We start from the raw sequence: 224,274 nt of genomic DNA, 5'->3' as shown, positions 1-224,274 counted from the left end.
GAGCGGATGCGCGCCCTCCACGCCCTCCCGGACGGACGCAGTGCCACGATCGCCCAGGGCACCCGCTTGGAGGAGTTCCCGGCCGGATTGGTCAACACCAAAAAGGCCGTCAGGTTGGTGACGGACCGCGTTGAACGTGCCGTGCGGACCATGCGGGATGTCCACGACGAGGTCGACGAAGAAGACCCCACGACGGCGGACCTGTTGCATGCGTTTATCGCCCGGCTGGAGCAGCTCGTTTGGATGATCAATGCCGAGATCATGAGTGCCGACACCGCGGTCACGGACCCGGACGAGGCCTAGGCATAGCGGAATCCGGCTAACGCGAACGGCTGAGCGGCATGCCCCGGTTACGGCGCAGCGACCTTTCCAAGCCCGGCATAATACGCCGGAAGGCCGGCAAGGGATTCAGCTACAGGCACCCTGACGGATCGCCGGCCAGTAAGGAGGATCGCCAGCGCATTAATGCGCTGGCGATCCCGCCTGCTTGGACCGACGTCTGGATCAGCCCTTTCGAGCACGGCCACATTCTGGCGACGGGGGTGGACGGTGCAGGCCGGAGCCAATACATTTACCACCCGCGCTGGCGCGAACAGAAGGACGCCGAAAAGTTCATCCGCGCCGCACAGTTGGGGTTGGTCCTGCCCTCGGTGAGACGCAACGTAACCGTCCACCTGCAGGACAGCACCTCGCCGCGGCAACAGACCCTCGCCGCCGCTGTCCGCTTGATGGACCTGGGGGCCCTCCGGGTGGGCTCCGAAAGCTACATGAAGCAAAACGGTTCTTACGGGCTGACCACTCTTCGGTGCCGTCACGCACGCGTTGATGGAGCCGACGTCTATCTGAAGTTCCGCGGTAAGAGCGGACACCTTTGGGATACCTCGATCCACGATCCTGCGCTGGCCGCCTTTTTGGAGCCCCTCGCGGAACGTCCCGGCAAGGAACGCTTGCTTGCTTTCCAGGCCAACGGCTCATGGGTATCGGTGGATGCCTCCATGATCAATGAGTACCTGCGGGGCATCGCAGGGGCTGCTTACACTTCCAAGGATTTCCGCACGTGGAAAGGGACTGCCGCAGCTGCGATATGCCTGATCAAGTCCGGCCACAAGGGCACCCCAAGGCAAGCGATAGTGCGGGCCATCAAGGAGGCTTCGGAGCTTTTGGGCAATACGCCGTCAGTAGCGCGGTCGTCCTACGTGGACCCGCGGATCATTGAGGCCTATCTCGACGGCGGACTCCAGGATGTGAAGCCAACGGAAGCTTCCATCGCCGCGTTCCTCAACGGTGTGGATGACTGAGGCCTTGACGGACAGCAAGTGGGCTGACGGACAGCAAGGGGGCTGACGCAAAGCAAGAGCCTGGGCTGACCCATGCGGGGTCTGCCCAGGCTCTTGCCTTACGCCTTGGTTGGCCGAGCGGTCGCGGGACCGAGCGGCCGAATGCCGCCAGCGCCCGGCGAGCTATTCGGCGTCGTGGTCCGTTTCGAGAATCTTCACCAGGCTGTCCAGTGCTTCGTCAGCTCCTTCGCCTTCAGCGCGCAGCACCACGACGTCGCCGTGTGCGGCACCCAAGCTCATCAACGACAAGATGCTTGCGGCATCCATGGCGTCGTCGGCGGGCTCGCCTTGGCGGGCAATGGTGACCTCGACATCCAGGTCGCCTGCTGCTTCTGCGAAGATGGCGGCCGGCCGGGCATGGAGGCCGACGCGGCTTGCGATGGTGGCTGTACGTTCAGGCATTGGTGCTCCTTTGTAAGTGAACGGTCTTTGTTGGGAAGTCTAGACGCTGACGGTAGCTGCCGTCGGCGCTGTTTCCGACTCTACGGGCTTCTTGACGGCCCAGCGCTTGAGGGCGATGACCAAGAGTGCGGTGATGACCACTCCCACAGCAATGGACAGGAAGAACAGCAGGAAGTTGTCGATCGCGAAGAAGACGAACAGGCCACCGTGAGGAGCCTTTGACGTGACTCCGAAGGCCATGGACAGCGCGCCGGTGACTGCGCCTCCCACCATGCTGGCCGGGATGACGCGCAGGGGATCGGCCGCGGCAAACGGAATGGCACCCTCAGAGATGAACGAGGCTCCCAGAAGCCAGGCTGCCTTGCCGTTCTCACGTTCTGCGAGGGAGAAGAGCCTCTTGTCGAGGACGGTTGCGAGGGCCATTGCGAGCGGGGGAACCATGCCTGCCGCCATAACTGCTGCCATGATTTGCCATGGTGCCTGGTTGGTGACGGACGCAGCGCCCAGCCCTGCCACCGCGAAGGAGTACGCGACCTTGTTGACGGGACCGCCGAGGTCGAAGCACATCATGAGGCCCAGGATGATGCCGAGAATGATGGCGCCGGCCCCTGTGAGGCTGGAAAGGCCTGTGTTCAGGGCCTTGGTCAATGCCACGATGGGTGCGCCGAGTATCAAGAACATGAGGCCGGATGCCACGAGGGAGGCGATCAAGGGGATGATCACCACGGGCATCAGACCGCGCAGCCAGCGCGCCACATTCAGCCTGCCCAGTTGGTGTGCGACATAGCCTGCCAGGAGGCCGCCCACGATGCCGCCGAGGAAGCCGGCGCCCATGAATCCGGCCACTGCACCGGCGACGAAGCCCGGGGCAATGCCCGGACGATCAGCGATGGCATAGGCAATATATCCGGCAAGTGCGGGCACCAGGAAGCCGAGGGACAAGGCTCCGATCTTGAACAGGACCGCGCCCAGGTAGGCGCCAAGGGGGCCCCAGGCGTTGTCAGGGAAGGCTGTTGGGAGATTGAAGATGCTGTTCTCCACCACGATCTTGTCCGCGAAGCCCGTGATCAGGTACCCGCCCATGAGGAAGCCCAGTGCGATGAGCAAGCCACCACCGGCAACGAACGGAATCATGTAGCTGACGCCGGTCAACAGGGCACGCTTCAGCTTCTGGCCGATGTGCTCGCTGCCTTCTTCCTGGGCACGCTCGGCCTGCTCCTCGGCGCCAAAGTGCGGCACGCGGCGTGCGCGGGGGTCATCTGCAGCGGCGAGGGCTTCCTGGACCATCTTGGTGGGCTCGTCAATGCCACGCTTTACCGGTGCGTTGATGACCGGTTTGCCGGCGAAACGCTCCTTGCCACGAACGTCGACGTCGACGGCGAAGATCACCGCATCCGCGGCGGCGATGATCGCCGGGTCAAGCGGCTTGGCTCCTGAGGAACCCTGGGTCTCGACCTGAAGATCCACGCCCATCTCCTTGGCTGCGGCCACGAGCGAGTCAGCTGCCATGTAGGTGTGGGCGATGCCGGTGGGGCAGGCCGTAACGGCGACGAGGCGCTTGGGTGCTGAAGCAGCGGCCGCTTCGCGTTGGCCAACCACTCCGGGCCCCCCACTCGCGGCTTCGGTGGTGCGCGGAGCATCGCTGATGGCGCCATCAACCAGTTCCACGATTTCTTCAGGGGTGGAAGCGGAACGCAGCGCCGCCGTGAAGTCCTTCTTGATGAGGGAGCGCGCCAGTTTGGAGAGCAGCTTCAAGTGCTCCTGATCGGCGCCGTCCGGTGCTGCGATGAAGAAAATGATGTCAGCCGGGCCGTCCTTGGCACCGAAATCCACCTTGTGGGACAGGCGTGCCATGGCGAGGGTTGGTTCCGTCACAGCGGCCGAGCGGCAGTGCGGGATGGCGATGCCACCCGGGACGCCGGTGGCGGTCTTCTGCTCCCGGGCGAAGGCGTCTGCGAAGAGTCCTTCGACCTCGGTGGCGCGGCCGGCGGCGGCAACTTTGCCTGCCAAGACACGGATGACGTCCTCTGGCGAGCCGCCCAGGTTTTGGTCGAGGGTGACCAATTGGGGTGTGATCAGCTGGGTCACTGTGAGTCCTTCTGAAGGGCCGTGATGGTTACGGCATGGGGGGTTGTTTGGTGGACTGCCGGGACAGTGGAGCCCGGCAGCGAAGCAGCAGCGGCACCATGTGCCACGGCTTGACGGAGGCAGTCCTCTGCGGAACCGCCCTGGGTTTGGGCCAACAAGTAGCCGGCAAGGGAAGAATCCCCGGCGCCTACTGTGCTGACGGCCTTAATCGGTGGATGAGTGGCAAGCCACGCACCATCTGCGGTCACCAGCACTGCGCCTTTGGATCCGAGCGTCGCCAGGACGGCACCTACACCGCTGGCAACGACGGCGGCAGCGGCTTGGGCAGCTTTGTCAGGGTCTGCCTCCAGCTGCTCAGCTGTGGAGACGTTGGTGAAGCCGGCCGCGGCGGCGAGTTCGGCAAGCTCTTCCGCGTTCGGCTTGAGGAGGTCCGGCTTCCCTGCCGCATCGCCCACCAAGGCCGCCGCAAGCGGGGCTCCGGAGGAATCGATGGCGATGCCGGGGGCTGCCGTTCCGTTTGCGTCCGACCGGAGCCGGCGCGCAATCGTGGCGTAGAAATCCGCAGGGACTCCTGGTGGGAGGGAGCCTGCGAGGACAACCCAGCTGGCACCACGGGAGCTTTCCAGCAACAACCCGATCAGGGCTTCTTGCTGTTCTTCGCTCAATTCCGGGCCGGGTTCATTGATCTTGGTGGTGACCCCATCGGGTTCGGTGAGTGTGACGTTGCTGCGCAGCGCCTGGCCGATGGGCAAGGCAGCAAACGGGACGCCGGCGTCGTGCAGTCCTGAAAGAACCGGATCCGCGGCGGCGCCGGGGAGCACCGCCAAGGTCTTAAGTCCGGAGGCCACGAGCGCCCGGGAGACGTTGACGCCTTTGCCCCCGGACTCCTGGTGAACGGCGACGGCACGCTGCACTTCTCCGCGGACCAGCGCTCCAGGAAGTTCCACGGTGCGGTCCAAGCTGGGGTTGGCGGTCAATGTGACGATCATGCGACCACCACCTCGACGCCGGCCTCTGCCAAGGCTTCTGCCAGGTCCCGGGAAGGTTGCCTGTCTGTAATCAAGGTGTCAACGTCCTTCAAAGTAGCGAACTGGACCAGCGTTTCAGCGTCCAGCTTGGAAGAGTCGGCCAACGCAACCACCCGGCGGCCGGACTTTACGAAAGCGGCTTTTACCGCGGCTTCCTCGGGATCCGGGGTGCTCAATCCGAAGGTCGGGTGGATGCCGTTGGCGCCGATGAAGGCGAGATCAGGCCGAAGCCGGTAGGCCGCATCCACGGTGGATTGTCCGACGGCGGCCTGCGTTAGTCCGCGGACGCGCCCGCCGAGTGTCTGGAGGGCAATCCCTTGGGCTGAGGAGAGCTTGCCGGCGATGGGAATGGCGTGCGTAATCACCACGAGCTCGCCGCCCCCAAGGGAAGAAGGGGCCCGCTGAGCCAAGAGGTCCGCGAGGATTTCCGTGGTGGACCCTGCGTCCAACAGGATGCTGGCGCTGGCGCCGGGGACCATGGCCAAGGCAGCGCTTGCGATACGGAGCTTTTCGGATTGGCGCTGGATGGCGCGTTCGAAGATGCTTTCTTCCCGGGTGGTGAGGCGGTCTGTGGGGACTGCGCCACCATGAACGCGACGTAGGCTCCCGGAGTCCTCCAGGGCAGCGAGGTCGCGGCGGATTGTCTCAGTGGTAATGCTGAAGCGCTCAGCGAGGTCCGTGACACTCACCCGTCCGCGCTCTGTGACGAGCTCGGAGATCAGTTGCTGGCGTTCTTCGGCGAACACTTGCCCTCCATTGCGACGAACCGATGAGTCGAACTTCCAATGTGGTGACCAGGGTCACACGAATGTGGAATTGATTGACTATATCTTTGTTTTGTTGGACAAGTCAAGGCATATCAACAAAAACAAAGATTGATCGGTGCAAGCGAGGAAGCACGAAGGCTGGCGGCAAAAAAGCGAGGGCGTGCTGCACTCCCTGAAGTGCGGCACGCCCTCTTTCTTCAGGCCCCGGCGCGGAGCGCCGAGGCCCGCCTGAAGGGGTGGTGTGTCTATGTGCAGTGATGAGGCCGGCTGCTTACCGGCCGCCGTGGGCTTATGAGTGTGGCTGTGGCCTGAGGCGGCTCTGGCGGTCCCGGGGAAACGGTGATGCCGAAATGCGGGGATCGACGCCGGTTCCCGGGTAGTCGATGGGAAGGTTGTCCGGATCCGGCGGGTCCGGTACTTTGTGCTTGGTCGATCCCGGCGCGGCGGCCGCGATCTTGGATTCCGTCCTTTTCGGTTGTGTGTGCATTTGAACTCTCCCGATAGTCATGGGACCTGCCGGTAGGCGCGCCCCGTTGCCTGTTCCCGACGGTTAGTCGGGGATTTCCATGCGGAACCCGCAGTTGCAGCCGAGGATTCGCGTGTTAATGCAGGTCTCATAAAGCTGTTCGGAGGGCCTTGGCCCCAGTGCAAGGAGGCACTGGATGCGACGCAGCTCGTGGCTCTGGGTTTTCATGGGCTCGCCGCAATGAAGGAATTGGCCTCCAAACTGCAGCACCCCTGGCGTGACTCCAGGGCGATTCAACACCAATGCCACGCGTTGGATGGAGGCAGTGTGCTCATAGGAGTACCGGCAGGCGTTGCACTCGTAAGTCACGTCCACCACGTTGGGCAGGGGCGGGTAGTGCGACTGGATGGAATCCACCGAAAGATGCTGGTCGGTGTCGCAGTGCTTGCACCACAGAGGCTCATCCGGCGGCTGCTGTGCTTCGTCCGGAACGCGTGATGCTGGCTGGGCCGGCATGGGTCACCTCTGCAATGGTGCTGCGGGGCGCCCAGCTGCTTGAGCGGAAGAAGGTCCGGTCAATGTTGCATGACCGTAGCTAGATTCTGCACTGAGGTATCCGCGGAAAGCAAGGATTTGCTATCGGCCGAAAAAGACTCGACACTTAGGTCCCGGCAAAAAGTAGACTAAGGCATGGACGAGATGAGCGTTGATTTTGCGGTGCCTGAAGATGTTTCCGCGTCCGATGACATTTCGGTCCCTGAACAGCTGCAGGACCTGGTCATTGACAGCGATGACGTGGGTGGCTTCCTCCATGAGCTTGCTGCATTCTCAGCGGCGGCCGTGTCCGAGGCCGTGGGCTTGGATGTTCTTTGTGGCATCACCTTGAGTCGCCGTCGGCGCACCGCAACGGTGGCCGGCAGTACCCATGAGGCGCGGCTGATTGACCAAGTTCAGCAAGAGTACGGTGACGGTCCGTGCCTGGAAGCGATGCGCCACCATGCCACCGTCCACGTTCCGGATACGTCCAAGGAGGAGAGGTGGCCGGAGTACTGTGGCGTCATCGCAGAGCGGGGCCACATGGCTGCCCTCTGTGTTCCGTTGGAACTTGATGAAGGTGCCACAGCGGCGCTGAACTTCTTTGCGCCGCAAGCCAATGTGTACGACGAGCAAACCATCCGAAACTGCGAAGCTTATGCCTCCCAGGCGGAGCGTTCCCTGAGGTTGGCCGTCCGGATCGGCGTGAAGCAGCAGCACGCGGAAGACCTCAAGGAGGCCATGCAGTCCCGGACCGCCATCGACCTCGCGAGCGGCATCATCATGGGCCAGAACCGGTGTACCCAGGAGGAGGCGTTCCAGATCCTCAAGAAAGCATCGAGCACCCGCAACCTGAAGCTCCGCGATGTCGCCGAGTCTTTGATCAAGTCCGTTTCCAACCGCGCTCCAGTGGCGCACTTTGAGCCGTAACGGAGCCATGCAAGGCCCCTCACTTGTGACGGCCGCCACTCTTGCACTACATTTTAGGTGGGTTAAGCAGATAGCCCTTGGAGTCTCATGACGTGGTGCCATCCTCAGATGGTCCAAGAACTGCACCCTAAGCGCCGTGGTCACTATCGGCCGGCCCCAAGCGTGCATCCTTGTAGGACTCCAGCAGGAGCAAAGGAGAATGGCAATGACGCTTGGATCCGCACTTCCCGCCCCAAAGCCTGAGAGCCGCTTGAAAACCGCACGCCGCACGGCCCCCGCAACGGCTGAGGCTGCTGCGCCGCCATGGTGCACGGTCTGCGACACTGACTCATACATATTCGTGGAAACGGTGGTCGAAGCCGAACCGAACCGGTCCCATGTGGTTGAAGTGAGTTATACCTGCAGCGAATGTGACACCTTTTATGCCCACGCAGTCCGTTTGGAGCAGCTAGTCCCTGAGATTCAGCGGGAATTTCTCTCCACCTCCGCCGCCGGACTGTGGTTCAGCTGCACTCATTGCGGTGAGCCCATGACCTTGGGCCGCCCGGCGGAACAGATCATCGCGGCGCCCCGCAACACTGATGATCCGGAGAATCCGAGCCTTCTGGAGGTGTATCTGCAGACCCAGGTACTGCACTGCCGTTGCGGATTCCAGATGGAGGTTCCCCGTTCCGTCGGTTGACCACCGTCTCAATTTGATCATCGTCGGGAGGGGCGGCTATGCGGACGTTCGGGGTGGAAGAGGAACTGCTGATTGCAGATCCCCTCGCGGGTACGCCGCTGGCCTTGGCCGGCAGCATACTGGACATCGCGGCCCTGGCTGAGGCGGATCCAGACGCCGGACCTTCGCTGAAGTCAGAGTTCAAGCAGGAACAAATCGAGGTCAACTCCCGCCCGTGCAGCACGGCGGCGCAGTTGTGGACGGAAATCTGCGCCGGCCGTGCCTTGGCGGATGAGGCCGCTAGCGAGCTGGGTGCCCGGGTAGCTGCGCTGGCCACTCCTCCTGTTTTCCATGCGACGCCCACGGCGGGGAATGAACGGTATGCCACCATGGGTACCGCCTTCGGTCTGATCGCCCGGGAGCAGTTGACGTGCGGTTTCCACATTCACGTGTCCGTGGAATCATCCGAGGAAGCCGTGGGGGTGCTGGATCGCATGCGCCACTGGCTCCCGGTACTTCTGGCATTGAGTGACAATTCCCCCTTTTGGATGGGCGTTGACACTGGCTTTGACAGCTACCGAACCCAGATCTGGAACCGGTGGCCCACTGCTGGACCCATGGATGTGTTCGGATCAGCCGCGGCATACCGGGCCGTGTTGACCGAACTCCTGGGCACGGGTGTCCCCATGGACGAGGGAATGATTTATTTCGACGCCCGGCTCTCCAGGGGCCAGCCCACTGTTGAGCTGCGGATCGCCGACGTCTGCCTGGTTCCGGAGGATGCCCTGACCCTGGCAGTCATGGCACGCGCCTTGGTGGAAACCTCGGCGGCCGCATGGCGTCGGGGGGAGCCGCCGTCGAGCACTAAGACGGCGGTGCTTCGCATGGCCAACTGGAAATCCAGCCGCTTTGGCATCAACCAGCAGCTATGGCACCCCGCGGAGGAGAAACCGTTCCCGGCAGCGGATGTGGCCGGAGCGTTACTCCGGCACATCCGCCACGCCCTTGCGGAGGCCGGCGACTTGGCGCTCGCGCGCCGCGGCGTTGCCAGCATCCTCCGCCGCGGTACGGGGGAGAGGCTCCAGCGGCAGGCATACAGGCGGCGCCTGCGGCTGCCGGATGTCGTCTCTGCTGCCATTGCGTCCACCCACCACTACGGTGATCGGACCGACGCCGGCTTGCTGAGCCGCTAAGCCAACGGCACCGTACGACGGCGGCGACTAGCCTTGGTTGATGCGGATCATGTTGCCGGAGGGGTCGCGGAAAGCACAGTCGCGAGGACCCCACGGCTGGTCGATCGGTTCCTGGAGGACCTCTGCGCCGGAAGCACGCAGGGACTCGAACGTGGCGTCCAGATCATCGGAGTTGAAGACAAGCATGGGCATGACGCCCTTGGTCACCAATTCCTGGATGACGTCGCCATCGGCCTGCGAGCGGCCAGCGTGCGGCGGGGAGAGGACAATTTCCAGTTCGGGTTGGGCGGAACTGCCGAGCGTGACCCAACGCTGCCCGTCAGAGCCGACGTCGTTACGGACCTCAAGGCCCAGGGCGTCCCGATAGAAGGGAAGTGCCTGGTCGACGTCGTTGACTGTTACGTGTGTGTACTTCAATGAAATGTTCATGTTTCACACGCTATTGCAGCTTTGACGTGGGCGCTTCTTCAATCCTGCTCAGGTTTTCCGGCTCTTGCGCTGCTGCCCGACGACGGCCGTGCCTGTCCGGCCTGGTGTGCTGCTTCGCGATGCAACTGGGCATGGCCTTGGCCGCATGGTGCTCGCGGGCCCGGTAGTCGCTGGGAGTCATGCCAACGATTTCCGTGAAACGGGTGCTGAACGAGCCAAGGGAAGTACAGCCGACCTCCATGCATGCGTCGGTGACGCTCACTCCTGCGCGCAGGAGCGCCATGGCCCGCTCGATCCGGCGCGTCATCAGGTAGTTGTAGGGCGATTCCCCGTAGGCGGCCTTGAACTGGCGCGAGAAATGCGCGGGGGACATCAGCGCGCCGGCGGCCATGGTGGGCACGTCCAGCGGCCGGGCGTATTCGCGATCAATGAAATCGCGTGCGCGACGCAGATGGGCCAGATTGGCCAGTTCCTGCGGTGTCATGGCGTCAGTCTACTAGTCTCTTTCCATGGATTCAGTGGTGTGGTCGAAGCCCGAAAAAGAACGTCCCGGCACGCCCTTGCTGGTGATGTTGCACGGTTACGGCACCAGCGAGCAGCGGATGGCGAACCTTTTCCCGCACCTACCGGGTGAGTTCACCTGCGCGGCGTTACGGGGCCCGAAAATGATCGGGGACGGCCACGGTTGGTTTCTGCTGGATTACTTCCTGACCAACGATTTCGCGGACGTCATCACGTCCACCAACAGGGTTTTCGACTGGATCAACTCCGTCAAAGGGGAGCACAGCAGCGTGTGCCTGTTGGGCTACTCCCAAGGAATGGCCATGGCCAGCACACTGCTGCGACTGCGACCCAAGGAGTTCGCGGCCACGGTAGGATTGTCAGGGTTCGTCATGGACAATGATCTCTTGGGCCTCAGTGAATCCTTCGATACGCCGCCCCCGTTTTTCTGGGGGAGGGACAAGGCGGATCCAGTGATTAACCAAGACGCCATCGCCCACACCAAGGAGTGGCTGAACGCGAACACGGCGCTCACGGCCCGCACGTATCCCGGAATGGGACATCGCATTGGGCAAGCCGAGTTGGTGGATGTCAGCGCGTTCCTGAAGTATTACGCCCTCAACCAGCGAATCTGAACCCGCGAAGAGCCGTCTCACCAGCGCATTCTTCAGCGCCCTTGTGGAACGAAATTGTAAGCGCTTACACTTTGGGCTGTTGCCTGAAACCATCACACGCGCCTTAGGCGCGGAACGGAACCACACATGACCGATCACCGTAACGCCTGGACGGGCGCCAAGGCGTTGTTGTTCGACCTCGACGGCGTGCTCACACCCACCGCGGTTGTTCATGAGCAGGCATGGAAAGAGCTTTTCGACGGGTATCTGACTGACGCAGGACATCCGCAGGGATACCGCGAAAATGACTACTTCGACCACATCGATGGCAAGCCGCGTTTCGACGGCGTGCGGGACTTCCTCGCATCCCGGGCAATCACCTTGCCCGAAGGTCCGGTCAATGACCATCCGGACCACGAGACCGTGCAGGGTTTGGGCAATCGAAAGAATGCCATTTTCAGCGGGATTGTGGACTCCCGAGGCGTGGAACCGTACCCCGGATCCGTCAAGTTCATCAACGCCGCCGTCGAACTGGGGTTGAAAGTGGCCGTTGTTTCCTCATCCCGGAACGCGCCAGCGGTCCTGAGGGCCGCAGGACTGGACCACCACTTCGAGGTGGTGGTGGACGGACAGGTGGCTGCCGCCGTCGGGCTTCCCGGCAAACCGGACCCGGCCACGTATGTCTACGGCGCGCGTCTTTTGGGCGTGCCGGTGGAGGAATGCGTAGTGGTCGAAGACGCGGTTTCCGGCGTTCAGGCCGGTGCGGCGGCTGACTTTTTCGCAGTGATCGGCGTCGACCGGGGGGCGGGCCGCCAGACACTGCTTGAGGCTGGTGCCACTTTGGTGGTCGACGACCTCAGCGATCTTCTCTAAACCTACTTTTTCGAAGGATCCACCCGCCCATGGCACTCATTACCTCTGATCGCATGCGTTTTCCGTGCGAGCCCTGGAAGCTCGTTGAGAGCGTCCACGTCCCCGGTGACGAAGGAACGCTTGAGACCCTGTTCGCCCTTGGCAACGGACACCTTGGCATTCGCGGCGCCCATGCCGCGGCGGGCGACGGGGAGCTCCTGGGTACTTTCATCAACGGATTCCATGAGATTTGGGATATCAAGCACGCCGAGAACGCCTATGGGTTCGCCCGTACCGGACAGCGGATCGTGTATGTGCCGGACGCAAACAACTTCACCGTTTCCATCGACGGCGAGGTTCTCAGCCTCGCGGAATCCACAGTGGTGGACTACCGCCGGAGCGTGGACTTTTCCACAGGCGTGTACGAGGTAAGCACCACGTGGGCGTGCCGCTCGGGCGCTACCGTCACCACGGTGGAGCGACGCGCGGTAGGGTTCGATTCCCGCGGGTGCCTCGGCTTGGAACTGTCCATCAGTGCTGACCGGGACGTGTCCGCGGACATCACCTCCGGCGTCGTGAACCGGCAGGACCAGCCGGTGGAGGACCACTCGGTCCACGATCCCCGCCGCTCCGGCCGGCACGCGGGCCGTGTGTTGCTTCCCTTGTACCTGAACGGCGTCGATGGTTCCCTGCGTTTGGCATGGGAGACGGCGGAGTCACGCCAACGAGTGGCAGTAGCCGTGGATCACTGGATCTCGGCAGAAGTGCAACCGTTTGAGACGGCGGTAGGGGAGGACGACTCATCCGTCCGCTACGTTCTGGCTATCCATGGCGGCCAACAGTTCCGCATGGAAAAGACTGTCAGCTACGTAGTGGCGGGGTCGGCGAGCGACGCGGAGGATGTTGGCGAGGCACTTGCCGCGGAGGCGGAAGCCAACCTCGTACCGTTTTCTGCGATCCTCGCCCAGAGCACGGCACACTACGACGAATACTGGACGACGGCGGACGTTTCCATCGGCGGTCAGCCGGAGCTTCAGCAGGCTGTCCGCTGGGCGTTGTTCCAGCTCGCCCAAGCCACGGCCCGTGCCGGCGTAGCTGGCATTCCGGCCAAGGGAGTCAGTGGATCGGGGTACGAGGGTCATTATTTCTGGGACCAAGAGGTCTACCTCCTGCCCTACCTGACCTATACCAACCCCTTGGGTGCACGGAAGGTCCTCGAATCGAGGCACGCGATGCTGCCCGATGCCAGGATTCGTGCCAAAGAACTCAGCGTGGACGGGGCGCTCTTCCCGTGGCGGACCATCAACGGGCTTGAGGCCAGCGCCTATTACGCTGCAGGAACCGCCCAGTTCCACATTGCCGCTGCTATTGCCTTCGCGGCAAACCGGTACCAATGGGCCAGCGGCGATGACACGTTCGGCCCTGACCTGGGCGCCGAGCTGTTGATTGAAACGGCCCGGATGTGGGCTTCGCTGGGCTTCTTCGGCAAGGACGGGATGTTCCACATCCACGGCGTCACGGGCCCCGATGAATACACCGCTGTTGTCAACGACAACCTCTACACCAACGTCATGGCGCGCTTTAATTTGCGGACCGCTGCGGCCCTGGAGAACGAGGGCATCGCCGAGACAGAGCGGATGGTGTGGCGGCAGGCCGCCGAGCGGATGACCTTGCCGTACGATCCCCATGTTGAGGTCTTCAGCCAGGACAACGATTTCATGACCTTGGAACCGTGGGACTGGAACACCCCGAAGTCCAAGTACCCCTTGCTGCTGAACTTCCACCCGCTGGTGATCTACCGGCACCAAGTGCTCAAGCAGGCCGACACGGTGCTCGCCATGTTCCTTCAATGGCAGGACTTCACCGCGGAGGAAAAGCAGCGCGCCTTCGACTTCTACGATCCCATCACCACCGGCGACTCCACGTTGTCCGCTTGCGTGCAGGGGATCATGGCGGCAGAAGTGGGCTACAACGATGTGGCGTTGCAGCACTTCACGGACGCGCTGTTCATCGACCTCGACAACTCCCACGGCAACACCATCGACGGCGTCCACATCGCCTCCACAGGTGGTATCTGGAGCTCCTTGGTCTGCGGATTCGCAGGCATGCGGGACCAGGGTGACGTCCTGCGTTTTGACCCCCGGCTGCCCGCGGAGTGGGAGGGGCTGTCCTTTAGCCTCAAAGTCCAAGGCCGCCTGCTGTCCGTGGAGCTGGTCCCCGGCTCCATGGTGCTCAAGCTCGTGTCCGGCCCGGACTACAGCGCCGAACCACTCCCGGTGAATGTGCGCGACCAGCACATCACTGTTGGCATGGACGCCGTCACCGTGCCGGTCGACGACGTACCGGTGCCGCCGCCGTCGATCTTTCCCAGCGTTTTCCCGACGGCGGGACTGCCCATAGTGCGTTAGTCGGCCCCGTGCGTTAGTCGGCCCCGTGCGTTAGCCGGTAGCAGTGCGTCCGGGTAGCAGTCTCATTGCGCGGCGAGGTCCGTGGTGGTGAGGCGCAGCCACAGCCACAGCCGTTTTTGCGGATCGGCGAGGTCGATGTTGAAGTCCTCAGCCAAGCGACCCACGCGGTAGCGGACCGTGTTGTTGTGGACATGGAGTTGCGCGGCCATGGCCGAGATGTTGCCGTTGGTGGCCAGGTACGCCCTTAAGGTGTCCAGGTAATCAGTCTGCTGCTCTGCATCCCGGGCTTGGATCCGAGCGATTTCGTCCGCGCCGGCAAGCCCGTTGTCTTCGATGAACTTCCCGATTTTCAGGAGGTTCAAGGGAATTTGGAAGTCCTCGAACAAGGCAACCCTCGGGCTGGCAATGCCCCGGGACCGCTGGCTGAGCAGGTGGTTCATGGTGTGCACCGCCTCTGACCTGGAACGGGGGAGGTCTTCTACCCTCGCGGCGATCCCGCCTACGGATGCGATCAGCGGAAATGAGCTGATGGTGTGCGAATACGCTTCGATTTCCTGGATGATCCTGGCGTGGACAGCCCTGGGGGAGCTGCCCTGGCTTGGCAAGAGCGCGTAAACCACCGAGCCGAGGAGTGCGCTGTGGCTGGTGCTGAATTGCACGTTGCACACCGTGGTGACCAGGTGCAGCAGGCGGTGCAGGTCCCGCACGGACTCCAGGCTCCCGGTTTCCGGGCGGGCGATGGAGAAGGCAGCAACCGCCAGCCCGTTGGCCGCATCCAAACCCAGCTGCGCCGCTGCAAAGGAAGCGTGGGGTGCATCATCCATGAGCGTTCGGATGAGGTCGGCGTTGCGCCTTTCCCCGAAGTCGGACGCAGAACGGGCGTGGAGCATGTGCAGCCCGGCCAAGGGTGCCATCCTGTCCAGCGCTACCAGTGAAGCCTCGCGCCGCTCTTCTCCCGGGTCGATGATCCAAATCGAGCCCAACAACTCACCTCCGGCCCGGACAGCCAGCGCGAGCCGCGCCATTCCGTCGTCGGGCGCTGGCACCACCACCGCCCCGGGCGCGGCGTAAACGGCCTTGAAGTCGTTGTCGAAAGCAGGCTGGGTGGTTTCCTGCAACGTGAGGGTGGTGATTCTGCGAAGTTCGTCAATCGGCTGCCCGGGCAGCGTTGAGTAGCCAAGAATGCGGCCGAGCGGGTCCACGATGCTCGCGGCGCCGTTGGTGATGGAGGCCGCGGCGTTGGCGAAGGCGTAGAGGTCCCCAAGCCGGACTCCAGAGACGGAATCAGCAGCAGCACCCATCACCGAGGCCCGTGCGAGGGCCACCAATCGCGTCCAGTCGGCGGCATCGGGTGCCACCAGGACCGCCAGGCTGTGACGGACGGCGGCAGCGCGCAGTTGCTCCATCAGTGCGCCGTGGGCTTTGACCACCACGGCAGCGGCGTTGCTGTTTGCGGCCCTGTGGAGGAGTTGATCGAAATCCGGGGATCCGTAACTGCATCCGACGGCGAGGATGATCCGGTCATCGACGCTGGACCAGGTGTCCAGGGGGTCGTACATCAGGACATCGGAGACCGGGTGTCCGAGGTTCTCCGGCGTCGGATTGGCGTGCACGAGGTCTGCCTGCATGAGTTGGATGCAATCGGAGAGCCTCACCACGGATTGCTGCATCCCGGGTTCGGCGGGCCGCGGCATGGCCTCTGACGGTGATTCTGGCTCCATCTATGGAAGTTATCACAAGCCACTGGCGGATGTTGTAGAGCTATTCACATATAGACGTGGAGAGATCTGGGTCACCATTGGGAAAGGCGCTGGATGACGTACCTCCAGCCGAAACAAACCGGAACACACCGGAACCCAAAGGACTCACTATGAAACTCAAAGACATCAAGGCGCTTGCCTCGGTGCAGGGCCCAGCCCGCTCGGTCGAGGAGCGCTTGTCCAGGAGCTGCTACAGCGTGGAAGACGTGCGAAAGCTCGCCGTCAAGCGGCTGCCTAAGAGCATCTTCGAATACATCGAAGGCGGCGGCGAGGACGAGGTTTCACTCCGCCGCAACCGCTCCTCCTACAACGACTGGTCCTTCCTGCCCAAGTGGGGCTCCGTGGACAACCTCGACCTCAGCACCACCATCCTCGGCGGCCCCTCGGCCATGCCGGTGACTCTCTCGCCCACAGGCGGCACCCGGCTGTTCCACCCCGATGGCGAGTCCGCCGTCGCCCGGGCTTCGCTCGCCGCGGGGGTTCCGTATGGCTTGGCCCACCTGAGCACCACCACCATGGAGGACGTCAGCGCAGCGGCTCCGGGGCTTCGCAGGTGGTTCAACCTGGAACCCACCTCGGACAAGGGGCTGCTGCAGGCCGTACTGGACCGAGTGTCCAAAGCCGGCTACGAGGCACTGATGGTGAACGTGGATTGCCGGGCAATCGGGCACCGTGAGCGCGATTACCGCAATGGATTCACCGCGCCGCCGTCCATCAAGCCCAAGACTGTTGTTGAAGGAATCCTGCACCCCTCTTGGGCCCTCGGGTTCATCGCAAACGATGCCATCGCCTTCCCGAACCTGGACGCAGAGGTGCCGGTAGGTCCGCTCGCCAGCTCGCCGGATATGTGGCGGACGCTGCTTGCCGGCTCGTATGAACCCACTGACTGGGATGACATCCGGGACCTGCGTGAGCGCTGGAACGGTCCGATCGTCCTCAAGGGCGTGGTTAACCCGAACGACGCCGCGCTGGCTGCCTCCTTGGGGATCGACGCCATCCAGGTCAGCAACCACGGCGGACGCCAGCTGGACCACATGGCAGCACCGCTGGATGTCCTCCAGGACATTGCCCACCGGACCGCGGGGCAGCTCGAGATCATTGTCGACGGCGGCATCCGCCGGGGCTCCGACGTGGTGAAGGCGTTGGCTTTGGGCGCGGATGCGTGCTCCATTGGCCGGCCATATCTCTATGGCCTTGCCGCGGCCGGGCAGGCCGGTGTTGCGCACGTCCTGAAAATGTTCCATGCCGAAATCACACGCACCATGATGCTCCTCGGAGTGACCACCATCGAGGAACTTCGCTCTGAAGGCCGGGATTTGATCCGGCACCGCAATGACGCCTTCAACCGAACTGAAACCCACGTAATCCCTGAGGCCCACTTGGGCCTTGCAGAAATGAGGACCCCCTGATGAACATTCCCCCAGTAGCCCGGCGGGCGCGGTTCGCGTTGCCGGCAGTCGTTGCCTCCGCGGCCCTGCTTTTGTCCGCGACGGCGTGCAGCCCGGCCGGCAGCGCATCGGCGTCGAACCCCTCCGCAGGCTCCGCCTCGGACACCAGCGTGCCAACGTTGGCCGTGAACCAGGCCGCCGCCGATCTTCTCCCGGCGTCGATCAAGTCTTCCAAGGTGCTGCGGGTAGCAATCCCCACCAATGAGCCGCCCACGCAGTTCTACCGCGAAGGCACGCAAGAAATGACAGGAACCAACCCGGACGTGGCACGCCTCATCGGTGAGGCCTTGGGTGTCAAAGTGGACATCCAGGTGACCAACTTCGACTCCATCATTCCCGGTCTGGCAGCAAACCGTTATGACATGACTGTGTCCTCTATGACCCCCACCACCAAGCGCATGGAGGTCCTGGACTTTGTTGATTACATGCAGATCGGCAATGCGATTGCCGTTCCCAAGGGCAACCCGGCCGGCATCAAGGACGAGCACGCGCTGTGCGGCAAGAAAGTTGGCCTCCTGACCGGCTCCTACCAGCTGACCGTGAACGTGCCCGATTACGACAAGGAATGCACCGCGGCCGGCAAGGAAACCATCCAGCGCAACGAATTCCAGGACACACGCCAAGCCATCTCCGCCCTGACCAGTGGCCGACTGGACACCGTGCTGGCCGATTCACCCATCCTCAACTTCGCGGCTACCCAGAACCAGCAGATCGAGGTTGCCGCAACGTACGAGTTCGCACCGGTGAGCGTTGGTGTGCCCAAGGAGTCCGGCTTGCTGAAATCCGTCTCCGCTGCATTGTCCGCGGTGATCAAGAGCGACGCTTACACCAAGGTTCTTACAAAATACGGCCTTGAGAAGAGCGCCATCACCGATGCCCGCGTCAACTTCGCCCAGTAATGCACGCGACCACTAAAAGGGGGACGACCATGCAAAACCAAACTCCTGTCCCTGATGCCAAAGCATTTGAGACCCAGACTCTTACCGGCCGCGCCTCGGCCGACGCGGTCGCCGAGGATTCCATCCCCGTGGTGCCCCTGAAGCACCCGGTCCGCCTGGTTCTTGCGGTAGTGCTCATTATGGTGGCTCTCAGCGCAGCCTGGGATGTAGCCGTCAACCAGCGCTATCACTGGGACGTTGTCCTGTCCTATCTGTTCGCGCCACAAATCCTTGCCGGCGCCGGACTGACAATCGTGCTGACGGTGGTGTCCATGAGCGTGGGCATTGCCCTCGGTACGGTGCTGGCCATCATGAGGCTCTCAGCCAACCCGATCCTGAGCACCATCAGCCGCGGCTACATCTGGTTCTTCCGCGGCACACCGCTGCTGGTCCAGCTGATTTTTTGGTACAACATCGCCGCGCTCTACCCCGTGATCGCCTTCGGTCTCCCCTTCGGCGGCCCGTCCATGATCCTGGGATCCGCGAACGTCTTGATCACTCCCTTGGGGGCCGCCCTCCTGGGGCTGAGCCTGAACGAAGCTGCCTACATGGCTGAAATCATCCGTGGTGGCATCGGTTCCGTGGACAAGGGACAGTACGACGCCGCCCGCGCCCTCGGAATGAGCGGAGGCAAGCTCATGAACCGGGTGATCCTGCCCCAAGCCATGCGGGTTGTCTTGCCGCCCACCGGGAACCAAGTCATCTCGATGTTGAAGGGAACCTCACTGGTGAGTGTCCTGGCGATCTCGGACTTGCTGTACTCGGCGCAGATCATCTACGCAAACAACTACCAAACCATTCCGCTGCTCATCGTTGCCAGCCTCTGGTACCTGCTCATGACAACCGTCCTGAGCTTCTTCCAAAACAAACTTGAACGTCGGTACGGCCGTGGCTTCGACTCGGCGCCGCGACGCAGCCGCAAGTCAAAGACAAGGACAGCATAATGACTACCGCCATGGTGGAAGCCCGGGGAGTCCGGAAGAACTTCGGCGTTATCGAAATCCTGAAAGGCATCGACCTGAGGGTGGAAAAGGGTTCGGTGACGTGCCTGATTGGCCCGTCCGGCTCAGGCAAAACCACCTTCCTCCGCTGCATCAACCACCTTGAAAAAGTCGCCGCCGGACGCCTGTACGTCAATGAACACCTGGTCGGCTACGCCGAACGCAACGGCAAGCTGTACGAGATGAAGGAACGCCAGACGGCGCGCTCGCGGCTGAACGCGGGCATGGTATTCCAACGCTTCAACCTCTTCCCGCATATGACGGTCCTGGAGAACATCATTGAGGCTCCGGTCCATGTGCTGGGCCGCCCGCGCAAAGAGGTGGTAGTGGAGGCGCAGGCCTTGCTGGACCGTGTTGGGCTGGGCGACCGCGGGAGCTCCTACCCGCAGGAGCTCTCCGGCGGGCAGCAGCAGCGCATCGCTATTGCCCGGGCACTGGCCATGAAACCCCAGCTGATGCTCTTTGATGAGCCCACTTCTGCCTTGGACCCGGAATTGGTGGGGGAAGTGCTTGACGTCATGAAGGCGCTGGCCGAGGCCGGAATGACCATGGTGGTGGTCACGCACGAACTTGGATTCGCCCGGCAAGTGGCTGATCAGGTGATTTTCATGGATGGCGGAGTGGTGGTGGAAAGCGGTCCGCCGGAGGAAGTCCTGGACAACCCGCAGCAGGAACGCACCAAGGCTTTCCTCTCCAAAGTCCTCTGAAAACTACCCGTAGAACTACTAGAACCCAGTACTAAAACCCGAAAGGCACCGAATGTCCCGTCAGCAAGTCATCACCGACCTCGCGCCCGGCCCCGCAGGCCCCTATTCACAAGCCATCGTGGCCAATGGTTTCCTTTACACCGCCGGGCAGACTCCGCACGATCCCATCACGGACGAGCGCGTGGGCATCACCATCGAAGAGCAAACCATCCAAGCCATGAAGAACCTCGGGGAGGTTCTCCGGGCCCATGGTCTCGACTTTTCCCACGTAGTGAAAGCAACAGTGCATTTGCACCATCCGGGGCGCGACTTCGACGGCTTCAACGCCATCTATGAAAAGTACGTCGTCGCTCCCTATCCGGCGCGCACCACCGTTGGTTCTTTCCTTGGCGACTTCCTGGTGGAGATCGACGTCGTGGCGGCCATCCCGTAGGCCCACGCGGGAAAGTTCCGGCCCCGCCTGATGCGAACAACGCATCGGGCGGGGCTTTTTCATGCGCTGCCTACCGCGTTCAGGCTGCCGGCTGCGCTGAATCGGCCCGCTGCGCTGAATCGGCCGGCTCCGCTTGGTCAGGCGGGCAGCTTACGTCCGGCTGACGACGGCGGTCCAGTTCGTCGTTGATAAGTTGCAGGAGCGCTTGGGCCGGCTCGGACAAGTGATGGGTGTCCGGCGAGCCCAGCTGGTCGCAATGAATCAGGACGTGGCGTATACGTTCAAGTTCGCGCGACGGAACCAGGGGCCAGCGATGAAATAGCTCCCGGACGGCAATGGCGCCCAGTAAAGCATCCGGTTTGTGGGCCGGTTTTTGGTGGCCTGCTGCTCTGCGTCGAGCAACAGTGGCTGCGGACGGAGTGACTCCATGGGCCAGGAGGATGTCCGCTTTAGGGATGCTGGGGGTCATCTGGACCTCCCGAAATAGTGCGAAGAAAGCCGACTGCGTGACTTGAAACCAGCATACAGAATGTGACTTACGTCATGTCAATGATGACGCCGGGGTTACAACTCGGAATCAGGCCTATCAATCATAAGTATCCTTATGATATTTTCTGAGGAGTCGAGACTATTATTCCGGTCCCGGCCTTTCAGGATTTCGAGCCGTTGCCCACTGAGGAGAACCATGACATCCACTAATAGCCCCGTTCGAAGCCGCACCACCATCCAACGTGCAGCCCAAATCGTGGGTGCCGTATTCCTGCTCGTCGGTGTCTTGGGCTTCATTCCCGGCATCACCGCCGATTTCGGATCCATGTCCTTTGCCGGACATGATTCGGGGGCGATGCTTCTGGGAATCTTCCAAGTGTCCATTCTGCACAACATCGTGCACCTCCTCTTCGGCATTGCTGGACTGATGATGGCAGGTACACCCGGACAGTCCCGGAACTTCCTTGTGGGAGGCGGGGTCATCTACTTGGTTCTGTGGATCTACGGCCTGTTGATCAATCATGATTCCGCCGCCAACTTTGTTCCCGTGAACTCTGCGGACAATTGGTTGCACTTCCTGCTGGGTGTGGGAATGCTGGCCCTCGGGCTCATCCTTAGCCGCCGCACTACCGCTGACCGGACGGGGACCACTACCGCCCGTTGAGCCGCAGGCACGCGCCCGGTAACCCCGGGCGCGTGCCTAGCGCCTGCCACTTCACTTTCCTTTACCCGCGTTCGAGCCCTGCATTCACAGCGGCGTGACTTAGTATCGTTTTGCTAGTGAAACAAGCTTTACGCTTATCGAAGGAACCACGGATGGACTCGGACGGTCACGCTAAGGGCTATTGGTACGGTAAGGATCCAGGGCAAAGAGCCATTGCCGTTGACGTCCTCAATGCCCTCAGGGATTACCGCGTCTCCGAGCAAGCAATGCGCCGAAGGACCCGATCGTCCATGGGAATGGGCGAGAAGGACCTCTTGGCCCTGCGGTACCTCTTCGAAGCCGAAGCCGCCGGCAAAGTCATGAAGCCGAAGGATCTGGGCGACCGGCTTGGCATAACGTCCGCCTCCATGACCACTTTGATAGACCGTTTGGTGGAATCCGGCCATGTTCGGCGCGAACCCCACCCCACTGACCGCCGTGCGCTGATCCTGCGGGCCACGCCGGACTCGGACCAGGAAGTGCGGCACACCCTTGGGGGGATGCACCGGCGCATGTTGGACGCCGCCTGTGCGTTGAGCCCGGATGAGTCCCGTGTGGTGGTGGATTTCCTGCAGCACATGCGCGAGGCATTGGACACCATCGATGAGGAACCTACCCCGTCATGAGGCTTGGCTCCACTGCAGGATGAAAATCAGCGTCACCAGGAATCCTGAACCGTAGTTGAGCCAGATGAACCGGCGCCACGCCGCATTGGTTCCTCCCGCCGTCGTATCCGTGACGTTCCACCAAGGCGCGCAATTGACGATGTAGGGGACGGCGATGATCGCCCCGAGGGGTCCAGGCCATGGTGTCGCCAGCATGGCGAGTCCGGCGATAAGCCAAAGCACGACGGCGAGCCTCACTGTCCGGCGGGCGCCGATCACGGTTGCGATGGAACCTATCCCGGCCTGCCGGTCGGGTTCGATGTCTTGAACCGCGCCGAAAGCGTGCGCAGCCATGCCCCACAGGAAGAACCCAACCAGCAGGGCGAGGAGCCCGGGAGTGACCACCGCGCCGGCCAACGCCAGGCCGACGACGGCGGGACTGACAAAGTGCGTACTGGACGTCAGCGAGTCCAAGACCGGGCGTTCCTTGAAGCGGAGTCCGGCCACCGAGTACGCCACAACGGCGAACGCACTGACGGCCAGGCTCATCCAGGCGGCGGGACCTCCCGCAAGGGCCAGCACCACGAGGAACGGAACATTGGTGGCGGCGGCGAGCCAGAGCATGGGTCGGTGCAACCGCGGTGGCAGAAGAGCCCCCTCAATGCCGCCCTTGCGCGGATTCTTGAGGTCCGATTCATAGTCAAAGACGTCATTGATCCCGTACATCGCCAGGTTGTACGGGATGAGGAAGTAGAAAGTGCCCAGGACCAGCACCCAGGTGACCTCGCGAGTGGTCAGTAGCATCGCAGCGGCGAAGGGATAGGCGGTGTTGATCCAGCTGACCGGCCGGGACGCCAGCAGTGCTTGGGAGAGGAGATATTTGCGGCTTTGCCGGTGTTCCCTGTCCCGTTCGCGCGTCAGCCACATCCACAGCCCGGGGAGCGCCACGACGCCCGCCAACGGGTACGAGAAGTCCTCGATCGGCGCGAGGCCCACCTTGACGCCGAGAATGTGCGAGGCGTCGTAGTGGAACAATCCCATCGCGATCATGGCCGAATCGAACACGGCCGTCAGCACCGCCAAGGCCGCGAACGCGAGGCCAACAGCTCGCCAGTGCTGCCGCCCTTCGCCCTTGGCTCTGCCCAGGCGGGCAAAGATCACGCCGGCAATGATGGCCGCCGAGATGAAGGCCAGTGCGAGCCGGAGGTACGTCATGCGTTCTCCCTGGCTTCGGCATTGTCCTTGACCCGTGATCGGGATCCGGAACTGTCAGCACTGCGGGTGGGCGCCCGGTCCAGCAGCTTCCGGGTGCCGGTGTAAATAACCATGCTGCACAGCACCAGGAAGAGCAGGAACACCGGTTCTTCGATGGGCAGCTCCGGTGCGAGCAGAAGACCCGTGGCCACGGTGCCTTCCCCACGCAGGAAGATGCCCAACCCGATTCCGGAAGCGTCCCAAGCGAGCAGGAACAGGACCCCGGCGGTGGTCACCACCGCCGCTGCTTTCGGACTGTGCCAGAAAAACAGGCGGAAGCGATGATCCAGCAGCAGCATGCACATGATGCCCAGTAGTAAAGAGACGAGGTAGAGGGATCCCATCAACTGATCCTGCTAGCTATGCGCCGTGCAGTGGTAGGGCCTGCGCTGTGATCCCCGCGTATGCGTTTCAGGACCAGTTCCGCGCTGATGAGGCACATCGGCACCCCTACGCCGGGCGCCGTTGTGGCGCCCGCGTAGTAAAGGCCGCGCACCCGTCTGGAGGCATTCTGCGCCCTGAACATGGCGCTTTGCCGCAACGTATGGGCAGGGCCCAGCATGCCGCCGTGCCAGGAATTGAAGTCCCGGGCGAAGTCTGCGGGGCCCACGGTGTGCCGGGTTACGATGCGCTCGCGGAGGTCCGGGATGCTGGCCCAAGCGGCAATCTGGTCGATGGCGGCGTCGGCGGTCTGCTCTATCAATGCATCACCCGTTCCATCGGGACCACCGGAACCGAGGGCAGGGTCCGCTGGTATGGGGACCAGGACGAAGAGGTTCTCGTGGCCTGCCGGGGCAACTCCGGGGTCCGTCGCGCTCGGTTTGCAGACATAGATGGACGCGGGATCGGGAATGCGGGTGTGCGCGCCGAAGATCGAGGCAAAGTTGGCTTCCCAATCGCGGGTGAAAAACAAGGAGTGATGCGGCAGTTCAGGAAGGTTCCCCTTGACGCCCAACATGACCAAGACGGCGCCGGGGCCGCTGGTGCGCCGTTCCCACCATGAACTGTTGTAGCTCCGATCCTGCACCCCCAGCAATTGGGTTTCGGTGTGGTGCAGGTCCGCTCCGGAGACCACGAGGTCGGCAACGCTGTAATGCTCGGCTCCGTTGTGGTCGCGCCAATTCACCCCGGTAACTTCCCGGCTGTCCCTAGCAGGAAGGCCGGCCGGTAGCTTCAGGCCATCAAGCCGGCCAAGCTTCTTGGTCCTGGTTGCCTCGCGGGTGGTGATCTTGAGTGCTTCCGCGCCTGTATGGATCCTGACGCCCGCCTCTACTGCCAGCGCTTCGAGTCGTCCCACGAGCGCCCAGAATCCACCCATTGGATACTGGACACCATCACCCAAGTCCAGCGCACTCATCAGGTGGTACATCGCGGGCGCGGCCGACGGGCTGGTGCCCAGGAACACCGCGGGGTACCCGAGGACCTGCCGCAGGACGGGATGCCGGAAACGCTCCGCGACAAATCTGTCCAAGGGTGTGGCGAGAAGCTGTGCGAGCTTGGGCAGGTTGCGTACCACCTCAGGATGCAGCAGTTCCCGAAGCTTGGTGAACGGGTTGTAGAGGAAGAAGCGCTCAGCCATGTCGGTCGTGTGCCGCGCGGACGCAAGATACCGGCCCAGCACCTTGGCGCTGCCGGGCTCAACCCTTTCAAACGTCTCCAAAACCCGTGCGCTCCCCAAGGGAACGGTCAACGGGTCCGGCCTGGCGCCGTCGTCGAGCGGCTCGCTGAAGACCCGATAAGCGGGATCGAGCGTGCGCAGATCCAACTGCTCAGCGGTGCTGGTGCCGAGGAGCTCGAAAAAATGGTCGAACACTCCGGGCATCAGGTACCAGGACGGGCCGGTGTCCCAGCGAAAACCATCCCGCTCCAAGCTGCCGGCACGGCCACCAACGTGATCGCGCTGCTCAAGGAGCTGTACCTCGTGTCCTTCGTGGGCGAGGAGGGCGGCGGTGGCAAGCCCAGCGATGCCACCACCGATCACTACGGTCCGGGTCATCGGTGCAGCTCCATCCACGTCGAGGCAATTGCGCGTGCGGTGAGCCCTGCTTTGACGGCATCCGGAACCCGGACCCGCGAGCGGTACAGCTCGTCAACGCTGGTCTGCTCAATCCTGTCTGTCAGCGCCGAGAACAGGGCAAGCGCGCTCCGAACGGCGGCCCGGGCATCATGGGGCAAGAGCGGAATAACGACGGCGGCATCGGCGAGTTGCGCACGAATGGTACCCACCCACTTCACGCGGTCCTTGTCCTCAAGGTGGTCAGCGGTGCCAAGGTAGCTCCGTCCCAGCCGGGCGGTGTCGTCCGCCAAATCGCGGAGGAAATTGATGTTTTGGAAGGCTGCGCCCAGCTGGCTCGCACCGTGCCGCAGCGCGGCCGACACGTCGTCGTCGATGTCCTGGCCCCGCATGAAGACCCGGAGGCACATCAACCCCACCACCTCGGCGGAACCGTGCACGTAGCCGCGGTGCGCATCGGCATCGAAACGCAGGGAGGTAGCCGGGACGGGGTCGCGCTCGCCGAGGTCGGTGCGCATGGAGTCGAAGAAGGGGTCGATGAGGGAACGGTCGATGCCGGCTGCGCGCGCAGTCTGGGCGAACGCGTGGATGATGAGGTCACTGCTGTAGCCGATCTTCACTGCGCGGTGGGTCTCATCGATAAAATGGGCCAGGGCGTCGCATTGCTCTTGGTAGTCCAGGCCGGCTTCAGCGGTGACGCCGTCCACCAATTCATCCGCGACCCGCACCAAGGCGTAGATGTTGCGGACGTGCTGGCGGTGGCGTGGCCCCAGCAACTTGCAGGCCAAACCAAACGAGGTGGAATACTCCGAGATCACCTGGTTCGCGGCGCGTTCAGCGGTGCGGGTGAACTGCGTGAACGAACTGTTGGTGGCCACGCTCATGACTGCCGTCCTTCCAACTGTGCGGCGAGCTCCAGGAGGACATTGCGCGCAGCAGGGGGGATGGGCGAGGCAAAGCTGGTGAGCAGGTGCGTGAAGGCCATCATCTGTTCATCGATGAGCGCCTGGACGAACTGTTGCGCTCCGCAATCCGCCAGCTTCCTCCGTACGTGCTCCGCCTCCGTGGCGTGCAGCTCGGGGCGGCCAAAGAAGGGTTCGATGTCCTGCCAGGCGTTGGTCATCCGGGCGTGCGCGATGATGGCTGTCTGCTTTCCTTCCCGAAGGTCCGAGAAAGGATCCTTCCCGTGCTGCCCCGGGTCCCCGAAAGTGGACAGAAGGTCGTCCTGGAGTTGGAAGGCGAGGCCCAAGTGCCTCCCGGCACGTGCCAGCGAATTCTCGACGGCGGCGCTGGCGCCTGCCAGGGCGGCGGCGGCACGTAACGGCAATTCGAACGTGTAGGTGGCGGTTTTGTAGCCGCACATCATCAGGATGGTCCCAAGCTCAGGTGCCACTATGCCATCGCCCAGTCCCACGTCCAGTTGTTCACCGGCCACCGTCTCGTCGATGGTGTGCTCCAAGAGGTCAAGGAGCCGCAACCGGAGCTCATGCGGGAGTTCTGCCCGCGCGAAGGTTTGGTGCGTTCCGGAGAGCAGCAGGTCGCCCATCAGGATTCCGCCGGTTTGAGCCCAATGCAGCGCGCCGTCGGGACGTGGCAGTTCACCGGCTTCCTCCAGGAGGGAACCGATCAAGTTCGGGTGACCGCGGCGGACCAAATCGCCGTCGATCACGTCATCATGCAGCAAGAACGCATAGTGAAGGAGTTCAATCGCCCCCGCAATGGTGATGGCGGTTTCGCGTCGGGCCACGAACCCGGGCTGCGCGGCTCCCTGTTGGAGTGCGTCGTAAGTTTCCATCAACAGCAGGGGCCGGACGAACTTACCCCCAAGGACATTCTTGCCGGCGAGGGTCCACAGCCGGGCAAAGTCCGGGCCATAGGCCGCGGCGGCGCCTGCTTTCCTGTCGATTTGCGTGGTGAGTTCACTTTCGACGGCGGTGCAGAGCTCCGTGCGGGTGCGGAGCGCGCCGGAGGTGATGGTCATGCCGGGGGCCCGGGTTGGAAGGCCCCGGCTTCGAGCAGCAGGGGGAACTGCATGCTCAGCCATGGACTGAAAGCGCGGGAGGTGTGCTCGAGAGCGTCCTCTAGCAGGGCCGGAGTCACCCACGCCCAGTCGGCGACCTCAGCGGGGTTCGGTGCGATGCTTCCTGCCACGTGCGCCACGTAGACAGGGCAGATTTCGTTCTCGACGATTCCTGTGGGGTCAACCGCTCGGTATCGGAAGTGCGGCAGGACGAGCTGGATCCTCGTGGCGTCCACCCCGAGTTCGAACTGTGCCCGGCGCATCAGGGCCTCCTCCGACTCCTCGCCGGGCGCGGGGTGGCCGCAGAAACTGTTGGTCCACACGCCCGGCCATGTCCTTTTCTCCGGAGAGCGGCGGGTCAGCAGGATTTCCCCCGACTCGTTCAGCAAATAGCAGGAGAAGGCGAGGTGAAGCGGGGTTTGCCGTGTGTGGACTGAGGCTTTAGGGCTTTCTCCGATCGGCGCTCCTTGATCATCAAGGAGGACAACCATCTCTGTCGCGTTCACTCTGAGCCTTCCTCGGTTCTGCCGAACGGGCGCCCGCTCATGGATATAGCTAGACAGGCTAGAAGAAAGATTACCATGTAAGCAGCTAGGTGTAACATGCTTTTTATGCCTACACCTGAGGAGATCGCCCTGCCGGTGTCCTCAGGTGACCTCATCTCCGCGCTCGGTCGACTCCAGGCAGCCGAACAGCGGCTGGCGGACGCTTTGCTGCGGTACATGAGGCTTAACAAATCCGACATGCGGGCCCTGAATTACTTGATTGAATGTGGCAACCAGGGGCTCGTGGCCACCCCCGGGGCGATCGCTGCGCACCTGCATATCTCCACCGCGTCAACCACCAAGCTGCTGGACAGGCTCCAGCGTGCTGGCCACATCACGCGGCAAGCCCACCCCTCGGACCGCCGGGCCCTGGCCATCGCCATCACACCTGAGACCCACCAAGCGGCGCTACGGACAGTCAGTTCGCAACAGGCCCGGCGGTGCAGGGTGGCAGCCCGGCTCACTCCTGCCGAGAGGCAGACGGTGATGCGCTTCCTTGACGACATGGCGAGCGAGGTTGAAGCCAGCGAATCAGAACCGGGTGGGGGTGAAACGTGAGCGATTTGGGAGTACACATGATGGAGGGGACCGGAAAGGCAAAACATCATGCGGTTGATCCAGGTATCCCAGCACGCCGAGGACCTCGGGCGGGCTGCAGCGTTCTATTCGGAGTTGCTGGGAGTCCGGCCTGCGGCGGTCTTCGACCCGCCCGGCCTGCTGTTTTTTGACCTGGAGGGCGTGCGGCTCCTCTTGGAGAGGGGTGCAACGCGGTCACTCCTCTACCTCGAAGTTCCGGACGTAAGGCAGTTGGTGGAGCAGCTCAGGTCCAGGGGAGTGGACGTAGTGGACCCTCCGCGCTTGATCTTCAGCCACGTGGACGGGGTGCTGGGGCGTGCCGGAACTGATGAATGGATGGCCTTTATCCGGGATAGCGAGGGCAACACCGTTGGCCTGGTGAGTCAACTGGCTGCGGAGCCGGACGCAGGTAACGCCTAGGGCGCTAGCGCCTCAGATGCACGAGTAGTCATAGTCGAGGCCGCTGGAGACGTACTGGGTGAGGGTGACTTTGCCCCCTCCCGTGAGCGGCGCGGCTGAACACATACGCTTCGCCGATGTCAGTGAACTTGCTCCGGCGAGCCAGCTCCTGGCTGTGTACAGGGGGCTCGAGGTCGGCGTAGAGCCCGCTATCTGGGACCACTGGCTGCTCGTGGAGTAGATTCCGGTCGTTGCGCCGATGCTCGAGAAATAGGCCGCCATCCCTTCAAGGTCCGCGCGGTTGGCAGCCTTGTCGGCGGACCAGCTATTTCCGGTTTCGACGTCGAGCCACCAGATGAAGGAGGCGGGACTGCTCACCCCTCGGATGTTTGCATCATCGTAGGCCTTGGCATACCCGTACATGTAGGAACAGGCCGCTCCAAAGGACCCGCTCGTGCATTGCCCATAGGGGTTGGCCACAGTCGTTCCGCCGTAAGTATTGCTTGTGGGCCACCAGGAGCCTGCCGACCCCGGGTTGGCAGTGTTCACGTAAAGCGCGACCTTGGGCTGCCCGGTAGCGCCTGTGGAGGAACCGGCCCAGGACAGCTCGGTTGCGAGGCAGGGATTGGTCGTATTGGCGGTGCCGTTGTTGACGCCAACAATTCCAAAGCTCTGACCCTTGGGCAGGGCTTTGCCACACTGCGGCCACGAGACGTCATTTCCAGGGGCAGGTGCTGTTGCGGCTTCCGCAGGAAGGCCGACGACCATCAACAGCAATGCCGCAAAGGCGGCCAATGGATAGCGATGTCGGATCAGAATTGACGTCGCGCGGGTGATGTTCATGGTCGACCCCATTTCAGCGCAAAGCAATCAGGAACCCAGCATGAGCGCCGCCTGGTGTAGAGGTCAAGGTATCTTGCTGATCCAAAACGGGCGGGCGCCCTCCCAGAGAAGGGCTGGGAGGGCACCCGCATTCTGTGGTGGCGGTCAGCCGCCGTAGTTCGCGACCGTTTCCGGCCCCTGGTGCGTGGGCGTGACAGCGCCACCGGTGTCGTTGACGACGTGATCGATCGTGCCGGCGCCGTTGAGGGACACCGTGCTCAGATCGTGCAGTTTCACGCCCGCGGTCAGCGGCACTTCGAACGAGTGGCTTGCATGCAGGCTCGGATCGACGTTCGTGAAAATGTAGCTGCCGCCGCCCCACAGTTCGTGCGTTGTGACGGTGTCCGCCACCTTGTACGCGGCGTATCCGAGCGTGCCATCGTGCTGCCACGCGGCCTGGTTGGGAGCGTCATACGGCAGCTCGTTTTGGAAGAAAACCGTCTTGCCCCGCTCTCCGTTCCAGATCACGTTGTCCTTTTGGAAGTGTTCCACGAAGAGGCCGGTGGCAGTGACATCGTCACCGTTCACAACGAGGCCGGTGTCGGAAGTGTTTTCGGTCCAACCAACACCGCCGACACCGTGGTCGGCACGCCAGAGCCACAGGTCATCCAACAGCACGTGATCGCTATCGACCTGCACCCCTACCGTCGCCTTCCCAGCGTGCGGACCGCCGACGCGGAGGAACACGTCCTGCAAGGAGATGGGATCCTCGGCGCTCGAACCGCCCGCCCCGCGCTGATGCTTGGTACCCACCTGGACCAGTACCGGCGAGTTAACCGGACCGGCGTCGACCGTGACACCGGCCACATCCACTCCGGGGACGTCGTCGATGACGAGGGGCGTGGAACCGTTCTCCGCCGTCAGGGTCGCAAGGCCGAGGCCGAGGACCACCGTGCCTGCCCGCTTGATGCGGATCGACGTGTCGATGGAGTAGACGCCCGGCGTCAGGAGCAGGTTCTTGCCGCCGGCGAGAGCGGCGTTGATCCGGCTGATGGAGTCACCGGGCTTGGCGACGAAGAAGTCCGAAAGGGTGATGCTGCGGCCGGAGGAGCCGCCCGCCGTCCAGTCGGCACCGGAAGAGTCGGTCTTGACGGAAGGTTCGACCACCGAGAGGCCGTTGTCTCCCTGCACCAGGTACGGCTTCTCGCGCGCCGCAGGAGTTGTGGCGAGCGTGGTGTACGGAAGCTTCGGGAAGGATTGGGCCGGGGCGCCCTGGACTCCGGAGAAGACTTGGTTCCATACGCCGTTTGACCAACTCTTGATGCTGCTGTCGCGAGTGTAGAACTGCTGCTGACTGCCGTTCACAATCGCCGAGTCCGTCTTGGAATCTGCGAGGAATCCTCCGCTTGCGTAGGACGGGCCGCTGCAATAGTCCATGAAGGACAACTGCTGGCCCGTCACGTGCACCCGGCGCATCGGTGCAGCCTGGGAAACTGCCCAGAACTCAGCCGAACTGTGGCAACCGCTGCCTCCGACGGCGTTGATGTGCAGGTTCGAGACTGAGCGCCAGAAGTTGTCCAAGGCGATGCAGTTGCTCGTACCGTTGGTGCACCTGTTGTAGACGTCAACATGACCATTGATGGTGACGTCGTCCGGGGATGCGCCGAGGCCCGCGACCTCGGTGTAGTAGCCCACCTGGAACACCAGCGGGTGGGCGACTGAACCGTAGGTTCCCGGTGCGAAGAGCAGCGCATAGCGGCCTGTGCCCATTTCGCTATCGACCTGCTGCTTGGCGATCTCGTCCACCTTGGCCTGGATCGTGGCTTGGGGCATGTCTGGCGTGAAGACAATGACGTTTGGGCCGAGCTCTGGGGGCTGGGGCGTCGGCCCGGCAACAGCACCAGGTGCTGAAGCGAAGACTCCGAGTGCAGCCACCAACACTGTGGCGGCTAATGACGTACGACGCCGCCGTAACTTGGTGGGAACGGACCGTGTTAATGATGACAAGGACAACAGTGACCTGCTTCCGTGGAGACCGGCAGGGTGTGAGTGCAGGGGAGCCGTTCTGGCTCACGGGACAGCACCTCTGACCTTCGGGGGTTGAACGTGATTAACGTAACAGTCCGGTTACGAAACGGGCTCGAACTGGAGAGGTGTTTTTCCATACGCTTTAGTATCGGCATCCCTGCAATGGACTTTTCGGTATGCCTAACTCCCAGTTACTCTTTAATGAGGATTCCCCGACGATGAGGACCCCCGACGATGAGGACAAGGAATGGCTGCCCCAACGCTCCGCCTCGGCACCAAGCCCGGCAAAGCCTGGTCCAAGCTCTACATGCTTGGCCCGGCCTTCGTGGCTGCGATTGCGTACGTGGATCCGGGCAATGTGGCGGCGAACCTGACGGCAGGGGCCAAGTATGGCTACCTGTTGATGTGGGTTCTGGTTGTTGCCAACGCCATGGCCGTCCTGGTGCAGTACCAATCGGCAAAGCTGGGGCTGGCTACCGGGATGAGCCTGCCGGAGATTCTTGGTCAACGGCTCGGCACCAAGATGCGGCGACTGTACTGGGCGCAGGCTGAGATCGTCGCCGGGGCGACGGACGTCGCGGAAGTAATTGGCGGCGCAGTGGCACTGAACCTGCTGTTCGGGCTTCCCCTCCTTGGGGGCGGCGTGATCATCGGTGTGGCGTCCATGCTGTTGCTCGCCCTCCAATCCCGCCGGGGCCAGCGCTCCTTTGAGTACGCCATCCTGGTTCTCCTGGGCATCATCGCCGTCGGATTCATCTCCGGGTTGTTCGTTAACCCGCCCGATGCCGGCAGCGCCCTCAGCGGCCTGCTGCCCCGTTTTGAGGGCGCGGACACCGTCCTGATCGCCGCGAGCATGCTCGGCGCCACTGTCATGCCGCACGCAATCTACCTGCATTCGGCATTGGTCCGGGACCGCCACGGCTTTTCTGAGGACCCGATGGTGAGGACCCAGTTGATTCGGACCACACGGGTGGACGTGGTCAGCGCTTTGCTCCTGGCAGGGATCGTCAACATTTCGATGCTCCTGCTGGCGGCGTCCAGCCTTCGCGGCGTCGAAGGAACCGACACGATCGCCGGCGCCCATGCCGCGGTAACCGCGGCCTTGGGACCCGCCGTCGGCGTCATCTTTGCGGTAGGACTGCTGGCATCGGGCCTGGCCTCGACGTCGGTAGGTTGCTACGCGGGTTCAACCATCATGGGCGGCCTGCTGCGGGTGCGCGTACCGCTCATGGTGCGCCGGACGGTGACGTTGGTTCCAGCCCTGATCATCCTTGGCGCGGGGATAGAACCGACCCTGGCCCTGATACTTAGCCAAGTGCTGCTCAGTTTCGGCATTCCCTTCGCCCTGATTCCGCTGATCCGGCTCACGGGCAGTCGCGATGTCATGGGAATCCACGCCGACTCGATGCCGGTCAAATTCGCCGCGTGGACCAGCGCGGTCCTGATCGTGGGCCTCAACGTCGTGCTCATCGCCCTGACATTCGGTGCCCTGGCCTAGGGGTAGGGTGCACCTCGGCGCCCGTCATGTGGGCACCTTGGACACCAAAGGGACTCTTTCTCGGTAGGATTTGTGACAGGGCCCACGCTTGAGGGCCGCTTATAGCTTGGCACCCCCAGTTGGGGATACTTAGAAGGAAACTATCGATGGCTCAAGAAGCGGGCTCTCACTCTCAGGCCGGGGGGCCGGAACACCCGCCCAAACACGTCCCTGACGCGCCGTCTTCGGAGGAAACACCTTCGCCGGACGAGATCGTAATCCGGGGACAGGTGATGGACATTATCGAATCCATCCTCGACGATACCGAGCCTAAGTCTGAAGGAGCCAGGGCCAGGCTGCGCCGCTTGGTTGAAGCGCGCCCGGACAATCCCGAGCGCGCGCTCCTGGAGCACCTGCTGGCAACCCGCAACCTGCCGTCGGCCTCCCGAGAGCCGTCGGCAAAGGTTCCGGTACAGGTGGAGCCGGCAAGCCTGCACCTTGAATCCCACGATGCCAAGCGGTCGGTCAGCGTACCCATCAGCCACGAAATGCGGGAATCCATCCAGTCGGTCCTCACGGACAAGCTGCTGCTGACAGCCTTCCAGCCTGTTCATGCCCTTCCCGGTGGGGAAGTTGTAGGAGTTGAGGCACTGACCCGCTTCGTGGGCGAGGACGGAGCCGGGGCGGACGTCTGGTTCAATGAGGCTGCTGCCGCGGGCCTCGGAACCGAGTTGGAGATAGCGGCCCTGCACTGCGCACTGACTGCCGCGCACGATGTGCCTGAAGATTTGTCCGTTGCCCTAAACCTCACCCCGGCAACAGCCCAAGATCCTCGCGTTCGGGACCTTTTGGCAGCGGCCACCCTTGCCGCGGACAGGATCATCATTGAGCTCACCGGCAGCCTCGCGTCCATGGAGAGCCCATCCGCTGACGAGATTCTGCGGCCGCTACGTAAACTCGGCCTTCGCGTCGCGATCAGTGCCTCGGGCGCCGGTTTCGCCCCCGCGGACCTGATCGACCAATTGCACCCGGACATCATCAAACTGGATCGTCATCTGATTGAAGGCATCGCAAGTAGCGAAGGTCAAAAGATCCGTGCCAAGGCCATCGTTGAGCAGGCCCGCGCGGCTGGCGCGGACATCATCGCCGAGGGCATCGAAACAGCGGAGGAACTCGAGGAAGTCACGGCCCTCAAGGTCACCGCGGCGCAGGGCTACCTTTTGGGACGCCCGTCGGTTCACCCCCTGGACTGGTCCGCCTGGAGCATCCGTGCACAGACGGAGACGTTGCCCACAAGCTAGGTAACCGCGCTGAAACCAGCCACCCTGGGCACCACGATTCGGCGCGCCTCGCGTTAGAGTGTCAGGCGGGACCGGTGCTGTACGTCGGCTCCATGATCAGGGATCTGCACTGGCAGTGGCCCGCTTAGCAAGGAAGCCTTACGTGATGGACCGGTTAACTAATACTCCCGCGGAACCTCGCACCACAACGTTCCCAAGGAGCCTGCGCGAACACCTGAACACGCCAAAGGGCCTGTTATGGGGGTTCCTGCTGGTTCACGTGGGCTTTTTGGTCTTCGCTGCCGTGCTCTCTTTCCGGGGCGAAGCTTTCAGTGACACGTTCATCTACCGTGACTGGGCGATGGCCGGTTTCAATGAGGCCAACCTGTCGGGCGGCCCGAGTCCATGGGTCTACCCGATCCTGGCACTCATCCCCATGGCAGTGGCCGCCGTCGCCGGACCCGGCCCGTTCTTCTTTCTTTGGGTCCTGCTGACCACGCTCCTCAACGGTTGGGCGCTGCTGGCCCTCACCGATCGCGGTCGCAGGCAACAAGCCATTCCCGCCGGTTGGTGGTGGCTGCTGTTCCTGACCCTGATGGGCTGGCTGGGTTTTGCCCGCGTCGACGGCCTCACGGCGCCAGTGGTCCTTGTGGCCCTGGTCTTCGGCGTTGCTAGGCCCTTTCTTGCCGCCGTGGTGTTGAGCATCGCCACGTGGGTTAAGGTTTGGCCGGCCGCAGTCCTGCTGGCCTTATTCGCCGTCGTCAAGGACCGCCTTCGCGTCGTAGCAGCAGGAATTGTGACGACGGCGGTGGTAGTGGCGCTTGCCGCCTCCATCGGCTCCGTCCCCAAGCTGCTCAACTTCCTCACCCAGCAGGGTGACCGCGGCATGCAGTTGGAAGCTACGTTCACCACGCCCTGGCTGTGGCTGTCGGTCCTGAGGATCGGCGATTCCCACATGTACATGAACACGGACATCAACTCCATGCAGGTTGACGGTCCCGGAACTGCCTTCATGTCCGTGCTGATGCAGCCCCTGCTGCTGCTCGCTGCGGCCGCAGTAGCCGGCCTGACGTTCTGGGCGCTGCACCAAGGAAAGCTCACTGGCGGCGTGGACCGCACGGAGCTCCTTCTCTCCGGTGCCCTGACGTTGGTAACGGCTTTCATCGTGTTCAACAAAGTGGGCTCCCCACAGTTCATGGTGTGGTTGGGCCCGGCCGTGGCCGTTGGGCTTGCCCATGACTGGAAGCGGTGGCGCGTCCCCGCCGCGATGCTCATCGCTATCGCCGTCGCCACGTACTTTATTTATCCGTTGTTCTACGACGCACTGAGCCACAACAACCCGTGGATGGCCTTGGTGCTGAGCATCCGCAACGTCCTGCTGGTGGTTCTTTTTTTCTGGTCCGCGCACCGCCTGTACGCGTTGGGCAGGAAGCCATCCGTCGCCACCGAACCAGCGGCCAAGGAGCTTTAAGATTTCGTCCACGTTTTTTGACCGACTGGTCCGTATCCGTAGCAGTATCCTGTCGCCGCGGGTCGTGGCCTGGTTCGCCCGGCCCGGCAGCATCTGGTGGGGTTTCGCTGTAGTCCATCTTTACTTCCTCGCTTGGATGGCGTCGTTCTTCCTTCACGGGGACACGTTCAGCGACACCGAGCAGTACCGGCAGTGGGCCTTCGGCGGGTACAACCCGGCCAACCTCGATGGCAAGATCAGCCCTTGGGTTTATCCGGTGTTGGCCCAGATACCGATCTTCCTTGCCGGCGTGGCAGGTCCGGCGCTGTACCTGCTGGTGTGGACCCTCCTGATCACCGCACTCAATGCGGTGGGCCTCTGGTATCTCACCCGCGGACCTCGACGCCGGAGCGGAATCGCGCCAGCGTGGTGGTGGCTCTTCTTCACCGTGTTCATGGGATACCTCAGCTTTGCGAGGGTGGAGGGAATCACCGCCCCGATTGTGATGATTGCCCTCCTGTGCGCCGCGCAGCGGCCGGTGGTGGCGTCAGTCCTGCTGAGCGTCGCAACGTGGATCAAGGTGTGGCCGGCGGCCGTGCTCGTGCCCGTTGTGATCGCCAGCCGCCGTCGGCTCCCGATGATCGCAGCGGGAGCCGGGGTCACCGCCGTCGTCGCCGTCGGAACCTACCTCAGCGGCGGTTTCAGCCACATCATGGACTTCCTGATCAACCAGGGTGAGCGTGGCATGCAGCTCGAGGCAACGTTCTCCACCCCATGGGTGTGGCTGAGCGTCTTCCACATCGATGGTTCGACCATTGCTGACAACGTCGCCATCAATTCCACGGAGGTCTACGGCCCGGGCGCCGATGCCGCCGCCTTCCTGATGCAGCCCTTGCTCATAGTGGCCGCCCTGGCTGGGGCGGTGTTGTTGCTGCGTGCCCTTAAGCGTGGGGCGGAGCGGGAGGAACTGTTCCTTGAGGGGGCGTTGCTGATGGTTACGGCGTTCATCGTGTTCAACAAAGTAGGGTCGCCACAGTTCATCATTTGGCTCGCGCCGGTGATCGTTGCAGGCCTGACGCACAATTTCGACCGGTGGAAAGTCCCCGCAACGCTTCTGATGGCGATCGCCGTCACCACGTTTGTGATCTACCCGCTGTTCTACACTCCCCTCATCCACGCGCACCCCGTGATGGCCGCGGTACTCACGGCCCGCAACGTGTTGCTGGTGGTATTGCTGTGGTGGTCCGTGCAGCGGACGGTGGAGCTGGGGCGCAAGCCCAGCAAGGTCCTGGTTTCCTAGCGGATGGCCGGTGGCCGTCGGAAAAGGCGGCGGTCACCGCGCCGGACCCAGCCCGACAACTTGCCTTGGACCAGTAACCGTCGCGTATGGATGTCCAAGAACACCAGGTAAAAAGAGAACAGCAGGGTGACGGCGAAAGCCAGCGATTGCAGGTCCACCGAGACCGGCACGAACGACCAAACCGACAGTTGATCCTGGGCTCCGAAGACGATGAAGAACGTCACTCCCACGTAGAGGCAACGGATCTGCCAGTCATCCCTGATGCCCGTGACGGCGAGGAACGGAACAAACCAGAGGATGTACCACGGCTGAATGATGGGGGAGAGCAGCACCAAGGCGGCAAAGGCAAGCGCCATGCGCCGTACCACCCTGGAATGGTCTCCGCGGAACATCAGTACCACCACCAGCACCATTGCCCCCCACTTCATGGCGGTCCTCAGGAAGCTCGCCATGGTGCCCCCGGGAAGTCCAAGCGCGTTGGCAAAAAACTCGAGTTGCTGGCCGAGGAACCCGGAGGGGGAGTAACCCGTGAAACCGGGAGTCGGGTCGATGATGGCCCATACCCAGCCCAGGCCCAGTCCGTGTGGGATCCCGCTGATGGCCAACACCCCGAAGCTCAGCGCGGCCGTGGCAGCCCACATGCCGAACTTCCGCGGCCACGAGGCGCCGGCCCCGGCCCACATCAGCCCGATGAAGGGGAGCAGCAGCACGGTTGCTGGCTTGATACCGATGGATGCCGTAACGAGCAGCACTCCAATGATCGGCCGGCGGGTGGCGGCGAAGTAGGTACCGGCGACGGCCAGGCCCACCATCAGGGCATCGTTGTGGGCGCTCGCGATAAAGCTGATGAGGAAAAGCGGATTGGCTACCGTGACCCAGAGGGCCCGTGCTCCGTTGACGCCGTGCAATTCGGCGAGCTTGGGAACGTAGAGGACACACAGGAGGACCCCGGCTGCGGCCAGTAACCGGAACAGCAGCACGGAGACGTCCGGTTGAGCCCCCGTGATGGCCACTACGCCGTTGGCCATCCAAAGGAAAAACGGGCCGTAGGGTGTTCGGGCCTCGGCCCATGCCGGGTCCGCACCCAGGGAAAACCAGTTGCTCAGTGTGGAGATGCCTACCTCGTAAGGATTTTGGCCTTCCATCATCAGCCGGCCCTGGCCTATGTAGGCGTAGACGTCACGCGAGTAGACGGGTACGGCAAAGAGCAACGGAAAGGACCACGCGGCAATTGCCGTCACAATGGGGCCCAGGGCATTGCCCTGCCACGTGTCCATCCTCTGGCCCAGTCTTAGCCAGGAGCGCACCAGCAGCATGGCGCCGACGGCCAAGCTGATGGCAGAGACCGTCACCCCCCAGTCTTCGGTACGCAAGGCGATGACGATTGGGTGGCGGATCATCGGGGAACCGTTGGCAATCCAGCCGATCCCAATGGAGCCCGCGAACATCATGAGCGAGCCGAGGAAGCCCTGCAGGATGGCGGGGTAGACCACGGGTTTACCCTCTGAGCGGGTTGTTGCCGCACTGGAACCCGGTTCGGCGTCGCGGAGTGCCTCCGGCGTCGTCGTCGAAGATCCTGTGCCTTTGCTCGGGGTGCTACCTGTCGTCATGACCAGTTAGGTCCCCCACTCGTGGTTGGGCACTCCGGAAAACGGAACGCAGCTGATGCCGAAACAAATATGCTTTGGGCATGTGAAATTTTAGCGCCGATCCGGCCGGGAGCAGCACCGGCAGCAAAATGGCGGTTGGCTACCGGGAACAGAACCAGGATCGCTAGTCCAGTTTACGGAACGTCACGGTGCAACGGGGGAGGTCCCGGCACACGGCGGAACCGGACGTGAAGCGTCCGCCCTACTGCCGTAAGTGGTCCCGTAGCCCGGGCACGGCGAAATCGACTTTGCCGTAGCCTGCCGGTTCGATCAGCCCGGCCGCTATCAGGCGGTTGCGGTACTTTGACACAAGGCTTGGTTTGGACTTGATGATGCTGCCGATCTGCGCGGCCGTTGACGGGCCTTCCTGTTCGGCCATGGCGTGGAGGAAATCCCGGTCTTTATCCGAAATGTCTGAGAGGGCGGATCCAACGACGACCAAGGCGTTACGACGGCGGGCGGCTGCAATGGCCTGAGACACGGCGGCTTGGTCAAGTTTGGAACCGGCACGCTCAGCCGCCATCCAGAGGTAATATCCGACGAGCTGGATGAGGAAGGGGTAACCCTCAGTGGCTTCCGCCGCCTCAGCCGTCAACTCGTCCGGGATGTCAATGCCGCCTTCCCGAAAAAGCTCTTGGTATGACGTGGTCACCTCGCCGATCGCTGCCTCATGGAGGTTGATCCTGTCAGCACGACGAAGAAACGTTGCCACACCTTCGTTGAGCAGGTCTGAAACAGCTGATGGTAGGCCTGCGAACACCAGGCCGATCGGCAACCCATCGCGAATGAAGTGCTGCACATCTGCCGCGAGCTGCGAGATTTCGGTTCGGTCCACTGCATGGATTTCATCAATGGTGATGACCAGGCCGGTACCTTTGCTTGCCAATACGCGCAGCAACTCCTCCCCGGTGCGCCGCCAATCCGGAATTTGCTCCGGTGGGAGCTGGGTTGTCAGGCCGAATCCGGCGGCAGAGAATGCCGTGATTTTTCGCGTCGGCCCACCGTCGCCCAGTTCGTGGAGTATCTGCAGCATGTCCTCGCCCACCTTGGCCAGGAATCCTGGGACGGCCGTCCGGGAGATCACCGCCCAGCCCTGTTCCCGAGCGAGTGATTCCGCGGAGCTGAGCATCACGGTCTTGCCGATGCCCCTGGAGCCCGTGATGATCGTGAGTAGCCCGGGCGCCCCTGATCCCTGCCGGAGACCGTACTCGAATTCATCAAGGAGCCCGGCCCTCCCCACCAGATCGGGCGGAGTTGCACCTGCGGTGGGCTTGAAGGGATTTTGCACGACGCCTCGCTTGTAAAAGTAGGTGAAACTGGTGAAAGTGGTTAAACTCGTCTCAGCCTATCAGCCTGCCCTATTTTTAGCTCCTGATTGCTGCTTAGTAGCCGCTGCATCTGCTCGCCCGCGTCGCTGCCCGGCGCAGGTGTATAGACAACGATGTGCAGATCCGGCCGGTCCGACGGCGAGACCTGGTGATGCTCCAGTTGCAATACGCCAACGGCCGGGTGGTGGAAAAGCCGCTCGCGGGACTCGAAGCCCAGGATGTCGTATCGGTCCCAGCTCTCTTGGAACTCGGGGCTTGCCTCCTTGAGCCGCTCCACTTGGTAGGCCACATCCGGATCGCCCAGCCGTTGGCCGGTTTCGGCGCGGAACTCCGCCAGGAAACGCTTGCTGGTGACGTCCCAGTCAGGCAGGAGATCACGGACATAGGGATCAGTGAAGACCAGCCACAGAAGGTTCCTGTCACCGGCGTCGAACGTTCCTATCTTCGGATAGAGCGCCTCATAGGCGCGGTTCCAGCCAGCGACACCCCAGTCCGGCGAAAGGGCATAGGAGGGATTGGGGTCCAAGGCGTCCAGCAACCGTTGGACGTGAGCCGGAACGTTGGCCGCAACCGGACCTTGGGAACGCGCTGACGAATAGCCGCCCAGGGAGAGCACGTAGCTCAGCCCCGTATCCGAGAGGTGCAGGGCACGCGCTATGGACTCGAGGACTTGACGCGAAGGGCTGATGTCCCGGCCTTGCTCCAACCACGTGTACCAGGTGACGCTCACGCCGGAGAGGAAAGCCACCTCTTCCCGGCGGAGGCCGCGCTCGCGGGAACGGCCCACTGGCGGCAAGCCGTAATCGGAACGGAGTGCCTGGCTTCGGCGGGCCCTCAGGTATAGCCCGAGCTCTTTGCGTCTCTCATCTTTCACGGACTCAACACTATTACTTTGTTACTTTCACTACTAGTAGTAAGGCCGTCTTCCGCCATTCGTAGAAGAACAGCAGGATGATACTTATGCCTGCACTTCGCTCCAGAACAGTTACCCATGGCCGCAACATGGCCGGCGCCCGCGCACTGCTGCGCGCTTCCGGCGTCGCCAACACGGACATCGGCAAGCCGATCATCGCCGTCGCCAACTCCTTCACTGAGTTCGTCCCCGGCCACACTCACTTGGCCCCGGTGGGCCGGATCGTCTCCGACGCAATCCTCGCCGCCGGTGCTGTGCCGCGCGAATTCAACACCATCGCCGTGGACGACGGCATCGCCATGGGCCACTCCGGCATGCTGTACTCCCTGCCGTCCCGCGACCTGATCGCCGATTCCGTTGAGTACATGGTGAACGCACACTGCGCCGACGCCCTGGTCTGCATCTCCAACTGCGACAAGATCACTCCGGGCATGCTGATGGCCGCATTGCGCCTGAACATCCCGGTGGTATTCGTCTCAGGCGGACCCATGGAGGCCGGCCGCGTCACCCTGACGGACGGCTCCGTGCGCTCACTGGATCTGGTGAACGCGATTTCCGATGCAGTGGACGAATCCATCTCCGATGCCGACATCAACCTCATCGAAGAGAACGCCTGCCCCACGTGCGGATCCTGCTCCGGCATGTTCACCGCCAACTCCATGAACTGCCTGGCCGAGGCCATCGGCCTGGCGCTGCCCGGCAATGGCTCCGTGCTCGCGACCCACACTGCCCGCAAGGCGCTGTACGAGAAGGCCGGCAGCACCGTCGTCGAGCTCGTCAAGCGCTATTACGACGGCGACGACGACTCCGTGTTGCCGCGCTCCATCGCCACGGCCGAGGCCTTCGACAACGCCATGGCACTGGACATTTCCATGGGCGGCTCCACCAACACGATCCTGCATCTGCTGGCCGCGGCCCAGGAGGCGGGCGTGGAGTACGGTCTGGCAGAGATGGACGCCAAGTCCCGTCAGGTGCCGTGCCTGGCCAAGGTGGCCCCGAACGTCGCCGGGGACAAGACCTACTACATGGAGGATGTGCACCGCGCCGGCGGTATCCCCGCGCTGCTGGGTGAGCTGAACCGCGGCGGGCTCCTCCACAAGAACGTCCACTCCGTTCACTCCAACGACCTGGACAGCTGGCTGGACGACTGGGACATCCGCGGCGGCAAGGCCACCGAGGAAGCACAGGCGCTGTGGCACGCCGCTCCCGGTGGCGTACGCTCCTCCACCGCGTTCTCGCAGTCGAACCAGTGGACCACCCTGGATACCGACGCGGAGGGCGGTTGCATCCGTTCCGTGGAGCACGCCTATTCCAAGGACGGCGGCCTGGCCGTGCTGCGCGGCAATGTCGCCGTCGACGGCGCCGTGGTGAAGACCGCAGGGGTGGACGAGTCCATCTGGACCTTCGAAGGTCCGGCAGTTGTCTGCGAGTCACAGGACGAGGCCGTGGAAATGATACTGAACAAGACCATCAAGGAAGGCGACGTGGTGGTCATCCGCTACGAAGGCCCCCGCGGTGGCCCTGGCATGCAGGAAATGCTCTACCCGACGTCGTTCCTCAAGGGCCGCGGCCTGGGCAAGAAGTGCGCCCTCATCACGGACGGCCGCTTCTCCGGCGGCACCTCCGGCCTGTCGATCGGGCACATCTCCCCGGAAGCGGCCTCCGGCGGAGCCATCGCCTTGGTTGAAAACGGCGACATCATCAGCATCGACATCAGTCAGCGCTCCCTCCAGTTGCAGGTTTCCGACGAGATCCTCGCCGAACGCCGCGAAAAGCTTGAAGTCAATGGCGGCTACAAGCCGAAGAACCGCGAACGCCACGTCTCCCCGGCGTTGCGGGCCTATGCGGCCATGGCACTGTCAGCAGACAAGGGCGCCGTCCGCGATGTCTCATTGGTGGAGAACCTCTAGGGGCCAAGTCTGCTCGGAGGGCCGGGCTTCGGCGATCTCACGGCACAAACCTGTACCCCATGCCGGGTTCGGTGATGAAGTGCTGCGGATTGCCGGGCTCGGCCTCCAGCTTGCGGCGGAGCTGTGCCATGTAGACCCGCAAATAGTTGGCTTCCTTGGCGTACGCAGGTCCCCATACCTCCGAGAGCAGTTGGTGCTGCGTGATGAGTTTGTCAGGATTTCTCACCATGATGTCCAGGATGTTCCATTCGGTGGGAGTCATCCGCACATCACTTCCGGCCCGGGTGATCCGTCTCTTGGCGAGGTCCACGGTGAAGGAACTCGTCTCTACCGTTGCAAGCTCCGGGCCGGGCTCCGTGCGGCGGCGGAGGATTGCGCGCAGCCGGGCCAGAAGCTCGTCCAACCCGAACGGTTTCGTGATGTAGTCGTCCGCCCCGGCATCAAGCGCCAGCACTTTGTCGTTGGAACCGTGGCGCGCTGAAAGGACCAAGATCGGTACGGTACTCCATTCCCGGAGCTTGGTGATCACGGTAGTTCCGTCCATGTCCGGCAAGCCCAGATCGAGAATCACGACGGCGACCGGTCGCTGCGCCGCAGCGTGCAGCCCCGATTCGCCGTCGGCAGCTGTCACCACCGTATAACCCTGACCGCGGAGGGTGATGGCGAGTGCCCGGACAATATGGGGATCGTCGTCCACAACCAGGACGTTGTTCACGGGTTGGCTCCTCGTGTGGGCAGTGGATGGTGATCGCGTTGGAGCAGCAAGGACTGCGCTTCCATGGGCGCCTCACCGGTAGGGTGGTCAAACACCGGACCGGCAGAGAGGGGCAACCTGATCAGCATTGTCAACCCGCCTCCGGGCGTCTCTTCCGCTGTCAACGTGCCACCCATCGCTTCGGTGAAGCCCTGCGCGACCGCGAGCCCCAAACCCACACCTGCTGCGGCGGGCACATCGTGGAGCCGCTGGAACGGTTGGAACATTTGGACCACGCTGGCGGCAGGAACGCCTTGGCCGTGGTCGATAATTCGCAATTCGCCCGCTGGTCGTCCGGCCAACGGCGTCATGCTGAGTCCACCGGCTGCGCCAACAATGACAATGTCGGAATCCGGGGCGTATTTCACCGCATTTTCAACGATGTTGGCGATGACCCGCTCCAGCATGCCGGCGTCGGCGTCCACTTCTGGCATGTTCGCCGGCAGGTCCACCCGGACCCGCCCCGCCGCGATACCGTGCAGGGCCGGGGGAATTACCTCGAACCAGCGGGTGGGCTTGATCAGGGCGTTCACGGAGTCCGAGGTGATGCGGGACATGTCCAAGAGGTTGCCCACCAGTACGTCAAGACGGTCCGAACACTCATCGATAGTGGCCAGAAGATCTTGTTCTTCTTCTTCGGTGTACTTGACACCCGGTTGCCGGAGGCCGCCGACGGCGAGCTTGATACCCGCTAGCGGTGTGCGCAGATCGTGGGAGACTGCACGCAGGATGGACGTGCGCATCGTGTTGCTTTCTGCCAGGCGCATCACCTCGCGCCGGCTGGCTGCCAATTGCTTGCGTTCCATCATGGCGGACAGGTGGGATCCGAAAGCCCCAAGGAGCCTGCGATCGCTGGCTGGAAGGACCCGGCCAGAGAGAACCAAGCGGGTGTTGGCGTCGATCTGCTCGGTGTTTTCGTTCTCGTCAGGGGCTTCCTCGCCCGCCGCGGCCACTAACTGCCAACCGTCGTCGCCGGAGGCTGATTCATAGAGGGCCGCGCGTCGTACCTGGAAAACGTCCAGGGCCTGTTCCAGCAGTCCCTTGATGGGGTCCTCAGCTGAGGAAGCGCCGCGTGTCAAGTCGCCCAGGGTCGTCGCTTCGGCGCGCGCGCGGGCTGCCTCCTTGGATCGCCGGGCTGAAAGGTCCACTACCAGGGCAACGGCTGAGGAAACGCCCACGAAGACCAGCAACGCCAACAGGTTCTGGGGGTCGCTGATGGTGAGTGTCCCGAGAGGAGGGACGGAGAAATAGTTCACCAAGAGGCTGCTCCAAAGTGCACCCAACAGTGCAGGCCATAGCCCGCCCACCAAGGCCACGGCAACGGATCCGGTGAGCTGGATCAGCACTGCGGTGGCAATATCGTGCGACGGGCTCACGGCCAGCAGGAATTGCAGCACCACCGGCACCACCACTGCCATCGCAAAGCCAACCATCACCCGGATGCGACCGAGGTCCCGTTGGCGCGAACGCTCAACCCCGCGGCCCCCCAAGGGGTGGGAGACCATGTGGACGTCGATGTCTCCGGAGTCCCGGACCACTTTGCTTCCGACGCCTCCGGTGAGACGGCCTGCCGGGAGTTTCCGCCGAGAGACGCCCACCACGATCTGCGTAGCGTTGACGCTCCGAGCAAAATCGAGCAGCGCCTTGGCCGGGTCCTCGCCGGCAACGGTGTGGTAGCTGCCGCCGAGATCGCGAACCAGCGTCCTCTGCGCTTCCAGTGCCTGCGGTGATTCCGCGGAGACGCCGTCGGCCGCCCTAACGTGGACGGCCAACAGGTCGCCGCCGTTGACCCGTTTGAGGATCCTCGCGGCACGCCGGATGAGCACTTCGCCTTCCGGGCCGCCGGTCAGCCCTACGACAATCCGTTCCCTTGCCGGCCAACTTTGCTCGATTTGGTTCTCGGCCCGGTACCGCGCCAAGCCCTCGTCAACCCGGTCAGCAAGCCACAGCAACGCCAGTTCGCGCAACGCCGTCAGGTTGCCCATGCGGAAATAGTTGGATAGGGCCGCATCGACCTTGTCCGCTGCGTAGATCTTGCCGTCGCCAAGCCTTTGCCGCAGCAGCTCCGGTGAGATGTCCACCAAATGGATTTGATCAGCTCGTCTCACCACATCATCGGGAACTGTCTCTGCCTGCTTGACGTCCGTGATGGCAGAGACGACGTCCCCTAGGGAAGCAAGATGCTGCACGTTCACGGTGGACAGGACGTTGATGCCAGCGTCCAGCAGTTCCTCAATGTCTTGCCAGCGCTTTCCATGACGACTACCAGGAATGTTGGTATGCGCGTATTCGTCCACGATCACGGTGTGTGGACGCCGTGCCAGCACGGCGTCCACGTCCATTTCCTCGAAGATGCTTCCCCGGTACTCGATCTCTCGCGGCGGTATGATGTCCAGCCCCTGGAGCAGCGATTGGGTATCGACCCTGCCGTGATGCATGGCGAATGCCACCACCACGTCCTCGCCACGGCCCAGCAGCCTGTGGGCTTCTTCGAGCATGGCATAGGTTTTGCCCACTCCCGGAGCTGCCCCCAGGAAGATTCTCAGTGCCGCGCGTGCCATATCCTCATTCTTCCACCGGGAGTGGGCCCCTATTTGGTCTTCGCTGCAGAAGCGACATCCAGATTCAGCGACGTCACGTTGACCGAAGGCTGACCCCAGAATGCTTCCAGTCCGCTGGTGGTGTTCCTTTCCACCAGGCCTTGGACAGCCACGGGGCTGAGCCCCTGAGCCCTGGCAACCCGCGTAACCTGAAGCTTTGCGTAAGCCAGCGAAATATCCGGATCCAGTCCGGACCCGCTGCCGGTCACCGCGTCGGCGGGCACCTCAGACTCGCTGACGCCCTCCGCGCGGGCGACCGTTGAGCGGCTGGTGGTGACGGCGTCGAGCAGCTTCGGATCGTTGGGTCCCAGGTTGCTTGCGGAGGACGACGCCGGGTCCCACCCCACAGCCGACGGCCGTGCATGGAACCACCGGGCATCCTGAACGCCGTCCTTGCCGCCCGCGGCCTGCACTATGAGCGCGGATGCCGCGGGGCGGCCGGTGGGATCCTTAACGATGGAGCCGTTCGCTTGGAAGGGCGCAATTCCCTGGCCGGCCGCAAAGACCGCCAGCGGGTAGAGCACTCCTAAAACGATTGTTGCCAGGAGCAGGAATCGCACAGCGGTGCCGGCTTGGCGGAGATATCCGAGCAGCAAGTTCATGATGGCCTCCTAGCCAATGCCGGGGATGAGGGAAATGATCAGGTCAATGAGCTTGATGCCGAGGAAAGGTGCCACCAAACCGCCAAGCCCGTAGACCAGCAGGTTCCGGCCCAGTGCTTGGTTGGCACTGACTGCCCGGTATTTCACGCCGTGCAGCGCCAGTGGCACCAGCACGATGATGATGAGCGCATTGAAGATCACCGCCGCGAGAATGGCCGACGACGGACTGGACAGGCCCATGATGTTCAACAGACCAAGGCCCGGAAACGCTGCAGTGAAGAGGGCCGGGACGATTGCGAAGTACTTCGCAACATCGTTTGCCACGGAGAATGTGGTAAGTGCGCCGCGGGTGATGAGCAGCTGCTTACCGATCCCCACAACATTGATGAGTTTGGTGGGATCGGAGTCAAGGTCCACCATGTTGGCCGCTTCCTTGGCCGCGGGGGTCCCGGAGTTCATGGCCACACCAACGTCGGCAGCAGCCAAGGCAGGGGCATCGTTTGTGCCGTCCCCGGTCATCGCCACCAGCCGGCCCTCGCCCTGTTCGCGCCGAATAACCTGCAGTTTGTCTTCGGGAGTGGCTTCGGCCACGAAATCATCAACGCCGGCTTCGGCCGCGATCGCTTTGGCGGTGACAGGATTGTCGCCGGTGATCATCACGGTGCGGATACCCATTTTCCGTAGCTCCGCGAACCGGGCGTGCATGCCAGGCTTGACCACATCGGCCAGGTGGACGGTTCCCAGGACTTGGGCGCCGCCGTCGGGCGTCTTCTCCGCGACGAGCAGTGGCGTGCCGCCATCCGCGGATATCTCCTGCACCTTCCGCCGGACTTCGTCGGGTAGCTGTCCGCCTGCCTCGGTGACGAAACCCTCGACGGCGGACGCCGCACCCTTGCGGATCAGGCGTCCATCCAGGTCCACGCCGCTCATCCGTGTGCTCGCGGTGAACTCCACGATGGTGATCTCCTCCGCAGTGTTCCGGAGATCGACCAACTCGGGGCCATTGACGCCGGCGTCGTTGGCGAGGTCCACAATGGACCGGCCCTCCGGCGTTTCGTCAGCCAGGCTGGAGAGCCGGGCAGCGATGATGAGTTTGCCGGGCTCCACGTCCTTGGCTGGGAAGAAGTTGACGGCCCGGCGGTTGCCGTAGGTAATGGTGCCCGTCTTATCCAGCAGCAATGTGGTGATATCTCCGGCTGTTTCCACTGCGCGGCCGGATGTCGCCAGGACGTTGTGCTGGACCAACCGGTCCATGCCGGCGATGCCGATGGCAGGCACCAAGGCACCGATGGTGGTGGGGATCAGGCAGACCAGAAGGGCTACCAGCACAATGGGCGACGGCGTTGCTCCCGCCAGCGAAGCGAAAGGAGCCAAGGCCATGGTGACCACCAGGAAAACGATGGTCAGCGAGACGAGGAGCACGTGCAGGGCGATCTCATTCGGAGTCTTTTGCCGGACGGCGCCTTCCACCAACTTGATCATCCTGTCGATGAAAGTTGCCCCGGGCTCGGCGGTAATGCGGACCAGGATGCGATCCGACAGGACTTTGGTCCCACCGGTAACGGAAGACCGATCGCCACCGGACTCCCTGATCACGGGGGCTGATTCACCCGTGATGGTGGATTCGTCCACGCTCGCGAGGCCTTCGACGATCTCGCCGTCTGAAGGGATCACGTCACCGGCCTCGCAGATCACCACGTCATTGAGCCGCAACTCGGTGCCGGGTAGTTCCTTGGTGGTTCCGTCGTCCAGGCGAAGCCTGGCCGTGACACCTTTGCGGCTGGCCCGGAGACTGTCCGCCTGCGCCTTGCCACGCCCTTCCGCGATGGCCTCGGACAGCGTGCCGAACAATACGGTCAGCCACAGCCAGGCGGTCACAGCGATGCTGAAGACGTCGGGCTTGAGCACGCAGATTACCGTGCAGATGGCTGCACCGACGAGTACTACGAACATGACAGGGGAATGGACCATCTGCCGGGGAGCCAGCTTCTTGAAAGCTACCGGGAGGGCCGCCCGGACGGTGGCGGCATTGAGTTTCGCCGGTGTTTTGGTGTGGTGCTTGTGTTCACCCGGAGTGCCCAGTGGGTTGCCGTCGGCGTAGGTGAGGGTGGGGGAGTCCGCGGCGGATGCGGTGCTGGACCGGGTCATTTGATAAGTCCTTCTGCGAGTGGGCCCAAAGCAAGGGCCGGGAAGTAGCTCAGAGCCGTCATGATCACGGTGACGCTGAGGAGCAGTGATCCGAACAGCCACCCGTGGGTGGGTACCGTTCCCGAGGACGCCGGAATCTTGCGTTGCGTGGCCAGGGAACCGGCCAACGCAAGTACCAAGGCGATCGGCAGGAACCGGCCCAGCAGCATGGCGATGCCCAGCATGGTGGACAGGTATGGTCCGGAGCTGGTGATGCCGCCGAATGCCGAGCCGTTGTTATTCGCCCCCGAGGTGAACGCGTACAGCAGTTCACTGAATTGGTGGGGTCCGGAGGCCGGTGCGTTGGCCATCACCTCCGGCAACAACGCCGTGATCGCTGCAAGCGTCAGCACCAGCGTGGGTGTCACCAGGATGTAGAGCGCCGCAAGTTTCATTTCGCGCGGACCGATTTTCTTGCCCAGGAATTCCGGGGTACGCCCCACCATCAATCCGGCGATGAAGACGGCAATGATGGCCAAGAGCAGCATGCCGTACAACCCTGAACCCGTGCCCCCGGGCGCTACTTCGCCAAGCATCATGTTCAGCATTCCAATTCCCCCGGCGAGCGGTGGCAGGGAGTCGTGTGCCACGTTAACGGCGCCGGTGGAGGTAAGGGTGGTGGAGGCGGCGAAGATCGAGCTCGCGGCGGGACCGAGGCGTTGCTCGAACCCCTCGCCCAACCCGCCCGCGGCCGCCGTCGCAGTTCCTTGGGCTGACGCTACAGCCCACCCCATCAATGCCGTGGACGTCAACCAGAGCGTTCCCATGACAGCGGCGATCGTGTAGCCCTGCCGCTGGTCCCCGACCATTCGCCCATAGGTATAGGGAAGGGCCGAGGGGATGAGCAGGATCAGGAAGACCTGGAACAGGCTGGTGAACACGTTGGGGTTTTCCAAAGGATGGGCCGAGTTGGCGTTGAAGTATCCACCGCCGTTGGTACCCAGTACCTTGATGGCCTCCTGGGAGGCAACCGGGCCGCCCGGAATCGCTTGGGAGGCCCCGCTCGCCTGGTTCGCCACGTCCGTTGGCCAGAAATTCTGGACGACGCCGCCGATTACCAAGGCGATTGCCGCCACGAACGCCACTGGCAGCAGAACCCTGAAGGATGTGCGGGCAAGATCGACCCAGAAATTGCCCAGCCGGTCCGTCTTGGTACGGACAATACCGCGGATCAGCGCCACCACCACCACGATTCCCACGGCGGCGGAAAGGAAGTTCTGCACCGCGAGCAGGCACATCTGGACGAAAATGCCTACCGTCGCCTCCGGCGCATACGTTTGCCAGTTGGTATTGCTGACAAAGGAGATCGCCGTGTTCATGGCGATCCACGGATCAACTCCCGGCAGCGCGTTATTCCCGGGAAGCACCCCTTGCAGACGTTGCAGGGCGAAGACCACCAGGATGGATACGGCTGAGAAGACCAGGATGCTCCGCAGATACACGGACCAGCTTTGTTCGGTGTCCGGGTCCACCCCGGCCAGGCGGTAGAACAACCGTTCAGGCCCCCGGGACTTGTTGCCGGAGAAAACACGGTCCAAGTACAAGCCCAGCGGTTTGTGCAGGAGGATCAGGGCCACCAACAGGACCCCGATCTGGGTGATGAATGACGCGATACTAAAAACCACGTGCTGTCACCACTTTTCCGGGTTAAGCAGCACGGCCAGAAGGTATACGGCCATGGCCAATCCGGCAATGAACAAGCACACCCACATGATGGCGTCCACGTTCATTGACCACTCACCGGGCCATCGCTGTCGACCATTTTGCCCAAGAGGTGGGCAACCCACATCACGATTCCCATGGTCACCACGAGAATCACCACAACAGCCATGTCGGCCACTGGAACGTCCTTTCATCCACGCCCCGTTTACGGGGGTTGATGCCAGTCAACTCCTGTGAAACAGGCGAAAAGGCGTTCCTAACGGTTCCTTAATGGCTGCGGAGGGAATCTTGATGCGCTCTTAACGTAGGTTGCGCAATTGCGCCTCTCCTTGGGCGTACATGTCCAGCAATTCGCGGGCGTGCTCTCCGGCGTTGCCTTCTTGGGCAAGGGCGGAGCGCATCCCCTCGAGCTTCTGTTCCCCAGCGGGGAACGGCGGGAGCAACGGGATGTTCGGGTCCGTGAGCACTTCCAGGACCGCAGGACGGTCCGCGTTCAACACCTCATCCCATGCGGCTCCCAGCATGGCCGGGTCGTCCACGCGGACGCCCTTGAGGCCCAGCAGCTCCGCGTAACCTGCATAGGGGAAGTCAGGAATCTCTTGGCTGGCATTGAACCGCGGCTCGGCCTCCGTTTCACGCTGTTCCCATGAGACCTCGGCCAAATCGCGGTTGTTGAACACGCACACCACAAACCTCGGGTCGGCCCATTCACGCCAGCGATGCGCCACCGTGATCAGCTCCGCCACCCCCAGCATCTGCATGCCGCCATCGCCCGCCAACGCCACCAGCGGCCGGTCCGGATGCGCGAGCTTGGCTGCCAGTCCGTAGGGGATGGCACAGCCCATGCTTGCCAGGGTGGCCGAGAGATGCGCAGGAACTCCCGGTGGAAGCGTCAGCTGGCGTGCGTACCAATAAACGCAACTTCCGACGTCGATGCTCACCTGGGCGTTGCCCGGGAGCCTGCCGCTGAGCTCGCGCGCCACCAGTTCGGGGTTGACGGGTTTGGCGGGAATGGCGGCGCGTTCCCCCGCGAGGCGCCGCCATGCGCTGACCTGATGTTCGACGTCGGCCCGCCACTGGGCGCGGGACGGTTGGTCCCGCGCGTCGATAAGGTCCGACAGCTCCTGGACGGTGGCTGCCGCGTCACCTACAAGGCCCACTTCCACGGGGTAGCGGTTGGCGATCTTCCTGCCGTCGATGTCGATCTGGACTGCCCGTGCAGTCCCAGGCTTCGGGTAGAACTCAGTCCAGGGGTCGTTGGAGCCGATGATCAGGAGCGTGTCGCAGTTTTCCAGCAGGTAGGCGCTGGCGGTGGTGCCCAGGTGTCCCATGGTGCCGGTGGCCAGCGGGAGAGTCTCGTCGACGTAAGGCTTGCCGAGCAGGCTCGTGGTGATTCCGGCGTCGAGTTTCTCCGCTAATGCGATGACTTCCGCTTGCGCGTTGCGGGCGCCTTGTCCCACGAAGAGGGCGATCCGTTCGCCTGCGGACAGGACATCCGCCGCCCTGTTCAGGTCCTGTTGCCGGGGCATGATGTTTGCCCGGTGCCACACAGGAGCCGTGACCACGATTCCGTGCTCTTGTTCGAGCTCCGGAGCTTCCGCCGTCTGGATGTCGTGGGGGACGATCACCACGCAGGGGGACTTTGTTTCCAGTGCTGTCCGGAAAGCACGGTCAATCAGCATGGGAACCTGCTCTGGGGAGCTGGCCAGCTGGGCGAATTGCGCAGCGACGTCCTTGAAGAGGGTTAGGAGTTCTATCTCCTGCATGTATGCCGAACCCAGCACCGTGGTGCTTTGCTGACCGATAATGGCCACCACGGGGACGCTGTCCAGCTTGGCATCGTAGAGGCCGTTGAGCAGGTGGACTGCTCCGGGTCCTTGCGTGGAGGTTACGACCCCCACGCCGCCTGTGTACTTTGCGTGCCCTACGGCCATGAATGCGGCGGCTTCTTCATGCCTGGCTTGAATAAATTCGAGGTCGCTTTCGGAGCGGCGGAGCGCACCCATGAAACCGTTGATGCCGTCCCCGCTGTATCCGAACACCCTCTCCACGCCCCATGCTTTGAGGCGCGCCGCCATGAGATCCGAGACCGTTCGTTGGGACATGACGCGCTCCTGTTGTCAGATGACGGTTGCTGCCGGGGTAACTATAGTAAGCATGCTGATGGATATGGCGCTCTTTTTGGCCGCCAGACTCGGGCGGTAGAGGCCTATTCAAACGTGCAGCAAGGGCGATACCTTGATCGCTAGGGAGCCGACTTGGGGGATTCCGGTAGGGCCCCCAACTGTCAGTGTGCCTACTGGAAGCGCTCCTTGGCTGCTGCACATCGCGGCAGTCCCGTGTCGATGAAAGGAAATGCCGTGGCTGTTTCTATCGAATTGGGTAAGGCCCTTGATAAGGCTTACGAAAACGCAAGCCTCGAGGAAGTCCTCAATGCGCCGCCTTCTGCATTGGCCGGATTGACCGAAAAGCACGATGAGCTGTTCAAGGAACTCGGCATCAAGACGATCAGGGACCTGGGCAGCAACAAGTACTTTGCCACGGCAGGCGTTCTCGTAGCCGTGTCCGGGAAAGCAGGATAGCTCCGCCCGTTGGGTAGGCCTGCTCCGCCGTCACCGCGGGCGTGAGCAGGTATTCCAAACTTTTTTTAATTGGCGGCGTCACGTTTCCGCAGGTCAACGTACATAACCAGTGCCCACGTCTTTGTGCCGCGCTTTTGCCGTTGCCCTTTTCGGCCCTGCCGCCGTACATCGACTGAGTTGGCAGCGATGGGTGTGGCGGGTTCTGGGGCCCGCCCGGGGCGCCGTCGCTGCGTGAAACCGGGCTAGTGCGGTCGGTCGTCTGAGTCGCGACCGACCGCACGATCGGTCAAACCGCGCGCGATCGGTTTATCTGGGGAACCGCGAACCTAAGTCCCCGGAACCTCAAGAGGGTGCGTGACTTTAGATAGCCCGCATCGCGTTGTTCCGCTTTTCGTGGGTAAGCTCAGCCAAGCCCAGCGCCTCCAAGAGAGGCGGCATGTACATCCCGAAGCGGCCGCGGTAACCCTTTCGGAGCCCGTACCAGCCACCCACGGGGTTACCCTCGCTGCGACCCCACGCTTCTACGGTCCCTTCGGCAGCCTCTTTGCCTTCGTCGGCAGCGCCGAGGGGGACCCAGTCGCCCTGTTCCACGAGCCAGGCGTGCAGGTCCTCGATGGCGCGGAGTTGGTACGTCAGTTTTGTGGCGCCCACCTGGCAGATGATCGCAGGGGGATCCAAGGCCTCGTCTTTATACATGGTGTAGTCCGAAGAACCCGGTGGCGTCGTGAGCCGCCAAGGGTCATCTTTGGTTCCAGCTCCCGGGGCTGCCTGCCCCGGGGTATCCGGCCCGCCGTCGTCGGGCCCATCGGTATCGGGCCCCTCTGCGGGGTCCTGGGAATGTGCGCCGATCTGGTGGGCTTCCCACCCCTCGGGCTCACCCTCGGCGGGGGCGTCGGTGTGCTGGCGCGGCTCTTCTGCGGACGTTCCAGATGGCTTCACTAAGGATACTTCCTATCCTTGAGGGATTGCTTCGGTGAACAAGTCCGAGTCTACGCCGCGGATGCCGTCTTGCGGGGTCCGCTCTGCGCGGAATTACGGGCTCTAAGCGTGCAGAGCGGGCCCCGCAGCGGAGGGTGTGGCATAGGCTGAAGCCAAGCAGTTCCCCGTTTTGACGACCCAACTGCCAAGGAGAAGTGAAGATGCCCAAGCGCCACAACCCGGCGGTGAAGATCGCCCAGGAAACAGCCCACAACGCAGTGTTTGACGCTCAAGGCAACACCAAGCCCGGCGTCCATAACGTGCTGTTGAAGGCAGTTGACGTCCAGCGCCCGATGGTCCTCGCGAACCTTCGGAGGCTCCAACGCCGCTACCCGAAAGACTCACCGGCGCAGCTTGCCGCCAAACTAGAGCGCCACTACTTGCTCGCCGTCTCAGGCGGGGGTGCGGCGGTAGGTGCCACCGCCGTCGTGCCTGGTATCGGAACAGCGGCCTCGCTGGGACTCTCCGCGCTGGCCACGGTCGGATTCCTGGAGACTACGGCGCTGTATGCCTCGTCCCTGGCAGAGCTCCACGGTATCCGCCTCACCGACCCCGAACGGGCGCGGACCATGGTCATGGCCATCATGCTGGGAGAAGAAGGGACCGCGATGCTCGGTGCCCTCAGCGGTCAGTCGCTGGGCCACAGCAAGGGAGTGACCAACGCGTGGGGTAGGACCCTGACCAAGAAGATTCCCGGAAGCGGATTCGGTGTGGTCCGCGATACCATTCAGCGCGCGTTCTTGAAGAGCTTCATGAAACGGCAAGGTTCAGCGTTCCTCGGCCGGGCACTGCCCTTCGGCGTCGGGGCCGTGGTTGGTGGCGCCGGAAACATGATGATGGGCAGGGCTGTGGTGGCAACCGCCAGGGAAGCGTTTGGCCAGTTGCCCGATACGATCCCTGGTGAATTGCAGCCGGACACAATGGATGCGCTCACGGACTTGGACAAGAAGGGCGACAAATAGTGGATCTCAACGCTGACTTGGGGGAGTCGTTCGGCTCTTGGAGTATGGGCGACGACGCTTCGATGTTCCGCATTGTCAGCAGCGCCAACGTTGCCTGCGGCTTCCACGCCGGTGATCCACTGACAATGCTGGACAGCTGCCGGGCCGCCTTCGAGCTGGACGTCCGGGTGGGCGCGCATGTGGGGTATCGCGATCTGGCAGGCTTCGGCCGGCGCTCCCTGGACATGACGTTCGACGAGCTGTTCGGGGACGTGCTCTACCAACTTGGCGCCTTGGACGGTATGGCCCATGCGGTGGGTGCGTCGGTGGATTACGTGAAACCCCACGGCGCGCTCTACAACAGGATTGTCCACGACGCCGAGCAGGCAGAAGCTGTGGTGGCGGCCGTCCATGCCTACGATCCGGGGCTTCCCGTACTTGGTTTACCGGGTTCCGATTGGTTGCGGTTGGCCGAGGAGTCGGGTCACCCGGTGTTCCGTGAGGCGTTCGTGGACAGGGCGTACCAACCCGATGGCACTCTTGTCCCGCGGACTCACGAAGGGGCAGTGCTGCACGACCCCGACGCCGTGGTAGCGCAGGCGGTACGGTTAGCGACGCGCGGCGAGGTGCTCGCCGTCGACGGTTCCGTGGTTCGTGTCCAACCTGACTCCTTGTGCATCCACGGGGATACGCCCGGCGCGGTGTCCATGGCAGCCGCCGTTCAGCAAGGCCTGCAGCAGGCCGGGGTGCAGATCGAGGCGTTCGCCTAGGACGTCTTCGCCTAGGCCCTATTTGGCCCGGGACCTATCCAAACAGCAGGTTCGCAAGCGTGAAGATCGCCAAACCGGCCAACGCGCCCACAACTGTTCCGTTGATCCGGATGTACTGGAGGTCCTTGCCCACCTGCAGTTCGATCTTTTGCGACGTTTCATCCGCATCCCACCGGGCCACGGTGTCTGAGATGACGCCGGCGATGTCCGAGCGGTAGTTGTTGACCACATAGCCGGCAGCATCGCCTATCCATGCGTTGACCTTGCCGGCCAACTCGTCATCGTTGACCAATCGGCTCCCGAAATCCCGGACGGCGCTCTTGAAACGCTGGCTCAGTTCGCTATCCGGGTCCTCGACGGCGCTGAGCAGTGCAGCCTTGACCGTGCCCCACGTGCGGGACGCTAGTTCGCGGACTTCCGGATCACCGAGGATCTGCGACTTGATGGACTCGGCGCGCTCGATCATCGCTGGATCATGCTGCAGGTCTTGGGCGAGGTCGGCGAGGTAGGCGTCGATCGACTGGCGGACTTGGTGGTCCTGGTCGTTCTGCACTGCACGGACGAACTTGGACAGCTCGACGTGGACCCGGTCACCTACCAGGCCATCCACAAATGTCGGCACCCACAGCGGGGATCGATCGGAGACGAGGCGGTTCACGGTGGAATGATTGGCGTCTACCCAGTCGGCGGCACGGTCCACCAGGAGGTCCACGAGCTTGTGGTGGTGGCCGTCAGCGAAGATGCGCTCGGCCATTCGACCAACCGGAGGCCCCCATGGCGGCGTGAGCAGGTGCTTGCGGACCATACCTTCGATAACTGCCTGCACGTCGTCGTCGTTCAGGACGGTGAACGCCCCGCGAATCACGGCACCGCCTTCCTTGGCTACGCGCTCGGAGCCGCCGGGGCTGGACAGCCAAGTACCGGCTTTGCGGGCGACGTCGATACTCGCCAACTTCTCCTGCACAACCTCTTGGGACAGGAAGTTGCTCTCCACGAAGTCGCTGAGCGATTCTCCGATCTGGTCCTTGCGCCGCGGAATGATGGCGGTGTGGGGGATCTTCAAACCCATGGGGTACTTGAACAAGGCGGTCACGGCGAACCAGTCCGCCAGCGCACCCACCATTCCGCCCTCGGCGGCGGCACGGACATACTCGAGCCATGAATACTGCTTCTGCAGAGCGAACGCGACCGTAAAAATGACTGCCATGCCGATCAACATGGCCAGTGCCAAGCGTTTCATCCGCTTCAAGGCGGCAGCTTTTTCGTCATCGCCGATGGACGGGCTCACGACGGCGGATCCGCCTTGGGCAGGCGCAGGGACCGCCGTCGGGCGTGAGCTGGAAGGGTCCGTGATGTCGTCGGCCGGTATTTGTTCAGAATTCACCTGCATTAGCCCAGCGTAGCCCCGTAGATGCAGCACCGTGGGCTACGGTGTCTGCATGACTAGCGACGACTTCACCACTCGCCGGCCCATGGTCTACGCGCACCGTGGTTCCAGTGCCATGTTCGCCGAGCACACGCGGGCCGCATACCTGCAGGCCATCCAGGACGGGGCTGACGGGGTGGAATGCGATGTGCATCTGACGCGGGACCAGCACCTCGTCCTGCTGCACGACGCTGACCTTGACCGGACATCCAGTGGAACAGGGCCGGTTGCCGAACATACGTTGGACGAACTCCGTCAGCTGGATTTTTCCTCCTGGAAAGGTGCACGGATCCCGGACGCATTCGGAGGAGTTGCGGACCAGCTACTCACCTTGCCTGAGCTGCTGGACATCATGCGGGAGGCGGGAAGGGAGATCGGCCTTGCCATCGAGCTGAAGCAGCCCAGCCCGTACGGCCTGAAGTTGGAGGACCGGTTGCTGGAATTGCTCACGGAGGAAGGATGGACGCCGGAGCAGTCCCGACTGGACAACATCACTGTCTCGTTCATGAGTTTCGATTCCGACTCCATTCAGCGGCTCTTGGAGACAGTTCCCCCGGAACACATCTGCCAACTCGTGGATGACTTCACAGTGGAGGAGGTCCGGGAGGAAATGGGGCTCGGTTTCATCACGGGAGGCGCCGTGGCGAATGTCCTGAAAGCTATGCAGGAGGACGCCGAAGAGGTCCTCGACAACGGTCGGGTAGGGATCGCTGGTCCCGGCATCGAGTATGTCAGGGAACATGCCCGCACCGTCCAACGGTGGTTGGAGGCAGGCTTGGTGTTCAGGGTGTGGACCGTGGACTCAGAGCGGGACGTGGCCCTGTGCCAAGGACTTGGAATCCAAGAAATCACCACAAACAAACCCGCGCAGGTCCTGTCGCAGTTGATGGTCTCCAACTAGGGCGTAGCTGGGCCTGGGTTGGGGCGGGCTTTGGGGGCTCGGCGCGCTTGTGATTGAGTGAAGCCATGTCATTTCGCTGGTCACCCCGAACATCAAAGAACGCCTCGGCAGTGGGCCTGAGCGCGCTTCTTCTTGCCAGCGCCATGAAGCACTTCCGCACTCCAGGCTTCTATCGCGCGGTGGTCCCTGACTACCTCTGCCGGATCGATGCACCCGAAAACCCAGGGACGGTGGGCCACTCCGGTCGCGCCGTGAACGGCCCACTGGCGATCATGTCCAGGGAGGAATGGATTGCGGTTTCGGGCCTGCTCGAAGCAGGTCTCGGAGCCGGATTACTGATTCCTGCCACACGGAAAATGGCCGCAAACGCATCAACGGCGATGTTTGTTGCATTCCTTGCAGGGCATATTGACGCGCTTCGACGCGCCTACGGACCCGATGGAACGCATTCGGATCGGCGAATCCACACGATTCGGCTACCCCTCCAGATACCGCTAATCCTGTGGGCGTGGAGCCTTAGAAAATGAGCGGGGCTTCACGGGGCCAGGAACCCGCCCGGGTGAGGCTCGGGGCGTCACCTGCGTTCAAGATCGCGGTGTCCCTGAGCATCGCTACGGGTCTATATGGTGTTTCGTTCGGTGCGCTGTCTGTCGCGTCGGGCTTCGACTTTTGGCAGACCATGGCGCTGAGCCTCTTGCTGTTTAGCGGCGGCTCGCAGTTTGCGTTCATCGGCGTGGTGGCTGGCGGCGGATCCGGGCTTGCGGCGATGATGGCCAGTGCATTGCTGGGGCTGCGAAATGGCATTTATGGCATGCAGATCAATGCCTTGCTGCGGCCTGGCGGACTGAAGCGATACGCCGCCGCGCATGTGACGATTGATGAGTCGACAGCGACGGCGTCCGGCCAGACCGATCCCGATGAGCAACGGCGCGGGTTTTGGACGGCGGGCATCGGAATATTCATCCTGTGGAATATCTTCACTGCGGTTGGGGCGTTGGCCGGCGACGCCATGGGTGACCCTAAGAGGTGGGGTCTCGACGGCGCCGCTGTGGCGGCATTCCTTGGCTTGTTGTGGCCGAGGCTGCGAGGCAGGGAACCTTGGGCAATCGCCGCGGCGTGTGCACTCGCAACCGTCCTGGCGGTCCCGTTCGTACCCTCCGGCGTTCCCATCCTGGTGGCGGCGGTAGTTGCTGCAGTGATCGGCTGGTACAGCCATGCCCGCTTGAATGAAGGCCTGGAACCTGACGTGGATCCCTACGCAGGCGTGGACAGGGACCGCAAGATCGGGGGAACGGAATGAACCTGTGGACGTGGATCCTGATCGCTTGCGTTCTTGCCTACGCGACCAAACTCATAGGCTACTTTGTGCCGGCGAAGCTGCTGCAGAACCCGCGGATCATGCACGTGGCCGGGACTATGACCATCGGGTTGCTTGCATCCCTGACTCTGGTCAATGCCGTGGCATCCGGCCAGGGCTTGGTGCTCGATGCCCGGATCGGCGCACTGCTGGCCGCCGCCGTCGCGCTTTTGTTCAGGGCGCCGTTCTTGGTGGTGGTCATTGCCGGCGCAGCAGCAGCGGCCTTGCTGCGACTGCTTGGCTGGGGTTAGCAAGTACGTTCAGGCCTGGCTGTTAAACACGATTCCGGGAATGGGGGTCTGCTCCGGAAGGGGGCGGGCCGGGCGTTCAGTCCGGATCGCGTCCTCAACCAAGGCAACCGGCCGCTTCCATGCAGCTGAACCGGGCTCCATGGTGTCCACGGCACCGATGAGCATTGCCACGAGCCGCACCATGTCCTCAATGGTGATGTCCCGCCGCAACGTGCCCTGGCTTTGGCCGCGTTTGAGGAGTAACTCCATGGAACCGATTATCCCGCCGGTGATGCCGATGAGGAGTCCGCGGCGGCCGGCGACGGCGCCAAGGAGGTTCGCGTCATCGCTCGCAACCCCAACGACGGCGTCGATTACGTTGATGAGCCCTTCGGCGGCGTCCATGCCCTGCGCTGCTGCCTCGGCAACCGGATCTACATGCAGCCTGAGCTGACGCGATAGCGCCGCGAGAACCAGTTGCTCTTTGTCAGCGAAGTTGCGGAAGAGGGTGGCGGGGCCGACGCCGGCGGTGACCGCGATGGTCTGCAGCGGAACCTCCGGACCGTGCTCCCGGAAACACTCCCGCGCCGCGGTAATGATTTTGTCGACGTTGCGTGCGGCGTCAGCCCTCAGGGGCTTGCGTTCAGCGGGCTGTTCCATGCTGCCAGATTAGCAATGCAGGCGTCCCGGCCCGTTGTTACGCGGGAGTAAACCCGTATGTGACAAACCAGCACGTGAAACACTGGATTCATGTTGCTTGCATTTTCAGTTGCCCCTTCAGGCCAGCCCGCTACCCCGGTCAACGGTGGTTCCAACCCCGACGCTTCCGTGCACGACGCCGTCGCTGCCGCGGTCAAGGTTGTCCGTGAGTCCGGGCTGCCGAACCAGACCGACTCAATGTTCACCACGATCGAGGGCGAGTGGGACGAGGTTTTCGATGTCGTCAAGCGTGCCACCGAGGCCGTGGGACGCTACGGCAGCCGGGTCTCGCTGGTGATCAAGGCCGACATCCGGCCCGGTTATACCGGAGAAATGACGGGCAAAGTTGAGCGCCTGGAAGGCGCCCTGTCCGCCGCGGAATAGGTCTTCCTCTGGGGTCCCCCGGATGCCAAACTGGGGCCATGGTTGAACATGTGACCGAGCCCGGCTGGGCTGAGGTTGAACGGTACCTGACAGACGTCGTCGTGCGTCCCGACGCTGCACACCAGCGCGCCCTGGCCTCGGCTGTCGAGGCAGGTATGCCGCCCATCGAGGTAGCGCCGAACGCCGGGAAGCTCTTAAGGATGCTCGTACAGCTTTCCGGTGCCAAACGTGTTTTGGAGATCGGCACTTTAGCCGGGTTCAGCAGCATCTGGATGGCCCAAGGACTGCCCGACGACGGCACCTTGGTCACGTGCGAATTCCTCCAACAGCACGCGGACGTAGCTCGAGCCAATGTGGACGCCGCCGGAGTGGGGCACAAGGTGGAGATCCGCATCGGGGCTGCCCTGGATACGCTTCCGATGCTGGCCGGGCATGAGCCGTTCGACTTCGTTTTCATCGATGCCGACAAGCAGAACGATGCCAATTATCTGGAGTGGGCTATCCGGCTTGGGCGCGCAGGCACCGTGATCGTGATGGACAACGTGATCTGGGACGGGGCCATCCTTGAGCCGGAACGGGACCAACTTAATGCCCCGGGCATAGTGCAGGCGCTTGAAATGCTGGGGAACGACCCCCGCCTGGATGCCACTGCTATCCAGACCGTGGGGAGCAAAGGTTGGGACGGGTTCGCGGTGGCACGGGTACGCTGACGGGATGGATTTCACCCTGCGGGCAGCGCTGGTGGACGATGCCGAGGCCATGGCCGTCATGCACATCCAATCGTGGCGGGAAAGCTATGCGAGCATGCTGCCGCCGGAGTTCTTCATCAGCCAGGAAAAGGCCCTCGAAGACCGCATCGAGCGCTACCGTGCCTCCATCGCGGCGGGCCGCGTGCGGATGCTGGCCCACGACTCCGACGGCGGACTTGTAGGTCTCGCCGCGGCCGGGCCGGGGCGGGATGAGGACAGCCCGTGTGGGGTGGAACTGTTCATGCTCTACACCTTGGCGCGGGTGCACGGCCGGGGAGTAGGGCAGGCATTAGTCAACACGCTGCTTGGGGACGGCCCGGCGTATCTGTGGGTCTTGGACAACAACCCCAGGTCGGAGGCGTTTTACCGGCGCAACGGGTTCGTCCCCGATGGGAAACGCAAACTGTGCGACCCGTCCTGGTATTCACTGCCGGAACACCGGATGGTTCGTCCCGCCGCCGGGCCCTGAGGCCCCGCTGCGGCGGTGACGCTTCATTTCTTTGGCTCAGACCTTTGGCGCCGCTTGGCTCTGGGGTGCCCTACGGCACGCGGCTTGGGGAGGAAACGGCGCAGGCGGTCGTGCGGCGTTTTCGGTGCCGTGGGGGTGAGTTGGACTGGCTGCCCCGGGTGGTCCAGATGCTCAGGGTGGTCCAGCGGTCCGGGTTGGTCCAGGTCATCGGGCGTGTCCAAGAGGCTCGGAGGCTTGGGTACGCGCGCAATGAGCAGGCTCACCACGGTCAACCATGCCACCGCGGCAATCAATACCTGCATCCACACTGTTTCACCGAACTCCATGAAGAGATTTTAGGTCTGAATGGAGCACTTGGTAAGCATCCTTAGTACTTATTATGGCCGTGGAAGGTCATATTTCGCTCCACTAGGCTGGATGCATGACCCAAGTGAGGCAAAGCTAGTGGCGAAACCCGGCAAACCCGGCAGGTCCAGTAGATCCAGCAAGCCCAGTAAACCCGGTAAACCCGCGACGACGGCGGGCGTCATCGAACTGGCTGCCGGCGCGCGCCCCAAAGGCCCCGTGGCAGGGGTTTACTACATCGACACGGGCGACTGCGAGTTGGTCCCCGACCAGGACAATTCCACCGGCTGGCTGCTGAAAATCAATGGCGTGATGAGTTCGCACATCGATCTCGCAGACCCGCTGTTCCTCGATTTTGAGTACATGCGCTGGATCGCGGCACTGGTTGAGTCGCGTTGGTCCCGGGACGCCAAACCCAAGTTGCGCACATTGCATTTGGGCGGGGGAGCGTGCACCATGGCGCGGTACTTTCATGCCGCCTATCCTGAGGCACGGCAGGTTGTGGTTGAACTCGACGGCAAGCTCGCAGAGTACGTGCGCGGCTGGTTCGACTTGCCCAAGGCTCCGCTGCTGCGCATCCGTGTGGGTGAGGCGCGTGAGGTCACAGAATCCCTGACTCCGAACACACGGGACTTGATTATCCGCGACGTTTTCGCTGGGGCTTTCACGCCCACGCCATTGACTACCCGCGAATTCACGGCACACGCCGATGCTGTCCTGGCCCCGGACGGCCTCTACGTGGTCAACTCCGGCGATGCCCCGGACCTCAAGAACGCCCGGTCTGACGCTGCCACCATCGCGGACACGTTCGAGCACACCATGATCATCGCCGATCCCGCCATGCTCAAAGGCCGGCGCTACGGCAACATGATTATGGCGGGAAGCCATGCCCCATTCGGCGATGATCCTGTACTTGCCCGCAGGCTCCTGGGCGGTGGCGTTCCGGCGCACATTTGGGACGACGCCCAGGTGCGGGCATTCGCCGCAGGGACTCCCGTCCGGCACGACCCCGCAGGCTAGGCACGGCCCTGCAGGCTAGGCACGACCCAGAAGCTCCTGCCGGCGTTCCACGACTTCCTCGCGCAGCGCGTGGACGACGGCGGCTACGGCCGGCCTGCGCATGGAGTCGGGCCGGAGGACCATCCAGTAAGGCAGCAGTTCGGCGAAGTCCGAGGGCAGCAAGCGCACCAGGTCCGGATGCCTGTCCGCCATGAAGCACGGGAGGAAACCCACGCCCGCGCCGGCCCGCGTAGCTTCGACATGGACGAACACGTTGGTCGAACTCAGGCCATCGCGCATGGAGGGAACCAGGCGCCTGGGGGCGTCGAGATCGTCCACTTGAAGCATGGAATCCACGAAGTAGACCAGCTGGTGCTGTGTGAGTTCCTCGATGGTGGCGGGCGTCCCATGGTCCGCCAGGTAGTTCCGCGAGGCATACATTCCGAGCCGGTACTCGCCCAGTTGGACCGCTTCTGCCCGGTGCACCTGGGGCGCCCCGACCACCACTTCGATGTCCAGCCCGGAGCGCTGCTGCAGGGCGCGTCGCGTTACCGTCACGATCTCCACGCTCAGCCCCGGGTGCTTGCGGCGAAGCCGGGCCACCGCCGGCGCGGCGACGTACGCGCTGAACCCATCGGTCGCCGTCATCCGCACGACGCCGGTAATAGGGTCAGGTGCGTGCCCGCTCGGACTCAGCGCGTTTACGGCCGCTTCTATCCTTTCGGCAACCAGCACAGCTTCGGCGCCCAGTTCGGTAACCTCCCACCCGCCCGCGGCCCGTGCGAGGACTCGTCCGCCCAATGCCTTTTCCAGGGCCGCTATCCGGCGCGAGACCGTGGTGTGGTTCAGTCCCAGCGCCTGTGCCGCCGTCGTGAATTTCCCGGAACGTGACACGGCCAAGAGGATGAGGAGGTCATCCGGGTTTGGATTCATGTCTGCATTTTTGCACATGGTGGGTGCCCTATTGGTTATTGAGGCGGGGCGGATCTGCAGCAATACTCAGTGGAGCATTTCGTGTTGTGGATCACAGCGCGCTCAAAAAGGGCATTGTCGAAGAGGACACTGAGGAGATGGACATGGGCGTAGAACAGCGCTCCGCATCAAGCGCAGGCAAGGGGACCGGCAAAGGTTCCGGACTTAAGAAAATCGTTGCCGCCTCCATGGTGGGCACCGTAGTGGAATGGTACGAGTTCTTCCTGTACGCAACAGCAGCAACCCTGGTGTTCGGCAAGTACTTCTTTCCCAGCACCGGCAATGAGCTGGACGGCATCATCCAGGCCTTCCTGACCTACGCGGTGGGCTTCGTGGCCCGACCCCTGGGAGGAATCGTCTTCGGCCAGATCGGCGATAGGCTCGGCCGCAAACCAACCCTTCAGCTCACCATCGTGATCGTCGGAGCCTCCACCTTCCTGATGGGCTGCCTCCCGGGCTTCCGCGACGTCGGCTTCTGGGCGCCGGTCATGCTGGTGGCGCTCCGATTCATCCAGGGCTTCGCGCTCGGCGGGGAATGGGGCGGCGCGGTGTTGCTGGTTGCTGAGCACAGCCCCAACAAGACACGGGCCTTCTGGTCCTCCTGGCCGCAGGCAGCCGTTCCGGTGGGCAACCTCCTTGCCACCTTGGTCCTCTTCGTCATGTCCACCACCCTCAGCGCTGACGCCTTCCTCGGCTGGGGCTGGCGCGTAGCGTTCTGGTTGTCGGCAGTGATCGTGTTTGTTGGCTACTACATCCGCACCCACGTCACTGAAGCCCCAATCTTCCTCGAGGCCAAGGCGCAGGTGGAAGAATCCAAAGCCATCAGCTACGGCGTGGGCGAAGTCATCCGCAAGTACCCCAAGGGCATCCTCCAAGCCATGGGCCTGCGCTTCGCGGAGAACATCATGTACTACCTCGTGGTCAGCTTTGTCATTGTCTATCTCAAGACCGTCCACAAGTACGACACCTCCTCCCTGCTGCTGGCACTTCTCATTGCCCACCTCATCCACTTCCTGGTGATCCCCCAGGTGGGACGGCTTGCAGACTCTTGGGGACGCAAGCCCGTGTACCTGATTGGTGCGATCACCGGGGCGGCCTGGCCTTTCTTCGCCTTCCCCATGTTCGACACCCGCAACCCGGTGATCATCGTTCTCGCAACCACCATCGGCTTGTGCCTGCATGCGTTCATGTACGCCGGGCAGCCGGCCATCATGGCTGAGCTCTTCCCCACCAGGATGCGCTACTCCGGGGTCTCGCTGGGATCGCAGGTCACCTCGATCTTCGCGGGCTCACTCGCCCCGTTGCTGGCAACGCAATGGCTCAAAGACACCGGTTCCTGGCTGCCCACCGCCATCTACCTCCTGGCCGCATGCGTCATCACCGCCGTCGCCGTCGTTTCATTGAAGGAAACCAAGGGCATCGCGCTCCAAGAGGTAGACCAGGCCGACGCTGTGCGCCACGGACTTACCCCGGCCGGTGCTGCCATAACGAAAGGCTGATCAAATGGACAACTCGTTGAATGGGCGCAAGGCGCTGGTCACGGGCGGCGCGAGCGGTATCGGCGCAGCTTGTGCCCGTGCGCTCGCCGCCCGCGGGGCCAAAGTGGTTGTGGCCGACGTCGATGCCTCCGGAGCTGCCGGGCTCGCCGACGAACTGGGCGGCACCGCATGGACCGTGGACCTGCTGGATACCGACGCTCTTGGAACATTGCGCCTTGATTGCGACATCCTGGTCAACAACGCCGGCATCCAGAAGGTTGCGCCTATCGAGGAGTTCAACCCCGCGGATTTCCGGCGCATTATGACCCTGATGGTGGAGGCCCCGTTCCTCCTCATCCGGGCCGCGTTGCCCCACATGTATGCCAACGGATTCGGCCGGATCATCAACATTTCGTCCGTTCACGGACTCCGCGCGTCGGCGTACAAGAGCGCCTACGTTTCCGCCAAGCACGGCCTCGAAGGGCTGAGTAAAGTGACGGCGTTGGAAGGTGGCGAGCATGGAGTCACTTCCAATTGCATCAACCCGGGCTACGTCCGGACCCCGTTGGTGGAGCGCCAGATCGCCGATCAAGCCAGGGTCCATGGCATACCCGAAGCCGAAGTTCTGGCCAAAGTAATGCTGACCGAGGCTGCGATCAAACGGCTTGTGGAGCCCGCGGAAGTCGGCTCCCTGGCGGCGTGGATGGCCTCCGACGACGCCGGTATGGTCACCGGAGCCAGCTACACCATGGATGGCGGATGGTCGGCTAAGTAAAGCCCCACCTCCCCGGGGTCAAGGCGGGCGCGTCCGGGTTCTAGGCTGTTTCGTCTACCAGCTCTGCCCGGCGCAGCCCGCCCCCACGGACCCACAATTTATAGGCCACAAGCAACAGCACCAGCCAGGTTCCGCCGACGTAAAGCGCCACCCGCGTGTCCTCGAAAGCGCCCAGGATCACGATGACAACTGCCATGAACGCCATGGTCAGGATTGAGGCGAGCGGCCACAAAGGCGAACCAAACTCCGACGCCGGCAGCCCCTGGAGCTTGATCTCGCGTTTCATGGCCACGTGCGATGCCAGGATCATGACCCACACCCACACGGTGGCGAAGGTAGCGATCGATGCGATAAGCACGAACACGTCCTCGGGGATCACGGCGTTTAGGACCACGCCCACCAACAGGATGCCGCCCATCATCACCACGGTCATCCAAGGAACACCATGGCGGGAGACCTTGCCGAAGCTCTTGGGGGCATGTCCCTGCTGGGCCAGGCCGAACAGAATGCGCCCGGCACCGAAGATATCGCTGTTGATCGCCGAAAGCGCCGCCGTAATCACAACACCATTGAGGATGTGGGGTGCCGCGGGGATGCCCAAACCGTCAAAGATCTGCACGAACGGGCTGCCGGTGGTACCGATCTGGTCCCACGGGAAGATGCTCATCAGGACGCCCAACGTCAAAACGTAGAAGAGCAGCACGCGCACCGGGACCGTGTTTACCGCTTGCGGTATGACCTTCTTGGGATCGGCGGCTTCCCCGGCCGTGATGCCGATCGTTTCGATGCCACCGAAGGCAAACATGACGACGGCGAACGCGGCCAAGAGCCCCTCGAAACCATTCGGGAAGAGGCCGCCGTGGTTGACGAGGTTCCCCAACCCCGGCGCCACGGCACCGCCGTCGCCCGTTTGGAAGCCAAACACGACGATCGCTGCACCGCCGACGATCATGGCAATAATCGCAACCACTTTGATCAGCGAGAACCAAAATTCAAGCTCGCCGAAGACCTTGACGCTGAGCAGGTTCATGGCTCCGAGGAAGAGGATGATGGCGAGCACCCAGATCCATCTGTCCACCTGCGGGAACCAGAAGCCCATATAGATGCTGAAAGCCGTGACATCGGCGATCGCAACGATCGCCATCTCGAAGACGTAGGTCCAGCCGGTCACAAATCCGGCGAACGGTCCGAGGTAGCGGCTCGCATACTGGCCGAAGGAGCCCGATACGGGGTGTCGAACAGCCATCTCGCCGAGGGCCCGCATCACCATAAACACGGCTGCGCCACCGATGATGTAGGCCAGCAGCACCGACGGGCCGGCTTTTTGGATGGCGGACGCTGAACCGTAAAAGAGGCCGGTCCCAATCGCGGAGCCAAGGGCCATAAAACGGATGTGGCGGACGTTGAGGCCTCGGCTGAGCGCCGTACCCGCGGCTTGGAGGACAGAGCTCTCCTCAGCCAGCTTGGTTTGTTGCATAGTAAAACCTTCTCGTCTTTGGGAGGGGATCGCTATCCAGCAGACCACTTTCGGGAGGCTTGTGATCGGACTCACGGACCTTTGGTGTCTTTGATCGCAGACAACTCGAGTCTGGCATTCCAGACTCGAATGGCTCGTAATGGTCTGGCGCCTGCCCACTTCTGCATGCAATCTTGAGTACGGGATACCGGACAGCTAGTCCGACAACCCATGCACGCGAGCAGTGAGGAACCATGACAACGACGCCAGTGGCACCGGGCAAGGCAACATCGAAAGTCCCGGCTGCCGAAAACACCCTGCGCATCCTGAAGCTGTTGGCCTCGCGCCGTGGCCCGATGGCGGCGTCGAACATTGCAACGGCCCTTGGCTTGCCGCGGTCCAGCGTCTATCACCTCCTGGGAGTCATGGAGACCAACGGTTTCGTGCTCCACTTGCACGAGGAACAGCGCTACGGGCTGGGCATCAGCGCGTTCGAGCTCAGCTCGGCGTATTCGCGGCAGGAACCCTTATCCAGGCTGGGCCGCCCGATGCTCGCCTCGCTCGTGGATGCCATCGGCGAGAGTGCGCACCTCGCTGTGCTTCACGGCCGCGACGTGCTGTACATCGTTGAGGAGCGCGCGAAAAACCGCCCCAGCCTCGTAACCGACGTCGGCGTCCGCCTGCCCAGCCACCTCACCGCGACTGGACGGGCGATTCTCGCGGCCCTCCCAAAGTCCCAAGTGCGCGCCCTGTACCCGAATGCTGCCGCATTCACGTCGCGCCATGAGGTGGAATTTCCCATCATGAAGTACTCGGCCCTGTCCTCCCATCTGGATCAGGTGCGGCAGCGTGGCTACGCCACGGAAAACGGCGAAATCACGCCGGGATTTGGCTCCATTGCCGCCGCAGTGACGGACCATGTTGGATGGCCGACGGCGGCAGTCGCCGTCACGTTCTTGGAGGACAAAGTGCCGGCCGAGCAATGGCCGGTCCTCGCGGCGAGAATCCGGAAGGCGGCGGACGAGCTGTCAATCCGGATCCACGGCCGCCCCGCAGGCTAAACCCTGCCGACCGGGATCGAACGCGCGCAGCTCGTCGCTGGTCGCGTCTGTAATACCGGACAGCACCCTGCTAAAAGCCATTCCTGCCGCTTGGTAAAGGGGCTTTAGTAGAAGCAGGAGATCTTTCCACCGCATACTTTCCAAAGACGAAGGAGTCACCATGGCACCCGCCGATTTCACTACTGGTGCTCGACCGGTTAAGGCCGCCCGGGGTACTGAACTTACCGCCAAGTCGTGGCAGACCGAGGCGCCGTTGCGCATGCTGATGAACAACCTGGATCCGGAGGTCGCTGAGCGTCCGGACGACTTGGTGGTTTATGGCGGCACGGGCCGCGCGGTCCGTTCCTGGGCCGCCTTTGATGCGATTACCAGGACGTTGGAGTCGATGGAGAAGGATGAGACCCTGCTGGTGCAGTCGGGTAAGCCGGTGGGTGTTTTCCGTACTCATGAGTGGGCTCCGCGGGTGTTGTTGGCGAACTCGAACCTGGTGGGGGATTGGGCGACGTGGCCTGAGTTCCGCCGGCTCGAGGCTGAGGGTTTGATGATGTACGGGCAGATGACGGCCGGGTCGTGGATTTACATCGGCACGCAGGGCATCCTGCAGGGCACGTACGAAACGTTCGCCGCGGTCGGGAACAAGCTGGCTGCTGACGGTCGCCACCCGGCCCCCGCTCTCGAGGGTTCCTCTGCTGCTGGTTCGTCGGAGGGGCCGTTGGCGGGGACGCTGACGTTGACCGGTGGTTGTGGTGGGATGGGCGGCGCCCAGCCGTTGGCTGTCACCCTGAACGACGGCGCGTGCCTGATTGTCGACGTCGACGAAACCCGCCTGCGCCGCCGCGTCGGCAAGCGCTACCTGGACGAGGTCGAAACGGACCTGGACACCGCGATCGCGAAGGTCAATAAGGCCAAGGAAGAGCGCCGTGGCTGGTCCGTTGGCTACGTGGGCAACGCCGCTGAGGTGTTCCCGGAGCTGCTGCGCCGTCACAAGGCCGGAGAACTGACCATTGATGTGGTCACGGACCAGACGTCCGCGCATGATCCGCTGTCCTACCTGCCGGTGGGCATCAGCGTGGAGGAGTGGCACACCGAGGCCGCGGCGGATCCGGAGGGGTTCACGAAGAAGGCGCAGGCGTCGATGGCGGCTCAGGTCCAGGCGATGGTGGAGTTCCAGGATGCCGGGGCTGAGGTGTTTGATTACGGGAACTCGATCCGTGATGAGGCCCGTAAGGGCGGGTATGACCGGGCGTTTGAGTTCCCCGGCTTCGTCCCGGCGTACATCCGCCCGTTGTTCTGCGAGGGCCTGGGTCCGTTCCGCTGGGTTGCCCTGTCCGGGGACCCGGAGGACATCGCGGTGACGGACAAGGCCATCAAGGAACTCTTCCCGGAGAACACCCACTTGCATAAGTGGTTGGATGCTGCGGCGGACCGGGTGGAGTTCGAGGGGTTGCCGGCGCGTATTTGCTGGCTCGGGTACGGTGAGCGGGCCAAGGCCGGGTTGTTGTTCAACCAGTTGGTGAAGGAGGGCAAGGTCAAGGCCCCGATCGTGATCGGCCGTGACCACCTGGATTCGGGGTCGGTGGCGTCCCCGTACCGGGAGACCGAGTCCATGGCTGATGGTTCGGACGCGATTGCTGACTGGCCGTTGTTGAACGCGATGCTGAACACGTCCTCGGGTGCTACCTGGGTGTCGATCCATCACGGCGGCGGGGTCGGTATTGGCCGGTCCCTGCACGCGGGGCAGGTTTCCGTCGCGGACGGCACGGACCTGGCCGCGGAGAAACTCGAACGGCTCCTGACCAACGACCCCGGTATGGGCGTCATCCGCCACGTCGACGCCGGCTACGACCGAGCCCTCGAGGTCGCCAACGAACGCGGCGTCCGCATCCCCATGAACGAAGCCCCGGAAAGCAAGTAAGAACATGACCATTACCTCGAACGAACAACTTACCGTCACCCTCGGATCTTCCGGCGTGACCCCGGAAGACGTCGTCGCCGTCGCCCGCCATGACGCTAAGGTGACCATTTCCCAGGATGCCCTGGACACGGTTGCGAAGGTCCGTGCCCACATCGACAGCCTCGCCACCAGCGACGTTCCCGCGTACGGCATCTCCACGGGCTTCGGCGCGTTGGCCAACCGACACATCCCCAATGACCTCCGCACGCAGCTGCAGAAGTCGCTGATCCGCAGCCACGCTGCGGGCATGGGGCCGGCCGTGGAACGGGAAGTGGTGCGCGGCATCATGTTCCTCCGTGCCAAGACCCTGGCATCGGGCCGCACAGGAGTCCGTCCTGTGGTCTTGCAGACCATGGTGGACGTCCTCAACGCCGGCATCACGCCGCTGGTCCGCGAGTTCGGTTCGCTGGGCTGCTCCGGCGACCTCGCTCCGCTCTCGCACTGTGCTTTGGTGCTCATGGGCGAAGGCGAGGCAATGGGTCCCGACGGCGAAGTGTACGGAACGCCCGGAAACAAGAGCGTCGCTGAGCTGCTCGCGCAGCACGGCATCGAGCCGGTAACCCTGGCCGAAAAGGAGGGCCTGGCACTAGTCAACGGCACCGAGGGCATGCTTGGCATGTTGCTGATGGCCATCGCCGACATCCGCATGTTGCTCGCGACGGCGGACGTCACCGCGGCGCTCAGCGTCGAGGCCCTGCTGGGCACGGACCAGGTGTTCCTCCCTGAGCTGCACGCAGCCCTGCGTCCCCACCCGGGCCAGGCTGCCAGCGCGGACAACATGCTCCGTGTCCTGTCCAACTCTGCGATCGTTGCATCCCACCGAATCAACGACACCAAAGTCCAGGATGCCTACTCGCTGCGTTGCGCGCCGCAGGTTGCCGGTGCTGTCCGTGACACCGTGGACCACGCCGCGCTGGTCGCATCCCGCGAACTGGCCGCAGCCATCGACAACCCGGTGGTCCTTCCCGACGGCCGCGTTTCGTCTAACGGCAACTTCCACGGCGCACCTGTGGCGTACGTCCTGGACTTCCTGGCCATCGCCGTCGCTGACCTCAGCTCCATCGCTGAACGACGCACTGACCGCATGCTGGATCCGGCTCGCTCCCATGGCCTTCCGGCATTCCTGGCTGCCGATCCCGGCGTCGACTCCGGCCTGATGATCGCCCAGTACACCCAGGCCGGCCTCGTCTCGGACAACAAGCGATTGGCCGTTCCGGCCTCGGTGGACTCCATTCCGAGCTCCGCGATGCAGGAAGACCATGTGTCCATGGGCTGGCACGCCGCCCGGAAGCTGCGCAAGGCTGTGGAAAACCTCCGCCGAGTGCTCGCCGTCGAGCTCGTCACCAGCGCCCGCGCCATCGACATGCGCACGCAAATGTCCGACGGCGAACTCACCCCGGGACCTGCCGGCGCGGCGGTGCTTGAGGTGCTTCGTGAAGTGGTCCAGGGACCGGGAACCGATCGGTTCCTGTCGCCCGAACTCGAAGCGGCTGACCGCTTGGTAGGCTCCGGCGCGGTCCGCGCGGCCGCCGAATCCGCCGTCGGGATTCTGGCCTAGCGCCGAATAAAGCGCTCATTCGATGGGCAAAACCGCCACGCCCCGGAAATTGTTCGCAACGCAATCTCCGGGGCGCGGTGCGTGTAGTAAAACTAGTGTCATAACTCACATTCAAGCGAACATCCACAAAGGGGTAGAAGTTCAATGAAGGCACGCGGAGCAGTCCTGTCCAAGCGAAGCGCTCACTCAGCCATGGTTTCCGATTGGAAGACGCTGAAAGTGGGCGAACGCGTGGAAGTGCTCAAGCACGCCCACGTCATCGCCACCGGGCAGGTCGAGGAGATCTCCACTAGTGGAAACGTGGTGTGGCTGGAGCGCCTCGGGCAGGGCGTTACCGAAGAGGGCAAGGAACTGTTCATGAAGTCCGACGGCGTTTCGCTTCGCCGGGCATAAATACAGTACGTGGAGGTGCCTGTTTAACAGCAGGTGTCTGCTTAAAAAAGAAGCCGGGGCTCATGTGAGCCCCGGCTTCTTTTTTGCTGCTAGGCAGCGAGTGCTTCGTGGATCTGGCCGAAGGGAACGGATTCGTCCAGGGCCACGGTGTAGGTGCCGGGCTCGTGCCGGGTCACCATGATTCCGCAGTCGGCGTCAACCGCTGCGTTGTTGATCAAAGCTTCCACGGCGCGTTCTAGTCCGTCGTGGATTTCATCTGCCTTGGAAAAGGACAGTCGTATTTCGCGTTCTGCAATGATTGCAGGGGTCATTGGGGGGGCCTCCTCTTGGATGTCGCATGCGAGGGCGACCCATCAATTATAGGGGGCGGAGCTGGTATTACCGTCCAGGAATGGTAACCGCGCCGGAGTGTGACCGCGATTTTGACCGCACCAGCTTGGCCACTCCCGCGCCGATCAGGAGCGTGAGGATGGCGGCCGCGGCGTGCGTATACAGCATCAAGTCACCAGCGTGGGCCGCCGGATGTGAATTCGCGCCAGAGGTCACGTCCGTGGGGATCTGCTGTGGGCCGTGTGAGTGAGTGAGGAGTCCACCGCCTGGAAAGGATCCCCCCAAGGTGTCGAAGCCAAAGAACAGCAGCTGCTGTGCAAGGCCGGAGATCAGTAGCAGCAGTATGGGTCCGTGAATCCACCGACCAACAAGTTCTGCTGCCAACGCGCACAGTGCCGTCAATGCAAGCAGCACGGGCACGGACGGGGCGCTTCCACCTGAGAGGAGGTGGGCTACCAAGCCCAAAGCGACCGCTACCGGTCCCGCTACCCAGCTCCACTTCTCCTGCACAGCACTCGGACCCATCGCCATCCTCTCCTCCACACAGGCTATGCGGAAGAGGGAGGGGATGAACAGGGTCGTGCGCCGCCGCTAGGCGAGGAGGCTGTTTACCAGCCGCGCGGCGACCTTCGCGGTCCGGGAGTCAATGTCAAACTCCGGGTTCAACTCGGCAACGTCCACATGGAGCAGCTTCCCGCTCGCGGCAACTTGGCGGCAGACGGAACTGATCACCGGCAGGGGCACTCCGTACGCAGCCGGCGCGCTGACGCCGGGCGCCACCGAGGCAGGCAAGACGTCGAGGTCGATCGTCAAGTAAAGCACGTCGATGCCGGCCAAAAAGTCCGCGACGAATACTTCCACCGCTTCGCGTGAGCACTGTTCGTCGAGGATGTATTTCACGTCCAACCGGTCTGCGGTGTCGAAAAGCGTCCGGGTGTTGTTGGGTTCGGAAATTCCGACGACGGCGTAGTTCAGTTTTCGTCCGGCCTCGGCCTCCGCCGTGGCCATCTGCAGGAACGGCGTACCCGAGCTTGGAGTTGCCTCATCCCGCAGGTCAAAGTGGGCATCCAGGTTCAGCACACCTAGCCGCTTCCCCTGAACGGATTCGGATCCGGCCACACCAAGGTAGCTGGCGAACGCTGTTTCATGCCCGCCGCCCAAAACCACGGTGAGGTTTCCGGCGTCGAGCAGCTTCGAAATGGCCTGCCCGGCACGTTCCTGGCCCGCTTCGAGCGCATCGCCCTCAACCACCACATCGCCGGCGTCGAACACGTCACGGTCCAGGTGATAGGCCAACGGGCCCAGCGCCGAGCGGATAGCTGCAGGCGCCGCAGCGGCGCCCACGCGGCCCTTGTTCCGAAGGACCCCGGCATCACTGCAAAAACCCAGCACGACGGCGGGCCGGGCAGCTGCCTCGGCCGCTGCCTGGGTGTGGGGCGCCATGGCCTGCCACCAGCGGCGGTGCTCGGCGCCGTCGCCGTCGAAACGGCCGGTCCAAGGGTTGGGGCTGATGTCTACAGTGAGGCTCTGGCTGCTTGTTGGTCCCATGCTTCAAGCACACCCGAAGGAGTGGATGAAAACCAGCACTTCGGCGTCGGGAGTGTCTGGGTCTCCGGACTCGGGCCTTGCCCTTACTTGACCCCGAACATCTCCTCGATGGTGCCGATGCCAAAGAACAACACGAACGCCGCTGCCACAACCCACATGAGCGGGTGCACCTCACGAGCGCGGCCCTGGAATGCGCGGATCAGCACGTAGGAGATAAAGCCTGCACCCAAGCCGTTCGCGATCGAGTACGTGAACGGCATAAGGGCGATGGTCAGGAAGGCGGGGATGCCGAGGCCCCAGTCCTGCCAGTCGATCTTGCCCACTTGCGAAACCATCATGAAACCCACCACTACCAGTGCCGGCGCTACGGCTTCGAATGGAACCAGGTTGATCAGTGGCGTGAAGAACATGGCCACCAGGAACAGGAGACCTGTGACGATCGAGGCGAGGCCGGTTCGGGCGCCTTCCCCGATGCCGGCGCCGGATTCAACGAAGATCTGGTTCGAGGACACGGAGGAGCCACCACCGATGATGGCGCCGAGGGCGTCCACCTGAAGGACACGGTCAACGTTGGGGATGTTGCCGTGTTCATCCACGGTGCCTGCCTCGTTGGCCAAGCCCACCATGGTGCCCATGGCGTCGAAGAAGATGCTGAGCAGGATCACGAAAGCCAGCAGGGCAGCGGCGATGAAGCCGAGGTGTTGGAAGGCGCCTACAGGGTTGGCTTTGCCGATCAGGGACAGATCGGGGGCGCCCCATTGCGAGATGGTGGGGGCTACCAGCGACCAGCCGCGGGGGTTGACGTTTTTCCCATCAAAGCTGGGGCCGATGTGAAGCGTGAATTCGAGGATGGCCGCAAGCACGGTGGACACCACGATGCCGATCAGGATCGCACCGCGGACCTTGCGGACAACCAGGGCGATGGTCAGGATCAGCCCGACGACGAACACCAGTGTGGGCCAGCCGAGCAACTTGTCATCAACGCCCAGCCCCAGGGGAACCGTGGTGTGGGCGGCGTCGGGGATCCGGCGGACAAAGCCAGCATTCACGAGCCCGATCAAGGCAATGAAGAAGCCGATGCCCACCACGATCGCGGTCTTTAGGGCATCGGGAACTGCCTTGAACACAGCCGTCCGGAAACCGGTCAGGACCAGGATCAGCATGGTCAGGCCGGAGAGGAGCACCAAACCCATCATGTCCGGCCAGGTAAGGCCCGGGTGCGTGGCAACCGTGACCGCTACAAAGGCGTTAACGCCCAAGCCGGTGGCCAAGGCAAATGGGTGTTTGGCCCAGGCGCCCATGAGGATTGTCAGGATGCCTGCAACGAAGGCAGTGGTCGCCGCAACAGCAGCCGACCCCAAGGTACCCCCGCCGGAATCGGCGCCCGAAAGGATGAGAGGGTTCAAAACCACGATGTAGCTCATGGCGAAGAACGTCGCGAACCCGCCCCGGATTTCCCGCGAGTACGTGGATCCGCGTTCGGTGATCTTGAAGTAGCGGTCAAGGGCAGAACCTTGTTTCAGCATGAAGGTCTCCGGGGTTCGGGGGGAGTGTGCTATCAAATCCTATGCCCCGCGGAGCGGGTGCCTGTGACCATTCGCCTACTCTGTAAGGAAGCCAACACTAGGAGAAACCGCCCCAAATGCGCACAACCCGCACGCTTCTGGCCGCCGTCGTCGCAGCTCTTGCCTTCGCGGGCGCTTTGCTGTTTTCAGCAGCGCCTGCCTCCGCGCATGATGTCGCTGAGTCAACGGCACCCGCGAACGGTGCCACCGTGGCAGAGGTTCCGGCGTCGGTTTCGATCACGTTCAACAACCCGCCGCTGGCCATCGGATCCGGCGTCACGGTTAGCGAGGGCGGGCAGAACTGGGCGGACGGCGCCGTCGAAATAATCGACAACCAAGCCGTGCAAAAGTTGCGTTCCGGTGCCCCGGCGGGCAAATACACGGTTGTATGGCGCGTGGTCAGCTCCGACTCGCATCCCATTGAAGGCACCTTCAGCTTCACGGCAACCGCTGGAAGTACGACGTCGGCAAGCGGCGCTGCGGTGCCGTCCGCCTTGGCGGCGGTCCCGACTGCGGGCGAAGCGGCTCCCGGCAGCAGCAGTGCGCCTCGGGCGGGCGAGGGCGTGGGTGCCCAGGACTCGTCCGAGCCGTTTCCTTGGAGCATAGTGGGCCTGGCTGTGGTCGCAGTTGGCATAGTGGCGTACCTGGCAGTGACTGCGCGCCGCAAACTGGCAGTCCCGGACGAGGCAGACGGCGACGACAAGCCTGAGTAGGGAAGCCTGAGCAGGAAGCCTGTCCGTTACAGAAATGTGACTTTGCCGGAAGGATCCCGTACGGTTGTAACTGTGCCTGTTCCACGTAGCGGGCACTTCCGGACTGATTGCCTAGCTCTGCCGCAGTCCCGGAATCCGTTCGCAGACAAACCACGGCAGAGACGGGGAACCCAATTTAGGTCGCTTTCGAGCGTGCCTTGGGGTGAAGCCACGAGGCTTCCGCTGCACAGCGGGGGATCGTGGCCGGGTGACTCCCATCCGAATCCGACAGCTAACCTCGCAGGCATCGGGAGAGGCTCTTTCATGTCTTCACGCATTCTTCGCGGCCGTCGTAAGGCGGACACCGTACGTCCTAATCCTTTTATTTCCATCTCCAAGGCCGTTGCCAGCAACGCGTCCGGCGCTGGTCGCCAGGCCGCCGTGATCGCCGCGGCGTCGGGCTTGGTCTTGACCGGCACCGTAGCGGCACACGCTGCCGAGCCGCCCGTTCAGCGGGATTCCAGCCCCGCCACCGTAGCGGAACACGTCACCGGGGCGCCTAACCAGGTCGTCACCGCTGCAGCTACGGCAACCGTCAACTTCGAGCGTCCCACTGTTGCCTCCGAGGCAGCCCCGGTCGTCGAAAAGCCGGCCCCCGTCGTCGAAGCTCCCGCCGCTCAGGCCCCGGTCGCCAAGAAGGCAGCCGCCGCAGCTATTGCTCCAGCACCCGTTGCCGTCAAGGCCACTGCAGCCGCACCGGCTGCAGCGCCTGTAGCTCCTGCGGCCGCCGCGCCAGCCAGCGGTGTAAACGCCGCCATGGTCGCCTCGGCATACGCGCAGATCGGCATCATGCAGGATTGCACTGCCATGGTGGAAAGGGCCCTTGGCTCGGCTGGCATCCCTGTTGGGGACCTCGCGCCCCTGCAGTTCCTGAACTACGGCAAGGTAGTCAGCTCACCGTTGCCGGGCGACATGATCGTCCAGTCCGGTCACGTTGCCATTTACATCGGCAACGGTCAGGCCATCAGCGGTGGCATCAACGGCAACCAGACCGGCATCCACCCTGTTAGCTGGATGACCGCCGTCGGGCCTGTCACGTACGTGCGCGCGGGCGCATAAGCTTCAGGCTGCAGCTTTAGGCAGCAAACCAAAGGCCGGCATGGTCGAGGACTAGCGTCTTTCGACCGTGCCGGCCTTTGGTGTTCGCAGTTGTGCGATTAAGTGTCAGGCGATGGCCATACGGGAGCCAGTGGAAACGGATCCGCCAGGCAAAGCGACCTTTGACGAAATCGCCTGCCCCACGGCCTTGGCTTGCCGGAGCACCTCCTTGGGGCTCGGTGCGATGAGTTCACCGACGCCCACGAGGTGCATTCCCAGGGCACGCATGGCCGTGGCAAAGTTCTGGCCCAGGGCGATCCCCAGTTCGGACAGCATGCGACGCAGTTGGCTTTGTGCGCAGCGCGTCACCACTATGTGATCCGCCAACAGAATGCCGTCCGCTGTATGGACAGCCCATTGGCGCGGGGCGGCTTCCATGGGGCCTGAGAGCTCCAACGCCCCGTTGGCAGCAGCCCCCGTGAAGCTTTTGGACAGCCCGTAACCGAGTTGCGCGGATGGTTCACGCCCAAGGAAATCAAGGCGGAGTGCACGCGTGGCATTGCGCACATCTATGTGGTGGTTGGCGGCGTAGTTGCGCAAGTGCCGGAGGATCTCGTGGCGTTCTTGGATGGTTCCAGGGTCACCCGCGTCGCATCGCTGAAGCATTCCCGTGTTGACGTTCTGTCCGGAAGCGGACAAGGCGCCGAAGCCGTCTAGAACAATGGAACCGACTCCGTGGCGGCTAAGCTCACTGGCCACTGCCAAGCCGGAGAGGCCGGCTCCAATGACCACGGTGGTGGTACGTTCCATGCCGGAATCAGGCGTCAGTGACACTGCGTGGTTCCTCCTTGACATCGGTGCTGTTCGGGCTGCGCGTGGGCCCAGCCGGAAATCCCAAGCGGCCGCAGCTAATGGCCGAGGTGTGTGGTGAAACACATTGCCCGTCCATTCAGTGACTCGAACACTACCGAACTTTTTCGGCCAAGGATAGCTTTCAAGCACGCGTTTTTCGGCGTCCTGGCGGACCGCAATAACGGGGTCCAAGAACTGAGCCCGGACCGTTACCCACATAGCCCAAAGTCGCCTTGATTAGGCCCTGTGGACCGAGAATAGTGGGCATTGGCGGAAGAGATTCCTTGAGATCTTTCGCCCCGGTTGTTGACACCAGTGCCTGCGGGAAGCCGTAGGAAGAAACCTCTGGCAGAATAGCCGGAACATCAAGCAGTAGGTGGAGAGGCGGGCCCCCATGGACCAGCACGGCAGGCACATCAATGAGCCGAATGACCGCGAGGACCAGGCAGTGGCGCCTGGTGGCATCGTGGTCGGAGTTGACGGATCCGAGCATGGAAAGTGCGCCTTGGTTTGGGCAGCGAGGGACGCCGAACGCCGCCAGCTGCCCCTGCACATCGTCACGGCATATTCGGTACCTATTTTTGCTGCGTCAGGGCTCGACGGCGGTTATGCGACCGTAGACGATTCGGTGATCCGCGAGGGCGCGGAGGCCATCATTGCCCAAGCCATGGACAAAGTCTCCAGTTATGCCATCGACGTTGACGCCTCTGTGGAAAACGGCGACGCCGCGGGCGTGCTGCTGGATCTTTCGGCGGACGCCGCACTTCTTGTTTTTGGAAGCAGGGGGCGGGGCGGTTTTGTGGGTCGGCTGCTGGGATCGGTAAGCAGCGCGCTGCCGGCCCACGCCAAGTGCCCCACCGTAACAGTTCCGCTGTACTGCGCGGACCGCCTAGGTGAAAACACCGAGGATAAACACATCAAAGCCCAGCACGCAAAGTCCGGTCCGCGGACCGTGGAGAACGTGGTGGTGGTAGGTGTTGACGGCTCGGAGCAAGCCCGGGTGGCAGTACTTGATGCGGCGGAACAAGCCATGCGGATAGGCGCCAAGCTCCGGGTTATCTGCGCTGTGCCGCAGTACAGCGGCTCACTTGCTTGGGTGCCTGCACCCATGGACAGGGACGCTTTGTTCGCGGACATCAAGGTCCAGCTTGAGGCGGGCGTGGCCTGGCTCAAGAGCCACTTCCCTGCATTGACTGTAGAAGCGGAACTCAGGGACGGTTCACCGGTGGAGGTCCTTGTTGAGGCCAGCAGCGGGGTGGAGCTTGTTGTCCTGGGTACTCGCGGACGGGGTGGGTTCGCCGGAATGCTGTTGGGCTCCACCTCGGATGGCGTCCTTCACCATGCCAAGGGGCCCGTGTTGGTTGTCCCGGACAGGGAAGACCCTCGGCTGGCTGACCGGCCCCAGTTCGGGCCGATGCTCGGGGCAGCCTAGGTAGGTCCAGGCCGGGAGTGCCAGGTCCAGACCGGGAGTGCTAGGTCCCGGCTAAGCGTGCTGGTGTGACTCGTGCTCGGAGTGGCTGACGGGCTCCAACTGGAACGTGCAGTGCTCTGTGTCGAAATGCCGGCCCAGGCAGGTCCCCAGCTGATCGAGGATGCTGTCGGCCCCGCTGGCGTTAAGCACTTGGTCCTCCACCACCACGTGGGCCGAGAAGACCGGAACCCCTGAGGTGATGGTCCAAATGTGGATGTCGTGGGCCTCCACTACTCCGTCGACGGCGATGATGTGTTCCCTGATCATGTTCACATCAACTCCCTTGGGCGTTGCCTCAAGGAGTACGTCAACCACGTCTCGTAGCAGGTGCCAGGCCCGGGGGATGATCATGAGGGAAATGAGGACCGACGCAATCGGGTCTGCTGCCGTAAAGCCGGTGGTCATGATCACAACGGCAGCCACAATCACGGCAATTGAACCAAGGAGGTCGCCAACGACCTCCAGGTAGGCACCGCGGACGTTCAGGCTTTCTTTCTGCGCGCCTTGCAAAATCAGGAGTGAGCAGAGATTGGCGACGGCGCCCAGGACTGCTGCCCACAACATGACGTCGGTACGGATGTCCGGCGTCTCACCAAAACGACGCAGGGCTTCAATCATGATCACTACAGCGATGACAATGAGGATCAGTGCGTTGGCCAAGGCCGCCAGGACCTCTGCCCGTTGGTAGCCATAGGTCCGTTGATCGCTCGCTGGCCGGGTGGCAATCCACGCTGCCATCAGCGCGATGAAAACCCCTGCCGCGTCTGAGAGCATGTGGCCGGCGTCAGCGAGCAAGGCCAGTGACCCTGACACCACGGCGCCGAGCACCTGGATTCCCACCACCGCTAAGGTGATGGCCAGTACTGCGATCAGCCGTTTCCGGTGCCTACCGGTTGCTGTGAGTCCGTGGGAATGATTGTGGTCGTGCGCCATGCTTATAAGGCTAGCCCCAGCCGAGGTCATGGAGCCTGTGGTCATCAATTCCGAAGTGATGCGCAATCTCGTGCATAACGGTGACGACCACCTCGTGGATGACTTGCTCACGGCTGGTACACATGTCCAGGATGGGTTGCCGGAAAATGGTAATCCGGTCCGGCAACGAACCTGTCTCCCACCACGAATCGCGCTCGGTCAGCGGGACGCCCTCATAAAGCCCAAGCAATACGGTGTCCGGATCCTCGCCTGGCTGGGGTGTGTAGACGTCCTCGATGAAAATGGCCACGTTGTCCATCGCGTTGGCGGCCTTGGGCGGAATCCGGTGCAAGGCATCAGTAACGGCCGCCTCAAAATCTTCGGCCGACATCCCGAAGGGAGCCTTCCGCAGCGGCGAGGAGGGAAAACCGCCGTCGGGAATGTTTGGAAGGCCGGGCGGGAGGTTCGCGGGCATATTACGACTGTAGCCCGTGGGCAGGGCCCTGGGCTGTGGCGTCATGGGCGATACTAAATCTAAGCCCTCGCCAACGAACAGGATCTGCATGTCTGCCTCGCCCCATCTAACGCCCGAGCCACTCGCCGTCGTCGTGGTGGGGGAGGCGCTGATCGATATCGTGAAGTCCCCTGAAGGTGACATCGAGTACCCCGGCGGTTCTCCGGCCAACGTCGCTTACGGACTGGGCCGACTGGATGTCAAAGCAGGGCTGCTGACGGCGATTGGCCGTGACGAACGGGGCGCCGCGATCGCCTCACACCTGGAGGGCGCCGGCGTTGTGCTGTTGCCCGGGTCCAAGTCTCTGGAGAAAACGGCGACGGCGACGGCCCGGATTGCTGCCGACGGTTCGGCCACATACACGTTCGAGATCGATTGGGCCTTGCCGCCCGTTGCCCTGCCCTACGCTCCGCGGATCCTCCACACCGGCTCCATTGCAACGTTCCTGGAGCCCGGGGCCGGGGTTGTGCGGGGTTTGCTGGAGCAGGCGCAGGGCGCGTCGATGGTGACCTACGATCCAAACATCCGTCCCGATCTTCTGGGGAGCCATCAGGAGGCGTTGTCCCTTTTCGAGGAGATGGTGCCACTGACCGACGTCGTCAGGATGAGCGGTTCGGATGCCCGGTGGCTTTACCCGGGCAAGGATCTGGAGGATACTGCGAGGCATCTCCTGGCCCTTGGCACCGGGCTGGCTGTCATCACGCAAGGCGCCAAGGGTTCGCTCATGGCGACCAAGCACATACAGCTCACTGTTCCGGCTGTGCCCTCCGCCGTGGCAGACACCATCGGCGCCGGTGATTCGTACACCTCCGCGCTGATCATGGGCCTCTTGTTGCGGGGCAGCGACGGGATGGCACCCACGGTCCTGGAGCGGATCGGGACCATCGCATCGATGGCATCGTCCATCACCGTGGGCAGGCCCGGCGCCAACCCGCCGACGCACCGGGAGCTTCTGGCAGGAATGGCCCGCTAGGACCTTCGGCGCGTCAATCCGACGCCGATCAAACACACTGCGCCGCCAACCCAACCCCAGATGGTCGGCACCTCTTGAAGCACCGCCCACGAGATCAAAATGGTGGTGCCCGGAACCAGGTACGTTGTTGCCGCGAGCCGCCCGGCGGAGATCAAGGAAAGTGCGTACGCCCACGTGGTGAAGGCAATGGCTGTAGGGAAGATGCCGAGGTACACGAGGCCAAGTGTGGCCGGGAGTGGGGCCGCTTGCACTTCGGTAATGAGCTGACCGGCCCACGGCAGGCAGCAAACGGCTCCCACCAGGATGCCGAACCAGGTCGCCTGGCCGGCGGTGAATTTCCGGAGTACAGGCTTTTGCAGGATCGCGCTCACTGAGGCGAGGACAGCGGCAAGCAAGCACAAGAGCACACCGGCGACATCCGCCGTCGAGCGTTGTCCCGAACCCAAAGCGATCATCGCGACGCCGCAGAACGCAACCCCGCTGCCGATCAGCAGCCACCGCGGAAAGCCCTCCTTGAGGAAGATGCCCGCAAGGATTGCGATGAGGATGGGTGAAACGTTGATCAGCATGGCGCTGGTGCCGGCGTCGAGCATGTGCTCGGCGGCGTTGAGGGCCACGTTGTAGCCCCCGAACCACATCACGCCGTAGGCAATGATCGGGAGCCACTCCCGGCCGCGCGGCCACACTTTGAGGGTCGGCAGCACAACAATTCCAAGTGCGACGGCGGCAACTGCCAGACGTCCCAGCGACAAGGAACCGGGGGAGAAGCTCGGGCCCACGGCCCGGATTCCGACGAAAGCCGAGGCCCAGAGGAGCACGGTGATGACGACGGCGGCGATGCCACGCCTGCTGATGCCCGCTGTCAGCGCTGGGGTGGTGCGCGGCGGCAGGCCGGGATTGGGTTGGCCGGATCCGGCCGGGGTGGTGGTTGTCATAGGGATAATCTAATCGCGGTTCGGGAGAGTCGCTGGCGGGTTTCGACCCGTCACGAAGTCCCGCTGAGGCGGTCGCTTCACGGCACAGAGTCTCGATTTGGGAATATCGCTCTTCATGCTCTAAAGTTTTAGAGTCCAGTTCGGACGAGCAAGAACCGGGAAAGACCGCGGAAGCGGGCTTTTTCTTTGCTCATTTACGAATTGAGTTCAGGCCCCCATCGTCTAGCGGCCTAGGACACCGCCCTTTCACGGCGGCGGCACGGGTTCGAATCCCGTTGGGGGTACGCAAGGCAAGTGGTAAACCGGGTCATGAAAGTCTGGTAAGCTAGAAGCCTTGAAAAAAACGCGGTAGCGATATCGCACAGCAAGGCCCTGTAGCGCAGTTGGTTAGCGCGCCGCCCTGTCACGGCGGAGGTCGCGGGTTCAAGTCCCGTCAGGGTCGCTCTGGGATACGGAAGAAATTCCGGGTCTCAAGGTGACATGTCACCTAGGCTCTGTAGCTCAGTTGGTAGAGCGTTCGACTGAAAATCGAAAGGTCACCGGATCGACGCCGGTCGGAGCCACCACTGGGAAGCATCAGTTCATTCGAACTGGTGCTTTTCTTCTTTAACACTTCATGCTGGTCCGGGACCCCGCGGCCGGAACACCCTGACGTCAAACCGGCACGGCATATTCGAAGCGTTGCAGGGTTTGCATAAAGCTGCGCGCCACAGCACCGCGGCCGTGCGCGCCCGCGGTGAAAAACTCTTCTGCGACTGAACGAGCCCCGTCCTGCCCATCGGCATGCCCGCACCGTTGGCTGTCACTGTTTGTTCTCACCGGGTTGCTCCGGGGCAGCCCCAGGAGTTGGGGTTTTGTTGGCAGGTGTCGGCGACGAGTGTTTTTTGGGTTTTCCAGACGTGGATGGTGGTGGGTGGTGTGGTGATGTCGAGGGTTCCGTTGATGGGTAGTGGGGGTCCGTTGTTGACGGTGTAGGTTCCGGTGAAGGTGGTGGTGAGAGTGGTTTGGTAGTTGCCGGTTTGGGTGTAGGTGTGGCTGGTGCGCGTGTTGGTGGTAAGCCATTGGGTTTGGGGGAGGGGCTGGCCGGGAGTGGGTGTTGGTCCGAGGGTGGTCCCGTCGCCGTAGGTGTAGGTGTAGCTGGTGGGGGTGGCGGTGAGGTGGACGTTCTGGCCGAGGATGGTGAGGTTGAAGGTCTGTTCGCCGGTGGTGGTGGTGTAGAAGTTGGTGGGTCCGCCTTTGAGGGTGTTGGGGGCGGGCTGGGTTTGGAGTGTTCCGGGGTTGACGGGTAGTTGCCGGAAGTCGGTGAGGATGCGGGCTGCGATGTTGGCCAGGACGTTTTCCGGTTGGGGGTCGTAGAGGCACGTGGGTCCACTGACCGCCGGGAAGTCGGTCCATACGGGGTTGGTGATCGACTTCGGAGCTTGCCGCCAGATGACGGGGGTGCCTTCTTGGCCGCCGCGTGTTTTTGGCGGGCAGTCCAGGGTGAGGCAGCCTTTGTCCGGAGTGTCCGACCCGCCTGAGCGACAGTGGACATCGGCCATGTACTGATTCGGATCCTCGGTGGTGGAGTCAGGGCCCGCCTCGAGTTTTGGAATGATGTTGCCCGTAGCGGGATCCCTCGTCCACTGTGTTCCGGTGAGATGTAAGCCATTATCGACGTAGCCGACGTCTATGTTTCGATCATCAGCATTAGCGCTCCCACCCTGGAGGGCCAACAATAGGCAAGCTGCCGCTGCCAGGGATATCGCGGATCTCATGAGTTGGCGCATGTCAGCGGATCAAGCCCAGGTCGGCAAGGACCCATCGTTGACCGTTGTACTTCAATTCAGCTCGACTCGCGGAGTTCGTTGCTGCCGTTGGTTTCTGGTAGACGGACCCGTTAGGCACCCGGATCTCGATAGGTTCCTGAATAACCTGAACCACAGCGATTTGCGTGGATGCCGTCGGGACGAAGTTGGCCTCAATCGTAGCTGCGCTAATGGCGGCGCCGGCGATCCATCGCCCGTCCTGCCAACTGGCTTCAATCCCCTTTCGAAGAGACGCGCATAACGCGCATGTCGGTTCACTAAGAGAAGCAAGTTGTTCGGTCGAACCCGTCTCATAGCTATAACCCAGTTGCGAATACCAGTACCGTATGAACGCCTCCAGCCCGGCCTTCGAGTTCTCCTTCGCCAGCTCCGGCATCACTGGGACGGGAACGTTCTGGGCCTTCCCCTTCGCATCTGCAGGCTTGTACTCCGCAGCCGTCGAGGGTCCCGCAGGTGCCGGGGAAGCCGATCCAGACACGGTGGTCGCCGTCGTCGTCGAGGGTGTTGTCAGTGGGGTGCTGGGTGTCGACGGACCCTCGCAGCCTGACAGGAACAAAACCAGAAGCAGGCCCAGCGTCACCTGCCCGCGAAACGTCCTAGAGAAAGCGAATGAACGTAGTGGCATGACAGGCTCCCCAGCGGCTGTTTGATTGCGTGCTGCGAGTCTAGGCTGGCCCCGCAAGCACGTCCCAACTACTCAGTGGGGGATGTGGATAACTTTCGGCCACACAGTGTCGGACCTAGACGCTAGGGTGGTACTGACGAGAAGGGGAGTGCTCCATGGAAGACCAGAATGTGCAGCTCGAGCCCGTACCCGGCGGCGAGACCACCGGAACCGGACGCACCATCATCTCCGAGGCGGCCGTGGCCAAAGTCGCGGGTATTGCCGCCCGCGCAATTCCCGGCGTGTACTCCTTGGGCTCCGGTCCGTCCCGGGCACTCGGTGCCATCCGCGATGCCGTGGGTAGTTCGGACCACTCCGCAGGCGTCCGTGCGGAGGTCGGCGAGACGCAGGTGGCAGTGGACATCACGTTGGTCGCCACGTACGGCCATCCCCTCCACGGTGTAGCAAACCAAGTCCGAGCCGCCGTATACAGGGCCGTCGAGGAACTCGTGGGTCTCCAGGTGATCGAGGTCAACATCGAGATCACCGATGTTTTCGTGGCCCCGCCGCCCAAGCCCGTGGGCGCCAAGACAGTGGTAGTTGAAAGGGAGGTCCTGCAATGAGCATGACGGTAGTCGGCATAGGCATCGGTGCTTTCGTGGCGTTCATGTCCCTCTCTTTTGGGCTCTGGGGTTTCCTCGTTTCGCTCCTTTTCATGGCAATTGGTGCGCTGTTTGGCCGTGCGGCAGATGGAAAGCTCGATCTCCGAAGCGTCCTTGACGCCATTACGGGCCGGCGCTCTTCGTCATGAAGGTGGCTGAGGCTGTGGACTCCACCACCAGCCTGGCCGGCCATAACCGGATCAGTACCCAGGCTTTGACATCGTTGGCCAAGGCCGCTGCCGCCGAGGCCTTAGGCGTAACTGCCAGCGCCATCCGCGCCGATTGGGCGGACGACGGCGGCTTGCTGGCTTTGTCCATCGTGGCACCCATCAGTATTCCGGCCCTGATCGACGTCCAACGACATCCACACGCCGTGGACAGCTTAGGCGGCTCCATCTGGGACCGCGCCGTGGCAGCGAAGGCGGTGATCTTGAACCGTGTATCCCTCCTAAGTGGCTCGCAGCTTAGCCGCGTGGATATCAGGATCAGCGGTGCAGAGGTCAGGGAAGGAGGTCGCGTTCAATGACACAGGATCAGGCAACAGAGCCTTTGAAGGTGGTGCAGGAGTCCGGTGCCAGCCCAGTGGCCGATGAAGACCCCGCGATGAGGCATATCCTGCGCCGCGAGATGCATTCTTCCAGGGCTGCCGCGGCAGGAATAGCAGCCGCGTTGGTCATGATTGTTTGCGCGTATGTACTGCTTGAGGCAGGCGTCCGGGCGATTGGCCAGCCACCCTGGCTGATCGACTTCGGCACCGCCGCGGAGCGGATTATCGCCCTTCCAGACGGGATCTCGCCGTTGCTGCTGGGGGCCGGCGGAGCGGTTGTTGCCATGGTGGGGGTTTTCTTCCTGCTTCAAGCCCTCTTGCCTGGCCGGCGGGCGCGGCACCTGCTCCGGGACCGGCGTGCCGCCGTCGTAGTTGACGACGAGGTCTTGGCTTCGGCGCTCGCCCGTCGTGCCCGGACCGCAGCAAACGTTACCCGCGAACAAGTGATGGTAGTGGTCTCGCGGCAGCTCGTCGTCGTTAATGTGCGGCCCACCTCCGGTAGCGCGGTGAGCGAGGAAACGGTGCTGGCGGCCGTCCGTGCCGAACTTGAAGAGATGTCTCCGGTGCCCATGCCGGATGTCCGGGTCAATTTGGCCACGTCGGGGGTAATTGGCGCATGAACGGTACACCGCGTGCACTGAATCGGGTTCTTCTCTTTATTATTGGCGCCGTATTCCTGGCTATCGGGGTGCTGCTGGTTTTGCTGGCTTCCGTCCCTTCCGTCGCGTCCTGGTGGCACGGTTGGTCGGCCGGTGTATGGGGATCGGCGGAGGGTGCCTTCGAGCAGACACGCCTGCCCGGCCGTCAGGAGAGCTGGCTGTGGATAGTCGCTGCCCTGGTGGTAATCGCGATCATCGTTGCCATGATTGCCTGGCTCTCGCAGCAAGGTAAAGGCAAGGCAAACTTCCTCGTGTCGGGGGAGGACGACGGCGACGTCGAAGGCTTAGTCACCATCGGTGGGGGCGTCGCTGAGCAGGCGCTAAGGGCTGCCCTCGCTGACCGACCGGATCTGGCGGGGGCATCGGTAGCCACGTACGAGTTCAAGGGCCAGCCGGGGCTACGGGTCCGCATCCAGCCGAGGCAGGGGGTGGCGCCCCACCTCTTGGCCACCGAAGTTTCGCAACTTCTGGAAGCGTTGGATCTTGTGATCGGAAAGAAAACCCCGGTGCTGCTACACATAGTCTCGGGTGCACGTGCCAAGTTCACGCGAGCCGAGCGGGTTCGCTGACCGTTCTCAGGACACCAAGGTAGTGGCGGCAGCGTCCATATGTTCGTGGATGGTCTTCCGGGCCAGTGATGCGTCGCCGGTTTCGATCGCAGCGACGATTTCTCGGTGCCGGTTCACGCTCATGTTTTTGACGCCCTTTTCCAGGCCACCGAACATGATGGACATGCGGATCGACCCTTCCAAGGACTCCCACGAGTGCAGGAGCGTCTCGTTTCCAGTGAGACGGCAAAGAGTGCGGTGGAATTCCATGTCGGACTCCACTCGCTCCTCCAAGGACGCGTCCTGAGCCGCCTTCATCACGTCGATCGTCTGATGCAGGGATTGAATCAGCTGCGCACGGTCCGGGATTTCGCACAGGGTTCTGGCAGCCAGTGATTCCAAGGCGGCCCTCACCGCGAAAATGTCCCGGATCTCCTTTTCGTCCAGATGCCGGACGGAAAGCCGTCCACGCGGCCCTGCCGAAAGCAGTCCCTCCTGCTCAAGCTGGCGCAGGGCTTCCCGCAGGGTTCCCCGGCTGATTTGAAGCATCTCTGACAGTTCGGTTTCCACGAGATGGCGCCCCGGCTCAAGTTCACCGCTGGTGATCGCGGTTCGTAGAGCTGACAGTGCTTGTTCACGCAGGCTCTTCTTTTCCAGTCCGAGTAGCGGCGCGGTCAGTCCAGCCATGGCTTCTGTCCTCACTGTCATAAGTCAACTGTTTACAGTCGGTAGTGGTTCCGATCCTACGGCAAAAAGCACGGCAGTGGCCTTGGGCCAATGCCGTGCTTCCTGAGTCGAGTGCCTAGTTCGAATCGAGGGCCTAGCCCAGTTCGGCGAGAACCTTAGCCACGATACGGTCGACGGCCAAGCCGTAGCGGTCATGCAAAGTGGGCAGGGCCCCGGCGTCGAGGAATTGATCCGGCAGTGCAATAGGCACCACGCGCTTGCCCACACCTGCGGTGACGACGGCGGACGCCACGGTTTCGAACAGGCCGCCGACCACGGAGTGGTTTTCGAGGGTCACGCTCAGTCGATCCGTATTAATCTCCTTGAGGACGGTTTCGGCGTCGAACGGCTTGATCGTGGGAGTGTGCACAACGGCAACGTCCACGTTGTGCGCTGCCAGAGCCTTCGCCGCTTGCAGCGCCCGCATGGTCATGAGCCCCGAGGAAATGAACACGACGTCGTTACCGCCGCGCAAAACCTTGGCCTTGCCGAGCTCGAAGGTGTAGTCGTATTCATCCAAGACGGTGGGTACGTTGCCGCGCAGCAGGCGCAGGTAGGTGGGCCCGTCTGAGGCGGCGAGCTGCGGCACGGCCTGCTCGATGTCCACAGAGTCGCAAGGGTCAACGATGGTCAGGTTGGGCATGCCGCGGAAGATCGCCATGTCCTCGGTGGCCTGGTGGCTGGGGCCGTAGCCGGTGGTCAGTCCGGGCAGACCGCCAACGATGTTCACGTTGAGATTCGGCTCTGCCGCATCCAGGCAGAGAAAATCGTAGGCGCGACGGGCAGCGAACACTGAGTAAGTGGACGCGAAGGGGATTAGGCCGCTCTCGGCCAAACCGGCGGCTGCGCCGAAGAGCAACTGCTCGGCCATGCCCATCTGGAAGAACCGTTCCGGGAAGGCTTTGGCGAAGATGTCCATGTCCGTGTACTTGCCAAGGTCCGCGGTCAGGCCAACGATCTTGTCGTTCTCCTGTGCGGCCTTGACCAGGGCGTGCCCGAACGGTGCATTTGACGTTTTCTGGCCCGGGTCGGCGAACGATGCAATCATGGCCGATGTCTTCAGTTTCGGCTTGGCGGCTGTCGCTGCGGCCGCCGTCGTGTCCGGGGCCTCGGTGGTGGAGCTCATGCTGACGCCTTTCCTTGGTAGCCGGCAGTGAGCTGTTCACGGCAGATCTGCCATTCGTTTTCTTCGATGCGCATAAAGTGCGCCTTTTCCCGGTTTTCCAGCAGCGGTACGCCGCGGCCCACCTTGGTATCGCACAGGATCACGGACGGGCGTCCGACGGCGGCAGCCTGGGAAGTTGCTTTGCCGAAGGCAGCCAGCAGCGCGCCGACGTCGTTACCATCCACTCGCTGGGTGTACCAGCCGAACGACTCCCACTTCTCCGTGACGGGCTCTGTGCGCAATACGGTGTCCGTCTTGCCGTCGGCCTGCAATGCGTTGATGTCCACCATGGCGGTGAGATTGCCCAGCTGATGATGGTGCGCACCCATGGCGGCCTCCCATGTGGAGCCCTCGTCGAGCTCGCCGTCGGAGAGGAAGTTGAACACCCGGGCCTTGGAGCCTTGGTAACGCAGTCCCAGAGCCATGCCGACGGCGATGGTCAAGCCATGGCCCAGGGAGCCGCCGGAGATTTCCATGCCCGGGGTGTACGTGGACATGCCCGACATCGGGAGCCGGGAATCGTCCGACCCGTACGTTTCCAGTTCCTGGACGGGGATGATGCCGGCCTCGGCCAGTGCCGCATAGTGGCCGATAGCGTAGTGGCCGGTGGAGAGCAGGAACCGGTCGCGTGATTCCCAGTGCGGATCCTCCGCGCGGAACCGGAGCTGGTCTCCATATACGGTGGCGAGCATGTCGGCTGCGCCCAACGCCTGTCCAACATAGCCCTGCCCTTGGACCTCGCCCATGTTCAGGGCATGGTGCCGGATCCGGTAGGCCGCTGCCGATACTCGCTCAACACGTTGTGCCGAGGTTTCACCGGCGTCGGGGTTGGTTTCTTGCGTTTGTGCTTCCTTGGTGAGAACCACGAGTCTCCCTTTCAAAGGTGGCGGCCTTGCCGCGCAACTGGCGGCGAGTCCGGGGGTGGTGCGTAGCGGCGTTGTTAAGCGTCGACGCGGGTCGGGGTGGTCTTGGTGATCTCGTCAGCCAGTTCGCGTTCCCGCTTGCCCCAAGTTTCTCGGGTAGCGACGGCGGCCCAGAGGCCGATGGCTGCAAACAAGCCGAAGAGCAGGGCCGGACCCATCCAACCGAAGCTGACAAAAAGCAATGTGGTGATGAAGGGGGTGAAGCCGGACACCATCGCTGAAATCTGGTACGCCAGGCTGGCGCCCGACGAACGGGTTTTAGCTTGGAAGAGCTCCGGGAACCAGGCACCTTGGGCCCCGGCGAGGGAGTTCTGGCACACGGCGTAGGAGATCACGACGGTGGCGATGACGAAGAAGAACAGTCCGGTGTTCACCAGCAGGAACATGGGAACGGCGAACAGGACGGCAAAAGCGCATGACCAGACGTAGACGGGGCGGCGGCCGATGTGGTCCGTTAGCCTGGCCCACGCTTGGGTAGCAAAGATTCCGATGGCCGAGGCGATGCAGAGGGCAACCAAAGTCTGGGTCTTATCCGCCAGATGTTGGCTGTTGAGGTAGGAGATCATGTAGGTGATGGACACGGCGTAGCCGGCGGTCTCCGCGATGCGGAGGCCAATGCCTTTCACGATGTTGCGCCAGTCGGTCTTGATCACTTCGATGACCGGGGACTTCACGATGGCCCCGCTGTCCTTGACCTCATCGAAAACAGGGGACTCGGGGACCTTGGACCGGATGATGAGGCCAACGGCCACCAGCACGATGCTTGCCAGGAAGGGAATCCGCCAAGCGAGTTGGCCGCCAAGGTTGCTGCTTGCCAAAAAGGTGAGGTTGGCCAGCAACAGGCCCACGGGGAAGCCGGCCTGGACGATTCCCGTGTATTTTCCCTTGTTCTTCCACGGAGCGTGCTCGTAGCTCATCAGGATGGCGCCGCCCCATTCCGCGCCGAAGGCCAGGCCCTGCACGATGCGCACGAAGACGAGCAGTGCCGGCGCCAGCAGTCCAACCATGGCATAGGTGGGGAGCAGGCCAATGGCGAAGGTTGCCAACCCCATCAGGATCAGTGAAGTAACCAACACCGGCTTCCGGCCTACTTTGTCGCCGAGGTGGCCACCAATAATTCCGCCCAGTGGCCGGGCAGCGAAGCCAACACCCAAGGTGGCAAAGGACGCGAGGGTCCCTGTGACCGGATCGCTTCCGGGGAAGAACGCGGTTCCGAAGTACAGCGCGGCAGCGGTGCCGAAACCGATGAAGTCATACGTCTCAATGACTGCGCCCACGCCGGAGCCGATTGCGACGCGGGTAGCGTCCCTGGTTCCGTGGACGTGGCCGCGCATTTTCAGAGCTTCATTGCTCATGGAGTTTTGTCCCTTTCGGTGAGCGATGAAGCACAAGCTCCCGCGCTGTCGACCGTTAACACTCTGACACGACAATAGTGACCTGCGTCATGCTTCATTGTCAACAGTCAACCTAAAGTGTTGACTGTTGACAGCTAGCCCATCTACAGTGATCCCCATCACCTCTTCTCAAGGAGCATCATGAGCCACACCATCCAGCGCACCGCCGTCCTGACCGGAGCAACCTCGGACCGCGGTATCGGCATGACAACCGCCCGCCGCTACGCCAGCGAAGGTTGGGGCGTCGTCATATTGGACCTCGACGGCGAGAAGTCCGCGAAGATCGCCGCCGAGATCGGCAACGAGTTCAATGTTCCCGCGTTCGGCCATGAGGTTGACGTTGCCAATGAGGCCTCGGTCATTGCCGCACAGGCGGCCGTAGCCGCGGAGGTGGCGGCAGGCAACCTCCCTCCGGTGGGCGCCCTGGCCAACATCGCCGGGATCACCTCTCCGCTCCCATTCCTGGAGACCACCTTGGAGCTCTGGCACAAGGTCATGAACGTCAATGCCACCGGCACCTACTTGGTAACCAAGGCGTTCCTGCCGGGCATGATCGAGAACGGGTGGGGCCGGATCGTCAACATGTCCTCGGTGTCCGCCCAACGTGGTGGCGGCATCTTCGGCAAGGTCCCCTACTCGGCGGCGAAAGCAGCGATCCTGGGCTTCACCAAAGCCCTGGCCCGGGAACTGGGCGCCACTGGAGTGACGGTTAATGCCATCACCCCTGGCGCGGTGGATACGAACATCCGCGTGGGCAGCACTGACGAGCAAGAAGCCGCCATTAACGCCGGCATCCCGCTGGGCCGAAACGCCACCACGGAGGAAGTTGCATCGGTGATCACTTTCCTCTCCTCCGAGGCCTCGGCCTACTTGACCGGCACCACCATCGACATCAACGGCGGCAGCCACCTGCACTAACGCCCTCGGCCTGGCGACTACACCCGGCAACTCAGCCTGACAACTTGGCGGGTCCTTGGCTAGCCCCTGTTGCGGTGCATCATCCTGTAGGTAAGTTCAGCCACGAGCTCCTCGTCTGAAAGGTGCGATGCCCTGGCGACCGGCCCCGAAGGAACTGCCGACCGGGCAGGTCCAGGACGCGCTTCATCGCCTGAACGCATGTCATCGGGGGTGATCATGTCGGGGGCAAAGGAAGATTTACCCCGCAGCACATCAGCCACGGAGCCGGGACGCCAACCTAGGGCATGTTCAACCTTGCGCTGGTTGATCTCCTGCGTTCGGCGTGTTCCCGATTCCAGCGTTCGGACGGTCTTGATAGCAGTACCTGCCTGCTTTGCAAGCTGCACTTGGCTCAGCCCTTGCGCAAGGCGTTCTTCTTTGATCAGGCGGCCTATGGTCTGCAGTGCTTCAAGTTCGTCCACAGTGCCCACTTTTCCATAGGCAATACACGGTAACCAAATCTAAGCTGGGGTCGCCGTTCAAGGCTGCCCCGCACCAGCGTCCAGATGGACCGCGTGTTCACTCAGGCCTAACGGGCAGGTTACTTGGTATCAATGTGGTTAAGTTGCGTGTAAGCGCTTGCATTTTCGGGAGATCCGTAGCTAATGTGAGGCTCACCACATCAACCGCACTGCGGAAAACTACTGGTTCACTCACTGAGGAGTTCCCAGCATGAAATCCAAGAAGTTACTGCTCCCGGCTGCGATCGCCGGAGTCCTCGCCATGTCCCTGACCGCCTGCGGCGGTGGAGGCGGGGGCGGCGGCAGCGCCAGTTCGGGGGGCGGCCTTTCCGGTGATGCGGCCAACAACCTCGATGGCCGCGGTCCGATTACTTATGTTCAAGGCAAGGACAACAGCAACGTGGTCCGCCCGCTCATCGACAAGTGGAACGCGGCGCACCCGAATGAGAAGGTGACGTTCAAGGAGCAGTCGGACCAGGCCGACCAACAGCACGACGACCTGGTGCAGAACTTCCAGGCCAAGAACCCGAACTACGACGTCATGAGCGTCGACGTCGTCTGGACGGCGGAATTCGCTGCCAAGGGGTGGCTGCAGCCGCTCAAGGACAAGACGTCCATTCCCACGGATGGCATGCTTGATGCAACGATCAAGAGCGCCACGTACAACGGCACTCTTTACGCAGCACCGCAGAGCTCCGACGGCGGTATCCTCTACTACCGCAGTGACCTCGTTCCCACTCCACCGAAGACGTGGGACGAGATGATGAGCATGTGCTCCATCGCGAAGGCCCACAACATCGGTTGCTACGCCGGTCAGTTCCAGAAATACGAAGGCCTGACCGTCAACGCTGCTGAAGCCATCAACTCGGCCGGCGGCAAGATCGTAGACGATTCGGGTAAGGCAGCCGTGAACACGGATCAGGCCAAGGCCGGACTCAACAACCTGGTCCAGGCTTACAAGGATGGCAACATCCCCACCGAAGCCATCACGTACCAGGAAGAGCAGGGTCGCCAGGCATTCGAAGACGGAAAGCTCCTCTTCCTCCGCAACTGGCCCTACGTTTACAACCTCGCGAAGACTGACGGTTCGTCCACTGTGAAAGACACGTTCAAGATGGCACCGCTTCCGGGTAAGAGCGGACCGGGCGCCTCATCACTGGGCGGCCACAACGTCGCCATGAGTGTCTACTCCAAGAACAAGGCCACCGTCTCGGACTTCCTCAAGTTCATCACCAGTGAAGAGACCCAGCGCTTCTACGCAACGCAGGGTTCGCTCGCCCCGGTTCTGACTAAGCTGTACGACGACCAGGCCCTCGTGGCCAAGTTGCCATACCTGCCGGTTCTGAAGACGTCTATCCAGAACGCGGTTCCGCGTCCTGTGACGCCGTTCTACCCCGCAGTGACCAAGGCTGTCCAGGACAACGCTTACGCAGCCCTCAAGGGAGAGAAGTCCGTGGATACGGCTATCTCCGACATGCAGAAGGCAATTGAGTCGGCCGGAGCAAAGTAACCATCCGGGCCACGGTCCGGCGGCCTTTCCTCACGGACGGGCGGCCGGACCGGCGGCAACGGCCTTCTCCCTGACAGGAGTCTTGACATGTCAACAGAACTTCAAAAGCCGAAGACGACGGCGGGTGGCGGGCAAAAACTGCCGGGCCGCGAAAGCGCGGACCGGAAGGAAGCCACGCAAGGCCGTTGGGCTTACACCCTGCTGGCCCCCTCCTTGGTCCTACTGGCGATCGTGATCATTTATCCAGTGATCAACGCAATCGTCATGTCCTTCCAGAAGGACTCTGGCCTGGACGCCACCACGGGGTTCTTCTCCGAAGGCGGCCCTGCTGGTTTCGACAACTACATTCACTGGCTGGTGCAGCAATGCACGGCCCCCGGCGGAGGCAGTGTTGCTTGTCCTCCGGGAACCTTGGGCGCCCAATTCTGGGACTCCATGGGCACAACGTTCTTCTTCACGCTGGTCACGGTTGCTTTTGAAACCGTCCTCGGCTTTTGGATGGCAATCATCATGGCGCGTGCATTCCGTGGACGCAGCCTGATCCGCGCAGCTGTCCTGGTACCGTGGGCCATCCCGACGGCCGTCACTGCAAAGCTGTGGTTCTTCATCTTCGCTTTCGAAGGCATCGCCAACAAGCTCTTCGGAACACAGATCTTGTGGACGGGTTCTGAGTGGCCTGCCAAGTGGGCCATTATCATCGCGGACGTCTGGAAAACCACGCCATTCATGGCATTGTTGATCCTTGCCGGCCTGCAGTTGATCCCGGACGAAGTCTATGAAGCTGCAAGGGTGGACGGTGCTTCCACGTGGCAGCGCTTCCGCCTGATCACGTTGCCGCTGGTCCGGCCCGCACTCATGGTTGCGATCCTGTTCCGTGTGCTTGACGCGCTGCGCATGTACGACCTTCCAGCCATCATGACCCAGGGCGCTAACGGAACAACCACCCTCTCGATTCTGGTGGTGCAACAGATCCGGCAAGGATTCAACACAGCTGCGGCCCTATCCACCATTACTTTCCTCGTGATCTTCCTCGTCGCCTTCATCTTCGTCCGCTTCCTTGGGGCCAACGCCGTCGATGCCGCAACCTCGTCCGGAAAGGCCAAGTGAGATGACCACAGCTACAGTTTCGAGGACGTCAGCAACCTCAACAGACCGGCCCAAGCGGCCGTTCAACTGGGGCTCCTTCCGCACGTACATCAGTGCGGCCATCATCCTGATTTGGTGCTTGGCACCGTTCTACTGGATGGTTGTCACGGCTTTCCGGGACGTCGGTTTTACGTTCGATACCACGCCTTTCTTCACGCACGTCACGTGGGACAACTTCGCCACTGTCTTCGACGAAAGCCTCGGCAACCACTTCGGCAAGAACCTCCTCAACAGCTTGATCGTTGGGGTGGTGACCACCGTCGTCGCACTTGTCGTTGGCGTGTTCGCAGCCTATGCCCTGGCGAGGTTGAACTTCCGATTCAAGTTCGTGGTGCTTGGCTTCATCCTGGGGGCTTCCATGTTCCCCGGTGTCGCCTTGGTTACGCCGCTCTTCCAGCTGTTCACCAACATCGGCTGGTTCGGTACCTACCAGGCCCTGATCATTCCCAATATTTCGTTCGTGCTTCCGTTGACCGTGTATACCCTCACCTCGTTCTTCCGTGAGATGCCATGGGAGCTTGAGGAAGCCGCTCGAATCGACGGATGTACGCAGGGCCAGGCATTCCGGAAGGTGATCCTGCCACTGGCTGCTCCAGCCACGTTCACCACGGCCATCCTTGCTTTCATCGCATCGTGGAACGAGTTCCTGATTGCCAGCCAGCTCTCGAATGACTCCACAAAGACCGTAACGGTGGCCATTGCCTACTTCGCCGGTTCCCAGCCTCATCAGGAACCGTATACGGCGGTCATGGCTGCCGGCACCGTGGTCACTATCCCGTTGGTCATTCTGGTGCTCATATTCCAGCGGAAGATTGTTGCCGGGCTGACGGCGGGTGCTGTCAAGTGACCAGTTCCGCCGATGCTGCTCCATCCGCTTCCTCCCGGCAAAATCCGGACCGGAAGAATCCGGACAGCAAGCATGTCCGGTCCGCTGAGGACTTTGACATCATCATTGGCCTGTTGGGTTTCTGGGGGCTTGTGCTTCTGGTGGTAACGGTTGCCATGGAACTCACCGGCCAGCCTGCTTTGGGTTGGGCGCTGGGACTGCTGGCGATTGTCTTGGCCTTATGGGGGATGTTTCGGCTCCGGAAGAAGCTGCCCCCGAGGACCACCAAGCGTCTGAAGTGAGTGGATTCGCAATATATGGCGTGAAATCGGCGGAGGGCATGGGGGCGGAATAGGCTGGGTGTGCCGTCTGGGAACGCCCCTCGGCTTTCGGCGTGCACCAATGAGGGGGCATCAGTGGCAAAGGCGAACGAACGGTCCCAACGTGGTGGCCATGCGGGAGTCAGCATCGAGGACGTCGCCGCAGCTGCTGGAGTCTCCACCGCAACAGTCTCCCGGGCGGTCAGGGGCCTGCCCCGCGTTTCCCCCGCCACCAGGGAAAAAATCCTTGAAGTAGCCGGTTCTCTTGGGTACGTGGCCTCGTCGTCGGCTTCCGGGCTGGCGACGGGCCGCACCCGGACCATCGGGGTCCTGGCCCCGTTCGTCAGCCGATGGTTTTTCTCCAAAGCCATCGAGGGCGCCGATCGGGAGCTGCACTCGCGCAAGTACAACCTGTCGCTCTTCAATCTCGGCGGCCATGGAAGCAACCGGGAACGCCTCTTCAGTTCCACCATGGTCTACAAACAAATCGATGCCTTACTGGTTCTCTGCATGTCCCTGAGCGCCGACGAACTCGAACACCTCCACAAGCTCGATATCCCCTTGGTTGTAGTGGGTGGGCACGTTGAAGATTGTGCCTACATCGGCATCAACGATTACGACGCCGCGTCCACTGCTGTCCGGCATCTGCTGGAACTGGGCCACACAGATATAGCACTGCTCCATGGAGACGACGAGACGGACCTCAACTTCGATGTTCCCCGCGTGCGTATCCGCGCCTTCCAAGAAGTCATGGCCGACGCCGGACTGGAAGTCCGTCCCGAATGGGATGAATGGGGAGACTTCACAGTGGCCAGCGGCCAACACGCATTCAAGCGTCTTTGGAAGCAACCCGGGCGCAAACCCACTGCAATCTTCTGTTCGTCGGACGAGATGGCCATGGGAGTCATCTTTGAGGCCGCCCGCCATGGTGTCCGCGTTCCCCAGGACCTTTCAGTCATCGGCATCGATGACCACGATTTCTCGTCCTCGCTCGGCCTGACCACCGTGGGCCAACGTCCTGACAACCAGGCTGAGCTCGCCACCAAGATGCTGCTCGATGAACTTGACGGTGTTACCGGGGCTGTCAGGTCGCAGGTAGCGCCGTTCGAGCTGATCATCCGCGAGACAACTGCCCCGCCACAGCACCTTGCTCAGGACGCCCGCGCCAACTGACGGATTGGTATCCAACGGGAAGCAAGACGGCGGTACGCGGCTGCGGCGCCTGTCATGTCGCCTTCCGCCAGGCATTCGATGCCCAGCCGCACGTCCATCGGTGATTCGTCTGGGTAGACCTTGTCCGCCACCGCACCGTAATCCAGTTCCACAAGGGACCGCGTGTGGAACAATTCCAGCCATTCGGTCAGCTGCGTCAAGTCATCGAGCATGTCCAGGTCCGGCGCGGCCAAAGCAAGATGGGCCACCGCGAACCGCGCCCGGTCCAGCGCTTCGGTCAGGGGCGTCCATACCCTCACGGTGAGGATGCGTCCGCCGGCTTCGACGACGTCCTTGCGGTCCCCTTCGGAGAATAAGGAGAACCAGCTGAACGGGATGCCCCAGGTGGACGCCCGGGTATGGACCCGTTTGGCATCCTCGCCCGCGTTGATCCGGTCTATCCGGAGCTGGTGCTTGTCCCGCTGCGATACGGGGATGAGCAAGTCCGCCAAGGGACTATGGATGCCGTCCATGAGCGCGTTGGCTGCCAAACCTGCCCGAATCACCAGCTGGCTGGGGCAGTAAAGGATCCGTCCGGCGTCGTCCTCATCTTTGCCGCCGTTCCCCGGAGCCAGGTGCCGGGCGGCAGGTACGCGGGTCATTCTCACCAGATCCGTGCGCCCGGTGGGAAAAGGATCGCCTCCCTCGCGGGTGATGCGGCCCAGCGATGCTTGCAGTTCCGCGTTTTCGACGGCGGCCCGGGAGCCGATCTTCCTGCCCTCTGCCACCAGTTGGCGTTGCTGGTCCGGCGGAAAGGCGGCGAGCGGTTCGTAAACCCGCAGTGAGGAAGAGAAGGGCAGGCCTGCTTGGCCCCCGTACAGGTTTCCAGCCATGATCGGCCTGCCCCTTCCCTTATCTCGCGTGTTTGCGTAGCTGGTTAATAAGGTTAATCGGCGAGTTCCACAATGACGGGCGCATGGTCCGAGGCGCCCTTGCCCTTGCGCTCCTCCCGGTCAATGGAAGCACCAGTGACCCGCGAAGCCAACGCGGGGGATGCCAAGCAGAAGTCGATGCGCATGCCTTCCTTCTTGGGGAAGCGCAGTTGCGTGTAGTCCCAGTAGGTGTAGACGCCCGGACCGGGCGTAAAGGGGCGGGCGACGTCGGTAAAACCGGCTGCTTCGAACGCGTGGAACGCGGCCCGCTCAGGTTCGCTGACGTGCGTGAAGTTGTTGTTCCGGAACAGCTCGATGTCCCAAACATCCTCATCGAAGGGGGCGATGTTCCAGTCGCCCATCAGCGCGATCTTGGCGGTCGGATCGGACTTTACCCACTCGGCCGCGTGGCCCTGCAGGACGTCCAGCCACTTGATCTTGTACGGCATGTGTTCGTCGTCCAACGAGCGGCCGTTGGGAACGTACAGGCTCCAGATGCGCATGCCGCCACAGGTCGCGGCGATGGCGCGGGCCTCCTGTGCGGGGTCCTTGCCTGCCTTGCCGAACATTGGCTGGTCCGGAAACGTCCGCTCGACGTCATCCAAACCCACCCGGGAAGCGATGGCGACGCCGTTCCACTGGTTCACGCCAAAGTGCGCGACCTCGTAGCCCATGCGCTCAAAAAGCTCCCACGGAAAGTTCTCGTCCTTGCACTTGGTCTCCTGGATGGCCAGGACGTCACAGTCGCTGCGGTCAAGCCAGGCTTCAACTCGGTCAGCGCGGGCACGGAGGGAGTTCACATTCCAGGTAGCTATCTTCACAGCCACTAACTTACCGAACTTGGCGCTCGGTGCACCCCCCAACCGGCTAGTGGGCGTACAACGACCGGGACGCGAGCCTGCGGAGGGTGATGCCCGAAACGATCAACAGCAGACCCGTGACGATGGCAAACGCAGCGAGCATTCCCATGAGCCCCAGAATCCCGATGCCTGGATTGGTGAGGACCACTATCCCGAACACAGTGGTGATGAATCCTGTGAGGAACCAGATGCCCCACCGAGCGATGAAGTTCCTCGCGGCAAACGCCAGCACCATCTGCGAAATCCCCAGGATCAGGGCCCACAGCCCGATCAAGACGGCGACGGCGGTGGCAGTGATCCCCGGCCAGGCAACGGCCACGATGCCAGCTGCAATGGAGATAAAGCCGCCCACCATCGTCCAACTGGAACGGCCCGCGGGATCGTAGAAGTAATGGGCAACACTGGTGATGCCGTCAACTATCGCGAAGATCCCAAAAAGGACCACGATTCCGAATGCCGTGGCCCCCGGCAAAACGGTGATGAGGAGCCCAAAAACGACGGCGAGGGCTCCCCGGACCAGCAGCGCCGTTCCTGGGTGTTTGTACATTCTGCGACCCGATACGTCAGACATACCGTCAGCGTAGCCAACCGTCCGCCTATTCGAAACAGTTGGGTACTAGAGGGCCTCAAGGACGCTGACGTAGTTGGCGATACCCACTCCGCCCATGTTTTGCACGGCTCCGCGCCGGGCGTTGGGCAGTTGCATATCGCCGGCGGTACCGGACAGTTGCATGGCGGCGATGACGTGCTGCGATACGCCGGTGGCGCCCACAGGGTGGCCCTTTGCCTTCAGCCCGCCTGAGATGTTGACGGGCAGTTTTCCATCCTTGTACACCCAGCCCTCCTGGATAGCCCGTGCACCTTCACCCCGCGGCGTCAGGCCCATGGCTTCGTACATAACCAACTCGGCGATGGTGAAACAGTCGTGGACCTCCGCGAAGTCGAGGTCCCCGACGCCGACGCCAGCCATGCGGAATGCCCGCTCCCAGGAGGCCCGGGTGGCAGCGAATTCCGTGGGATCCCGTTTCTCCGCGGGGAAAAAGTCGTTCGCATGTCCGAATCCAGCAAGGCGCACCGGCGCGGTGGTGCCTCCGGTTGCCGTCGTTGAAATCACGACGGCGGCAGCCCCGTCCGAGACTGGCGAGCAGTCCGTGCGGCGCAACGGTTCGGCCACCATGGGGTTCTTCTCGGAAATGGTGCGGCAGAACTCTTCACCGAAGTCCCGATGCATCTGGGCGTACGGGTTGGCCATGCCGTTGTGGTGGTTCTTGGCGGCAATGGAACCGAGGACATCACCGAGGCCGGCTTCAAATCCAGGGGCCGCGATCTTGGAGCCATACCGCTTGTCGTAGTGCTTGGCCACCTCAGCGAAGAGGCCGGTGAAGCCGGTGGTGGAGGCCTTGCCCGCCATTTCGTAGGAAGCACCCAGTAGTGCCGCCCCCACGACGTCCGCACCGGCGTCGGTCATTTTCTCGGCACCGATCACCAGGACGTTCCGTGCGGTCCCGGCGAGGAGGGCCTTGACGCCTTGCTGGAAAGCGGCCGACCCGGAGGCGCAGGCATTCTCCGTGCGTGTTGCCGGGACGTTGGCGAGGTCTTCGGACAGCTGAAGTGCCAGGGAGGAGGTGAAGCCCAGTGGCTGCATCCCTGAGTTGAACTGGCCGAGGTAGATCTCGTCGATGTCCTTCGGGTCCAGGCCCGAGTTGCGTATCGCTTCCCCGGCTACCTGCACGATCAACGATTCCAGGGTGTCATCGGTCAGTTTGCCGAATTTGCTGTGGCCCCATCCCGTGAGAAGGACATCTTTGCCGAACTGGTCATGGAGGCTCATGCGCGTACTCCTTCGAGGGTGCTTTCTTCCGTGCCGACTTCCAGCGCGACGGTGAATTCAGCCTCCGTCTTGCTGCGGATCTCTTCAACAGTGACGCCGGGGGCGAGCCGGGTCAGCACGAGGGCGGTGCCGCCGTCGTGCGGTTCTGCGCCAGGGGCAGCCTGTTCCGGAACGATGTCGAAAACGGCGAGGTCGGTGATGATCCGATCAACGCACTTGAGTCCGGTGAGCGGCAGGGTGCATTCCGTGACGATCTTCGCCGTTCCGTCTTTGGCGTTGTGTTCGGTGAGGACCACCACGCGCGGAGTGCCAGCCACCAGGTCCATGGCCCCGCCCATGCCCTTGACCATCTTCCCCGGGATGGTCCAGTTGGCGAGGTCGCCGCTGCCGGAGACCTGCATTGCGCCGAGGATGGCAACTTTTACATGTCCGCCCCGGATCATTCCAAAAGACGTGGCGGAGTCGAAGATGCTGCCGCCGGGGGTGATGGTGACGGTTTGCTTGCCCGCGTTGATAAGGTCGGCGTCTTCCTCGCCGTCGTAGGGGAAAGGGCCCATGCCGAGCAAGCCGTTCTCGCTCTGCAGGACCACCCGCACGTCGTCGGGCAGGTTGTTGGCCACCAACGTGGGGATGCCGATGCCGAGGTTGACGTAGTCGCCGTCGGTCAGCTCTTCAGCTGCGATCGCGGCCATCTGGTCTCGCGTCCATGCCATGGTGTGTGCTCCTTGCTTAGACCGTGAAGTGCTTAGACCGTTGCGTGCACCGGCCGCGGCCGGACGGTCCGTTGTTCGATGTCCTTCACCCGGTCTGTGGCCTGGACCAGACGCTGGACATAGACGCCGGGGGTGACGATGTGGTTTGGATCCAACTCGCCCGGCGCCACGATGACCTCAGCCTCGGCGATGGTCACGGCACCGGCCGTGGCCACTACCGGGTTGAAGTTCCGGGCCGTGTAGCGGTAGATCAGGTTGCCGTCGGTATCGGCAGTATGCGCGTGGACGAGTGCGACGTCGGCGGTGATGGCGCGCTCGCGGACGTACGTCACGCCGTCGAACTCTTCCAAGGGCTTGCCTTCGGCCACTAAGGTGCCCACACCCGTGCGCGTGTAGAAGGCCGGGATACCTGCGCCCCCAGCGCGGAGGCGCTCGGCGAGGGTGCCTTGGGGCGTGAACTCGACCTCAAGTTTCCCGGCCAGGTACTGCTCGGCGAACAGCTTGTTTTCGCCCACGTAGGACGCAATGACCTTCCGCACTTGACCGGCCTCGATCAGCACGCCGAGGCCCTTACCATCCACGCCCATGTTGTTGGAGACGATGGTGAGGTCCTTGGCGCCTGAATCACGCACGGCGTCAATCAGGTCCGCCGGGATGCCACTTAAACCAAAACCTCCGACGGCGATGGTCAAGCCGTCTGCCATCACGTCCTGCAGCGCGAGGGCGGCGCTCGTGTGGATCTTTGTCATTCTGAGCTCCCCTTTGAGTGTTGGCATATCCACTTTGTGGACCTGGCCCGTCTGTATGTGAGCCTAGGTTTTGGCTGATGATGGGTCAACGGTTCGCATGCTGATCCACCCACTCTGTGGACGCTACACTGAAGAGTGTCCATAATGTGGATGAAATTTAGGAAAGGGTGCCATGGCAGTGCAGGGAGCGCAGGTGGTAGGCAGGGTGGCCCTGCTGCTGAGGTTGGTGGGCCGCAAGCCTGAGGGGACGTCCCTGGCCGGCCTGGTCCGCGAGTCCGGGTTAACCCGCCCCACCGTGCACCGGCTGCTGTCATCACTGGCAGCCGAGGGCCTGCTTGAACACAATTCCGCCACCGGCAAGTGGGCCTTGGGCTCGGAAATCTTCTTGCTCGGATCTGTGGCGGCGGCCCGATTCCCGATGGAGGAGATCGCCCGTCCATCGCTCCGCCGGTTGGCCGCTGAAACAGGGGAGAGCGCGTTCTTTTCCATCCGTCGAGGCAACGAGACCGTGTGCGTTCTGCGGGAAGAAGGTTCATTCCCGGTGCGGTCTTTCGTGCTCCACGAGGGAGTGCGATTCCCGTTGGGAGTAGCGTCCGCGGGAACGGCGATCCTTGCCTTCATGCCTCTCGAAGAGCAGGAAGCTTTGCTCACTCAATGGCCTGCCCATGCCGGTGACTTCGCCGCTGGGCACCCCGCTGACATTGTGCGTGAAAACCTTGAAAGAACCCGGTTGACAGGCTATTCCGTCAACCCGGGCCTGGTTTTGGAAGGCAGCTGGGGCATGGGGGCGGCGGTGTTCGACCAGCACGGAGAACCCGCGTGGGCCCTTTCCTTGACGGGCATCGAACCGCGCTTCCGGCCCGACCGGCAGGAGTTCCTTGGCAAACTCCTGCTGGCCGAAGCGCACCGGATGACGGCGAGGCTGCAGGGCAGCTGAGAGGTTATCCGAACGTGAATGAGTACGCCTGGATACCCTTTGGCACCTGCACTTGAAGACTGCCAGCGCTGCTCGAGGAATCGTCCACGATCTTGTACAGCGTGGGCGTTCCGGAGACTGCCACCGGAGTGCTCTTACCATTCCGGATCACGTTCAAGGTGCCCTGGCCGCTAACCACGATGTACACCTGCTTGGCGTGGTACTTCAACGCTATGGATGAGCCATCGCCAGTGGGCGTAATGGACTGCGTGCCCAGATCCCAACCCCCGGCGAGCGCGTAGCTATCGGCCGCTTGGGCTGCCGGTGCTGTGTAGACGCCCGGGCCCGCCTTGTACGGTTCGGTGCCCCCGTAATTGACCTTCTTGGTGGTCCCAAAATAAGTCTCGGGAGTCGTGGCTCCCGCGACGGGGCCGGCGTCGGACTTCTCCGTCGGGGCCGGAAGCGTTGCCGACGGGTTGGCCTGCTGCAGCAATTCGCGGATGAGCTTCTCCGTGGTCTGGTAGCCGCCCTCGCCGAATTGGATTTGCCGGACGGTACCCGAGGAATCGATCAAGTAGTGTGCGGGCCAGTAGCGGTTACGGTAGTTGGTCCAGGTGGAGAGGTTGTTATCAATCCCCACCGGATAGGTGATCCCGAGGTTCTGTGCCCCGGCCATCACGTTGTGGGGTTCCTTCTCGAAGGCATACTCGGGGGAGTGCACGCCGACGATTTCCAGTCCGGCGGCCTTGTAGGCGCTGTACCAATCGGTCAGGTGCGGAACCGAACGCTGGCAGTTGATGCAGGAGTAGGCCCAGAAGTCCACCAGGACTACCTTGCCCTTCAGGTCTTTCAAGTTCACCGGTTGGTTACCGGGCGTGTTGAACCACTGCTGGATGCCCTTCAGATCCGGTGCGGTGCCGCAGGATTCCAGTTCGGTGCCGCCGTTGCTGCATTTGTCGAGGTCCTTGTTCTGGTCATTGACCAGTCCGCCGAGATCCAAGGCTTTCTTGACGCTTTCATTGTCCTGGACTTGTGCCTGCAGCGTGGAGGTGTAGTCCGGGACAAGCCTCTGGAGTAGTTGGGGCAGGTTGAAGACAAGCCCGATGGCCAGGGCGATCATCATGATGCCGCCTGCAACGCGGATCTTGCGCTGGTTCTTGCGGAACGTCTTGACCCTTTCGGCTACGCGGCGGCCGGCAAGGGCGAACACCAGCAGAGGCAAGGCGGCGCCCAAGGCGAACGTCAACGTGAGGACGATGGTTTCCGTGCCGATCCGGCCGGTTGCGCCAGCCACCGCGATGGCGGCGAGCACTGGTCCTGCACAGGGAACATAGACGACGCCGAGGGCCAGCCCCAACACCAGCCCACCATTTTCCGTGCCTACCCTGCGCTGCGGTACCCATGAGAACGGCTTCTCCAGGAGGTGCTGGAAGCGCTCAAAGATCAGCCCGAGGCCGATCAGCACCAGCACCACTAGCCCAATCCAGCGCACCAGGTCCTGTGGCAGGTTCACCAGCGTCAGAAGGAACGAGCCCACCAACGTGAAAACACTGAAGCTGATCACCAGCCCCAGGATGACAAGGTAGGGCCGCAAGCCCGCCTTGCGCCGGCGCTTGGCTTCAGCCTTAAGATCGACGGGCCCTTGGCGCGCTCCCTGCACGCCACCGGATAAGAAGATGACCGGAAGGACAGGAAGGATGCAGGGGGAGATCCCCGTGATCAATCCGCCCAGCAGGCCGATAAGTGCTAGTTGCAACATTGCGTCTCCCAACGTTTGCCGGGCGGCTGCAACGTAAGCCGGCTCCGGATATCTGCAAGCAGTTCGGAGCCGAGGCCCGTGTGGCTTGGTCGAAAAACTTTTTCGATCAGTACCCATCCAGCTGGTGCCGACCTCCGAATAGCTGGTGAGACACAAACTGCCGGGCAAACAAACCGCCGGCGGCCCGGGTCCCACCAACCAACGGAACCAACGCCCTGGTTCCACAAAAAAGGAGAATGACATGTTGTCCACAAAGCGCCCCGCTCTCGCCTTCGTCGGCCTCACCGCAGCTGCCCTTCTCGGCCTTACTGCGTGTGGTGGTTCGAGCACCTCCAGCACCGCCTCCACTCCGGCCGCAGCGCCCTCATCTGCGGCATCATCGTCCATGGCAGCGTCGCCGTCGATGTCCGCTACTGCCAGCGCGGCCATGGATCCTACACGTGACCTTGTTGGGCCGGGCTGCGCAGGCTACGCGGCGCAAGTTCCCAGTGGTGCGGGCTCGGTCCTGGGCATGTCACAGGACCCGGTAGCTGTCGCCGCCTCCAACAACCCTCTCTTGAGGACCCTGACGTCCGCAGTCTCGGGGAAGCTGAACCCGAAGGTGGATCTGGTATCCACCTTGGACGGCAGCGAGTTCACGGTGATCGCGCCTGTTGACTCCGCGTTCGCCAAGATCGACCCCGCCACCATCGCAACGCTCAAGACTGATGACGCCTTGCTGAGCAAGATCCTCACCTACCACGTGATCCCCGGCCAGCTGACGCCTGATCAGATGGTGGGCACACACAAGACCGTGCAAGGCGGGGACGTGACGGTGGCCGGCACCAAAGATGCGTTGACTGTAAATGGCGCCAATGTTATTTGCGGTGGCGTCCACACGGCTAATGCAACGGTTTACCTCGTGGACTCCGTATTGATGCCCAAGTAAAAAACTCAATTGCTGAAAGTGACGCCCTTTACCCTAGATGTAGAGGGCATTACTTTCGGCCACCGAGAGTTAATCTGGTTTCCCGGTCAGGACTGGGATATCATGAAAAAACAGGACATTCGCTGATGCAGACCGGCGGCCCGTACTTCTCTCTTAGAAGAGGCCACCGCAATGACCGACACCCAAATCGCCCGTTTTCTCCGTGACAGCGTGGTGTTCGAGGACGACACCGAAAAAGGCCTGGACTTCGACACCCTCTACGGCTTGTATATCAGCTGGTGCGTACTGGAACGCAAGGTTCCGATTCCCGATTCAGCTTTCAAGACCGCGCTTCAACTCGAGGGCATCAAGTCCGCCAAGGAAATCGGCCACAGGATCTATCCCGGCATGAGCATGGTGGGGCCTGCCGCAAGGGACTACGTGGTGAACAACGTGCCCATGTGGACTGAAACGGCCTCGGCTCCGGCTCCCGTACTGATGGAAATCGGCGAGGAAGCCATCGCTTTCAGCGCCTGACCTCCACCGGCTTCGCCCAACATCTCACCAACAGCCCATGCCCCTAGTATTCGTTAGGGACATGGGCTGTTCCCATGCCTGCGCTGAAAGGAAAAATGAAGCCGTCCATCGTTTGGTTCCGCGACGACCTCAGGGTCGCTGACAACCCCGCGCTCCGTGCCGCAGTGGACGACGGCGCCGCCGTCGCGCTTTACGTCCTTGACGAGGAATCAGCGGGCCTTCGCCCCCATGGTGGTGCGTCGCGCTGGTGGCTGCACCATTCCTTGTTGGCGCTCCGCGCCGAGTTGGACAAACTGGGCATCCCGCTGGTGTTGCGTCGCGGCCGGGCGTTTGAGGTTGTCCAAGAATTGACGACGACGCCCGGCGCCGGCGCACTCTACTGGAACCGGCGGTACGGCGCGGCGGAGCGAACGGTCGACGCCGGCATCAAGGCTTGGGCGCGCGAGGCCGGACTTCACGTCTCGAGTTTCCAGGCCTCACTGCTTCACGAGCCGTGGAACGTGACCACCAAAACGGGGGGTCAGTACAAGGTCTTCACGCCTTTCTGGCGTACCGTTTCGGCGCAGGATTTTCGGGAGCCGCTGCCCGTGCCTGAAGCCGGCCACGGCTACGCAGGTGCCATGGCTGAAAGTGATGACTTGGAGTCCTGGTCACTGCTGCCCACAAAGCCGGACTGGGCAGGAGAGTTGGCGCAAGCGTGGACGCCTGGGGCTGCCGCGGGCCACAAACGCCTTGCCCGCTTCGTGTCGGAGGGTCTTTCCAATTACAGCGAGGGCCGTAACCGTCCGGACACTGACGGCAGCAGCGGCCTTTCCCCGTACCTGAGATGGGGTGAGCTCAGCCCTTACGAAGTGTGGCACGCGCTTGGGGAAAAGCGGTCCGAGAGCAGCAGCATCTTCGCTTCGGAGCTGGGGTGGCGCGAGTTCTGCTGGCACCAGTACTTCCACAACCCGCAGCTTGCCACGGCGAACCTCCGCCCGGAGTTTGACCGTTTCCCGTGGGCGTGGCCGGGCAGTGACGGCAGTAACGGGCGCGAACCCGGCCACGATGGCGCCCCCCGGGAGTTCCGCGCCTGGAAAAAAGGAATCACTGGATTCCCTTTGGTTGACGCAGGCCAGCGGCAACTCTGGGCCACAGGCTGGATGCACAACCGTGTACGCATGGTCGCGGCCAGCTTCCTGGTGAAAAACCTCGGCATCCACTGGCAACTCGGCGAGCAATGGTTCTGGGACACCCTTGTTGACGCGGACCCGGCGTCCAACCCGGCCAACTGGCAGTGGGTGGCCGGCTCCGGGGCGGACGCCTCCCCGTTCTTCCGGATCTTCAACCCGGAGGGGCAGCGGACCAAGTTCGACCCCCAAGGCAAGTACATCGCCCACTGGATCCCCGAGTTCGGCACTCCGGACTACCCGGAAGGAATCGTGGACCTCAAGACCACCCGGGCCGAGGCCTTGGAGGCATACAAGGGCATGAGGGAAGTCCACTAGCGAACTCTTCGCCTGGGTGGGGCGCCGGGGCAGCCAGCCGCGAACGCTCCTTGGACCCCCTCTGGAAATTAGTAGGAAGTCCGAGTATATTCGGTTTCAGAGATGACCTGGATCACAGTTGGTCACGTGTTCCTCGCCGGCCCCAGCAGCCGGCGGAACGGTAGTCATTCACGATGCAAAGGAGCATTTCCACCATGGTGCGCGAACTTTCCCACTACATAGATGGCCAGAGGATCGACGGCACGTCCGGTCGCTTCAGTGACGTTTACGATCCCTGCACGGGCGAAGTCCAGGCGCGGGTTCCGTTGGCCAGCGCCGATGAGGTGCGCAACGCCGTCGCCAATGCCGAGAAAGGCCAGCTCGAATGGGCGGCCATGAACCCGCAGCGCCGGGGACGGATCCTGCTCAAGTTCGTGGACCTGGTCAACGAGAACATGGACGAACTTGCCACACTCCTGTCCTCCGAACATGGCAAGACGTTCGCGGACGCCAAGGGCGATATCCAGCGCGGCGTCGAGGTGGTGGAGTTCTCCGCCGGCGCCCCGCACCTGCTCAAAGGTGAGTTCTCGGACAACGCCGGCACGGGGATCGACGTGCATTCCCTCCGCCAGCCACTGGGCGTCGTTGCAGGCATTACGCCCTTCAATTTCCCGGCCATGATCCCGCTCTGGAAGTCTGGCCCCGCGCTTGCCGCAGGCAACTCCTTCATCCTCAAGCCCTCCGAACGGGACCCCTCGGTTCCGCTCCGCCTGGCCGAACTCTACAGCGAAGCCGGTGTGCCGAACGGTGTCTTCAACGTGGTCAACGGCGATAAGGAAGCCGTGGATGCGCTGCTTGAAGACCCACGCGTGCAGGCCGTTGGCTTCGTGGGCTCCACGCCGATCGCCCAGTACATCTACGCCACCGCCGCCGCTCACGGCAAGCGCGCGCAATGCTTCGGCGGGGCGAAGAACCACATGGTGATCATGCCCGACGCCGATCTCGACATGGCCGCCGACGCCCTGATCGGTGCCGGATACGGATCCGCAGGGGAGCGCTGCATGGCCATCTCCGTGGCCGTGCCGGTGGGGCAGGAAACGGCAGATGCCCTGGTGGCTAAGCTGAGCGAGCGCGTGAAGGACCTGAAAGTGGGCCACAGCCTGGCCAAGGATTCGGACTTCGGGCCAGTCGTGGCGGCCTCCGCGAAGGAAAGGATCGAGGGCTACATCCAGTCCGGCGTGGACGAAGGGGCAACGCTGGTGACCGACGGGCGCGGCCTCACCGTGGACGGCTATGAGGGCGGATTCTGGGTTGGTCCCACGCTGTTCGACAACGTCACCAGCGACATGAAGATCTACAAAGAAGAAATCTTCGGACCCGTCCTCAGCGTGTTGCGCGCGGCCGATTACGACGAGGCACTCAGGCTCTGCAACGAGCACGAGTTTGGCAACGGCGTCGCCATTTTCACGCGCGACGGCGACTCGGCCCGCGACTTCGCGAGCCGCGTCCAAGTAGGCATGGTGGGTATCAACGTCCCAATCCCCGTACCTATCGCGTACTACACGTTCGGCGGCTGGAAGGCCTCCGGTTTCGGCGATCTCAACCAGCACGGGGCCGACGCTTTCCGCTTCTACACCAAGACCAAGACCGTGACGTCGCGGTGGCCTTCCGGCATCCGCCAAGGGGCCAGCTTCGTGATGCCGGCAGGCAGCTGATGGAGGCACTGGACACCGGGATCGTGCAAACCGCGGACGTTCAGTTTGAGCGGCGCGGACACCTGGGCGTGGTGACGCTCAACCGCCCCAAGGCCGTCAATGCGCTCAACTTAGGCATGGTCAAAGCCATGTTCCAGCAGCTCAGCGCCTGGGCCGACGACGACGACGTCGCCACGGTTTTGGTCCGCGGCGCCGGAGACCGGGGGCTGTGCGCAGGTGGGGACATCGTCGCTATCTACAAAGACATGCTGCACGGCGGGGCCGAGACTGCCGGGTTCTGGGCAGAGGAGTATCGCTTGAACTCCCTCATATCGCGGTTCCCCAAGCCTTACGTCGCCTTCATGGACGGGCTGGTCCTTGGTGGGGGCGTCGGCATTTCAGCCCACGGCTCAGTTCGCATCGTCACCGAGCGGACGCGAACGGGCATGCCGGAAACCACTATCGGCTTTGTCCCGGACGTAGGCGGCACGCTGTTACTGTCCCGTGCGCCGGGCGAAACAGGAACGCACGCTGCGTTGACCGGCGCCCACCTGACCGGGGCGGATGCCCTGTTCCTCGGGCTCGCGGACCACTTCGTGCCGTCCGAAAGCCTGCCCGCACTGGCAGAAGCGCTGGAAAGCTCGAAGGCGGAGGCCGCCGTCGAGCGCTATGCCCAAGCGGCGCCGGACTCGGCACTGGCAGTGCAGCAAGAGTGGATCGACCCTGCCTACGCGCACGACGCCGCAGAGGACGTTGTGCGAAGCCTGCGCTCGCTGGGCGGTGAGGCTGCTGCTGCCGCAGACACTATCGAAGCGAAGTCGCCGACGTCGGTGAAGGTCACCTTGGAGTCGTTGCGACGCGTTCGGGGGCTCTCGCTCGAGGAGGCGCTTGACCAGGAATACCGCGTGGGCCTGCGGTGCTTGGCAGGGCCGGACTTCCGCGAGGGTATCCGCGCCCAAGTGGTGGACAAGGACCGCAATCCACGCTGGAAACCAGCCACGCTCGCCGAGGTGCAGGCGTCCGACGTCGAGGGCTACTTCGCGCCGCTCGGCGAACGGGAACTTGGGCTTCACGAGTCCGCCATCAGCAGCAAGTCAAAGGAGACGACATGACAGAGAACGCATCCTCAACGGGACTCATCGCTTTCCTGGGGCTCGGCCACATGGGTGGGCCCATGGCTGCCAACCTCATCAAGGCCGGTCACGACGTCGTTGGCTATGATCCGGTCCCGGCGGCAGTTGAAGCAGCGACTGCACACGGCATCCCCATGGTTTCTTCCCCCGCTGAAGCTGTTGCCGGCGCAGCCATCGTCCTGACCATGTTGCCCAGCGGCAAGCATGTGTTGGATGCCTACCGCGGCGTGGACGGCCCCGGGCTGTTGAGCGTTGCCGCAGCAAACACGCTGTTCCTGGACTGTTCCACCATCAACGTGGACGAGGCCCGGGAAGCGGCGGCCATTGCGCTGGACGCCGGACACCGCTCGGTGGATGCACCCGTTTCCGGGGGTGTGGTGGGGGCTGAGGCGGGCACTCTGACCTTCATGGTGGGTGCGCTGCCTGAAGACTTTGAGACCGTGCGGCCCATCCTTGAGCTCATGGGCAAGAGGATCGTCCACTGCGGTGACCACGGCGCCGGGCAGGCCGCGAAGGTCTGTAACAACATGATTTTGGGCGTATCCATGATCGCCGTTGCCGAGGCTTTCGTCCTCGGCGAGAAACTCGGGCTCACCCATCAGGCATTGTTCGACGTCGCATCCAACGCGTCCGGTCAATGCTGGGCGCTCACCACCAACTGTCCGGTTCCCGGCCCTGTTCCCACGAGCCCGGCAAACCGTGACTACCAGCCCGGCTTTGCGGGGGCATTGATGGCCAAGGACCTGCGCCTCGCGTTGAATGCGCTGGAAAGCACGGGTGTTGCCGCGCAGATGGGGCCGCTCGCCTCGCGTATATATGACGACTTCGCGTCGGGCGACGGCGCCGGCAGGGACTTTTCCGGCATCATCACCGAGATCCGCGATAAGTCTGTGTGAGAGCTTGTACTTAGCATTTCGTGTAGTGGGCAGTTCGTGTACGTGAGAAATGGTCGAGAGGGAGAGCATGGCTGAGCAGTACCGGAACATAATGGTCGAACGCAGGGATCGCGTGGGCTTGGTGACCTTGAACCGGCCGTCAGCCTTGAATGCGCTGAACACGGAACTGATGAATGAGCTGGTCTCCGCAGTGAAAGAGATGGACACCGATCCGGACGTGGGCGCCGTGGTGATCACGGGCTCTGCCAAGGCGTTCGCGGCCGGTGCGGACATCAAAGAGATGTCCTCCAAGACCTACATGGAGATGTATGCCGCGGACTGGTTCCGGCACTGGGAAGACCTCACCAGGCTCCGCATCCCCGTGATCGCAGCGGTGTCCGGGTTTGCCCTGGGTGGCGGATGCGAGCTCGCCATGATGGCCGATTTCATCATTGCCGGGGACAACGCCAAGTTCGGCCAGCCGGAAATCAATCTTGGCGTGATTCCCGGTATGGGAGGCTCGCAGCGGCTTACCCGTGCCGTGGGCAAGGCCAAGGCGATGGACATGGTGCTGACCGGGCGTTTCATGGATGCCGAGGAAGCCGAGCGTTCCGGCCTTGTGTCCAGGGTTGTTCCCGCCGAGGACGTGGTGGAGGAGGCACTCAAAGCCGCCGAGGTTATCGCCTCCAAGTCCAAGCCGGTTGCGATGGTGGCCAAGGAAGCGGTCAACGCTGCTTTCGAGTTGTCGCTGAGCCAGGGCGTCGTGTTCGAACGCAGGGTATTCCACTCATTGTTCGCCACAGAGGACCAGAAGGAAGGCATGGCCGCGTTCACCGAGAAACGCCAGCCCGAGTTCAAACACCGCTGACGCGCGGGTTGACGTGTATTGCCCGTGCCTCGGGCTAGACTCGGGGCACTGACGAATGGGGAGAGACATGTCAACGGAGATCGTTCAAACCGGGCAATCCAACATCGTGGCCCAGCCGGTGAACCGCCAAGCAATGGTCGCTGCTGCCATCGCGGTGCTGGCCTTGGCCGGGCTGTTCTTCGCGGGCATGGCGATCATCGCTGTCTTCGCCGTGGGTGCGGGCCACGTTGCGCTGAACCAGATCCAGCAGCGCCAGGAACGCGGCCGCGGCTTTGCCATCGGCGCCCTGGTGGTTGGCTATGGGATCGGGCTTGCCTCGTTGGTCTCAGCGTTGATCTTCGCGATGACCTCCTAACCCCTCACCGCGCGTCGAGGGGTTAGCTCTCGGCATTTACGAGCTCGCTTTGTGCCGAGAGCTAACCCCTCGCGGTAAGGAGTCCTGCTACTCTTCCGCGAAGTCTCCGGCGTCCCTGCGGAAGGTGCCGAGGACGCGGATGAGGTGATCGACGTCGTCGGGCCCGAATCCGGACTGCCCGAAAACTTCCGCGTTCAACGCCGCCGTCGCCTTCTTGGCCAGGCTGCGGCCCTCGGGGGTGAGTTCGATCAGCGTGGTCCGCCCGTCCGTCGGGTGCGGCGAACGGCTCACCAAGGCAGCCCGTTCCAAGCGGTCGACGGCGTTGGTCACCGAGGTGGGATGGACCTGCAGGAGCGCGCTGGCCTTATTCATGGGCAGCGCACCACTGCGTGCGAAGCTCAGCAACGCCAGGAGTTCGTACCTCGCGAAGGTCAGCCCGAACGGCTTGAGGACAGTTTCGATCCGCGCGAGCAGGATCTGTTGCGTACGCATGATCGCGGTGATGGCCGCCATGGGCGCGGCAACATCGCCCCATCCATGCCGTTCCCAGTTGCGCTGGGCGTCGGCGATCGGGTCGCGGGGAAGCGGGGTGCCCATGGGCCTCCTTGGTTGTTGGATGCCTAGTCTCTCAGATTCGGGAACTCTTCCTCTGTATATTCCACTCCCAAGCCCGCGGGAAGAGGTCCGTTGCCGTGCCGGGCAACCTCTGTTCCGCGCAGTTCAACCCGCCTGATCTTGCCTGAAATGGTCTTGGGTAGTTCGCCGAATTCGAGCCGACGTATCCGCTTGAATGGTGCCAGGTGGGTGCGGCAATACCTCAGGATGTCTTCGGCTACCGCCGGGCCTGGCTCGTACCCGGCAGCCAGGACCACGAACGCCTTGGGCACTGACAACTTCACGGCATCCGGCGATGGGACCACCGCCGCTTCTGCCACGGCGGGGTGCTCGATCAGGACGCTTTCGAGTTCGAACGGGGACAGGCGGTAATCGGAAGATTTGAAGACGTCGTCATCCCGGCCCACATAGGTGATCACGCCGTCGGCATCGCGGCTGGCCATGTCTCCGGTGTGGTAGTAGCCGTTGCGGAAGGCGTCGGCCGTTTTCGCTTCGTCGCCGAAGTATCCTTTCATGAGCCCCACGGGCCGGGGATCCAAGCGCAAGCAGAGTTCGCCGTCGTCGGCTTCTTGCCCGGTGGCCGGGTCTACCAGGACGACGTCGTAACCGGGCAGTGGGCGCCCCATGGAACCGATCTTCACGGTTTGGGCAGGAGTGTTGGCGATCTGGACCGTGGATTCGGTCTGTCCGAAACCATCGCGGATGGTGACCCCCCAAGCGTCCTCGACTTGCCCGATGACCTCGGCGTTCAGTGGCTCACCGGCGGAAACGACCTTGCGCGGCGGGGTGGCGAGCTGCTTGAGGTCGGCTTGGATCAGCATGCGCCACACGGTGGGGGGAGCGCAGAAGCTCGTGACTCCTTCGCGGCCCATCTGGTCCATCAGGGCAGCTGCGTCAAAGCGTTCATAGTTGTAGATGAAGACGCACGCCTCTGCGATCCACGGCGTGAACACATTGGACCAGGCATGCTTGGCCCAGCCAGGTGATGCGACGTTGAGATGCACGTCGCCGGGCTCCAGGCCAATCCAGTACATGGTGGACAAATGGCCCACCGGGTACGAGGTGTGGGTGTGCTCCACGAGCTTGGCCCGCGAGGTTGTGCCCGAGGTGAAGTAGAGCAGCAGGGTCTCATCCCCTCGGGTGGGGCCGTCGGGGGTGAAGTCCGTCCCGGCGTCGTACGAATCTGCGTACTGCAACGCCTCGGTGTTGGCGGGCTCGGAACCCACCTCGATCAGCGTGTAGGACCCCTCGACGGCGGCGAACTTGCCGATGTTGGCGCTGCCGACCGCTACCCAGTGGGCCCCGCCCCGTTCCACCCGGTCCTGCAGGTCGCGGGCGCCCATGAGCGTGGTGGTGGGGATCATTACGATTCCCAATTTGATCCCGGCGAGCATGAGTTCCCAGAGTTCCACTTGGTTGCCGAGCATGATGATCATGTGGTCGCCGCGCTTCACGCCTTGGTTCCTCAGCCAGTTGGCCAGCTGCGATGACCTTTCGGAGAGTTCCTTGTACGAGCGGCGCGTGGAGCTGCCGTCCTGTTCCACGATGACCAGCGCGGGTTTGTCCGCCTTCTGCGGCTCCGCGGCGATCTGGTCGAACCAGTCGAGGGCGAAATTGAACTCCTGGAAACGTGGCCATTCGAATTCGGCGTGCGCCTGCTTGTAGTCTTCGCGCAGCTCGAGCAGGCGATCTCGGGCCGTACGGAAGTCATCTGTGACTGTCATAGTCTGCCTTTCGCTGGGGCTTCGGCACCATTGCCGGCCAATCCCGTCTAGTGATCCATATCACCTTGCAATATACTAGGACATCCAAGGGTTTGGAAGAGCCTCCGTGGACATGACGAAGGGGAGTAATGCTCCAAGAACAAGCGGCCGGCCCGGTTACCGACGGCGCCGCCCAAGAACGCGCCCAGCCTCCTTATCCGGAGGCGGACCTCATGCACGTAGTGGATCTGCTCCCCACCGAGGAGCGGGCCAGGTACTTCGAGATCAGGGAGTTCCTGCAAACAAGGATCCGCGCGGCCAGTATCGACTACTGGAACCGGGAAGAGTTTCCCACGGGTCTGTTGGCGGACATGGCCAAGTATGGCCTCGGCAGGCTCCAGACCGACGGCTCCTCAAAGCTGTTCAAGGGCCTCATGTACACCGAAATCGCGCGCGCCGACGTCTCTCTGTCAGCCTTGGTGGGCATCCACAACGAGCTCATCGTTGGCATGATTCATGAGCTCGGCTCCGACGAACAGAAACGCCGCTGGCTGCCAGGACTTGAAGCGTTCACCCAGTTGGGTGCCTTTGCGTTGACGGAACCGGACCACGGCTCGGACATCGCCGGAGGACTCTCGACGACGGCACGGCGCGACGGCGATGAATGGGTCATCAACGGCGCCAAGCGATGGATCGGGGCCGGCACCATCGCCGACTTGGCTCTGGTTTGGGCGCGTGATGAAGCCGACGGCGGCATCAAAGGCTTCATCGTGGAGACCGAACGCGCCGGGTATAAGGCCACGAAGATCTCCAACAAGATCGGCCTGCGCATCATGCAGAATGCGGACATCACCTTGGATGAGGTGCGCATTCCTCTGTCGAACCTCCTGCCGGGAGCCACCGCATTTTCACGTGCCAACGATCTGCTGCGGGATTCCCGTGCCTGGGTGGGGTGGCAAGCTGCCGGTATCCAGTTGGCTGCCTTTGACATCGCACGCTCGTACGCCCTGGACCGCAAGCAGTTCGGGAAGGAGCTTGCCCGCTTCCAGCTTGTCCAACAGCAGCTGGCGGACATCTTGGGCAACGCGAACGCTTCCCTGTCCATGATGGTGGAGCTCGCGCGGATCCAACAGGCGGGAAAGCTCGAGATGGTACAGGCCGCCATGTGCAAGGCCACCACCACCAGGCTGGCCCGCTCTTCGGTGGCGATGGGCCGGTCTTTGCTGGGGGGCAATGGGATCACCACCGACTATGAGATGGGCAAGCTTTTCGGTGACGCGGAGATCCTGTACACGTACGAGGGCAGCTATGAGATCAACTCGATGATCGTGGCGCGAGCGGTAACGGGGAAGTCAGCGTTCGTTTAGGCCACCCCTGCTGGCGGGGCGTTGTGCCGCTTCGCTGATAATGGCCCGGAGCTCATCCCGGAACGCGTCAACGTCCTGGGTCACACCTTCCAAGATTCCCCGTTCCAAGGCGTGGGCTTGTTGGAGCAGGGCCGTGCCCGTTGCGGTGATGGACACTGTTTGGTTGTGCCGGCTGGTCCGCCTGCGCCGGCGGTTGATGCAACCCCTGAGCTCGAGCCGTAGCAGCAGCGGGCCCAGGGTTTGCGGCTGGGCCCGCATGATCGTGGCCAGTTCGTCCTGGGTGACGGGCCCCGCGGCTACCAGTGCGTCCAGGGCGACCACTGCCGGAAATGTCAGGCCAAGGGCTCGTAACTCTTCTTCCCACCGCTGCTCGACCAACCGGGCCGCCGCGGAGAGCAAGCGGGCTGTACCCCACTGTTGCGCATCAGGCATATGCAACCGTCCCGTCGTCGGCAGCGAGTACGGGCCGGTGGACCAAGGGGCAAAAGCTAAGTAACCTGATGATCTACAGCGTAGGCATGTTGGTGCGGATTCGCCAACAGTAAGTCGCAGTGGAAATTCTAGTATTCGAGATATGAAATTATCTTGATCGCCTTTATTGCTCCGAAATACAAGAAACAGTCCAAAGCACTTTGGACTGTTTCTTGAAGGTTCCCGCAGGTGGAGGCGTTAGAGGTTCTTATCGGCATAAACGCGCAAGGCATCCCTGACAAATGCGGCCCCGACCTCTCCGCCGTAATTCGCGGCGAACCGCGGATCGGCGACGTACATTTCACCGAGTCCGGTGAGGTACCCCTTTACATCACCGCCGGGAGCCGCCGTCGGCGTGCCTGGAATCCCCGTAAGCCACTCGACATGCCTGCGCGCAAGGTCCTGGGCCTCTTGGCTGTCAGGAGCAGTGCCGGACTTCGATGCGGAGATCCAATCCGCACCCAGTGCACGGACGCGCTCCTGCCACTGCTGCTTGTCCTCGGGACTCATGCTCCGCCACCAGGTGTCGCTGGCGGCATAAGCGTCCTTGCCCCAGCGCTGCTCCACCTCGTCCTTGTATTGCGTGTGGTCAAAGCCGTCAAACATGTCCTTTGCCATGTACTTTCCATCCCCTTTCAACGATTCGATGGTCTGCTGGACGGAGGCGATCTGCCGCGTCAGCCGCTCTTGCTCCTGGCGTAGCCAGACAAGGTGGCCCGTGAGGGCCTTCGCGGTGTCTGTCTCGCGGCGAAGGACCTCGGCGATGGCCGTCAGCCCAAGCCCCAGTTCCCGGAGCAGCAAAATACGCTGAAGCTGCACCAACGCCGGACCGTCGTAGTAGCGGTAGCCGTTGTGTCCGATCCGGCTTGGCTTCAGTAGCCCGACGTCGTCGTAGTGGCGCAACGTCCGGCTGGTGGTACCCGCCATCTTGGCGATTTCCTGAATGGACCAGTCCATCCATGCCTCCGTCCTGCCTGTACCTTCGACTCTAGGGGTTGACGCAACGTCAAGGTCAAGGTGTTTTTGGCAGGGTTCGCAAACCGTCAGTCAGCGAGGATCAGGTACAGCGCGCGACGGGTCTCGTCGAGCTTCGCTATGGCAGCCTGACGCTGTTCCTCGGTGGCAGAGCCGCGGAATTGGTGGATGACTCCCATGAGCTTGCCAACGCTCTGGTGGAAGGCCTGACCGGTGGAGTCCGCTTCCGTGTTCCAGGCGTTGGCCAGCTCTTCCTCATGCTCGGCAACATAAGCGCGGCCGTCGTCCGTGAGGGTGAATTCCGTGCGGCGCCCTTCTCCGACGGCCACAATGAGCTCTTCATCCACCAGTTGCTGGAGCGTCGGATAGACGGAGCCCGGGCTGGGCCGCCATGCGCCGGAGGTCTTCTCGGCGATGGTTTTGATCAGGCCGTAACCGTTCGACGGCGACTCGGCAAGCAGTGAAAGAATCGCCGCGCGCACGTCCCCTCGATTGGCGCGACGTGGGCCGCCGGGTCCAAAGCCGCGCGGTCCGAATCCGCCAAATCCGCCGGGTCCGGGTCCAAATCCGGGTCCAAATCCGGGCCCGAAGCCTCCGCCGCCGTGCCCGCCGGGTCCGCGGCGGCCCCTGCCTTGGTTGAAGCGACCGCGTCCGTGTCCGTGGTGGTCGCCGTGTTCATGGTTCCCGGGGCCGTACCCGGGGAGGTTGTTTTCGTTGTCATTGATGCCTTTCATAGCAGCATCGTCCTTTCGGTTGTTGTGCCGCCGAAGGAGTATCGGCGATAGTTAACGATATATCGGTGACTATCGAACCGTCAAGAGGTGCAGGAGCGTTTAAACGACGACGGCGGGTGCCGGCTTCCTGAGGAGCCGGCACCCGCCGTCGGGGGTTGCTGTTGGACGTAAAGGCTATTGCCACCACGTATCAAAGATCGTGACCGGAACAGTCCGCTTGTGGCGCGTCCGGAGGTACTTCTGCTCCAGGCCCTCGGCAACCTCCTCCGGGACCTCGCGGCCCTCCAGGTAGTCATCAATCTGGTCGTAGCTGATGCCGAGTTCGTCCTCGTCGGTCCGGCCCGGCCTGTCGTCGAGGAGGTCGGCGGTGGGGACCTTTTGCCAAACCCGCGCGGGAGCGCCCAGCTCGGCAAGAACTATGCGGTTCTGGCGCTTGTTCAAACCGAACAGCGGCAGGATGTCCGCACCGCCGTCGCCGTATTTGGTGAAGAAACCGGTCACCGATTCCGCGCCGTGGTCGGTGCCGACCACCAAGTAGTTGTGCTCGCCGGCAAGGGCATACTGGGCAGTCATGCGCGCCCGTGCCTTGGTGTTGCCCTTGTGGAAATCGGAGATGGCGGCGCCGGTGGTCTTCTGGAACTCATCCTCAAAGCCGTCCACCGCCGGGGCGATGTTGAAGGTCCATTCGGTCTTGGCGTTGATGAAGTCAAGCGCGGCCTGGGCGTCGTCTTCATCATGCTGGACGCCGTAGGGGAGGCGGACGGCGACAAAGTTGGCCTCGACGCCGTCGGCCTCGAGCTCTTCGACCGCAAGTTGGCACAAGCGCCCTGCCAGTGTCGAGTCGATCCCGCCCGAGATGCCCAAGACGAAACCCTTGGTTCCCGTTGCTTTCAGATAGTCCTTCAAGAAGGCGACCCGCTTGCGGACCTCCTCCGCAGGATCGATCCGGGGCTGGACGCCCATTTCCTCAATGATCTTTGCCTGGAGTTCGCGCATGTGTTCCACACTAGCCAGCGCGGTCCATGCCGCTCAACCATATTGCGTGAAGTCTCGTGGACGTCAGCCCTGCTGGGGAGCCGAACCTGTCGATCCGCGCACGGTCAGGTGGGTGGGCATGACCGCCAAGCGCCGACTCGAGGCCGAACGCAGGGGACCCAACTGTGCCAGCAGCATGGACACCGCAACGCGTCCGGCCTGTTCGATGGGCGAGGCCATGGTGGTCAAGGGCGGGTTGCAAAAGTCTGCCCCGAAAATGTCGTCACAGCCAACGATGCTCATGTCTTCGGGAACGCGGATGCCGCGCTCGCGGAGCCGCTGCAGCATCCCGATGGCCAGCAGGTCGTTGAAGACGATGCATGCGGTGGCCCCAGTACGGACAGCAGCGTCAGCCGCGGCGGCACCGGACGTCATCTTGGGGGCGAACGGGCCCACGCGGGACGTGGTGAGCCCGCGGTCCCGGGTCTCGTCGTCGAACGTTTTCCACCGTTTGGCATTGGACCATGACGACGACGGTCCGCCCACGTAGCAAATCCTGGAATGGCCCAACGAGGTGAGGTGTTCGAGCGCCTGGATCACGGCTCCTGGCGTGTCGATCATGACCGTCGGGGCGTAGGAAGAGGAGCGGTTGATGGTCACGATTGCCTGGTTGGCTGCAGCCTCGGCCAACGTGGCGTCCGAAAGGCGGGACGCGGCGAGAATGAACCCGTCAGCTGTTCGCTGCATCTTGCGCAGGGTGTCGGCTTCCATCTCCGCGGATTCTTCAGTGTCCACCAACAACTGGGTATAGCCGGCGGCCTTGAGTTGGTTCTGCGTGCCTCGGATGATGTCGAAATAGAACGGATTCGTGACGTCGGGGACCAGCAGGGCGATGGCATTGGTACGCCCCGAACTCAGCCCCCGGGCCTGCGAGCTCGGAACGTAATTCAGCTCCGCAGCGATCTTCTCGATCCGTTCGCGCGTCACGCGATTGACGCGGTCCGGGTTGGACAGTGCCCGGGACACGGTGGAGGTGGCCACGCCGGCGAGCGCAGCGACGTCGCGAATGGTTGGTGCTGTTCCGGTGTGCCGCGTTGGTGCATCTGCCATGGTGAGCCTTTCGAAGGTGAGCCCATTGCACCATCCTTGGCAACTTTTGGCAAACGATTGCCGCACGGTTTGCCTACTCCTAGACTCAAGGCCAAGCCCTGTGACGTACGCAGTGGGCGGCTTGACCGCCGGAGGAGTCAAATAACCATGACAGATCCAGCAAAAGTTGAGTGGACGTTGTCGGGCTTTGGAGACGAAATCAATGACGACCCCGCCCAGCAGATCGCGGTGCTGCAGGCTTTGGGGGCCAACCACATCGAAGTACGCAGCGCCTGGGGAACCAACATCGTGGACCTCGACGCACAGCAGCTCAGGGCGTTGAAGGAACTCCTTGACGCCGCAGGCATGGGAGTCTCTGCCATTGCCTCGCCCATCGGCAAGGTGGACGTGACCCTGCCCGTTGAGCACGAAGTGGAACGGCTGCGGCGCGCGGCCAACGCTGCCCACGTCCTGGGCGCGCGCTACATCCGGATCTTCTCGTTCTACTACGGAGAGAACGTGGCGGTGGAAAGCATCCGGGATGACGTCCTCGAGCGGATGCGTGCGCTGGCTGCGGTAGCCGAAGAAGAGAACGTGGTGCTGCTGCACGAGAACGAGAAAGACATTTTTGGCGATACCCCGGATCGCGTCCTGGACATCATCGAGTCCGTGGCATCCCCGGCGTTGAAGGTGGCGTGGGATCCGGCGAATTTCGTCCAGGTGGGCGTCAAACCGTTCGAGGAAGCCTATGCGAAACTGCGTCCGCACCTGGAGTACCTGCAGGTCAAGGACGCACGGTTCGCCGACGGCGTCGTGGTTCCGGCAGGTGAGGGCGACGGCGACCTGCTGCGCACGGTGGAGGCGCTGAAAGCAGACGGATTCGTGGGTTTCGCCAGCCTTGAGCCGCATCTGGCCGGGGCGCACGGGCTGGGGGGCTTTTCCGGACCTACTGCGTTCGGCATTGCAGCAAGGGCGTTTGCCAAAGTTTTGAACGAAGCCGGAGTGGAGACCAAGTGAGCACCAACACACCAGACACAACAATCAACGTTGCCATCGCAGGTTGCGGGAACATCGGCCGGACGCACGCCGCAGCCGTCGGTGAACTTCCCGGTCTCCGCATCACAGCCCTCGTGGACGAGATCCCCGAGGCAGCGGAAGCCCTTGCGCAGTACCTGGACGACGGCGGCTCATCACGCCCCGCCACTTTCGGCACCCTGCAGGAAGCGTTGGCGGGCGCCGACGTCGACCTCGTGGTCATAGCTACCCCCAGCGGACTGCACATCCAGCAGGCCCTGGAAGTACTCGAGGCGGGCAAACACGTCGTCATCGAAAAGCCCCTTGATGTGAACCTTGACCGTGCGGACGAGATCCTTGCAGCGGCCAAAGCTGCTGGGGAGAAGGGACTCGTTGCCAGCGTCATCAGCCAGCATCGCTTCGACCCAGCGAGCGTTGTGGTGGACCAGGCACGCCGCGACGGCCGTTTTGGCCGGCTAACCTCGGCCATCGCCTCGGTCAGCTGGTATCGAAGCCAGGGCTATTACGACTCGGGCGCGTGGCGCGGGACCTGGGCAATGGACGGCGGTGGCGCCGTGATGAACCAAGGCGTCCACACCGTTGACCTGTTGCTGTGGTTCCTTGGACGCCCCATCGAAATCAACGCCAAGACCGCGCTCCTTGCTCACACAGACGTGGAAGTTGAAGACACCGCTGTTGCCACTGTGGCGTTCGAATCTGGCGCTCTGGCCGTTCTGCACGCCACCACGGCGGCCTACCCTGGACTGACCGTCCGGTTGCAGATCATGGGCAGCAAGGGCTCGGCTGTGATCGACAACGACAACCTGGAGTACTTCCATGCTGCCGATCCCGAGGGCGATGCCGACAGCGGGCCCATGGGAATCCGAGGTGGCGGCAACCAGGCCGAGGCCGAGCTGGCAAAATTCCCTGAGCCGCCAACGGATCCCAACTTGGACCCCACCGTGTATCCCGCCGGCCACATCCGCCAGTACCGGGATGTGGTGGATGCCATCCTCAACGGCCGTCCCCCGGGAGTCACCGTCCAGGACGCCGTCATGGCCCTCGCCACTGTTCGGGCGCTCTACGTTTCGGCAACGCTCGGCCGTTCGGTCCTGATCGCGGACGTGCTGGAAGGAAAATACAACGACGTTGAAGTAAGCACCGGCAACTTTGAAGGGGTCACAGCATGAAGTTCTCAGTCTTTACAGCCTCGACGCCGGAATGGACTCCCCAGGAGGCCGCCACGGAACTCGCAGCCCAAGGCTGGGACGGAATCGAATGGCGCGTCATTGACCAGAACGACGCTCCAACGCCGGGATTCTGGGCCGGGAACAAGGCCACCTGGCCCATGACGGGCCTTCTCGATTCAGTTCCCGAGATCGCAAGGATCACCTCCGGCGCGGGTCTGGAGTACTCGGGCCTGGGCGGGTACGCCCGCTGTGACAACCACGACGACGTCGAGAGCGTTCTTGCCGCAACCGCAGCCTTGGGTGCCCGCCAAGTCAGGGTGAACGTCCTTCCCCTGGGCAACTCGACCATGGGCGGTCAGGAACCCACTGGCTTGTCCTACCCGGAACTCTTCGATTCCACCAGGGAACACTACAAATGGGTGGCCGAACGGGCCGCCCACCACGGAGTGAAGGCCCTCGTTGAACTGCACCATGGGAGCGTGACAGCCTCGGCGTCCTCTGCCCGCCGGCTCCTTGAAGGCCTGGACCCTCGCCATGTCGGGGTCATCCACGACCTCGGGAACCTGCTGATCGAAGGTTGGGAGTCCCCATTGCCTGCCCTGGAGCTGCTGGGGCCGTACCTGGCCCACATCCACGTGAAGAACGCGCGCTGGATCCGCACCGGGGACCTCGACGAGGCTGGTGCCGCTGTTTGGGTGAACGAGTGGGCGCCGCTGGCCGAAGGTCAGGGGAGCGTCCTGGACTATTTCAGGGCCCTTGCCGCGGTGGGTTACGACGATTGGGTGACTGTGGAGGATTTCTCCACTGATGTTCCCCTCGCAGAGCGCACGGCCGGAAACCTCACCTTCTTGCGGCGCGCAGCTGAACTCGCGGGGTTGAACGTCAACCGAAGCGAACACGTTTCCGCCGGTTCCACCCCGAAAGGCTGATCCATGCCAGAGTCCCTAGCCACCCACCCCGACCGTCTCCTTCCTGCAGACCCGGGAACGCGGCGGATCGCGCACTCCTTGCTTGAGCGCGTCCAGGACCTCCCGATCATTTCGCCTCATGGCCATGTGGACGCGTCAGTGCTCCAAAAGGACACTCCGTTCCCGGACCCTGCCGCCCTCCTGGTCACTCCGGACCACTACGTCACACGTCTGATCCATGCGTCCGGAATCGGGATGGACCGGCTTCAACCCGACGCCGGTGCGCGGGAGATCTGGCGGCAGTTCTGCCGGGCGTGGCCGCTTTTTGATGGGACCGCCTCCGGGTACTGGCTGAGGACGCAGTTCCAGACGGTCTTCGGGCTGCCAGGGGAGCTGAGCGCGGAAACGGCAGATGCCAGCTTCGACGCGATCTCGGCAAAACTCGCCGAGCCCGGGTTCCGGCCGCGGGAACTGTTCAAGGACTTCAATATTGAAGTCCTTGCCACCACCGATGATCCCTTGGATGACTTGGCCAGCCATCGGGCGCTTGCAACCGATCCCTCTTTTCACGGCCGCGTCCTTCCCACGTTCCGTCCGGACGCGTACGTGAACATCGCGCACCCGTCATGGGCGGCCAACGTGGAGCGGCTTATCAGCGAAGCGTCCGACGGCGGCAAGGGCTACCGCGGCTACATCACCGCACTGGAAAACCGGCGCCGGTATTTCGTGGAGCACGGGGCAGTGTCCGCTGATCACGGCGTCCGTACGCCCGCCACCCTGAAACTCGACGCCGCCGACGCCGAGGGACTCTTTGAACGGGCCCTGGCCGGCACGGCAAATGCCCAAGACCGTGACGCCTTCGAGGCGCACATGATGTATCAAATGGCCCGGATGTCGGTGGAGGACGGCCTGGTCATGACCCTCCATCCGGGCTCCTTCCGGAACCACCACGGTCCCACCTTCGAGGCCTTCGGCGGCGATACCGGCAACGACATACCGTTCGCGGTCAATTACACCGAAGCGGTCCGCCCCTTGCTCCAGGACTTTGGGACCGCGAAGGACTTCCACCTGGTGTTGTTCACCTTGGATGAGACGGTCTTCTCGCGCGAGCTCGCGCCGCTGGCGGGCTTTTACCCGTCTGTCTACGTGGGTGCTCCGTGGTGGTTCCTTGACGCCCCCGATGCCATGCTGCGCTTCCGGTCCGCTGTCACCGAGACCGCCGGCTTCTCCCGGACTTCGGGCTTTATCGATGACACCCGGGCTTTCTGTTCCATCCCGGCTCGGCACAATGCGTCCCGCAGGATCGAGGCCTCGTTCCTGGCACGCCTGGTTGCCGAGCACCGGATCAGCGAGGACCGCGCGCACGAGCTGATCGTCGACGTCGTCGACACTGCACCGAGGCGGGTCTTCAAACTATGAGTGCCGAGCCAAGATCAGAACTCCCACGGCTGGACCGGTCCCTCCAATCGGCCCCCAAGGCTCCGGTGCGGATCGTGCACCTTGGGTTGGGCGCATTCCACCGCTCACACCAGGCCTGGTACACCCAGCATGCCGGGGATGCCGCGGACTGGGGGATCGCAGCATTCACGGGACGAAGCCCCAAGGCCGCGGACACCCTGGCCGAACAGGACGGACTGTTCACGCTGGTGGAGCGTTCCGCGACCGGGGACTCCTACGAGGTTATCGGGAGCATCGTCGAAGCGGTGGACGCGGCCGACGTCGGACGCTTGGCGGAGCTGGTCGCGGCACCTGGCACGGCAATCGTCACCCTGACCATCACGGAGGCGGCATACGCGGTGGACGGTTCTGCCGGTTCTGTCGGTTCTGTCGGTTCGTCGTCGACGCCGATCGCCCGCTTGGTGGCTGCGCTCGCCGCCCGCAGGGACGCAGGCAGCGGACCGATCGCCGTCGTCAGTTGCGACAACCTGGCCGACAACGGAAGCGTGGCCCGTCACGCCGTTCGCGCGCTCGCCGAAGCACGTGACCCTGCCTTGGCCGTTTGGATTGACGGGAACGTCAGTTTCGTCAGCACGTCCGTTGACCGCATCACTCCGCGGACCACGGCGGCGGACCTGGCCTCGGTTGCCGACAATTGTGGGTACCGGGACGAGGCAGCAGTGGTGGCTGAACCGTTCCACAACTGGATCCTCAGTGGTGACTTTCCGGCGGGTCGGCCACAGTGGGAGGACGCCGGGGCCGTCTTCGTGGACAACCTCGAACCGTACGAGAACCGCAAGCTGTGGCTGCTCAACGGGGCGCATTCGATCCTCGCCTACGCCGGGCAAGTGCGAGGTCACGCGACCGTCGCCGAGGCTCTGTCCGACGCCGTATGCCGCGACGCAGTTGAGTCGTTCTGGGACGAGGCTGCGCGGCACCTTACCGATGACGCCTTGGCCATCCCCGAGTATCGGCAGGCCCTGCTGGAGCGCTTTGGAAACGCCAGGATCGCCCACATGCTGTCCCAGATCGCGGCGGACGGAACGGCGAAACTCCGCATGCGAGCACTGCCGGTTCTGGCCGCCGAACGCGCCGCGGGCCGCTCCGGCGACGCCGCGGCCCGCATGATCTCCGCCTGGATGACGTACGTAGCCACAACGGCTGAGTTCCAGGACCCACTCGCCGGAGACATCAGGCACGCCCTAACGCTCGACGGCGAAGCCCGATGCACTGCGCTGCTGGCGCTGCTCAGCCCTGAGCTTGCCCAGGACCGTGACTTGGTGGGGCAGCTACGTGGGCTGCAGGACGCTATGACCGCCACGATTGCCCGCTCTTAGAACCCCCGGAAGGACCCTCAACCATGAAAATCGTCGCCGCTGAAGTCTTCGTGACCAGCCCCTCCCGCAACTTTGTAACGCTCCGCATCACCACGGAGGACGGCGTCACAGGCATTGGCGACGCCACACTCAACGGCCGTGAGCTCGCCGTTGCCGCGTACCTCAAAGAACACGTTGCACAGTTGTTGATCGGCAAGGACCCGCACCGGATCGAGGACACCTGGCAGTTCCTCTACCGCAGTTCGTATTGGCGCCGCGGCCCGGTGACCATGGCGGCCATCGCCGCCGTCGACATGGCCTTGTGGGACATCAAGGGCAAGGTTGCCGGTATGCCGGTGTACCAACTTTTAGGCGGTGCTTCCCGGAACGGACTGCGTGCTTACGGGCATGCCTCCGGATCCGACATCCCGTCCTTGTTCGACTCCGTCCGCGAACATCTTGAGCTGGGCTATAAGTCCATCCGCATCCAGACCGCCGTCCCGGGCATCAAGGCCGTCTATGGGGTGGCCGCGCAGGCACAGGCCTCCGGTGAACGCTACGACTACGAGCCTGCCGGACGTGGCAACTTCCCCTTGGAAGAGGATTGGGACACCCGCGCCTACCTCCGCCACCTGCCCACCGTGTTCGAGGCTGTCCGCAATGAGTTCGGCCCCGAAATCCCGCTGCTCCACGACGGACATCACCGCATGACGCCCATCCAGGCAGCCAAACTCGGCAAAGCTCTGGAGCCCTATGACCTCTTTTGGCTGGAAGACTGCACACCGGCCGAGAACCAGGAAGGCCTGCGCCTGGTCCGCCAACACACCACAACTCCTCTGGCCATCGGCGAAATATTCAACACCGTGTGGGACTACCAGACGCTCATCAAGGAACAGTTGATCGACTACGTGCGGGCAGCCTCAACGCACTTCGGTGGCATCTCGCCCTTGAAGAAAGTCATGGACTTCGCCGCCCAGTACCAGATCAAATCGGGCTTCCACGGGCCCACCGACATCTCCCCGGTGGGCTTCGCCGCCCAACTGCACGTGGGCCTGGCCATCCACAACTATGGCATCCAGGAATATATGCAGCACTCAGACAAGACCAACGAGGTGTTCCAGCAGTCCATGACCTTCAAGGACGGCTATCTGCACCCCGGCGACCAGCCCGGCATCGGCGTCGAGTTCAACGAGGAAGCAGCCGCAGCGTTCCCGTACCAGCAGGCCTACCTGCCCTACAACCGCCTCGTGGACGGCACTGTTCACGACTGGTGAGAAGGTGTGCCGAACCATCAAATTGTGAACGCTAACAACCCTTCGCGTCAAGACCTGCAGTTGCGGTGACGGTCCGCAACCATTTTGTGATGTGCAGCACTTGACCCGCGGTATTGTTAGCGTTCACAATGGCATTCGCACTACCTTGATGTGGCACGTGGCACCCCTGGGCCACGGAACACAAAGCTTCACCTTTGCCGGACGCGCAGATGCTCCGGCTGCATCAGAGTTCGCGGCGATGCTGCCGCGGAAGGAGAGCAACGTGAGATTGAAGAAACTCCTGGGCACCGTAGCGGTTGTCCTGACCCTGGCTGTTGGAGTCACGGGCTGTGGCGGAAGCCGCGGAGGGGCTGCTGCAGACTCAAGCAGCACCGCCAAGCCCAGCGATTCCTTGGTCGGCATTTCGATGCCCACCCAGACGTCCGAGCGTTGGATCGCCGATGGCGCCAACGTTGAGAAATCCCTGAAGGACCTCGGTTACAAGACTGACCTGCAGTTCGCCAATGACGACATCCCCACCCAGGTGTCCCAGATCGAAAACATGCTGACGAAGGGCGCCAAAGCGCTCATCATCGCAGCGATTGACGGCACTACGCTGACCGATGTCCTGGCCAAGGCCAAGGAACAAAACGTCAAGGTCATTGCCTATGACCGCCTCATCAACGGAACGCCGAACGTTGACTACTACACCACGTTCGATAACTACACCGTTGGTGTCCAGCAGGCCACCTCCTTGCTGACCGGGCTTGGTCTGCTGGACAAGAGCGGCAACAAGGTAGCGGGTAAAGGCCCGTTCAACGTTGAACTGTTCGCGGGAAGCCCGGACGACAACAACGCCAACTTCTTCTGGACCGGCGCCATGGACACCCTGAAGCCATACCTGGATGCAGGCACGTTGAAGGTCCCCAGCGGCCAGGTGAAGTTTGAGCAGGCAGCGATCCTACGTTGGCAGGCCCCTGTTGCACAGAAGCGCATGGAAGACATCCTCACCTCCGCTTACAGCTCCGGAACCAAGTTGAACGGCGTCCTGTCTCCGTATGACGGCTTGTCCATCGGCATCATTTCGGCGCTGACCAGCACGGGTGGCTACTCCACCGGAAGCCTGCCGGTTGTCACCGGACAGGATGCCGAAAAGGGCTCGGTGAAGTCCATCATCGCCGGCGAGCAGTACTCCACGATCTTCAAGGACACCCGCCAGCTTGGCGCGCAGGCCGTGAAGATGGTCGACGCGGTGCTCAAGGGGGGCCAACCGGAAACCAACGACACCAAGACCTACAACAACAAGGTCAAGGTTGTCCCGGCTTTCCTTCTGAAGTCCGTCATCATCACCAAGGACAACTACCAGAAGGAACTCATTGACTCGGGCTACTACAAGGCATCCGACGTCAAGTAAGTAAGCACGTCCACGGTTGTGGTCCCGTCGTCCTGTTCGTTATCGTCCAGCACGGCGGGGCCACAACCTTCCCAAGAGCCTCCGAATCCTCGGATCGGCCAAGCTTTCAAACAGTCAGTGGGAATTGACGATGAACGTACCCATTCTTCAAATGCGAGGAATCACCAAGACCTTTCCAGGGGTGAAGGCCCTTCAGGACGTCACCCTGGACGTCAACCGGGGTGAAGTCCACGCCATCTGTGGCGAAAACGGAGCCGGGAAGTCCACCCTGATGAAAGTGTTGTCCGGCGTCTATGCGCACAACACTTTCGACGGCGACATCCTGTTCGAAAACGAACCCTGCGAGTTCTCCAGCATCTCGGACAGCGAGAAGCGCGGAATCGTGATCATCCACCAGGAACTGGCGCTGAGCCCGTACTTGTCAATCGCCGAGAACATCTACCTTGGCAACGAACTGGCCAGTAACGGCTGGGTGGACTGGCGGAAGACCAACCTGGAAGCGGCCAAGCTGCTGGCACGGGTGGGACTGAGTGAAAACCCGGTCACACCCATCCAGCAAATCAGCGTCGGCAAGCAGCAATTGGTGGAGATCGCCAAGGCGCTCTCCAAAGAGGTGAAGCTCCTGATCCTGGACGAGCCCACCGCAGCACTCAACGATGAGGATTCGGACCACTTGCTGGACCTCATCCTGCACCTCAAGGGCCAAGGCGTCACGTGCATCATCATCAGCCACAAGCTCAACGAGATTCGTAAAGTGGCCGACGCCGTCACCATCATCCGGGACGGAAAGTCCATTGAAACGCTTCGGCTCGATCAGGGCCAGATCACTCAGGAGCGCATCATCCGCGGCATGGTGGGCCGCGACCTCGAGAGCTTGTATCCCGAGCGGAGCCCCGTTATTGGCGAGGAGGTGCTGCGCATCGAGGACTGGACCGTTCAGCACCCCCAAGATCACGCCCGGATGGTAGTCAACGGCGCCAGTTTGAATGTCCGCAAGGGCGAAGTAGTGGGCCTTGCGGGCCTCATGGGCGCGGGCAGAACAGAGCTGGCCATGAGCGTCTTCGGCCGGACATACGGCCGTGCGGTCTCGGGCAAAGTCTACAAATACGGCAAAGAGATCGACACCAGCACTGTTTCCGGCGCCATCGGCCACGGCATCGCCTACGCTACCGAGGACCGGAAGCACTACGGGCTCAACCTGATCGAAGACATCAAGCGGAATATTTCCATGGCCGCCCTGCGAAAGCTGGCCAAGGGCGGTTGGGTGGACAAGAACGAGGAAACCACGGTCGCCAACCGTTACCGGAAGAGCATGAACATCAAGGCACCTTCGGTGGCTGCGATTACAGGCAAGCTCTCCGGCGGCAACCAGCAAAAAGTGGTGCTGAGCAAGTGGATGTTCTCCGATCCGGACGTCCTGATCCTGGATGAACCGACGCGGGGGATCGACGTCGGCGCCAAGTTCGAGATCTACACGATCATCGGCCAACTCGCAGCCGAAGGTAAGGCCGTCATTGTGATTTCCTCGGAACTTCCGGAGCTCCTGGGTATTTGCGACAGAATCTACACCCTGTCAGCAGGGCACATCACGGGCGAGGTTCCCATCGCCGAGGCCACCCAGGAAACCCTCATGCACTTCATGACCAAAGAGAAGGAATAGCGAACATGTCCGCCCTACGAGAATCCCTTGGCTTCCTCACAAGCCGCCTCCGCCAGGTTGGCATCTTCGTCGCCCTGATCCTGATCGTCCTGCTCTTCCAGGTCCTCACCAACGGCATCCTGCTGGAACCGCAAAACGTTTCCAACCTGGTGGTCCAGAACAGCTACATCCTGATCCTTGCCATCGGCATGGTGATGGTCATCATTGCCGGGCACATCGACCTCTCGGTGGGTTCTGTGGCCGGTTTCATTGGCGCCGTAGCCGGCGTCATGATCGTGCAGTGGGGCTGGCCGTGGTGGGCAGCCATCCCTGCGTGCTTGCTGGTGGGCGCACTCGTGGGAGCCTGGCAGGGCTACTGGATCGCCTACGTGGGAATTCCAGCGTTCATCGTCACCCTCGCCGGCATGCTGATCTTCCGCGGCCTGACCCTCATCACGCTGAAGAACCAGCAGATCACCCCCTTCCCCAACGAACTGCGTGCACTCGGTGGCGGCTTCCTGCCCGACATCTCCGGGGGCACCTCCGTGCTCGAATGGCTCACGGTGATCCTCGGTGTGGGCGGTACGGCGGCCATCCTGTTCCAGGCAATCAAGGAACGCCGAGTCCGCACAAAGTTCGCGTTGGAGAATGAACCGATGGCCTGGTTCGCCGTCAAGAACGGTTTCATCGCGGTACTGATGCTTATCATCACCTTCCTGCTTGCCAGCTACCGCGGCACGCCGATTGTGCTCGTGGTCCTGGCTGTGCTGGTCATCCTCTACTCGGCATTGATGAACAACAGCATCTTCGGCCGTCACACCTACGCAATCGGTGGCAACCTCCACGCAGCCGAACTCTCCGGCATCAAGACCAAAAGGGTGACGTTCCGCCTGTTTGTGAACATGGGTGTCCTGGCCGCCTTGGCCGGCCTCGTGTTCACCGCCCGCCTCAACTCGGCACAGCCGGCCGGCGGAACAGGCTTTGAACTGGACTCCATCGCCGCCGCCTTCATCGGTGGTGCAGCCGTCCAAGGCGGCATCGGCACGGTCGCCGGAGCCATGATCGGCGGCCTGATCATGGGCGTGCTCAACAACGGCATGTCCATCCTCGGCCTTGGAACGGACTACCAGCAGCTCATCAAGGGCCTGGTGCTCCTCCTCGCCGTCGGCTTCGACATCTTCAACAAGAACCGCTCGGGATCCGGTGGCGGCTCGTCGCTGACCAGGCGGTTCAAGTGGAAGACGACGCCCCCGGCCACCGAAACGGTGCCGAAGACCACAGCAGAGCCCGTGGGTGCCGACGCGAAGTAGCGCCTGGCAGCTCCAAACGGCCCGCATCCCGCCCTGTTTTGCACGGCGGGGTGCGGGCCGCATTGCCACCACCCGTGGCGACAACAGACAGCGACAACAGACAGCGACAACAGACAGTGAGGTTCGGATGTCTCCCGGTGTACCCCCTGCCAGGCCTCCTGTCATGGGTGATGTCGCCAAGCTGGCCGGTGTCTCCCATCAGACCGTTTCGCGGGTCTTGAACAACCACCCCAATGTCAGTGGCAAAACCAAAGAACGGGTGGAATCGGCGATTACGAGCTTGGGTTACCGGCGCAATACCGCTGCCCGGAGCTTGGTGACCCGGCGCTCCCGGACCATCGGCGTGCTGGCCTGTGAAACCAGCCAGTACGGGCCCGCCAACACGCTCTTGGGCGTGGAACAGGCTGGCCGGGAAGCCGGCTACTTCGTCAGTATCGCCAATCTGCGGGAAGTCACCGGCGAGAGCGTCAACAGCGCCATGGCCCATTTCCGGAACCAGTCCGTGGACGGGATAGTCATCCTTGTGCCACATCCGGACGTCCTTGCTGCCCTACGCGAAGTGTCCGTGCCGGTGCCGATGGTCGCCGTGGGCGCCGGCACCGGGAACGAGTTGACCGGAGCATCCCTGAATCAAAGGCTGGGAGCCCGCCTCGCGGTCGAACATCTGATTGGCCTGGGCCATGAGCGCATAGGGCACATTTCCGGACCACCCCACTGGATCGACGCCGCGGAGCGTGTCAAAGGTTGGCAAGAGGCACTCATCAACGCGGGGCTGGCGCCAGAGGTGTTACTTCAAGGTGACTGGGATGCCGCATCAGGGTATCGGGCCGGGCAGGAACTGGTCCGGCAGCAGCGGGTCACGGCAGTGTTCGTCGCTAACGACCAGATGGCTCTGGGCGTGCTCCGGGCCGTCCACGAATCGGGACTGCGGGTGCCGGAGAACATGAGTGTTGTGGGCTACGACGACCAGCCTGAGGCTGCCTTCTTCCTGCCTCCCTTGACCACCATCAGGCAGGATTTCGAACAGCTCGGCCGCCGGTGCATGGAAGCGTTGCTCCAACAGTTGGGCGGCGGAGGGGACTATCGGCAGCACATCGTGAGTCCCGGCCTGGTGATCCGTGCAACGGCCGCGGCCCCAGGTTCCAACCGCCTGGCCGGGCGCCCGGCCATCCCTGCTTCCGGTGCCCTCTAAACTAGGAACCATGACTTCCACCAGTTCCCCTGCACTTGACACTGCTGCCGCCCGTGCCCGCCTGCTAGAACTCATCAAAGAGCTCGCCGTGGTGCACGGAAAGGTCATCCTCTCCAGCGGCAAGGAAGCCGACTATTACATTGACCTCCGCCGGATCACCCTGCACCATGAGGCCTCCCGTTTGGTAGGGCAGGTCATGCTGGCAATGATCGACGACGCCGGCGTCCCCCTTGAGTGCGCGGGGGGATTGACCATGGGTGCTGACCCGGTGGGTACCGCTGTGATGCACGCTGCTGCCGACGCCGGCCGCGCCGTTGACGCATTCGTTGTCCGCAAGGCACAGAAGTCCTACGGGATGGGCCGGCAGGTTGAAGGTCCCTCGGTGGAAGGACGCAACGTGGTGGTCCTTGAAGACACCTCCACCACCGGGGGTTCCGCCCTGACCGCCGTCGAAGGCGTCCGTAAGGCCGGTGGCAACGTGGTGGCTGTCGCCGTCATTGTGGACCGCGATACCGGTGCAAAAGAGAAGATCGAGGCTGAGACCGGGGTGCCGTACTTGTTCGCTTTCGGCAAGGACGAGCTGGGACTCGACTGAGGCCGGATCGGGACTCCCAACGGGCTGGTCGCGGGACTGTAAGGCGGCCGCGCTGAAGCCTATGCTTGCTCCGTGGACCTTCAAGTAGGCAAACAGCCTGCAGAGCCGGAGGTGGAAAAGGGCCTCCCGCCACAGCGACCGGATACGCGTCCGGCCGTTGCTCCTTCGACGCCTCCGGGCGCACCTCCGGTCCCGCCGGTTGTGCCTGCGGGGGGCCGCCCTGACACCTCTGCTGACACCTCTGATGGACGGGACGACTGGGCGCGGATCCTGCCGTATGCCGCCCGCCTCAAGACGCTGTCCCGCCGCAGGTTCCTCGTTTCCGCAGGGGCTTCGGTAGCGCTCGCAGCGGACATGCTCTTCACCCGGCACGTCCAAGCCGAGCGCCGGACCACTAAAATCCTTCCGGTCCCGGACCCCTTCTCGGACCTGTACTTTCCGAACGCCAGCTGGTTCCTCTTTCCCGGTTTCAAAACCAGCTGGGAGGAGGCCCAGTGGATATTGAACTCACTGCGTCCCGCGCTGCACCAGCGGGGCCGGATGGCCGCCGTCGGATATTCCAACCTGGGTTTGGACGTCGGCGAGATCGTCCGCGAACTCATCCTGCATGTGCGCGCCCTCAAGCTCCAGAAGCTGTATTTCTACGGCCACAGCTTCGGCGGGATGGTGGCCACACAGGTTGCAGCCAAGCTGCTGGAACTGTACGGCGTCCAGGTGCAGCTGATTGTCCTGGACTCCAGCCCCTTCAACCGGACCGATGTTCTGGACGAAAGCTGGTTCGACGGCGTGGTGTTCCTCTACGAGAACGGGGTTCGGATTCCCTCCGTGGTACGCGGCGGATACGAGCTGGGGGAGCGGGTGGCCCACAAGGACGAGCGAACGTGGCGGCAGATCCTGGACCAGACATTGGAGCAGCTCTCGCCGATCGCGCCGTCCAGTGTGCTGATCCAAACGGAGTCGGCATACATCTACCATTTCGACGGCGTGCAATACGCCGGCAAGCTCGGCGGGGCCAAAATGGCGTTCCTCGGCAACCCCGCTGATGACACCGTGAACTACGAGTCTGCCCGTGCTGGCTGGAGCAAGGCGTTCGGTGCCAACATGGCCCTCCCTGTGCTCAGTACCCAAGGCGCCCGGCCCACCCATGCGAGCCCGCAGTGGAGCTCGGACATCTACCTTCCGTTGCTCGAACGCATCCAGAACGAACTTGAACCCTTGCCGCCCACCCCTGAGGAGCCGTCGTACAAGGAACCATCCGGAAAGGTGATCCGGCCGGCTTAGCCTTCCATGCAAAAAGTCACCCTCCCAAGGATTCCTGGGAGGGTGACTTTCTGATGTACCTGAAACAAGTAGCAATCGGTGCTCCGAGAACTGCCTGTCAGACCATATGAACGGTCTTGCCTAACTGAGCCAGGTCTTCACGGCGTCTTGGTGGGCGTCCACCCATTTCTTGGCAGCGGCCTCGGGCGTCATGCCGCCCTGGATGTCCGTGGCCACGGAGTTCTGGTCCGCGTTAGTCCACTGGAAGTTCTTGGCCAGCTTGGCCGCGGGCGATCCGCTGTCCTGGAACTTTTTGGAAACCACTTTGTTGAGCTTGTAGGTGGGGTAATCACAGGCCACCTTTTCGGCGTCCGTGTCACAGCCCGGGGTCCACGCCGGCAGATTGACCTTCTTGAGCGGTACCTCGGAGAGGAACCACTGTGGCTCATAGAAGTAGCCGAGCAGCGGCGTCTTATTCTGCTGTGCTGTCCGGAAGGACTGGATCAGGGCCGCCTCCGAACCGGAGAACACCACCTTGTAGTCAAGGTTCAGGTTCTTCACGAGGGCCTCGTCATTGGTGACGAAAGCGGGGTCACCGTCCAGGACCTGCCCCTTGCCGCCGGACTCGGAGGTTGCGAACAAGGAGGCGTACTTGTTCAGGTTCTTGCCGTCCAGGATGTCGGGGTACTTCTCCGCCATCCATGGTGGTACGTACCAGCCAATGTGGCCTTCGTTGCCGGTGGGGCCGTCGTCGACAGCCACTTTTTGATCAGTGATGTACTGCTTCACCAAGTCAGCGTGGCCCCAGTTTTCCATGACCACGTCCACCTCACCGGAGGCGAATCCCTGCCAGGAGATCTGCTCATTCAGGTCCTTCTGGACCACGGTGCAGCCAAGTTTGTTCTTTGCCACGTAGCTGTACACAGCGGCATTGGCCGTGTACCCCACCCAGGCGTTCATGGCGACATTGACAGTTCCGCAGGGCGTCTCGGAGGTCCCCCCGGCAGCATTCACCTGGTTCACCGAGGCGCTCCCGCAGCCTGCCAGGAGCAGGGCGGCAGCCGCGGCTCCGGCCATCGCCGGAAGGGTTCGTTTCAACAACAGTCCAGCTTTTTTCATTTGTTAGGTCTCCTTGTTGGGGGGAATTCCTAGATGTCCTCCGTGCCCTGGCGGGCGCAGGGCGGGTCATACGGTTAGGTTGTTCGGGTTCTGGTTGTGGGGATCTTCCGCACAGGAGTTGCTGCGGCGGCCTGGGTCATCCGGTCGAGCAGGATGCCGAGGAAGACGATGGCAACGCCTGCGGCGAGGCCCTTGCCGAAGAGCGCGCTTTGGACGAAGCCGGCGACGACGTCGTATCCGAGGCCACCTGCCCCGACGAGCGCACCGACCACCACCATGGCCAGGACGTAGATCAAGCCTTGGTTGGCGGCGAGGGCCAGAGTCTGCCTGGCCATCGGAAGTTGGACCTTGGTGATGACCTGCCACGGGGTGGAACCACTGGCGACGGCGGCTTCGACAACCGTGGGAGAGATTGCGGCGATGCCGTCAGCGGTGATCTTGATGGCGACAGGGGCGGCGTAGATGATGCCGGCGATGATCGCCGTGAAGCGGGTGGCGCCGAAGAGGCCCAGGAAGGGCACAAGATAGACAAAGGCCGGCATGGTCTGGCCAGCATCCAGCAGTGGCCGCATGATCTGGTCCACCCGCTCGGACCGGCCCATGGCGACACCGAAGATGATGCCCAGGACCATGACCACAGCGGTGGCCACCAAGGTGCCCGCCAGGGTGACCATGGAGTCGCTCCAGAGGCCGAGGTAGATGATCACGCCCAGGCATGCCGTGGTCAGGGCAGCGAGCTTCCAGCCGCCGAGTGCGTAGGCTGCCACGGCGATGACGGCCACGAGGATGTAAAAGGGAGTGTCCGTGAGCAGGGATTGGAACGGGTTGAGGATTCCGGTGGTGACGGTTTCCCGGAAGGACACAGTGAACAGGGAGAGGTTGGTCTGCATCCACTGGCTGGCTGCCGCTACGGTCTGAACGATCGCGGGGCCGATGTTCAGATCCTTGGGGAACGCGGCTGCCCACAGCATGGTCCGGGAAAGCTGCACCATGGCCAATGCCAGTACCAGGGTGATGCCAAGAAGGATGTATCTGGTCCTGCGGGAAACCCTGCGGTTCCGGGCCGCTGCCGGGTCTGCTCGGCGGCTGGCGGCGGTGGTGACCCGGTCCAGCACGATTGCGAGCAGGACGATTGAGAGCCCGGCGTTAACCGCGGTGCCGACGTCGAGCGACTGCAGGGCCCGTACCACCACTTGGCCAAGCCCGGGCGCTGCGATCAGCGCCGCGATGGTGACCATGGACAGGGCCGCCATGGTGCTCTGGTTTATTCCCATGACGATTGTCCTCCGGGCCATGGGAAGCTGCAGGGTAACCAGCCGCTGCAGGCCCGTGGTGCCCAGGGAGTCGGAAGCTTCGCGGGTGTTTTCCGGGATGGCGCGGATGCCGTGCGCTGTCAGGCGGATTACAGGTGGCGCAGCGTAGATCACGGTGGCGATGACGGCCGAGGCCGGTCCGATGAGGAAGACCAGTGCCAGCGGTGCCAGGTACACGAATGTCGGCAGGGTCTGCATGAAGTCCAACACCGGCGTGATCACCTTGGCCACCCGGCCGTAGACGCCGGCCAGGATGCCGAGTGGGATCCCGACCAGGAGGGTCAGCAAAACGGCCGTGAGGACCAGTGCGAACGTGTAGGTGGCTTCGAGGAAAAGGCCCTGGAGGCCGAAGAAAGTGAAGACCGCGACAGTAAGCAACGCGACGCGGGCGTTACCTGCTGCGAAGGCAGTCCAGCCCAGCAGGCCCACGGTTCCGAGCCAGCCGATTTCCGGCAGGCGCAGGCCTGTGGGACTCGCGGCAAAGGTGGTGATGAACACGTTGGCGACGGCGTCGACGGCGGCACGCAGGGGCGTGAAGACGTACAGGAAGACGGGGTTGTCCGCGCGGTTCGCCGCCACCCAGGCGTTGAACTGGTTCAGGGACCGGTGCAGGTCCGTCAGTTCGGAGGCGGGCAAGGTCAGGGTGGAGGTGCCATGCAGGACAAGGAATCCCACGAGCCAGGCGACGGCCGCACCTGCCAGCAGGATGGTGCGCTTGCCGGGCCGGCGACGCGGGGCGCGCGCCGGGGCGGGTTGGACGGTGGTGCGTTCTTGGACGAGCGTGGACATTAGGCCGCTGCTTCCACGGGCTGCAGCACCGACAGGATGCTGTCGCGGTCGATTTGGCCGGTGATCTTGCCGGCATCCTCCACGAGGACGGGGCAGGAGGAGCGCATCACGGCGGATATGGCATCCCGGATGACCGTCCTGGAACTAAGGACCGGCGCGTCTCCTGGCGTTCCGGGTGCGACGGGCCGGGTGATCCATTTCAGGGTCAGCACGTCCGCGCGCGGGACTTCGGAGACGAAGTCCTCGATGTACTTGTCCACCGGGGACCCCACGAGCTCATCTCCCGTGCCGCACTGGACCGTCTCACCGTTGCGCATGATGAGAATGCGGTCTCCGAGCTTGAGTGCCTCGGAGAGGTCGTGGGTCACGAAGACCATGGTCTTGCCCATCTCCTTGTGGAGCCGGATGACTTCCGCCTGCATGTCCCGGCGAATGAGCGGATCCAGGGCGGAGAAGGGTTCGTCGAAGAGGATGGTGTCCGGGTCACCGGCCAAGGCCCTACCTAGGCCGACGCGTTGCTGCATTCCACCGGACAACTGGTCCGGATAGTGCCGTTCGTAGCCTTTCAGGCCAACCAACTCGATGATTTCCCGCGCCCTGGCGTAACGTTCGTTCTTGGCTGCGCCCCGGATCTGCAGCCCGTAGGAGACGTTATCCAGCACGGTGCGGTGCGGGAGGAGACCGAAGTGCTGGAACACCATCGACATCTTCCTCCGGCGAAGTTCGCGCAGTTCGGCGATGCCTGCCTGCAGGACGTCCTTTCCGTCCACCAAGACCTCCCCCGAGGTGGGTTCAATCAGCCGCGTCAGGCAGCGGATCAGGGTGGATTTACCGGATCCTGAAAGCCCCATGACCACAAAGACTTCGCCCTTGGCGACGTCGAAGCTCAGGTTGCGGACTGCTGCCACGCATCCCGTGCGCGCCAGTAACTCCGCTGAGTTGAGGGCCGAGAGCTCTGGATTATTGGGGATCTTCTCGCCCCCGGGTCCGAAGACCTTCCAGAGGTTGCGCACTGAGATGTCGGGGCTGTTCATTGCTGTACTCCTGTGGAGGCTCGAACTGATGGCGGGGCGGGAACGGTGTATTGCCAGCTCGCCATCCTCTGTGTGGAAGACGGGGATCGGTGTGACGTGTCGGGACGGACGGCATCTCGGGAATAAATACCTTCAGCGGGCAGGCGATATGGAAGAGGTGAACCTCCTCCAACTAACGAGCTCAACCGGTCCTGCTGGTTGTGTCATCATCAACGCGGATCACCATACGGAACAGAGTGATCTATGCCACTCCCTTTGTCAAGGATTAAAACTGTACTAAGGAGCCCTTTGGCACCCCTTCCGCGCCCCATCTGGGGAAGCCCCTGCCGCCGCGTCGAAGTGAGGCCGGTGGAGCGCTTTTGTGACGTCATATAGGGGCGCTGAGCAGGCACCCCTTGCCCCGCCCCGGGGTCATCGTGATGCACAGGGGTGACTTTGGCCATATTCTGGCCGAGTGATTACACGCACTTTGAAGTCGGACCAACAGGGCAAACGGATCGACAGGCAGGCGCGCATTCTCCAAGCGGCATTGGATTTGCTGTCGCTTCACGGCATCTCAGGTGTCAATATGCGCGCGGTGGCCCGGGAAGCCGGCGTCGCCCTCGGCCTCGTGAATTATTACTTCGAGGACAAGATGAGCCTGATCCGTGCGGCCTTGCACCAGATTGACGAGCGCGATGCCAAGCTGGTCGCAACCGATCCGGCGTCGCCACCCGACGGGCAGCTCCAGAAGGCTCTTCGCCGCGTTGCGGACCCGGAATTCCTCACCACCGAGCACCTGTCTCTGCGTCTCCACCTCTGGGCACTCGCGCAGGCCCATGAAGAGTTTGCGCTGATTAATGCGGCGGCCTTCGAGAGGTACCTCGAAGGGCTCGCGACGCTGATTGGTAATGCCAAACCTGAACTTTCCAGTGATGAATGCAAGGTGCGGGCGAATGACATTGTTGTGGTGCAAAACGGGATGTGGCTGACTGCGCTCCTGGGCGTGGACCAGGCCTCCATCCAAAGAAGCATCGCCCGCACCGAGGAGATCGCCTTTGCTGCCTAGCGGCACACACGCGTAACGAACAAACTTTTCTGAACAGTTGTCCAGCAACACTATTGAACACTTGTCCAAATTGCTTTAGTGTTCATCGGTATGACCTGGACCACACCAGGGACGCCTTGCGGGTTCTCCGTCGCGTCACGGTGTACCGCCAGTTTCCGGAAGCAGGATCACCGCCCTTGGGGCGGAAGATCTGCGCCAGGCAGAAGGAGAGTTTGCAGCATGACAAAAAACAATTACGACTACGTCATCGTCGGTGGTGGAAGCGCGGGGTCGGTTCTCGCCAGCCGCCTGAGCGAGGGAGGCCACAGCAGCGTCCTTGTCCTGGAAGCCGGGCGGAGTGACTACCCCTGGGACCTGTTCATCCAGATGCCCGCCGCGCTCACCTTTCCCAGCGGGAATCCCTTGTACGACTGGCGCTACCAGTCGGACCCCGAGCCTCACATGGGCGGCCGGCGTGTGGCACACGCACGCGGCAAGGTACTGGGCGGCTCCAGCTCCATCAACGGCATGATTTTCCAGCGCGGTAACCCCCTGGACTACGAACGCTGGGGAGCAGACGCCGGGATGGAAACCTGGGACTTCGCGCATTGCTTGCCGTACTTCAACAGGATGGAAAACGCCACCGCCGCGGACCCGGACGATGAACTGCGCGGGCACTCCGGGCCCCTCGTGCTTGAACGCGGTCCGGCCACGAACCCCCTGTTCCAGGCCTTCTTTGGCGCCGCTCAGGAAGCCGGGTACCCGCTGACCGATGACGTCAACGGTTACCGCCAGGAAGGCTTCGCGGCATTTGACCGCAATGTCCATAAGGGTCAGCGGCTCTCAGCGTCCCGCGCGTACCTCCGGCCTAACTTCGGCCGGGACAACTTGACCGTCCTGACCCGGGCTCTGGTCACCAAGGTCAACTTCTCGGGCAACGTGGCAACCGGCGTCACGTACCGCCGTAACGGCAAGACCCATCACGTGAACGCAGGCGAAGTGATCCTCGCAGGCGGCGCCATCAACACACCACAGCTCCTCCAGCTCTCCGGCGTTGGAGACGCTACCCACCTGAACTCCTTGGGCATCAACTCCGTGGTCAACCTGCCCGGCGTCGGCGAGAACCTCCAAGACCACCTTGAGGTCTACATCCAGCACGCCTGCACCCAGCCGGTCTCCATGCAGCCCAACCTTGACCTGTGGCGCTACCCGCTGATCGGGCTCCAGTGGCTGCTGGGCCGGAAGGGACCAGCAGCTACCAACCACTTCGAGGGCGGCGGCTTCGTCCGCTCCAACGAGGATGTTGCGTACCCGAACCTGATGTTCCATTTCCTCCCGGTCGCAGTGCGCTACGACGGCCAGAAGGCCGACGCCAAACACGGCTACCAGGTGCACATCGGCCCCATGTACTCCGACGCCCGCGGCAGCCTCAAGATCAAGTCCACCGATCCCACAGTGCACCCATCCATGGTGTTCAACTATCTCTCAACGGACCAGGACCGCCGCGAATGGGTTGAGGCCGTTCGCGTGGCCCGTGACATCCTGGGCCAGTCCGCCATGGCCCCCTACAACGGCGGTGAGCTGTCTCCGGGCCGGGCGGTGCAGACGGACGCAGAGATCCTCGACTGGGTTGCCCGCGACGCTGAAACAGCACTCCACCCGTCCTGCACAGCCAAGATGGGCCCCGATTCGGATCCGATGGCGGTAGTGAACCCGCTTGACATGACCGTGCACGGCACCACGGGCCTCCGCGTGGTGGACGCCTCCGCCATGCCGTACGTTACGAACGGCAACATCTACGCGCCCGTCATGATGCTCGCGGAAAAGGCTGCCGACCTGATCGCCGGCAAGGCACCTTTGGCGCCGCAGCACGCGGAGTTCTACCGGCACGGCGTCAGCCCGCTTGAGCGGAACGGCGATCCCGCCGCTGCGGCCAGGGGCAAGGAATGATGCATGGAAACACAACAAGGAGAGACAATGACTGCCACGGCTGAGCAAGTCCATCGTGCCGGGAAATCGGCAGATCCCGTCAAGGGCCTCTACATCGACGGAGCCTGGCAGCAGGCATCCGACGGCGGCACCACTTCCGTTCGGTGCCCGGCAGACGGCCAGGAAGTGGCGGTTGTCGCATCGTCCACGGCCGAGGATGCCAAGCGGGCAATCGCCAGTGCACGGGCAACGTTCGATAGTGGTCCGTGGCGCAGGCTCACAGATATCGAGCGCGGTATGGTGCTGCTTCGCGTGGCGGACCTGCTTGAGCGGGACAAGGCGGCCTACGCCCGGGCCGAGGCGCTCGACACCGGCAAACGCCTCGTCGAGGCCGAGTACGACATGGACGACATTGCTGCGTGTTTCCGCTACTACGGCAAAATCGCAGGCCTCGACGCCGGCCGGGTGATCGACACGGGCCGGCCCAACGCCATCAGCCGCGTGGTCTACGAGCCGCTCGGCGTCTGTGCCCTCATCGCACCTTGGAACTACCCGCTCCTGCAGGCTGCATGGAAGGTGGCGCCAGCACTCGTTGCCGGAAACTCGTTCGTTCTCAAGCCCAGCGAGCTCACGCCCTCGACTTCGATCCTGCTCATGGAAACCCTCGAAGAGGCAGGCGTCCCTGCCGGCGTCGCTAATCTGGTCACGGGACCAGGCTCGAGGGTGGGCGGCCCACTCAGCTCCGATCCGCGCGTCGACCTCGTCTCACTGACCGGAAGCCTGGCCACAGGCCAGACCATCATGGCCGCGGCCGCGGAGACAGTGAAGAGCGTCGCTTTCGAACTCGGCGGGAAGAACCCGAACGTCGTCTTCGCGGACGCGGACTGGGACGCCGCCGTCGACAACGCCCTGACTGCCGTTTTCCTGCACTCCGGGCAGGTCTGCTCGGCAGGGGCGCGGCTGGTCGTCGAGGAGTCGATTGCAGATCGCTTTGTGGCCGAGATCGTGGAACGGGCCAAAAAGATCCGGATGGGCGGGCCGTTCGATCCCGACGCCGAGACCGGGCCCCTCATATCGGCCAAGCACCGGGACCAGGTCCACGCCTACGTGCAGGCCGGGATCGCGGAAGGCGCCGAGCTCCTCTGTGGCGGCTACATCCCTGACGAGGGCCCGCTGGCGGACGGTTACTTCTACCCGCCCACCGTGCTCGGCAACTGCCGCTCCGGCATGAGCGTATTGCGCGAGGAGTCGTTCGGCCCGGTGCTGACCATCGAGACGTTCCGGACCGAGGATCAGGCCATCGAAATCGCCAACGATACGGAGTACGGCTTGGCCGGCGCCGTCTGGACATCGGACGCCTCGAAAGCGCAACGCGTGGCTGGCGCCCTCCGGCACGGGACCGTGTGGATCAACGACTACCACCCATACGTACCCCAGGCTGAGTGGGGCGGCTTCGGGAAGTCCGGGATCGGCCGTGAACTCGGCCGGGCGGGCCTCAACGAGTACCGCGAGGCAAAGCACATCTGGCAGAACATCCAGCCGGCGCCCAGCGGCTGGTTCGGCGCAGCTCCGGTTGTGAACGAAACAGGGCAGGGCACAACCAACTAAGCACCAGCAATGGCAAAGCGACCGGGCGGCCGCAAAGGTGCGGCGCCCGGTCGCTTGGTTCATCTGCGTCCAAAGCGGCCGCAAACCACCGCCATCGTGCTTTTCTGACTTAGGAGTTCCATTGACAGAACCCAGCAAGAGTGCCGATTCAAGCGGCATGGACCAGTTCGGTTATGCCCAGACCCTGGACCGAAGCATCGGCAAGTTCGCCAGCTTCGCCGCCGGAGTCAGCTACATCTCCATCCTTACGGGCGTTTTTCAACTGTTCTATTTCGGTTTCGCCATGGCTGGCCCGGCGTACGCCTGGTCATGGCCCATTGTCTTCGTCGGGCAGCTGATGGTGGCCTTGTGCTTCGCTGAACTGGCAGGGCGTTACCCCGTGGCAGGCTCGGTGTACAACTGGGCCAAAAGGCTATCGTCGGGCACTTTCGCCTGGCTTGCCGGGTGGCTGTTGTTGATTTCCTCAATTGTGGCCCTGGGCTCCGTGGCATTGGCCCTCCAGCTCACCCTGCCCCAGATCTGGTCTGGGTTCCAGATCATCGGCGACGGCACGGGTCCCGAGGACTTTGCCCTCAACGGGGTGTTGCTGGCGAGCATCATGATCGGCATCTCCACCCTCATCAACGCTTTCGGCGTGAAGCTCATGACCAAGATCAACAGCGTAGGCGTCTTCGTTGAACTTGTCGCCGCTGTGCTGCTTACCCTCGCACTCGCATGGCATATCGTCCGCGGACCCGGCGTTCTCTTCGAGACCAAGGGTTTTGGGGCGGGCCACCCCTTGGGCTTCTTCGGGGTGTTCATCATCGGTGCCATGGCATCGGGCTACGTGATGTACGGCTTTGACACCGCCAGCTCCCTCGGGGAAGAGACAAAGGACCCGAAGCGCACGGCACCCAAGGCCATCCTGCGGGCAGTCACAGCATCCTTTGTGCTGGGCGGACTGATCCTGCTCACGGGACTCCTCTCGGCCCCGAACCTGAACGATCCCAAGATAGCCTCTGCCGACGGCGGCCTGCAGTACCTGGTGCTCTCCGTGCTGGGCGGCCCCTTCGGCAAAGCGTTCCTGCTGTGCATCGTGGTGGCCGTCGTGGTTTGTACGCTGGCAGTCCACGCCGCCGCCATCCGCATGATGTTTGCGATGGCCCGGGACAACAACCTTCCGTTCAGCCGTCACTTGGGCAAGGTGCACCCCGTCCGGAAGACCCCAACGGTCGCCGCCGTCGTGATCGGAATCATCGCCGTCGTCCCGCTGATCGTGAACGTCTCCCAGCCCGCCATTTTCACCATCCTCTCCAGCATCAGCATTGTCCTGATTTACCTCTCCTACCTGCTGGTAACCGTCCCTATGCTTCGCAGGCGCCTGGCCAAAAAGTGGCCGCTGCCCAATGACGGCACCGAAGCGGGCTTCAGTTTGGGCAAGTGGGGACTGCCGGTGAACATCCTCGCGGTCCTGTGGGGCGCCGCCATGACACTGAACCTCATCTGGCCACGCCCGGAAATCTACAATTCCGTTCCGCCGTTCGAGTGGTACCTGCAGTGGGGCGGGGTTCTCTTTGTCGCTGCCGTCGCCCTCACCGGCGTCCTGATGTACCGGCTGAAGCTCCGGCACCAGACGGGTGTGCTCGCCGGGCATGCAGCCACATCCACGGCACCTCCGCAGCGGGCTTCCCTCGAGAGGGAACCGGTAACGCCCAGTAGCGTGAGGTAGGGGCCCGGTTCTAGCCGGTTCTAGCCGGTTCTAGGACCGGCCCGCGGTGTACGTGGACAGGAACTCGAACGTCTTGTCCCGCGCCTCGCGTGCCTCACTGAAATTGAGGTGGAACTGGTACTCATGCGGCAGTTCCGGCTGGTACGTTGCGGGCCAAAAAAGTTCCGTCACCGGAACACCAACATCCTTTAGCCGGTTGCTGTACGGCACAGACTGCAGCCGGGTGAGTCCGTCGCCGTTCCCGCCGCTGATGAACGTGGGCGGGAAATCGGGGGTCACAAAGTCAATGGTGGACATTGTGACCCCTGCATGGGCGGCGGACCAGTGCTTGGTTCCGGTGTAGGCCCACAGGGAAGTCTTGAAACCCCAGGCCACGATGCCCCTGAGGCGGGCCATGGCCCGCAGATCGTACACACCGCAATGCAGGATGGTGGCAGCAAGCTCCGACTTTTGAAGGGCAGGGTTGATCCCCATGAGGTCGGCGTACTCCGGGTTCACCGTGAGCGTGGTCATCTGGCTGGCCAGTTGCGCTCCGGCGGAATCCCCGGCGAGCACGATGCGGCTGGTGTCCACGTTCAGCTCCGCAGCGTGCGCCTTGATGTACGCCAACGCTTCGTTGATGTTCCGCACAGCGGCCGGATACGTGGACTCAGGCGCGATCGGGTAGCTCAGGCCAATGGTGGTGTATCCCTCGGCGGCCAGTATCCGGAGATAAGGATTGACGTCGCGCTGCGCCCCGGAGATCCACGCGCCTCCATGAATCCACACAACCGTGGGAAGCGGCGAGGACGTACCTTGTGGGCTGAAGACATCGAATGTGGACCCCGGCCGATACACCACCCCCGGTTGGGTTTGCACGGGAGTGTTGGGAACGTAGGGCGTCATTTCATCGATGGTGGCTTGGGCTCCCCGTTCAAAAACCCTGCGGATCAGCAAGGCCGACGGCCAAGGAGTGGCAGCCAGGGCCAAGGCCAGGACCAACACCGCCAGAATGGTTAGTTCAAGCTTCCGCAACGGTGCGAACCGTGCTGCCAGACGATTCTCGGCTCGTTGCTCCACACGCTTGTCGACCGATTGCAGCGGCCCCATGACACACTCCCCCCAATAGGCGTACCCCTGGACCTATGGTAGACGCCGGGCGCAGGCGCGCGGTCACATTTTCGCGTCAGCCGCAGGCCCACCGGCTCCAGACGCCAAGGCCTGAATTTCGACGGCGGTGAGGCCAGCCTTGCGCAGGAAGGCCCGGGCATCACCGAACTCCTGCGCGAACCCGGTGAGGAAATGCCGCATGGCGGCCTCGGGACTTTGCAGGATCATGAGGTCGGGGCTGAAATACTCCGGTCTGGAGTTCGGGACGTGGAGGTGCCACGTCTCGGCCATGTCGTGAAGCAGGCCCGGCAGGTTGGCAGTTGTGGCTGAGTAGTCGGCCACGATGCTGTCCGGACTCGCACCACCTGCGAGCAGCGCCACGGCCGACACAACCCCGGTCCGGTCCTTGCCCAAAGAACAATGAACCAGTGTCCGCATACCGTTGGCGGCAGGACGGAGGGCATCGGCTACCCACTCCGGACGCAACCGGATCCAACCCAGGTACAGCTCGCCCAGGTCCTCGGCAGTTTCCACCGCTTGCAGCGAACCGGCTATCGCGTTCGGGTCCAACGGGTTATGGAAAAGCTCGACGGCGGCCGGCCCCTCAGGAAGCAGCCACGGGACCAAGCCAGCTTCAAGGTCGCTTCGCAGGTCCACGATGGTTTGGATGCCATGCTGGGCAAGAAATTCCGCCGTAGCCGTGGCATCCAAATTGAAGGGCTGGCTGCCCCTGAGGATCCGGCCACCAGGGAGGGGCCGCAGGTTCAGCACAGCCATGGTTGTTGTCCTCTTAGATCTGGCTCTTGAGGTCCGCCACGGAGTTCAGGATCTGGTTGGGCCTGAACGGGAAGGACACTATTTCTTCGCGCTGGGTGATGCCGCTGAGCACCAGGACCGTGTGGAGCCCGGCTTCCATTCCGGCCACGATGTCCGTGTCCATGCGGTCCCCGATCATGGCCGTGGTCTCGGAGTGCGCATCGATCTGGTTCATGGCGGAACGGAACATCATGGGATTCGGCTTGCCCACGATGTACGGTTCGCGGCCGGTGGCCTTGGTGATCATGGCGGCAATGGCGCCCGTTGCGGGCATGGGACCGTCTTTGGAAGGGCCGGTGGCGTCCGGATTGGTGGCAATGAAGCGGGCACCGGCCAGGATGTGACGGACGGCCATGGTGATCGCTTCGAAAGAGTAGGTCCGGGTTTCGCCCAGCACCACAAAATCGGGGTCGGTGTCCGTCAGGATGAACCCCGCCTCGTGCAGGGCCGTGGTGAGGCCGGCTTCACCAATCGTGTACGCGCGGTTCCCGGAGTCCGAGGACTGAACCTGGTCCTTCAGGAACTGGGCAGTGGCCAGCGCGGATGTCCAGATGTTCTCTTCGGGAACTTCCAAGCCAGAGGCACGAAGCCTGGCGGCGAGGTCGCGCGGGGTGAAGATCGAGTTGTTGGTCAGCACAAGGAAGCGCTTGGAAGTGTCCACCCAGCGCTGGATAAGCTCGGACGCGCCGGGAATGGCTTGGTTCTCGTGGACAAGGACGCCGTCCATATCCGTGAGCCAGCATTCGATGTCATGGCCGTTCCGGTAGATCGATGTGGACGGGTGGGGCCTGGTTTCTTCTGCCATGTTTGCCTCCGGGTGGGGTTGGTCATGCACTGCGTCCCAGTCTTTCATTATTCGGTCGGCGCCACATCCCGGGCCTGCATGGGATTCCAAGGGTGCGGGCACCGGCCGGCCCGCTTGGCGCGGCTAAAGTTGAGGGGTGACTGACCTTCCCCCCACCAAAGACCTGCCAATTCCTGCCGGCTCACCGGAAGTACCCCCGGCGGAAGGCGAGGCAGAGGCCAAGGCGGAGGTCGGCGTCGGGCCTTGGGAAGGTGAGTGGCCTGTCGGTGAGCATTGGGACCCTGACCTCCTTCGCGACGGCGATCGACGGAACGTGGTGGATCAATACCGCTACTGGAAGCACGATGCGATTGTTGCCGATCTTGATTCCAAGCGCCACGAATTCCACATCGCCATCGAAAACTGGCAACACGACCTCAACATCGGCACCGTGGTCCGGACCGCCAACGCCTTTCTTGCCAAGGAAGTACACATCATCGGTCGACGGCGGTGGAACCGTCGCGGCGCCATGGTCACCGATCGTTATCAGCACGTTCGGCACCACCCCACGGTGGAGGATTTTGTCCAGTGGGCGCAGGGTGAGGGGCTCGCGGTGATCGGCATCGACATCTTCCCCGACTCTGTGCCCTTGGAGACCTACGACCTTCCCAAGAAGTGCGTTCTGGTGTTCGGCCAGGAAGGACCGGGCCTTACCCCGGAGGTGCACGAGGCCGCCGTCGCGACCCTGTCGATTGAGCAGTTCGGTTCCACGCGCTCCATGAATGCGGCCTCGGCCGCTGCGATCGCGATGCATGCGTGGGTGCGGCGGCACGTCTTCGAACAACACGTCTAGCCTCCCTGCGAGGTGGCAACCCGGCGGAAGTGTTAAGAGCCCACGTGACCGGAAACACGGCGTCCTGACGGATATCGCTAGGATGGTGCTAGCCGTAAGCGGTCTACTCCAGGGTTACCAACCCACAGACGAATTCAGCATAGGAGTCACCATGCCCATTGCAACCCCTGAGATTTACTCCGAGATGATTGACCGTGCGAAGGCTGGCGGATTCGCTTTCCCCGCGGTCAACGTGACGTCGTCGCAGACTCTGAATGCTGCGATCCGCGGTTTCGCTGAGGCCGAGTCCGATGGCATTATCCAGGTTTCCACTGGTGGTGCCGCGTATTGGTCCGGGGCTTCGGTCAAGGACATGGTGGTCGGTTCGCTGGGTTTCGCTGCGTTTGCCCGTGAGGTGGCGAAGAGTTACAACGTGAACATTGCCCTGCACACGGACCACTGCCCGCAGGACAAGTTGGCGGATTTCGTTCTTCCCCTGCTCGCTGCCTCCGAGGAAGCGGTGAAGGCCGGTAAGGACCCGATTTTCAACTCGCACATGTGGGACGGTTCGCACGAGACCCTTTCGGAGAACCTGCGGATCGGCCGCGAACTGCTGGAGCGCGCGGCTGCCGCGAAGATCATCCTCGAGGTCGAAATCGGCACCGTCGGTGGCGAGGAAGACGGTGTTGAGAACGAAATCAACGAGAAGCTCTACACCACCACCGAAGACGCCCTCGCCACGATCGAGGCCCTGGGTGCGGGCGAGAACGGCCGCTACCTCACCGCCCTGACGTTCGGTAATGTGCACGGTGTGTACAAGCCGGGCGGCGTGAAGCTCCGCCCGGAGCTGCTTAAGCAGATCCAGTCCGAGGTTGGTGCGAAGATCGGTAAGGAAAACCCGTTCGACCTCGTGTTCCACGGCGGTTCGGGCTCCTCGGAACAGGAAATCGCTGACGCTGTTTCCTATGGTGTGATCAAGATGAACATCGACACTGACACCCAGTACGCGTTCACCCGCCCGGTGGCGGGCCACATGTTCTCCAATTACGACGGCGTCCTGAAGATCGACGGGGAAATGGGTAACAAGAAGACTTACGATCCCCGCGTTTGGGGCGCTTCCGCTGAAGCCGGCATGGCCGCGCGCATCGTCGAAGCCGCACAGCAGCTCGGCTCAGTAGGCAAGACCTTCTAATGTCCGACGAATTCCGCAAGAACCTCATGGGGCCAGAGCCCACACTCCTGCCCGCCGAAACCGAGATCTACCAGCACCTGGCCCTCGGCAAGGAAGCACTGGAACTCGTGGCGCAGAACCCCACGTCGTCACTTTTGTGGGCCATCCTCGCTGAGGAAGCCTGGGCCGAGGGCAGGACCATCGAGTCCTACGCTTTTGCCCGGGTTGGCTACCACCGCGGCCTGGATTCTCTTCGCCGCAACGGTTGGCGCGGCGTCGGACCCATCCCGTGGGAGCACGAGCCCAACCAGGGTTTCCTGCGGTCGCTCTACGCGCTGGGTCGTGCGGCGTCTGCCATTGGCGAGGCTGAGGAGCCGGAGCGGATCGAGAAGTTCCTGAACGACTCCGACCCCAAGGCCAAGGCAGCGATCGAAGCCAGCTAAAGCCTCAACAAACAACGACGGCGGCCCCCACCGAAAGGTGAGGGCCGCCGTCGTCGTTTGCGTTGCGGGGCCCGATCTGCAGGCAACCTAGCGGGTTGAGCGTGCAGAGCAGGCCCCACAACGGGAGGGAGCTAGGCTGCCTTGCGGGGAATTCCCGTACGGGCCATGGCTTCGGCGTAGGCGCCGTGGATGGCGTCGAGGTATTCCTGCTGGCGGGCCGGGGTGCCTGCGAAGGAGCGGCCACCGAGCGAACGGACCTTGAAGGTCTTGAAGCCGCGGCGGGCAATGCTGGCCGGGGCAGCCTTCATGAGCTGATCGGCAAGGCGGTGTGCCTCATTGCCGTGTGCCACCAGGGCAGAGGTACGCGGGAGGAGCTGGAGCAGGCGAAGCAAAGGCTTGAGGCCTTCGGTGATGTTGGCAGGGGTGAGCTTGCCGGGTTCCTCGTTGGGTTCGATCCACGGGTAAGCGTTCCACGGCATCATCAGCTTGGGACGGAGCCCCAGCTGCCACTGCATGCCGAGCATGCGGGTGTTTGCTTCCTCGTCACCGGGGGTGATGAAGCCCTCGCCGGTGTTGGTGCGCTGGTTGGAGAAAAGGCTCACGATGCGGCAGTCATCAATGCTGTGGGCGGGGTCGATGTAAAGGACCTCGCTGCCTGGCTTCTGTTCCTTGATGGAATCGCACAGCGCGTTGACCTCGGCGATGTGGGGTTCGTAACGGCGGTTCCAGAGGAGTTCTTCGGGTGATTCAGTCGCCAGATCTTGCATCAGTGGTTTGGTCTCCTAGGTGTTACAGCGCACCGTTCCAAGGTGCCACGGGCATGCCGCGGCCGAACCTCAAAGGATGCTGTGGGGGGCTAACTAACCTTACCGGACTATGGGCGTCAATGGGTCCTAGTCCGGCGCGCCCCCAAATGCGACGCGGCGTGTTGCGATCAAAAAGTGCCGCAGATCTCGACGGCGGTCCTCGGCTTCCGGCAATGTGCTGGTAGCGAGAGAGAAGAGTCACCTGCTGCCGCAATCGCCGCGCTGTGGACCTCGGTTCGGATTTAGCCGACGCCGGCGTCGCCATGGGCAAAATGTTCGGCGCCAATTCCCTGGTGTTAAGAAAGAAAGCGGTGGCTCCTGTACCAACATTCCGTAACAAACTTCGCCCAACGGTCCAGAAATTGACCTTGACGCGGCGCTTGACGAAAGGTATTCGGGGCCCATCGGCTAAACTTGGGTGGTAAGAGCCCCGAAACTCTTGCGTATGCCGCGCCTTGCGGCAGGCAGCCCAGGTAAGTGTCGGGGCATTCTCATGTACGGCGTCGAGTCCTGGCCATCCGGCTGGGTCTCGCCCGAAAGAATGGGGGAGGATCCCATGCCCGCTATCGTGATCGTCGGAGCCCAATGGGGCGACGAAGGCAAAGGCAAAGCAACTGATTTGCTCGGTGGCCGCGTTGACTACGTGGTCAAGCCCAACGGCGGTAACAACGCCGGGCACACCGTGGTTGTTGGCGGTGAGAAGTATGAGCTGAAGCTCCTTCCCGCGGGCATCCTGAGCCCGAACGCAATTCCCATTATTGGCAACGGCTGCGTGGTCAACCTCGAGGCACTCTTCCAGGAGATTGACGGCTTGATTGCCCGTGGCGCGGACACTTCCCGGCTGCGCGTCTCGGCCAACGCCCACTTGGTGGCGCCGTACCACCAAGTCCTGGACAAAGTTACTGAACGCTTCCTCGGCAGCCGTGCCATTGGAACCACTGGCCGCGGAATCGGCCCGGCGTACATGGACAAGGTGGCCCGCTTGGGCGTCCGGGTGCAGGACGTTTTCGACGAGTCGATCCTCCGCCAGAAAGTGGAAGGTTCGCTGCGCCAGAAGAACGAGCTCCTGGTCAAGGTTTATAACCGGCGCAGCGTTGTGGTGGACGAGATTGTGGAATACTTCCTGTCCTTCGCCGAGCGCCTGCGCCCGCTGGTTATCGACAGCACGCTCGTCCTCAACAACGCCCTGGATGAGGGCAAGGTTGTGCTCATGGAAGGCGGCCAGGCCACGTTCCTTGACGTTGACCACGGCACCTACCCGTTTGTCACGTCCTCCAACCCCACCGCCGGCGGCGCGTCCGTTGGCTCGGGCATTGGGCCCACCCGCATTTCCCGGTCAATCGGCATCATCAAGGCGTACACAACGCGCGTCGGCGCCGGTCCGTTCCCCACCGAGTTGTTCGACGAGATGGGCGTGTACCTGCAGAAAACCGGTGGTGAGTTCGGCGTCAACACCGGCCGTCCTCGCCGCTGCGGTTGGTACGACGCCGTCCTGGCCCGCCATGCTTCCCGCGTCAACGGTTTCACGGACTACTTCGTCACCAAGCTCGATGTCCTGACCGGCATCGAACAGATCCCGGTCTGCGTTGCGTACGACGTCGACGGCGTCCGCCACGACGAAATGCCCATGACACAGACCGAGTTCCACCACGCGGTGCCCATCTACGAGTACTTCGACGGCTGGACCGAGGACATCACCGGCGCACGAACCCTCGATGACCTCCCGGAAAATGCCCGCAACTACGTGCTGGCGCTCGAAAAGCTCTCCGGCACGCGCTTCTCGGCCATCGGAGTCGGCCCTGACCGCGACCAGACGATCGTTGTCCACGACCTGATCAACGACTAGGTTCCACCGAACTGCGCTTCAAATAGACGGTCAACGAATAGACACTGTCGACGACGGCGGGTCACTTGGGTTCCTTACGGAACCGCAAGTGACCCGCCGTCGTCGTTAAAGCATTGCCCCTGCAGGCTGGGACTAAATTCGCGGTGGGCGCGGTTACGCCATGTGGAGCCGGGGCGGAAGTGCGCCCGCTAGCTGTGATGACGACCGAAACGAGACAGATGATGACAGAGACTACTGAGGGCGTCGGGTTCCGCTCCCGTCGCGGACCCATACTTATAGCTTTGATGCTTTCCACAGGCCTGGTGGCGATCGATTCCACCATTGTTGCCACCGCGGTGCCGTCGATTGTGACGGACATTGGCGGCTTCACCTCTTTCCCCTGGCTTTTCTCCGCGTATCTCTTGGCCCAGGCAGTCTCGGTGCCCGTGTATGCCAAGCTTTCCGACGTCGTGGGCCGCAAGCCGATCATCCTCAGCGGAATCGGCCTTTTCCTGCTCGGTTCCATTCTTTGTGGAATGGCCTGGAGCATGCCGGCGCTGATCGCTTTCCGGGTTTTGCAGGGCCTGGGTGCGGGTGCTGTGCAGCCTGTTGCGATCACTATCGCGGGCGATATCTACACCCTTGCCGAGCGAGCCAAGGTGCAAGGCTACCTTGCCAGTGTGTGGGCGGTTTCTTCCGTTGTGGGGCCCACGCTTGGTGGCGTCTTCTCATCGCTGGGGATATGGCGCTGGATTTTCTTCATCAATATTCCACTGTGCCTGCTAGCGGGTTGGATGCTTCTGCGGACCTTCCACGAGAGCATCGAGCGCACCAAGCACCGCGTTGATTACCTCGGAGCCGCGCTACTCACGGTTTCGCTGAGCCTTCTCATCCTTGGAGCGCTTGAGGGCGGCCAGGCGTGGGCGTGGAATTCCTCCATCAGCATCGCTGTCTTTGCCGTTGGAGCGTTGTTGTTCGCAGCATTCGTCCTCGTGGAGAGGAAGGCCGCGGAGCCGGTCCTCCCGCCATGGGTCCTCTCCCGCAGGTTGCTGGCGACGACGGCGATGATCTCGTTCGGTGTAGGTGCCGTCATGCTCGGCCTCACCTCGTATGTTCCCACCTTCCTTGAAGGGGCGCTGTCCACCTCGCCGATCCTCGCCGGGCTGGCACTGGCGGCTTTGACGCTCGGCTGGCCTATCAGCGCTTCCCAGGCCGGCAGGTTCTATCTCCGGATCGGATTCCGCAAAACCGCACTGATTGGAGTTTCCATTACGGTCATTGGTGCGGCCATCCTTGCGCTGACCGCTCCAACGCCCAACGTGCTCCTGGTGGCGGCCGCATGCTTCGTCGTCGGACTTGGACTTGGGCTGGTGGCCACGCCGAGCCTCATCGCGGCCCAATCAAGCGTCGAGTGGAACGAACGCGGGGTGGTGACCGGTACTAACCTGTTCGCGCGATCCATCGGCAGTTCCATTGGCGTGGCCGTTTTCGGCGCCGTGGCCAACGCCATCTATGCAGGACATCCCGGTGCTTCGGACGCGCACACAACCGTATCGGCGTCGTCGGCCGTGTTCCTGGCTGTGCTCGTGTGCGCCGTGCTGACCGTTATCGCGGTCATCGCCATGCCGGGCGCCCAGGGCGAGTCGGTGGCGACCAAGACACCGGCGCAGGCTGGCGCCGGCTCGGCGGAAGGCTAGTCGGCACCGCTGGCGCCCACTGGGCACCGGACACTGGGCACTGGCAAGGAACAGGAGTAGGATAGTTAGCGGAGCTAATTAGCAGTGCTAACTATTATGCAAAGCCCGGGAGGCGCCTTCCAGTGACTGCACCCAGTCAAGCGAGCGAAACGACAGACCAAAAGCCAGACGCGATTCCGGCCGACGCCCTTGCCATTGAGCTTCGAACTGCCGTGATGCGGACATCGCGGCGACTTCGCATCGAAGCAACCGGGGACGTCATTACTCCGGGGCAGTACACCGTTCTGGCCCATCTCAGTTCAGGCCCGCAGACCTTGCGGGAGCTGGCCGAGCGCGAGCATGTACAGGCACCCTCGATGACCAGGATCGTCAATGCCCTCGGTGATCAAGGGTTCATTGAACGGCAAGCCCATCCCGGGGATGGCCGGCAGGTGTGGATCAGTATCACGCCCGCAGGGGAGGAAGTCCTCGTCGAAGCCCGCAGCCAGCGGACCGCGTGGTTGGCCCGGCGCGTCGCAGGACTGAGTGAAGAGGACCGTGCAACGCTGAGCCGCGCCGCGCGCATCATGCAGGAAATGAGCGCCCAATGAGCGCCATGTTCCGCGCGCTTGAGAATCCCAACTACCGGGTGTGGGCTGGTGGTGCCTTGGTCTCGAATGTCGGTACCTGGATGCAGCGCGTCGCCCAGGACTGGTTGGTCCTGACGGTCCTCACCAACCACTCCGGAACCGCCGTTGGCGTCACCACGTCCCTGCAGTTCCTTCCCATGCTGCTTTTAGGCCCGTATGCCGGTGTCCTCGCCGACCGTTACCGCAAGCGCAGGATTTTGTTCTGGACGCAGACCGCCATGGGCGTCTGTGGGCTGATCGTAGGACTGCTGGTGGTCACTGGCGCCGCCCAGTTGTGGCAGGTCTATGCCGCGGCGCTGGCGCTGGGAATTGCGGCGGCGGTGGATGGCCCGGCCCGGCAGGCATTCGTCTCTGAACTGGTTGGACCAGACAATATCTCCAACGCCGTGGCCCTGAACTCAGCCTCCTTCAACAGCGCCCGGCTTACGGGCCCGGCCATCGCCGGTGTGCTCATCGCGTGGATCGGTACGGGCCCGGTGTTCTTGCTCAACGCTGCCAGCTTCGTCGCCGTCATTATTTCCCTCGCACGGGTCAAGACTGCCCAGCTTCAGCCGACGGCTCCGGTGGTTCGTGGCAAGCATCAGGTGGTGGAGGGCCTGCAGTACGTCCGGCAACGCCCGGACTTGGTGCTCATCCTGTTCATGGTGGGGATTCTTGGCGCCTTTGGCATGAACTTCACGGTCACGAACTCGCTGATGTCCACCGCCGTCTTCGGTGTGGGACCTGAACAGTTTGGCCTTCTCGGCTCCATTATGGCTGTGGGGACGCTGGCAGGTGCCCTGCTTGCTGCCCGACGCTCCGGTCCCCGCCTGCGGTTCATGCTCGGTGGCGCTTTGACTCTGGGCATCTTTACCCTGTTCTCCAGCATCTCGCCGGTATTCTGGGTCTACGCCGTTGTGCTGATCCCTGTTGGGCTCGCTTCCATCACTTTCCTGAACAGTTGCAACACCACCATCCAATTGTCCGTCGAGCCACAATTCCGTGGACGTGTCCTGGCCCTCTATCTCGCTATCCTGCAAGGAGGGACGGCCATTGGTGCTCCACTGATGGGCTGGATCGGCACCGAGTTTGGAGCTCGCTGGGCTGTGGCCGCCGGGGGTGCTGTGGTACTGATGACCGGCGTCGCCGCAGTCGTCATGGTGGGGCGGCGTAGCCAAGCGACAATCCGTGAGCAGGTTCGAACGTCTTGGCGCCGGGCGCGCGCAACGTAACTGGCCCAGGAGGGAAGCATCGACGGCGGCAGGCCGGCTTGGGTTTTGAGTTACCCGGGCGACCTGCCGCCGTCGTTATTGCCCGGTCGGGCGACCGGCAAGCGTTAGTTGGCCAGGAACTTCAACAGGATCTCGTTGATTTCTGCCCCGTGCGTCCACAGCATTCCGTGCGGTGCGTCGTCGATCTCGACGTACTCGGCGGAGGGAAGGCGCTTGGTGAACTCGCGGCCGGTGGAGTCGATGGGCAGGATTCGGTCGCCCGTTCCGTGGACGATCAATGCCGGGACGGTGACCTCCTCGATGTCTGCACGGAAATCGGTCAACCAGGTGTCAACCACTGCGAACGATGCGTACCAGGACGAGCCGGCAGCGACGTTCCAGGAGTTGCGGAGGGCTTCCTCGCTGAGGCGGTTTCCGAGGAAGTTGTCGGTGTTGTAGAAGTCTTTGTAGAAGTTGGTGAACCAGGCGTACCGGTCCTCGATGGCGGCGTTACGGATGCCATCAAACACTGAGGATGGGACGCCCGCGGGGTTGTCCTCGGTCTGCAAAAGGAACGGCTCCAAAGATGCCAGGAACACTGCCTTGGCAACGCGGGCCTCGCCGTACGTACCGATGTAGCGTCCAACCTCGCCAGTGCCCATGGAGAAGCCAACCAATACCGCGTTCTGCAGGTCCAGTGTTTCCATCACGGTGTTGAGGTCCGCTGCGAATGTGTCGTACTCGTAGCCGGTGGTGGGCTTACTGGATTTCCCGAAGCCGCGGCGATCGTAGGTGATGACGCGGTAGCCCGCGTTCAAGAGGGCTGCGGTTTGCTTCTCCCACGAAGCGCCGTCCAGGGGATAGCCATGGATCAGCACTACTGGCTGGCCTGTGCCGTGGTCCTCGTAGTAGAGCTCGATGTCCGTGGTGTTTTCAGTTCCGACTTTGATGAAGCCCATGATTCTGTTCCCTTTTCTCGAGATGGAGAACGATCGTTCTCACTCTGATCCATATCCTATAGAACGAGCGTTCTCAGTTCAAGTAGTATGGGTGCATGGATATTTCCGAGGTCCGCGCGCGCATTGTCGCGACGGCGGACGAGCTCTACAACGCCAAGGGCATCCAGTCCGTGGGGATGGACGAGTTGCGCACGGCGGCGGGGGTTTCGCTCAAGAAGCTGTACCAGGAATTTCCATCGAAAAGCAGTATCGTCATGGCCGTCCTTGAGCGGCGACATCAGTCCTGGACAGAGGGACTGGACGCCCGGGTGCGGTTGGCAGCGGATCCGCGCGCCAGGTTACTGGCCATCTTCGATTACCTCGCGGGATGGTTCTGCGACGATTCATTCCGTGGCTGCGGGTTCATCAATAGTTTCGCCGAACTCGGTGCCATCAGCCCGGAAGTGGCCGAATATGCCCGCGAGCACAAGGAATCGTTTCAGCATTACGTGGCGCATTTAGTGGGGGATGCAGGCGGCCCGGCGTACTTGGCCCCACAGCTTTCCATCCTCGCTGAAGGAGCGCAAACCACGGCGGCCATCGCAGGAACCGCGGATGCCGCCGGACAGGCCAGGGAGGCAGCCGTGGTTCTCATCGACGCGGCTTTGGGCAAGGAAGCTGCGGCTGCCCCTTGAGCCCCAGCCGTGCCAGACTGGACGCATGCCTCCCCGTTCCGTGAGCCCGCGTCCAGAGTCCGCCGCCGTCGATAGCAGCTGCGCGGTCCCTCCCCGCGCGCAGGCCCGCCATATCGCGATGCGGCTCGACGACGCGTGGCTGGGTCTGCAGACGCGCTTGGCCATCCGTCGGGGCCGGGTGGAGACCGTCATCCCTTATACCGGTTATGGCAGCACCACCTGGGTGCGGGTGTTGGCACGCGTCGTCCGCAGCGACCCAAGGGACGCCGCCGGACACGCCAAACCGCTCCAAGAGAGCATGCGGGGTTGGCGCAACTTCACCAGTGCCCCGGTGGCACATGCGGCTGTGCAGGTAGGCATCGCAGGCGCGGTCCATGAGGTCGTAGCGGATCGCGGTGGCGTCGTTGATGCAATTATTCCGGTAATCCTCGACGCCGGTTGGCACACCATCAGCCTTCAATCCGGCGCCTCCACCATGGTGGAGGCGCCCGTGGAGATTGTGGCCGACGACGCCGACTTCGGCGTGGTTTCCGACATTGACGACACCGTCATGGTGACCGCGTTGCCCCGCCCGTTCCTGGCGGCGTGGAACACGTTTGTCCTCAACGAACATGCCAGGACCGCAACCCCTGGCATGGCCGTCCTCTACGAACGGATCGCCCGCACGGCTCCTTCGGCTCCGGTGCTCTACCTGTCCACCGGAGCTTGGAACGTGGCCCCCACGCTCTCCCGGTTCCTGTCCCGCAACCTCTACCCTGCGGGACCCAAGCTCCTCACCGATTGGGGTCCCACGCCCGATCGCTGGTTCCGCAGCGGACAGGAGCATAAAAGGTCTTCCTTGGAGCGCCTTGCCACGGAGTTTCCCAACATCAAGTGGCTGCTGGTGGGTGACGATGGCCAACATGATGAGGCCATCTATTCCGAGTTCGCGCAGCGCCATCCGGACAATGTGCGGGCAATCGCCATCCGCCAGCTCTCCGCCAGCGAAGCAGTGCTCGCCGGCGGGCGGTCAAAATCGGGGGGACAGCCCACCCCGGGAGTTCCCTGGATCTATGCTCCCGACGGCGCCGGCATGTCCGCCCAGCTCGAGCAGCTGGGGATCATTAAGAGCGAGGTTCGCTCTGCGGATGAACCGGAAGCGGGCGATGTGGAGGTGTGATTCCTCCGTTGCCCTCGCGTTTAGGACTGACTCATTACGTCCACGGATCTCGCGACTCCCACCGAACCCCTCTTGACCAAGTGCGCCACCAGCTCCGGCCTGGGGGCGCTGGCCTTCCGGCCCTCGATGTGTCGGATCAATGCCGCGGCCGCCGCGGCTCCCATGTCGTAGGCAGGCTGGGAAATAACGGTCAGTGGTGGAGTGGTGAGCCGGGTCCAGGCGAAATCGTCATACATGAGGAATGACACGTCCTTGGGGATGGAAAGGCCGGCCTCCTGGATGGCTTCCACCACACCAAGGGCAATCAAGCCGTCAGAGGCGATGATGGCGGTAGCTGCCTCCGGGCCCCGCAGGAGTTCTGAGGTGATCTCCTTGACTGACGCCGAACCGCCGGCATTGAGCCGCACCAGGTCCGCAGGGTGAGTAAGCCCCGCTTCCTCGAAGGCCCGGCGGATCCCGTCCAGGCGGTCCGAGATCTGGGAGGAGTCGAGCGTCATTCCGGCCTCGTATGGACCTTCTGCGCGGATCGTTGAGACAAAGGCGATCCGCCGATGCCCTTCCTCGATCAGGTATTTGGCCGACTCGTAAGAGATGGTGGACATGTCCACGGCAAATGTCTCAACATCGAGGCCTTCGGCGGCGCGGTCCAGCAATACGAGCGGACGGCCGGAATCGCTCACCTGTTTCAGGTGGGCCGTTTCTACCGAGGACGCCGGTGCGACAATGAGTCCGTCCACGCGCTTATCCAGGAGTACCCGTACCGCGTCTACCTCCGCAGACTGTTCTTCGTCAGTGTTAATAAGAATGACGTTGTAGCCACTCGCCTTTGCGGTATCCGTTATTCCCCTGGTGGCGAGGCCAAAGTGCGGGTTTTCGATATCGCCCACCACCACGCCGATGGTGTTCGATCTTCCCGTGTTCATGCTGCGAGCGAGCTCATTGGGCCGGTAGTCGAGTTCTTCGGCAGCGGCGATGACCCGTTCGCGGACATCATCGCTGACGGCCCCGTAATTGCCGAGCGCCCGAGCCGCCTGCGCCTTTGAGACTTTTGCGGCCTTGGCGACGTCGGCCACCGTTACGTCCCGCCGTCGGGATCCGTCAGTGTTCATGTTCACCTTTCGGGTGGGGTGTTGACGCGGGTTTGTGATGTCCGCTACATTTCAATCAATCGATGTGAGTCCGGTCTCAATCCTAGGGACTGAGACCGGACTCAGCAAGACTCCACATCGAGCAATATATTTCAGCGGCTCCTGACAGCACCGCGCTCCCTCCCACGATTGGACAACGCTGTGATCACATTGAACTTCCGCCCGGCAGCCCTTGTTGCTGCCGCAGTGGCAGCCCTCCTCGCGCTCTCAGGGTGTGCAGGATCCTCAACGGCCAGCTCCACCTCGGCCAATAACCCCTACGGGCTGATCGAGCCCGGCACCATCCGCGTTGCCAGCTTGGGCGACTCCAAGCCCTACACCTTCACCGACAGTTCGGGTAACTTCACCGGCTTCGACGTCGAACTGTTCAAAGACGTGGCCCACCGCGCCGGCGTGGACAAGGTCGTCTTTACCGGACAGGACTTCTCCGGCCTGCTTGCTGCCGTGTCCAACGGACAGTTCGACGTCGGAGTGGCAGCCATCGGCATCACGGACAAGCGCAAGCAGACCGTGGACTTCTCCAATGGCTACCTGGCCGGGTACCTGACCGTGATCACCACCAAAACATCGGGCATCAAGGATGTCGGCGGACTCAACGGAAAGCGCTTGGGAGTGGTGCAAGGAACCCTCCAAGAGGCCTACGCGGTAAAGAACTTCCCCTCCGCCCAGTTGGTCAGGTTCCCCGATAACAACACGGCAATATCGGCCGTCAACAGCGGTGCCGTGGATGCACACTTCCTGGACTACGAGGCAGCCAAGGCCTACAAGGACCAGTTTGGGCTCGTCAGCGCTGCGGACATTCCTTCCTTTGATGCCCCGGCCGGATTTGCGATCGCAAAGAACAAGCCAGCGTTCAAGGACGCCTTGAACAAGGGCCTCGCTGCGGCCATGGAAGACGGCACCTGGAAGAAGCTTTACCAGAAGTGGTTCCCGGGTTCGCCCATGCCCGAGCAGTACCTGCCCAAGGCAGAGCAAACCTCCAGCCCCTCACCGACCGCCAGCAAGTAACCGCTGGGCCCGACAACCAACGTCTGAGAGCACTCAATGGATTGGCTCGATACCATCAGCCGCACATTCTTCGACTTCAACGCAATGGTCGAAGTTCTGCCCCAACTCCTCGGAGTTGGCCTGCTCAACACCCTGATCATCTCCCTTTCGGCAACCATCATCGGTGTGGTGATGGGCATGATTGTGGCCGTTATGGGAATCTCGCGGTCCGCCTGGCTCCGGCTGCCTGCGCGAATCTACACGGACCTGTTCCGGGGGCTCCCGGCCATCCTCACCATCCTGCTGATCGGCCAGGGGTTTGCCCGGTTGAGCCAGTCGGTCTTCGGGCCCTCTCCGTACCCGCTCGGAATCATCGCGCTGAGTTTGATCGCCAGTGCGTACATCGGCGAGATTTTTCGGGCCGGCATCCTCAGCGTGGACAAGGGCCAAGGTGAAGCATGCCGTGCCTTGGGCATGAGCTACTCCAAGTCCATGGCCCTCGTGGTGGTCCCGCAAGGAGTGCGGCGCGTGCTCCCGGCGTTGGTGAACCAATTCATCGCGATCGTGAAGGACTCCTCGTTGGTCTACTTCCTTGGCCTCCTGGTCAGTGAACGTGAGCTGTTCCGGGTAGGCCAGGATGCCGCCGTGCTTTCAGGCAACCTGTCCCCGCTGGTCATGGCCGGCATCTTCTACTTGGTCATCACCGTGCCACTGACCCACTTGGTCAACTACTTCGACAACAAGTTCCGCACCGGCCGCCGTCGCCCTTCCGCACCTACGAGCGGACTGAACGAAGTCAAGGAACTCGATGCGGCCTCGCCGCTCATCACCGGGAGCAACACGTGAACCTCACCAGCAGCACCAACGCCAACCCAAGCCAATCCGCTCCGGACATCGAAAAGTTCCATGGCTCCAGCTTGGAGTTGCAGAACCTGACCATGGCCTACGGGGATGTGGAAGTACTCCGGAACGTCAGCCTGAACGTAGCGCCAGGCACTACCACCTGCATCATCGGGCCCTCCGGTTCCGGCAAGTCCACGCTGCTGCGCGGAGTGAACCGATTGCACGAGCCAAAGAGCGGAGACGTTCTCCTCGCCGGTGAGAGCGCACTCAAGGTCAAGCCGGATATCCTGCGGGCCCGCATTGGCATGGTCTTCCAGCACTTCAACCTCTTCCCGGACCACACGGCACTGGATAACGTGGCGCTCGCCCTGTGGAGCGTCAAGGGAATGTCCAAGGCAGAAGCCAGGCAGCGCGCGCAGCGACGGCTGACCGAAGTCGGCCTCGCCGAACGAGCCGACCACCGTCCGCGCGACCTCTCAGGCGGCCAGCAACAACGCGTCGCGATCGCCCGGGCGCTGGCCATGGAACCCGAGGTCATGCTCTTCGACGAAGCCACCAGCGCCCTGGACCCCGAACTCGTTAAAGGCGTCCTTAACCTCATGGCTGGCCTTGGCCGCCGGGGGATGACGATGCTGGTGGTAACCCACGAGATGGGGTTCGCCCGCAAAGTTGCCGACCAAGTGGTGTTCATGGACGAAGGCGAAGTGGTGGAGATCGGCACGCCGACCCAGCTCTTCGACAACCCCCGCAGTGAACGCCTCCAACGCTTCCTTTCGGAAGTCCTCTGATGGGCGCGGTAGCGGCGGCGCCCATCCGGACCGCCGTCGTCGGGTTTGGGGTGGCCGGCAGGGTCTTCCACACGCCGCTTATCCAAGCGGATGCGGAATACTCTCTGGACGTCATTGTGACGGCGGACCCCGAACGCGCCGCGGCTGTGGGTCGGCTGTACCCTCACGCGAGGATCGTTCCTACCCCCGAGGACATGTTTGCACTGGCAGGTGAGCTCGATCTCGTGGTACTCGCCACGCCGCCTGTGACGCATCTGGAGCTCGGCGCCACGGCCATTGCCCACGGGCTCAACGTAGTGGTGGACAAACCTTTCGTCACTACGGTCACCCACGGTGAAGAGCTGGTATCCCAAGCGTCCGACGCCGGAGTGCAGCTGACGGTCTTCCAGAACCGTCGGTGGGACGCTGACTTCCTGACGCTTCGAAAGCTGCTGCGTGAAGAAGCACTCGGCGAGGTCCGGACCTTCGAATCCCGCCTTGAATGGTGGCGGCCGGAAGGCTTCGGCAATTGGCGCGATTCGTCCACCCTGGCCGAAGGGGGCGGAATACTTCACGACCTGGGCGCCCATCTGATCGACCAAGCGATCCAGCTCTTCGGACCCGTAGCGGAAAGTTACGGCGAAACGGCCAACCACGGGCCGTACCCGGACGCCGCCGACACTGAAGCATTCGTATCGCTCCGCCATGAGTCCGGGGTGCGCTCCCGGCTGTGGATGAACGGCATGGCCGCACAGGTAGGCCCGCGTTTCCACGTACTCGGCGCCAAGGCCGGATACACCAAGTGGGGACTCGACAGCCAGGAACCCGATCTGGCTGCGGGCGCTTCGCCGACGGACCCCTCCTACGGTGTGGAGGGCCCGGAGTCATGGGGGCTGCTGGGCGTGGACGGCTCCAGCACAGCCGTTCCAGCAGAGAAGGGCGACTACCCCAGGTTCTACACGGAGCTCGCGGCTTCCCTCAGGGGAAACGGGCCGCTTCCCGTGCAGCCGGCCGAAGCGCTCGAAGCCCTCAAGATCATCGAAAACATCCACGCTTTCGCGTAAGCAGCATCAGAACCTGAAAGAGAGAACACCCATGTCCTCCACAGTTACCAAGAACGTCGCCGTCATCGGAGGCGGCATCCTGGGCGTATCCACCGCTGTCCACCTGCTCCGCGAAGGCGCCTCCGTCACACTGCTGACAGAGCAAGGGCTGGCCAGCGAAGCAACCGGCCGGTCGCTGTCCTGGCTCAACTCCGCGGGAGAACGGTCCACCCCGTACCACCAGCTGCGCGTGGCCGGCGTCGACCGGTACCGTACGCTGTTCGCCGCCGACCCAAGCCGTGAGTGGCTCCAATTCGGGGGAGGCTTGATGTGGAATGCAGAAGGGCACGGCGAGGTCACACAAGCCCGCCACGCCTATGAGCAATCCATTGGATACGATTCGAAGCTCCTGGCACCCGAAGACATTGCCGCGGTTACTCCGGGAATCGACGCCAGTGCCGTGCCGGAAATCGCCATTTTCAATCCCGGTGAGGGCTGGGTCAGCCTGCCGGACTTGGTCAACTTCCTCATGGATGAATTCCACGCCTTGGGTGGCCGCCTCATCCTCAATGCGGGCAAGGTTTCGGTAACGGTCGACGGCGGCCGGGCCACCGGCGTCGAAACATCCGCCGGCGAGACCTACCCGGCAGACGCCGTGCTCGTAGCCTGCGGCGCAGCGACGCCCGCCGTCGTGAAGCCGCTCGGAGTGGACATCCCGAACGGTTCCCCGGTGTCAATGCTGGTGGTCACCAAGCCAGTGGAGCACCAGGTCACCGCAGTCATGAACACTCCGCGTGCCGCAGTCCGGCCCAACCCTGGAAACACGTTCGCGCTGGATCACGACTGGTATGAAGACAGCATCACCGAGCACCCGGATGGCTCGTTCAGTATCCCCGATGATGTTGTGCAGGAACTCGCTGATGAGTCGTCCAAGCTGATCGCGGGAAACCCCGAACTCAAACCGGCGTCCTGGAAGATCGGCTACAAGCCGATCCCCGGGGACGGCGAGCCTGTCTTCGGTGAACTCGGCCAGGTGCCGGGCTGCTTCGTCGCTTTCACGCACTCGGGGGCGACGTTGGGCCTCATTGCCGGAGAGTTGCTGTCCGGCGAGATCCTCACCGGAACCAAGCACCCGATGCTGTCTACTTTCCGGCCGGGGCGTTTTTCCTAGCCAGCCCGTAACGCTGTTAAAGGCCAACGGCCCCGATACGCCATCTGCTTAGGCATGTCGGGGCCGTTGGAGTATGCGGCTGGGTGTTATTTGGTGGTGGCGGTGCGTTGGGTGGCGTTGAAGGCGAAGGAGATGGTGCTGGTGGCGCCTTGGAAGGTGTCGTTCGCGGTGGTGGGGAATGCGGTGGTGACTTTGAGGTTGTCGGTTTTGGTCGCTGAGACGGAGGTGAGGTTGGTCAAGGCCTGGTTGGCGGTGATGACCGGTGCGGAGGCCAGGACGGTGGTTTTGGTGCCGGTGCAGGTGTAGGGGGCTGCGGCGCCGGTCCAGGCGGTGGAGCAGTTTTCGATGGTCAGTTGCAGGCCGTTGACGGTGTCGGTGGTCAGCAGGGACGCGGTGGCTCCGGCGGTGGTGGTCAGGGACACGGTGTTCAGGTCTGAGTTGCCGGTGTTGGAGAGGGTGACGAGTTTTTCGACTTTGTCTCCGGGGAGCAGTCCTGCGACGGGGACGTTCAGGGTGTTATTCACTCCGGGGGCGCCCAGGGCGATGGTGATTGTTCCGGCGGTGACGGCTTGGCTTGCCGAGGTCGAGGAGGTGAACGCGCCGTAGGTTCCCATGCCGGCGACGGCGGCTGCGGTGCCGACCAGTGCGACGGAGGCGAGGATTTTCCCGGAGGTGGTTTTGAGGCTGATGGCCATGGGAATCAGTGTCCTTTCGGGAGGCCACCGCTTTCGGGCCGGCCAGTTGATCTTTTCCAGCCTCTCTGGCTGACAAGAACTACTGTGCCGGGCCACCATCAAGAACCACTCAGGTGTTCGATCAGGACATGATCAGGAAAAGCTCAAAAAACCCACTACCCAGGCAAACCACCCGGCTGATCCGGGTTGTGCGTCGGGTCCGGGTGCGGGGGAATGACCCCCGGATCGGGCACGGGCGACGGGCCCGGGGTGGGGTTGGGGCTTGGCGGGAACGGTGTTGTGGGGTCCGGCGGCGGTGTCACCGGCCCGGGATCCGGGGGGAATGGGTCAGGCTCGTGCTGCGGAGGAAGCGTCATCATCTCTCCTTGATAGGCCTTGGAGTTGGTATGAGCAGCCTACTCCTGTTGGGTTTTCCACATAGGAGAAATCGGCGCTGATTTTGACTACTGCGCTCTGGAAGAGTGGGGTCATGGAGGAGATGAGCAGCGGTCAGGGGGCGCCAGCCGGGTCGCCGTTGGGGCTGGGTTGTTCTATCGGGGATCTCATCAGTGCTCTTGGTGCGTTGACGCTGGCATCTGAAACTCCCGCGCTCATTGATGAGCTGGCTTGCCTTGAAGACCTGAAGTCGGCCATCGCCGCACGTCAAGCGCGGGTCGCTGTGGCGTTTGATCTTGCCCATCGGCGCGAACAGGCCCTGGCAGGTGTCCCGGCATCGGAGCAAGGCCAAGATGTTGGCGCGCAGCTTGCTTTGGCCAGGCGGGAGTCCCCGAACCGGGGTTCCCGGCTCCTCGGTCTGGCGAAAGCCTTGGTGTCGGAGATGCCGCGGACCATGGCCGCGCTGGAAAAGGGTTTGTTGAGTGAGTGGCGGGCAACCCTTCTGGTCAAGGAAACTGCATGTTTGAGCGTGGCAGACCGTTGTGCCGTGGACGAGGAGCTCGCGCCGGATACCGGGACGTTCGACGGCGCCGGGGACAGGGCGATCGCCTCGGCGGTGAAAGCCGCAGCGTACCGGCGGGATCCGCGCTCGGTCACGCAACGTGCCAGTCGCGCCGCCGCCGAGCGAAGGGTGACCTTGCGCCCAGCACCGGACACGATGACCTACCTGACCGCCTTGCTCCCAGCCGCACAAGGCGTCGCAGCCTACGCCGCCCTAACCCGGCACGCCAACTCAGTCCGTGCCAGTGGTCCCCGCTCCGAGGGTGATGCCCTGTCCCAAGGACAGCTCATGGCCGACACCTTTGTGGAACGCCTCACCGGGACCCCGGGCGGGATCAGCAGTGTCGAAGTCCAGCTGGTCATGACGGACCGAACCTTGCTTCGTGGGGACAGCGAACCGGCAAGGCTCGCCGGCTACGGAACTGTCCCCGCGAAATGGGCCAGGGTTCTGGTTGGGGCTGAAGGTGCTGCCTGTGCCGCGCCGGATCCCGAGCGAGCGATTGCTGGGTCGGAACCGGAGGGCGACGATCCGGGCTTCGCCTTGTATCTCCGTCGGCTGTACACAGCACCGAGCACCGGTGAACTCGTCGCCATGGACAGCAAGGCAAGGTTCTTCCCGGCTATGTTGCGTCGTTTCATCGAGGCCCGGGACAACACCTGCCGCACGCCGTACTGCGACGCACCGATCAGACATATCGATCACATCTTCCCGTGGCACGCAGGCGGCAAAACCACGCTTGCCAACGGCGCCGGGCTCTGCGAAGCGTGCAACCACAGCAAGGAAGGGACCGGTTGGACCGCCCGGCCCGTCATTCCGACGTCGTCCGGAAGCATCCATACTTTCTACGTGACTACACCCACCGGCCATCACTACCGGTCCAAGGCCCCGCCTCTGCCGGGTCACTATTTTCAGAAAGTACCTAGCTTTTCAGAAAGTACCTAGCTCCGAGTAACCCTTTGGCGCGCGCCGGCGATTACGTGATTGAACGGGCCAAGCTGGAATTTGTCCCCCATCATGTTCCAGCTTGGCCCTTCTTGTCTCCGGGAACTACCCTAGGTGGGAGTCTCCGCCCGTCAAACGGCGGTTGGCCTGGCCTCCCCAGCCATGGAACTGCCGCCGATCGAAAGTCCCTTCCGTGACCGACGCATTGACCGACGAAGCGCTGGAAGCGCTCAAGGGCGATCAAGCGGAACTGTTCAGCGCGGTGTACAGGACTTTCGCAGGTCCGGTCCTCGGTTACCTGACAGCCAAGGGTGTGGCGGATCCTGAAGCGGGCATGCAGGAGGTCTTCTTAGCTGTTCTACCCCGGCTCGCGGACATCAGTGGTGGCATGGGCGGTCTCCGCACGTTCATTTTCTCCGTAGCCCACGCACGGATGGTGGACGAGCACCGGAAACAGAGCAGGACACCGGAACACCACGAATTTGAACCTGAACGAGATCCGCGGGAGTCCAGGTCGGCTGAGTCGGAAGCGATGCACCTTATGGCGCCCGGCGAGGTGATGGAGCTCCTGGCTTACCTCAATGATGACCAGCGGGAGGTCTTGATCCTCCGTATCATCGCCGGTCTTACTGTGGAGCAGGTGGCGGGAATTTTGGGCAAGTCCGCAGGAGCAGTGAAGCAACTGCAGCGACGGGCACTCATTGTGCTCCGTGAGAATTCAGCAGTAAAGGAATACGTTTCGCTATGACAAACACGGAAGGCGAACGTTCGGAGATCATTGACGAGCTCCTGGTCGACGCCGGTTTCCCGGATGATGGTCACGATATGAGGCAGACGCTGCTTTCGCTCGGATCCCTCGCGTCGCTTCCGACGCCCACTCCAGGGCCAGAGCTTGCTTCGCTTCTGGCAGGCACCACGGACGAACTTGCCAAGCGCCGCTGGCGTCCGAAGCACCGGACCGCCGTCGTGGGTGTTGCCGTGATCGCCGCCATGGGCCTTGGTGCCGGTGGCGTCGCTGCCGCCAGTTCCGCCTTTCCCCGTGACCCGTCTTTTGTGGAGAAGCTCCTAGGCCGTCTGGTGCCGCATTCCACGTCGGAAATGCCTGCACTGCCCTTGAACGACGAGCCTAAGGTCAGCACTGAGCCAGCGCCTACGGTGCACCCTGCGACGGTTCCGGCCATGCCTACCCTTCCGGTAAACCCCAGCACGCAGAGGCGCCCGGCAGCGGTTGGCGGCACTACGCCTCCAGCGGCACAGCCCCGCATGGCCAGCAAACCCGGAGCCATCGCGGAGCCGTCAAAGCCTCAAGCGCCGCTGGCGCCTGTGGGCAGGGCCGCGCAATCGGCGTTGCAGCCACCCGCTCAAGAGCTGAAGGCTATGCTCGTTCCCAAACCGCTGCCGATTTCCAAGCCGGACCTGCTCAAAACGGCGCTGACCCCCGTACCGTCGGACGCGAAGGACTCCAAGCCCCGCGGACGACCATAGCGGCCCCGCAAGGTGCTCCGCGAGCAAGGAGCTACCCGAGGACCTGACGCTTGGAGGATATGACCCCCGTGTCGAAACCGGCTAGGTGAAGTCCGCCATGGAAGCGGGCATGTTCGATCTTCACGCATCGATCCATGACGACATTGAGCCCAGCGGACTCGGCATCCCGGGCAACGTCCTCATGCCATGAGCCCAACTGCAGCCACAATGTCTTGGTGCCTGCCGCGATGGCCTCGTCCAGGACGCCGGGGAGGTCCTCATGCTTGCGGAAGACGTCAACAATATCCGGGGCTTCGGGAAGGTCCGCCAGTGAAGCATAGGTTGGTTGGCCGAGAATTTCGTTCACCACGGGGTTCACGAAGTACACCTTGTACCGCGTGGACGACTGCAAGTAGGTAGCCACGAAGTAGCTGGCCCGGGATGGCTTGTCCGAGGCGCCGACTATCGCAATTGACTTCGCCTGCCTCAGGAGCGAGAGGCGTTCCGGAGCAGAGGGTCCCTGCCAGGTACGTTCAGTGGTACTCATGCTTTTAACTCCAATGCTGCAGGCGACTGCGCCTCGGTTAGTGCCTGGTCGAGGTCCCAAAGAATGTCCTCCAGGTCTTCAAGTCCAACGGAGATACGGACCAGGTCCTCCGGAACACCCGCCGACTCAAGTTGCTCCGCGTTGAGTTGTTGGTGGGTAGTTGAACCGGGGTGGATGACCAGCGTGCGGGAATCACCCACGTTGGCCAGATGGGAAGCAAGTTGCAACGACTCGATGAACCTTTGCCCAGCGGACCGTCCGCCAACAACGCCAAAGGAGAACACGGAACCCGGTCCCTTCGGCAGGTACTTTTGTGCCCGTTCGAAATGCGGGTGGGACGGCAGGCCGGAGTAGTTCACGTAAGCTACCCGAGGATCGGCGTCGAGCCATTCCGCAACCGCTTGGGCGTTCTTCAGGTGTTCGTCCAGGCGCTGGGGGAGGGTCTCAACGCCTTGCAGTAGTTGGAAAGCCGACAAGGGCGAAAGGGCCGGGCCGATGTCGCGCAAGTGTTCGCAGCGCAGTTTGGTGAGGAATCCGTACTCGCCGAAGTTGCCCCACCAGGAAACGTTTCCGTAGGACGGCACGGGTTCGGTCATCATGGGGAACTTGCCGTTGCCCCAGTTGAACCGGCCGCTCTCCACGATCACGCCGCCCAACGTTGTGCCGTGTCCACCGAGGAACTTGGTTGCCGAGTGGATCACGATATCCGCCCCGTGCTCAAAAGGGCGCACCAGATATGGCGTGCTCAAGGTGGCGTCGACTACCAACGGGATGCCGGCGTCGTGAGCTACCTTGGCCAGCCCCGCGAGGTCTTGGACTTCCGACGACGGGTTGGCCACCACCTCCACGAACAAGGCCTTCGTGTTCTCTCGGATGGCCGCGGCGTAGTCCGCAGGGTCGGTTCCGGGGACGAACGTGGTGTCCACGCCGAAGCGGCGTAGGGAAACGTCCAACTGCGTCACTGTCCCGCCGTACAGCTGGGAGGCGGCCACAATGTGGTCGCCGGACTGGGTCAGTGCGGCGAAAGTGATGAACTCAGCGGCCATGCCCGACGACGTTGCTACCGCCCCGATCCCGCCCTCAAGGGACGCGATGCGTTCCTCGAAAGCTGCGACGGTGGGGTTGCCGATGCGCGAGTAAATGTTGCCATACTTCTGCAAGGCGAAAAGGCTGGCGGCGTCGTTGGTGTCCTTGAAGACGAACGACGTCGACTGGTAGATCGGCACGGCCCGGGCTCCGTGTTCGGCGTCGGGGGTACCGCCGGCATGCAGGGCCCGGGTGCGGAAGCCGAAAGTGCGGTCGGCCATCAGACGGCCACCGTCTCGGGGACGGGCGAGCTGGACGCAACCGGTGTGGAGAAAAGGTCCAGTTCGGTGCCGTTCTTGCGAGCGAGGTCCGCCTCGAGTTCACGGACGATCGGCAGGACGTCCTGGCCGAATGCAGCGATTTCTTCCTGGAAATGCAGGTAGCCGGTGAGGAACAGGTTCACCCCGATCTTCTTGTATTCGACGATCCTCTCGGCAATCTGTTCCGGGGTTCCGATGAGTTGGGTTTTGAAGCCGTCGTTGTACTGGACCAGGTCTTCAAAGGTGGAGTCGGCCCACATGCCCTTGCCGTCCTTAGTGGAAGCACCGGCTTCCTGGACGGCATCCCGGAAACCCTGAACTGCCGGCTTGTGTGCTTTCTCCACGATTTCGCGGAGGGTATCGCGGGCTTCCTTCTCTGAATCCCGGGCAATCACGAAGCCGTTGAGGCCAAACTTCGGAGCAGCAAGCGCTCCTTCCGTCCCACGCTTCGTCTCGCCGGATGCCGCTACGACGCCGGCGATGTTTTCCTTGAAACCCTCAAGGTCCTTGCCGTTGGAGAAGTACCAGTCGGCCACGCGGCCGGCGGTTGCCTGTGCCGCCGTCGAGTTTCCACCGAAGAAGATCTCCGGGTGGGGACGGCCAGGAACATCCACCGGCGCGGGGTTCAGGGTGAAGTCGGTGATGTTGTAGTACTTGCCGCCCTGGCTGTAGCCCTGTTCGGTCCAGAGCCCACGCAGCACGTTGATGAATTCTTCGGTGCGGACGTAGCGTTCGTCGTGCTCGAGCCACTCGAGTCCGAAATTGGTGAACTCGCTTTTGAGCCAGCCGGAAACGATGTTGACGGCGGCCCGGCCGTTGGAGATATGGTCGGCGGTGATGATGTACTTCGCCAGGACCCCGGGATGCCACATGCCCGGGTGGACGGCGGCGATGACTTTGAGGCGCTCGGTCGCGGCCAGGAGCGCGAGGCTGAAGGAAGTGGCTTCGTGTTGCTTGTCCGCGCCATACGACGCCGCGTAGCGGGTCTGCGTCAGGGCGTATTCAAACCCGGAGTTCTCCGCAATACGGGCCAGCTTCTTGTTGTAGTCGAAGTCCCAACCAGTGCGTTGTTCGATAGTGGACACCACCAGGCCGCCGGAGACGTTGGGGACCCAATAGGCAAACTTGAGCGGTTCGGACAGCCGGGCAACGTTGCTGATCTCGGTCATGAATTTTCCTTTTCTAGGGCCCGCTTGAGCAGGACGTCCTGGATGCCGGCGATTGCCGGTTCGTTCTGTAGCGAGGTGGTGTCGCCCAGGGCGGTCCCCTCGAAGAGTTGGGTCAGAAGGCGGCGCATGATCTTGCCGCTGCGGGTCTTGGGCACGTCGGGAACCACGACGACGTCGCGTGGCTTGGCGATGGGGCCGATCGCCTTGGCAACGTGGTTGCGCAGGCCCGCGGCGACCTCCGCATCAGGCAAGCCTGGCGCGCCACCGTCGGCGTCAGTCCGGAGCACCACGAAGGCGACCACCGCATGCCCCGTGGTGGGGTCGGCCACCGGACACACCCCGGCTTCCACCACGTCCGGATGGGACACGAGTGCCGACTCAATCTCGATGGTGGAGAGCAAATGTCCTGAGACGTTGAGGGTGTCGTCCACGCGCCCGAGAATCCAGATATCGCCGTCGGAATCGTATTTGGCCCCATCGCCGGCAAGGAACCAGCGCTGGTTCGCGTACTGGCTCCAGTAAGAATCGAAGTAGCGGCGCGGGTTGCCCCACACAGTCCGCGCGATGGCGGGACCGGGACGGTCCACCACGATGAACCCTTGGACGCCGGGCTTGGTGGTCTCACCGTGGGAGTCCACTACCCGAACGCTTACCCCGGGGAGGGCTCGGGCGGCGCAACCGGGTTTGAACGACGTGTCAGTTGGAGAGGGCGACATAATGGTCGCGCCCGTCTCGGATTGCCACCATGTATCCACCATGGGCGCCGTACCCCCACCGAGGTTGTCCCGCAGCCAGCGCCAGGCCTCCGGATTCACGGCCTCTCCCACGGTTCCCAGAAGTCGGATGGACGAGAGATCGTAACTATCCGGCACTCCATCGGGGAACCAACCCATGAGGGACCGAACCAGTGTGGGCGCGGTGTAATACTGCGTGACTTTGTAGCGTTCGATGATCTCGAGGTGCCTGCCCGGGTGCGGGGTGTTGGGCGTGCCTTCGAAGATGACCTGGGTGGCGCCGTTGGAGAGCGGCCCGTAGATCTCGTACGTGTGGGCGGTGACCCACGCGAGGTCCGCGGTGCACCAATGGACGTCCCGATTACGGAACTCGGGATCCGGGTTGCTGAAAAGGTGCTCGAAACTCCACGAGGCCTGAGTGAGGTAGCCACCGCAAGTGTGGACCAAGCCCTTCGGTTTCCCCGTGGTTCCGGAGGTGTACATGATGAACAGGGGAGTCTCGGCGTCGAACGCAATCGGTTCGTGAACGTCGGAGGCGGTATCGACGACGTCGTGCCACCAGACGTCGCGGCCTTCAACCATGGTGACGCTGGCCAGTTCGGCGCGGGGTGTGGTCCTGTTGATGACCAGCACCCGTTCGATGGCATTGTCACCCTCGACGGCGGCGTCGGCGTTTGCTTTGACCGGAACCGCGGTGCCACGGCGGTACTGTCCGTCCGTGGTGACGAGTAGTTTCGCCTGGGTGTCCTCCACCCGGAAGCGCAGCGCTTCAGCCGAGAATCCCCCGAAAACCAGCGAATGGATGGCGCCGATCCGGGCCACGGCCAGGGTGATGATCACGGTCTCGGGAATCACCGGAAGATAGATGACGACGCGATCACCTTTGGTGATTCCCAGCTCAAGCAGCGCGTTGGCAGCCTTGGAAACTTCCCGCTGGAGCTCCGCGTAGGTGATGGCGCGGCGGTCACCGGGTTCGCCTTCGAAGTAGAGGGCAACCTTGTCACCCTTTCCGGCGAGCACGTGCCGGTCCACGCAGTTATACGCAACGTTCAGTTTGCCGCCGTCGAACCACTTGATCTCCGGACCCTGACCGGCCTGAACATCAGCGGGTTTCCAACTGTGTGCCGTATGCCAAGGCGCTGCCCAGTGCAGGCGACGTGCTTGTGCTTCCCAGAAAGCTACATTGGAGCCGTTTGAATCGAAACCGCCGTGACGCGCCCGCTCGCCGAAGCCAGCGCCGTGCACTGCGCCGTCCGCGTGCTCAATCGAGGACCATCCCGAAGAGCCGTGAAATGAGCCGGGCGCGTCAAGCAGCCCTGCTTCAGAGGCCGTCGCGTCCGAAGTGGTTTGTGAAAATTGTGATGCGGTTGTAGCAGAAGGCATGCCAAAAACACTCCATGTCCTGGGGTTGGCAAGCACCACTCCGAGACAGCTGACGCCAGGGGTGGTCGCCCTCGTTTCAAGCTGTTGTTCGCTTGTGTTGCATGCTGCGGCGTCACTGATCCAGGAATCTCGGCCGCTGGGATGGTCGCTCCCCACTAAAGCTGATCGGTCAGTTGGCGCAAAATTGATCGGTAGCGGTGCGTAATATTCGCCGTACACCGCTTTTGCGCACCCGTAGCCGCAGAATATTCGGCTGATCGGTCCCGTGTCGTCAGGAGTAGGCTTGAGTCATGGTGCACGTCAACGATCCGGCCGTCGTGGAGCGGCTGATGCGAACAAAGGGCACATGGGCAATCGTCGGGCTAAGCACCAACGAATGGCGCTCTGCCTACGATGTATCGCTCTATGTCAGGGACAGGATGGGCATGCACATCATCCCCGTCAATCTCAAAGGTGAAGACGTGCACGGCGAAAAGGGCTACAAAACCCTGGCCGAGATTCCCGCCACGAAGCATCCAATCGACGTCGTTGACTGCTTCGTCAACTCCCAGCGTGTCGGCGCCGTCGTGGACCAAGCCATCGCGATCGGAGCCAAGGCTGTGTGGCTGCAACTCGGCGTTGTTGACGAGGCGGCCACCCTGCGCGCCAAAAAAGCAGGGCTCGACGTCGTGGTCAACTCCTGCCCCGCGAGGGAAGGGTGGCATTACGGCTTGTAGTTCTTCCGACTTTTTCGTCTGCTAAGGTGCAGCTGATTCATTCCTCCAGCCCCCGGGGACAACCATGTGCGACGACCAGTCTGTGGTGCCATTTTCCACGCCCACCAGACGCGCGATTCTGGGTGCCTTCAGCACCTCGGTTGTTGCCGGCTTGACGGCCTGCACGTCACCGTCGCAGCCGCCTCAGCGCCCGACGTCGGCAGTCTCGCCGGTTGCCGTGCAAAGTTCAGCCCCCACCCCAAGCCCCACCGGCACTGGCCCTACGGCCGCCACTACCACTGGCACGAAGCGGATCCGCCGGACCTTCATCCCGGACTACCAACTCCCGCCAGTGGTCGGGGGCCTGGCTCCGGTCATCACCAAAATCCCGACCAAGAATCCGGTAGTGTTCCTGACCATCGACGACGGCGCAGTCAAGTCGCCGGAGTCGGTGCAGCTCTTGGCCGAGTACGACTACCCGGCAACCCTGTTCTTGACCAAGAACACCATCGCGGACAACCCCGGCTTCTTCAAAGCCTTCCATGCACAGGGAAGCCTGGTGGAAAACCACACGGTCACGCACAACGTGAATATGGTGCGGCAGTGGGGTTACCAGCAACAGTTAAACGACATCGTGGGGATGCAGGACTATGCCACGCAGCAGTTCGGGCGGCGCCCAACCCTGTTCCGGCCGCCAGGTGGGGACTACTCCACTGTGATGCGCCGAGCCGTGGCCTCTGCCGGGTTGAAAGCGGTCATCACGTGGGAAGCGAAAGCCAACGCTGGAAAGATGGACTACCAGGTGGGGAACTCCCTGCGTCCGGGCGACATTGTCCTGATGCACTTCCGCCCGGAGTTCGCCGCAGATTTTGCGGCTTTCCGAGCGGCCCAGTTGGCGGCCGGGCTCGAAGTGGTGCTGCTCGAGGATTTCCTCGGCGTTGACCAGTAGCGTTGCCCAGTAGCGACTGAAGCCCGCTGTAGGCTCTCCCCATGGACGTTTCCCGGCTCCGCGAAATCTGTTTGGCCTTTCCGGGAGCCTTTGAGGATTTCCCCTTTGGGCCCGAGACGTCAGTGTTCAAGGTGCGGGCCGCCGTCGCTGGTGGCGCCCGGCACCAGGCCAAGATGTTCGCCCTCTCCGCGATGAACGCGGAGAATTGGTCGGTGAGCCTGAAGTGCGAGCCGGCGTTGGCTGAGCAGCTCCGAGCCGCCCACCCCGAAATCACCGGTGCTTGGCACATGAACAAAACCCACTGGAACGGTGTGCGGTTGGACGGCGCCCTGCCCGATGACATGGTCCGCGACATGGTGGAGGATTCCTACGATCTCGTGGTTGCCACGCTAAGCCGCAAGCAGCAGGAACAACTGGGATGGGCAAGGCTCTCGCGGACCCCCGAAAGGCTCTGACGGACTATTTCAACCCCCCGCCGAAAGATCACACTTTGACAAATGTTGATCGAAACTGGCCCGAAATATTGATTTTCAATCACCCGTGGTGAAGTATGTCACACGAAGGTTGGTGCTGCCGGAGCGCCAGCCCAGACTGTCTGACTGAACGGCCGCTGCCGCGCCAGTCGACATCAACGAGTCACTGGAGGGTTTGGAAATGAACGTTCAGCATCAGTCTGTTGGTCGCCGCGGATTCCTGCGCGGGGCACTCGCTGCAGCAGTCCTCGTTCCGTTGGGAGGCTCCCTTGCCTCCTGCGCGGGGAGCGGCAGCAGCAGCAACGCCGGCCCCACGGGAGCTGTCTCTGACACCAACCCGTTCGGCATGGCCGACAAGGCCACTGTCGACGCCGTGATCTTCAAGGGCGGGTATGGCATCGATTACGTCGATTTCGCCGGCAAGGTCCTGGAAAAGAACCACTCGGGCTCCACCGCCAAAATATCCCCCTCCACGGACATCGCCCAGGAACTCCAGCCGCGCTTCGTTGGCGGCAACCCGCCGGACTTGATTGACAACTCCGGCGCCAAGGCCATCGGTTTCAGCACCATCTTGGCCCAACTGGAGGACCTTACCAGCGTGGTCGAGGCCAAGAACCTCGAAGGCAAGGTCATCAAGGACACGTTGTACACCGGTGTTTTGGCGCCAGGTACCTTCGACGGCAAATTGGCTGCGCTCAACTACGTGCTGACCGTCTATGCCATGTGGTACTCGGATTCACTACTGAAGGCCAATGGTTGGTCCGTCCCCAAAACGTGGGATGAAATGTATGCCCTCGGTGAGCAAGCCAAAGCAAAGGGAAAGTACTTGTTCGTGTGGGGCAAGGAAGCGGCGACGTATTATCAGGAGATGGCGATCGCCTCAGCTATCAAGGAAGGCGGCGACGACGTCCGCCTCGGGTTGGAAAACCTGAAGGCCGACTGCTGGTCCCACCCCGCGATCCAGTCCGTTTTCACGGCTCTGGAGAAGATCGTGAAAGCTGGCTACTTCAAGCCCGGTGGCTCCGGTACCCAGTTCACCGCGGCGCAGGCACAGTGGACCAACACCCAGGAAGCAGTGTTCTACCCGTCGGGTTCTTGGATCGAAAACGAAATGAAAGACCAGACCAAGGCCGGGTTCAACATGACCGGCGCGCCGGTTCCCTCGGTGACTGCCAGCCCCAAAAAGCCATACACTTCCCTCCACAGCGCGGCCGGTGAGCCCTACGTTGTTCCGTCCCAGGGCAAGAACGTCGCAGGCGGCAAGGAGTTGCTCCGAGTGATGTTGTCCAAGGATGCCGCAACCAACTTCGCCAAGACCAAGCTCGCCCCCACCATCGTCAAGGACACGGTTCCCGCAGACGGTTTCGGATCCACCGCCTTGGTCTCGCAGACCAAGTTGCTGAGCGACGCCGGGGAAAACATCTACACCTGGAACTTCATCGACCTTTACGGCACCAACAAGGACCAGCTGGTGGTGTGGAACACCTTCCTCGACGGGAAGTCGGACGTGGCTACCCTGACATCGGACCTCCAGAAGATCAGCGACAAGGTCCGTAACGACAGCTCAGTCAAGAAGATCGAAGTGAAGTGACTGCAATGAAACGCCGGCGCAAGCCGTTGACGTGGGACAAGATCAGCTTCTTTGCGGTGTTCCTTGGACTTCCGCTGGCGATCTATCTCCTTTTCGTGATCTGGCCTTTCGTCCAGGCCTTTGGGTACTCCCTGACTGACTGGTCAGGGTTCTCGCCCACGCAGAATTTCATTGGGCTGCAGAATTACACCAAGATCTTCACAGATGACATCTTCATGAAGGCCATGGGGAACAACGTCCTCCTGGTGATCTGCCTGCCGATCATCACCATTATCCTCAGCCTGATACTCGCATCCTTGGTAACTGTGGGTGGAAGCAGCAAAGGGCAGATCAAAGGTCTCAGGAACTCCAGCTTCTACAGGGTGGTCTCCTTCTTCCCCTACACGATTCCAGCGATCGCCATTGGCATCATGTGGGGCCAGATCTATGACCCTTCCGGAGGATTGTTGAACGGGTTGCTCAGGGGCGCTGGCCTGAATCAGTTCAAGGACTTCGCTTGGCTGGGTGACAAAAACACCGCCATGGTGGCCACGATGTTCGTGATCGTCTGGGGTTTTGTGGGCTTCTACATGGTGCTGTTCGTCGCTGGCATCAAGGGTATTCCGGCTGAGCTTTTCGAGGCGGCAAGGATCGACGGCGCCGGCCGTTTCCGCACCGCTGTTTCCATCACCATTCCCCTGATCCGTGACAACATCCAGACGGCGTACATCTACATGGGAATCCTGGCGCTGGACGCGTTTGTCTACATGGCTGCGCTCAACTCCGGTGGCGGCCCGGACAACTCCACCCTGGTCATGTCGCAGCAACTGTTCTTCACAGCGTTCAGCAAGGGCCAGTTTGGCTTGGCCAGCGCCATGGGCGTGGTACTGGCCTTGGCGACCCTGATCTTCTCCGGCCTGGTGTTCGTTGTTAATCGGCTCACTGGCGGAGACAAGGATGTGAGCCTGTAATGTCAACCAAAGTCTCAGCTCCGCAAATGAAGTCGCTGCACTTCCAGCCGCGGACCCCGGCTGCCACCACAAGCGACAGGTTAGTCGGCGCGGTCTCGCACACCGCGTTGACGATTTGGACAGTCATCGTCATCCTTCCGTTGCTGTGGACGTTCATGTCCTCCTTCAAGACCTCGAACGAGATCTTCGCATCGCCGTTCTCCCTCCCGGGTGAATGGAGGTTCGATAACTACACCAGGGCTTGGAGCGAGGCGGGCATTGGAAGTGCCTTCCTCAACTCCATCGTGGTTGTCGCTGCGGCATTGGTGATCGTGATGGTGCTGGGGGCCATGTGCGCCTACGTGCTGGCCCGGTACACCTTTCCCGGCAGCAGGGCCATTTACTACCTGATGCTGGCCGGCCTGACGTTTCCGATCTTCCTGGCCATGGTGCCGTTGTTCTTCGTCCTGAAGAACATGGGCTTGCTGAACACCCTGCCCGGACTGATCCTGGTTTACGTGGGCTTCGCGCTTCCGTTCACGGTGTTCTTCCTGTTCTCCTTCTTCAAGTCGCTGCCCCACGAAATTACCGAGGCGGCGGCCTTGGACGGAGCGGGGGAGTGGCGGACGTTCTTCCAGGTCATGCTGCCGATGGCCAAGCCCGGACTCGCGTCGGTTGCCATCTTTAACTTCTTGGGTCTGTGGAACCAGTTCCTCATTCCGGTGTCCATCAATGCCGCGGGCCCGCGCGTCCTTTCCCAAGAACTCGCAGCCTTCGCCGGCCAGATGGGCTACGCCGTGGACTATGGCGCGCTGTTCGCAGCCGTCAGCGTCACCGTCATTCCGGTGCTCATTGTCTACGTGATCTTCCAGCGCCAATTGCAGGGTTCGGTGTCGCAGGGAACCTCCAAATAGGCAGAATCCGGAAGTAGCACAACAAAGCCAAAACAGCGTTCGACGGCGGTCCTCACCTCACGTTGCGGGGCCGCCGTCGGGTTTTCAGTTTTGAGATGACAGGATGGAACGGTTCTGTAGTGCAACGAAAGGCAGCAGCCCGTGATCTTCATTGTGGTCAAGTTCAAGGTCAAGCCCGACTGGTCCGAACGTTGGCTGGACTTGGTGGCCGACTTCACCGAAGCGACCCGCGCCGAGCCCGGCAACCTGTGGTTCGACTGGTCGCGCAGCGTGGACAACCCCAACGAGTTCGTCCTCGTGGAAGCATTCCAGGACGACGCCGCTGAGGCTCACGTCAGCAGCGAACACTTCAAAAAAGCCATGGCGGACATGCCCCAGGCATTGGTGGAGACTCCCCGGATCATCAGCCGGCAGATCGACGCCAGCGGATGGGACCGCATGGGTGAGTTGACCATCGCGTACTAATCCTCACTGTGTAGTTCCCGCTGCCGCGCGCTGAGCAGCTCAAACTCAGGGCGGGCTGCCACGAACCGTTCAACGGCGTCGAGCACCTGCTGGAGATGGGCGTGGTCCGGGGCCACCAGCGCCGCGCCGATCAAGGCGCGGCGGTGTTGGTCCTGGAGCCCCGTCTCTGCGGCCGAAACCTCGAAGCGGCGCTTGAGTTCAGCCACGAGGGGCCGCACCAACGAGCGCTTCTCTTTGAGGCTATGGACGTCCCCCATGAGGACATCGAATTCAATCCAACCGATCCACATAGTTCATTATTGTCATACGGACTTGATCGAATCTTGACAGAACTCAACAACACGTCTTGAGTTCTGCCCGGCAGTGTATGGAAAGGCGGCCGCATCCGGCCGTCCATACTCTTTCGCTGCCTAGTTACTCAGGACTGACAACGTGCCCCGAACCCCCGTCACGACCACCTTGAAACGCCCCGTTCTCCTGGCCTGCGCCGCCACGCTCCTTTTCTCGGGAGTGGCAGCACCGTCAGCATTGGCGGCTGGCCCTGCCCAGGGAGCAGGCTACCAAACGAGCTCCAGCGTGTCGGCGCTCGCAGGCCAAGCTGAGCAAACATTGGTTGTCCCAGTGACAGCGGGTTTGGCGCCCACACGGGTCAGGGGCACGGTAGCTGTATCGGGCAAACCCGAAGGGACTGTCCGGGCAACGGTCAACGGCCGCGTGGTGTTGGAGGCCAACGCTGCCGCTAACCTCCCGCTTGATGCCGCGGTGTCCGCCGTCGATGTCACGGACCAGCAACTGATCGTGGGGCTGCAGTTCGAACCCCTCAATCAAGCCAAATGCATCGTGTCCAGCTCCACAGCGACGCTCAAAGGGTTCACTGTTGATTTCTCGGGGACTGCGCAGGCGCCCACCACCGTAGCCGAGTTTTTCCCGGCGTCGGTCCCCGCCGTCGTGGTTTCCGTCCCCGCGGATCCTCGCGCTGACGTGTCCGCCGCAGTCATGGCGGTTTCTGCCGCGATCTCGTACCGCTACCCGAATGCATCAGTAAGCGTGGTTCCGGAGGCGGAGGTCGCTGGGCGTGTGGCGACCCTTCCGCCGGGCAGCCGCCTGGTCACTGTCCTGGCGGACCAGGGTGAAACCAGCACTAAGCTCGGCACGGCTGCCGGCCTGCCCCAGCTGATCCTCAGCGGCCATGACGAACAACTCCGCACCGCTGCGCGCGCCTTGGCCAGCGATAAGACGGCACTGGCAGCGGCGGCCGCGGTCACCGGGCTCACCTCCGCACTGCCGGCGTCGCCTGGCCTGACGCAAAGCCTCAAGGACCTCGGCAGCGCGACGCTCAAGCTCTCTGGCTACGGGACGCCGGAATCCTACGTTGGCATCAGCCAATCGCAATTCGGTGGCCCGGTTTCAGCCATGAAGATCCAGCTCAAGGGAACCCACACGGCCGTCCCCACCAACGCGCAGGCGCAACTCACGGTGTACTGGAACGATTACCTGCTCAGCTCGCAAAACCTCGACGGCGGAGACCGCTTCTCGGTCGACGCCGACGTCCCTGCCGGGCAACTTCAGGCAAAAAACGGCCTGCGCATCCGGCTGGCTGCATTGCCGGCCGGCGGTGACTGCAACGGTCCGGCCGGCGCGATGCCCATGGAAGTAACCCTGGACACCGCCGGAAGCACCGTAACTGCCGTTCGTGGTGCCTCGTCGAAGCCAGGCTTCCAGAGCTTCCCGCAGGCATTGGGGCAGAGCCTCCCCGTGGCCTTCGGTGGGGGCGGCGCGCAGGCGAACACCATCAACGCAGCCACATTGGTGGCGGCCCTTCAGCGTGAGAGCGCAAAGCTCCTGGACACCCGCCTGGTGGGGATGGACGCATTCGCTGACTCCGCCGAGTCCGGCTTGGTTGTGGGTGCCACCACCGAGATTGCCAACAAGCTCTCGGCGCCGTTGCGCTTGGCGGAGTTCCGTACCATTTCGCCTGGGGACATCCAGTACGGCGTGGGTACCAACGCGCCGTATGGCGTGCTCGAAGCTTTCGAGCAGGGCGGCCGGGACGTGTTGATGTTGGGAGCCTGGACGCCAGGGTCCGACGCCGCGGGGTCGGCAACGCTCCAAGGTTCCCTTGCGTCCCATGTGGCCACCCTTGAGGGAGGGTGGGCTTCACTTTCCAGGAACCTGTTGGTGACGCAGCCGGCCGGGACGCCGGTGTTGTTGGACAGCAACGCCGTGGTTCCACAGAAAGCCGTGACGGACGACTACCGCCCCTACGTGTGGTGGATCGGCGCGGCTGTGCTGCTCCTCGTGCTCGCTTTGGCGCTACGGACGTGGCTGTCGCGACGACGCGCCGCGGCAGCGCGCGCCTACGTGGATGCCGAACTGCACGCGACTGAACCCAACCAGCCCCCGCATGGCGACTAGCGTCTCCATCAGTCCGAGGACCGCATGGGAACGGCTGGGCGCCCCGGTCCGAGGCCGTAAGGTTCCGGGTACCCGGATCATCGCAGTAGCGGCTGCAGTGGTGGGGTATGCGGCCTGCCTTTACTCGATGGGGCATGGCATCAACTTGGAGTACTCCGATGCCCAAAGCCACCTGACCATCGCTCGACGCATCTTCGACAGCAAGGCCCCGGGGTTTGAGCAGCTCGGTACCGTCTGGCTGCCCATGCCCCATCTCCTGCTGGCCCCGTTCGTGCTGAACATGTGGCTCTTCAGCACGGGTTGGGCCGCGGGGCTGCTGGGCATCCTCGCCTTGTCAGGTACCGCGACGGGCCTGTACCTGATCGCGGCCCGGCTTGGCCTGGGGCGTTCCGGACGGCTGGCCACCACGTTGGTGGTCCTGGCAAACCCTGCGGTCTTGTACGTCTACACCACGGCGTTGACCGAGCCGGTGCTGATCATGTGCATCGTGGGCGGGATGGCAGGTTTGGCGCATTGGTCCACCAGCCGCCGTCGAATGAGTGCAGGCGAGTTGGCAGTCTTCGCCGGGATTCCCTCCGCTGCTGCGGTCCTCTCGCGGTACGAGGGCTGGGCGCTGGTGATGACGGGAACATTGTTTGTCTTCATCGTGGCCAAACGCCGGACAGGCCGCTGGCGGGAAGCGTTCGTTATGGCTGGCGGCTATGTCATGGTGCCTGCCGCTGCTGTGGCGTGGTGGATCTCTTACAACTGGGCCGTGTACGGCAACCCGCTGGAGTTCATGTTCGGGCAGTACTCTGCGTACGCGCAGCAGAAAAGCATTACCGACGGCGGCCTGTTGCCCACCAAGGGCAACCCCGGCCTCACACTGGCTACTTTCCACTGGTCGCTGCTGGAGACGGTGGGCGTCGTCGTCCTCGTTTTGGCCGCGTGCGGCGGCGTGGTCCTCGTCTTTCGGCGCGGCCTGGCTAACAGCACCCTGTTGGTGGCCGTGAGCGGCAGCGCGTACGCGTTTGCGTTAGTGAGCCTGTTTCTGGGGCAAACGGCCATCAATAACGATCATTCTCTGCCTACCTCGTGGTGGAACAACCGCTTTGCCCTCACGGCGCTTCCTCTGCTGGCCATCCTCGTTGCCGTAGTGGTTGAGGAAATGGCTCGTCCCAAAAAAGTCCGCCCGTGGTTGATCGGAGCACTGCTGGCGGCTCTTGTGGTCCAAAACGTCTGGTGGAGCGCGGATCCCGCGGCCCGGCTTGCTGTGCTGGCCGAGGGAAAGATGTCAGCGGATTCCACCACGAATTCCACCGCTGCCGCCCGCTGGCTCCACGAGCACTACCAATCCGGTGGCATCCTCATGGACGAGAGCGCGCGCGGGAACGCGGTGCTCCCCGTGCTGGGCATCCCGCTCAAGGAGATTTTCAACAGGGCTTCGGGTGACTACTTTGCTCCCGCGCTGAGGGCCCCGTCCAAGTACGCCAAGTGGGTCTTTGTCAACGTCGAAGGCGGCACAGGGGCAAAGGACTCTGGTCCCACGGATCTCGTCTACCAGGCGATCCTCACGGATCCGTCTTTCCCGGTCCAGTACTCCTTAGCCTTCTCCACACCGACCCACCGGATCTATGAAAGGGCCTCAGACTCATGACGCCGCCTCTCCATCGAGGTACCCCCGGCTTGGACAGGCAGCCGATCGGACAAGCTTTGATCGCGGCAGGCCTCATCAGTCCAGAGCAGCTTGGGCGTGCCCTTCGCCGCGCCGCCAGCGAAGGGGGGCTCCTGGGCAGGCACCTTATTCTCGAAACCGGACTGGACCGCCGTCGTGTCTATGAGGTGTTGGCCCGGCAGTGGGACGCACCCCTGGTGGACCTGGTGGCTGAGCCCACTGATGACGAGCTCATGGAGCAGCTCAATTTCAGCTCGTTGGGTGAGCCGCAGTGGCTGCCCTGGCGGTTGGATGACGGTGTCCTCACGCTCGCTACGGCGGTGGCGCCGTCGGAGGATATCGCCGCGGACGCCCGCGAGATCTTCGGGGTGGACGACGTCGAATTCCGCACCACTACGGACTGGGACATCAACCAGTCCATCCAGCGTTCCTTCCGCCGCCACCTCCTCTACGAGTCCGCTGAGCGGCTGGCAGAAGAACGGCCGGGGGAGTCGGCGCGCATAGCCTTGACGCCATGGCAGTGGTACCTTCCCTTGTTCCTCCTGACAACCACCATGGTGGCGTTCCTGCTTGCCCCGTTGACCGCGGTTACCGTGTTGCTGGCAACGGCAAACGTCGTTTTCCTGGTGAGCATCGGCTTCAAATCCTTGGCCAGCCTCCGCCGCCCGTTCGACCTGATCCGGGACGCGGGCACCGCCAAAGCAAGGGACCGGGAAAGGGCGCGGCGAGGACTCCCACCCATGACCGGAGAGCGAATCCCCGACGGTGATGTGCCGGTCTACACCATCCTGGTTCCGGTCTTCCGGGAAGCCAACATCATCGACAAACTGCTCACCAACCTCGGCCGGCTGGACTACCCACGGTCCAAGCTGGACGTCTTGGTCCTTCTCGAAGAAGACGACGCCGAAACCATCGCCGCAGCCAAGGCGTCCAGGCCTCCGGAATACGTGCGCATCCTGATCGTGCCAAGGGGTGAGCCACAAACCAAGCCACGCGCGTGCAACTACGGGCTCACCTTTGCCAGGGGTGAGTACGTGGTTATTTACGACGCCGAAGACCGGCCCGAGCCAGGTCAGCTCCGGGCATCCATCGCGGCATTCCAGCAGGACGAGTTCGAACGCGGGCACCTCAACCCACACCGCAAGCCCCTCATCTGCGTGCAAGCGGCCTTGAACTACTTCAACGCCGACCAGAACGTCCTCACACGCATGTTCACCATCGAATACACGCACTGGTTCGATTCCATGCTCCCGGGACTGGACAACTCAGGTATCCCGCTGCCCTTGGGCGGGACCTCCAACCATTTCGTGACGTCCATGCTCAAAGAGGTGGGAGCGTGGGACCCGTGGAACGTCACAGAGGACGCGGATTTGGGACTCAGGGCCGCCGTGGAGGGTTACCGGGTGGGAGTCATCAACTCCACCACCTGGGAGGAAGCGTGTTCGCAGGTTCCGGCCTGGATCAAGCAGCGCACGCGGTGGATCAAGGGCTACATGGTGACCTCCGCTGTGAACACCAGGAACTCCCTGCGCTACATCCACAGCACGGGCGTGGCCGGCGCCGTCGGGTTTCTGGGATTGATCCTTGGGACGCCGCTGGCTTTCCTGGCGTACCCGCTGGTTGTCGGCTTCACCATCGTGACGTACGTGGGCTACGACGTCGTCGGGCTGGTGTTGCCCTCGTGGTTGCTGGTAGGCGGAGTGGCTTCCATGCTGTTCGGCAACGCCATGATGATTGTGGTATCCGGTGTGGCCACCCTCCGGCGCCATGGCTGGCGGATCGCGATCTTCGCCTTACTCAACCCGTTCTACTGGGTGCTGCATTCCGTGGCTGCCTGGCGTGCCGCCTGGCAAATGCTGACCAGCCCGCACAAATGGGAGAAAACCCCGCACGGCTTGGAGGAAGAATTCCACGACGACGGCCACTGGACTGGATGACTCAAAAGACTGCGTGACTCAAAAGACTGCGTGATGCTCCGGCTCGCTGGTTGAGCCAATCTTGAGCCAATCTTGAGGCAACGCCGCAGGGAGGTTGAGCCGGCTGCGCAACACTTGCTCCAAAGGCTCGTGCAGGACCAGCTGAGGGGGTTGGACCGTGGTGCTGGATTCGTTTTCAGTGAGGGTTGCTTTGGGGGTGGTCACGGTCACCCTCCTGGTGCTTTTCTGCGCATCGTACCGCCGCACACGCTCCCCTTACGCCGGCTGGTGGAGCGTAGCCCTCCTCGAGTTCATGCTGGGCAACACGGCATTCCTGCTCAACGGCACCGTGCACCAGCAATGGGCAAATCCAGCGGGCAATGTGTTGGTGGTAGCCGGAGCCTTCAGCGTCTGGGCCGGTGCCCGTACCCTGCGGGACCTGAGAGCCGCTCCGTGGCAGCTCGCCGTGGGTCCTGGGATCACAGCCATCGCTTCCTTTCTGGAAAATCCCGCCTTCAATGTTTGGTCCGGCGGCTTCGTGTACCTGGCGATGATGACGGCCGGTATCAGTCTCGCCGCCCGAGACCTTTGGTTTATTAAGGCCAACCACTCCCAGGTCCACAAGGCACTGTCCTTGGCCGCTTGGCTCTTGGCCGTCTACTACTTGGGACGCTGGGTGGTCTACGCAACGCAAGGTCCCACCAGCGCAACCTTCAAGACCTTCTTTGGCCCCGCTCCCTCGGGGCTGGTCTCCATGGTGCTGTTAGTGACGGTGTCGTTCAGCATGACGGCCCTCAGCAGCGATCAACTCATCAAGGGGCTTCGGGAGCGCGCCACGCGGGACCACCTGACGGGGTTGTTGAACCGCGGAGCGTTCCTTGAACTGGCCAACTCGGAATTGAAGCGATTGCGCTCCAACGAGTCCGGTGCGGCGGTGGTCCTCGCGGACTTGGACAACTTCAAGGCCGTTAACGACGAATACGGCCATGGGGCGGGCGATGCGGCGTTGAAGGCTTTCGCGGATGCCTGCAGTGCCTCGGTGCGGTCCACGGACTTGATCGGGCGCTACGGGGGCGAAGAGTTCATCCTCTTCCTTCCGGGCGCCACCCAAGAGCGAGCCCAAAGCATTGCGGCGGAAATCAGCCGGCACATGGCAGCAACCAAGGTTCCCGAAGGTCTCACTTTCCCCACCATCAGTTACGGTGTGACCGCCAGCAGCCCCGCCCTCGCCAGCCTCAATTTCATGATCGAGGTAGCGGACGCGGCCCTTTACAGCGCCAAGGCACTAGGAAGAAACCGGATTGTAGGAGCGGATCGCCCTGGGGCGGCCACCATTGCGGATGAGGCAAGATCATGAATGAATTGACCACCAGGATCCAGATCCAGCACAACCAGGAGCTCTCGGCGTTCCGCCAGGACATCACCAGCCCCTCCTATCGGAGCAGCACGTCGGCTTCATTGAACGCGGACCGCCGCTCGGTCCGGATGGCGCCAGTGCAGTCGGTGGGGGACGGCAACGCGAACCTGACCATAGTGGCCGACGTCGAAGGCCTCGCCTGGTTCACGGCCGACAAGGGCCTCCTGGGCAGTTGCATCACCGTATCCATAGCGGGGCACCGTCGAAACACCGGCACCCGTGTTCACCTGCCCCTCGCCGAATGCGATGCGTGGATCGAAGCCATACTTGGCGGTTCCTGGATCACGCACGTGTACCGGGCCGGGAAGAAAGTGGAGTCCGACGGGAAGCTGGACATCGCGTCTTATCGGGTCTTCCTGGACGAGCGGCGCCACCCGGTGTCCAAGCCGTCGGCCGTGGCCGATTCCAGCCTCCGGCGCTTGGAAGAATCGTGAGGTCCAAACACCCGCCTCCCGCGGAGTTGGACCCCAGAATCGGGAAATTGGAGCGCCACGTCCAGGCGCTGATGCAGGAACTCCACCAAGCGCGCTATGAGCAGCGGCGCGAATCCCTCCGAGACCCACTCACCGGGTTGGCTAACCGCTTGGCCTTGGTGAGTGCTTTCATCCAGGCCCAGGATGCCATGAAGTATGGGGCCTCGCCCCCTGCCCTCCTCCTGCTGAATTTGGACGGGTTCAAGGCGCTGAAGAATTCCGCCGGATACGCTGCCGCGGACCAGACCCTGGTCACGGTGGCCATGCGCATCCGCTCCGCCGTGCGGGAGAACGACGTCGTCGCTCGCCTTGGCGGCGACGAGTTCGCGATACTCCTCCCCGCCACCGCCCAAGGCAAGGCAACCGCCGTCGGGAATCGCATTCTTGCCGCGCTGGAACAGAGTATCGACCTCGGCAACAACAGCATCAGGTGCCGGGCCAGTTTGGGGCTGCGGATCGCCGAGCCGCACCACAGCGCCGAAGACTTGCTTCAGGAAGCCGACATGGCCATGGAGGAGTCCAAGAGCGAGGGCCGGAACAAGCTCAAGGTGTTTGATCCCGACATGTTGCACGCACGGCAGCTCCAGCGGCAGATCGTCGGGGAACTGCGGGAGGCCATCCGCTCGGACCAGCTGGTCCTCTACTATCAGCCGATCGTTGAGCTGGCCACAGGCAGGATCGAAGGCAGCGAGGCTTTGGTCCGCTGGAACCATCCGGTGCACGGCATCATCATGCCGGATCAGTTCGTTCCCGTGGCGGAGGCAACCGGATTGATCGCCGAGTTGGGCAGGTGGGTGCTGCGCGCCGCCGTTGGTCAACTGCGGCGGTGGCGACTCAATGAGAGCACCGCGCGGCACAAATTTTCCATGCAAATCAATGTCTCTGCCGCGGATCTTCAGAGCCTGGAGTTCGTGGACGACGTCCGTGAGGTCCTCGCAGGAGCAGGGCTGCCGCCGGAATCCTTGGTTCTGGAGCTTACCGAGAGTGCCATCATCCACAACAACGAGCTGGACCGGTACACGCTGGCGAGCCTGCAACGGCTGGGCGTGGGCTTGGACATCGACGATTTCGGCGCAGGCTACTCGTCCATGGGCTACCTGAGGAAGCTACCGGTAGGCCGGGTCAAGGTGGATAAGCAGTTCGTGCAGGAGCTTGGACGGGACCCGGAGCAGTTGGGATTCATCGCGGCTATCCAGCGGGTCATTCGTTCATGCGGGCTGGAAGGGGTCTGGGAAGGAATCGAGACCGCCGAGCAGGCCGAAGCCCTGCGGAGTATTGGGTGCACGAGCGGGCAAGGCTACTACTTTGGCAGGCCCCTGCCGGAACCGGAGTTCACGGCCCAGCTGGCCCGGCAATCCGTGTGGCCAGCCAGCTAATGCGGCCAGAGTAGCTAATGCGCATGCAGAAACAGGAAACGCGGGGCCACATGTGTGGTCCCGCGTTTCCTGTTGCTCGTCCTAGCCGAAGTACTTCGGCAGGGTAGCTTCGTGGGCTTCTTTGAGAGCCTCCAAGGAGAGCTCGTCCACGCCGTTGATCTCCAGCTTTTCACCGGCGGCGTCCACAACGCCGATCCGGAGGTGAGCGAAGCCGCGTGCGGTGCACATGTCCTTGAAGCGGACTTCCTCCGAGCGGGGCACGGACACGATGGCCCGGGCCTGGGACTCGGAGAACAGTGCGGTGAACAGGTCCACGCCGTCGCGCTCCATGAGCTCTTCAAGCGCGATGCGCGCACCCACGCCGTAGCGCAGCGAGGACTCAACCAGGGCAGCTGCGAGGCCACCTTCGGAGAGGTCGTGAGCGGCGTCAACCATGCCGTCGCGTGAAGCGTTAATGAGGATTTCTCCCAGTTCACGTTCCGCGGCGAGGTTTACCTTCGGCGGCAGGCCACCGAGGTGTCCACGGAGGTTGGACCATTCCGAACCATCAAGTTCCGCCGCGGTGGTACCCAACAGGTAGATGGCCTGGCCGTCCTCGCGCCAGCCCGACGGCGTGCGGCGGGCGACGTCGTCGAGCTTGCCCAGGACTGCCACCACAGGCGAGGGGTGGATCGGCGTGGTGCCGGTTTGGTTGTAGAGCGAGACGTTGCCGCCGGTCACCGGGATGCCGAGCTCCATGCAGGCGTCCGAGAGGCCACGGATGGCTTCGGCAAGCTGCCACATGACGTCCGGATCCTCGGGCGAACCAAAGTTCAGGCAGTCACTGACGGCCATGGGAACAGCGCCTGAAGTGGCAACGTTACGGTAGGCCTCGGCCAACGCGAGCTGTGCACCTTGGTACGGCTCAAGGTAGGTGTAGCGGCCGTTGGCATCGGTGGCCAAGGCAACACCCAGGCCGGTTTCCTCGTCAACGCGGACCACGCCGGCGTCGTCCGGGAACGCCATGGCAGTGTTGCCGCCAACGTAGCGGTCGTACTGGTTGGTGATCCAGGACTTGCTGCACATGTTCGGCGATGCCACGAGCTCAGTGACGGCTGCGGCCAGCTCGGAAGGAGCCGACGGACGGCCGGCATCCTCGACGGAACCGGTGAAGGAGTTTGCCTGGACCGAGTCCTGCCACTCCGGGCGGGCAAACGGGCGGTCGTAGACCGGGCCGTCGTGCGCAACGGTGCGGGGATCGACGTCGACGATCACTTCGCCTTCCCAGGTGATGATGAGCCGGCCTGTGTCGGTCACTTCACCCAACCAGGAGTACTCCACGGCCCACTTGTCCATCACAGCTTCGAACGCTTCGATGTTTTCCGGGGTGACCACGGCCATCATGCGTTCCTGCGACTCGGACATGAGGATCTCGCCCGGGGTCAGCGTGGGATCGCGCAGCAGGACGGAGGTCAGTTCAACTTCCATGCCGCCGTCGCCGTTGGACGCGAGCTCGGACGTGGCGCAGGAAATACCAGCGGCACCGAGGTCCTGGATTCCCTCAACCAGGGAGCCCTTGAAGAGCTCCAAGCAGCACTCGATGAGCACCTTCTCGGCGAAGGGGTCGCCCACCTGGACAGCCGGACGCTTGGAAGGCTTGGTGTCGTCGAAGGACTCCGAAGCGAGCACCGACGCGCCACCAATGCCGTCGCCACCGGTGCGTGCACCGAACAGGACAACCTTGTTGCCCTTGCCCGATGCGTTGGCCAGGCGGATGTCCTCGTGGCGCATGACGCCCACGGCCAGAGCGTTCACCAGCGGGTTGCCCTGGTAAACGGAATCGAAGACCATTTCGCCGCCGATGTTCGGCAGGCCCAGGCAGTTGCCGTAGCCACCAATTCCGGCAACGGCACCGTGCATGACGCGGGCGGTGTCCGGGTGGTCAATCGCCCCGAACCGCAGCGGATCCATGACGGCAACCGGACGGGCGCCCATGGAGATGATGTCGCGGACGATGCCGCCGATGCCGGTAGCGGCGCCCTGGTAAGGCTCAACGAACGACGGCGAGTTGTGGGACTCGATCTTGAACGTCACGGCCCAGCCGTCGCCCAGGTTGGTGACGCCGGCGTTCTCGCCGATGCCAACCAGCATGTCCTTCTTCATTTCCTCGGTGACCTTCTCGCCGAACTGGCGGAGGTGGTTCTTGGAGGACTTGTAGGAGCAGTGCTCGCTCCACATGACGGAGTACATGGCCAGCTCGGCGCCCGTGGGACGGCGGCCGAGGACCTTGACGATCTCGTCGAACTCGTTCTGCTTCAGGCCAAGCTCAGCCCAGGGGAGTTCGGTGTCAGGGGTCTTCGCAGCGTGCTCAACGGTGTCGATGTTGAACTTCTTGGTGGTTTCCGTGGTCACTTGCTGCCTCCCACAATTTTGGTCAAAACGGAGGTGAAGAACCCCAGTCCGTCGGTGTCCAGGCCACCTGTTCCATCCAGTGATTCCGGACCGAATCCGGCCTCCACTGCGTGCTCGGGGTGCGGCATGAGGCCCACCACGTTGCCGGCAGCGTTGGAGATGCCGGCGATGTCGCGGCGGGAACCGTTCGGGTTGAAGCCCACGTAACGGAACACCACCCGGCCTTCGGCTTCAAGGGCATCCAGGGTCTTCTCGTCCGCGATGTACTGGCCGTCCTGGTTCTTCAGCGGCACAGTGATTTCCTGGCCCTCCTGGTAGTCCAGCGTCCACGCGGTGTTGGCGTTTTCCACGCGAAGGACCTGGTCCCGGCAGATGAACTTCAGGTGGTCGTTCTTGATCATGGAACCGGGCAGCAGGTGCGACTCGGTCAGGATCTGGAATCCGTTGCAAATACCCAGGACAGGGAGTTTTGCCTCGGAGTTTGCAGCCTTGACGATCTCGGCCATCAGCGGCGCAAACCGCGAGATGGCGCCCGCACGGAGGTAGTCGCCATAGGAGAAGCCGCCGGGGATGATCACGGCGTCAACGTCGCCGAGTTCGGAATCGGCGTGCCACAGCGGCACCGGCGTGCCACCTGCAAGCCGCACTGCGCGGGCGGCGTCGCGGTCGTCAAGGGTACCGGGGAAAGTGACGACGCCGATTTTGGCGCCGGCGAGTTTGCGGGCACCAGAGGCGTCGGCGGCGACGGCCACGGCCTCGCCAATCAAAGGGATGGACGTCATATCAGGCCTCGACAACCTCGACGTTGACGACGTCTTCGATGACCGGGTTGGACAGGAGGGTCTCGGCAGCTTCGCGGGCCTGGGCCAGGATAGCGTCGGTCACCTCGCCGTCGACAGTCAGTTCAAATCGCTTGCCCTGGCGGACTGCGCTGAAGCTGTTGAAGCCGAGGCGGGGCAACGCGCCCACGATAGCTTTCCCCTGGGGGTCCAGAATCTCGGGCTTGGGCATGACGTCAACGACGATCCGGGGCATCCGGTAACTCCTGTGCGTGAGTTGGGTGAACCTTAGATAAGGCTGCCGCGGAGGTGCCGTCTCACGCCGTTCTGTCATGAGGGCGCTCCGCGAGCTTGCACGACTATTCTACCGGGAGCGGCGCACTTACCCTATTCAGCCCGCTTCCGCGAGGACCACCCGCCGGGACGGTGGAAATCGCGACCTGAGGGCCCGACGTCGGCACTGGCAGCAAGTAACCGGCGTCGTTAGGATGGCGCCATGGCCGAGAAACCGAGATCGATGGTGTTGGGCGTGATGGCTGCAGCCGTTGTTGCGGGTTTGGGCCGGATGGTGATCCAAAAAATCAAGGCGGACCGGGCTGCCCGGGAAAGGACGTTGACCACGGTTCCCTTGGATGCTCAGACCCGTGCCCGGATCAGTGACGCGCTCCGCAATCCCCGCAGCTAGGCAACCTGCACAGCTAGGCAACCCGCACAGCTAGGCAACCCTGTTTGTCAGGGCGACGCCGTTCTTGAGGGCTGAGATGTTGGTGAGAACCAACCCTGAGGCGCCTTTGGGCCTGTTGCCTGCCACATGGGGCGTAAGGATCAGGTTGGGCGCGGCCCACAGCGGGGAGTTTTCGGGGAGCGGTTCCACCTTGGTGACATCCAGTGCCGCGGCCCGCAGCCGGCCCTCCCGAAGCGAGCTGATGAGCGCGTCTTCGTCCACGGTGGCGCCGCGGCCGACGTTCACGAAAATAGCGGAGTCCGGGAGGGCTCGGAGGACGTCCGCGTTGAGGGCGTCGGCGGTTTCGGCAGTTGCCGGCAGGATCGACACCAAAACGTCGGTGGTGCGCAGGATGCCGTCCAATTGATCCGCGGCAACTACGGGGAAGCCGTACCGTTCGCCTTGTGAACCCGCAACGCCTGTGACCTTGGCACCCAAAGCTGCCAGCAGCGGAGCGAGCCTGCCTGCGATCGAGCCGAAGCCCCAGATGGTGACGTTGGCGCCGTCGAGCGTATAGAGCCGTTCGGTGTCAGGCGCGGATTGGGCAATGTTGTATGGCTCGTTCCACTGTGACGCCTTTTGCGATTCCATCAATTGGTCCATCCGTCGCACGGCGGCCAGAATCAAAGCCAGTGCGTGTTCGGCCACGGGGCCATCGTGAAGTGATCGTCCCGACGTGATGGCTACGTTCCCGCCGAACCCGGCAGCCAGCACACTATCGGGACCGGCCGCGAGGGTCTGGACGAGCTGGAGACGGGACATTCCGCGGGCGGCACTTGCCAGGTTCTCCGCCGTATTACGCCACACCACCAAGACTTCTGCGTCCAAGTGCTCGGCGGGGACCGGCTTGTCCACTTGGTACACAACCACGTCGTCCCCTGCGGGGGAGAGGTCCAACTCGATGGTGTCCGGAACGAGGATTTTCACTGCAGCTCCAAAGGTTAAGGCGAATACCGGTATGCCTCGACGCTACCGCTTTGCTTTCTGTTGCAGGATAAATTGCGTGCGCTTGATGTCATATTCGGCTCTCACTCGATACGCTGTGACTGCGCTGGTTGTATTTCTTTGACAAGAGTTGTCACGAATGCAGTCAGCTCGCTTGGGCCTTGGCGACGGAGCCGGGCCTTCCCAGTGAAAGGTGCAACCACTCGTGAAATCAGCAGGAAAGAGCTTCGCCAGAAGCGGGAGGCTTGGTAAGGGCGCGGCTCTGGCCGTGGGCTTGCCGTTGCTTCTCACTTCGCTTGCGATGCCAGCCCAAGCTGCTCCCGCCCCGGGGACAGCGACAGGAAACGTCGCAAGCGTGGCAATGAAGAACCTTGACCCCGGCGCCTACAAGGATGGACGCTACATGGTGGTCCTGGCCGAAAAGCCTGCGGCAACATACGACGGCGGCACGGCCGGCCTTGCGCCCACGAAGGCGGAAAAGGGCAAAAAGCTCGACGCCAACAGTGCACCTGTGAAGCAGTACCAGGAACACCTCCAGCAGAAACAGCAGGAGGTTGCCAAGCAGGAAAACGTGACCATCAAGCGTGAGTTCACCACCGCCATCAACGGCTTCAGTGCCACGCTGACCGCGGACCAGGCCATCAAGCTGGCCAAGGATCCCAAGGTCCTGATGGTGGCGCCGGATACCCAAAACGCTCCGGACTATTCAACGAGTGATTTCCTGAAGCTGAGCGGCCCCAACGGCACGTGGGCAACGCAATACGGCGGCCAGGAAAACGCGGGCAAGGGCACCGTTGTAGGCGTCATCGACACCGGCTATACCCCCTCCAACCCGTTCTTCGCCGGTGACCCGGTGGGTCCCTTGGTGGGTAACCCGCAGGTTGGCGTGCCGTACCGCACCGCTGATGGCAAGATCGCCATGCTCAAGGCGGACGGCGATACTTTTGTTGGTGAATGCCAAGGCGGCGCCGATTACGATGGCACGGCGTGCAACTCGAAGGTCATCAGCACGCACTACTTTGCCGATTCCTTCCTGGAGACTGTCCCACCGGAAAACCGTTCGCCTAAAGAGGTCCTCTCGCCGGTGGATGTGGACAGCCACGGCACCCACACCGCCAGCACGGCAGCAGGTAACGGCAACGTCGATGCCGTAGTGGACGGGCGCAGCTTCGGAATCACCAGCGGCATTGCACCGGCAGCGAAGCTTTCCATTTACAAGGTTTGTTGGGAGGACACTGACCCTGCTACAGGCGGTTGTTACGCGTCCTCGGCAGTGGACGCGATTGAACAGGCAATCGTCGACGGCGTGGATGTGCTGAACTACTCCATTTCCGGTTCCACCACGTCCACCACGGATCCGGTGTCGCTCGCTTTCCTTTCGGCGACGTCGGCAGGAATCTTCGTCTCTGTCTCCGCCGGAAACTCCGGGCCGACGCCCGGCACGGTCAATCACGGCGCCCCGTGGTTGACCACAGTCGCGGCTACGTCATTCTCCCAGGAGCTTCAAGGAACAGTGCAGTTCTCCGATGGGAGCAAGTTCCGCGGAGCGAGCATCATGAACCATGAGGTGAGCGGGGCCGGCGTCGTGCTCTCCGCCCAGGCTGCAAGCGGGAACGGTAACGCGGCCCTCTGTGCTCCGGGGTCCTTGGACCCGGCCAAGGTGGCCGGCAAGGTCGTGGTGTGTGACCGAGGCGTGGTGGACCGAACCGCCAAGAGCGCCGAGGTTCTCCGTGCCGGGGGTGTCGGCATGATCTTGGTAAACCTCACCGACTCGTCGCTGGACACTGACAAGCACGCTGTACCCACCGTCCACGTGAACCCGCCGGCAACCCAAGCGATCAAGGACTTGGTGGCAGCTAATCCCACCATCACCGTTTCCTTGCTGAACCACGACACCACCGGCCTTCCGCCGGAGCCGCAACCACAGATAGCAGGGTTCTCTTCCCGCGGTCCGTTGCTTGCAACCGACTCGGACCTGTTGAAGCCGGATGTCTCCGCCCCCGGTGTTGCTATCCTCGCCGGGGTCTCGCCCATCGGCACCGGTGGTGACAACTTTGGCTTCCTTTCCGGTACGTCCATGGCTTCCCCGCACGTTGCGGGATTTGGAGCATTGATCCTTTCCAAGAACCCAACATGGTCTCCGGCTACGGTGAAGTCCGCCATGATGACCACCGCAGGGCCTGTGAAGCTGGCCAACGGGGCCGTCAACACGGATGTCTTCGCCACCGGAGCTGGACAAGTGGACCCCGCAAAGGTCCTCAGCCCCGGATTGGTCTATGACGCCAGCACCGAGGACTACCTCAAGTTCGTCCAGGGCACTGGAATGGACCTGGGCATTCCCGGCTTGGGCACCACGCAACCGCGGGACATGAACGTTCCTTCCTTTGCTTTGGGGAACTTGGCAGGAAAGATCGAGGTCACCCGCACGGTCACTGCCCTCACCCCGGGCCTTTACCGCGCCACGGTCAACGTCCCCGGCATCAACGTCAAAGTGACGCCGGCCGTCCTGAACTTCACCTCCGCGGGGGAGAAGAGGACGTTCAAGATCCAGTTCGAGAACAACAACGCCCCGCTGGGCAAGTTCGCCATGGGTTCACTTTCCTGGCAGGGCGCGGGCAAGACGGTCACCTCACCGATCGCTGTCCGGCCGCAGTCCATCATTGCGGACAAGGCATTGGCGTTCACGGGGACCGGCCCCAACGGCTCTGCTGCCATCAACATCACCTCCGGCACCAACCTGCCGGTGGGAGTCACCGTCGATGGCCTGTCCAAGGCTGACTCCACGGCCATCGAGCTGACCCCGGGACCTTTCACGGGTGAGACCGATGGATCCAACTACGTGAAGAAGGTGACGGTGGGAGCAGGCAGTGCCTTGGCCAGGTTCTCGATCAACTCCTCCAACGACGCCGCCGACTTTGACATGCTGGTGCTTACTCCCGACGGCGAACAGCTGAGCGCTGCGACGCCGTCGGCCAGTGAAAGCCTGACTGTCCCTGATCCGGCGCCCGGTGATTACTACGTCTTCGCCAACCTATACGCCAGCCCCAACAACCAAGCCACCAGGGCCACAGTTGATGCGGCGGTTTTGGGCGCCAACGAGGGCAACGCAACCGTGACCCCGAACCCGATTCGCCTGGCCAACGGTAAGACCGGGCAGATCTCGCTGAACTGGAAGAACTTGACGCCCGGCTCGTATATCGGGCGGCTCACCTTCGACGGAACCAGCGAGCCGAGCTTCGTGACCGTCGTCGTCAATCCCGGCGGTGCAGTGGTGGTGCCGGATAAGGAAAACCCGAAGAAGGATAAGAAAGACAAAAAGATCCGCGACGCGGATCCTGCGCAGAGCAATAACGCAAGCTAACTGAGCGGCGTGAACAGCAGCGGCCGGCGGATTATCCGCCGGCCGCTGCTGTTGTGTCACGGCTGTTGTGCCGTTGGGGTTTAGGTGGCCCCGGTGGAGCCGGTGCTGCCGCCAAAGAGTGTGGCCAAGGTGCGCCATCGTGCGATCTCACAGCCATCGGTTTTGCTGAACCTGCTGTGCACCTTGCGCCCGCGGAACCAGCCTGTCACCACGGCCACTTGCGGACCGCCATACTGCTGTGTGCAGGTGCGATCCGGCTGCGGTTCGGGAAAGAACGCCTCTTCTCCGAACTGTTCGACGGCGGCAAGCGCCGCAGCTGCGTCCGGCAGGTTCGAATCAATGGACTTGGGATCGGCCGAGAGGATGCCGGAGGCGGACCTGAGGTGGAACTCCGTGCTTTCCGCGTCCGGCGCTTCGGTCAACGTGATTGTCAGGTCGACGTCGTACTCGCTATTTTCGGGGGAAACCATGGTCACCTTTCGCTGATGGCGGCGGGTTCCCCGGCGGTGACTGCGCCGGGCCGTCCACCGAGCAACGGTTGTACTGCCTCAAGCACACGGGCCCGAAGTTCCCGGGACTCGGCCGCGAACGCCCGTTGGTATTCAACGTACTCGGCTTTGCCCTGCGGTGTCTCGATCTTGATGGGTGGGTATCCCCATTCCTCGAGATCGTACGGGGAGGCCTTCATGTCCATGGTCCTGATGCGCCATGACAGTTCGAAACAATCCATCACTACGTCACTTGGCAGTGCGGGGGTCAATTTGTAGGCCCACTTGTAGAGGTCCATGTTGGCGTGCAGGCAGCCGGGCTGTTCCATGGCCCGCTGGTTCTCGCGGGTGGGTCGGTGTTCATTGAGGGGGATGGCGTCGGGCGTGTAGAAGCGGAAAGCGTCAAAGTGCGTGCACCGGATGCGGTTTTCGTCCACGACGGCGTCAGTGCCCTCGGCGCCGAGCCGCAACTCCAGGTATTCGTGGCGTAACTCGAACTTCTCCTGCCGGTACACCATCGCCCATTCATGAAGGCCGAAACAGCCGAACTGAGCGGGGCGCTTGGCCGTTCCCGCCAGGATGATCCCAGCGAAGTTGACGGCTTCGGAGCGGTCTCGGAGGAAGCGGATGCGGTCGAAGGTGACGGCGGGAGTTCCCGGCGCCAGCCCGATCGAGGCGAGTTCGCCGTCGTCGAGCGTTCGGTAATACTTCCAGCCCGCGCGGTCGACGGCCCGCGGACCGCTCAACACCGTGCCATCGCCCGGGTGCCAACGCTGCAATTGCCCGGGCTTTTGGGTGTAATAGGTGAAGAGGAAGTCTTCCACGGGGTGTTTCTTACCTGCCGAGCGCCGTGCTAGATAGGGGTCGGCATAACGCGCCACACGGGCGTGGTGGGCTGCCTCCAGTGGGAGCCATTGGTCCTCGGATAAGTGCTGCATTGGAACGGCCACTCAGCTGCCACCGCGGGAGCCAAGCACGCTGCTGGCAGCGTCCCACAGGGCGATCTGGCACCCGTCGGTGCGCTTGAACGCGATGTTAATTTCTTTGCCGTCCACGGATCCCGTCACGGTGGCTGTGGCCGGGCCACCGTATTGCTGGGTGCAGGCAAAGTCCGTCCGGGCCGGCGCGGGACTCAAAAGTGTGGGGTGGTTTTTGATGGTGGTGCATGCGTCGCTTGCGGCCGGGTGCTGGGTTTCGGCGGCTGGAGTGCCGTCGGTGCATACCAGCGTGTAAGTCCTTGGCACGCCTCCCGGTTTATCAAGCACCATGATGGAGAGTTCGGCGTTGCCCTGCCCGGTTGGGGGAGCGGAGTTGGGGACGCTGGGGCCGCCCGGAGCGGGACTGCCCGAACATGCCGTCACCGCGGCGACCCCAAGCATTGCCAGGGCCGGGCGAACATCCAACATGTGCATCCAAACTCCTCGGTTTTGCGTCCATTTTACGCGGGACTTTTGGCCTCCGGAGCATCCATGGACGACGGCGAAGCCCCTCCATGCGTGCTTGCATCCACGCCCTCGCGTTGCGTGGCGGCGATGAGTCCAGTCATTGCCCTGTGAAGTTCCGCCACCTCCTCCCGGCTAAGGTGCAAGCGATCGCGGATCTGCCCGGGGACGGTGGTGGCCTGCTCGCGAAGTGCCGCGCCTTTGGCTGTCAGCGTGATGGCGAGTGCTCGTTCATTGCCCGGGACGCGTTCCCGAGTAAGGAGTCCGGCTTCTTCAAGGCGCCTAAGCAGCGGCGACAATGTCGCAGGGTCATGCAGGAGGCTATCGCTGATGTCCTTCAATGTCCGCGGGCTCCGTTCCCAGAGGGCCAACATGACCAGGTATTGGGGATGCGTCAGCCCAAGGCGTTCAAGGACGGGTTTGTAGATGCCCACCACGCTGCGGGAGGCCACGGTCAAGGCAAAACACAGTTGCCGCTCCAGCAGGAGATCGTCGGTTTCCTCGACGGCGTTAGCGCCAGCCATGGCTTCCTCCTTGTTAGGGGCACCCCGCGCCTCTTTAGTTAGTGTACTAACAATTAGCGTACTATTGTTGTATCGCACCGCCTAAATAAGGAGTCGTTCAGCGTGGCAAAGGAACCCTTCGCCCAGAAGTTCATGCGCGCCACCGGTAAATTGCGGGCCATCTTCGGGCCAGCCCACAGCAGTTCACTCGATCACGAGATGACCGAAGACAACCAAAGGCTGCTGGCTCAACGGCAAGCCGAAACCCAGCAGTGGGAAACGGTTCGCCGTCCGGACGGCAGCACCTACGTGGTGCCCCGAAATCCCGACGACAAATCGCTGCGCTAAGACACGCTTACGCCCTGCTGGGGCCGGGGGCGGCGCCGAGCGCGACGGAGAAGTCCCTGGCTACTTTGGCGGCGAGCTGTCCGGCCTGGTCCAAGTGGCGTCCGAACCGTTGCTTGGGGGCGCTGACGTTGAAGGCGGCCACAACCCGTTGTTTGAAGTCATACACGGGCGCCGAAACGCCCACGACGCCCAACTCGAATTCCTCGTCGACCACGGCATAACCCTGTTGGCGGATGAGTTGGATCTCTGCGCGCAAGTCATCGAAGGACTGGATTTTGGAGGCGAGGTCTCCAGTGGCCGGGCTCTGGCCTGACTGCAAAGCCAAGGGAGAAAGGTCCTCGCGGTCCGGCCGCACGCCCGATTTGGTGGCGGCCGTGTGGGTGTCATACCAGTCCTTTAGCGCGGTCTCATCCCAGTCGCTGACAAGTACCCTGCCGGCCGACGTGCTCCACGCGTCAACGCTGACGCCCTCCCAGCCCAAGGCCCTGTAAGTGTGGTTCGACATTTCGCTTTTCAGGGTCAGGACAGTTCCGCCCCGGAGCACGCAGAGGTGCGTGGTTTCATGGGTAGCCGCGGACACCCGCTTGAGGTACGGTGCCGATGCGCTGACCATCCTGGCCTCAGTTGTCCGCGCGGCCAAGGCATACAAGCTGTGCCCCAAGGTGTAGAGAAGGCTTTCAGGATCCCGGCTAACCAAACCTGCTTCTGCCAGTGTGGCCAGGGTCCTGGATACTTGGGCCTTGTCCCGGCCGGTGATCTCGGCAACCTTGTTCACGCCCAGGCCGTTTCCCGCCACGGACTCCGGAGACCCCAGGATTTCGAGCAATTCCAGATCCCGCCGCAAGCCGGAGGAATTGCGCCGGGGAGCAGGTGCTGCCTTCATGGGGTTCTCTCCTTCAGTCAACCGGATTGATTGATCCTAACCCCGTTTGCGTTGACATTTCAACAACATGCATTGCGCAAAAGGGAACGTGCCTTCTACGGTTGTGTCATGGCTCACGCCGCTGTGAGCGGATCCTTTCCCCCAACGAAGTGAAAAGGAGGATCGCATTGAACGACTCTTTTCTGCCGGATCTCGGTCAGTTCCTCGCCAAGAGATCAGCTGACATTGCCGAGTCCGCAGGCCAGCATCTGCTGGTTGTGCTCGTTTCCCTACTGATAGCGACAGTCATCGGTGTGGGGGTCGGTGTCCTGGTATGGAACAGGCCCATCGGCCGCTCGGTAGCTATCGCAGGAGCCGGGGTTGGCTTGACCATCCCCTCCATGGCCTTGCTGGCGCTGCTCATCCCCGTGCTGGGGCTTGGGTGGACGCCAACGATCGTGGGCCTGGCCTTCTACGCACTGCTGCCCATCATCCGAAACACCGTGGTGGGGCTGCGTGAAGTACCAGTCGCCGTTTCGGAATCGGCCAAGGGCATGGGCATGGGAACTGCCAAGACGCTGTTCCTGGTCCAACTCCCCATGGCGTGGCCCGTTGTACTGACCGGCGTGCGCGTTTCAGCCCAATTGTCCATGGGAATAGCCGCCATCGCGGCTTACGTGGGCGGTCCGGGCCTGGGGCAGATGATCTTCAAAGGCCTCTCCAGCCTTGGATCCAAGAATGCCCTGAACTTTGCCGTCGTGGGAACTGTCGGCGTCATTATCCTTGCCCTGCTGCTGGATGGCGCATTCGTCTTCATCCGCCGCGTCACTACCTCAAGGGGACTACGTGTCTGAAACAACAACCCGCCCGGCAACAACAACCCGTCCGGCCAATGGTGCCCGGATCGTCCTCAAGGACGTCACTAAAACCTATCCCGGCCTGGTGATTCCCGCCGTCGAGTCCTTCACCATGGACATCGCCCCTGGCGAGCTGATCATGTTCGTCGGCCCTTCGGGTTGTGGCAAAACCACCACCATGAAGATGATCAACCGAATCATCGAACCCACTTCCGGCTCGATCACCATTGACGGTGAAGACGTCCTTTCGCTCGACCCCAACGAACTCCGACGGCGGATTGGTTACGTCATCCAGCAGATCGGGCTGTTTCCGCACATGACCATCGCAGAGAACATCTCGGTGGTCCCCAAACTCCTTGGCTGGGATAAAAAGCGGATCAGGGACCGGGTGGAGGAGCTGCTTGCCGTCGTCGAACTCGATCCCGCCACCTTTGCCTCCCGTTATCCGCGGCAACTATCCGGTGGCCAGCAACAACGCGTCGGCGTGGCGAGGGCCTTGGCCGCCGATCCGCCGGTGATGCTCATGGACGAGCCATTTGGGGCTACGGACCCCATCACCCGGGAGAAGCTGCAAAGCGAGTTCCTGCGGCTGCAGGAAAAGCTGAGCAAAACAATTGTCTTCGTTACCCACGATTTCGACGAGGCCGTGCGCCTGGGGGACCGGATTGCGGTGTTGTCCGAGCGCTCGCAGATTGAGCAGTTCGACACTCCTGCGAACATCCTCGCAAATCCCGCTAACGCCTACGTCTCGCAGTTCGTCGGGCACGGGGCCGCGCTGAAGCGGCTCGGGCTCATTCCCGTGGGCCACGCGGCCTTGGGGCCTGCCGGCAGCCGAAGCGCGCTGACCATCGGCGTTGAGGCCTCCCTCCGGGATGCGCTGGATGCACTGGTTTTGTCCGGCGGATTGCCCGTCACCGTCGTCGACCAGAACGGCGGGGCGGTGGGATCCATCGACATCGAGCGAATCTCGGCCGTCCTTGGCACCGAAATCCTCCCACCTGCATTAGCCGGGGGAGCAAGGCCATGACGGCACAAGCAACGAGGGATCTTGCCACCTCGTTCGGTACTCCCTCGAACCGTAAGGGCGTCTACTTCACCTTCAAACGGTTTGGCACCCCGTTGGTGATCGTTGCAGCCTTGCTGGCCCTTTTCCTCTGGATCTCCTCGCTCACCTTGGACTCGATCGAACTCCGCACCCTGAATTGGGGTTACCTCGCCGACAGGACCCGTGAACACATGGCGCTGACGGTGACCGCCTCCGCGATCGTGGCCGTCATCGCCATCCCCGTCGGGATTGTGCTCAGCCGGGTTCACTCCAAAGCAGTGCATGCGGTGGTTTTTGGCATCGCTAACGTGGGCCAAGCAACTCCTGCCATCGGCTTGGTGATCCTTTTGGCCATCGTGTGGAAGCTCGGCTTCGAAGTGGCGCTGGTTGGGCTGGTGGCCTACTCGGTACTTCCCGTGCTTCGCAACACGCTGGTGGGACTGCAGCAGGTTGACTCCAGCCTGACCGAAGCCGCAAGGGGCATGGGCATGCGGCCGTTCCAGGTCCTCACCACCATCGAACTCCCGTTGGCGATTCCCGTGATCGTGGCGGGACTAAGGACCGCGTTGGTCTTTTGCGTCGGCGTCGCCACGGTTGCAACCTTTATCAACGCCGGCGGCCTGGGCGACATGATCGTCAACGGGCTCAAGCTGCAGCGCTGGCCCGTGTTGGTGACCGGTGCCGTCGTCGTCTCTTGCATTGCCCTAACCATTGATTGGCTTGCCGGGCTGGCCGAGGACCTCCTCAAGCCCAAAGGCATATGAAACGTCCCGAACAAACAAAAGGAACCATCATGAAGAAACCTGTAATGACCCTTCTGGCCACGGGCGTGGCGGTGGCACTGAGCCTCACAGCCTGCGGAGGCGCGGCATCTTCCTCCTCAACTGCAGCATCCGGCGGTAAGGAACTTGACGGACTGACTGGTGTCATTGGCGCCAAGGACTTCTCTGAGCAGTTCATCCTGGCCCACATCACCAGCCTCGTCCTGAACGCCCACGGAGCAAACACCACCACCAACACCAGCGTGGTGGGATCGGCCAACGTTCGAACGGCTTTCGAGACCGGCCAGTTCGCCGGATATTGGGAGTACACGGGAACTTCGTGGATCACCTACAACAAACAAACCACCCCCATCAAGGACAAAGCTGAGATGTTCAAGGCTGTCAAGGACGTCGATGCCAAGAAGGGCATTGCCTGGCTTGACCCGGCCCCCCTGAACAACACCTACGCCTTCGCGATCCGCGAGGACAAGGCCAAGGAATTGGGCATCAAGAGCATGTCCGACGTCGCCAAGCTCCCCGCAAGCGAACAAACCTTTTGCATGGAAAGCGAATTCTCCACCCGCGACGACGGCTGGCCCGGTCTGAAGAAGGAATACGGACTGAGCCCCAACGCCAAGGTTTCCATGCTGGACACCGGTGTCATCTACACCGCCACCCAAAAGGGCCAGGACTGCAACTTCGGCGAGGTCTTCGAAACGGATGGCCGCATCCCGGCACTGAAGCTTCAGGTCATGGATGATGACAAGAAATTCTTCCCCGTCTACCAAGGCGCCCTCACCATCAAGTCCGATCTCTTGGCAAAATACCCTGCCATCGCCGATGTCATGTCCAAGGTTTCACCGAAACTCACCACCGAAGTCATGCAAAAGCTCAATGCCAAAGCCGACGTCGATGGCGACGACCCAGCAGATGTTGCCAAGGAATGGCTCACATCCGAAGGCCTGATCTAGGTATGGGGAACGCACAAGAAGTCCAGCTCGGTGAGTCCTTCGTGGGCGACGGTGTCAATGCAGCGCACGTGAATACGGTACTGGGACATCGCAGTGGAGCAGCAGGAACAGCCTGGGCGACGGCCCTTGCATCACCCAGCGCGGGGCACGTACCTTTCGTCACAGTCCTGCGGCCCTCCCTCCCGGTGAAGCCGCTGACCTTGTTCGTCACCAAGGCAGCCCCGGCCAATGACCGGCACGGGAACCTGATCTGGGGTGCAGCCCAAGCCGGGATCGCCGCAGGCGTGGCCGATGCCGTGGCCGACGGCATCGTCTCCGACGAGCAGGCGGATTCGCACGCGCTCATCGCAGCGGTATGGGTCAACCCGAACGCGGACGACGACGAGGCCGTCTACCGAAACAATCGCGAGTCGGTCCGGACTGCTTTGGAAAACGGGGTCAAGAACCTCCCATCCACGGCAGAAGTGATCGAGGCACGCAACTCTCCGACCAATCCCTTCTTCACCCCGCGAGGTTCACAACCATGAAGATCACCGCAATCCGGCTGACCCGGATGGTCCTGCCTTTGGACCCGCCGTTTAACGCGGCGTGGGATCCGGAACCCCGCATCTCCTTCCCGGCCACCCTGGTAGAAGTGGAGACCGATGAAGGGATCACCGGAGTGGGCTCGGGGGACACCATGGATGGCTTCGAGGCTTACGAACACCTGTTCATCGGTACCGACCCCATGGCCATCCTGAACCAGGTCCGGCGGCTTGAAACAATCAACTTCCACGGCGGCCGCTACTGGCCGCTGGAAGCAGCCTTGTGGGACATCATCGGCAAGGTGGCAGGCCTCCCCGTGGCAACCCTGTTCGGTGGTGCGCAGGACCGGCTGGTTGCCTACGCATCCTCCGGTGAACTGAAGCCCCCCGCAGCGCGGGCCGAGTCCGCGCTGGCCGCCAAGGCCCGCGGATTCAAGGCAATGAAGATCCGCATCTCACGGGACCGTTTGGAAGAAGGGGTGGAGTCCGTCCGTGCTACCCGGGAAGCAGTGGGCAAGGATTTCGACCTCATGGTGGACCTGAACCAGATGTGGCGCATGAGCGGGGATATCGAGCCTGCCCTGGAACTGGCCAAGGTCCACCGCCTGGCCGCCCAGTTGGCTGAGCTCGATGTCCGCTGGCTTGAAGAACCGTTGCCCCAGGCCGACATCAAGGGTGCCCAGCGGGTCCGTGAGCAGACCGGGATCCAGGTTTCAGGCGGCGAGATGGTCCGCAGCATGCCCGAGATGATGGCGCTCATCGAAGCCGACGCTTACGACATCTATCAACCGGACGTGGCGTTGGCGGTGGGGATGTATCGAGCCCGCCAGGTGGCGGAATCTGCCAACCTCAAGCATCGGTTCTTCACCCCTCACACCTGGAGTAACGGCTTGGGATTGTTGGCCAACCTGCATGTGGCTGCGGGTGTGGATGCCGGTCCTTACCTTGAGTTCCCGTACGACCCCCCAGGATGGACCCCGGAGCGCCGGGACTTCTTCATGGAACCACTGGACATTGATGATGAAGGAACCCTCAAGGTGCCGGATTTGCCGGGCTTGGGCGCCATCATCGACTACGACGCCGTCAAGAAATACTCGGTCTAAGGAAACGCCATGCCAGTAACCAAGCCAGCAACCAAGAACGACTGGATCCAGCGGGCGAAAGCCCAGCAACCGGCGACCGGCCTGTACATCGACGGCGGCTTTCGAGCCGCCCGGAGCGGCGAAACCTTCCCCACGGTTTCGCCGCGGGACGGCTCCGTCACCGCTGATATATCGGCAGCGGGCGAGCAGGACGTGGACGACGCCGTCCGGGCAGCCCACCGTGCTTTCGAAGCCGGAACATGGTCCCGCACGGATCGGCGTCATCGCCAGGCTGTCCTCACCCGGTTGTCGGACCTCATCCTGGAAAACCTCGAGGAACTGGCCCTCCTGGAGTCCACCGACGCCGGCCACCCCATCGGTGACGCGCTCGCCGTCGACGTTCCCAGCTGTGCACGCACCTTCCGCTGGTACGCCGAAGCTTTGGACAAGGTCTACGACGACGTCGCTCCCACCCCGCGTGATGCCCTGGCGATCATTTCCCGCGAGCCATTGGGCGTTATCGGTGCCGTTGTTCCCTGGAACTACCCGCTTATCATCACGGCGTGGAAGGTGGCACCCGCACTCGCCGCCGGCAACTCGGTGGTCCTTAAGCCGTCGGAGCAGACGAGCCTCAGCGCGTTGCGGCTTGCCGAACTCGCCAGTGAAGCTGGTGTCCCCGACGGCGTGTTCAACGTTGTTCCGGGACTGGGCCATGTTGCCGGCGCTGCCCTTGGGCGGCACCAACTGGTGGACAAGGTCACCTTCACGGGGTCACCTGAAGTCGGCCGGTTCTTCCAGCGCTACGCTTCGGAATCCAATGGCAAGCAAGTGGCGTTGGAGCTGGGCGGGAAGTCAGCCCAGGTGGTACTGCACGACGTCGGCGACCTCACCGCGTGTGCTTCCGCCGTGGCCTGGGGGATCTTCTACAACGCAGGGCAGACATGCCACGCAGGCTCCCGGCTACTCGTGGATGAACGCGTGCACGACGCCCTGATCGAAGAAGTCATTAAGGTAGGGCGTTCCCTGCAGCTTGGCGATCCTTTGGATCCGGCCACCCAAATTGGCGCCATCATTGACGACAAGCAGCTCGGGAGCATCCTCGGCTATTACGCCATCGCGGAAGAAGAGGGCATAGCAGTCGCCAGCGGTGGCACGCGGGTGCACCCCGCCGGCGTCGAGAATGGCTACTATTTGGAACCCACGGTCCTGGACAAGGTCAACAATGCCGGGCGCATCGGACAGGAAGAGATTTTCGGGCCGGTACTTGCCGTATCCACCTTCCGGGGTGCAGCCGAGGGTATCCGCTTGGCAAACGACAGCAAGTACGGCTTGGCGGCAAGCGTGTGGACGCAAGACATCACCAAGGCGCACACCGCGGCACGCGAACTTCGCGCCGGCACCGTGTGGGTGAATACGTTCGACGTCGCCGACATCATCACACCGTTTGGCGGGTTCAAGGAATCCGGCTTCGGAAGGGACCGCTCCCTCCACGCCTTGGACGCTTATTCGGCCCTGAAAACAACCTGGATCAACCTGGGCGACACCGCCCTGGATGACTAAACCACGCATACCAGCCTGAATTGAGACTCGATATGACTGCAACAACGCATGTCTCCGCCTCGGAGACACTGGCCCTGAAGCCGGGCAGCGCCCGCATCGGCTTCATTGGATTGGGCAACATGGGCTCCGGCATGACACGCAATCTCCAGGCGGCCGGATTTCAACTGATCGTCAATGATGTCCGTCAGGAATCCGCTGCCGAACTCCTCGCAAACGGCGCGGAATGGGCCGATGATGCCGCGGCCGTAGCTGCCGGTTCCGACGTCGTCATCACCATGCTCCCTACGCCCAAGCACGTGGAGAGCGTCGCGCTCAGCCCCCGCGGCATCCTGGCCGGACTGCCCGACGGCGGCACCTGGGTGGACATGTCCACGTCGGTTCCGGAGGTGGCCAACAGGGTTCGCGAAGCTGGCACCGGGCGAGGCATCCGCGTGGTCGATGCCCCCGTCAGCGGCATGTCCGTGGGTGCCGCGAACGGCATGCTGCAGATCTTCGTCGGTGGTGAGACGGCCGACGTCGAACGTCTCCGCCCCGTGTTCGAGGCGATGGGCGACCCGGACCGGATCCTGCACGTGGGCGGCCATGGGGCCGGTTACGCAGTCAAGCTCATGATCAACCAGTTGTGGTTCTCGCACCTGGTGGCCACCGCGGAAGTCCTCAGCACCGGGGTAAAAGCCGGAGTCGACTTGGAAGTCCTGCGGCAAGCGCTGATCGCCAGCCCGGCAAACTCCAACTTCGTGCAGAACGATGTCCTGTCCATCCTGAACCACGGCGACTACGACGAAGGCTTCGCCATTGCCCTGGCCTGCAAGGATCTGGGCTTGTCCGTTGACCTTGCCCGCTCGGTGGGTGTCCCCATGGAGCTCTCCGGCTTGGTGGAGCAGCTTTACCGCCGGGCAAAGGCACTCTATGGCGATAAAGCCGGCGAGATGACACCAGTGAAACTCTATGAGGACGCCATCGGGATGCAACTGCGGACGGCATCGGCAACCTCCACCGTCACGTCCGGAGAAGGAGCTTGAACATCATGCAGACTCGCGCACAGATCCACGCGGAGCTGGCCACCACGGAGTTGACGCTGGACCCCAAGCCCACGGCCTACTTCGGGCGGGGGAAGGTAGCGGAAGTAGGAGGGATCGTTGCCGCTCTGGGAGCGAACTCGGCGCTGATCGTCACGGACCCGTTCCTTGCCACCACGGACGTGGTAGCCGCCGTCCGGACCTCCCTGATCGCTGCAGGACTTGCCGTCACCGTGTTTGATGGAGTGACGCCCAACCCCACCACCACCTGCGTTGATGCGGGTTCCGATCAAGCCGCTTCAGAGGGCGTGGACGTCCTGGTGCCGGTGGGTGGGGGTTCGTCCATGGATGCCGCGAAGGGCATTTCCTTGGGTGCTGTCAACCCTGCGAGGGGTGCCGGGCTGGACTACAGCAACCACTTCGCCAATCCGGCGCTGCCCATCGTCGCCGTGCCCACAACCGCTGGCACCGGAGCGGAGGTGAATGCTTTCGGCGTCGTTACTGACGTGGATGCGCACCGCAAGTTTTACGTCGGACACGAGTCTGCCCTTCCCAAAGCTGCTGTCCTGGACCCGGAGCTGACCCTTGGCCTGCCGCCCAAAGCGACCGCCGCTACTGGGATGGACGCCCTCACCCACGCCGTGGAGTCCTATTCCTCCATCAGGCCAAATCCCTACTCGGACGGCATCGCCCTGCAGGTGGTCTCCATGGTGGCCGAGTTCCTTCCGCGAGCGGTCGCTGACGGGAGTGACATTGAGGCCCGTTCGCAGCTCCTGCTTGCTTCCCACATTGCTGGAGTGGGCTTCTCGCACACCGGCCTCGGACTGGTGCACGCCATTGCCCACCCGCTTGGTGGCCGATTCAACATCCCCCACGGGCTAGCTTTGTGCCTGGTGATCGAGGATGTGCTGCGGTTGAACCTCCGGAACCGCTTGGACCGGACTGCGCGGCTTGCTTTCGCGCTGGGGGTCGGCCAAACCGACGCCAGCGCAGAAGAGAATGCTGACGCCGCCGTGCAGGCCGTGGCCACTCTCGCCCGCAATGTGGGCATGACGGCACGCCCGGCCGATTTCGGCATCACGGACGCTGACCTGGACTCCCTCGTGGCGGACACTCTGGCGGATTCGGTCATCAACAACACGCCGGTGCCGCCCACCGCCGTCGAAATTCGCACCATCCTCGAGAAAGCGCTCTAGTGGAAAATACCTTGACAGCCGACACCCCTGCGAGCACAGAGCTTGATTTCATCGCCACCCTGCCGACTCAGCTTTTCATCGGCGGCCAATGGATCGACTCTTCCGACGGCGCCACTTCCGCCGTCGAGGACCCGTCCACCGGCGCTCTGCTCACCCGGGTTGCCGATGCCTCCCCGGCGGACGGGGAGCGGGCGCTTGCTGCTGCCGCCCGGAGCCAGGAATCGTGGGCCCTGACACCACCGCGGGAACGAGGCGAAATCCTTCGTCGGGCTTTTGAGCTGGTGACTGCCCGGGCTGAGGATTTTGCGCTCGCCATGACCCTCGAAATGGGAAAGCCCCTGGCTGAATCCCGGGGCGAAGTGGCCTACGGCGCCGAGTTCCTGCGCTGGTTCTCGGAGGAGGCCGTCCGCGTTTCGGGCCGGTATTCCACCGCGCCGGACGGCAAGTCCCGCCTGCTGGTTACCAAGCGCCCGGTAGGTCCGTGCCTGTTCATCACGCCATGGAATTTCCCTTTGGCCATGGCGACCCGGAAAATCGCCCCGGCCATCGCAGCGGGCTGCACTATGGTGCTGAAGCCGGCCAACCTGACTCCGCTGACGGCGTTGCTGTTCACGCAGGTGCTCCACGAGGCGGGCCTGCCCGATGGCGTCCTCAACGTCATTCCAACAACCCGGCCTGGCGAGGTTACCGGGCCAATCATCCGGGACAGCCGCCTGCGCAAGCTTTCCTTCACCGGTTCAACAGGTGTCGGGCAGCAGCTCATTGCCGACTCGGCCCATCAGGTGCTGAGGACATCCATGGAATTGGGCGGAAACGCACCGTTCCTGGTGTTCGAAGATGCGGATCTCGACGCGGCCCTCGACGGCGCCATGGTGGCCAAACTCCGGAACATGGGGGAGGCCTGCACGGCGGCCAACCGGTTCATCGTCCACGAATCCATGGTGGACGAGTTCAGCCAGAGGCTTGCAAGCCGCATGTCGGAGTTGACGTTGGGCCGCGGGTCCGCGGACGGCACCAACATCGGGCCGCTGATCGACAGTAAGAGCCGCGCAAAGGTCGACGAGCTGGTCACCGATGCCGTGGCTGGTGGAGCAACCGTCCTCACCGGCGGAAAGGCGCCATCTGGTGAGGGCTATTTTTACCCTCCAACGGTGTTGGCCAACGTTCCCCCCACTGCCAGGATCCTGCGTGAAGAGGTCTTTGGCCCGGTTGCCCCCATTGTCAGCTTCAGCAGCGAGGACGAGGCCATTGCGTTGGCCAACCGCACCGAATTCGGCTTGGTGGCTTATGCCTACACCCGCGATTTGAACCGTGGAATCCGGCTCTCCGAAAAGGTCGACGTCGGCATGTTCGGCCTGAATACGGGGATAGTGTCAAACCCGGCCGCTCCTTTCGGAGGAGTGAAGCAATCCGGCTTGGGCCGGGAAGGCGGAACCGAAGGCATCGAAGAGTTCTTGGAAACCCGCTACATCGGTATCGCGGACCCCTCCTGATGTCTCGGATTCTTGTCACGGGCGGCACCAGCGGAATCGGTGCCGCCCTTGTCAGGGAGGCGCTCCGTGCGGGCCATGCGGTCTTCACTACGGGGCGCCACCCCGGTAGATTGGCCGCCTTCCTTGAATCGTGCTCGGATTTGGGGCCGGTGGGCGGCGTCGTGGCCGATGCCGGGGACTGGGAGCAAACATGCCGGGCGGTCTCCAGGGCCGATAGGTTCCTCGGCGGGATTGATGTCGCCGTGGCCAATGCCGGCTTCTCCGCACCGGGCGACCTCGCGGATGGGGATCCGGACCGCTGGCGGGACATGGTGCTCACCAACGTGTACGGGCCGGCGATCCTTGCCAAGGCTGCACTGCCGCAGCTGATGGAGAACCGAGGACACATGGTGTTGATCGGGAGTACCGCCGGAAGGAAGGTGTACCCGGGAAACCTTTACACGGCCACCAAATGGGCCGTTGCCGGATACGCAGAGTCGCTCCGGCAACAGTTGGTGGGATCAGGAGTCCGGGTGCTGCACATCGCTCCGGGCCACGTGGACACCCCGCTCTGGGAGCAGGCGCCGGATGCTGCCATACAGCCGGAATCAGTGGCGGAGGCGATGCTGTGGGCATTGAGCCAACCTGCCGGCGTCGACATTTCGGACGTTACGGTCAGGGCCACAGGGCAGGCATTCTAGGCCGATGAAGAGCCGTCTTCCGCACTGTTTTCATCGCATTCGGCGTAAAATGAGCCTATTGAACGGCTCGCGTTGGCCCTGCCGCTCTTTCTCTCTCCCGCAGGAAAGGGGGTGGAAGAACATGGGACGCAAATTGGAAGGCTTCGTCCATGTGACCGAGCGGCTGCAGTCAGTTTTTGGACCAGCCACTCACGGCGACGCGAGTAGCCCTGTGGTGCACAAACACGACGATTTTGAGACGGCCTCTGAAGCAGACCTGAAGAATTTTGACATCGAAACCGATTCCGAGGGGCACCACTACGCCATTCGGAACAATGAACGCGGCTGGGAAGACTGAGGAAGTCGGCTCAGTTACTTCTGTGACCCACTGACTCTTGTGCGACTAATCAGCATGCTTATGATTGGTATACACGCGAGATGACGGGACAAGAGGAGCTGCTGATGAGTTTTCAGGAGGATGCTGCGAGGATCCCATCAGGTCCCGAGCACCAAGGTACGGCGGTTCCATCGGCTGCTCCAGGCACTTCCCGGCCCACCCGGACTGCTGCCGTCTGGGTGGCAGTGGCAGTAGGCCTGGTGGTGTTGGTTCTGCTGATCGTGTTCTTCGTCCAAAACCAGGACATGATCACTGTGCGTTTCTTCGGACTTGAGGGTAGCTTGGCTCTGGGCACCACGCTGTTCATTGCGGCAGTAGGCGGGGGCGTCCTGGTGGCGCTGGCAGGCGGGGCCCGGATCCTGCAGCTCCGGCGCGCCAACCATCGGCGCAAGAAAGTGGTGAACGGGCAGGCCACGCGACCATGAATGATGGAAACCCGCTCGATAATGCACCTGCGGACGAGCCTGGACCAGAACTGGACGAGCCTGGACCGGAAGCGGGCAAGCCTGAACCGGACGGGTCCTCGGAGACCAACAAGAACACCGGGGGCCTTCTCGGCGACCTGCTCTCGCCCGTAATAGCTCCGGAAAACACGGATGCGGAGCGGCTCTCAGAGCCTGAGGCCGGCTAGTTATACCCGCTCCAAGTGAGGGACCGAACCTCAGGGCTCGAGGTGTGAGTTAGATGCTTCCTCAAGTTCGGCTGCCTGGGCCTCCGCCAGACGGAGTTCCGCGGCGGTGTCGATGTGGCGGGTAAGCACCCAATACAGGAAGCCAGCCACGGGCAGGCCGATGAACAGGGAGATGTCGGCGCCGCCCATCGCAGCGGCAGCCGGCCCCACAAAGAGCTTGCCGGCTGAGAAGAACGGAATCATCACCGCAAAGCCAACGAGGTAAGCCGTTATTCCGGCCCAGCCCCACCGACCATAAATCCCGTTGGGGTGGAAAATTTCCGCTATCGCGTAATGGCCCTTGCGGACAATGAAGTAGTCCGTGAGGTTGACCGCCGTCCAAGGGATAAAGAAGTACAGCACCAGCAGCAGGAAGTCGTTGAAGTTGGCGAGGAAGTCGGCGGAGGCGATGTTTGCGAAGACCAGCGAGAAGATCGCGGTGATGGCAATGGTGATCACGCGGATTCTGACAGTGGGCCGGATGCGGCGCAGGCTGTCGATGGAGGAGATCAGCGTCAGGGAGCCGCCGTACATGTTCAGCGCAGTGACGGATACGAGTCCGAGTGCGGCGACGAACAGCGCGATCGACCCGAACCCCGGAAACAGTTTGTCGGCGGTGTCCTGGATTGAAGCGATGGTCTCGAAGTCCTTGCCGGCTGACGCGGCGATGAACGAACCGAGGAACATCACCCAGATGCCACCCAGGGCGCTGCCCCAGAAGGTCCACTTGAACGTACCGCGCCCGGACTCAGGGGGAAGGTAACGCGAATAGTCTGAGACGTAGATGGCCCAGGAAATCTGGTACCCGGCGGCCACGCCCAGCTGCCCCAGGAACGGTACCAGATGGAAATCACCCAGATCGAAGGCACCGCCGGGCAGATTAAGATGCGTGAGGGCAGCCACCGTGAGCAAGGCCAGCATGACGATGGTCAGGTAGGTCAGGTAGCGCTCAAAACCGTGGATCAGGTCATAACCGAACAGCGCCACAGCCGCAGCGATAATCGTGACGACCCAAAACCAGAGTGTTTCGCTCCCGAAGTGGACGGACCCTGCCACGGCCTCGCCAGCCAGGACGGTGTTGAAGATGTTGAATCCGGCGTACTGAAGATAGGCAAACAACCACACCAAGAGTGCGCCGACGTAACCGAACTGCGGCCGGGACTGGATCATTTGGGGCAATCCAAGCTGGGGCCCTTGGGAGGAGTGCGCCGCCATGAACAGGGTGCCCACCAGCACGCCGATCGCGATTGCGATCAGGGACCAGATCAGGTTCCCGCCGGTCGTGATACTGATCAGCCCCACCGCGAGTGTGGCAATCTGCGCGTTGCTCATGAACCAGAGCGGGCCGATATGCGAGACCTTTCCGTGCCTTTCCCCGAGCGGAACGTAGTCGATCGAGCGGACTTCCAGTCCTCGCCCCGATCCCGGGGTCGTCGCTGTACTCATGGCATATCTCCTAGGTTGTGCGATGCTGCGGACACGGTTAGGGATCGAAAAGCACGGCGGTTTTAGACCGCTCAATCAGGATAGGTGACGCGGGTCACTAACGGGCCACTACGGCTTGTCTTCGTGTCGAAGCACCTAGGCTTTCAAACAGAAAACTGCCCCCCGTAAGTCCAACTTACGGGGGGCAGCTCAGCTTGTTCCGGTCCTTCTGCAGTCAATCCCGACGGCGGCACACCCTGACGATCTCTCTGTCCGCCGGGGAAGGGCTCGTCTTAGCCTTCGCAGTCGATGCAGTAGGCCACGCCATCCTTTTCCCGCGCGATCTGCGAGCGGTGGCGGACCAGGAAGCAAGAGTTGCATGTGAACTCATCGCTGGCCTGGGGAATGACCTGAATAACTAGTTCTTCGGCAACAATTTCGCCGCCGGGACCGTTGGCGTCGAGGCCATCGGTTTCGTCCAGTTCCAACACGACACTCTTGGCCGTGGGGGCACTGGCGGACTGGAGAGCCTGGAGGGACTGCTCCTGGTTCTCTTTTACATCAGTACGGAGTTCGTCGTAATCGGCTGCCACTTTTTAATGCCTCTTCGTGTTAGGGGGTTACCGGGTATGCAACGTACAGCATGCCATGAAAATTCCGTACCATACCCCAGTTCTGCGGCTTGTGGCGAAAACCACGTAAGTATCAGCCAAAAAAACCCACTTCTAGCGGCCGGTGCCGCCGTAAACGGTAGCTTCAGAGTCGCCGTCGAGCTCGAAGGCAGCGTGAATGGCGCGGACGGCGTCATCGAGGGCATCGGCGCTGGTAACCACCGAAATGCGGATCTCGGAGGTCGAGATCATGTCGATGTTGATCCCGGCGTCGGACAGGGCCTTGAAGAACGTGGCCGAGACGCCCGGGTGCGAACGCATTCCGGCGCCGATCAGGGACAGCTTGCCAACGTTCTCGTTGTATTCGATGCTCTCGAAGCCGATCTTGCCCTCAGCTGCGCGCAGCGCCGTCAGGGCGTCCGCACCCTCCACGATGGGCAAGGTGAAGGAGATGTCCGTCCGGCCCGTGCCGTGGGTGGAGACGTTCTGCACAATCATGTCGATGTTCGAGTGGGCGTCGGCGATGACCTGGAAAATCGCAGCAGCCTTGCCGGGGATGTCCGGGACGCCAACTACAGTGACCTTGGCTTCGGACCGGTCGTGCGCGACGCCGGAGATGATTGGCTGCTCCAAGGCAACTCCCTCTTCGATGGTGAACTTTTCCTCGGCTCCGGGGATGACCCAGGTGCCTTCTTTCTGGCTGAACGATGAGCGCACGTGCAGGGGAACACCGAAGCGGCGGGCATATTCCACGCACCGCAGGTGCAGGATCTTGGCGCCGGAAGCGGCAAGTTCCAGCATTTCCTCACTGGAGATGCGGTCGATTTTTTGCGCCGTGGACACAACGCGCGGGTCTGCCGTGTAAATTCCGTCCACGTCGGTGTAGATCTCGCAAACATCGGCTTCCAGCGCTGCAGCCAACGCGACGGCGGTGGTGTCCGAACCGCCGCGGCCCAGTGTGGTGATCTCATGCGTGGTGCGGCTCATGCCTTGGAACCCCGCCACGATGGCGATGTGCCCTTTGTCCAGCGCCGTGCGGATCCGGTGGGGGTCGACGTCGATAATCCTGGCTTTGCCGTGGATGCCGTCAGTGATCATGCCCGCCTGGGAGCCCGTGAAGGACTGAGCCGAGGCGCCGAACTTGTTAATGGCCATGGCAAGCAACGCCATGGAAATACGTTCGCCAGCGGACAAGAGCATATCCATCTCGCGGGCCGGGGCAGAGTCAGTGACCTGCGCGGCAAGATCAAGGAGTTCATCGGTGGTGTCTCCCATCGCGGAGACCACCACCACAACCTCATTGCCGGCCTTCTGCGCGTCCACAACCCGCTGCGCGACCCGCTTGATGCCCTCAGCATCGGAAACCGAGGAGCCGCCGAACTTCTGAACGACCAGTTGCTTGGTGGAGGCAACCTCGTTGGAGAGCTCGTCGATCTTCACATCGGTAGTGGGCATAGTCATGTGCGCACCCTCACTGCATCACTAGGGTTCGAACGAGGCACGCTGTTTTCCAGCTTGGAGCACGCCTGCGTAGTTTATGTGGCCAGTTTATCGCCGCAGGCAGCCGACGCAGGAATTGTGACCGTCCCCAACCACATGCTGGAAACACAAGGGACGGGTACAGCACCCCAAGTGCCGTACCCGTCCCTTGGCCCGTAGTTAGATAGGACCTTAAGGCTTAGCTGAAGGCGTCGCTGACGGCGTGGCCGAAGGCTGGCTCAACTTGGTTTGTATGGCCTTAGCTGCCTTCTGGATCTTGTCGCCGTAACCTCCGTTGAGGGCAGTGTCCTTGATCTTGGTCGCGTCACTATCACGTTCGGACGCCGCCGCCGCTTCGAGCGTCTTGAGATCGGTCTGCAAGTTCGCAGGCAGCTTGTTAAAAGCCTGGGTGTGGTGGATCAACACATAGGCAAGCTCGTGGGCCTTATCGCCGAACCCGGAAGTGCCGCTGATATCGGTCCTCAGCTCTTCCCGGAGCGCACGGACAAACGGATGCTTGGCTTGTGTTCCGTCCCCTGCTTTCGCCGGTGCCTTCGCCGTGGCCGATGCGCTCGGGGTGGGGGAGGGGCTCGTGGTGTCTGCGGAGGCACCCGTGACTCCCAGCGCGACTCCGCCGAGCAGGACTGCCCCTGCTGCGGCCGCGCCGCGGATGCGCCAGAGACGGCCGCGGCCGTCCCGCTGTGGCGTGGTGTTCATGATTGCTCCTTAGTAATCCAGTGGACTGACAATTTCACTATTGCCCACCGACGTCGGAAGCGGGTTCAGGGAATGTAAGAGGACTGTAAAGTATGGGCGGCGTGCCACTTGTTGGAGTCTGCAAGAGCGTTCAATGGAGTCATGGAACAACCGACGCCCCCGGCGGCCCAGCCGTCCCGCGGCCTGGTCCTGATCGTGGAGGACGAGCGTGCCATCGCGGATGTGCAACGCCTGTATCTCACCCGGGCTGGGTTCGGGGTGCATGTGGAAACTACCGGGGAAGGCGGTTTGGAGCGGATCCGTAGCCTGCGGCCTGTGGCGGTGATTCTCGACGTCGGGCTGCCGGGTATCGACGGTGTCGAGGTCTGCAGGCGCCTGCGCGCCCAAGATGACTGGACCCCGATCATTTTTGTCACGGCCCGGGACGAGGAAGTCGATATGCTCCTAGGCTTGGAGTTGGGCGCCGACGACTATATGACCAAGCCTTTCTCACCCCGGGAACTTGTCACCCGGCTCAAAACCGTCCTCCGCCGTACCACTGGTGTACCGCGGAATGGCGTGTTGCGCGTCGGATCGGTGGCCTTGGATCCGGATAACCGCAGCATCAGCGTAGACGGCACAGCGGTAGAGCTGACCGCCAAGGAATTCGACGTGCTTGCCTACCTGATGGCCAGCCCGGGCAGGGTTTTTAGCCGTGAGCAGCTTCTGTCCGCCGTGTGGGGGCAGGCCAGTTACACGGCAGGGCGGACCGTGGATGTCCACATCGCCCAGCTACGTTCCAAGCTTGGCGAGGGCAGCCCCATCAGGACCATGCGCGGCGTCGGCTATTTCGTGGACGGAGGCCATCCTTGAACTGGTTACGGTCCCTTGCCGGGCGCATCACGCTGGTCACGGCCGCCGTCGCCGTCTTAGCGGTGCTGGTCACGGGCAGTACCGCCTTTCCCCTGATACGTTCGGCCGCCGTCGAGCAAGCAAGGCAACAACTGGCCCGTCAGGCGGATGCGTTCGCCGCAACCCCGGTCGCCTCCCAGGCGTTGGACTTGCGTGAGAGGCACCTCCTCGGGCCTGACACCTACGAACTGTCAACCATCACGGTCGGCGGCGCCGTCAGCGGCGCGGCAGCTCAGCTCCTCAGCGCAGGGGAGACGCAGCAAGTACTTTCAGGGGAAAAGGTGTCCCGGACGGTCACCAAGGGCGGTGTGCAGTTCTTGGTGGAAGCCCGAGCCCTCCCCAAGGGAGGCGCAATCGTGCTGACCAGGTCCTTGGATGACGTGAACGCAGCCTCCGCCCAACTCCTCCAACGGACCCTGCTTGCCCTCGCCGCGGGCCTACTGATCGCGGTGCTTGCTGGGACCCTGCTCGCCCGGCGGCTCTCCGGGCCGCTCGTGAGGACCGCTGCCGCCGCGCGGCGGATGGCCGCAGGAGAACGGACCGTCCACCTCGATCCCGATGGGGTGGCTGAGGTGCGCGCCGTGGGAGAAGCGATCAACACCCTGGACCACGCGCTCATGGCCAGCGAAGGAAGGCAGCGTGAATTCCTCCTCTCCATCTCCCACGAGATCCGGACACCCCTGACAGCCATGCGTGGCTACGCCGAGGCGCTCGAAGACGGGTTGATTCCGCAAGATGACATCCCCGGGATTGGCCGCACGCTCTCCGCCGAGACGGACCGCTTGGATGGATTTGTCCGGGATCTGCTGGCGTTGGCACGGTTGGAGGCCGACGATTTCACCTTGGACATACAACCCGTGAACATCGCCGTGGTCTTGGAGCAGGCGAAGAGCGCCTGGAACGGCGCGGCCGTCCAAGCCGGCGTCGAACTGACGCTCCAACTGCCGGAAACCCCCGATGGGCACCCCGTGCTGGCCCTCACGGACGGGCAAAGGCTCCGCCAAATCATCGACGGCCTGATAGGCAATGCCCTGCGGATCACACCGCCCGGGCAACCCCTTGCCCTCAGGGCCTGGCTGGAAGAATCAGGCCGCGTGATCGGCGTCGAAGTGCACGACAGCGGCCCAGGCCTTACTGCCGAGGACGCCGCCGTCGCGTTCGAACGCGGCGCCTTGTCCCGCCGCTACACAGGACAACGCCCCACGGGCAGCGGTCTTGGCCTGTCCATCGCGGCCCGGTTGGCTCAGCGAATGGGTCTCAGCCTCACGGTGGAACCGGTTCCGGCGGGTCAAGGTGCCCGTTTTTGTATCCGTCTCCCGCGTGCGGCTGCTGTTTCGTAATGGCGTTAGATCAGCGCGTTTCTGCGGCCCTCGAAAGCGCGGCCCAACGTTACCTCGTCGGCGTACTCCAGGTCGCCGCCCACCGGCAGGCCGGAGGCCAACCTGGTCACGGCGATGCCAATGGACTTGAGCATCCGCGCAAGGTAGGTGGCCGTGGCTTCACCTTCGAGGTTGGGGTCGGTGGCAATGATGATTTCCTGGATGGCACCGTCGTTGAGGCGTGTGAGGAGTTCGCGGATGCGCAGCTGTTCGGGCCCGATGCCCGCGATGGGATTGATGGCGCCGCCCAGCACATGGTAGCGGCCGCGGAATGACCGTGTGCGCTCCACCGCGAGAACGTCCTTTGACTCTTCCACCACACATATCACCGAAGGATCACGGCGTGGATCCCGGCAGATGTTGCACATCTCCTGCTCGGTCACGTTGAAGCACACCGCGCAGAACTTAACTCGTTCCTTGACGGTAGTGATAGCCGTGACGAGGCGTCGCATGTCCTCGGGGTCCGCCTCAAGGATGTGGAAGGCCAGGCGTTGGGCTGACTTCGGTCCGACCCCGGGGAGCCGACCAAGTTCGTCGATCAGCTCCTGAACTGCACCTTCGTACAAAATTTCCTCGTTTGTTTGACATCAATGCCGCCATCAGCGGGTTTGCAGGGGAGAGCCGTCCAATGCGCGCTCTTCGATCAGCTTTCCGCCCAGAATACGCTCCACCGCCGCGCGTCCAAAGACCCGCGATTCCTCGATCGTTTCGTCCTCGGGGCTGGGGATATCCTCCGTGACCGTGGCCGCTGGGGCTTGGG

223 protein-coding genes, 3 tRNA genes, 1 pseudogene and 1 riboswitch (2 of these 228 only partly in view) are annotated in these 224,274 nt (G+C 62.7%); of the genes and pseudogenes, 133 read left to right on the top strand and 94 right to left on the bottom strand.

Annotated elements, in window-relative coordinates:
- On the top strand, positions 1 to 303 hold the 3' portion of the coding sequence (locus QRN42_RS11905) for a Dps family protein (protein WP_284979457.1). It extends 177 nt beyond the left edge of the window; 303 of the gene's 480 nt are visible here — the last part of the coding sequence; its start codon lies off the left edge, out of view; its stop codon occupies positions 301 to 303.
- Positions 304 to 341: 38 nt separating this feature from the next.
- Positions 342 to 1,298, top strand: coding sequence for a DNA topoisomerase IB (locus tag QRN42_RS11900; protein WP_284979361.1), 957 nt, complete (start codon positions 342 to 344; stop codon positions 1,296 to 1,298).
- A gap of 162 nt (positions 1,299 to 1,460) precedes the next feature.
- On the opposite strand, the gene QRN42_RS11895 is transcribed toward QRN42_RS11900, so the two are convergent.
- From QRN42_RS11895 to QRN42_RS11870, 6 genes are all read right to left on the bottom strand, one after another.
- The gene (locus tag QRN42_RS11895) at positions 1,461 to 1,739 is read right to left on the bottom strand and encodes an HPr family phosphocarrier protein (RefSeq protein WP_284977025.1); all 279 of its coding nucleotides are present in this window, start codon (positions 1,737 to 1,739) and stop codon (positions 1,461 to 1,463) included.
- Positions 1,740 to 1,778: 39 nt separating this feature from the next.
- The gene (locus tag QRN42_RS11890) at positions 1,779 to 3,827 is read right to left on the bottom strand and encodes a PTS fructose transporter subunit IIABC (protein WP_284979360.1); all 2,049 of its coding nucleotides are present in this window, start codon (positions 3,825 to 3,827) and stop codon (positions 1,779 to 1,781) included.
- A complete protein-coding gene (locus tag QRN42_RS11885) occupies positions 3,824 to 4,816 on the bottom strand; it encodes a 1-phosphofructokinase family hexose kinase (RefSeq protein ID WP_284979359.1) in 993 nt (330 codons plus the stop codon). The genes QRN42_RS11890 and QRN42_RS11885 overlap by 4 nt, the downstream gene beginning before the upstream one ends.
- Positions 4,813 to 5,601, bottom strand: a complete 789-nt coding sequence (locus QRN42_RS11880) for a DeoR/GlpR family DNA-binding transcription regulator (protein WP_284979358.1) — start codon at positions 5,599 to 5,601, stop codon at positions 4,813 to 4,815. The genes QRN42_RS11885 and QRN42_RS11880 overlap by 4 nt, the downstream gene beginning before the upstream one ends.
- A 310-nt stretch (positions 5,602 to 5,911) precedes the next feature.
- The gene (locus QRN42_RS11875; protein WP_284979357.1) at positions 5,912 to 6,109 is read right to left on the bottom strand and encodes a hypothetical protein; all 198 of its coding nucleotides are present in this window, start codon (positions 6,107 to 6,109) and stop codon (positions 5,912 to 5,914) included.
- Positions 6,110 to 6,172: 63 nt separating this feature from the next.
- Positions 6,173 to 6,604, bottom strand: a complete 432-nt coding sequence (locus QRN42_RS11870; RefSeq protein ID WP_284979356.1) for a hypothetical protein — start codon at positions 6,602 to 6,604, stop codon at positions 6,173 to 6,175.
- 174 nt (positions 6,605 to 6,778) lie between these two features.
- Between QRN42_RS11870 and QRN42_RS11865 the strand changes: the two genes are divergently transcribed.
- The 3 genes from QRN42_RS11865 (at position 6,779) to QRN42_RS11855 (ending at position 9,406) form a co-directional block, all read left to right on the top strand.
- Positions 6,779 to 7,552, top strand: coding sequence for a GAF and ANTAR domain-containing protein (locus QRN42_RS11865; protein ID WP_284979355.1), 774 nt, complete (start codon positions 6,779 to 6,781; stop codon positions 7,550 to 7,552).
- A gap of 205 nt (positions 7,553 to 7,757) precedes the next feature.
- Positions 7,758 to 8,234, top strand: a complete 477-nt coding sequence (locus QRN42_RS11860) for a hypothetical protein (RefSeq protein ID WP_284979354.1) — start codon at positions 7,758 to 7,760, stop codon at positions 8,232 to 8,234.
- Between the two features lie 38 nt (positions 8,235 to 8,272).
- Positions 8,273 to 9,406, top strand: a complete 1,134-nt coding sequence (locus QRN42_RS11855) for a glutamate--cysteine ligase 2 (protein ID WP_284979353.1) — start codon at positions 8,273 to 8,275, stop codon at positions 9,404 to 9,406.
- A 27-nt stretch (positions 9,407 to 9,433) separates the two neighbouring features.
- Here QRN42_RS11855 and QRN42_RS11850 read toward each other — a convergent pair whose 3' ends face one another.
- Both QRN42_RS11850 and QRN42_RS11845 read right to left on the bottom strand, forming a co-directional pair.
- A complete protein-coding gene (locus QRN42_RS11850; RefSeq protein ID WP_284979352.1) occupies positions 9,434 to 9,835 on the bottom strand; it encodes a VOC family protein in 402 nt (133 codons plus the stop codon).
- Positions 9,836 to 9,845: 10 nt separating this feature from the next.
- Positions 9,846 to 10,319 carry a helix-turn-helix transcriptional regulator gene (locus tag QRN42_RS11845; RefSeq protein WP_284979351.1) on the bottom strand — a complete coding sequence of 158 codons (474 nt, stop codon included), beginning with the start codon at positions 10,317 to 10,319 and terminating at the stop codon, positions 9,846 to 9,848.
- A 25-nt stretch (positions 10,320 to 10,344) separates the two neighbouring features.
- Here QRN42_RS11845 and QRN42_RS11840 point away from each other — a divergent pair, with 25 nt between their 5' ends.
- The 3 genes from QRN42_RS11840 to QRN42_RS11830 all read left to right on the top strand — a co-directional run bounded on the left by QRN42_RS11840 (position 10,345) and on the right by QRN42_RS11830 (position 14,210).
- Positions 10,345 to 10,971, top strand: a complete 627-nt coding sequence (locus QRN42_RS11840; RefSeq protein ID WP_284979350.1) for an alpha/beta hydrolase — start codon at positions 10,345 to 10,347, stop codon at positions 10,969 to 10,971.
- A 126-nt stretch (positions 10,972 to 11,097) separates the two neighbouring features.
- Complete coding sequence (locus tag QRN42_RS11835) at positions 11,098 to 11,823, top strand: HAD family hydrolase (protein ID WP_284979349.1); 726 nt, start codon at positions 11,098 to 11,100, stop codon at positions 11,821 to 11,823.
- Between the two features lie 29 nt (positions 11,824 to 11,852).
- Positions 11,853 to 14,210 (top strand): glycoside hydrolase family 65 protein, encoded by a 2,358-nt coding sequence (locus QRN42_RS11830; protein ID WP_284979348.1) that lies wholly within the window; start codon positions 11,853 to 11,855, stop codon positions 14,208 to 14,210.
- A 62-nt stretch (positions 14,211 to 14,272) separates the two neighbouring features.
- Here the strand turns inward: QRN42_RS11830 and QRN42_RS11825 are convergent, their stop codons facing one another.
- Entirely contained in the window at positions 14,273 to 15,931 is a 1,659-nt protein-coding gene (locus QRN42_RS11825) for a PucR family transcriptional regulator (RefSeq protein WP_284979347.1), read from the bottom strand.
- Between the two features lie 149 nt (positions 15,932 to 16,080).
- On the opposite strand from QRN42_RS11825, the gene QRN42_RS11820 reads away from it, so the two are divergent.
- The 5 genes from QRN42_RS11820 to QRN42_RS11800 are packed head-to-tail and all read left to right on the top strand — an operon-like array spanning position 16,081 to position 20,497.
- On the top strand, positions 16,081 to 17,379 hold the full coding sequence (locus tag QRN42_RS11820) for an alpha-hydroxy acid oxidase (protein WP_284979346.1): 1,299 nt from the start codon (positions 16,081 to 16,083) through the stop codon (positions 17,377 to 17,379).
- Positions 17,379 to 18,317 (top strand): ABC transporter substrate-binding protein, encoded by a 939-nt coding sequence (locus tag QRN42_RS11815; protein WP_284979345.1) that lies wholly within the window; start codon positions 17,379 to 17,381, stop codon positions 18,315 to 18,317. Before QRN42_RS11820 ends, QRN42_RS11815 begins: the two co-directional genes overlap by 1 nt.
- A gap of 29 nt (positions 18,318 to 18,346) precedes the next feature.
- Complete coding sequence (locus QRN42_RS11810) at positions 18,347 to 19,300, top strand: amino acid ABC transporter permease (RefSeq protein WP_284979344.1); 954 nt, start codon at positions 18,347 to 18,349, stop codon at positions 19,298 to 19,300.
- Positions 19,300 to 20,064, top strand: coding sequence for an amino acid ABC transporter ATP-binding protein (locus tag QRN42_RS11805; RefSeq protein WP_284979343.1), 765 nt, complete (start codon positions 19,300 to 19,302; stop codon positions 20,062 to 20,064). The genes QRN42_RS11810 and QRN42_RS11805 overlap by 1 nt, the downstream gene beginning before the upstream one ends.
- 52 nt (positions 20,065 to 20,116) lie before the next feature.
- On the top strand, positions 20,117 to 20,497 hold the full coding sequence (locus tag QRN42_RS11800; protein ID WP_284979342.1) for a RidA family protein: 381 nt from the start codon (positions 20,117 to 20,119) through the stop codon (positions 20,495 to 20,497).
- A gap of 79 nt (positions 20,498 to 20,576) precedes the next feature.
- Here the strand turns inward: QRN42_RS11800 and QRN42_RS11795 are convergent, their stop codons facing one another.
- On the bottom strand, positions 20,577 to 20,966 hold the full coding sequence (locus tag QRN42_RS11795; RefSeq protein ID WP_284979341.1) for a hypothetical protein: 390 nt from the start codon (positions 20,964 to 20,966) through the stop codon (positions 20,577 to 20,579).
- Between the two features lie 216 nt (positions 20,967 to 21,182).
- Between QRN42_RS11795 and QRN42_RS11790 the strand changes: the two genes are divergently transcribed.
- Together QRN42_RS11790 and QRN42_RS11785 are read left to right on the top strand one after the other, a co-directional pair.
- Positions 21,183 to 21,650: a DUF4383 domain-containing protein gene (locus QRN42_RS11790; RefSeq protein WP_284979340.1), complete on the top strand. Its 468-nt coding sequence runs from the start codon at positions 21,183 to 21,185 to the stop codon at positions 21,648 to 21,650.
- A 152-nt stretch (positions 21,651 to 21,802) separates the two neighbouring features.
- On the top strand, positions 21,803 to 22,315 hold the full coding sequence (locus QRN42_RS11785) for a MarR family winged helix-turn-helix transcriptional regulator (RefSeq protein ID WP_284975881.1): 513 nt from the start codon (positions 21,803 to 21,805) through the stop codon (positions 22,313 to 22,315).
- Here QRN42_RS11785 and QRN42_RS11780 read toward each other — a convergent pair.
- From QRN42_RS11780 to idi, 6 genes are read right to left on the bottom strand one after another with little or no spacing between them, the layout of a single operon-like run.
- Positions 22,310 to 23,509: a prenyltransferase gene (locus tag QRN42_RS11780; RefSeq protein WP_284979339.1), complete on the bottom strand. Its 1,200-nt coding sequence runs from the start codon at positions 23,507 to 23,509 to the stop codon at positions 22,310 to 22,312. The genes QRN42_RS11785 and QRN42_RS11780 overlap by 6 nt on opposite strands.
- Positions 23,506 to 23,892: a lycopene cyclase domain-containing protein gene (locus QRN42_RS11775; protein ID WP_284979338.1), complete on the bottom strand. Its 387-nt coding sequence runs from the start codon at positions 23,890 to 23,892 to the stop codon at positions 23,506 to 23,508. Before QRN42_RS11775 ends, QRN42_RS11780 begins: the two co-directional genes overlap by 4 nt.
- On the bottom strand, positions 23,892 to 25,544 hold the full coding sequence (gene crtI / locus QRN42_RS11770; RefSeq protein WP_284979337.1) for a phytoene desaturase family protein: 1,653 nt from the start codon (positions 25,542 to 25,544) through the stop codon (positions 23,892 to 23,894). The genes QRN42_RS11775 and crtI overlap by 1 nt, the downstream gene beginning before the upstream one ends.
- Positions 25,541 to 26,446 (bottom strand): phytoene/squalene synthase family protein, encoded by a 906-nt coding sequence (locus tag QRN42_RS11765; protein ID WP_284979336.1) that lies wholly within the window; start codon positions 26,444 to 26,446, stop codon positions 25,541 to 25,543. Before QRN42_RS11765 ends, crtI begins: the two co-directional genes overlap by 4 nt.
- A complete protein-coding gene (locus QRN42_RS11760; protein WP_284979335.1) occupies positions 26,443 to 27,543 on the bottom strand; it encodes a polyprenyl synthetase family protein in 1,101 nt (366 codons plus the stop codon). The genes QRN42_RS11765 and QRN42_RS11760 overlap by 4 nt, the downstream gene beginning before the upstream one ends.
- Positions 27,540 to 28,088 carry an isopentenyl-diphosphate Delta-isomerase gene (gene idi, locus QRN42_RS11755; protein ID WP_284979333.1) on the bottom strand — a complete coding sequence of 183 codons (549 nt, stop codon included), beginning with the start codon at positions 28,086 to 28,088 and terminating at the stop codon, positions 27,540 to 27,542. The genes QRN42_RS11760 and idi overlap by 4 nt, the downstream gene beginning before the upstream one ends.
- Positions 28,089 to 28,193: 105 nt before the next feature.
- Between idi and QRN42_RS11750 the strand changes: the two genes are divergently transcribed.
- Together QRN42_RS11750 and QRN42_RS11745 are read left to right on the top strand one after the other, a co-directional pair.
- A complete protein-coding gene (locus QRN42_RS11750; RefSeq protein WP_284979332.1) occupies positions 28,194 to 28,685 on the top strand; it encodes a MarR family winged helix-turn-helix transcriptional regulator in 492 nt (163 codons plus the stop codon).
- A 48-nt stretch (positions 28,686 to 28,733) separates the two neighbouring features.
- Positions 28,734 to 29,123 (top strand): VOC family protein, encoded by a 390-nt coding sequence (locus QRN42_RS11745; protein ID WP_284979331.1) that lies wholly within the window; start codon positions 28,734 to 28,736, stop codon positions 29,121 to 29,123.
- A 12-nt stretch (positions 29,124 to 29,135) separates the two neighbouring features.
- Here the strand turns inward: QRN42_RS11745 and QRN42_RS11740 are convergent, their stop codons facing one another.
- Both QRN42_RS11740 and QRN42_RS11735 read right to left on the bottom strand, forming a co-directional pair.
- On the bottom strand, positions 29,136 to 29,945 hold the full coding sequence (locus tag QRN42_RS11740) for a glycoside hydrolase family 25 domain-containing protein (protein WP_284979330.1): 810 nt from the start codon (positions 29,943 to 29,945) through the stop codon (positions 29,136 to 29,138).
- A gap of 144 nt (positions 29,946 to 30,089) precedes the next feature.
- Positions 30,090 to 31,859 (bottom strand): pectate lyase-like domain-containing protein, encoded by a 1,770-nt coding sequence (locus QRN42_RS11735; RefSeq protein ID WP_284979329.1) that lies wholly within the window; start codon positions 31,857 to 31,859, stop codon positions 30,090 to 30,092.
- Between the two features lie 340 nt (positions 31,860 to 32,199).
- Between QRN42_RS11735 and QRN42_RS11730 the strand changes: the two genes are divergently transcribed.
- From QRN42_RS11730 to QRN42_RS11715, 4 genes are all read left to right on the top strand, one after another.
- A complete protein-coding gene (locus tag QRN42_RS11730) occupies positions 32,200 to 33,450 on the top strand; it encodes an Nramp family divalent metal transporter (protein WP_284979328.1) in 1,251 nt (416 codons plus the stop codon).
- A gap of 272 nt (positions 33,451 to 33,722) precedes the next feature.
- Positions 33,723 to 34,730 (top strand): EAL domain-containing protein, encoded by a 1,008-nt coding sequence (locus tag QRN42_RS11725; RefSeq protein WP_284979327.1) that lies wholly within the window; start codon positions 33,723 to 33,725, stop codon positions 34,728 to 34,730.
- Positions 34,731 to 34,875: 145 nt separating this feature from the next.
- Positions 34,876 to 36,180, top strand: a complete 1,305-nt coding sequence (locus QRN42_RS11720; protein WP_284979326.1) for a glycosyltransferase family 87 protein — start codon at positions 34,876 to 34,878, stop codon at positions 36,178 to 36,180.
- 64 nt (positions 36,181 to 36,244) lie between these two features.
- Entirely contained in the window at positions 36,245 to 37,459 is a 1,215-nt protein-coding gene (locus tag QRN42_RS11715) for a glycosyltransferase 87 family protein (protein ID WP_284979325.1), read from the top strand.
- On the opposite strand, the gene mptB is transcribed toward QRN42_RS11715, so the two are convergent.
- From mptB to QRN42_RS11700, 3 genes are all read right to left on the bottom strand, one after another.
- A complete protein-coding gene (mptB, locus tag QRN42_RS11710; protein ID WP_284979324.1) occupies positions 37,456 to 39,069 on the bottom strand; it encodes a polyprenol phosphomannose-dependent alpha 1,6 mannosyltransferase MptB in 1,614 nt (537 codons plus the stop codon). The genes QRN42_RS11715 and mptB overlap by 4 nt on opposite strands.
- A 241-nt stretch (positions 39,070 to 39,310) precedes the next feature.
- Positions 39,311 to 40,396 carry a DUF8462 domain-containing protein gene (locus tag QRN42_RS11705; protein ID WP_284979323.1) on the bottom strand — a complete coding sequence of 362 codons (1,086 nt, stop codon included), beginning with the start codon at positions 40,394 to 40,396 and terminating at the stop codon, positions 39,311 to 39,313.
- 41 nt (positions 40,397 to 40,437) lie between these two features.
- The gene (locus QRN42_RS11700; RefSeq protein WP_284979322.1) at positions 40,438 to 41,310 is read right to left on the bottom strand and encodes a helix-turn-helix transcriptional regulator; all 873 of its coding nucleotides are present in this window, start codon (positions 41,308 to 41,310) and stop codon (positions 40,438 to 40,440) included.
- An 86-nt stretch (positions 41,311 to 41,396) separates the two neighbouring features.
- On the opposite strand from QRN42_RS11700, the gene ilvD reads away from it, so the two are divergent.
- Positions 41,397 to 43,259 carry a dihydroxy-acid dehydratase gene (gene ilvD / locus QRN42_RS11695; protein ID WP_284979321.1) on the top strand — a complete coding sequence of 621 codons (1,863 nt, stop codon included), beginning with the start codon at positions 41,397 to 41,399 and terminating at the stop codon, positions 43,257 to 43,259.
- A 37-nt stretch (positions 43,260 to 43,296) separates the two neighbouring features.
- Here the strand turns inward: ilvD and QRN42_RS11690 are convergent, their stop codons facing one another.
- The 7 genes from QRN42_RS11690 to QRN42_RS11660 all read right to left on the bottom strand — a co-directional run bounded on the left by QRN42_RS11690 (position 43,297) and on the right by QRN42_RS11660 (position 53,169).
- Positions 43,297 to 43,974 carry a response regulator gene (locus tag QRN42_RS11690; protein WP_284975863.1) on the bottom strand — a complete coding sequence of 226 codons (678 nt, stop codon included), beginning with the start codon at positions 43,972 to 43,974 and terminating at the stop codon, positions 43,297 to 43,299.
- The gene (locus QRN42_RS11685) at positions 43,971 to 46,574 is read right to left on the bottom strand and encodes a DUF4118 domain-containing protein (RefSeq protein WP_284975862.1); all 2,604 of its coding nucleotides are present in this window, start codon (positions 46,572 to 46,574) and stop codon (positions 43,971 to 43,973) included. The genes QRN42_RS11690 and QRN42_RS11685 overlap by 4 nt, the downstream gene beginning before the upstream one ends.
- Before the next feature lie 29 nt (positions 46,575 to 46,603).
- Complete coding sequence (locus QRN42_RS11680; protein WP_284975861.1) at positions 46,604 to 47,215, bottom strand: potassium-transporting ATPase subunit C; 612 nt, start codon at positions 47,213 to 47,215, stop codon at positions 46,604 to 46,606.
- A gap of 9 nt (positions 47,216 to 47,224) precedes the next feature.
- Positions 47,225 to 49,363 (bottom strand): potassium-transporting ATPase subunit KdpB, encoded by a 2,139-nt coding sequence (kdpB, locus tag QRN42_RS11675; RefSeq protein WP_284979320.1) that lies wholly within the window; start codon positions 49,361 to 49,363, stop codon positions 47,225 to 47,227.
- A complete protein-coding gene (kdpA, locus tag QRN42_RS11670) occupies positions 49,360 to 51,027 on the bottom strand; it encodes a potassium-transporting ATPase subunit KdpA (protein ID WP_284979319.1) in 1,668 nt (555 codons plus the stop codon). Before kdpA ends, kdpB begins: the two co-directional genes overlap by 4 nt.
- A gap of 6 nt (positions 51,028 to 51,033) precedes the next feature.
- Positions 51,034 to 51,132 carry a potassium-transporting ATPase subunit F gene (locus tag QRN42_RS11665; protein WP_284975858.1) on the bottom strand — a complete coding sequence of 33 codons (99 nt, stop codon included), beginning with the start codon at positions 51,130 to 51,132 and terminating at the stop codon, positions 51,034 to 51,036.
- A gap of 231 nt (positions 51,133 to 51,363) precedes the next feature.
- Positions 51,364 to 53,169 (bottom strand): thiamine pyrophosphate-requiring protein, encoded by a 1,806-nt coding sequence (locus tag QRN42_RS11660; RefSeq protein ID WP_284979318.1) that lies wholly within the window; start codon positions 53,167 to 53,169, stop codon positions 51,364 to 51,366.
- A 255-nt stretch (positions 53,170 to 53,424) separates the two neighbouring features.
- On the opposite strand from QRN42_RS11660, the gene QRN42_RS11655 reads away from it, so the two are divergent.
- On the top strand, positions 53,425 to 53,646 hold the full coding sequence (locus QRN42_RS11655) for a hypothetical protein (protein ID WP_284975856.1): 222 nt from the start codon (positions 53,425 to 53,427) through the stop codon (positions 53,644 to 53,646).
- Positions 53,647 to 54,006: 360 nt separating this feature from the next.
- On the opposite strand, the gene QRN42_RS18015 is transcribed toward QRN42_RS11655, so the two are convergent.
- A complete protein-coding gene (locus tag QRN42_RS18015; RefSeq protein ID WP_350224877.1) occupies positions 54,007 to 54,585 on the bottom strand; it encodes a DUF6855 family protein in 579 nt (192 codons plus the stop codon).
- Positions 54,586 to 54,785: 200 nt separating this feature from the next.
- On the opposite strand from QRN42_RS18015, the gene QRN42_RS11645 reads away from it, so the two are divergent.
- Together QRN42_RS11645 and QRN42_RS11640 are read left to right on the top strand one after the other, a co-directional pair.
- Positions 54,786 to 55,586, top strand: coding sequence for a hypothetical protein (locus QRN42_RS11645; RefSeq protein ID WP_284979317.1), 801 nt, complete (start codon positions 54,786 to 54,788; stop codon positions 55,584 to 55,586).
- Positions 55,586 to 56,335 (top strand): LamB/YcsF family protein, encoded by a 750-nt coding sequence (locus tag QRN42_RS11640; RefSeq protein ID WP_284979316.1) that lies wholly within the window; start codon positions 55,586 to 55,588, stop codon positions 56,333 to 56,335. Before QRN42_RS11645 ends, QRN42_RS11640 begins: the two co-directional genes overlap by 1 nt.
- A 34-nt stretch (positions 56,336 to 56,369) precedes the next feature.
- On the opposite strand, the gene QRN42_RS11635 is transcribed toward QRN42_RS11640, so the two are convergent.
- Positions 56,370 to 57,725: a DUF445 domain-containing protein gene (locus QRN42_RS11635; RefSeq protein WP_284979315.1), complete on the bottom strand. Its 1,356-nt coding sequence runs from the start codon at positions 57,723 to 57,725 to the stop codon at positions 56,370 to 56,372.
- A 49-nt stretch (positions 57,726 to 57,774) separates the two neighbouring features.
- On the opposite strand from QRN42_RS11635, the gene QRN42_RS11630 reads away from it, so the two are divergent.
- From QRN42_RS11630 to QRN42_RS11615, 4 genes are all read left to right on the top strand, one after another.
- A complete protein-coding gene (locus tag QRN42_RS11630; protein ID WP_284979313.1) occupies positions 57,775 to 58,662 on the top strand; it encodes a glycerophosphodiester phosphodiesterase family protein in 888 nt (295 codons plus the stop codon).
- A 65-nt stretch (positions 58,663 to 58,727) separates the two neighbouring features.
- The gene (locus QRN42_RS11625) at positions 58,728 to 59,189 is read left to right on the top strand and encodes a DoxX family protein (RefSeq protein WP_284979312.1); all 462 of its coding nucleotides are present in this window, start codon (positions 58,728 to 58,730) and stop codon (positions 59,187 to 59,189) included.
- On the top strand, positions 59,186 to 59,962 hold the full coding sequence (locus QRN42_RS11620; protein WP_284979311.1) for an AzlC family ABC transporter permease: 777 nt from the start codon (positions 59,186 to 59,188) through the stop codon (positions 59,960 to 59,962). Before QRN42_RS11625 ends, QRN42_RS11620 begins: the two co-directional genes overlap by 4 nt.
- Positions 59,959 to 60,270, top strand: a complete 312-nt coding sequence (locus QRN42_RS11615) for an AzlD domain-containing protein (protein ID WP_284979310.1) — start codon at positions 59,959 to 59,961, stop codon at positions 60,268 to 60,270. The genes QRN42_RS11620 and QRN42_RS11615 overlap by 4 nt, the downstream gene beginning before the upstream one ends.
- 9 nt (positions 60,271 to 60,279) lie before the next feature.
- Here the strand turns inward: QRN42_RS11615 and QRN42_RS11610 are convergent, their stop codons facing one another.
- On the bottom strand, positions 60,280 to 60,909 hold the full coding sequence (locus QRN42_RS11610; protein WP_284979309.1) for a TetR/AcrR family transcriptional regulator: 630 nt from the start codon (positions 60,907 to 60,909) through the stop codon (positions 60,280 to 60,282).
- 90 nt (positions 60,910 to 60,999) lie between these two features.
- On the opposite strand from QRN42_RS11610, the gene QRN42_RS11605 reads away from it, so the two are divergent.
- Genes QRN42_RS11605 through QRN42_RS11595 form a run of 3 tightly spaced genes read left to right on the top strand, consistent with a single transcriptional unit; the run spans position 61,000 to position 62,550 of the window.
- Complete coding sequence (locus QRN42_RS11605) at positions 61,000 to 61,332, top strand: thiamine-binding protein (protein WP_284979308.1); 333 nt, start codon at positions 61,000 to 61,002, stop codon at positions 61,330 to 61,332.
- 38 nt (positions 61,333 to 61,370) lie between these two features.
- On the top strand, positions 61,371 to 62,042 hold the full coding sequence (locus tag QRN42_RS11600; RefSeq protein WP_284979307.1) for an O-methyltransferase: 672 nt from the start codon (positions 61,371 to 61,373) through the stop codon (positions 62,040 to 62,042).
- A 4-nt stretch (positions 62,043 to 62,046) separates the two neighbouring features.
- Complete coding sequence (locus tag QRN42_RS11595) at positions 62,047 to 62,550, top strand: GNAT family N-acetyltransferase (RefSeq protein ID WP_284979306.1); 504 nt, start codon at positions 62,047 to 62,049, stop codon at positions 62,548 to 62,550.
- Between the two features lie 23 nt (positions 62,551 to 62,573).
- Here the strand turns inward: QRN42_RS11595 and QRN42_RS11590 are convergent, their stop codons facing one another.
- Positions 62,574 to 62,876 carry a hypothetical protein gene (locus QRN42_RS11590; RefSeq protein WP_284979305.1) on the bottom strand — a complete coding sequence of 101 codons (303 nt, stop codon included), beginning with the start codon at positions 62,874 to 62,876 and terminating at the stop codon, positions 62,574 to 62,576.
- Between the two features lie 118 nt (positions 62,877 to 62,994).
- Between QRN42_RS11590 and QRN42_RS11585 the strand changes: the two genes are divergently transcribed.
- A complete protein-coding gene (locus QRN42_RS11585; protein WP_502869494.1) occupies positions 62,995 to 63,915 on the top strand; it encodes a spermidine synthase in 921 nt (306 codons plus the stop codon).
- A gap of 15 nt (positions 63,916 to 63,930) precedes the next feature.
- Here the strand turns inward: QRN42_RS11585 and QRN42_RS11580 are convergent, their stop codons facing one another.
- Positions 63,931 to 64,827 (bottom strand): LysR family transcriptional regulator, encoded by an 897-nt coding sequence (locus QRN42_RS11580; protein WP_284979304.1) that lies wholly within the window; start codon positions 64,825 to 64,827, stop codon positions 63,931 to 63,933.
- Positions 64,828 to 64,970: 143 nt separating this feature from the next.
- Between QRN42_RS11580 and QRN42_RS11575 the strand changes: the two genes are divergently transcribed.
- Positions 64,971 to 66,365, top strand: coding sequence for an MFS transporter (locus QRN42_RS11575; RefSeq protein ID WP_284979303.1), 1,395 nt, complete (start codon positions 64,971 to 64,973; stop codon positions 66,363 to 66,365).
- A gap of 4 nt (positions 66,366 to 66,369) precedes the next feature.
- Positions 66,370 to 67,119: a 3-hydroxybutyrate dehydrogenase gene (locus QRN42_RS11570; protein ID WP_284979301.1), complete on the top strand. Its 750-nt coding sequence runs from the start codon at positions 66,370 to 66,372 to the stop codon at positions 67,117 to 67,119.
- Between the two features lie 40 nt (positions 67,120 to 67,159).
- Here the strand turns inward: QRN42_RS11570 and QRN42_RS11565 are convergent, their stop codons facing one another.
- On the bottom strand, positions 67,160 to 68,596 hold the full coding sequence (locus QRN42_RS11565) for an amino acid permease (protein ID WP_284979300.1): 1,437 nt from the start codon (positions 68,594 to 68,596) through the stop codon (positions 67,160 to 67,162).
- 233 nt (positions 68,597 to 68,829) lie between these two features.
- Between QRN42_RS11565 and QRN42_RS11560 the strand changes: the two genes are divergently transcribed.
- The 4 genes from QRN42_RS11560 (at position 68,830) to QRN42_RS11545 (ending at position 73,541) form a co-directional block, all read left to right on the top strand.
- On the top strand, positions 68,830 to 69,636 hold the full coding sequence (locus QRN42_RS11560; RefSeq protein ID WP_284979299.1) for an IclR family transcriptional regulator: 807 nt from the start codon (positions 68,830 to 68,832) through the stop codon (positions 69,634 to 69,636).
- Positions 69,637 to 69,796: 160 nt separating this feature from the next.
- Positions 69,797 to 71,551: a urocanate hydratase gene (gene hutU / locus QRN42_RS11555; RefSeq protein WP_284979298.1), complete on the top strand. Its 1,755-nt coding sequence runs from the start codon at positions 69,797 to 69,799 to the stop codon at positions 71,549 to 71,551.
- A gap of 4 nt (positions 71,552 to 71,555) precedes the next feature.
- Positions 71,556 to 73,148, top strand: a complete 1,593-nt coding sequence (gene hutH, locus QRN42_RS11550) for a histidine ammonia-lyase (RefSeq protein ID WP_284979297.1) — start codon at positions 71,556 to 71,558, stop codon at positions 73,146 to 73,148.
- A gap of 144 nt (positions 73,149 to 73,292) precedes the next feature.
- On the top strand, positions 73,293 to 73,541 hold the full coding sequence (locus QRN42_RS11545) for a hypothetical protein (protein WP_284975836.1): 249 nt from the start codon (positions 73,293 to 73,295) through the stop codon (positions 73,539 to 73,541).
- An 89-nt stretch (positions 73,542 to 73,630) separates the two neighbouring features.
- Here the strand turns inward: QRN42_RS11545 and QRN42_RS11540 are convergent, their stop codons facing one another.
- The 4 genes from QRN42_RS11540 to QRN42_RS11525 all read right to left on the bottom strand — a co-directional run bounded on the left by QRN42_RS11540 (position 73,631) and on the right by QRN42_RS11525 (position 76,945).
- Complete coding sequence (locus QRN42_RS11540; RefSeq protein ID WP_284979296.1) at positions 73,631 to 73,852, bottom strand: hypothetical protein; 222 nt, start codon at positions 73,850 to 73,852, stop codon at positions 73,631 to 73,633.
- Between the two features lie 67 nt (positions 73,853 to 73,919).
- Entirely contained in the window at positions 73,920 to 74,396 is a 477-nt protein-coding gene (locus QRN42_RS11535) for a hypothetical protein (protein ID WP_284979295.1), read from the bottom strand.
- 66 nt (positions 74,397 to 74,462) lie between these two features.
- Positions 74,463 to 75,419: a formimidoylglutamase gene (hutG, locus tag QRN42_RS11530; protein ID WP_284979294.1), complete on the bottom strand. Its 957-nt coding sequence runs from the start codon at positions 75,417 to 75,419 to the stop codon at positions 74,463 to 74,465.
- 83 nt (positions 75,420 to 75,502) lie between these two features.
- Entirely contained in the window at positions 75,503 to 76,945 is a 1,443-nt protein-coding gene (locus QRN42_RS11525) for an NCS2 family permease (protein WP_284975832.1), read from the bottom strand.
- A 116-nt stretch (positions 76,946 to 77,061) separates the two neighbouring features.
- On the opposite strand from QRN42_RS11525, the gene QRN42_RS11520 reads away from it, so the two are divergent.
- Positions 77,062 to 77,697: a copper resistance CopC family protein gene (locus tag QRN42_RS11520; RefSeq protein ID WP_284979293.1), complete on the top strand. Its 636-nt coding sequence runs from the start codon at positions 77,062 to 77,064 to the stop codon at positions 77,695 to 77,697.
- Positions 77,698 to 77,813: 116 nt separating this feature from the next.
- Positions 77,814 to 77,997, top strand: a riboswitch (cyclic di-AMP (ydaO/yuaA leader).
- Between the two features lie 3 nt (positions 77,998 to 78,000).
- Complete coding sequence (locus QRN42_RS11515; protein ID WP_284979292.1) at positions 78,001 to 78,795, top strand: C40 family peptidase; 795 nt, start codon at positions 78,001 to 78,003, stop codon at positions 78,793 to 78,795.
- Positions 78,796 to 78,900: 105 nt separating this feature from the next.
- On the opposite strand, the gene QRN42_RS11510 is transcribed toward QRN42_RS11515, so the two are convergent.
- On the bottom strand, positions 78,901 to 79,602 hold the full coding sequence (locus QRN42_RS11510; RefSeq protein ID WP_284975907.1) for an NAD(P)/FAD-dependent oxidoreductase: 702 nt from the start codon (positions 79,600 to 79,602) through the stop codon (positions 78,901 to 78,903).
- Positions 79,603 to 80,020: 418 nt separating this feature from the next.
- Between QRN42_RS11510 and QRN42_RS11505 the strand changes: the two genes are divergently transcribed.
- Complete coding sequence (locus QRN42_RS11505; RefSeq protein ID WP_284979291.1) at positions 80,021 to 81,058, top strand: universal stress protein; 1,038 nt, start codon at positions 80,021 to 80,023, stop codon at positions 81,056 to 81,058.
- A gap of 51 nt (positions 81,059 to 81,109) precedes the next feature.
- Here the strand turns inward: QRN42_RS11505 and QRN42_RS11500 are convergent, their stop codons facing one another.
- The gene (locus QRN42_RS11500) at positions 81,110 to 82,030 is read right to left on the bottom strand and encodes a cation diffusion facilitator family transporter (RefSeq protein WP_284975828.1); all 921 of its coding nucleotides are present in this window, start codon (positions 82,028 to 82,030) and stop codon (positions 81,110 to 81,112) included.
- 10 nt (positions 82,031 to 82,040) lie between these two features.
- Positions 82,041 to 82,484 carry a metallopeptidase family protein gene (locus tag QRN42_RS11495; protein WP_284979290.1) on the bottom strand — a complete coding sequence of 148 codons (444 nt, stop codon included), beginning with the start codon at positions 82,482 to 82,484 and terminating at the stop codon, positions 82,041 to 82,043.
- Positions 82,485 to 82,572: 88 nt separating this feature from the next.
- Here QRN42_RS11495 and QRN42_RS11490 point away from each other — a divergent pair, with 88 nt between their 5' ends.
- Positions 82,573 to 83,496 (top strand): carbohydrate kinase family protein, encoded by a 924-nt coding sequence (locus QRN42_RS11490; protein ID WP_284979289.1) that lies wholly within the window; start codon positions 82,573 to 82,575, stop codon positions 83,494 to 83,496.
- On the opposite strand, the gene QRN42_RS11485 is transcribed toward QRN42_RS11490, so the two are convergent.
- The gene (locus QRN42_RS11485; protein WP_284975825.1) at positions 83,493 to 84,431 is read right to left on the bottom strand and encodes a DMT family transporter; all 939 of its coding nucleotides are present in this window, start codon (positions 84,429 to 84,431) and stop codon (positions 83,493 to 83,495) included. The two genes, QRN42_RS11490 and QRN42_RS11485, sit on opposite strands and share 4 nt — an antisense overlap.
- A 211-nt stretch (positions 84,432 to 84,642) precedes the next feature.
- Here QRN42_RS11485 and QRN42_RS11480 point away from each other — a divergent pair.
- The 3 genes from QRN42_RS11480 to QRN42_RS11470 all read left to right on the top strand — a co-directional run bounded on the left by QRN42_RS11480 (position 84,643) and on the right by QRN42_RS11470 (position 84,997).
- A tRNA-Glu gene (locus QRN42_RS11480) sits at positions 84,643 to 84,715 on the top strand.
- Between the two features lie 84 nt (positions 84,716 to 84,799).
- A tRNA-Asp gene (locus QRN42_RS11475) sits at positions 84,800 to 84,873 on the top strand.
- 48 nt (positions 84,874 to 84,921) lie between these two features.
- Positions 84,922 to 84,997: transfer RNA gene (locus QRN42_RS11470), tRNA-Phe, on the top strand.
- A gap of 249 nt (positions 84,998 to 85,246) precedes the next feature.
- Here QRN42_RS11470 and QRN42_RS11465 read toward each other — a convergent pair.
- Positions 85,247 to 86,188, bottom strand: coding sequence for a hypothetical protein (locus tag QRN42_RS11465; RefSeq protein WP_284979288.1), 942 nt, complete (start codon positions 86,186 to 86,188; stop codon positions 85,247 to 85,249).
- 13 nt (positions 86,189 to 86,201) lie between these two features.
- Positions 86,202 to 86,615 (bottom strand): DUF6318 family protein, encoded by a 414-nt coding sequence (locus QRN42_RS18010; RefSeq protein ID WP_350224876.1) that lies wholly within the window; start codon positions 86,613 to 86,615, stop codon positions 86,202 to 86,204.
- Between QRN42_RS18010 and QRN42_RS11460 the strand changes: the two genes are divergently transcribed.
- From QRN42_RS11460 to QRN42_RS11435, 6 genes are all read left to right on the top strand, one after another.
- Positions 86,566 to 86,889 carry a hypothetical protein gene (locus QRN42_RS11460; RefSeq protein ID WP_284979287.1) on the top strand — a complete coding sequence of 108 codons (324 nt, stop codon included), beginning with the start codon at positions 86,566 to 86,568 and terminating at the stop codon, positions 86,887 to 86,889. The genes QRN42_RS18010 and QRN42_RS11460 overlap by 50 nt on opposite strands.
- 130 nt (positions 86,890 to 87,019) lie before the next feature.
- Positions 87,020 to 87,466 carry an Asp23/Gls24 family envelope stress response protein gene (locus tag QRN42_RS11455; protein ID WP_284979286.1) on the top strand — a complete coding sequence of 149 codons (447 nt, stop codon included), beginning with the start codon at positions 87,020 to 87,022 and terminating at the stop codon, positions 87,464 to 87,466.
- Complete coding sequence (locus QRN42_RS11450; protein WP_284975822.1) at positions 87,463 to 87,654, top strand: DUF2273 domain-containing protein; 192 nt, start codon at positions 87,463 to 87,465, stop codon at positions 87,652 to 87,654. Before QRN42_RS11455 ends, QRN42_RS11450 begins: the two co-directional genes overlap by 4 nt.
- Positions 87,651 to 88,031, top strand: a complete 381-nt coding sequence (locus QRN42_RS11445) for a hypothetical protein (protein WP_284979285.1) — start codon at positions 87,651 to 87,653, stop codon at positions 88,029 to 88,031. The genes QRN42_RS11450 and QRN42_RS11445 overlap by 4 nt, the downstream gene beginning before the upstream one ends.
- A complete protein-coding gene (locus tag QRN42_RS11440) occupies positions 88,028 to 88,672 on the top strand; it encodes a DUF6286 domain-containing protein (protein WP_284979284.1) in 645 nt (214 codons plus the stop codon). Before QRN42_RS11445 ends, QRN42_RS11440 begins: the two co-directional genes overlap by 4 nt.
- Positions 88,669 to 89,280 (top strand): hypothetical protein, encoded by a 612-nt coding sequence (locus tag QRN42_RS11435; RefSeq protein WP_284979283.1) that lies wholly within the window; start codon positions 88,669 to 88,671, stop codon positions 89,278 to 89,280. The genes QRN42_RS11440 and QRN42_RS11435 overlap by 4 nt, the downstream gene beginning before the upstream one ends.
- A gap of 6 nt (positions 89,281 to 89,286) precedes the next feature.
- On the opposite strand, the gene QRN42_RS11430 is transcribed toward QRN42_RS11435, so the two are convergent.
- The 4 genes from QRN42_RS11430 to QRN42_RS11415 form a co-directional block, all read right to left on the bottom strand.
- Positions 89,287 to 89,946, bottom strand: coding sequence for a GntR family transcriptional regulator (locus QRN42_RS11430; RefSeq protein ID WP_284979282.1), 660 nt, complete (start codon positions 89,944 to 89,946; stop codon positions 89,287 to 89,289).
- Between the two features lie 133 nt (positions 89,947 to 90,079).
- Positions 90,080 to 91,111 carry a transketolase family protein gene (locus QRN42_RS11425; protein ID WP_284979281.1) on the bottom strand — a complete coding sequence of 344 codons (1,032 nt, stop codon included), beginning with the start codon at positions 91,109 to 91,111 and terminating at the stop codon, positions 90,080 to 90,082.
- On the bottom strand, positions 91,108 to 92,016 hold the full coding sequence (locus tag QRN42_RS11420; protein ID WP_502869493.1) for a transketolase: 909 nt from the start codon (positions 92,014 to 92,016) through the stop codon (positions 91,108 to 91,110). The genes QRN42_RS11425 and QRN42_RS11420 overlap by 4 nt, the downstream gene beginning before the upstream one ends.
- A 74-nt stretch (positions 92,017 to 92,090) precedes the next feature.
- Positions 92,091 to 93,428 (bottom strand): MFS transporter, encoded by a 1,338-nt coding sequence (locus QRN42_RS11415; protein WP_284979280.1) that lies wholly within the window; start codon positions 93,426 to 93,428, stop codon positions 92,091 to 92,093.
- Between the two features lie 180 nt (positions 93,429 to 93,608).
- Here QRN42_RS11415 and QRN42_RS11410 point away from each other — a divergent pair, with 180 nt between their 5' ends.
- On the top strand, positions 93,609 to 94,385 hold the full coding sequence (locus QRN42_RS11410) for an SDR family NAD(P)-dependent oxidoreductase (RefSeq protein ID WP_284979279.1): 777 nt from the start codon (positions 93,609 to 93,611) through the stop codon (positions 94,383 to 94,385).
- Positions 94,386 to 94,444: 59 nt separating this feature from the next.
- Here the strand turns inward: QRN42_RS11410 and QRN42_RS11405 are convergent, their stop codons facing one another.
- Positions 94,445 to 94,846 carry a helix-turn-helix domain-containing protein gene (locus QRN42_RS11405; protein ID WP_284979278.1) on the bottom strand — a complete coding sequence of 134 codons (402 nt, stop codon included), beginning with the start codon at positions 94,844 to 94,846 and terminating at the stop codon, positions 94,445 to 94,447.
- Between the two features lie 250 nt (positions 94,847 to 95,096).
- Between QRN42_RS11405 and QRN42_RS11400 the strand changes: the two genes are divergently transcribed.
- The 5 genes from QRN42_RS11400 (at position 95,097) to QRN42_RS11380 (ending at position 99,860) form a co-directional block, all read left to right on the top strand.
- Positions 95,097 to 96,395 carry an ABC transporter substrate-binding protein gene (locus QRN42_RS11400; RefSeq protein WP_284975814.1) on the top strand — a complete coding sequence of 433 codons (1,299 nt, stop codon included), beginning with the start codon at positions 95,097 to 95,099 and terminating at the stop codon, positions 96,393 to 96,395.
- A gap of 87 nt (positions 96,396 to 96,482) precedes the next feature.
- A complete protein-coding gene (locus QRN42_RS11395; RefSeq protein WP_284975813.1) occupies positions 96,483 to 97,502 on the top strand; it encodes a carbohydrate ABC transporter permease in 1,020 nt (339 codons plus the stop codon).
- A 1-nt stretch (position 97,503) separates the two neighbouring features.
- Entirely contained in the window at positions 97,504 to 98,388 is an 885-nt protein-coding gene (locus QRN42_RS11390) for a carbohydrate ABC transporter permease (protein ID WP_284975812.1), read from the top strand.
- On the top strand, positions 98,385 to 98,669 hold the full coding sequence (locus tag QRN42_RS11385; protein WP_284979277.1) for a hypothetical protein: 285 nt from the start codon (positions 98,385 to 98,387) through the stop codon (positions 98,667 to 98,669). Before QRN42_RS11390 ends, QRN42_RS11385 begins: the two co-directional genes overlap by 4 nt.
- A gap of 114 nt (positions 98,670 to 98,783) precedes the next feature.
- On the top strand, positions 98,784 to 99,860 hold the full coding sequence (locus tag QRN42_RS11380; protein ID WP_284979276.1) for a LacI family DNA-binding transcriptional regulator: 1,077 nt from the start codon (positions 98,784 to 98,786) through the stop codon (positions 99,858 to 99,860).
- On the opposite strand, the gene QRN42_RS11375 is transcribed toward QRN42_RS11380, so the two are convergent.
- From QRN42_RS11375 to QRN42_RS11350, 6 genes are read right to left on the bottom strand one after another with little or no spacing between them, the layout of a single operon-like run.
- Positions 99,839 to 100,732, bottom strand: coding sequence for a DUF8083 family protein (locus QRN42_RS11375; protein ID WP_284979275.1), 894 nt, complete (start codon positions 100,730 to 100,732; stop codon positions 99,839 to 99,841). The genes QRN42_RS11380 and QRN42_RS11375 overlap by 22 nt on opposite strands.
- 53 nt (positions 100,733 to 100,785) lie before the next feature.
- A complete protein-coding gene (locus QRN42_RS11370; RefSeq protein ID WP_284979274.1) occupies positions 100,786 to 101,592 on the bottom strand; it encodes an exodeoxyribonuclease III in 807 nt (268 codons plus the stop codon).
- A 46-nt stretch (positions 101,593 to 101,638) separates the two neighbouring features.
- Entirely contained in the window at positions 101,639 to 102,202 is a 564-nt protein-coding gene (locus QRN42_RS11365) for an HdeD family acid-resistance protein (protein ID WP_284979273.1), read from the bottom strand.
- A 45-nt stretch (positions 102,203 to 102,247) separates the two neighbouring features.
- Positions 102,248 to 103,462: an acetyl-CoA acetyltransferase gene (locus tag QRN42_RS11360; protein ID WP_284979271.1), complete on the bottom strand. Its 1,215-nt coding sequence runs from the start codon at positions 103,460 to 103,462 to the stop codon at positions 102,248 to 102,250.
- Positions 103,459 to 104,175, bottom strand: a complete 717-nt coding sequence (locus tag QRN42_RS11355) for a CoA transferase subunit B (protein ID WP_284979270.1) — start codon at positions 104,173 to 104,175, stop codon at positions 103,459 to 103,461. The genes QRN42_RS11360 and QRN42_RS11355 overlap by 4 nt, the downstream gene beginning before the upstream one ends.
- Positions 104,176 to 104,207: 32 nt before the next feature.
- Positions 104,208 to 104,924 carry a CoA transferase subunit A gene (locus QRN42_RS11350; RefSeq protein ID WP_284979269.1) on the bottom strand — a complete coding sequence of 239 codons (717 nt, stop codon included), beginning with the start codon at positions 104,922 to 104,924 and terminating at the stop codon, positions 104,208 to 104,210.
- Positions 104,925 to 105,096: 172 nt separating this feature from the next.
- Between QRN42_RS11350 and QRN42_RS11345 the strand changes: the two genes are divergently transcribed.
- Positions 105,097 to 105,861 carry an IclR family transcriptional regulator gene (locus tag QRN42_RS11345; protein WP_284979268.1) on the top strand — a complete coding sequence of 255 codons (765 nt, stop codon included), beginning with the start codon at positions 105,097 to 105,099 and terminating at the stop codon, positions 105,859 to 105,861.
- 4 nt (positions 105,862 to 105,865) lie between these two features.
- Here the strand turns inward: QRN42_RS11345 and QRN42_RS11340 are convergent, their stop codons facing one another.
- Positions 105,866 to 107,599, bottom strand: a complete 1,734-nt coding sequence (locus tag QRN42_RS11340) for a cytochrome c biogenesis protein DipZ (protein ID WP_284979267.1) — start codon at positions 107,597 to 107,599, stop codon at positions 105,866 to 105,868.
- A 241-nt stretch (positions 107,600 to 107,840) separates the two neighbouring features.
- Here QRN42_RS11340 and QRN42_RS11335 point away from each other — a divergent pair, with 241 nt between their 5' ends.
- The 8 genes and pseudogenes from QRN42_RS11335 (at position 107,841) to QRN42_RS11300 (ending at position 115,434) form a co-directional block, all read left to right on the top strand.
- A complete protein-coding gene (locus tag QRN42_RS11335) occupies positions 107,841 to 108,527 on the top strand; it encodes a fasciclin domain-containing protein (protein WP_284979266.1) in 687 nt (228 codons plus the stop codon).
- Positions 108,528 to 108,698: 171 nt separating this feature from the next.
- Positions 108,699 to 109,043, top strand: coding sequence for a hypothetical protein (locus QRN42_RS11330; RefSeq protein ID WP_284975800.1), 345 nt, complete (start codon positions 108,699 to 108,701; stop codon positions 109,041 to 109,043).
- Positions 109,044 to 109,138: 95 nt separating this feature from the next.
- Positions 109,139 to 110,530 (top strand): cryptochrome/photolyase family protein, encoded by a 1,392-nt coding sequence (locus QRN42_RS11325; protein ID WP_284979265.1) that lies wholly within the window; start codon positions 109,139 to 109,141, stop codon positions 110,528 to 110,530.
- 194 nt (positions 110,531 to 110,724) lie between these two features.
- On the top strand, positions 110,725 to 112,224 hold the full coding sequence (locus QRN42_RS11320; protein WP_284979264.1) for a CoA-acylating methylmalonate-semialdehyde dehydrogenase: 1,500 nt from the start codon (positions 110,725 to 110,727) through the stop codon (positions 112,222 to 112,224).
- Positions 112,224 to 113,279 (top strand): annotated as a pseudogene (locus tag QRN42_RS11315) (enoyl-CoA hydratase/isomerase family protein); the annotation flags it as partial. The gene QRN42_RS11320 and the pseudogene QRN42_RS11315, both read left to right, overlap by 1 nt.
- Positions 113,189 to 114,232, top strand: a complete 1,044-nt coding sequence (mmsB, locus tag QRN42_RS11310; protein WP_502869496.1) for a 3-hydroxyisobutyrate dehydrogenase — start codon at positions 113,189 to 113,191, stop codon at positions 114,230 to 114,232. The pseudogene QRN42_RS11315 and the gene mmsB (QRN42_RS11310), both read left to right, overlap by 91 nt.
- Before the next feature lie 67 nt (positions 114,233 to 114,299).
- Positions 114,300 to 115,079 (top strand): enoyl-CoA hydratase, encoded by a 780-nt coding sequence (locus QRN42_RS11305; RefSeq protein ID WP_284979262.1) that lies wholly within the window; start codon positions 114,300 to 114,302, stop codon positions 115,077 to 115,079.
- Positions 115,080 to 115,146: 67 nt separating this feature from the next.
- Complete coding sequence (locus QRN42_RS11300; RefSeq protein WP_284979261.1) at positions 115,147 to 115,434, top strand: DUF4190 domain-containing protein; 288 nt, start codon at positions 115,147 to 115,149, stop codon at positions 115,432 to 115,434.
- Between the two features lie 87 nt (positions 115,435 to 115,521).
- Here the strand turns inward: QRN42_RS11300 and QRN42_RS11295 are convergent, their stop codons facing one another.
- Both QRN42_RS11295 and QRN42_RS11290 read right to left on the bottom strand, forming a co-directional pair.
- Positions 115,522 to 116,031: a MarR family winged helix-turn-helix transcriptional regulator gene (locus QRN42_RS11295; protein ID WP_284975794.1), complete on the bottom strand. Its 510-nt coding sequence runs from the start codon at positions 116,029 to 116,031 to the stop codon at positions 115,522 to 115,524.
- Between the two features lie 23 nt (positions 116,032 to 116,054).
- Positions 116,055 to 117,773, bottom strand: coding sequence for an AMP-binding protein (locus tag QRN42_RS11290; RefSeq protein ID WP_284979260.1), 1,719 nt, complete (start codon positions 117,771 to 117,773; stop codon positions 116,055 to 116,057).
- A 128-nt stretch (positions 117,774 to 117,901) separates the two neighbouring features.
- Here QRN42_RS11290 and QRN42_RS11285 point away from each other — a divergent pair, with 128 nt between their 5' ends.
- A complete protein-coding gene (locus tag QRN42_RS11285) occupies positions 117,902 to 119,119 on the top strand; it encodes an acyl-CoA dehydrogenase family protein (protein WP_284979259.1) in 1,218 nt (405 codons plus the stop codon).
- On the opposite strand, the gene QRN42_RS11280 is transcribed toward QRN42_RS11285, so the two are convergent.
- From QRN42_RS11280 to QRN42_RS11260, 5 genes are all read right to left on the bottom strand, one after another.
- Positions 119,105 to 119,551, bottom strand: a complete 447-nt coding sequence (locus QRN42_RS11280; protein WP_284979258.1) for a winged helix DNA-binding protein — start codon at positions 119,549 to 119,551, stop codon at positions 119,105 to 119,107. The two genes, QRN42_RS11285 and QRN42_RS11280, sit on opposite strands and share 15 nt — an antisense overlap.
- Positions 119,552 to 119,788: 237 nt before the next feature.
- A complete protein-coding gene (locus QRN42_RS11275; protein ID WP_284979257.1) occupies positions 119,789 to 120,547 on the bottom strand; it encodes a MerR family transcriptional regulator in 759 nt (252 codons plus the stop codon).
- An 86-nt stretch (positions 120,548 to 120,633) separates the two neighbouring features.
- A complete protein-coding gene (locus QRN42_RS11270; protein WP_284979256.1) occupies positions 120,634 to 121,299 on the bottom strand; it encodes a PadR family transcriptional regulator in 666 nt (221 codons plus the stop codon).
- Positions 121,300 to 121,473: 174 nt separating this feature from the next.
- Entirely contained in the window at positions 121,474 to 122,295 is an 822-nt protein-coding gene (gene nadE, locus QRN42_RS11265) for an NAD(+) synthase (protein ID WP_284979255.1), read from the bottom strand.
- Positions 122,296 to 122,358: 63 nt separating this feature from the next.
- Positions 122,359 to 123,384: a LacI family DNA-binding transcriptional regulator gene (locus QRN42_RS11260; RefSeq protein ID WP_284979254.1), complete on the bottom strand. Its 1,026-nt coding sequence runs from the start codon at positions 123,382 to 123,384 to the stop codon at positions 122,359 to 122,361.
- Between the two features lie 147 nt (positions 123,385 to 123,531).
- On the opposite strand from QRN42_RS11260, the gene QRN42_RS11255 reads away from it, so the two are divergent.
- From QRN42_RS11255 to QRN42_RS11200, 12 genes are all read left to right on the top strand, one after another.
- A complete protein-coding gene (locus tag QRN42_RS11255; protein WP_284979253.1) occupies positions 123,532 to 124,380 on the top strand; it encodes a sugar phosphate isomerase/epimerase family protein in 849 nt (282 codons plus the stop codon).
- Positions 124,377 to 125,567 carry a Gfo/Idh/MocA family protein gene (locus QRN42_RS11250; RefSeq protein ID WP_284979252.1) on the top strand — a complete coding sequence of 397 codons (1,191 nt, stop codon included), beginning with the start codon at positions 124,377 to 124,379 and terminating at the stop codon, positions 125,565 to 125,567. The genes QRN42_RS11255 and QRN42_RS11250 overlap by 4 nt, the downstream gene beginning before the upstream one ends.
- On the top strand, positions 125,564 to 126,496 hold the full coding sequence (locus tag QRN42_RS11245) for a sugar phosphate isomerase/epimerase family protein (protein ID WP_284979250.1): 933 nt from the start codon (positions 125,564 to 125,566) through the stop codon (positions 126,494 to 126,496). Before QRN42_RS11250 ends, QRN42_RS11245 begins: the two co-directional genes overlap by 4 nt.
- Positions 126,497 to 126,499: 3 nt before the next feature.
- Complete coding sequence (gene uxaC / locus QRN42_RS11240) at positions 126,500 to 127,894, top strand: glucuronate isomerase (protein WP_284979249.1); 1,395 nt, start codon at positions 126,500 to 126,502, stop codon at positions 127,892 to 127,894.
- Positions 127,891 to 129,249: a mannitol dehydrogenase family protein gene (locus QRN42_RS11235; RefSeq protein WP_284979248.1), complete on the top strand. Its 1,359-nt coding sequence runs from the start codon at positions 127,891 to 127,893 to the stop codon at positions 129,247 to 129,249. The genes uxaC and QRN42_RS11235 overlap by 4 nt, the downstream gene beginning before the upstream one ends.
- Positions 129,250 to 129,272: 23 nt before the next feature.
- Positions 129,273 to 130,502, top strand: coding sequence for a D-mannonate dehydratase ManD (gene manD / locus QRN42_RS11230; protein ID WP_284979247.1), 1,230 nt, complete (start codon positions 129,273 to 129,275; stop codon positions 130,500 to 130,502).
- Positions 130,503 to 130,764: 262 nt separating this feature from the next.
- The gene (gene chvE, locus QRN42_RS11225; RefSeq protein WP_350224875.1) at positions 130,765 to 131,895 is read left to right on the top strand and encodes a multiple monosaccharide ABC transporter substrate-binding protein; all 1,131 of its coding nucleotides are present in this window, start codon (positions 130,765 to 130,767) and stop codon (positions 131,893 to 131,895) included.
- Positions 131,896 to 132,025: 130 nt separating this feature from the next.
- Positions 132,026 to 133,555 carry a multiple monosaccharide ABC transporter ATP-binding protein gene (mmsA, locus tag QRN42_RS11220; RefSeq protein WP_284979246.1) on the top strand — a complete coding sequence of 510 codons (1,530 nt, stop codon included), beginning with the start codon at positions 132,026 to 132,028 and terminating at the stop codon, positions 133,553 to 133,555.
- A gap of 5 nt (positions 133,556 to 133,560) precedes the next feature.
- Positions 133,561 to 134,844, top strand: a complete 1,284-nt coding sequence (gene mmsB / locus QRN42_RS11215; protein ID WP_284975779.1) for a multiple monosaccharide ABC transporter permease — start codon at positions 133,561 to 133,563, stop codon at positions 134,842 to 134,844.
- Positions 134,845 to 135,007: 163 nt separating this feature from the next.
- Positions 135,008 to 136,036 carry a LacI family DNA-binding transcriptional regulator gene (locus tag QRN42_RS11210; RefSeq protein ID WP_284979245.1) on the top strand — a complete coding sequence of 343 codons (1,029 nt, stop codon included), beginning with the start codon at positions 135,008 to 135,010 and terminating at the stop codon, positions 136,034 to 136,036.
- 10 nt (positions 136,037 to 136,046) lie between these two features.
- A complete protein-coding gene (gene pyrE, locus QRN42_RS11205) occupies positions 136,047 to 136,631 on the top strand; it encodes an orotate phosphoribosyltransferase (RefSeq protein ID WP_284975778.1) in 585 nt (194 codons plus the stop codon).
- A 72-nt stretch (positions 136,632 to 136,703) separates the two neighbouring features.
- Positions 136,704 to 137,912, top strand: a complete 1,209-nt coding sequence (locus QRN42_RS11200) for a thioesterase domain-containing protein (RefSeq protein WP_284979244.1) — start codon at positions 136,704 to 136,706, stop codon at positions 137,910 to 137,912.
- A gap of 120 nt (positions 137,913 to 138,032) precedes the next feature.
- Here QRN42_RS11200 and QRN42_RS11195 read toward each other — a convergent pair whose 3' ends face one another.
- The 3 genes from QRN42_RS11195 to QRN42_RS11185 all read right to left on the bottom strand — a co-directional run bounded on the left by QRN42_RS11195 (position 138,033) and on the right by QRN42_RS11185 (position 142,146).
- Positions 138,033 to 139,010: an ABC transporter substrate-binding protein gene (locus QRN42_RS11195; protein WP_284979243.1), complete on the bottom strand. Its 978-nt coding sequence runs from the start codon at positions 139,008 to 139,010 to the stop codon at positions 138,033 to 138,035.
- Between the two features lie 74 nt (positions 139,011 to 139,084).
- The gene (locus tag QRN42_RS11190; RefSeq protein WP_284979242.1) at positions 139,085 to 141,112 is read right to left on the bottom strand and encodes an ABC transporter permease; all 2,028 of its coding nucleotides are present in this window, start codon (positions 141,110 to 141,112) and stop codon (positions 139,085 to 139,087) included.
- On the bottom strand, positions 141,112 to 142,146 hold the full coding sequence (locus QRN42_RS11185) for a quaternary amine ABC transporter ATP-binding protein (RefSeq protein ID WP_284975774.1): 1,035 nt from the start codon (positions 142,144 to 142,146) through the stop codon (positions 141,112 to 141,114). The genes QRN42_RS11190 and QRN42_RS11185 overlap by 1 nt, the downstream gene beginning before the upstream one ends.
- Before the next feature lie 454 nt (positions 142,147 to 142,600).
- Between QRN42_RS11185 and QRN42_RS11180 the strand changes: the two genes are divergently transcribed.
- The 4 genes from QRN42_RS11180 (at position 142,601) to QRN42_RS11165 (ending at position 148,418) form a co-directional block, all read left to right on the top strand.
- Positions 142,601 to 143,194 (top strand): TetR/AcrR family transcriptional regulator, encoded by a 594-nt coding sequence (locus QRN42_RS11180; protein WP_284975773.1) that lies wholly within the window; start codon positions 142,601 to 142,603, stop codon positions 143,192 to 143,194.
- Positions 143,195 to 143,413: 219 nt separating this feature from the next.
- Positions 143,414 to 145,123: a choline dehydrogenase gene (betA, locus tag QRN42_RS11175; RefSeq protein WP_284979241.1), complete on the top strand. Its 1,710-nt coding sequence runs from the start codon at positions 143,414 to 143,416 to the stop codon at positions 145,121 to 145,123.
- Positions 145,124 to 145,150: 27 nt separating this feature from the next.
- Entirely contained in the window at positions 145,151 to 146,710 is a 1,560-nt protein-coding gene (locus QRN42_RS11170; protein ID WP_284979240.1) for an aldehyde dehydrogenase family protein, read from the top strand.
- 157 nt (positions 146,711 to 146,867) lie between these two features.
- A complete protein-coding gene (locus QRN42_RS11165; protein ID WP_284979452.1) occupies positions 146,868 to 148,418 on the top strand; it encodes an APC family permease in 1,551 nt (516 codons plus the stop codon).
- A gap of 30 nt (positions 148,419 to 148,448) precedes the next feature.
- On the opposite strand, the gene QRN42_RS11160 is transcribed toward QRN42_RS11165, so the two are convergent.
- The 3 genes from QRN42_RS11160 to QRN42_RS11150 all read right to left on the bottom strand — a co-directional run bounded on the left by QRN42_RS11160 (position 148,449) and on the right by QRN42_RS11150 (position 151,128).
- Positions 148,449 to 149,507, bottom strand: a complete 1,059-nt coding sequence (locus QRN42_RS11160) for an alpha/beta hydrolase (protein WP_284979239.1) — start codon at positions 149,505 to 149,507, stop codon at positions 148,449 to 148,451.
- 63 nt (positions 149,508 to 149,570) lie between these two features.
- Positions 149,571 to 150,284, bottom strand: coding sequence for a tyrosine-protein phosphatase (locus QRN42_RS11155; protein ID WP_284979238.1), 714 nt, complete (start codon positions 150,282 to 150,284; stop codon positions 149,571 to 149,573).
- A gap of 13 nt (positions 150,285 to 150,297) precedes the next feature.
- Positions 150,298 to 151,128, bottom strand: a complete 831-nt coding sequence (locus QRN42_RS11150) for an HAD-IIA family hydrolase (RefSeq protein WP_284975768.1) — start codon at positions 151,126 to 151,128, stop codon at positions 150,298 to 150,300.
- 136 nt (positions 151,129 to 151,264) lie between these two features.
- Here QRN42_RS11150 and QRN42_RS11145 point away from each other — a divergent pair, with 136 nt between their 5' ends.
- The 3 genes from QRN42_RS11145 (at position 151,265) to QRN42_RS11135 (ending at position 153,553) form a co-directional block, all read left to right on the top strand.
- Positions 151,265 to 151,960, top strand: coding sequence for a TrmH family RNA methyltransferase (locus QRN42_RS11145; RefSeq protein WP_502869492.1), 696 nt, complete (start codon positions 151,265 to 151,267; stop codon positions 151,958 to 151,960).
- Positions 151,961 to 152,111: 151 nt separating this feature from the next.
- Positions 152,112 to 153,131, top strand: a complete 1,020-nt coding sequence (gene fbaA, locus QRN42_RS11140) for a class II fructose-bisphosphate aldolase (protein ID WP_284979237.1) — start codon at positions 152,112 to 152,114, stop codon at positions 153,129 to 153,131.
- Positions 153,131 to 153,553, top strand: a complete 423-nt coding sequence (locus QRN42_RS11135; protein ID WP_284979236.1) for a DUF3151 domain-containing protein — start codon at positions 153,131 to 153,133, stop codon at positions 153,551 to 153,553. Before fbaA ends, QRN42_RS11135 begins: the two co-directional genes overlap by 1 nt.
- A 131-nt stretch (positions 153,554 to 153,684) precedes the next feature.
- Here QRN42_RS11135 and QRN42_RS11130 read toward each other — a convergent pair whose 3' ends face one another.
- Entirely contained in the window at positions 153,685 to 154,320 is a 636-nt protein-coding gene (locus tag QRN42_RS11130; RefSeq protein WP_284975765.1) for a uracil-DNA glycosylase, read from the bottom strand.
- A 595-nt stretch (positions 154,321 to 154,915) separates the two neighbouring features.
- Between QRN42_RS11130 and QRN42_RS11125 the strand changes: the two genes are divergently transcribed.
- From QRN42_RS11125 to QRN42_RS11110, 4 genes are all read left to right on the top strand, one after another.
- Entirely contained in the window at positions 154,916 to 156,205 is a 1,290-nt protein-coding gene (locus QRN42_RS11125) for an adenylosuccinate synthase (RefSeq protein WP_284975764.1), read from the top strand.
- Between the two features lie 218 nt (positions 156,206 to 156,423).
- A complete protein-coding gene (locus tag QRN42_RS11120; protein WP_284979235.1) occupies positions 156,424 to 157,881 on the top strand; it encodes an MFS transporter in 1,458 nt (485 codons plus the stop codon).
- Positions 157,882 to 158,096: 215 nt separating this feature from the next.
- Positions 158,097 to 158,471 (top strand): MarR family winged helix-turn-helix transcriptional regulator, encoded by a 375-nt coding sequence (locus QRN42_RS11115; RefSeq protein ID WP_284979450.1) that lies wholly within the window; start codon positions 158,097 to 158,099, stop codon positions 158,469 to 158,471.
- Complete coding sequence (locus QRN42_RS11110; RefSeq protein WP_284979234.1) at positions 158,468 to 159,721, top strand: MFS transporter; 1,254 nt, start codon at positions 158,468 to 158,470, stop codon at positions 159,719 to 159,721. The genes QRN42_RS11115 and QRN42_RS11110 overlap by 4 nt, the downstream gene beginning before the upstream one ends.
- A 104-nt stretch (positions 159,722 to 159,825) precedes the next feature.
- On the opposite strand, the gene QRN42_RS11105 is transcribed toward QRN42_RS11110, so the two are convergent.
- On the bottom strand, positions 159,826 to 160,659 hold the full coding sequence (locus QRN42_RS11105; RefSeq protein ID WP_284979233.1) for an alpha/beta fold hydrolase: 834 nt from the start codon (positions 160,657 to 160,659) through the stop codon (positions 159,826 to 159,828).
- Positions 160,660 to 160,754: 95 nt separating this feature from the next.
- Here QRN42_RS11105 and QRN42_RS11100 point away from each other — a divergent pair, with 95 nt between their 5' ends.
- Positions 160,755 to 161,333 carry a TetR/AcrR family transcriptional regulator gene (locus tag QRN42_RS11100; protein WP_284979232.1) on the top strand — a complete coding sequence of 193 codons (579 nt, stop codon included), beginning with the start codon at positions 160,755 to 160,757 and terminating at the stop codon, positions 161,331 to 161,333.
- Between the two features lie 25 nt (positions 161,334 to 161,358).
- Positions 161,359 to 162,492: an App1 family protein phosphatidate phosphatase gene (locus QRN42_RS11095; protein ID WP_284979231.1), complete on the top strand. Its 1,134-nt coding sequence runs from the start codon at positions 161,359 to 161,361 to the stop codon at positions 162,490 to 162,492.
- A 20-nt stretch (positions 162,493 to 162,512) separates the two neighbouring features.
- Here QRN42_RS11095 and QRN42_RS11090 read toward each other — a convergent pair whose 3' ends face one another.
- Entirely contained in the window at positions 162,513 to 163,601 is a 1,089-nt protein-coding gene (locus QRN42_RS11090) for a LacI family DNA-binding transcriptional regulator (protein WP_284979230.1), read from the bottom strand.
- 180 nt (positions 163,602 to 163,781) lie between these two features.
- Here QRN42_RS11090 and QRN42_RS11085 point away from each other — a divergent pair, with 180 nt between their 5' ends.
- From QRN42_RS11085 to QRN42_RS11065, 5 genes are read left to right on the top strand one after another with little or no spacing between them, the layout of a single operon-like run.
- Complete coding sequence (locus QRN42_RS11085) at positions 163,782 to 164,648, top strand: ABC transporter substrate-binding protein (RefSeq protein ID WP_284975757.1); 867 nt, start codon at positions 163,782 to 163,784, stop codon at positions 164,646 to 164,648.
- A gap of 36 nt (positions 164,649 to 164,684) precedes the next feature.
- Positions 164,685 to 165,473 (top strand): amino acid ABC transporter permease, encoded by a 789-nt coding sequence (locus QRN42_RS11080; protein WP_284979228.1) that lies wholly within the window; start codon positions 164,685 to 164,687, stop codon positions 165,471 to 165,473.
- Positions 165,470 to 166,258, top strand: coding sequence for an amino acid ABC transporter ATP-binding protein (locus QRN42_RS11075; RefSeq protein WP_284979227.1), 789 nt, complete (start codon positions 165,470 to 165,472; stop codon positions 166,256 to 166,258). The genes QRN42_RS11080 and QRN42_RS11075 overlap by 4 nt, the downstream gene beginning before the upstream one ends.
- Entirely contained in the window at positions 166,258 to 167,301 is a 1,044-nt protein-coding gene (locus QRN42_RS11070; RefSeq protein WP_284979226.1) for a Gfo/Idh/MocA family protein, read from the top strand. The genes QRN42_RS11075 and QRN42_RS11070 overlap by 1 nt, the downstream gene beginning before the upstream one ends.
- Before the next feature lie 31 nt (positions 167,302 to 167,332).
- Positions 167,333 to 168,451: an NAD(P)/FAD-dependent oxidoreductase gene (locus QRN42_RS11065; protein ID WP_284979225.1), complete on the top strand. Its 1,119-nt coding sequence runs from the start codon at positions 167,333 to 167,335 to the stop codon at positions 168,449 to 168,451.
- An 86-nt stretch (positions 168,452 to 168,537) separates the two neighbouring features.
- Here QRN42_RS11065 and QRN42_RS11060 read toward each other — a convergent pair whose 3' ends face one another.
- The gene (locus tag QRN42_RS11060) at positions 168,538 to 169,146 is read right to left on the bottom strand and encodes a TasA family protein (protein ID WP_284979224.1); all 609 of its coding nucleotides are present in this window, start codon (positions 169,144 to 169,146) and stop codon (positions 168,538 to 168,540) included.
- Between the two features lie 469 nt (positions 169,147 to 169,615).
- On the opposite strand from QRN42_RS11060, the gene QRN42_RS11055 reads away from it, so the two are divergent.
- From QRN42_RS11055 to QRN42_RS11045, 3 genes are all read left to right on the top strand, one after another.
- On the top strand, positions 169,616 to 171,025 hold the full coding sequence (locus QRN42_RS11055; RefSeq protein ID WP_502869491.1) for an HNH endonuclease: 1,410 nt from the start codon (positions 169,616 to 169,618) through the stop codon (positions 171,023 to 171,025).
- A 193-nt stretch (positions 171,026 to 171,218) separates the two neighbouring features.
- Positions 171,219 to 171,773, top strand: coding sequence for an RNA polymerase sigma factor (locus QRN42_RS11050; RefSeq protein WP_284975628.1), 555 nt, complete (start codon positions 171,219 to 171,221; stop codon positions 171,771 to 171,773).
- A complete protein-coding gene (locus QRN42_RS11045; protein ID WP_284979223.1) occupies positions 171,770 to 172,510 on the top strand; it encodes a hypothetical protein in 741 nt (246 codons plus the stop codon). Before QRN42_RS11050 ends, QRN42_RS11045 begins: the two co-directional genes overlap by 4 nt.
- A gap of 31 nt (positions 172,511 to 172,541) precedes the next feature.
- On the opposite strand, the gene QRN42_RS11040 is transcribed toward QRN42_RS11045, so the two are convergent.
- Genes QRN42_RS11040 through acs form a run of 4 tightly spaced genes read right to left on the bottom strand, consistent with a single transcriptional unit; the run spans position 172,542 to position 177,668 of the window.
- The gene (locus QRN42_RS11040; protein WP_284979222.1) at positions 172,542 to 173,036 is read right to left on the bottom strand and encodes a CoA-binding protein; all 495 of its coding nucleotides are present in this window, start codon (positions 173,034 to 173,036) and stop codon (positions 172,542 to 172,544) included.
- Positions 173,033 to 174,343: an O-acetylhomoserine aminocarboxypropyltransferase/cysteine synthase family protein gene (locus QRN42_RS11035; RefSeq protein WP_284979221.1), complete on the bottom strand. Its 1,311-nt coding sequence runs from the start codon at positions 174,341 to 174,343 to the stop codon at positions 173,033 to 173,035. Before QRN42_RS11035 ends, QRN42_RS11040 begins: the two co-directional genes overlap by 4 nt.
- Positions 174,343 to 175,551, bottom strand: a complete 1,209-nt coding sequence (gene sfnG, locus QRN42_RS11030; RefSeq protein WP_284979220.1) for a dimethylsulfone monooxygenase SfnG — start codon at positions 175,549 to 175,551, stop codon at positions 174,343 to 174,345. Before sfnG ends, QRN42_RS11035 begins: the two co-directional genes overlap by 1 nt.
- Positions 175,548 to 177,668 (bottom strand): acetate--CoA ligase, encoded by a 2,121-nt coding sequence (acs, locus tag QRN42_RS11025; protein ID WP_284979219.1) that lies wholly within the window; start codon positions 177,666 to 177,668, stop codon positions 175,548 to 175,550. Before acs ends, sfnG begins: the two co-directional genes overlap by 4 nt.
- A gap of 290 nt (positions 177,669 to 177,958) precedes the next feature.
- Between acs and QRN42_RS11020 the strand changes: the two genes are divergently transcribed.
- The 7 genes from QRN42_RS11020 to QRN42_RS10990 all read left to right on the top strand — a co-directional run bounded on the left by QRN42_RS11020 (position 177,959) and on the right by QRN42_RS10990 (position 183,684).
- Positions 177,959 to 178,384: a CoA-binding protein gene (locus QRN42_RS11020; RefSeq protein ID WP_284979218.1), complete on the top strand. Its 426-nt coding sequence runs from the start codon at positions 177,959 to 177,961 to the stop codon at positions 178,382 to 178,384.
- A gap of 64 nt (positions 178,385 to 178,448) precedes the next feature.
- On the top strand, positions 178,449 to 179,312 hold the full coding sequence (locus tag QRN42_RS11015; protein ID WP_284979217.1) for a polysaccharide deacetylase family protein: 864 nt from the start codon (positions 178,449 to 178,451) through the stop codon (positions 179,310 to 179,312).
- A gap of 41 nt (positions 179,313 to 179,353) precedes the next feature.
- The gene (locus QRN42_RS11010) at positions 179,354 to 179,767 is read left to right on the top strand and encodes an MmcQ/YjbR family DNA-binding protein (RefSeq protein WP_284979216.1); all 414 of its coding nucleotides are present in this window, start codon (positions 179,354 to 179,356) and stop codon (positions 179,765 to 179,767) included.
- A 199-nt stretch (positions 179,768 to 179,966) separates the two neighbouring features.
- Complete coding sequence (gene ngcE / locus QRN42_RS11005) at positions 179,967 to 181,376, top strand: N-acetylglucosamine/diacetylchitobiose ABC transporter substrate-binding protein (protein WP_284979215.1); 1,410 nt, start codon at positions 179,967 to 179,969, stop codon at positions 181,374 to 181,376.
- Positions 181,377 to 181,381: 5 nt separating this feature from the next.
- Positions 181,382 to 182,326 (top strand): carbohydrate ABC transporter permease, encoded by a 945-nt coding sequence (locus QRN42_RS11000; protein ID WP_284979448.1) that lies wholly within the window; start codon positions 181,382 to 181,384, stop codon positions 182,324 to 182,326.
- Positions 182,326 to 183,219: a carbohydrate ABC transporter permease gene (locus QRN42_RS10995; RefSeq protein ID WP_284979214.1), complete on the top strand. Its 894-nt coding sequence runs from the start codon at positions 182,326 to 182,328 to the stop codon at positions 183,217 to 183,219. Before QRN42_RS11000 ends, QRN42_RS10995 begins: the two co-directional genes overlap by 1 nt.
- A gap of 141 nt (positions 183,220 to 183,360) precedes the next feature.
- Entirely contained in the window at positions 183,361 to 183,684 is a 324-nt protein-coding gene (locus tag QRN42_RS10990; RefSeq protein ID WP_284979213.1) for a putative quinol monooxygenase, read from the top strand.
- Here the strand turns inward: QRN42_RS10990 and QRN42_RS10985 are convergent.
- Complete coding sequence (locus tag QRN42_RS10985; protein ID WP_284979212.1) at positions 183,681 to 183,974, bottom strand: DUF503 domain-containing protein; 294 nt, start codon at positions 183,972 to 183,974, stop codon at positions 183,681 to 183,683. The genes QRN42_RS10990 and QRN42_RS10985 overlap by 4 nt on opposite strands.
- A 142-nt stretch (positions 183,975 to 184,116) precedes the next feature.
- On the opposite strand from QRN42_RS10985, the gene QRN42_RS10980 reads away from it, so the two are divergent.
- From QRN42_RS10980 to QRN42_RS10970, 3 genes are read left to right on the top strand one after another with little or no spacing between them, the layout of a single operon-like run.
- A complete protein-coding gene (locus QRN42_RS10980; RefSeq protein WP_284979211.1) occupies positions 184,117 to 186,099 on the top strand; it encodes a cellulose biosynthesis cyclic di-GMP-binding regulatory protein BcsB in 1,983 nt (660 codons plus the stop codon).
- Positions 186,089 to 187,735 carry an ArnT family glycosyltransferase gene (locus QRN42_RS10975; protein WP_284979210.1) on the top strand — a complete coding sequence of 549 codons (1,647 nt, stop codon included), beginning with the start codon at positions 186,089 to 186,091 and terminating at the stop codon, positions 187,733 to 187,735. The genes QRN42_RS10980 and QRN42_RS10975 overlap by 11 nt, the downstream gene beginning before the upstream one ends.
- Positions 187,732 to 189,690 carry a glycosyltransferase gene (locus QRN42_RS10970; protein WP_284979209.1) on the top strand — a complete coding sequence of 653 codons (1,959 nt, stop codon included), beginning with the start codon at positions 187,732 to 187,734 and terminating at the stop codon, positions 189,688 to 189,690. Before QRN42_RS10975 ends, QRN42_RS10970 begins: the two co-directional genes overlap by 4 nt.
- Before the next feature lie 18 nt (positions 189,691 to 189,708).
- On the opposite strand, the gene QRN42_RS10965 is transcribed toward QRN42_RS10970, so the two are convergent.
- A complete protein-coding gene (locus QRN42_RS10965; RefSeq protein ID WP_284979460.1) occupies positions 189,709 to 189,894 on the bottom strand; it encodes a hypothetical protein in 186 nt (61 codons plus the stop codon).
- Here QRN42_RS10965 and QRN42_RS10960 point away from each other — a divergent pair.
- Genes QRN42_RS10960 through QRN42_RS10950 form a run of 3 tightly spaced genes read left to right on the top strand, consistent with a single transcriptional unit; the run spans position 189,848 to position 192,935 of the window.
- Positions 189,848 to 191,026: a GGDEF domain-containing protein gene (locus tag QRN42_RS10960; RefSeq protein WP_284979208.1), complete on the top strand. Its 1,179-nt coding sequence runs from the start codon at positions 189,848 to 189,850 to the stop codon at positions 191,024 to 191,026. The genes QRN42_RS10965 and QRN42_RS10960 overlap by 47 nt on opposite strands.
- A complete protein-coding gene (locus tag QRN42_RS10955; protein WP_284979206.1) occupies positions 191,023 to 191,520 on the top strand; it encodes a hypothetical protein in 498 nt (165 codons plus the stop codon). Before QRN42_RS10960 ends, QRN42_RS10955 begins: the two co-directional genes overlap by 4 nt.
- A complete protein-coding gene (locus QRN42_RS10950; protein ID WP_284979205.1) occupies positions 191,517 to 192,935 on the top strand; it encodes a putative bifunctional diguanylate cyclase/phosphodiesterase in 1,419 nt (472 codons plus the stop codon). The genes QRN42_RS10955 and QRN42_RS10950 overlap by 4 nt, the downstream gene beginning before the upstream one ends.
- Before the next feature lie 81 nt (positions 192,936 to 193,016).
- On the opposite strand, the gene purL is transcribed toward QRN42_RS10950, so the two are convergent.
- Genes purL through purS form a run of 3 tightly spaced genes read right to left on the bottom strand, consistent with a single transcriptional unit; the run spans position 193,017 to position 196,361 of the window.
- Positions 193,017 to 195,326 (bottom strand): phosphoribosylformylglycinamidine synthase subunit PurL, encoded by a 2,310-nt coding sequence (purL, locus tag QRN42_RS10945; RefSeq protein WP_284979204.1) that lies wholly within the window; start codon positions 195,324 to 195,326, stop codon positions 193,017 to 193,019.
- Positions 195,323 to 196,108: a phosphoribosylformylglycinamidine synthase subunit PurQ gene (gene purQ / locus QRN42_RS10940; RefSeq protein ID WP_284979203.1), complete on the bottom strand. Its 786-nt coding sequence runs from the start codon at positions 196,106 to 196,108 to the stop codon at positions 195,323 to 195,325. Before purQ ends, purL begins: the two co-directional genes overlap by 4 nt.
- 1 nt (position 196,109) lies before the next feature.
- A complete protein-coding gene (purS, locus tag QRN42_RS10935) occupies positions 196,110 to 196,361 on the bottom strand; it encodes a phosphoribosylformylglycinamidine synthase subunit PurS (RefSeq protein ID WP_011773385.1) in 252 nt (83 codons plus the stop codon).
- A 240-nt stretch (positions 196,362 to 196,601) separates the two neighbouring features.
- On the opposite strand from purS, the gene QRN42_RS10930 reads away from it, so the two are divergent.
- Positions 196,602 to 196,790, top strand: coding sequence for a hypothetical protein (locus QRN42_RS10930; RefSeq protein WP_284979202.1), 189 nt, complete (start codon positions 196,602 to 196,604; stop codon positions 196,788 to 196,790).
- A gap of 30 nt (positions 196,791 to 196,820) precedes the next feature.
- Here QRN42_RS10930 and QRN42_RS10925 read toward each other — a convergent pair whose 3' ends face one another.
- The gene (locus QRN42_RS10925) at positions 196,821 to 197,756 is read right to left on the bottom strand and encodes a phosphoglycerate dehydrogenase (RefSeq protein WP_284979201.1); all 936 of its coding nucleotides are present in this window, start codon (positions 197,754 to 197,756) and stop codon (positions 196,821 to 196,823) included.
- A gap of 379 nt (positions 197,757 to 198,135) precedes the next feature.
- On the opposite strand from QRN42_RS10925, the gene QRN42_RS10920 reads away from it, so the two are divergent.
- Positions 198,136 to 201,135, top strand: a complete 3,000-nt coding sequence (locus QRN42_RS10920) for a S8 family peptidase (protein WP_284979447.1) — start codon at positions 198,136 to 198,138, stop codon at positions 201,133 to 201,135.
- Between the two features lie 80 nt (positions 201,136 to 201,215).
- Here the strand turns inward: QRN42_RS10920 and QRN42_RS10915 are convergent, their stop codons facing one another.
- The 4 genes from QRN42_RS10915 to QRN42_RS10900 are packed head-to-tail and all read right to left on the bottom strand — an operon-like array spanning position 201,216 to position 203,589.
- Complete coding sequence (locus tag QRN42_RS10915; RefSeq protein WP_284979200.1) at positions 201,216 to 201,605, bottom strand: serine protease inhibitor; 390 nt, start codon at positions 201,603 to 201,605, stop codon at positions 201,216 to 201,218.
- A 2-nt stretch (positions 201,606 to 201,607) separates the two neighbouring features.
- A complete protein-coding gene (locus QRN42_RS10910) occupies positions 201,608 to 202,561 on the bottom strand; it encodes a 3-methyladenine DNA glycosylase (RefSeq protein ID WP_284979199.1) in 954 nt (317 codons plus the stop codon).
- 12 nt (positions 202,562 to 202,573) lie between these two features.
- Positions 202,574 to 203,035 (bottom strand): SSI family serine proteinase inhibitor, encoded by a 462-nt coding sequence (locus QRN42_RS10905; protein ID WP_284979198.1) that lies wholly within the window; start codon positions 203,033 to 203,035, stop codon positions 202,574 to 202,576.
- A gap of 26 nt (positions 203,036 to 203,061) precedes the next feature.
- Positions 203,062 to 203,589 (bottom strand): MarR family winged helix-turn-helix transcriptional regulator, encoded by a 528-nt coding sequence (locus QRN42_RS10900; RefSeq protein WP_284979197.1) that lies wholly within the window; start codon positions 203,587 to 203,589, stop codon positions 203,062 to 203,064.
- Between the two features lie 102 nt (positions 203,590 to 203,691).
- Between QRN42_RS10900 and QRN42_RS10895 the strand changes: the two genes are divergently transcribed.
- Entirely contained in the window at positions 203,692 to 203,916 is a 225-nt protein-coding gene (locus tag QRN42_RS10895; protein WP_284979196.1) for a hypothetical protein, read from the top strand.
- Positions 203,917 to 203,923: 7 nt separating this feature from the next.
- On the opposite strand, the gene QRN42_RS10890 is transcribed toward QRN42_RS10895, so the two are convergent.
- Entirely contained in the window at positions 203,924 to 204,799 is an 876-nt protein-coding gene (locus tag QRN42_RS10890) for an IclR family transcriptional regulator (RefSeq protein ID WP_284979195.1), read from the bottom strand.
- 167 nt (positions 204,800 to 204,966) lie between these two features.
- Between QRN42_RS10890 and QRN42_RS10885 the strand changes: the two genes are divergently transcribed.
- From QRN42_RS10885 to QRN42_RS10820, 14 genes are all read left to right on the top strand, one after another.
- Positions 204,967 to 205,632 carry an ABC transporter permease gene (locus QRN42_RS10885; protein WP_284979194.1) on the top strand — a complete coding sequence of 222 codons (666 nt, stop codon included), beginning with the start codon at positions 204,967 to 204,969 and terminating at the stop codon, positions 205,630 to 205,632.
- The gene (locus QRN42_RS10880) at positions 205,625 to 206,662 is read left to right on the top strand and encodes an ABC transporter ATP-binding protein (RefSeq protein WP_284979193.1); all 1,038 of its coding nucleotides are present in this window, start codon (positions 205,625 to 205,627) and stop codon (positions 206,660 to 206,662) included. Before QRN42_RS10885 ends, QRN42_RS10880 begins: the two co-directional genes overlap by 8 nt.
- A complete protein-coding gene (locus QRN42_RS10875; RefSeq protein ID WP_284979192.1) occupies positions 206,659 to 207,444 on the top strand; it encodes an ABC transporter permease in 786 nt (261 codons plus the stop codon). Before QRN42_RS10880 ends, QRN42_RS10875 begins: the two co-directional genes overlap by 4 nt.
- Positions 207,445 to 207,473: 29 nt before the next feature.
- The gene (locus QRN42_RS10870) at positions 207,474 to 208,412 is read left to right on the top strand and encodes a glycine betaine ABC transporter substrate-binding protein (RefSeq protein WP_284979191.1); all 939 of its coding nucleotides are present in this window, start codon (positions 207,474 to 207,476) and stop codon (positions 208,410 to 208,412) included.
- Between the two features lie 2 nt (positions 208,413 to 208,414).
- Complete coding sequence (fae, locus tag QRN42_RS10865) at positions 208,415 to 208,939, top strand: formaldehyde-activating enzyme (RefSeq protein ID WP_284979190.1); 525 nt, start codon at positions 208,415 to 208,417, stop codon at positions 208,937 to 208,939.
- Complete coding sequence (locus QRN42_RS10860) at positions 208,936 to 210,039, top strand: mandelate racemase/muconate lactonizing enzyme family protein (RefSeq protein ID WP_284979189.1); 1,104 nt, start codon at positions 208,936 to 208,938, stop codon at positions 210,037 to 210,039. Before fae ends, QRN42_RS10860 begins: the two co-directional genes overlap by 4 nt.
- 9 nt (positions 210,040 to 210,048) lie before the next feature.
- Positions 210,049 to 211,578 carry an aldehyde dehydrogenase gene (locus QRN42_RS10855; protein ID WP_284979188.1) on the top strand — a complete coding sequence of 510 codons (1,530 nt, stop codon included), beginning with the start codon at positions 210,049 to 210,051 and terminating at the stop codon, positions 211,576 to 211,578.
- Between the two features lie 32 nt (positions 211,579 to 211,610).
- On the top strand, positions 211,611 to 212,600 hold the full coding sequence (locus QRN42_RS10850; RefSeq protein WP_284979187.1) for an NAD(P)-dependent oxidoreductase: 990 nt from the start codon (positions 211,611 to 211,613) through the stop codon (positions 212,598 to 212,600).
- Between the two features lie 5 nt (positions 212,601 to 212,605).
- Positions 212,606 to 213,793, top strand: coding sequence for an iron-containing alcohol dehydrogenase family protein (locus QRN42_RS10845; RefSeq protein ID WP_284979186.1), 1,188 nt, complete (start codon positions 212,606 to 212,608; stop codon positions 213,791 to 213,793).
- Entirely contained in the window at positions 213,793 to 215,286 is a 1,494-nt protein-coding gene (locus tag QRN42_RS10840; protein WP_284979185.1) for an NAD-dependent succinate-semialdehyde dehydrogenase, read from the top strand. The genes QRN42_RS10845 and QRN42_RS10840 overlap by 1 nt, the downstream gene beginning before the upstream one ends.
- Entirely contained in the window at positions 215,286 to 215,966 is a 681-nt protein-coding gene (locus tag QRN42_RS10835) for an SDR family oxidoreductase (RefSeq protein ID WP_284979184.1), read from the top strand. The genes QRN42_RS10840 and QRN42_RS10835 overlap by 1 nt, the downstream gene beginning before the upstream one ends.
- Positions 215,967 to 216,087: 121 nt before the next feature.
- On the top strand, positions 216,088 to 216,303 hold the full coding sequence (locus tag QRN42_RS10830; RefSeq protein ID WP_284979183.1) for a hypothetical protein: 216 nt from the start codon (positions 216,088 to 216,090) through the stop codon (positions 216,301 to 216,303).
- A 104-nt stretch (positions 216,304 to 216,407) separates the two neighbouring features.
- Complete coding sequence (locus QRN42_RS10825; RefSeq protein ID WP_284979182.1) at positions 216,408 to 216,767, top strand: LapA family protein; 360 nt, start codon at positions 216,408 to 216,410, stop codon at positions 216,765 to 216,767.
- Positions 216,764 to 216,973, top strand: a complete 210-nt coding sequence (locus QRN42_RS10820) for a hypothetical protein (protein ID WP_284979181.1) — start codon at positions 216,764 to 216,766, stop codon at positions 216,971 to 216,973. The genes QRN42_RS10825 and QRN42_RS10820 overlap by 4 nt, the downstream gene beginning before the upstream one ends.
- A gap of 30 nt (positions 216,974 to 217,003) precedes the next feature.
- Here the strand turns inward: QRN42_RS10820 and QRN42_RS10815 are convergent, their stop codons facing one another.
- The 4 genes from QRN42_RS10815 to QRN42_RS10800 form a co-directional block, all read right to left on the bottom strand.
- Complete coding sequence (locus QRN42_RS10815) at positions 217,004 to 218,458, bottom strand: purine-cytosine permease family protein (protein WP_284979180.1); 1,455 nt, start codon at positions 218,456 to 218,458, stop codon at positions 217,004 to 217,006.
- A 272-nt stretch (positions 218,459 to 218,730) separates the two neighbouring features.
- Positions 218,731 to 219,030, bottom strand: coding sequence for a DUF4193 domain-containing protein (locus QRN42_RS10810; RefSeq protein ID WP_284975731.1), 300 nt, complete (start codon positions 219,028 to 219,030; stop codon positions 218,731 to 218,733).
- Between the two features lie 132 nt (positions 219,031 to 219,162).
- Positions 219,163 to 220,509: an aspartate kinase gene (locus QRN42_RS10805; RefSeq protein ID WP_284979179.1), complete on the bottom strand. Its 1,347-nt coding sequence runs from the start codon at positions 220,507 to 220,509 to the stop codon at positions 219,163 to 219,165.
- A gap of 210 nt (positions 220,510 to 220,719) precedes the next feature.
- Positions 220,720 to 221,244: a hypothetical protein gene (locus tag QRN42_RS10800; protein ID WP_284979178.1), complete on the bottom strand. Its 525-nt coding sequence runs from the start codon at positions 221,242 to 221,244 to the stop codon at positions 220,720 to 220,722.
- A gap of 141 nt (positions 221,245 to 221,385) precedes the next feature.
- On the opposite strand from QRN42_RS10800, the gene QRN42_RS10795 reads away from it, so the two are divergent.
- A complete protein-coding gene (locus QRN42_RS10795; RefSeq protein WP_284979177.1) occupies positions 221,386 to 222,096 on the top strand; it encodes a response regulator transcription factor in 711 nt (236 codons plus the stop codon).
- On the top strand, positions 222,093 to 223,475 hold the full coding sequence (locus tag QRN42_RS10790) for a sensor histidine kinase (RefSeq protein ID WP_284979176.1): 1,383 nt from the start codon (positions 222,093 to 222,095) through the stop codon (positions 223,473 to 223,475). Before QRN42_RS10795 ends, QRN42_RS10790 begins: the two co-directional genes overlap by 4 nt.
- Positions 223,476 to 223,480: 5 nt before the next feature.
- Here the strand turns inward: QRN42_RS10790 and recR are convergent, their stop codons facing one another.
- Positions 223,481 to 224,080, bottom strand: coding sequence for a recombination mediator RecR (recR, locus tag QRN42_RS10785; protein ID WP_284979175.1), 600 nt, complete (start codon positions 224,078 to 224,080; stop codon positions 223,481 to 223,483).
- Positions 224,081 to 224,113: 33 nt separating this feature from the next.
- Positions 224,114 to 224,274, bottom strand: the end of a protein-coding gene (locus QRN42_RS10780) for a DNA polymerase III subunit gamma and tau (RefSeq protein WP_284979174.1). The gene runs 2,839 nt beyond the window's last position; only the last 161 of its 3,000 coding nucleotides appear in the window; its start codon lies beyond the right edge, outside the window; the stop codon is at positions 224,114 to 224,116.

This window comes from Arthrobacter sp. fls2-241-R2A-200 (assembly GCF_030209745.1).
Taxonomy (GTDB): domain Bacteria; phylum Actinomycetota; class Actinomycetes; order Actinomycetales; family Micrococcaceae; genus Arthrobacter.
This window is presented reverse-complemented; position numbering and strand designations above follow the sequence as displayed.

Bases quoted from the DNA above. Each gene is read 5' to 3' on its own strand.
- QRN42_RS11900 (WP_284979361.1), top strand. From the start codon at position 342: ATGCCCCGGTTACGGCGCAGCGACCTTTCCAAGCCCGGCATAATACGC.
- QRN42_RS11895 (WP_284977025.1), bottom strand. From the start codon at position 1,739: ATGCCTGAACGTACAGCCACCATCGCAAGCCGCGTCGGCCTCCATGCC.
- QRN42_RS11885 (WP_284979359.1), bottom strand. From the start codon at position 4,816: ATGATCGTCACATTGACCGCCAACCCCAGCTTGGACCGCACCGTGGAA.
- QRN42_RS11875 (WP_284979357.1), bottom strand. From the start codon at position 6,109: ATGCACACACAACCGAAAAGGACGGAATCCAAGATCGCGGCCGCCGCG.
- QRN42_RS11870 (WP_284979356.1), bottom strand. From the start codon at position 6,604: ATGCCGGCCCAGCCAGCATCACGCGTTCCGGACGAAGCACAGCAGCCG.
- QRN42_RS11865 (WP_284979355.1), top strand. From the start codon at position 6,779: ATGGACGAGATGAGCGTTGATTTTGCGGTGCCTGAAGATGTTTCCGCG.
- QRN42_RS11860 (WP_284979354.1), top strand. From the start codon at position 7,758: ATGACGCTTGGATCCGCACTTCCCGCCCCAAAGCCTGAGAGCCGCTTG.
- QRN42_RS11855 (WP_284979353.1), top strand. From the start codon at position 8,273: ATGCGGACGTTCGGGGTGGAAGAGGAACTGCTGATTGCAGATCCCCTC.
- QRN42_RS11850 (WP_284979352.1), bottom strand. From the start codon at position 9,835: ATGAACATTTCATTGAAGTACACACACGTAACAGTCAACGACGTCGAC.
- QRN42_RS11845 (WP_284979351.1), bottom strand. From the start codon at position 10,319: ATGACACCGCAGGAACTGGCCAATCTGGCCCATCTGCGTCGCGCACGC.
- QRN42_RS11840 (WP_284979350.1), top strand. From the start codon at position 10,345: ATGGATTCAGTGGTGTGGTCGAAGCCCGAAAAAGAACGTCCCGGCACG.
- QRN42_RS11835 (WP_284979349.1), top strand. From the start codon at position 11,098: ATGACCGATCACCGTAACGCCTGGACGGGCGCCAAGGCGTTGTTGTTC.
- QRN42_RS11830 (WP_284979348.1), top strand. From the start codon at position 11,853: ATGGCACTCATTACCTCTGATCGCATGCGTTTTCCGTGCGAGCCCTGG.
- QRN42_RS11825 (WP_284979347.1), bottom strand. From the start codon at position 15,931: ATGGAGCCAGAATCACCGTCAGAGGCCATGCCGCGGCCCGCCGAACCC.
- QRN42_RS11820 (WP_284979346.1), top strand. From the start codon at position 16,081: ATGAAACTCAAAGACATCAAGGCGCTTGCCTCGGTGCAGGGCCCAGCC.
- QRN42_RS11815 (WP_284979345.1), top strand. From the start codon at position 17,379: ATGAACATTCCCCCAGTAGCCCGGCGGGCGCGGTTCGCGTTGCCGGCA.
- QRN42_RS11810 (WP_284979344.1), top strand. From the start codon at position 18,347: ATGCAAAACCAAACTCCTGTCCCTGATGCCAAAGCATTTGAGACCCAG.
- QRN42_RS11805 (WP_284979343.1), top strand. From the start codon at position 19,300: ATGACTACCGCCATGGTGGAAGCCCGGGGAGTCCGGAAGAACTTCGGC.
- QRN42_RS11800 (WP_284979342.1), top strand. From the start codon at position 20,117: ATGTCCCGTCAGCAAGTCATCACCGACCTCGCGCCCGGCCCCGCAGGC.
- QRN42_RS11795 (WP_284979341.1), bottom strand. From the start codon at position 20,966: ATGACCCCCAGCATCCCTAAAGCGGACATCCTCCTGGCCCATGGAGTC.
- QRN42_RS11790 (WP_284979340.1), top strand. From the start codon at position 21,183: ATGACATCCACTAATAGCCCCGTTCGAAGCCGCACCACCATCCAACGT.
- QRN42_RS11785 (WP_284975881.1), top strand. From the start codon at position 21,803: ATGGACTCGGACGGTCACGCTAAGGGCTATTGGTACGGTAAGGATCCA.
- QRN42_RS11780 (WP_284979339.1), bottom strand. From the start codon at position 23,509: ATGACGTACCTCCGGCTCGCACTGGCCTTCATCTCGGCGGCCATCATT.
- QRN42_RS11775 (WP_284979338.1), bottom strand. From the start codon at position 23,892: ATGGGATCCCTCTACCTCGTCTCTTTACTACTGGGCATCATGTGCATG.
- crtI (WP_284979337.1), bottom strand. From the start codon at position 25,544: ATGACCCGGACCGTAGTGATCGGTGGTGGCATCGCTGGGCTTGCCACC.
- QRN42_RS11765 (WP_284979336.1), bottom strand. From the start codon at position 26,446: ATGAGCGTGGCCACCAACAGTTCGTTCACGCAGTTCACCCGCACCGCT.
- QRN42_RS11760 (WP_284979335.1), bottom strand. From the start codon at position 27,543: ATGACCATCACCTCCGGCGCGCTCCGCACCCGCACGGAGCTCTGCACC.
- QRN42_RS11750 (WP_284979332.1), top strand. From the start codon at position 28,194: ATGCCTACACCTGAGGAGATCGCCCTGCCGGTGTCCTCAGGTGACCTC.
- QRN42_RS11745 (WP_284979331.1), top strand. From the start codon at position 28,734: ATGCGGTTGATCCAGGTATCCCAGCACGCCGAGGACCTCGGGCGGGCT.
- QRN42_RS11740 (WP_284979330.1), bottom strand. From the start codon at position 29,945: ATGAACATCACCCGCGCGACGTCAATTCTGATCCGACATCGCTATCCA.
- QRN42_RS11730 (WP_284979328.1), top strand. From the start codon at position 32,200: ATGGCTGCCCCAACGCTCCGCCTCGGCACCAAGCCCGGCAAAGCCTGG.
- QRN42_RS11725 (WP_284979327.1), top strand. From the start codon at position 33,723: ATGGACATTATCGAATCCATCCTCGACGATACCGAGCCTAAGTCTGAA.
- QRN42_RS11720 (WP_284979326.1), top strand. From the start codon at position 34,876: ATGGACCGGTTAACTAATACTCCCGCGGAACCTCGCACCACAACGTTC.
- mptB (WP_284979324.1), bottom strand. From the start codon at position 39,069: ATGACGACAGGTAGCACCCCGAGCAAAGGCACAGGATCTTCGACGACG.
- ilvD (WP_284979321.1), top strand. From the start codon at position 41,397: ATGCCTGCACTTCGCTCCAGAACAGTTACCCATGGCCGCAACATGGCC.
- QRN42_RS11685 (WP_284975862.1), bottom strand. From the start codon at position 46,574: ATGGCACGCGCGGCACTGAGAATCTTCCTGGGGGCAGCTCCGGGAGTG.
- QRN42_RS11680 (WP_284975861.1), bottom strand. From the start codon at position 47,215: ATGAACTTGCTGCTCGGATATCTCCGCCAAGCCGGCACCGCTGTGCGA.
- kdpB (WP_284979320.1), bottom strand. From the start codon at position 49,363: ATGACCCGGTCCAGCACCGCATCCGCCGCGGACTCCCCCACCCTCACC.
- QRN42_RS11665 (WP_284975858.1), bottom strand. From the start codon at position 51,132: ATGAACGTGGACGCCATCATGTGGGTGTGCTTGTTCATTGCCGGATTG.
- QRN42_RS11660 (WP_284979318.1), bottom strand. From the start codon at position 53,169: ATGTCCCAACGAACGGTCTCGGATCTCATGGCGGCGCGCCTCAAAGCA.
- QRN42_RS11645 (WP_284979317.1), top strand. From the start codon at position 54,786: ATGCCCAAGCGCCACAACCCGGCGGTGAAGATCGCCCAGGAAACAGCC.
- QRN42_RS11635 (WP_284979315.1), bottom strand. From the start codon at position 57,725: ATGCAGGTGAATTCTGAACAAATACCGGCCGACGACATCACGGACCCT.
- QRN42_RS11630 (WP_284979313.1), top strand. From the start codon at position 57,775: ATGACTAGCGACGACTTCACCACTCGCCGGCCCATGGTCTACGCGCAC.
- QRN42_RS11625 (WP_284979312.1), top strand. From the start codon at position 58,728: ATGTCATTTCGCTGGTCACCCCGAACATCAAAGAACGCCTCGGCAGTG.
- QRN42_RS11620 (WP_284979311.1), top strand. From the start codon at position 59,186: ATGAGCGGGGCTTCACGGGGCCAGGAACCCGCCCGGGTGAGGCTCGGG.
- QRN42_RS11615 (WP_284979310.1), top strand. From the start codon at position 59,959: ATGAACCTGTGGACGTGGATCCTGATCGCTTGCGTTCTTGCCTACGCG.
- QRN42_RS11610 (WP_284979309.1), bottom strand. From the start codon at position 60,909: ATGGAACAGCCCGCTGAACGCAAGCCCCTGAGGGCTGACGCCGCACGC.
- QRN42_RS11605 (WP_284979308.1), top strand. From the start codon at position 61,000: ATGTTGCTTGCATTTTCAGTTGCCCCTTCAGGCCAGCCCGCTACCCCG.
- QRN42_RS11600 (WP_284979307.1), top strand. From the start codon at position 61,371: ATGGTTGAACATGTGACCGAGCCCGGCTGGGCTGAGGTTGAACGGTAC.
- QRN42_RS11595 (WP_284979306.1), top strand. From the start codon at position 62,047: ATGGATTTCACCCTGCGGGCAGCGCTGGTGGACGATGCCGAGGCCATG.
- QRN42_RS11590 (WP_284979305.1), bottom strand. From the start codon at position 62,876: ATGGAGTTCGGTGAAACAGTGTGGATGCAGGTATTGATTGCCGCGGTG.
- QRN42_RS11580 (WP_284979304.1), bottom strand. From the start codon at position 64,827: ATGAATCCAAACCCGGATGACCTCCTCATCCTCTTGGCCGTGTCACGT.
- QRN42_RS11575 (WP_284979303.1), top strand. From the start codon at position 64,971: ATGGGCGTAGAACAGCGCTCCGCATCAAGCGCAGGCAAGGGGACCGGC.
- QRN42_RS11570 (WP_284979301.1), top strand. From the start codon at position 66,370: ATGGACAACTCGTTGAATGGGCGCAAGGCGCTGGTCACGGGCGGCGCG.
- QRN42_RS11565 (WP_284979300.1), bottom strand. From the start codon at position 68,596: ATGCAACAAACCAAGCTGGCTGAGGAGAGCTCTGTCCTCCAAGCCGCG.
- QRN42_RS11560 (WP_284979299.1), top strand. From the start codon at position 68,830: ATGACAACGACGCCAGTGGCACCGGGCAAGGCAACATCGAAAGTCCCG.
- hutU (WP_284979298.1), top strand. From the start codon at position 69,797: ATGGCACCCGCCGATTTCACTACTGGTGCTCGACCGGTTAAGGCCGCC.
- hutH (WP_284979297.1), top strand. From the start codon at position 71,556: ATGACCATTACCTCGAACGAACAACTTACCGTCACCCTCGGATCTTCC.
- QRN42_RS11545 (WP_284975836.1), top strand. From the start codon at position 73,293: ATGAAGGCACGCGGAGCAGTCCTGTCCAAGCGAAGCGCTCACTCAGCC.
- QRN42_RS11540 (WP_284979296.1), bottom strand. From the start codon at position 73,852: ATGACCCCTGCAATCATTGCAGAACGCGAAATACGACTGTCCTTTTCC.
- QRN42_RS11535 (WP_284979295.1), bottom strand. From the start codon at position 74,396: ATGGGTCCGAGTGCTGTGCAGGAGAAGTGGAGCTGGGTAGCGGGACCG.
- hutG (WP_284979294.1), bottom strand. From the start codon at position 75,419: ATGGGACCAACAAGCAGCCAGAGCCTCACTGTAGACATCAGCCCCAAC.
- QRN42_RS11525 (WP_284975832.1), bottom strand. From the start codon at position 76,945: ATGCTGAAACAAGGTTCTGCCCTTGACCGCTACTTCAAGATCACCGAA.
- QRN42_RS11520 (WP_284979293.1), top strand. From the start codon at position 77,062: ATGCGCACAACCCGCACGCTTCTGGCCGCCGTCGTCGCAGCTCTTGCC.
- QRN42_RS11515 (WP_284979292.1), top strand. From the start codon at position 78,001: ATGTCTTCACGCATTCTTCGCGGCCGTCGTAAGGCGGACACCGTACGT.
- QRN42_RS11505 (WP_284979291.1), top strand. From the start codon at position 80,021: ATGGACCAGCACGGCAGGCACATCAATGAGCCGAATGACCGCGAGGAC.
- QRN42_RS11500 (WP_284975828.1), bottom strand. From the start codon at position 82,030: ATGGCGCACGACCACAATCATTCCCACGGACTCACAGCAACCGGTAGG.
- QRN42_RS11495 (WP_284979290.1), bottom strand. From the start codon at position 82,484: ATGCCCGCGAACCTCCCGCCCGGCCTTCCAAACATTCCCGACGGCGGT.
- QRN42_RS11490 (WP_284979289.1), top strand. From the start codon at position 82,573: ATGTCTGCCTCGCCCCATCTAACGCCCGAGCCACTCGCCGTCGTCGTG.
- QRN42_RS11485 (WP_284975825.1), bottom strand. From the start codon at position 84,431: ATGACAACCACCACCCCGGCCGGATCCGGCCAACCCAATCCCGGCCTG.
- QRN42_RS11465 (WP_284979288.1), bottom strand. From the start codon at position 86,188: ATGAGATCCGCGATATCCCTGGCAGCGGCAGCTTGCCTATTGTTGGCC.
- QRN42_RS11460 (WP_284979287.1), top strand. From the start codon at position 86,566: ATGAACGCCTCCAGCCCGGCCTTCGAGTTCTCCTTCGCCAGCTCCGGC.
- QRN42_RS18010 (WP_350224876.1), bottom strand. From the start codon at position 86,615: ATGCCGGAGCTGGCGAAGGAGAACTCGAAGGCCGGGCTGGAGGCGTTC.
- QRN42_RS11455 (WP_284979286.1), top strand. From the start codon at position 87,020: ATGGAAGACCAGAATGTGCAGCTCGAGCCCGTACCCGGCGGCGAGACC.
- QRN42_RS11450 (WP_284975822.1), top strand. From the start codon at position 87,463: ATGAGCATGACGGTAGTCGGCATAGGCATCGGTGCTTTCGTGGCGTTC.
- QRN42_RS11445 (WP_284979285.1), top strand. From the start codon at position 87,651: ATGAAGGTGGCTGAGGCTGTGGACTCCACCACCAGCCTGGCCGGCCAT.
- QRN42_RS11440 (WP_284979284.1), top strand. From the start codon at position 88,028: ATGACACAGGATCAGGCAACAGAGCCTTTGAAGGTGGTGCAGGAGTCC.
- QRN42_RS11435 (WP_284979283.1), top strand. From the start codon at position 88,669: ATGAACGGTACACCGCGTGCACTGAATCGGGTTCTTCTCTTTATTATT.
- QRN42_RS11430 (WP_284979282.1), bottom strand. From the start codon at position 89,946: ATGGCTGGACTGACCGCGCCGCTACTCGGACTGGAAAAGAAGAGCCTG.
- QRN42_RS11425 (WP_284979281.1), bottom strand. From the start codon at position 91,111: ATGAGCTCCACCACCGAGGCCCCGGACACGACGGCGGCCGCAGCGACA.
- QRN42_RS11415 (WP_284979280.1), bottom strand. From the start codon at position 93,428: ATGAGCAATGAAGCTCTGAAAATGCGCGGCCACGTCCACGGAACCAGG.
- QRN42_RS11410 (WP_284979279.1), top strand. From the start codon at position 93,609: ATGAGCCACACCATCCAGCGCACCGCCGTCCTGACCGGAGCAACCTCG.
- QRN42_RS11400 (WP_284975814.1), top strand. From the start codon at position 95,097: ATGAAATCCAAGAAGTTACTGCTCCCGGCTGCGATCGCCGGAGTCCTC.
- QRN42_RS11395 (WP_284975813.1), top strand. From the start codon at position 96,483: ATGTCAACAGAACTTCAAAAGCCGAAGACGACGGCGGGTGGCGGGCAA.
- QRN42_RS11390 (WP_284975812.1), top strand. From the start codon at position 97,504: ATGACCACAGCTACAGTTTCGAGGACGTCAGCAACCTCAACAGACCGG.
- QRN42_RS11375 (WP_284979275.1), bottom strand. From the start codon at position 100,732: ATGGCTGGAAACCTGTACGGGGGCCAAGCAGGCCTGCCCTTCTCTTCC.
- QRN42_RS11365 (WP_284979273.1), bottom strand. From the start codon at position 102,202: ATGTCTGACGTATCGGGTCGCAGAATGTACAAACACCCAGGAACGGCG.
- QRN42_RS11360 (WP_284979271.1), bottom strand. From the start codon at position 103,462: ATGAGCCTCCATGACCAGTTCGGCAAAGATGTCCTTCTCACGGGATGG.
- QRN42_RS11355 (WP_284979270.1), bottom strand. From the start codon at position 104,175: ATGGCATGGACGCGAGACCAGATGGCCGCGATCGCAGCTGAAGAGCTG.
- QRN42_RS11350 (WP_284979269.1), bottom strand. From the start codon at position 104,924: ATGACAAAGATCCACACGAGCGCCGCCCTCGCGCTGCAGGACGTGATG.
- QRN42_RS11345 (WP_284979268.1), top strand. From the start codon at position 105,097: ATGGCAGTGCAGGGAGCGCAGGTGGTAGGCAGGGTGGCCCTGCTGCTG.
- QRN42_RS11340 (WP_284979267.1), bottom strand. From the start codon at position 107,599: ATGTTGCAACTAGCACTTATCGGCCTGCTGGGCGGATTGATCACGGGG.
- QRN42_RS11335 (WP_284979266.1), top strand. From the start codon at position 107,841: ATGTTGTCCACAAAGCGCCCCGCTCTCGCCTTCGTCGGCCTCACCGCA.
- QRN42_RS11330 (WP_284975800.1), top strand. From the start codon at position 108,699: ATGACCGACACCCAAATCGCCCGTTTTCTCCGTGACAGCGTGGTGTTC.
- QRN42_RS11325 (WP_284979265.1), top strand. From the start codon at position 109,139: ATGAAGCCGTCCATCGTTTGGTTCCGCGACGACCTCAGGGTCGCTGAC.
- QRN42_RS11320 (WP_284979264.1), top strand. From the start codon at position 110,725: ATGGTGCGCGAACTTTCCCACTACATAGATGGCCAGAGGATCGACGGC.
- QRN42_RS11305 (WP_284979262.1), top strand. From the start codon at position 114,300: ATGGCTGAGCAGTACCGGAACATAATGGTCGAACGCAGGGATCGCGTG.
- QRN42_RS11300 (WP_284979261.1), top strand. From the start codon at position 115,147: ATGTCAACGGAGATCGTTCAAACCGGGCAATCCAACATCGTGGCCCAG.
- QRN42_RS11295 (WP_284975794.1), bottom strand. From the start codon at position 116,031: ATGGGCACCCCGCTTCCCCGCGACCCGATCGCCGACGCCCAGCGCAAC.
- QRN42_RS11290 (WP_284979260.1), bottom strand. From the start codon at position 117,773: ATGACAGTCACAGATGACTTCCGTACGGCCCGAGATCGCCTGCTCGAG.
- QRN42_RS11285 (WP_284979259.1), top strand. From the start codon at position 117,902: ATGCTCCAAGAACAAGCGGCCGGCCCGGTTACCGACGGCGCCGCCCAA.
- QRN42_RS11280 (WP_284979258.1), bottom strand. From the start codon at position 119,551: ATGCCTGATGCGCAACAGTGGGGTACAGCCCGCTTGCTCTCCGCGGCG.
- QRN42_RS11275 (WP_284979257.1), bottom strand. From the start codon at position 120,547: ATGGACTGGTCCATTCAGGAAATCGCCAAGATGGCGGGTACCACCAGC.
- QRN42_RS11270 (WP_284979256.1), bottom strand. From the start codon at position 121,299: ATGAAAGGCATCAATGACAACGAAAACAACCTCCCCGGGTACGGCCCC.
- nadE (WP_284979255.1), bottom strand. From the start codon at position 122,295: ATGCGCGAACTCCAGGCAAAGATCATTGAGGAAATGGGCGTCCAGCCC.
- QRN42_RS11260 (WP_284979254.1), bottom strand. From the start codon at position 123,384: ATGGCAGATGCACCAACGCGGCACACCGGAACAGCACCAACCATTCGC.
- QRN42_RS11255 (WP_284979253.1), top strand. From the start codon at position 123,532: ATGACAGATCCAGCAAAAGTTGAGTGGACGTTGTCGGGCTTTGGAGAC.
- QRN42_RS11245 (WP_284979250.1), top strand. From the start codon at position 125,564: ATGAAGTTCTCAGTCTTTACAGCCTCGACGCCGGAATGGACTCCCCAG.
- uxaC (WP_284979249.1), top strand. From the start codon at position 126,500: ATGCCAGAGTCCCTAGCCACCCACCCCGACCGTCTCCTTCCTGCAGAC.
- QRN42_RS11235 (WP_284979248.1), top strand. From the start codon at position 127,891: ATGAGTGCCGAGCCAAGATCAGAACTCCCACGGCTGGACCGGTCCCTC.
- manD (WP_284979247.1), top strand. From the start codon at position 129,273: ATGAAAATCGTCGCCGCTGAAGTCTTCGTGACCAGCCCCTCCCGCAAC.
- mmsA (WP_284979246.1), top strand. From the start codon at position 132,026: ATGAACGTACCCATTCTTCAAATGCGAGGAATCACCAAGACCTTTCCA.
- mmsB (WP_284975779.1), top strand. From the start codon at position 133,561: ATGTCCGCCCTACGAGAATCCCTTGGCTTCCTCACAAGCCGCCTCCGC.
- QRN42_RS11210 (WP_284979245.1), top strand. From the start codon at position 135,008: ATGGGTGATGTCGCCAAGCTGGCCGGTGTCTCCCATCAGACCGTTTCG.
- pyrE (WP_284975778.1), top strand. From the start codon at position 136,047: ATGACTTCCACCAGTTCCCCTGCACTTGACACTGCTGCCGCCCGTGCC.
- QRN42_RS11195 (WP_284979243.1), bottom strand. From the start codon at position 139,010: ATGAAAAAAGCTGGACTGTTGTTGAAACGAACCCTTCCGGCGATGGCC.
- QRN42_RS11190 (WP_284979242.1), bottom strand. From the start codon at position 141,112: ATGTCCACGCTCGTCCAAGAACGCACCACCGTCCAACCCGCCCCGGCG.
- QRN42_RS11185 (WP_284975774.1), bottom strand. From the start codon at position 142,146: ATGAACAGCCCCGACATCTCAGTGCGCAACCTCTGGAAGGTCTTCGGA.
- betA (WP_284979241.1), top strand. From the start codon at position 143,414: ATGACAAAAAACAATTACGACTACGTCATCGTCGGTGGTGGAAGCGCG.
- QRN42_RS11170 (WP_284979240.1), top strand. From the start codon at position 145,151: ATGACTGCCACGGCTGAGCAAGTCCATCGTGCCGGGAAATCGGCAGAT.
- QRN42_RS11165 (WP_284979452.1), top strand. From the start codon at position 146,868: ATGGACCAGTTCGGTTATGCCCAGACCCTGGACCGAAGCATCGGCAAG.
- QRN42_RS11160 (WP_284979239.1), bottom strand. From the start codon at position 149,507: ATGGGGCCGCTGCAATCGGTCGACAAGCGTGTGGAGCAACGAGCCGAG.
- QRN42_RS11155 (WP_284979238.1), bottom strand. From the start codon at position 150,284: ATGGCTGTGCTGAACCTGCGGCCCCTCCCTGGTGGCCGGATCCTCAGG.
- QRN42_RS11150 (WP_284975768.1), bottom strand. From the start codon at position 151,128: ATGGCAGAAGAAACCAGGCCCCACCCGTCCACATCGATCTACCGGAAC.
- fbaA (WP_284979237.1), top strand. From the start codon at position 152,112: ATGCCCATTGCAACCCCTGAGATTTACTCCGAGATGATTGACCGTGCG.
- QRN42_RS11135 (WP_284979236.1), top strand. From the start codon at position 153,131: ATGTCCGACGAATTCCGCAAGAACCTCATGGGGCCAGAGCCCACACTC.
- QRN42_RS11130 (WP_284975765.1), bottom strand. From the start codon at position 154,320: ATGCAAGATCTGGCGACTGAATCACCCGAAGAACTCCTCTGGAACCGC.
- QRN42_RS11125 (WP_284975764.1), top strand. From the start codon at position 154,916: ATGCCCGCTATCGTGATCGTCGGAGCCCAATGGGGCGACGAAGGCAAA.
- QRN42_RS11120 (WP_284979235.1), top strand. From the start codon at position 156,424: ATGATGACAGAGACTACTGAGGGCGTCGGGTTCCGCTCCCGTCGCGGA.
- QRN42_RS11115 (WP_284979450.1), top strand. From the start codon at position 158,097: ATGCGGACATCGCGGCGACTTCGCATCGAAGCAACCGGGGACGTCATT.
- QRN42_RS11110 (WP_284979234.1), top strand. From the start codon at position 158,468: ATGAGCGCCATGTTCCGCGCGCTTGAGAATCCCAACTACCGGGTGTGG.
- QRN42_RS11105 (WP_284979233.1), bottom strand. From the start codon at position 160,659: ATGGGCTTCATCAAAGTCGGAACTGAAAACACCACGGACATCGAGCTC.
- QRN42_RS11100 (WP_284979232.1), top strand. From the start codon at position 160,755: ATGGATATTTCCGAGGTCCGCGCGCGCATTGTCGCGACGGCGGACGAG.
- QRN42_RS11095 (WP_284979231.1), top strand. From the start codon at position 161,359: ATGCCTCCCCGTTCCGTGAGCCCGCGTCCAGAGTCCGCCGCCGTCGAT.
- QRN42_RS11090 (WP_284979230.1), bottom strand. From the start codon at position 163,601: ATGAACACTGACGGATCCCGACGGCGGGACGTAACGGTGGCCGACGTC.
- QRN42_RS11080 (WP_284979228.1), top strand. From the start codon at position 164,685: ATGGATTGGCTCGATACCATCAGCCGCACATTCTTCGACTTCAACGCA.
- QRN42_RS11070 (WP_284979226.1), top strand. From the start codon at position 166,258: ATGGGCGCGGTAGCGGCGGCGCCCATCCGGACCGCCGTCGTCGGGTTT.
- QRN42_RS11065 (WP_284979225.1), top strand. From the start codon at position 167,333: ATGTCCTCCACAGTTACCAAGAACGTCGCCGTCATCGGAGGCGGCATC.
- QRN42_RS11060 (WP_284979224.1), bottom strand. From the start codon at position 169,146: ATGGCCATCAGCCTCAAAACCACCTCCGGGAAAATCCTCGCCTCCGTC.
- QRN42_RS11055 (WP_502869491.1), top strand. From the start codon at position 169,616: ATGGAGGAGATGAGCAGCGGTCAGGGGGCGCCAGCCGGGTCGCCGTTG.
- QRN42_RS11045 (WP_284979223.1), top strand. From the start codon at position 171,770: ATGACAAACACGGAAGGCGAACGTTCGGAGATCATTGACGAGCTCCTG.
- QRN42_RS11040 (WP_284979222.1), bottom strand. From the start codon at position 173,036: ATGAGTACCACTGAACGTACCTGGCAGGGACCCTCTGCTCCGGAACGC.
- QRN42_RS11035 (WP_284979221.1), bottom strand. From the start codon at position 174,343: ATGGCCGACCGCACTTTCGGCTTCCGCACCCGGGCCCTGCATGCCGGC.
- sfnG (WP_284979220.1), bottom strand. From the start codon at position 175,551: ATGACCGAGATCAGCAACGTTGCCCGGCTGTCCGAACCGCTCAAGTTT.
- acs (WP_284979219.1), bottom strand. From the start codon at position 177,668: ATGCCTTCTGCTACAACCGCATCACAATTTTCACAAACCACTTCGGAC.
- QRN42_RS11020 (WP_284979218.1), top strand. From the start codon at position 177,959: ATGGTGCACGTCAACGATCCGGCCGTCGTGGAGCGGCTGATGCGAACA.
- QRN42_RS11015 (WP_284979217.1), top strand. From the start codon at position 178,449: ATGTGCGACGACCAGTCTGTGGTGCCATTTTCCACGCCCACCAGACGC.
- QRN42_RS11010 (WP_284979216.1), top strand. From the start codon at position 179,354: ATGGACGTTTCCCGGCTCCGCGAAATCTGTTTGGCCTTTCCGGGAGCC.
- ngcE (WP_284979215.1), top strand. From the start codon at position 179,967: ATGAACGTTCAGCATCAGTCTGTTGGTCGCCGCGGATTCCTGCGCGGG.
- QRN42_RS11000 (WP_284979448.1), top strand. From the start codon at position 181,382: ATGAAACGCCGGCGCAAGCCGTTGACGTGGGACAAGATCAGCTTCTTT.
- QRN42_RS10995 (WP_284979214.1), top strand. From the start codon at position 182,326: ATGTCAACCAAAGTCTCAGCTCCGCAAATGAAGTCGCTGCACTTCCAG.
- QRN42_RS10985 (WP_284979212.1), bottom strand. From the start codon at position 183,974: ATGTGGATCGGTTGGATTGAATTCGATGTCCTCATGGGGGACGTCCAT.
- QRN42_RS10975 (WP_284979210.1), top strand. From the start codon at position 186,089: ATGGCGACTAGCGTCTCCATCAGTCCGAGGACCGCATGGGAACGGCTG.
- QRN42_RS10970 (WP_284979209.1), top strand. From the start codon at position 187,732: ATGACGCCGCCTCTCCATCGAGGTACCCCCGGCTTGGACAGGCAGCCG.
- QRN42_RS10955 (WP_284979206.1), top strand. From the start codon at position 191,023: ATGAATGAATTGACCACCAGGATCCAGATCCAGCACAACCAGGAGCTC.
- purQ (WP_284979203.1), bottom strand. From the start codon at position 196,108: ATGACGTCCATCCCTTTGATTGGCGAGGCCGTGGCCGTCGCCGCCGAC.
- purS (WP_011773385.1), bottom strand. From the start codon at position 196,361: ATGCCCCGGATCGTCGTTGACGTCATGCCCAAGCCCGAGATTCTGGAC.
- QRN42_RS10930 (WP_284979202.1), top strand. From the start codon at position 196,602: ATGGCCGAGAAACCGAGATCGATGGTGTTGGGCGTGATGGCTGCAGCC.
- QRN42_RS10920 (WP_284979447.1), top strand. From the start codon at position 198,136: ATGAAGAACCTTGACCCCGGCGCCTACAAGGATGGACGCTACATGGTG.
- QRN42_RS10915 (WP_284979200.1), bottom strand. From the start codon at position 201,605: ATGGTTTCCCCCGAAAATAGCGAGTACGACGTCGACCTGACAATCACG.
- QRN42_RS10910 (WP_284979199.1), bottom strand. From the start codon at position 202,561: ATGCAGCACTTATCCGAGGACCAATGGCTCCCACTGGAGGCAGCCCAC.
- QRN42_RS10905 (WP_284979198.1), bottom strand. From the start codon at position 203,035: ATGCACATGTTGGATGTTCGCCCGGCCCTGGCAATGCTTGGGGTCGCC.
- QRN42_RS10900 (WP_284979197.1), bottom strand. From the start codon at position 203,589: ATGGCTGGCGCTAACGCCGTCGAGGAAACCGACGATCTCCTGCTGGAG.
- QRN42_RS10890 (WP_284979195.1), bottom strand. From the start codon at position 204,799: ATGAAGGCAGCACCTGCTCCCCGGCGCAATTCCTCCGGCTTGCGGCGG.
- QRN42_RS10875 (WP_284979192.1), top strand. From the start codon at position 206,659: ATGACGGCACAAGCAACGAGGGATCTTGCCACCTCGTTCGGTACTCCC.
- QRN42_RS10870 (WP_284979191.1), top strand. From the start codon at position 207,474: ATGAAGAAACCTGTAATGACCCTTCTGGCCACGGGCGTGGCGGTGGCA.
- fae (WP_284979190.1), top strand. From the start codon at position 208,415: ATGGGGAACGCACAAGAAGTCCAGCTCGGTGAGTCCTTCGTGGGCGAC.
- QRN42_RS10860 (WP_284979189.1), top strand. From the start codon at position 208,936: ATGAAGATCACCGCAATCCGGCTGACCCGGATGGTCCTGCCTTTGGAC.
- QRN42_RS10855 (WP_284979188.1), top strand. From the start codon at position 210,049: ATGCCAGTAACCAAGCCAGCAACCAAGAACGACTGGATCCAGCGGGCG.
- QRN42_RS10850 (WP_284979187.1), top strand. From the start codon at position 211,611: ATGACTGCAACAACGCATGTCTCCGCCTCGGAGACACTGGCCCTGAAG.
- QRN42_RS10845 (WP_284979186.1), top strand. From the start codon at position 212,606: ATGCAGACTCGCGCACAGATCCACGCGGAGCTGGCCACCACGGAGTTG.
- QRN42_RS10835 (WP_284979184.1), top strand. From the start codon at position 215,286: ATGTCTCGGATTCTTGTCACGGGCGGCACCAGCGGAATCGGTGCCGCC.
- QRN42_RS10830 (WP_284979183.1), top strand. From the start codon at position 216,088: ATGGGACGCAAATTGGAAGGCTTCGTCCATGTGACCGAGCGGCTGCAG.
- QRN42_RS10825 (WP_284979182.1), top strand. From the start codon at position 216,408: ATGAGTTTTCAGGAGGATGCTGCGAGGATCCCATCAGGTCCCGAGCAC.
- QRN42_RS10820 (WP_284979181.1), top strand. From the start codon at position 216,764: ATGAATGATGGAAACCCGCTCGATAATGCACCTGCGGACGAGCCTGGA.
- QRN42_RS10815 (WP_284979180.1), bottom strand. From the start codon at position 218,458: ATGAGTACAGCGACGACCCCGGGATCGGGGCGAGGACTGGAAGTCCGC.
- QRN42_RS10805 (WP_284979179.1), bottom strand. From the start codon at position 220,509: ATGACTATGCCCACTACCGATGTGAAGATCGACGAGCTCTCCAACGAG.
- QRN42_RS10800 (WP_284979178.1), bottom strand. From the start codon at position 221,244: ATGAACACCACGCCACAGCGGGACGGCCGCGGCCGTCTCTGGCGCATC.
- QRN42_RS10795 (WP_284979177.1), top strand. From the start codon at position 221,386: ATGGAACAACCGACGCCCCCGGCGGCCCAGCCGTCCCGCGGCCTGGTC.